This is a genomic window from Streptomyces sp. PR69 (assembly GCF_026420845.1).
Classification (GTDB): domain Bacteria; phylum Actinomycetota; class Actinomycetes; order Streptomycetales; family Streptomycetaceae; genus Streptomyces.
This window is the reverse complement of record NZ_JAOWCB010000008.1, coordinates 1-230686: the sequence shown is the minus strand read 5'-3', so window position 1 is coordinate 230686 and position 230686 is coordinate 1. Positions and strand designations below refer to the sequence as shown.

Annotated in this window: 204 protein-coding genes and 1 pseudogene (1 of these 205 cut by a window edge); 88 read left to right on the top strand and 117 right to left on the bottom strand. The window is 71.2% G+C overall.

All coding sequences use genetic code 11. The features are described from left to right. Positions 1–421, top strand: the 3' portion of a protein-coding gene (locus OF819_RS11050; protein ID WP_323748917.1) for an O-methyltransferase. Its footprint begins 257 nt before the window's first position; 421 of the gene's 678 nt are visible here — the last part of the coding sequence; the start codon falls outside the window, past its left edge; it ends in the stop codon at positions 419–421. Positions 422–606: 185 nt separating this feature from the next. Here OF819_RS11050 and OF819_RS11045 read toward each other — a convergent pair whose 3' ends face one another. Then, the gene (locus tag OF819_RS11045) at positions 607–774 is read right to left on the bottom strand and encodes a DUF3117 domain-containing protein (RefSeq protein ID WP_240136653.1); all 168 of its coding nucleotides are present in this window, start codon (positions 772–774) and stop codon (positions 607–609) included. A 313-nt stretch (positions 775–1087) separates the two neighbouring features. Between OF819_RS11045 and OF819_RS11040 the strand changes: the two genes are divergently transcribed. After that, positions 1088–1888, top strand: a complete 801-nt coding sequence (locus OF819_RS11040) for an enoyl-CoA hydratase/isomerase family protein (protein WP_267243243.1) — start codon at positions 1088–1090, stop codon at positions 1886–1888. Positions 1889–1942: 54 nt separating this feature from the next. Here OF819_RS11040 and OF819_RS11035 read toward each other — a convergent pair whose 3' ends face one another. Beyond that, the gene (locus OF819_RS11035) at positions 1943–2542 is read right to left on the bottom strand and encodes a DNA-3-methyladenine glycosylase I (RefSeq protein ID WP_267243242.1); all 600 of its coding nucleotides are present in this window, start codon (positions 2540–2542) and stop codon (positions 1943–1945) included. Further along, positions 2539–2994, bottom strand: a complete 456-nt coding sequence (locus tag OF819_RS11030) for a cell division protein DivIVA (protein ID WP_267243241.1) — start codon at positions 2992–2994, stop codon at positions 2539–2541. The genes OF819_RS11035 and OF819_RS11030 overlap by 4 nt, the downstream gene beginning before the upstream one ends. A 120-nt stretch (positions 2995–3114) precedes the next feature. Here OF819_RS11030 and folP point away from each other — a divergent pair, with 120 nt between their 5' ends. Then, on the top strand, positions 3115–3975 hold the full coding sequence (gene folP / locus OF819_RS11025; protein WP_267243240.1) for a dihydropteroate synthase: 861 nt from the start codon (positions 3115–3117) through the stop codon (positions 3973–3975). Between the two features lie 220 nt (positions 3976–4195). On the opposite strand, the gene OF819_RS11020 is transcribed toward folP, so the two are convergent. Then, positions 4196–4945 carry a TIGR00730 family Rossman fold protein gene (locus tag OF819_RS11020; RefSeq protein WP_267243239.1) on the bottom strand — a complete coding sequence of 250 codons (750 nt, stop codon included), beginning with the start codon at positions 4943–4945 and terminating at the stop codon, positions 4196–4198. A 103-nt stretch (positions 4946–5048) separates the two neighbouring features. Further along, a complete protein-coding gene (gene dapE / locus OF819_RS11015) occupies positions 5049–6233 on the bottom strand; it encodes a succinyl-diaminopimelate desuccinylase (RefSeq protein ID WP_267243238.1) in 1185 nt (394 codons plus the stop codon). Positions 6234–6271: 38 nt separating this feature from the next. Here dapE and OF819_RS11010 point away from each other — a divergent pair, with 38 nt between their 5' ends. After that, entirely contained in the window at positions 6272–7300 is a 1029-nt protein-coding gene (locus tag OF819_RS11010) for a hypothetical protein (protein WP_267243237.1), read from the top strand. Between the two features lie 424 nt (positions 7301–7724). Then, a complete protein-coding gene (locus OF819_RS11005) occupies positions 7725–8159 on the top strand; it encodes an ATP-binding protein (RefSeq protein WP_267243236.1) in 435 nt (144 codons plus the stop codon). 153 nt (positions 8160–8312) lie between these two features. Here OF819_RS11005 and dapC read toward each other — a convergent pair whose 3' ends face one another. Together dapC and fdxA are read right to left on the bottom strand one after the other, a co-directional pair. Further along, positions 8313–9425, bottom strand: a complete 1113-nt coding sequence (gene dapC / locus OF819_RS11000) for a succinyldiaminopimelate transaminase (RefSeq protein WP_267243235.1) — start codon at positions 9423–9425, stop codon at positions 8313–8315. A gap of 95 nt (positions 9426–9520) precedes the next feature. Continuing rightward, positions 9521–9841: a ferredoxin gene (fdxA, locus tag OF819_RS10995; RefSeq protein ID WP_018089397.1), complete on the bottom strand. Its 321-nt coding sequence runs from the start codon at positions 9839–9841 to the stop codon at positions 9521–9523. Between the two features lie 114 nt (positions 9842–9955). Here fdxA and OF819_RS10990 point away from each other — a divergent pair, with 114 nt between their 5' ends. Further along, positions 9956–10966: a GNAT family N-acetyltransferase gene (locus OF819_RS10990; protein WP_267243234.1), complete on the top strand. Its 1011-nt coding sequence runs from the start codon at positions 9956–9958 to the stop codon at positions 10964–10966. A gap of 37 nt (positions 10967–11003) precedes the next feature. Further along, a complete protein-coding gene (locus OF819_RS10985; protein WP_267243233.1) occupies positions 11004–11846 on the top strand; it encodes a transglutaminase-like domain-containing protein in 843 nt (280 codons plus the stop codon). Positions 11847–11932: 86 nt separating this feature from the next. Here the strand turns inward: OF819_RS10985 and OF819_RS10980 are convergent, their stop codons facing one another. The 4 genes from OF819_RS10980 to OF819_RS10965 all read right to left on the bottom strand — a co-directional run bounded on the left by OF819_RS10980 (position 11933) and on the right by OF819_RS10965 (position 15848). After that, complete coding sequence (locus OF819_RS10980) at positions 11933–14059, bottom strand: hypothetical protein (RefSeq protein WP_267243232.1); 2127 nt, start codon at positions 14057–14059, stop codon at positions 11933–11935. Between the two features lie 289 nt (positions 14060–14348). Further along, positions 14349–14726, bottom strand: coding sequence for a DUF6113 family protein (locus OF819_RS10975; RefSeq protein ID WP_267243231.1), 378 nt, complete (start codon positions 14724–14726; stop codon positions 14349–14351). Then, complete coding sequence (gene mshB / locus OF819_RS10970; protein WP_267243230.1) at positions 14723–15613, bottom strand: N-acetyl-1-D-myo-inositol-2-amino-2-deoxy-alpha-D-glucopyranoside deacetylase; 891 nt, start codon at positions 15611–15613, stop codon at positions 14723–14725. Before mshB ends, OF819_RS10975 begins: the two co-directional genes overlap by 4 nt. A gap of 40 nt (positions 15614–15653) precedes the next feature. Next, positions 15654–15848 carry a hypothetical protein gene (locus OF819_RS10965; RefSeq protein WP_267243229.1) on the bottom strand — a complete coding sequence of 65 codons (195 nt, stop codon included), beginning with the start codon at positions 15846–15848 and terminating at the stop codon, positions 15654–15656. A gap of 200 nt (positions 15849–16048) precedes the next feature. On the opposite strand from OF819_RS10965, the gene OF819_RS10960 reads away from it, so the two are divergent. Further along, positions 16049–18223: a S9 family peptidase gene (locus tag OF819_RS10960; protein ID WP_267243228.1), complete on the top strand. Its 2175-nt coding sequence runs from the start codon at positions 16049–16051 to the stop codon at positions 18221–18223. 246 nt (positions 18224–18469) lie between these two features. On the opposite strand, the gene OF819_RS10955 is transcribed toward OF819_RS10960, so the two are convergent. Further along, on the bottom strand, positions 18470–19342 hold the full coding sequence (locus tag OF819_RS10955; RefSeq protein ID WP_267243227.1) for a polysaccharide deacetylase family protein: 873 nt from the start codon (positions 19340–19342) through the stop codon (positions 18470–18472). Positions 19343–19615: 273 nt separating this feature from the next. Between OF819_RS10955 and OF819_RS10950 the strand changes: the two genes are divergently transcribed. Beyond that, complete coding sequence (locus OF819_RS10950) at positions 19616–21166, top strand: putative glycoside hydrolase (protein WP_267243226.1); 1551 nt, start codon at positions 19616–19618, stop codon at positions 21164–21166. A 211-nt stretch (positions 21167–21377) separates the two neighbouring features. On the opposite strand, the gene OF819_RS10945 is transcribed toward OF819_RS10950, so the two are convergent. The 13 genes from OF819_RS10945 to OF819_RS10885 form a co-directional block, all read right to left on the bottom strand. Continuing rightward, the gene (locus OF819_RS10945; protein ID WP_323748916.1) at positions 21378–22487 is read right to left on the bottom strand and encodes a dipeptide ABC transporter ATP-binding protein; all 1110 of its coding nucleotides are present in this window, start codon (positions 22485–22487) and stop codon (positions 21378–21380) included. Next, entirely contained in the window at positions 22480–23454 is a 975-nt protein-coding gene (locus tag OF819_RS10940; protein WP_267243225.1) for an ABC transporter ATP-binding protein, read from the bottom strand. Before OF819_RS10940 ends, OF819_RS10945 begins: the two co-directional genes overlap by 8 nt. Before the next feature lie 9 nt (positions 23455–23463). Then, entirely contained in the window at positions 23464–24411 is a 948-nt protein-coding gene (locus OF819_RS10935; RefSeq protein WP_267243224.1) for an ABC transporter permease, read from the bottom strand. Between the two features lie 88 nt (positions 24412–24499). Continuing rightward, positions 24500–25423 carry an ABC transporter permease gene (locus OF819_RS10930; protein WP_267243223.1) on the bottom strand — a complete coding sequence of 308 codons (924 nt, stop codon included), beginning with the start codon at positions 25421–25423 and terminating at the stop codon, positions 24500–24502. Between the two features lie 91 nt (positions 25424–25514). Beyond that, entirely contained in the window at positions 25515–27149 is a 1635-nt protein-coding gene (locus OF819_RS10925; RefSeq protein WP_267243222.1) for a peptide ABC transporter substrate-binding protein, read from the bottom strand. Between the two features lie 532 nt (positions 27150–27681). After that, positions 27682–28824, bottom strand: a complete 1143-nt coding sequence (locus OF819_RS10920; protein ID WP_267243221.1) for an N-acetylmuramoyl-L-alanine amidase — start codon at positions 28822–28824, stop codon at positions 27682–27684. Between the two features lie 209 nt (positions 28825–29033). Next, positions 29034–30149, bottom strand: coding sequence for an ABC transporter ATP-binding protein (locus OF819_RS10915; protein ID WP_267243220.1), 1116 nt, complete (start codon positions 30147–30149; stop codon positions 29034–29036). After that, positions 30142–31200, bottom strand: coding sequence for an ABC transporter ATP-binding protein (locus tag OF819_RS10910; RefSeq protein WP_267243219.1), 1059 nt, complete (start codon positions 31198–31200; stop codon positions 30142–30144). The genes OF819_RS10915 and OF819_RS10910 overlap by 8 nt, the downstream gene beginning before the upstream one ends. Positions 31201–31211: 11 nt before the next feature. Beyond that, positions 31212–32171, bottom strand: a complete 960-nt coding sequence (locus tag OF819_RS10905; RefSeq protein ID WP_267243218.1) for an ABC transporter permease — start codon at positions 32169–32171, stop codon at positions 31212–31214. After that, on the bottom strand, positions 32164–33093 hold the full coding sequence (locus OF819_RS10900; RefSeq protein ID WP_267243217.1) for an ABC transporter permease: 930 nt from the start codon (positions 33091–33093) through the stop codon (positions 32164–32166). Before OF819_RS10900 ends, OF819_RS10905 begins: the two co-directional genes overlap by 8 nt. A 134-nt stretch (positions 33094–33227) precedes the next feature. Continuing rightward, complete coding sequence (locus OF819_RS10895; protein ID WP_267243216.1) at positions 33228–34844, bottom strand: peptide ABC transporter substrate-binding protein; 1617 nt, start codon at positions 34842–34844, stop codon at positions 33228–33230. 441 nt (positions 34845–35285) lie between these two features. Beyond that, positions 35286–37193, bottom strand: a complete 1908-nt coding sequence (typA, locus tag OF819_RS10890) for a translational GTPase TypA (RefSeq protein WP_267243215.1) — start codon at positions 37191–37193, stop codon at positions 35286–35288. Between the two features lie 382 nt (positions 37194–37575). Further along, the gene (locus OF819_RS10885) at positions 37576–39948 is read right to left on the bottom strand and encodes an ABC transporter family substrate-binding protein (protein WP_267243214.1); all 2373 of its coding nucleotides are present in this window, start codon (positions 39946–39948) and stop codon (positions 37576–37578) included. Positions 39949–40270: 322 nt separating this feature from the next. Between OF819_RS10885 and OF819_RS10880 the strand changes: the two genes are divergently transcribed. The 5 genes from OF819_RS10880 to OF819_RS10860 all read left to right on the top strand — a co-directional run bounded on the left by OF819_RS10880 (position 40271) and on the right by OF819_RS10860 (position 46178). Further along, complete coding sequence (locus tag OF819_RS10880) at positions 40271–40513, top strand: hypothetical protein (protein WP_267243213.1); 243 nt, start codon at positions 40271–40273, stop codon at positions 40511–40513. A 108-nt stretch (positions 40514–40621) separates the two neighbouring features. Continuing rightward, complete coding sequence (locus OF819_RS10875; RefSeq protein ID WP_267243212.1) at positions 40622–41458, top strand: hypothetical protein; 837 nt, start codon at positions 40622–40624, stop codon at positions 41456–41458. Then, on the top strand, positions 41458–43428 hold the full coding sequence (locus tag OF819_RS10870; protein WP_267243211.1) for a fumarate reductase/succinate dehydrogenase flavoprotein subunit: 1971 nt from the start codon (positions 41458–41460) through the stop codon (positions 43426–43428). Before OF819_RS10875 ends, OF819_RS10870 begins: the two co-directional genes overlap by 1 nt. Continuing rightward, on the top strand, positions 43425–44198 hold the full coding sequence (locus tag OF819_RS10865; protein WP_267243210.1) for a succinate dehydrogenase/fumarate reductase iron-sulfur subunit: 774 nt from the start codon (positions 43425–43427) through the stop codon (positions 44196–44198). The genes OF819_RS10870 and OF819_RS10865 overlap by 4 nt, the downstream gene beginning before the upstream one ends. A gap of 63 nt (positions 44199–44261) precedes the next feature. Continuing rightward, entirely contained in the window at positions 44262–46178 is a 1917-nt protein-coding gene (locus OF819_RS10860; RefSeq protein WP_267243209.1) for a TPM domain-containing protein, read from the top strand. Positions 46179–47185: 1007 nt separating this feature from the next. Here the strand turns inward: OF819_RS10860 and OF819_RS10855 are convergent. From OF819_RS10855 to OF819_RS10830, 6 genes are all read right to left on the bottom strand, one after another. Then, entirely contained in the window at positions 47186–49987 is a 2802-nt protein-coding gene (locus tag OF819_RS10855) for a SpoIIE family protein phosphatase (protein WP_267243208.1), read from the bottom strand. Positions 49988–50134: 147 nt separating this feature from the next. Next, entirely contained in the window at positions 50135–50551 is a 417-nt protein-coding gene (locus tag OF819_RS10850; protein ID WP_267243276.1) for an ATP-binding protein, read from the bottom strand. Between the two features lie 133 nt (positions 50552–50684). Further along, positions 50685–51119 (bottom strand): (deoxy)nucleoside triphosphate pyrophosphohydrolase, encoded by a 435-nt coding sequence (locus tag OF819_RS10845; RefSeq protein ID WP_267243207.1) that lies wholly within the window; start codon positions 51117–51119, stop codon positions 50685–50687. Then, positions 51116–51292, bottom strand: a complete 177-nt coding sequence (locus OF819_RS10840; RefSeq protein WP_267243206.1) for an SPOR domain-containing protein — start codon at positions 51290–51292, stop codon at positions 51116–51118. Before OF819_RS10840 ends, OF819_RS10845 begins: the two co-directional genes overlap by 4 nt. A 554-nt stretch (positions 51293–51846) precedes the next feature. Continuing rightward, positions 51847–52599, bottom strand: a complete 753-nt coding sequence (locus OF819_RS10835; RefSeq protein ID WP_267243205.1) for a GntR family transcriptional regulator — start codon at positions 52597–52599, stop codon at positions 51847–51849. A gap of 257 nt (positions 52600–52856) precedes the next feature. Then, complete coding sequence (locus OF819_RS10830; RefSeq protein ID WP_267243204.1) at positions 52857–54437, bottom strand: S8 family peptidase; 1581 nt, start codon at positions 54435–54437, stop codon at positions 52857–52859. Positions 54438–54787: 350 nt separating this feature from the next. Between OF819_RS10830 and OF819_RS10825 the strand changes: the two genes are divergently transcribed. Further along, entirely contained in the window at positions 54788–55201 is a 414-nt protein-coding gene (locus OF819_RS10825) for a YybH family protein (protein WP_267243203.1), read from the top strand. Here the strand turns inward: OF819_RS10825 and OF819_RS10820 are convergent. Together OF819_RS10820 and OF819_RS10815 are read right to left on the bottom strand one after the other, a co-directional pair. Then, positions 55198–55662, bottom strand: coding sequence for a winged helix-turn-helix transcriptional regulator (locus tag OF819_RS10820; protein ID WP_267243202.1), 465 nt, complete (start codon positions 55660–55662; stop codon positions 55198–55200). The two genes, OF819_RS10825 and OF819_RS10820, sit on opposite strands and share 4 nt — an antisense overlap. 42 nt (positions 55663–55704) lie before the next feature. Continuing rightward, the gene (locus tag OF819_RS10815; protein WP_267243201.1) at positions 55705–58014 is read right to left on the bottom strand and encodes a DEAD/DEAH box helicase; all 2310 of its coding nucleotides are present in this window, start codon (positions 58012–58014) and stop codon (positions 55705–55707) included. 247 nt (positions 58015–58261) lie between these two features. Here OF819_RS10815 and OF819_RS10810 point away from each other — a divergent pair, with 247 nt between their 5' ends. The 3 genes from OF819_RS10810 to OF819_RS10800 all read left to right on the top strand — a co-directional run bounded on the left by OF819_RS10810 (position 58262) and on the right by OF819_RS10800 (position 59992). Then, positions 58262–59272 (top strand): arsenic resistance protein, encoded by a 1011-nt coding sequence (locus tag OF819_RS10810; RefSeq protein WP_416370507.1) that lies wholly within the window; start codon positions 58262–58264, stop codon positions 59270–59272. Positions 59273–59466: 194 nt separating this feature from the next. Next, a complete protein-coding gene (locus OF819_RS10805) occupies positions 59467–59736 on the top strand; it encodes a type II toxin-antitoxin system Phd/YefM family antitoxin (RefSeq protein WP_267243199.1) in 270 nt (89 codons plus the stop codon). Then, positions 59729–59992: a type II toxin-antitoxin system RelE family toxin gene (locus OF819_RS10800; RefSeq protein WP_267243198.1), complete on the top strand. Its 264-nt coding sequence runs from the start codon at positions 59729–59731 to the stop codon at positions 59990–59992. The genes OF819_RS10805 and OF819_RS10800 overlap by 8 nt, the downstream gene beginning before the upstream one ends. A gap of 99 nt (positions 59993–60091) precedes the next feature. Here OF819_RS10800 and ychF read toward each other — a convergent pair whose 3' ends face one another. Further along, entirely contained in the window at positions 60092–61180 is a 1089-nt protein-coding gene (gene ychF / locus OF819_RS10795) for a redox-regulated ATPase YchF (protein WP_267243197.1), read from the bottom strand. 218 nt (positions 61181–61398) lie between these two features. Here ychF and OF819_RS10790 point away from each other — a divergent pair, with 218 nt between their 5' ends. Continuing rightward, positions 61399–61956 (top strand): DUF6542 domain-containing protein, encoded by a 558-nt coding sequence (locus OF819_RS10790; RefSeq protein ID WP_267243196.1) that lies wholly within the window; start codon positions 61399–61401, stop codon positions 61954–61956. Positions 61957–62115: 159 nt separating this feature from the next. Here the strand turns inward: OF819_RS10790 and ppgK are convergent, their stop codons facing one another. Together ppgK and OF819_RS10780 are read right to left on the bottom strand one after the other, a co-directional pair. After that, positions 62116–62877 carry a polyphosphate--glucose phosphotransferase gene (gene ppgK / locus OF819_RS10785; protein ID WP_267243195.1) on the bottom strand — a complete coding sequence of 254 codons (762 nt, stop codon included), beginning with the start codon at positions 62875–62877 and terminating at the stop codon, positions 62116–62118. Positions 62878–62907: 30 nt separating this feature from the next. Then, positions 62908–63894 (bottom strand): 4-hydroxy-3-methylbut-2-enyl diphosphate reductase, encoded by a 987-nt coding sequence (locus tag OF819_RS10780; protein ID WP_416370504.1) that lies wholly within the window; start codon positions 63892–63894, stop codon positions 62908–62910. A 121-nt stretch (positions 63895–64015) separates the two neighbouring features. Between OF819_RS10780 and OF819_RS10775 the strand changes: the two genes are divergently transcribed. The 4 genes from OF819_RS10775 (at position 64016) to OF819_RS10760 (ending at position 67855) form a co-directional block, all read left to right on the top strand. After that, positions 64016–65404: an APC family permease gene (locus tag OF819_RS10775; protein ID WP_267243193.1), complete on the top strand. Its 1389-nt coding sequence runs from the start codon at positions 64016–64018 to the stop codon at positions 65402–65404. A gap of 127 nt (positions 65405–65531) precedes the next feature. Continuing rightward, positions 65532–66740, top strand: coding sequence for an exodeoxyribonuclease VII large subunit (gene xseA / locus OF819_RS10770; RefSeq protein ID WP_267243192.1), 1209 nt, complete (start codon positions 65532–65534; stop codon positions 66738–66740). Positions 66741–66869: 129 nt separating this feature from the next. Further along, positions 66870–67142 carry an exodeoxyribonuclease VII small subunit gene (locus OF819_RS10765; RefSeq protein ID WP_267243191.1) on the top strand — a complete coding sequence of 91 codons (273 nt, stop codon included), beginning with the start codon at positions 66870–66872 and terminating at the stop codon, positions 67140–67142. A gap of 125 nt (positions 67143–67267) precedes the next feature. Continuing rightward, positions 67268–67855 (top strand): malonic semialdehyde reductase, encoded by a 588-nt coding sequence (locus OF819_RS10760; RefSeq protein ID WP_267243190.1) that lies wholly within the window; start codon positions 67268–67270, stop codon positions 67853–67855. Positions 67856–67956: 101 nt separating this feature from the next. Here the strand turns inward: OF819_RS10760 and OF819_RS10755 are convergent, their stop codons facing one another. Continuing rightward, the gene (locus tag OF819_RS10755) at positions 67957–68475 is read right to left on the bottom strand and encodes a DUF4245 domain-containing protein (protein WP_267243189.1); all 519 of its coding nucleotides are present in this window, start codon (positions 68473–68475) and stop codon (positions 67957–67959) included. A gap of 146 nt (positions 68476–68621) precedes the next feature. Here OF819_RS10755 and glpX point away from each other — a divergent pair, with 146 nt between their 5' ends. Next, positions 68622–69653, top strand: a complete 1032-nt coding sequence (gene glpX / locus OF819_RS10750) for a class II fructose-bisphosphatase (RefSeq protein ID WP_267243188.1) — start codon at positions 68622–68624, stop codon at positions 69651–69653. Positions 69654–69729: 76 nt separating this feature from the next. Here glpX and OF819_RS10745 read toward each other — a convergent pair whose 3' ends face one another. Both OF819_RS10745 and OF819_RS10740 read right to left on the bottom strand, forming a co-directional pair. Beyond that, on the bottom strand, positions 69730–70080 hold the full coding sequence (locus tag OF819_RS10745; RefSeq protein WP_267243187.1) for a WhiB family transcriptional regulator: 351 nt from the start codon (positions 70078–70080) through the stop codon (positions 69730–69732). A 164-nt stretch (positions 70081–70244) separates the two neighbouring features. Next, positions 70245–70916, bottom strand: a complete 672-nt coding sequence (locus OF819_RS10740; RefSeq protein WP_267243186.1) for a DUF1707 SHOCT-like domain-containing protein — start codon at positions 70914–70916, stop codon at positions 70245–70247. Between the two features lie 217 nt (positions 70917–71133). On the opposite strand from OF819_RS10740, the gene OF819_RS10735 reads away from it, so the two are divergent. Then, on the top strand, positions 71134–72798 hold the full coding sequence (locus OF819_RS10735; protein WP_416370503.1) for a fumarate hydratase: 1665 nt from the start codon (positions 71134–71136) through the stop codon (positions 72796–72798). 158 nt (positions 72799–72956) lie between these two features. On the opposite strand, the gene OF819_RS10730 is transcribed toward OF819_RS10735, so the two are convergent. After that, positions 72957–74495, bottom strand: coding sequence for a ricin-type beta-trefoil lectin domain protein (locus tag OF819_RS10730; protein ID WP_267243184.1), 1539 nt, complete (start codon positions 74493–74495; stop codon positions 72957–72959). Between the two features lie 107 nt (positions 74496–74602). Here OF819_RS10730 and OF819_RS10725 point away from each other — a divergent pair, with 107 nt between their 5' ends. The 4 genes from OF819_RS10725 (at position 74603) to OF819_RS10710 (ending at position 80720) form a co-directional block, all read left to right on the top strand. After that, entirely contained in the window at positions 74603–76000 is a 1398-nt protein-coding gene (locus OF819_RS10725; RefSeq protein ID WP_267243183.1) for a class II fumarate hydratase, read from the top strand. Between the two features lie 111 nt (positions 76001–76111). Continuing rightward, positions 76112–76813, top strand: a complete 702-nt coding sequence (locus tag OF819_RS10720) for a DUF402 domain-containing protein (protein WP_267243182.1) — start codon at positions 76112–76114, stop codon at positions 76811–76813. A 418-nt stretch (positions 76814–77231) separates the two neighbouring features. Next, the gene (locus OF819_RS10715) at positions 77232–79091 is read left to right on the top strand and encodes a SpoIIE family protein phosphatase (RefSeq protein ID WP_267243181.1); all 1860 of its coding nucleotides are present in this window, start codon (positions 77232–77234) and stop codon (positions 79089–79091) included. Between the two features lie 165 nt (positions 79092–79256). Continuing rightward, positions 79257–80720 (top strand): catalase, encoded by a 1464-nt coding sequence (locus OF819_RS10710; RefSeq protein WP_267243180.1) that lies wholly within the window; start codon positions 79257–79259, stop codon positions 80718–80720. Positions 80721–80818: 98 nt separating this feature from the next. Here the strand turns inward: OF819_RS10710 and OF819_RS10705 are convergent, their stop codons facing one another. Continuing rightward, positions 80819–83089 (bottom strand): transglycosylase domain-containing protein, encoded by a 2271-nt coding sequence (locus tag OF819_RS10705; protein ID WP_267243179.1) that lies wholly within the window; start codon positions 83087–83089, stop codon positions 80819–80821. A 312-nt stretch (positions 83090–83401) separates the two neighbouring features. Between OF819_RS10705 and OF819_RS10700 the strand changes: the two genes are divergently transcribed. The 5 genes from OF819_RS10700 (at position 83402) to OF819_RS10680 (ending at position 88224) form a co-directional block, all read left to right on the top strand. After that, positions 83402–84328 carry an SPFH domain-containing protein gene (locus tag OF819_RS10700; protein ID WP_267243275.1) on the top strand — a complete coding sequence of 309 codons (927 nt, stop codon included), beginning with the start codon at positions 83402–83404 and terminating at the stop codon, positions 84326–84328. Then, positions 84325–84537: a hypothetical protein gene (locus tag OF819_RS10695; RefSeq protein ID WP_267243178.1), complete on the top strand. Its 213-nt coding sequence runs from the start codon at positions 84325–84327 to the stop codon at positions 84535–84537. The genes OF819_RS10700 and OF819_RS10695 overlap by 4 nt, the downstream gene beginning before the upstream one ends. Positions 84538–84686: 149 nt before the next feature. Then, a complete protein-coding gene (locus tag OF819_RS10690; protein WP_267243177.1) occupies positions 84687–85211 on the top strand; it encodes a PadR family transcriptional regulator in 525 nt (174 codons plus the stop codon). Further along, positions 85208–85900 carry an ABC transporter ATP-binding protein gene (locus tag OF819_RS10685; RefSeq protein WP_267243176.1) on the top strand — a complete coding sequence of 231 codons (693 nt, stop codon included), beginning with the start codon at positions 85208–85210 and terminating at the stop codon, positions 85898–85900. The genes OF819_RS10690 and OF819_RS10685 overlap by 4 nt, the downstream gene beginning before the upstream one ends. 23 nt (positions 85901–85923) lie before the next feature. Then, positions 85924–88224, top strand: a complete 2301-nt coding sequence (locus OF819_RS10680; RefSeq protein WP_267243274.1) for an FtsX-like permease family protein — start codon at positions 85924–85926, stop codon at positions 88222–88224. Here the strand turns inward: OF819_RS10680 and OF819_RS10675 are convergent. Then, entirely contained in the window at positions 88169–89161 is a 993-nt protein-coding gene (locus OF819_RS10675) for a hydrogen peroxide-inducible genes activator (protein ID WP_267243175.1), read from the bottom strand. The two genes, OF819_RS10680 and OF819_RS10675, sit on opposite strands and share 56 nt — an antisense overlap. 132 nt (positions 89162–89293) lie before the next feature. On the opposite strand from OF819_RS10675, the gene OF819_RS10670 reads away from it, so the two are divergent. Together OF819_RS10670 and OF819_RS10665 are read left to right on the top strand one after the other, a co-directional pair. Further along, positions 89294–89848, top strand: a complete 555-nt coding sequence (locus tag OF819_RS10670) for a peroxiredoxin (protein WP_267243174.1) — start codon at positions 89294–89296, stop codon at positions 89846–89848. A 2-nt stretch (positions 89849–89850) separates the two neighbouring features. Next, the gene (locus tag OF819_RS10665; protein WP_267243173.1) at positions 89851–90384 is read left to right on the top strand and encodes an alkyl hydroperoxide reductase; all 534 of its coding nucleotides are present in this window, start codon (positions 89851–89853) and stop codon (positions 90382–90384) included. 72 nt (positions 90385–90456) lie between these two features. On the opposite strand, the gene OF819_RS10660 is transcribed toward OF819_RS10665, so the two are convergent. The 5 genes from OF819_RS10660 to OF819_RS10640 all read right to left on the bottom strand — a co-directional run bounded on the left by OF819_RS10660 (position 90457) and on the right by OF819_RS10640 (position 96376). Continuing rightward, complete coding sequence (locus OF819_RS10660; RefSeq protein WP_267243172.1) at positions 90457–91209, bottom strand: hypothetical protein; 753 nt, start codon at positions 91207–91209, stop codon at positions 90457–90459. Continuing rightward, positions 91206–92657: an AI-2E family transporter gene (locus OF819_RS10655; RefSeq protein WP_267243171.1), complete on the bottom strand. Its 1452-nt coding sequence runs from the start codon at positions 92655–92657 to the stop codon at positions 91206–91208. Before OF819_RS10655 ends, OF819_RS10660 begins: the two co-directional genes overlap by 4 nt. 146 nt (positions 92658–92803) lie before the next feature. Continuing rightward, complete coding sequence (locus OF819_RS10650) at positions 92804–93511, bottom strand: transglycosylase SLT domain-containing protein (RefSeq protein WP_267243170.1); 708 nt, start codon at positions 93509–93511, stop codon at positions 92804–92806. Positions 93512–93973: 462 nt separating this feature from the next. Further along, a complete protein-coding gene (locus tag OF819_RS10645; RefSeq protein WP_267243169.1) occupies positions 93974–95296 on the bottom strand; it encodes a PhoH family protein in 1323 nt (440 codons plus the stop codon). Between the two features lie 318 nt (positions 95297–95614). Beyond that, the gene (locus OF819_RS10640) at positions 95615–96376 is read right to left on the bottom strand and encodes an isoprenyl transferase (RefSeq protein WP_267243168.1); all 762 of its coding nucleotides are present in this window, start codon (positions 96374–96376) and stop codon (positions 95615–95617) included. Between the two features lie 179 nt (positions 96377–96555). Between OF819_RS10640 and mgrA the strand changes: the two genes are divergently transcribed. Next, positions 96556–97632 carry an L-glyceraldehyde 3-phosphate reductase gene (gene mgrA, locus OF819_RS10635; RefSeq protein WP_267243167.1) on the top strand — a complete coding sequence of 359 codons (1077 nt, stop codon included), beginning with the start codon at positions 96556–96558 and terminating at the stop codon, positions 97630–97632. A gap of 432 nt (positions 97633–98064) precedes the next feature. On the opposite strand, the gene OF819_RS10630 is transcribed toward mgrA, so the two are convergent. Then, positions 98065–98820 (bottom strand): prepilin peptidase, encoded by a 756-nt coding sequence (locus OF819_RS10630; protein ID WP_267243166.1) that lies wholly within the window; start codon positions 98818–98820, stop codon positions 98065–98067. A 32-nt stretch (positions 98821–98852) separates the two neighbouring features. On the opposite strand from OF819_RS10630, the gene OF819_RS10625 reads away from it, so the two are divergent. Then, positions 98853–99209, top strand: a complete 357-nt coding sequence (locus OF819_RS10625) for a DUF192 domain-containing protein (RefSeq protein WP_267243165.1) — start codon at positions 98853–98855, stop codon at positions 99207–99209. Between the two features lie 10 nt (positions 99210–99219). On the opposite strand, the gene OF819_RS10620 is transcribed toward OF819_RS10625, so the two are convergent. Beyond that, entirely contained in the window at positions 99220–99561 is a 342-nt protein-coding gene (locus tag OF819_RS10620) for a hypothetical protein (protein WP_267243164.1), read from the bottom strand. Positions 99562–99847: 286 nt separating this feature from the next. Between OF819_RS10620 and OF819_RS10615 the strand changes: the two genes are divergently transcribed. Both OF819_RS10615 and OF819_RS10610 read left to right on the top strand, forming a co-directional pair. After that, the gene (locus OF819_RS10615; protein WP_267243163.1) at positions 99848–100699 is read left to right on the top strand and encodes a helix-turn-helix domain-containing protein; all 852 of its coding nucleotides are present in this window, start codon (positions 99848–99850) and stop codon (positions 100697–100699) included. An 11-nt stretch (positions 100700–100710) separates the two neighbouring features. Further along, positions 100711–100902: a hypothetical protein gene (locus tag OF819_RS10610; RefSeq protein WP_267243162.1), complete on the top strand. Its 192-nt coding sequence runs from the start codon at positions 100711–100713 to the stop codon at positions 100900–100902. Here OF819_RS10610 and OF819_RS10605 read toward each other — a convergent pair. Next, positions 100871–102205, bottom strand: coding sequence for a hypothetical protein (locus OF819_RS10605; RefSeq protein ID WP_267243161.1), 1335 nt, complete (start codon positions 102203–102205; stop codon positions 100871–100873). The two genes, OF819_RS10610 and OF819_RS10605, sit on opposite strands and share 32 nt — an antisense overlap. Positions 102206–102368: 163 nt before the next feature. On the opposite strand from OF819_RS10605, the gene OF819_RS10600 reads away from it, so the two are divergent. Together OF819_RS10600 and OF819_RS10595 are read left to right on the top strand one after the other, a co-directional pair. Continuing rightward, the gene (locus tag OF819_RS10600) at positions 102369–103274 is read left to right on the top strand and encodes an RNA polymerase sigma-70 factor (protein WP_267243160.1); all 906 of its coding nucleotides are present in this window, start codon (positions 102369–102371) and stop codon (positions 103272–103274) included. Next, entirely contained in the window at positions 103271–103744 is a 474-nt protein-coding gene (locus tag OF819_RS10595) for an SRPBCC family protein (RefSeq protein ID WP_416370506.1), read from the top strand. The genes OF819_RS10600 and OF819_RS10595 overlap by 4 nt, the downstream gene beginning before the upstream one ends. Positions 103745–103908: 164 nt before the next feature. On the opposite strand, the gene OF819_RS10590 is transcribed toward OF819_RS10595, so the two are convergent. Further along, positions 103909–106266: a PQQ-binding-like beta-propeller repeat protein gene (locus OF819_RS10590; protein ID WP_416370505.1), complete on the bottom strand. Its 2358-nt coding sequence runs from the start codon at positions 106264–106266 to the stop codon at positions 103909–103911. A gap of 585 nt (positions 106267–106851) precedes the next feature. Here OF819_RS10590 and rox point away from each other — a divergent pair. Next, complete coding sequence (gene rox / locus OF819_RS10585; RefSeq protein WP_267243272.1) at positions 106852–108342, top strand: rifampin monooxygenase; 1491 nt, start codon at positions 106852–106854, stop codon at positions 108340–108342. Positions 108343–109097: 755 nt separating this feature from the next. On the opposite strand, the gene OF819_RS10580 is transcribed toward rox, so the two are convergent. The 18 genes from OF819_RS10580 to OF819_RS10495 form a co-directional block, all read right to left on the bottom strand. Continuing rightward, on the bottom strand, positions 109098–111437 hold the full coding sequence (locus tag OF819_RS10580; RefSeq protein ID WP_267243158.1) for a hypothetical protein: 2340 nt from the start codon (positions 111435–111437) through the stop codon (positions 109098–109100). Between the two features lie 14 nt (positions 111438–111451). Next, positions 111452–111865 (bottom strand): hypothetical protein, encoded by a 414-nt coding sequence (locus OF819_RS10575; protein ID WP_267243157.1) that lies wholly within the window; start codon positions 111863–111865, stop codon positions 111452–111454. A 13-nt stretch (positions 111866–111878) separates the two neighbouring features. Then, positions 111879–113177, bottom strand: a complete 1299-nt coding sequence (gene mycP / locus OF819_RS10570; RefSeq protein ID WP_267243156.1) for a type VII secretion-associated serine protease mycosin — start codon at positions 113175–113177, stop codon at positions 111879–111881. Between the two features lie 32 nt (positions 113178–113209). Then, positions 113210–114763: a WXG100 family type VII secretion target gene (locus tag OF819_RS10565; RefSeq protein ID WP_267243155.1), complete on the bottom strand. Its 1554-nt coding sequence runs from the start codon at positions 114761–114763 to the stop codon at positions 113210–113212. Between the two features lie 110 nt (positions 114764–114873). Further along, positions 114874–115530, bottom strand: coding sequence for an OmpA family protein (locus OF819_RS10560; RefSeq protein ID WP_267243154.1), 657 nt, complete (start codon positions 115528–115530; stop codon positions 114874–114876). Further along, positions 115530–116141, bottom strand: a complete 612-nt coding sequence (locus OF819_RS10555) for a hypothetical protein (protein ID WP_267243153.1) — start codon at positions 116139–116141, stop codon at positions 115530–115532. The genes OF819_RS10560 and OF819_RS10555 overlap by 1 nt, the downstream gene beginning before the upstream one ends. A gap of 29 nt (positions 116142–116170) precedes the next feature. Beyond that, on the bottom strand, positions 116171–116848 hold the full coding sequence (locus tag OF819_RS10550; RefSeq protein WP_267243271.1) for a pilus assembly protein TadG-related protein: 678 nt from the start codon (positions 116846–116848) through the stop codon (positions 116171–116173). Continuing rightward, on the bottom strand, positions 116845–117117 hold the full coding sequence (locus tag OF819_RS10545) for a hypothetical protein (RefSeq protein WP_267243152.1): 273 nt from the start codon (positions 117115–117117) through the stop codon (positions 116845–116847). The genes OF819_RS10550 and OF819_RS10545 overlap by 4 nt, the downstream gene beginning before the upstream one ends. A gap of 134 nt (positions 117118–117251) precedes the next feature. Next, entirely contained in the window at positions 117252–118097 is an 846-nt protein-coding gene (locus tag OF819_RS10540; protein WP_267243151.1) for a LuxR C-terminal-related transcriptional regulator, read from the bottom strand. A gap of 33 nt (positions 118098–118130) precedes the next feature. Further along, positions 118131–119525, bottom strand: coding sequence for a sensor histidine kinase (locus tag OF819_RS10535; protein WP_267243270.1), 1395 nt, complete (start codon positions 119523–119525; stop codon positions 118131–118133). Between the two features lie 19 nt (positions 119526–119544). Beyond that, the gene (locus OF819_RS10530; RefSeq protein ID WP_267243150.1) at positions 119545–120432 is read right to left on the bottom strand and encodes a DUF5936 domain-containing protein; all 888 of its coding nucleotides are present in this window, start codon (positions 120430–120432) and stop codon (positions 119545–119547) included. Between the two features lie 160 nt (positions 120433–120592). Then, complete coding sequence (locus OF819_RS10525) at positions 120593–121534, bottom strand: type II secretion system F family protein (protein ID WP_267243149.1); 942 nt, start codon at positions 121532–121534, stop codon at positions 120593–120595. Positions 121535–121605: 71 nt separating this feature from the next. Then, positions 121606–122946: a CpaF family protein gene (locus tag OF819_RS10520; RefSeq protein WP_267243148.1), complete on the bottom strand. Its 1341-nt coding sequence runs from the start codon at positions 122944–122946 to the stop codon at positions 121606–121608. A 95-nt stretch (positions 122947–123041) separates the two neighbouring features. Continuing rightward, positions 123042–123545, bottom strand: a complete 504-nt coding sequence (locus tag OF819_RS10515) for a TadE/TadG family type IV pilus assembly protein (protein WP_267243147.1) — start codon at positions 123543–123545, stop codon at positions 123042–123044. 506 nt (positions 123546–124051) lie between these two features. Beyond that, complete coding sequence (locus tag OF819_RS10510; RefSeq protein WP_267243146.1) at positions 124052–124594, bottom strand: TadE/TadG family type IV pilus assembly protein; 543 nt, start codon at positions 124592–124594, stop codon at positions 124052–124054. Then, positions 124591–125868, bottom strand: a complete 1278-nt coding sequence (locus OF819_RS10505) for an AAA family ATPase (protein ID WP_267243145.1) — start codon at positions 125866–125868, stop codon at positions 124591–124593. The genes OF819_RS10510 and OF819_RS10505 overlap by 4 nt, the downstream gene beginning before the upstream one ends. Before the next feature lie 7 nt (positions 125869–125875). Then, the gene (cpaB, locus tag OF819_RS10500; RefSeq protein ID WP_267243144.1) at positions 125876–126589 is read right to left on the bottom strand and encodes a Flp pilus assembly protein CpaB; all 714 of its coding nucleotides are present in this window, start codon (positions 126587–126589) and stop codon (positions 125876–125878) included. A gap of 181 nt (positions 126590–126770) precedes the next feature. Beyond that, positions 126771–127643, bottom strand: a complete 873-nt coding sequence (locus tag OF819_RS10495; protein WP_267243143.1) for a hypothetical protein — start codon at positions 127641–127643, stop codon at positions 126771–126773. A 352-nt stretch (positions 127644–127995) separates the two neighbouring features. Between OF819_RS10495 and OF819_RS10490 the strand changes: the two genes are divergently transcribed. After that, positions 127996–129708 (top strand): chitinase, encoded by a 1713-nt coding sequence (locus tag OF819_RS10490; protein ID WP_416370502.1) that lies wholly within the window; start codon positions 127996–127998, stop codon positions 129706–129708. Positions 129709–129840: 132 nt separating this feature from the next. Here the strand turns inward: OF819_RS10490 and OF819_RS10485 are convergent, their stop codons facing one another. Further along, positions 129841–131160, bottom strand: coding sequence for an Nramp family divalent metal transporter (locus OF819_RS10485; RefSeq protein WP_267243141.1), 1320 nt, complete (start codon positions 131158–131160; stop codon positions 129841–129843). A 195-nt stretch (positions 131161–131355) separates the two neighbouring features. Here OF819_RS10485 and OF819_RS10480 point away from each other — a divergent pair, with 195 nt between their 5' ends. After that, entirely contained in the window at positions 131356–132771 is a 1416-nt protein-coding gene (locus OF819_RS10480; RefSeq protein WP_267243140.1) for a M14 family metallopeptidase, read from the top strand. Between the two features lie 218 nt (positions 132772–132989). Here the strand turns inward: OF819_RS10480 and OF819_RS10475 are convergent, their stop codons facing one another. Continuing rightward, complete coding sequence (locus OF819_RS10475) at positions 132990–133751, bottom strand: IclR family transcriptional regulator (RefSeq protein WP_267243139.1); 762 nt, start codon at positions 133749–133751, stop codon at positions 132990–132992. Beyond that, entirely contained in the window at positions 133748–134872 is a 1125-nt protein-coding gene (locus OF819_RS10470) for a sugar kinase (RefSeq protein ID WP_267243138.1), read from the bottom strand. Before OF819_RS10470 ends, OF819_RS10475 begins: the two co-directional genes overlap by 4 nt. Before the next feature lie 123 nt (positions 134873–134995). Between OF819_RS10470 and OF819_RS10465 the strand changes: the two genes are divergently transcribed. The 3 genes from OF819_RS10465 to OF819_RS10455 all read left to right on the top strand — a co-directional run bounded on the left by OF819_RS10465 (position 134996) and on the right by OF819_RS10455 (position 138389). Then, the gene (locus OF819_RS10465) at positions 134996–136324 is read left to right on the top strand and encodes an amino acid deaminase (protein ID WP_267243137.1); all 1329 of its coding nucleotides are present in this window, start codon (positions 134996–134998) and stop codon (positions 136322–136324) included. A 52-nt stretch (positions 136325–136376) separates the two neighbouring features. Beyond that, positions 136377–137984, top strand: a complete 1608-nt coding sequence (locus tag OF819_RS10460; RefSeq protein WP_267243136.1) for an N-acyl-D-amino-acid deacylase family protein — start codon at positions 136377–136379, stop codon at positions 137982–137984. 138 nt (positions 137985–138122) lie between these two features. Further along, entirely contained in the window at positions 138123–138389 is a 267-nt protein-coding gene (locus tag OF819_RS10455; protein ID WP_267243135.1) for a chaplin, read from the top strand. A 172-nt stretch (positions 138390–138561) separates the two neighbouring features. Here OF819_RS10455 and OF819_RS10450 read toward each other — a convergent pair whose 3' ends face one another. The 3 genes from OF819_RS10450 to OF819_RS10440 all read right to left on the bottom strand — a co-directional run bounded on the left by OF819_RS10450 (position 138562) and on the right by OF819_RS10440 (position 140522). Next, the gene (locus OF819_RS10450) at positions 138562–139419 is read right to left on the bottom strand and encodes a tyrosinase family protein (RefSeq protein WP_267243134.1); all 858 of its coding nucleotides are present in this window, start codon (positions 139417–139419) and stop codon (positions 138562–138564) included. A gap of 26 nt (positions 139420–139445) precedes the next feature. Beyond that, entirely contained in the window at positions 139446–139943 is a 498-nt protein-coding gene (locus OF819_RS10445) for a tyrosinase family oxidase copper chaperone (protein WP_267243133.1), read from the bottom strand. A 99-nt stretch (positions 139944–140042) separates the two neighbouring features. After that, positions 140043–140522 carry a hypothetical protein gene (locus OF819_RS10440; RefSeq protein WP_267243132.1) on the bottom strand — a complete coding sequence of 160 codons (480 nt, stop codon included), beginning with the start codon at positions 140520–140522 and terminating at the stop codon, positions 140043–140045. A 244-nt stretch (positions 140523–140766) separates the two neighbouring features. On the opposite strand from OF819_RS10440, the gene OF819_RS10435 reads away from it, so the two are divergent. Beyond that, on the top strand, positions 140767–142035 hold the full coding sequence (locus tag OF819_RS10435) for a cytochrome P450 (protein ID WP_267243131.1): 1269 nt from the start codon (positions 140767–140769) through the stop codon (positions 142033–142035). A gap of 49 nt (positions 142036–142084) precedes the next feature. On the opposite strand, the gene OF819_RS10430 is transcribed toward OF819_RS10435, so the two are convergent. Together OF819_RS10430 and OF819_RS10425 are read right to left on the bottom strand one after the other, a co-directional pair. Further along, positions 142085–142597, bottom strand: coding sequence for a DUF5949 family protein (locus OF819_RS10430; protein WP_267243130.1), 513 nt, complete (start codon positions 142595–142597; stop codon positions 142085–142087). 112 nt (positions 142598–142709) lie between these two features. Further along, complete coding sequence (locus OF819_RS10425; protein WP_267243129.1) at positions 142710–143300, bottom strand: DUF4352 domain-containing protein; 591 nt, start codon at positions 143298–143300, stop codon at positions 142710–142712. A 209-nt stretch (positions 143301–143509) separates the two neighbouring features. Here OF819_RS10425 and OF819_RS10420 point away from each other — a divergent pair, with 209 nt between their 5' ends. Then, a complete protein-coding gene (locus OF819_RS10420) occupies positions 143510–143794 on the top strand; it encodes a hypothetical protein (RefSeq protein WP_267243128.1) in 285 nt (94 codons plus the stop codon). A 5-nt stretch (positions 143795–143799) separates the two neighbouring features. Here OF819_RS10420 and OF819_RS10415 read toward each other — a convergent pair whose 3' ends face one another. Both OF819_RS10415 and OF819_RS10410 read right to left on the bottom strand, forming a co-directional pair. After that, the gene (locus tag OF819_RS10415) at positions 143800–145110 is read right to left on the bottom strand and encodes an NAD(P)-binding domain-containing protein (protein WP_267243127.1); all 1311 of its coding nucleotides are present in this window, start codon (positions 145108–145110) and stop codon (positions 143800–143802) included. Further along, positions 145085–146467: an ATP-grasp domain-containing protein gene (locus tag OF819_RS10410; RefSeq protein ID WP_323748915.1), complete on the bottom strand. Its 1383-nt coding sequence runs from the start codon at positions 146465–146467 to the stop codon at positions 145085–145087. The genes OF819_RS10415 and OF819_RS10410 overlap by 26 nt, the downstream gene beginning before the upstream one ends. Before the next feature lie 183 nt (positions 146468–146650). Here OF819_RS10410 and OF819_RS10405 point away from each other — a divergent pair, with 183 nt between their 5' ends. Further along, entirely contained in the window at positions 146651–148024 is a 1374-nt protein-coding gene (locus tag OF819_RS10405) for a glycoside hydrolase family 26 protein (protein ID WP_267243126.1), read from the top strand. A 29-nt stretch (positions 148025–148053) separates the two neighbouring features. On the opposite strand, the gene OF819_RS10400 is transcribed toward OF819_RS10405, so the two are convergent. From OF819_RS10400 to OF819_RS10360, 9 genes are all read right to left on the bottom strand, one after another. Continuing rightward, on the bottom strand, positions 148054–149208 hold the full coding sequence (locus tag OF819_RS10400) for a GNAT family N-acetyltransferase (RefSeq protein WP_267243125.1): 1155 nt from the start codon (positions 149206–149208) through the stop codon (positions 148054–148056). Continuing rightward, positions 149205–149903, bottom strand: a complete 699-nt coding sequence (locus tag OF819_RS10395) for a lipopolysaccharide biosynthesis protein (RefSeq protein ID WP_267243268.1) — start codon at positions 149901–149903, stop codon at positions 149205–149207. The genes OF819_RS10400 and OF819_RS10395 overlap by 4 nt, the downstream gene beginning before the upstream one ends. A 455-nt stretch (positions 149904–150358) precedes the next feature. Next, the gene (locus tag OF819_RS10390) at positions 150359–151543 is read right to left on the bottom strand and encodes a glycosyltransferase (protein ID WP_267243124.1); all 1185 of its coding nucleotides are present in this window, start codon (positions 151541–151543) and stop codon (positions 150359–150361) included. Further along, on the bottom strand, positions 151540–152292 hold the full coding sequence (locus OF819_RS10385; protein ID WP_267243123.1) for a polysaccharide deacetylase family protein: 753 nt from the start codon (positions 152290–152292) through the stop codon (positions 151540–151542). The genes OF819_RS10390 and OF819_RS10385 overlap by 4 nt, the downstream gene beginning before the upstream one ends. Further along, positions 152282–153925 (bottom strand): lipid II flippase MurJ, encoded by a 1644-nt coding sequence (locus tag OF819_RS10380; protein ID WP_267243122.1) that lies wholly within the window; start codon positions 153923–153925, stop codon positions 152282–152284. Before OF819_RS10380 ends, OF819_RS10385 begins: the two co-directional genes overlap by 11 nt. 404 nt (positions 153926–154329) lie before the next feature. Beyond that, entirely contained in the window at positions 154330–155661 is a 1332-nt protein-coding gene (locus tag OF819_RS10375; protein WP_267243121.1) for an O-antigen ligase family protein, read from the bottom strand. Continuing rightward, positions 155662–157197 carry a sugar transferase gene (locus OF819_RS10370; protein ID WP_267243120.1) on the bottom strand — a complete coding sequence of 512 codons (1536 nt, stop codon included), beginning with the start codon at positions 157195–157197 and terminating at the stop codon, positions 155662–155664. It lies immediately after the preceding gene. Next, positions 157194–158450 carry a glycosyltransferase gene (locus OF819_RS10365; protein WP_267243119.1) on the bottom strand — a complete coding sequence of 419 codons (1257 nt, stop codon included), beginning with the start codon at positions 158448–158450 and terminating at the stop codon, positions 157194–157196. The genes OF819_RS10370 and OF819_RS10365 overlap by 4 nt, the downstream gene beginning before the upstream one ends. Positions 158451–158493: 43 nt before the next feature. Beyond that, positions 158494–159627, bottom strand: a complete 1134-nt coding sequence (locus tag OF819_RS10360; RefSeq protein WP_267243118.1) for a DUF3344 domain-containing protein — start codon at positions 159625–159627, stop codon at positions 158494–158496. Positions 159628–159836: 209 nt separating this feature from the next. On the opposite strand from OF819_RS10360, the gene OF819_RS10355 reads away from it, so the two are divergent. Together OF819_RS10355 and OF819_RS10350 are read left to right on the top strand one after the other, a co-directional pair. Continuing rightward, positions 159837–160097 carry a chaplin gene (locus tag OF819_RS10355; RefSeq protein WP_323748914.1) on the top strand — a complete coding sequence of 87 codons (261 nt, stop codon included), beginning with the start codon at positions 159837–159839 and terminating at the stop codon, positions 160095–160097. 272 nt (positions 160098–160369) lie between these two features. After that, positions 160370–160585 carry a hypothetical protein gene (locus tag OF819_RS10350; RefSeq protein WP_323748913.1) on the top strand — a complete coding sequence of 72 codons (216 nt, stop codon included), beginning with the start codon at positions 160370–160372 and terminating at the stop codon, positions 160583–160585. 128 nt (positions 160586–160713) lie between these two features. Here the strand turns inward: OF819_RS10350 and OF819_RS10345 are convergent, their stop codons facing one another. After that, on the bottom strand, positions 160714–160953 hold the full coding sequence (locus OF819_RS10345) for a chaplin (RefSeq protein WP_267243116.1): 240 nt from the start codon (positions 160951–160953) through the stop codon (positions 160714–160716). Positions 160954–161213: 260 nt separating this feature from the next. Between OF819_RS10345 and OF819_RS10340 the strand changes: the two genes are divergently transcribed. The 6 genes from OF819_RS10340 to OF819_RS10315 all read left to right on the top strand — a co-directional run bounded on the left by OF819_RS10340 (position 161214) and on the right by OF819_RS10315 (position 165778). Then, a complete protein-coding gene (locus OF819_RS10340; RefSeq protein WP_267243115.1) occupies positions 161214–161624 on the top strand; it encodes a rodlin in 411 nt (136 codons plus the stop codon). Between the two features lie 482 nt (positions 161625–162106). After that, positions 162107–162517 carry a rodlin gene (locus OF819_RS10335; protein ID WP_267243114.1) on the top strand — a complete coding sequence of 137 codons (411 nt, stop codon included), beginning with the start codon at positions 162107–162109 and terminating at the stop codon, positions 162515–162517. Between the two features lie 228 nt (positions 162518–162745). Beyond that, a complete protein-coding gene (locus OF819_RS10330) occupies positions 162746–162979 on the top strand; it encodes a chaplin (RefSeq protein WP_323748912.1) in 234 nt (77 codons plus the stop codon). A 334-nt stretch (positions 162980–163313) separates the two neighbouring features. Beyond that, on the top strand, positions 163314–163970 hold the full coding sequence (locus OF819_RS10325; RefSeq protein ID WP_267243113.1) for a DUF4360 domain-containing protein: 657 nt from the start codon (positions 163314–163316) through the stop codon (positions 163968–163970). 120 nt (positions 163971–164090) lie between these two features. After that, entirely contained in the window at positions 164091–165302 is a 1212-nt protein-coding gene (locus OF819_RS10320) for a pyridoxal phosphate-dependent aminotransferase (RefSeq protein WP_267243112.1), read from the top strand. 89 nt (positions 165303–165391) lie between these two features. Next, positions 165392–165778 carry a hypothetical protein gene (locus OF819_RS10315; RefSeq protein ID WP_267243111.1) on the top strand — a complete coding sequence of 129 codons (387 nt, stop codon included), beginning with the start codon at positions 165392–165394 and terminating at the stop codon, positions 165776–165778. 108 nt (positions 165779–165886) lie between these two features. Here OF819_RS10315 and OF819_RS10310 read toward each other — a convergent pair whose 3' ends face one another. Beyond that, positions 165887–167347: a lipase/acyltransferase domain-containing protein gene (locus OF819_RS10310; RefSeq protein ID WP_267243110.1), complete on the bottom strand. Its 1461-nt coding sequence runs from the start codon at positions 167345–167347 to the stop codon at positions 165887–165889. A gap of 125 nt (positions 167348–167472) precedes the next feature. Between OF819_RS10310 and OF819_RS10305 the strand changes: the two genes are divergently transcribed. From OF819_RS10305 to OF819_RS10290, 4 genes are all read left to right on the top strand, one after another. Beyond that, positions 167473–169725: a hypothetical protein gene (locus OF819_RS10305; RefSeq protein WP_267243109.1), complete on the top strand. Its 2253-nt coding sequence runs from the start codon at positions 167473–167475 to the stop codon at positions 169723–169725. Further along, positions 169722–172565 (top strand): WD40 repeat domain-containing protein, encoded by a 2844-nt coding sequence (locus OF819_RS10300; protein WP_267243108.1) that lies wholly within the window; start codon positions 169722–169724, stop codon positions 172563–172565. The genes OF819_RS10305 and OF819_RS10300 overlap by 4 nt, the downstream gene beginning before the upstream one ends. A 172-nt stretch (positions 172566–172737) precedes the next feature. Further along, entirely contained in the window at positions 172738–173424 is a 687-nt protein-coding gene (locus tag OF819_RS10295; RefSeq protein ID WP_267243107.1) for an RES family NAD+ phosphorylase, read from the top strand. A gap of 321 nt (positions 173425–173745) precedes the next feature. Further along, positions 173746–174159 (top strand): XRE family transcriptional regulator, encoded by a 414-nt coding sequence (locus OF819_RS10290; protein WP_267243106.1) that lies wholly within the window; start codon positions 173746–173748, stop codon positions 174157–174159. A gap of 179 nt (positions 174160–174338) precedes the next feature. Here OF819_RS10290 and OF819_RS10285 read toward each other — a convergent pair whose 3' ends face one another. Beyond that, entirely contained in the window at positions 174339–176162 is a 1824-nt protein-coding gene (locus OF819_RS10285) for a phosphoenolpyruvate carboxykinase (GTP) (RefSeq protein WP_267243105.1), read from the bottom strand. A 280-nt stretch (positions 176163–176442) separates the two neighbouring features. Between OF819_RS10285 and trhA the strand changes: the two genes are divergently transcribed. After that, on the top strand, positions 176443–177180 hold the full coding sequence (gene trhA, locus OF819_RS10280) for a PAQR family membrane homeostasis protein TrhA (RefSeq protein ID WP_267243104.1): 738 nt from the start codon (positions 176443–176445) through the stop codon (positions 177178–177180). Between the two features lie 160 nt (positions 177181–177340). Beyond that, positions 177341–177973, top strand: coding sequence for a TetR/AcrR family transcriptional regulator (locus OF819_RS10275; RefSeq protein ID WP_267243103.1), 633 nt, complete (start codon positions 177341–177343; stop codon positions 177971–177973). A 42-nt stretch (positions 177974–178015) separates the two neighbouring features. Here OF819_RS10275 and OF819_RS10270 read toward each other — a convergent pair whose 3' ends face one another. After that, complete coding sequence (locus OF819_RS10270; RefSeq protein ID WP_267243102.1) at positions 178016–180043, bottom strand: thioredoxin domain-containing protein; 2028 nt, start codon at positions 180041–180043, stop codon at positions 178016–178018. A 797-nt stretch (positions 180044–180840) separates the two neighbouring features. On the opposite strand from OF819_RS10270, the gene OF819_RS10265 reads away from it, so the two are divergent. Next, positions 180841–181176 carry a MerR family transcriptional regulator gene (locus OF819_RS10265; protein WP_267243101.1) on the top strand — a complete coding sequence of 112 codons (336 nt, stop codon included), beginning with the start codon at positions 180841–180843 and terminating at the stop codon, positions 181174–181176. Positions 181177–181444: 268 nt separating this feature from the next. Here the strand turns inward: OF819_RS10265 and OF819_RS10260 are convergent, their stop codons facing one another. The 7 genes from OF819_RS10260 to OF819_RS10230 form a co-directional block, all read right to left on the bottom strand. Then, positions 181445–181771, bottom strand: coding sequence for an SCO5918 family protein (locus tag OF819_RS10260; RefSeq protein ID WP_267243100.1), 327 nt, complete (start codon positions 181769–181771; stop codon positions 181445–181447). Between the two features lie 50 nt (positions 181772–181821). Next, the gene (locus OF819_RS10255) at positions 181822–182178 is read right to left on the bottom strand and encodes a CBS domain-containing protein (protein WP_416370501.1); all 357 of its coding nucleotides are present in this window, start codon (positions 182176–182178) and stop codon (positions 181822–181824) included. Between the two features lie 46 nt (positions 182179–182224). Next, positions 182225–183730 (bottom strand): DEAD/DEAH box helicase, encoded by a 1506-nt coding sequence (locus OF819_RS10250; protein WP_267243098.1) that lies wholly within the window; start codon positions 183728–183730, stop codon positions 182225–182227. A gap of 274 nt (positions 183731–184004) precedes the next feature. Continuing rightward, positions 184005–184208 carry a cold-shock protein gene (locus OF819_RS10245; protein ID WP_267243097.1) on the bottom strand — a complete coding sequence of 68 codons (204 nt, stop codon included), beginning with the start codon at positions 184206–184208 and terminating at the stop codon, positions 184005–184007. 393 nt (positions 184209–184601) lie between these two features. After that, positions 184602–184850, bottom strand: coding sequence for a hypothetical protein (locus tag OF819_RS10240; RefSeq protein WP_267243096.1), 249 nt, complete (start codon positions 184848–184850; stop codon positions 184602–184604). 72 nt (positions 184851–184922) lie between these two features. Then, on the bottom strand, positions 184923–185315 hold the full coding sequence (locus OF819_RS10235; protein ID WP_267243095.1) for a hypothetical protein: 393 nt from the start codon (positions 185313–185315) through the stop codon (positions 184923–184925). A 407-nt stretch (positions 185316–185722) separates the two neighbouring features. Beyond that, a complete protein-coding gene (locus OF819_RS10230; RefSeq protein ID WP_267243094.1) occupies positions 185723–187216 on the bottom strand; it encodes a SulP family inorganic anion transporter in 1494 nt (497 codons plus the stop codon). A gap of 368 nt (positions 187217–187584) precedes the next feature. Here OF819_RS10230 and OF819_RS10225 point away from each other — a divergent pair, with 368 nt between their 5' ends. Further along, positions 187585–188007 carry a MerR family transcriptional regulator gene (locus OF819_RS10225; protein WP_267243093.1) on the top strand — a complete coding sequence of 141 codons (423 nt, stop codon included), beginning with the start codon at positions 187585–187587 and terminating at the stop codon, positions 188005–188007. Between the two features lie 112 nt (positions 188008–188119). Here the strand turns inward: OF819_RS10225 and OF819_RS10220 are convergent, their stop codons facing one another. Beyond that, the gene (locus tag OF819_RS10220; RefSeq protein WP_267243092.1) at positions 188120–188494 is read right to left on the bottom strand and encodes a hypothetical protein; all 375 of its coding nucleotides are present in this window, start codon (positions 188492–188494) and stop codon (positions 188120–188122) included. Between the two features lie 104 nt (positions 188495–188598). Next, positions 188599–191949, bottom strand: a complete 3351-nt coding sequence (locus tag OF819_RS10215) for an ALF repeat-containing protein (RefSeq protein WP_267243091.1) — start codon at positions 191947–191949, stop codon at positions 188599–188601. Between the two features lie 342 nt (positions 191950–192291). On the opposite strand from OF819_RS10215, the gene OF819_RS10210 reads away from it, so the two are divergent. Beyond that, positions 192292–195597: a tetratricopeptide repeat protein gene (locus tag OF819_RS10210; RefSeq protein ID WP_267243090.1), complete on the top strand. Its 3306-nt coding sequence runs from the start codon at positions 192292–192294 to the stop codon at positions 195595–195597. Between the two features lie 464 nt (positions 195598–196061). Here the strand turns inward: OF819_RS10210 and OF819_RS10205 are convergent, their stop codons facing one another. After that, complete coding sequence (locus tag OF819_RS10205; RefSeq protein ID WP_267243089.1) at positions 196062–196313, bottom strand: hypothetical protein; 252 nt, start codon at positions 196311–196313, stop codon at positions 196062–196064. Continuing rightward, complete coding sequence (gene mca, locus OF819_RS10200; protein WP_267243088.1) at positions 196306–197187, bottom strand: mycothiol conjugate amidase Mca; 882 nt, start codon at positions 197185–197187, stop codon at positions 196306–196308. The genes OF819_RS10205 and mca overlap by 8 nt, the downstream gene beginning before the upstream one ends. A gap of 98 nt (positions 197188–197285) precedes the next feature. Between mca and OF819_RS10195 the strand changes: the two genes are divergently transcribed. Then, a complete protein-coding gene (locus tag OF819_RS10195; RefSeq protein ID WP_267243087.1) occupies positions 197286–197690 on the top strand; it encodes a DUF4307 domain-containing protein in 405 nt (134 codons plus the stop codon). A 165-nt stretch (positions 197691–197855) separates the two neighbouring features. Continuing rightward, positions 197856–198353, top strand: a complete 498-nt coding sequence (gene greA / locus OF819_RS10190; protein ID WP_267243086.1) for a transcription elongation factor GreA — start codon at positions 197856–197858, stop codon at positions 198351–198353. Between the two features lie 79 nt (positions 198354–198432). Here greA and OF819_RS10185 read toward each other — a convergent pair whose 3' ends face one another. From OF819_RS10185 to ilvA, 3 genes are all read right to left on the bottom strand, one after another. Further along, positions 198433–199305, bottom strand: coding sequence for an ABC transporter permease (locus OF819_RS10185; protein ID WP_267243085.1), 873 nt, complete (start codon positions 199303–199305; stop codon positions 198433–198435). Continuing rightward, complete coding sequence (locus OF819_RS10180; protein ID WP_267243084.1) at positions 199302–200327, bottom strand: ATP-binding cassette domain-containing protein; 1026 nt, start codon at positions 200325–200327, stop codon at positions 199302–199304. The genes OF819_RS10185 and OF819_RS10180 overlap by 4 nt, the downstream gene beginning before the upstream one ends. Positions 200328–200517: 190 nt before the next feature. Beyond that, the gene (gene ilvA / locus OF819_RS10175) at positions 200518–201690 is read right to left on the bottom strand and encodes a threonine ammonia-lyase (RefSeq protein WP_267243265.1); all 1173 of its coding nucleotides are present in this window, start codon (positions 201688–201690) and stop codon (positions 200518–200520) included. Between the two features lie 256 nt (positions 201691–201946). Here ilvA and OF819_RS10170 point away from each other — a divergent pair, with 256 nt between their 5' ends. The 3 genes from OF819_RS10170 to OF819_RS10160 all read left to right on the top strand — a co-directional run bounded on the left by OF819_RS10170 (position 201947) and on the right by OF819_RS10160 (position 203443). After that, positions 201947–202459, top strand: coding sequence for a MarR family winged helix-turn-helix transcriptional regulator (locus tag OF819_RS10170; RefSeq protein WP_267243083.1), 513 nt, complete (start codon positions 201947–201949; stop codon positions 202457–202459). A 229-nt stretch (positions 202460–202688) separates the two neighbouring features. Continuing rightward, a complete protein-coding gene (locus tag OF819_RS10165) occupies positions 202689–203171 on the top strand; it encodes a sigma factor-like helix-turn-helix DNA-binding protein (RefSeq protein ID WP_267243082.1) in 483 nt (160 codons plus the stop codon). Next, a complete protein-coding gene (locus OF819_RS10160) occupies positions 203168–203443 on the top strand; it encodes a hypothetical protein (RefSeq protein WP_267243081.1) in 276 nt (91 codons plus the stop codon). The genes OF819_RS10165 and OF819_RS10160 overlap by 4 nt, the downstream gene beginning before the upstream one ends. A 219-nt stretch (positions 203444–203662) precedes the next feature. On the opposite strand, the gene OF819_RS10155 is transcribed toward OF819_RS10160, so the two are convergent. After that, a complete protein-coding gene (locus OF819_RS10155) occupies positions 203663–204817 on the bottom strand; it encodes a cystathionine gamma-synthase (protein ID WP_267243080.1) in 1155 nt (384 codons plus the stop codon). A 136-nt stretch (positions 204818–204953) separates the two neighbouring features. Here OF819_RS10155 and OF819_RS10150 point away from each other — a divergent pair, with 136 nt between their 5' ends. The 7 genes and pseudogenes from OF819_RS10150 to OF819_RS10120 all read left to right on the top strand — a co-directional run bounded on the left by OF819_RS10150 (position 204954) and on the right by OF819_RS10120 (position 211125). Then, positions 204954–206054 (top strand): hypothetical protein, encoded by a 1101-nt coding sequence (locus OF819_RS10150; protein ID WP_267243079.1) that lies wholly within the window; start codon positions 204954–204956, stop codon positions 206052–206054. A 141-nt stretch (positions 206055–206195) separates the two neighbouring features. Beyond that, on the top strand, positions 206196–207257 hold the full coding sequence (locus tag OF819_RS10145) for a hypothetical protein (RefSeq protein WP_267243078.1): 1062 nt from the start codon (positions 206196–206198) through the stop codon (positions 207255–207257). 341 nt (positions 207258–207598) lie between these two features. Continuing rightward, complete coding sequence (locus OF819_RS10140; RefSeq protein WP_267243077.1) at positions 207599–208021, top strand: winged helix-turn-helix domain-containing protein; 423 nt, start codon at positions 207599–207601, stop codon at positions 208019–208021. Positions 208022–208051: 30 nt separating this feature from the next. Continuing rightward, positions 208052–208717 carry a peptide-methionine (S)-S-oxide reductase MsrA gene (gene msrA, locus OF819_RS10135; RefSeq protein ID WP_267243076.1) on the top strand — a complete coding sequence of 222 codons (666 nt, stop codon included), beginning with the start codon at positions 208052–208054 and terminating at the stop codon, positions 208715–208717. 930 nt (positions 208718–209647) lie between these two features. After that, positions 209648–210004 (top strand): SCO4225 family membrane protein, encoded by a 357-nt coding sequence (locus tag OF819_RS10130; RefSeq protein ID WP_267243075.1) that lies wholly within the window; start codon positions 209648–209650, stop codon positions 210002–210004. A 197-nt stretch (positions 210005–210201) separates the two neighbouring features. Further along, positions 210202–210468, top strand: a pseudogene (locus OF819_RS10125) (peptidoglycan-binding domain-containing protein); the annotation flags it as partial. A 12-nt stretch (positions 210469–210480) separates the two neighbouring features. Next, a complete protein-coding gene (locus OF819_RS10120) occupies positions 210481–211125 on the top strand; it encodes a peptidoglycan-binding domain-containing protein (RefSeq protein ID WP_267243264.1) in 645 nt (214 codons plus the stop codon). A gap of 559 nt (positions 211126–211684) precedes the next feature. On the opposite strand, the gene OF819_RS10110 is transcribed toward OF819_RS10120, so the two are convergent. After that, positions 211685–212764, bottom strand: coding sequence for an NAD(P)-dependent alcohol dehydrogenase (locus OF819_RS10110; RefSeq protein WP_267243074.1), 1080 nt, complete (start codon positions 212762–212764; stop codon positions 211685–211687). Between the two features lie 173 nt (positions 212765–212937). Between OF819_RS10110 and OF819_RS10105 the strand changes: the two genes are divergently transcribed. Further along, positions 212938–213807 carry a helix-turn-helix domain-containing protein gene (locus OF819_RS10105; RefSeq protein ID WP_267243073.1) on the top strand — a complete coding sequence of 290 codons (870 nt, stop codon included), beginning with the start codon at positions 212938–212940 and terminating at the stop codon, positions 213805–213807. Positions 213808–213914: 107 nt separating this feature from the next. Here OF819_RS10105 and OF819_RS10100 read toward each other — a convergent pair whose 3' ends face one another. After that, entirely contained in the window at positions 213915–215189 is a 1275-nt protein-coding gene (locus OF819_RS10100) for a L,D-transpeptidase (RefSeq protein WP_267243072.1), read from the bottom strand. A 192-nt stretch (positions 215190–215381) separates the two neighbouring features. Then, positions 215382–215780 carry a hypothetical protein gene (locus OF819_RS10095; protein WP_267243071.1) on the bottom strand — a complete coding sequence of 133 codons (399 nt, stop codon included), beginning with the start codon at positions 215778–215780 and terminating at the stop codon, positions 215382–215384. 115 nt (positions 215781–215895) lie between these two features. Between OF819_RS10095 and OF819_RS10090 the strand changes: the two genes are divergently transcribed. Further along, on the top strand, positions 215896–216198 hold the full coding sequence (locus tag OF819_RS10090) for an LPXTG cell wall anchor domain-containing protein (protein ID WP_267243070.1): 303 nt from the start codon (positions 215896–215898) through the stop codon (positions 216196–216198). Between the two features lie 45 nt (positions 216199–216243). Here OF819_RS10090 and hutH read toward each other — a convergent pair whose 3' ends face one another. The 5 genes from hutH to OF819_RS10065 form a co-directional block, all read right to left on the bottom strand. Continuing rightward, positions 216244–217785: a histidine ammonia-lyase gene (gene hutH / locus OF819_RS10085; protein ID WP_267243263.1), complete on the bottom strand. Its 1542-nt coding sequence runs from the start codon at positions 217783–217785 to the stop codon at positions 216244–216246. A 38-nt stretch (positions 217786–217823) separates the two neighbouring features. Then, positions 217824–218984 carry a diguanylate cyclase domain-containing protein gene (locus OF819_RS10080; RefSeq protein WP_416370500.1) on the bottom strand — a complete coding sequence of 387 codons (1161 nt, stop codon included), beginning with the start codon at positions 218982–218984 and terminating at the stop codon, positions 217824–217826. Positions 218985–219165: 181 nt separating this feature from the next. After that, a complete protein-coding gene (locus OF819_RS10075; protein WP_267243068.1) occupies positions 219166–219960 on the bottom strand; it encodes an enoyl-CoA hydratase/isomerase family protein in 795 nt (264 codons plus the stop codon). 68 nt (positions 219961–220028) lie between these two features. Continuing rightward, positions 220029–221096 carry an adenylate/guanylate cyclase domain-containing protein gene (locus tag OF819_RS10070; RefSeq protein WP_267243262.1) on the bottom strand — a complete coding sequence of 356 codons (1068 nt, stop codon included), beginning with the start codon at positions 221094–221096 and terminating at the stop codon, positions 220029–220031. A 287-nt stretch (positions 221097–221383) separates the two neighbouring features. Continuing rightward, positions 221384–222292, bottom strand: a complete 909-nt coding sequence (locus OF819_RS10065) for a biotin--[acetyl-CoA-carboxylase] ligase (protein WP_267243067.1) — start codon at positions 222290–222292, stop codon at positions 221384–221386. A 135-nt stretch (positions 222293–222427) separates the two neighbouring features. On the opposite strand from OF819_RS10065, the gene OF819_RS10060 reads away from it, so the two are divergent. The 4 genes from OF819_RS10060 (at position 222428) to OF819_RS10045 (ending at position 225629) form a co-directional block, all read left to right on the top strand. After that, on the top strand, positions 222428–224020 hold the full coding sequence (locus OF819_RS10060) for an acyl-CoA carboxylase subunit beta (RefSeq protein ID WP_267243066.1): 1593 nt from the start codon (positions 222428–222430) through the stop codon (positions 224018–224020). A gap of 36 nt (positions 224021–224056) precedes the next feature. Beyond that, positions 224057–224266, top strand: a complete 210-nt coding sequence (locus OF819_RS10055; RefSeq protein WP_267243065.1) for an acyl-CoA carboxylase epsilon subunit — start codon at positions 224057–224059, stop codon at positions 224264–224266. A gap of 522 nt (positions 224267–224788) precedes the next feature. Beyond that, positions 224789–224917: a morphogenic membrane protein MmpB gene (mmpB, locus tag OF819_RS10050; protein WP_267243064.1), complete on the top strand. Its 129-nt coding sequence runs from the start codon at positions 224789–224791 to the stop codon at positions 224915–224917. Between the two features lie 106 nt (positions 224918–225023). After that, a complete protein-coding gene (locus OF819_RS10045) occupies positions 225024–225629 on the top strand; it encodes a nucleoside triphosphate pyrophosphatase (RefSeq protein ID WP_267243063.1) in 606 nt (201 codons plus the stop codon). Positions 225630–225699: 70 nt separating this feature from the next. Here the strand turns inward: OF819_RS10045 and OF819_RS10040 are convergent, their stop codons facing one another. Then, positions 225700–226194 carry a hypothetical protein gene (locus OF819_RS10040; RefSeq protein ID WP_267243261.1) on the bottom strand — a complete coding sequence of 165 codons (495 nt, stop codon included), beginning with the start codon at positions 226192–226194 and terminating at the stop codon, positions 225700–225702. A 380-nt stretch (positions 226195–226574) separates the two neighbouring features. Here OF819_RS10040 and OF819_RS10035 point away from each other — a divergent pair, with 380 nt between their 5' ends. Then, positions 226575–228329, top strand: a complete 1755-nt coding sequence (locus tag OF819_RS10035) for an acetyl/propionyl/methylcrotonyl-CoA carboxylase subunit alpha (protein ID WP_267243062.1) — start codon at positions 226575–226577, stop codon at positions 228327–228329. 34 nt (positions 228330–228363) lie between these two features. Here OF819_RS10035 and OF819_RS10030 read toward each other — a convergent pair whose 3' ends face one another. Then, the gene (locus OF819_RS10030; RefSeq protein ID WP_267243061.1) at positions 228364–229788 is read right to left on the bottom strand and encodes an MFS transporter; all 1425 of its coding nucleotides are present in this window, start codon (positions 229786–229788) and stop codon (positions 228364–228366) included. 70 nt (positions 229789–229858) lie between these two features. Between OF819_RS10030 and OF819_RS10025 the strand changes: the two genes are divergently transcribed. Then, on the top strand, positions 229859–230437 hold the full coding sequence (locus OF819_RS10025; RefSeq protein WP_267243060.1) for a TetR/AcrR family transcriptional regulator: 579 nt from the start codon (positions 229859–229861) through the stop codon (positions 230435–230437). Positions 230438–230686: the final 249 nt, after the last annotated feature.

Sequence of the window (230686 nt, the reverse complement as noted above, 5' to 3'; positions counted from 1 at the left end):
GCAGGGGATGCGCCCGGACGGGGTGCTGACGACCGTGGATCTGGAGCCGGAGCGGCAGCAGTTCGCCCGCGAGGCGTTCCGCGGCGCGGGCTTCGCCGGGAACCGGGCGCGGTTCATCCCGGGCCGGGCCCTCGATGTGCTGCCGCGGCTGGCGGACGGCGGATACGACCTCGTCTTCTGCGACGGCGACCCGATGGAGTCCCTCGACTATCTCGCTGAATCGTTGCGCCTGCTGCGGCCCGGCGGTCTCGTCTGCTTCGAGGGGGTCTTCGCGGACGGCCGTACGGTCGACTCCGCGGCCCAGCCGGCCGAAGTGCTGCGGGTGCGGGAGCTGCTGCGGGCGGTGCGGGAGAGCCAGGAGCTGCTGCCCACGCTGCTGCCGGTCGGCGACGGACTGCTGTGCGCGGTGCGCAGGGGCTGAGACGCCTTGACACACGTCTGCCCCGGCACGCCCGGGCCGGAGCCGCCTCTGCCCCAAAGACGCCCGGGCTGGACACGACTGCCTGGACACGACTGCTGGGCCGGACCCGCCTGCACCCGGACACGCCTCTGCCCCGGCACACAGGACGGCGTGCCGGGGCAGTGCAGCGTATGGATGCGTCCGCGTCAGGCGGTGACCTTCTCCAGGGCCTCACCCAGGGCCTTGGCCTCGTCCGGAGTCAGCTCGACAACGAGCCGACCGCCGCCTTCGAGCGGAACGCGCATGACGATGCCCCGCCCCTCCTTGCTCACCTCGAGCGGGCCGTCGCCCGTCCGCGGCTTCATGGCCGCCATGCTCGTTCCCCTTCCTGAAACCAGCTCATCGTCAGCCGACGGCCCTGTGGAAGGGCACGCGTCACCGGCATCGAACACATTGCTTCCAGGTCATTATCCCGCATCGCCGGACCCGATGACCAACATCAGTCGGCATCGCTTGCGAAACGCGCTCACTCAAAACCACTCAATTCGGCGATCCGCCTGCGATACTTCGCCCCCGCGCCATGGCCGGGACCTGCGCAATGTTTGACGCAGGTCACATGTTCACGTGCCGATGATCTCCGTCATGCTTGGGCTGGACACTGCCGTTCGACCCGCGAAGGGACCTGACATGGCCGACACCGTGCTGTACGAGGTGAGCGACGGGCTCGCGACCGTCACGATCAACCGGCCAGAGGCCATGAACGCGATGAACATCCGTGCCAAGGCCGCCCTCCGGGACGCGGTGCAGTCCGCCGCCGCGGACCCCGCGGTGCGCGCGGTGCTGCTCACCGCCGCGGGACGCGCCTTCTGCGTCGGCCAGGACCTCAAAGAGCACGTCGCCCTGCTGGAGTCGGACCGCGACGCCGGCACCCGCCACACCATGGAGACCGTGCGGAAGCACTACAACCCGATCGTGCGGGCCATCGCCGAGATGCCCAAGCCCGTGGTGGCCGGGGTCAACGGCGTCGCCGCGGGCGCGGGCCTGGGCTTCGCGCTCGCCGCGGACTACCGGGTGGTCGCGGACAGCGCGTCGTTCACGACGTCGTTCGCGGGGGTGGCCCTGACCGCCGACTCGGGCGTCTCCTGGACGCTGCCCCGGCTGGTCGGCCGGAGCCGCGCCATGGAGCTGCTGCTGTTCCCCCGGTCCTTCTCCGCCCAGGAGGCGTACGACCTGGGCATCGCGAACAAGCTGGTCCCCGCGGGCGAGCTGGCCGACGAGGCCGCCGCGGTCGCACGCACCCTGGCGGACGGTCCGACGCTGGCCTACGCGGCGCTGAAGAAGTCCCTCGACTTCAGCGCCGACCACTCGCTGGCCGAGAGCCTGGAGAAGGAGGACGAACTGCAGACGATGGCGGGCGCGTCCGAGGACCACCAGATCGCGGTGCAGGCGTTCGTGGCGAAGGAGCAGCCGAAGTTCACGGGCCGCTGAGCCCGGCAGCGTCCCGAGGACGGCCGGTCGCGGCGCTTCCCGCGGAGCGAGCGCTCAGCGGGCCGCGCAGGCGGCGCGCGCCGAGCAGTCCGCCAGATGGTCGTTGACCAGGCCGCACGCCTGCATCAGGGCGTAGGCGGTGGTCGGGCCGATAAAGCGCAGCCCGCGTTTCTTCAGCGTCTTGGCCAGCGCCGTGGACTCCTCCGTGACGGCGGGCACGTCCGCGAGCGTCCGGGGGGCGGGCCGGGTCGCCGGGTCGGGGGCGTACGACCAGATCAGCCCGTCCAGTTCGCCGGGCGCCCACTGGGCGAGCACGCGCGCGTTGGCGAGCGTCGCCTGGATCTTGGCGCGGTTGCGGATGATGCCGGGGTCGGCGAGGAGGCGCTCCTCGTCGGCGCCGGTGAACTCCGCCACCGACGCGATCTTGAAGCCGGCGAAGGCGGTGCGGAAGCCCTCGCGGCGGCGCAGGATCGTGATCCACGACAGCCCCGACTGGAAGGCCTCCAGGCAGAGCCGCTCGAACAGTTCGTCGTCGCCGCGGACCGCGCGGCCCCACTCCTCGTCGTGGTACGGCACATAGTCGTAGGCCGAGAGGCCCCACGGGCAGCGGAGCCTGCCGTCAGGCCCCGGCAGCGCCGCTCCCTGCGCGGTCATCGCCCGTCCTCCTGCCCGGGGCCCCGGAACGGGTCGTCCGCGGGCGCGGTCAGCCGCTCGGTGAACCCGTCACGGGGCGTGTGGCCGTCCGGCCCGCGGCCATCCGGCCCGCGGCCTCCGGGCTTGTCGAACAGGCCCGGGCCGCCCCGCGCCGCCGCCTGGGCGCCGGCGAGCGCCGACTCCAGCTCCGCGATCCGGGCGTCCCGCTCGGCCAGCTCCGCGCCGAGCCGGCCGAGCACCTCGTCGACCTCGGTCATCCGGTAGCCGCGGGCGGCGACCGGCAGCCGCAGCGCCTCGATGTCCGCACGGCCGAGCGGACGGGCGGCGGGCAGCGGGTCCACGAGGTGCTCGGGCGCCGCCTCGGGCAGCGCCGCGCTGTCGCCGCCGCCGACGACGGCCACCGTGACCGCGGCGACGACCACGACCATCGCGATCAGCAGAAAGAAGAACACGGTCGAGCCTCCCCAGGCGGAAAACATCCGGTGCTGATCGTGCCATGGCTCCAGGGGACGGAAGTGCCGCGGCCACGGAGTTAGGGTCGCAGGCGGACGAGCTGAGGAGGAAACCGCGAGATGCTGCGGCTGGGACGGCGCGAATTCGATGCGCACGAGCCGGTGATCATGGCCATTGTGAACCGGACGCCGGACTCCTTCTACGACCGGGGCGCGACCTTCCGCGACGAGCCGGCCCTCGCCCGTGTCGAGCAGGCGGTGTCAGAGGGCGCTGCCATCATCGACATCGGCGGGGTGAAGGCCGGTCCCGGGGAGGAGGTGAGCGCCGAGGAGGAGGCACGGCGCACGGTCGGCTTCGTGGCCGAGGTGCGCAGGAGGCATCCGGATGTGGTGATCAGCGTCGACACCTGGCGGCACGACGTCGGCGAGGCGGTCTGCGAGGCGGGCGCGGATCTGCTCAACGACGCGTGGGGCGGGGTGGACCCCGCCCTGGCGGAGGTCGCGGCGCGCTACGGCGCGGGGCTTGTGTGCACCCACGCGGGCGGCTCACGGCCGCGGACCAGGCCGCACCGGGTCGCCTACGACGATGTGGTCGCCGACATCCTGCGGGTGACGCTGGCGCTCGCCGAGCGGGCGGTCGAGCTGGGTGTGCGCCGGGACGGGATCATGATCGACCCCGGCCATGACTTCGGCAAGAACACCCGCCACAGCCTGGAGGCCACCCGCCGCCTCGGCGAACTCACGGAGACCGGCTGGCCGGTCCTGGTCTCGCTGTCCAACAAGGACTTCGTCGGCGAGACCCTCGACCGCCCGGTGAAGGAACGCCTCATCGGCACGCTCGCGACGACGGCGGTCTCGGCGTGGCTGGGGGCGCGGGTGTACCGCGTCCACGAGGTCGCGGAGACCAAGCAGGTCCTCGACATGGTCACGGCGATCGCGGGCCACGGGGGGCCGAAGGTGGCGAGGCGGGGCCTGGCGTAGGGGGGCGGTGCGCCTGCGGCGGGCCGTTTCCCCGCCCCTCCCCCTACGCCCTGCGGCGTGGGGGGACCCCCACCTCCCGTAACCGGGGGCTCCGCCCCCCGGACCCCCGCGCCTCAAGCGCCGGCGAGGCTGGAAAATCCAGCCCGTCCGGCGCTTGAGGACACGGCCGAAGGCCGTACCGGGGGGTCTGGGGGCGGAGCCCCCGGAAAACAAGCCCGCGCTACCGACCCGTCTCCTTCGTCACCAGCGCCACCGCCTCCTCCACGTCATCCGTCACATGGAACAGCAGCAGATCCTTCTGCGACGCCTTCCCCTGCCCCACCACCGTGCTCCGCAGCCACTCCACCAGACCGCCCCAGTACTCCGTGCCGAAGAGGACGATGGGGAAGCGGGTGACCTTGCGGGTCTGGACGAGGGTGAGGGCTTCGAAGAGTTCGTCGAGGGTCCCGAGGCCGCCCGGCAGGACCACAAAGCCCTGGGCGTACTTCACGAACATGGTCTTGCGGACGAAGAAGTAGCGGAAGTTGACCCCGATGTCGACATGGGGATTGAGCCCCTGCTCGTAGGGGAGCTCGATGCCGAGGCCGACCGAGATGCCCCGCGCCTCCCGGGCGCCCCGGTTCGCCGCCTCCATCGCGCCCGGGCCGCCGCCCGTGATGACGGCGAAGCCCGCTTCGACGAGCGCCTTGCCGAGGGCGACGCCGGACTCGTACTCGGGGGTGCCGGGCCGGGTTCTGGCGGAGCCGAAGACGCTGATGGCGCTGGGCAGTTCGGCGAGCGCGCCGAAGCCCTCGACGAACTCCGACTGGATGCGCATCACCCGCCACGGGTCGGTGTGCACCCACTGGGAGTCGCCCTCGGTGTCCAGCAGTCGCTGGTCCGTGGTGCCGGGCTGCACCTGTTCCCTGCGGCGCAGCACCGGCCCCAGCCGCTGCTCCTCCAGAGCCCGCAAACCCTCGGAGTTGCTCATGACCTGCTCCCTCCGCTGAACATCGACGTGCTATGTGCCTGGGCTCAGGGTAGGTCGCGGAACGTTACGACATGCGAAATACCAGGGATCGCCATCCGGGCGATCATGCGGTGAGCCACTCCCGCAGCCGCTCCTCACAGTGCCTGATCCTGTCCACCTCGACACGTTCGTCGCGCTTGTGCGCGAGCAGCGCGTTGCCCGGACCGTAATTCACCGCGGGCACGCCGAGCGCGCTGAAGCGGGATACGTCCGTCCAGCCGAACTTCGGCTGCGCGGTCCCGCCGACGGCCGCCATGAACGCGGCGGCGGCCGGGTGGGACAGCCCCGGCAGCGCCCCGCCGGTGTGGTCGTCCACCGCGATCTCGTCGACGCAGTCGGCGAAGATCTCGCGCACATGGGCCTCGGCCTCTGCCATGGAGCGGTCCGGCGCATAGCGGTAGTTGACGACGACGGTGCATTCGTCGGGGATGACATTGGTCGCCACACCCGCCTCGATGCCCACGGCGTTGAGCCCTTCCCGGTACTCCAGCCCGTCGATCACGGGCCGCCGCGGCTCGTACGCGGCCAGCCGGGCCAGGACTGGCGCGGCGGCGTGGATCGCGTTGGACCCCATCCAGGCGCGCGCCGAGTGCGCCCGCTCCCCCTTGGTCCGCAGATGGACCCGGAGCGTGCCCTGGCAGCCGCCTTCGACCTGGGCGTCGGACGGTTCGAGCAGCACGGCGAAGTCGCCCTTCAGCCAGTCGGGGTGGGCCTCGGCCACATGCCCGAGGCCGTTGAGGTGAGCTGCGACCTCCTCGTTGTCGTAGAAGACGAAGGTGAGGTCGCGGTTGGGTGCGGGCACGGTCGCGGCGATCCGCAGCTGCACGGCGACGCCGGACTTCATGTCGCTGGTGCCGCAGCCCCACAGGACGCCGTCCTCGTCGAGCCGCGAGGGGACGTTGCCGGCGATGGGCACGGTGTCGATGTGCCCGGCGAGCACGACCCGCTCGGCGCGGCCCAGGTGCGTGCGTGCGACGACGTTGTTGCCGTGCCGGTCGACGGTCAGATGGGGCAGGGTGCGCAGAGCGCTCTCGATCGCGTCGGCGAGGGGCTTCTCGGTGCCGCTGACGGACGGGAAGTCGACGAGGGCGGCGGTGAGCGCCGGGCCGTCGAGGGCTAGGTCGAGCGCGGGCGCGACGTCCGCGGGCACGGTGCCGGCGGGAGCGGCGACCGCCGAGGCGGCAGGACTGGTCGCGGGGTTGGTCGCGGAGCTGGTGGCGGAGCTGGTCACGGGGCTGCTGTCGGGCATAGGTCTGACCATAACGCGGGCTCCAGTACGGTGGGCCCGTGTCCGAGTCCGCCTCCTCCTCCGCCGCCCCCCGGGTGCGGCGCGGCCGTCTGCTGCGCCACGGGGCCGCGTTCGCCGTGCTGCTGGCGCTGGTCGGCTATGTCGTGGCGCAGTACGCATCGGGCGGCCGGGCGGTCCCGCGCTGCACGGTGCGAGGGCCCGAGGGCGACGGGCCGTCGTATGAACTGAGTGCGGAGCAGGCGTCGAACGCCGCGACGATCTCGGCGGTCGGCACGACCCGCGGCATGCCGGAGCGCGCGGTGACCATCGCACTGGCCACCGCGCTGCAGGAGTCGGGGCTGCGCAACATCAGCCACGGCGACCGTGACTCGCTGGGACTCTTCCAGCAGCGCCCCTCCCAGGGCTGGGGCACACCGCGGCAGATCCTGGACCCGGTGTACGCCTCGGGGAAGTTCTACGACCATCTGGCCGAGGTTCCGGGGTACTCGCGGCTGCCGCTGACGGTCGCCGCGCAGCGGGTGCAGCGCAGCGGCTTCCCTCAGGCGTACGCGAAGCACGAGCCGGACGCCACGCTGCTGGCCTCGGCGCTGACCGGCCGCTCCGCCGCCTCCCTGACCTGCGAGAGCCGCGAAGTGCCCGGCGCGGCGGAGCAGGACACGGCCGATCCGGGGAAGCTGCGGTCGGAGCTGGTGCGGGCCTTCGGCCGCGAGGTGCTGCCCGACCAGCCGGGCCAGGAGGGCCAGGAGGGCCAGGAGGGCGGCGCGGGACGCGCTGGGGCCCCCTCCCCGCTTGAGGTGTCCGTGCCGGTGCCGGCCACGGCGGGGACGGAGCGCGTCCGGACGGCGGACCGCGGCTGGGAGCTGGCCCACTGGGCGGTGGCACGCGCCGACGACCTCGGCATCGACCGCGTCTCGTACGGCGGCCGGGTGTGGAGCGCGACCGCGTCGGACGAGGGCTGGCGCCGGGAGAAGCCGAAGGCCGCCGAAGGCTCGGGGGCATCCGGATCAGCCGGGGCATCCGACTCCGCCGCCGCGGCGGAGGTCCGCATCCGTCTCGCCGCGCCCTGACAGCACACGGAGCGCAGAACTCCGCACAGCTCACACGGGTCAGGTGCGCCCCTCTGCGCGCCCCTCTCCCCGACTCGCACGGCCGTCCGCCGAGTCCCTCGAAGGAGGCACTCCGGCCACATCCGGACGATGTGCCGCGCAGCCGTTCGCGCTTGTGGAGACAGCCCCCCACCCCCCTTGCGCCACCAGGGAAGTAACGGTCCGGCAGCCCATTGCGCAATGGAATGTTTGCCCGTTTTTATCCGTAGCCGATAATGCGACGTATTACCAACTCTTTACCATCCCTCGCCGCAACTTCCCCGCCCCTTCCGGCGGTTGTCACAGCGTCCGAGGCGCCGGACCGCCGGGCCACCGAAGCGGGGCCCGCACCGGAAAGCCAAGGGCAGGCACCACCCCAAACGTCCTCTTCGTTTCAAGGAGCATCATGTCCCTCCCCCTGACCCGCCGGATCGCCCGTGCCGCGCTGCTGGTCGCGGCGGGCGCAGCCCCCGTGGTCGGTGCGGCCGGCTCCGCAAGCGCCCTGGAGGCCCCGCAGCTTCCGGCGGCCGGCGGTCTGACCGCCCTCGACGCGAGCAGCGCGGCCGGCACCCTCGACGGTGGCGCCCAGCAGAGCACCGCCCTGGTGGGCGAGGTGGGCGGCGACGCGGTCCAGGGCGCCGTCCCGGCCGCCGGATCCGTCGTCGGTCAGGCGGGCAACGCCACCGTGCCGGCCGCTCAGGAGGCCGTCGGCGACGCCGCGGCCACCACGGGCGAGGTCGCCGGCAAGACCGCCGGCACCGCGTCCGAGGCCGTCCCGGCCGGAGCGGTCGGCGGCGGCGGTCTGATCGGCGGCCTGCCCACAGGCGTGCCCCTCGGCTGACCGCCCACCTCAGCCGCACCTCACGCGGAGGGCCCCGGGAACACCATGTCCCCGGGGCCCTCCGCGTATCGCATGCTCACACCGGCCGTACGGTCTTCACGGTCACGCCAGCCGTACCTTCACGCCAGCCGTACGTTCACGCCAGCCGTACGTTCACGCCAGCCGCTTGACCGCCGCCTCGACGCGCTCATCCGTCGCCGTGAACGCGACGCGTACGAAACGCTCTCCCGCCGGACCGTAGAAGTCCCCGGGAGCGACCAGAATCCCGCGCTCCGCCAGCCGCGCCACGGTCTCCCAGCAGGGCTCGTCACGGGTCGCCCACAGATAGAGGCTGGCCTCGCTGTGCTCGATGCGGAAGCCGTACGCCTCCAGCGCCCCGCGCAGCGCCGCGCGCCGGGCCGCGTACCGGGCGCGCTGCTGTACGACATGCGCCTCGTCGCCGAGCGCCGCGACCGCGGCGGCCTGGACGGGCGCGGGGGTCATCATCCCGCCGTGCTTGCGGATCTGCAGCAGCTCGCCGAGTACGGCCGGGTCGCCCGCGAGGAACGCGGCGCGGTAGCCGGCCAGGTTCGAGCGCTTGGAGAGGGAGTGGACGGCGACGACTCCCTCGTACGAACCGCCGCAGACGTCCGGATGCAGCACCGAGACCGGGTCGGCCTCCCAGCCGAGTTCCAGATAGCACTCGTCGCTGAAGACCAGCACGCCGTGCTCGCGCGCCCAGGCGACGATGCGGGTCAGCTCGTCCTTGGCCAGCACCCGGCCGGTGGGGTTGGACGGGGAGTTCAGCCAGAGCAGCCTCAGACCGGCCGGGTCCAGCTCGGTCGGGTCGTCGTAGACGACGGGCTCCGCGCGGGCCAGCCGTGCGCCCACCTCGTACGTCGGATAGGCCAGCCGGGGGTAGCCGACCCGGTCCCCGGAGCCCAGGCCGAGCTGGGTGGGCAGCCAGGCCACCAGTTCCTTGGAGCCGACCACCGGCAGCACATTCGCATGCCCCATCGCGACCGCGCCGAGCCTGCGCCCGGTCCACCCCACCAGGGCGTCCCGCAGCCGCTCGGTGCCCCACACGGTCGGATAGCCCGGGGAGTCCGCGGCGTCGACGAGCGCTTTCTGGATCACCTCGGGGACGGGGTCGACGGGCGTGCCCACGGAGAGGTCCACGATGCCGTCGGGATGCGCCGCGGCCGTCGCCTTGTACGGCTCAAGCTTGTCCCAGGGGAAGACGGGCAGACGGGCGGAGACTGAAGAAGCTGCGGAAGCTGCGGACACGGTCGTCTCTTTCTCGTACGCGTACGTAAAACGCTTCGGTCCCGTACGGACGACGAACCGTACGGGACCGGGGGCGCGCGCCTGCGGGCCGTCGGCTACTGGTTCTGCGGCGGCAGGGCGGCGATGAAGGGGTGGTCGCGCTCGATCAGCCCGAGCTTGGAGGCGCCGCCGGGCGAGCCGAGCTCGTCAAAGAACTCGACGTTCGCCTTGTAGTAGTCCTTCCACTCCTCCGGGGTGTCATCCTCGTAGAAGATCGCCTCTACCGGGCAGACCGGCTCACAGGCCCCGCAGTCGACGCATTCGTCCGGGTGGATGTACAAGGACCGGGAGCCCTCGTAGATGCAGTCGACGGGGCACTCCTCGATGCACGCCTTGTCCTTGACGTCGACACAAGGCTGCGCGATGACGTAGGTCACGCTGTCGTTCCTCCTCGGTAGGGCTGGCTTTGCGCGGGAGCGCGGCGTCGTCGATGCCCGCCCCTAGTATCTCCGTTCTTGGGGACGATCCGAACAGGAGGGGCTCGGAGAGCTGTGGAATTCACTGCGGGCGGACGCCTCGAGGTCCGTATTACACCTTCTGATGTGGGCAAACGGGTATCAATCCGGCGTATGACCGGATCGGAAGCGGAGGGTGAGCGATTCACCGACACGATCGGCGTTCTCGCATCCTGGAACGAAGGTGTGCTGGTGATCACAGAGCGGACCGGTGACAGCGTCCATATCCCGGAATCGTCGCTGGTCGCGGCCAAGGTGGTGCCCGCCGCGCCGGCCCGGCGGCGCGGTCCCGCGGCGGACTTCGAAGAACTCGCACGGGTGACGGCGCGCGCCTGGCAGCCGGTGGAGAGCGAGCGCCTGGGCGGATGGGAGCTGCGTGCGGCATCCGGGTTCACCCGGCGCGCGAACTCCGTGCTGCCGCTCGGCGACCCCGGCCTTCCGCTGGGCGAGGCCCTCCGGCGGGTGCGCGACTGGTACGCGGAGCGCGGGCTGCCCGCCTTCGTCCAGGCCGCGACCGGGGCGGCGGGCGCCCAGGAGGAGCTGTGCGCGGCACTCGAAGCGCACGGCTGGGAGCGCGAGGTCACCGCGGAGGTGCGCATCGCGGCGCTCGCGCCGGTGGCGGACGCCCCCGCGCCCCTCGCGCCCCTCGCGGACCGCGTCCTTCTGTCCCGTACCGCCGACGACGCCTGGCTGGCCCGTTACCAGCGCACGGGGCGGCCCGGCCCGCATGTGCTGAAGGTGCTCGCCAGCGGCCCCTCGGTGTGGTTCGCCACCGTGCCCGCCGCGGCCGGCGGCCCGCCCGCGGCCATCGGCCGCTGCGTCGTCGACGGCCGCTGGGCGGGCTTTATGGCCGTCGAGGTGGACCCGGCGCGGCGGCGTGAGGGCCTGGCGACGGCGGTGATGGCCGCGCTGGCCCGGCGGGCGCTCGACGAGGGCGCGTCCGCCGCCTGGCTCCAGGTGGAGGAGGACAACGGGGGCGCGCGGGCGCTGTACGAGGCGATGGGATTCGTGCCCCACCACCGCTACCACCACTTCCGGCCGGCGTGAGCGGCGGACAGTCGTCATGAGCGGGTACCCATCGCATATGCACGACGAATCCGCCTCGGAGCGGCGTCGCCGGTTCGCCGAGGAAGCCAGGTCGGAACGCCCCGACCTGGCCCTGCTCTGCCTGCTGATCGGCGCGGAGGCGGACGCTTCGCTGGACGAGGCGGGCCAGGACGCGGCCCAGATGGAGCTGGACCGGCTCGCCGGGCTGCTGCCGTACGGGCTGCGCACGCCGCGCGCCTGGGCTTTCGCGCTGGCGGAGCTGCTGGGCGGCCGCTGCGGTTTCCACGGCGCGCCCGCGGACTACCAGCGGCTGGAGTCGTCCCTGCTGCACGAGGTGCTGCGGCGCCGCCGGGGACTGCCGATCCTGCTCTCGGTCGTCTGGGTCGAGGTCGCCCGCCGGGCGGGCGCGCCCGTGTACGGGGTGGCGCTCCCCGGCCACTATGTCGTCGGCTTCGGCGCACCTGACGAAACGGCTGAACAGGTGCTGGCTGACCCCTTCGCCGGCGGCCGCGTGCTGACGGGGACCGATGCGGAGCTGCTGGTCGCCGGGGCGACGGGCGCGCCGCTCGACCCCTCGATGCTGCGGCCGGCCGACCCCCGGGAGACGGTGCTGCGCATCCTGAACAACATCCGCGCCTGGGCTGCCGCGCGCCCGGAGCACTCCGAGGTCGCGCTGTGGGCCGTCGAGCTCGCCCTGCTGCTCCCCTCCCACCCCGCCCGCCTCCGCTTCGATCACGCCCAGCTCCTCGTCCAGCGCGGGGACTTCCTGGCGGGGGCGGCGGAGATGGACGCGTACGCGGACATCGTGGCCCCGGCGGAACCGGGCACGGCGGACGCGATCAGAAGACGCGCGCAGGCCGCCAGGGCGATGCTCAACTGACCGGCGGCGAGCTGTCCGAGCCGGTCGACGCCGGGGAGCGGGGCGCGAGCGGCGCTCCCCGGCGTGCCGCGGCGTGCCGCGTGATGTCAGCTCGGGTTGAGGTCGATGACCGCCGTGCGCTCGGCCGGGGTCTTGCCGAGGAGCGCGCCCTGCATCGCCTGGGCGACGTCGTCCGCGGAGACCTGGTGCTGCTTGCCGTCCGCCTTGGTGATGGCAATGCCGTCGAAGACGCCTTCGAGCAGTTCGTCGATGGCCTTCTTGTCGTAGACCTCGACCAGTCTGCCCTCGACCGGCTTCATCGACAGGATGCGCGGCAGTGAGCGCTGCGGGCCGAACTGGATCGACTTGGGACCGGCCTTGATGGTGATCAGCCCCGACATCGCGGGCTCGGCGAACTCCTTCATCGCCCGGTCGAGCTCCGCCTGGGTGATGGTGGGCTGGCGGGTGGTGACGGGGAGTTCGACGACGTTCGGCCGGCCCGTCTCGACCTGGGTGCGGTAGGCGTCCTTGACGGAGGTCATGGCACGGGCCACGTCGATGGCCTGGCCGGCCTTGCCGGGGACCGGGACCGCCTTGCCGGGAGTGAACTTGATGGTGGCCTCGGTGGCGGTGCCGGAGGCGCCGGCCAGGTCGGCGAGGGCGACGCTGAGCTTCTCCGCGTCGACGACGATCACCGGTTCCGCGACCCGCTCGCCGCCGAAGAGGGAGCCGATCACCGATACGGGGTTGTAGTCGCTGCCCGCGGCGGCGCGGACCGTGGCCTGGCTGTCCAGGGAGAGACCCGCCTTGTCCGGGGCGAGTTCCGTCTGCTTGCCGCCCACCGACAGCTTCAGCGGTGTCGCGGCGCGCTTGCCGAGTGCGGCGTCGAGCTTGTTGACGGCCTCTTCCTTGGTGCCGCCGCCGATGTCGACATTGAGGACGGTGGTCCGCTTCGGCACGTCGGAGTGGTTCAGCAGCAGGCCCGCGCCGTAGGCGACGCCGAGCAGGCCGACCGCGCCCGCTCCCGCGAGCACCAGCTTGGAGCGGCCCTTCTTGGCGGGGGCCGGGCGCGGGGCGGGCGCGGGCTGAGCCTTGTCCGCCGGGCCGGGGGCGGCGGGGCCTCCCGGCGTACCGGGGCCGGCCGGGTACTCCGGCGCGGAGAAGTCCGCGTCGTCGTGGCTGGTCGAGTTGAGGGCCGTCTGCGGGCCGTCGAACCCCGGGTAGGGCGAGCGCGGTTCGGCGGGGGGAACGACCGGGATGCCGCTGGTGAGGGTGTCGCCGGAGACATGGCCCCCCGCCGGGGCCGACTGGCGCGCCCGCGCCTGTGCGGATTGGTCAGATTGGTCGGATTGGTCTGGGTACGGCGGGTGCTGCGGGGTCAGCACCGTTGTGTCGTCGGACATCCGGGGCGGGCCGACCGGCCCCCCGCCGGGACCGCCGGGAGTGCCCGGACCGGCAGGGGCGCTCGCACCGGGGCCGCCCGCACCGGGACGGGCTGCTCCGGGACCGGCCGTACGCGGTCCGCCCGGCGCACCAGGGCCGCCGACGCCGGGGCCGCCGGGACTAGGACCGAGCGGCATGCTGCCCATGGCGGGGCCGGCCGTCGGGCCGTCGGGGCCGCCGGGTGCGCCCGGCACACCGGGCGGGCGGACGCCCTGCGGCTGCCCGGCCCGGTCGGCGTCGGTCTGCGGGCCGTCCGAGAAGAACGGCATGCCCGCGCCGGGTCCGGCGGACGGCGCCCCCGGCGCGGGGGCAGGAGCGGGCGCAGGAGAAGGAGCCGGACTGGCCGGCTTGCGCGGAGCGAACCAGTCGCTGGTCGCGGGCTTCCGCTCCTCCACCGGAGACTCAGGGGCGGGAGCAGGGGCGGGAGCAGCGGCCGACGGCTCAGGCTGCCTCGACGGCGCGGGCGACGCCGCCGGCCGCGCCATGCCGCCCGTGCGCTCGCTCTCACTCCCGCCCTCGCCCTCGCGCTCGGCGGGGGCTGACGAGGCGTCCGCGCTGGAGACCGGGGTGCGCATGACGACCGGCGGGATGGGCCGTGAACCGGGGATGTTGATCCGGATGCGCGTCGTCAGCGTCGTCTCGGTCTTGGGCTCGTCCGGCTGGGGCTGCGGCTCGGGGGCCGCGCCGCCCGCCCCCTGATTCGGCGTTCCGTACGGCGGTGTGCCCGAGGGGTACGCGGCTCCACCGCCCCGCTGGGGGCCGGAGGACGAACTGTCAGTTTCACGACTCAAAGCAGGTTCTCCCGGTTGGCTCCGCCGCCCGTTCTTACTGGTTCGCTGCTGCTGCGGGCGGCTCGGCGGCGCGCACCACCATACTGGCCGTCGCAGCCATCACACCCCGCTCCTTGGGGAAAGCGACAAACCGCAGACCGTACGGGCACGGTCGTCTCGGCAGCCCTTCCGTCCCCCGGGGGCGACCCACCATAAGGGCCTGCCGTCCCCGGACTGCGCTGGGGTGCGGTCTCGGTCGGCCTCGTCTCGATTTGTGGCTACTCTGCGGCTGCTCTGGGCTGCACCGCGGCTACTTGCCAAGTCGGGAGGCTCCGCCGCCCGGTTGCGCCGGACGCGTCAGGGTGGCGCACATCACAGCGAGAACCATCCCCCCGAGCATGAAGACCAGCGGGCTGAGACCCGCGGTGAACGCGCCGTCGCCCTCCGGCCGCCCGAGGTTGAGCAGCAGGATGGCCAGCAGCCAGCCGCCCCCGGCCACCAGGGTCCCCAGCTGGGTCCCGGTCGCCCGGGCCGCGCCGTAGAAGAGCCCGCCCGAGCCGAGGAGGGCGAGCAGCAAGCCGCCCGGGAACCAGCCCCCTTGGACCAGCGACCCGGCGATGCCGACTGCCAGGCCGAGCAGGAAGAGCGCGGCGTACAGAGCGATCCGCGCGGGGTTGAAGGCGATCACAGCGCGACCCCCGCGAACAGATCCCGCTCCCGCTCCCCCGCGGGCGCGCCCGGCTCCCCCACGGCCAGTTGGTAGCACTCGGTCGTGAAGATCGGCTGCCCGAGGTCGTTGGAGAGGGCGAAGAACGGCCCGTCGACGGCGATTTGCGTGGCATGGGCGCGCATGGCCGCGGCCTTCCGCTCCGCATACGCCGAACCGTCGATCTCCGCCGTGATCTCGGAGTCATCCACCACACCGGGAATGTCAGCGATGTCCGCGACGCCGGGAAAGGAGCCCGCGGCGGTCTTCCGCAGCCGGGCGAAACCCTCCTCCGCGGCCGACCGCGGCACCCGGTTCCAGTAGATCTTGGCGATGGTGTGCGGATCGCCGAGGTCCCGCCGGAAGGCCCGCTCGCCGGCCAGTTCCGCGGAGCGCATGGCGACCCGGTGTGCCTGGATGTGGTCCGGGTGACCATAGCCGCCCCGGGGGTCGTAGGTGATCATCACCTGGGGCCGTACGGAGCGGATCACCTCGACCAGATACGGCGCGGCCTCGTCCACCTCGGTGTTCCAGAAGGCGCCCGCCCGGCGGTTCTGCGGCAGGCCCATCATCCCGGAGTCGCGGAACCGGCCCGCCCCGCCGAGAAAGCGGTGGTCGTCGACCCCCAGCTCCTTCATCGCGGCGGCCAGTTCACCGGCGCGATACGGTCCCAGCCGGTCGTCCCGGTCCGGGGCGAGATGGGCGAGATCACCGGGAATGACCTCGCCCTCCTCCCCCATGGTGCAGGTCACCAGGGTGATGTGGGCGCCCTCGGCCGCATACCGGGCCATCGTCGCGCCGTTGTTGATCGACTCGTCGTCCGGGTGGGCGTGCACCAGCAGCAGACGGCGGGCGGGCAGCTCCTTCATACGGCAAGCCTAGAGCGTGTCCTCCCCAGAACTTGAAGCCCTAGAACTTGAAGCTGCCGATCATCCCCGCCACGTTCGTCGTCAGCTCGTTGATGGTCGGCGCAATGGACGAGCTGGCCAGATAGAACCCGAGCAACACGCAGACCGCCGCATGCCCTCCCTTGAGCCCGGACTTCCGGATGAGCAGGAAGACGACGATCGCCAGCAGCACCACCGCCGAAATCGAGAGTGCCACGGCGGTTCACCTCCATAGATCCACAGAGATTCAGTCGGCATTCGGTTGGGACGCGGGATGGGAACGGGCGGTCCGCACATGCCGGGGCACATGCCAGAGGAGTCATACCCACCTTGCGCTACGGATCATAACTATCCGTGCCTGAACATCGCTTGGTGCACGGCAGCACATGGGGGCGCACGACCGCTAGGTTCGTGCGCATGACCTCGAAGCAGACCTCGCAGCGACAGACCTCGCAGCGGCAGCCCTCGTTCCCGCGCCAGTACGCCAGGACCCAGCGCTTCACACTCGGGGCGCCGCGTTCCTTCACCGTGTCGCCGGACGGCGCTCGTGTGGTCTTCATCCGCTCGGCTTCCGGGACGGACCGCGCGGGGCGGCTGTGGGTGCTGGATCTGGCAGGGCCGGGCGGCGGCGCACCGGAGGGCGCCCCGCGGGAGCGGGTCGCCGCGGACCCTCAGGCGCTGCTCGCCGGGGCGGCGGAGGAGCTTTCGGACCAGGAGCGGGCGCGCCGGGAACGCAGCCGTGAGGGCTCGGCGGGGATCGTCGCCTATGCGGTGGACGAGGCGTGCGAGCTGGCCGCGTTCGCGCTGTCGGGCCGGCTGTTCACGGCCGAGCTGCGGGCCGGCACCGCACGCGAGCTGCCCGCGCCCGGGCCCGTGATCGACCCGCGGCCCTCGCCCGACGGCCGCCGTATCGCGTATGCGGCCGGGGGCGCGCTGCGGGTGACGGGCGCGGAGGGGGACGGGGACCGGGCGCTGGCGGAACCGGAGGACGAGCATGTCTCCTACGGTCTGGCGGAGTTCATCGCGGCCGAGGAGATGGGGCGTTCGCGCGGCTTCTGGTGGAGCCCCGATTCGGACCGGCTGCTGGTGGCGCGGGTCGACGAGCGGCCCGTACGGCGGTGGTGGATCTCCGACCCGGCCCACCCGGACCGGGAGCCTTCGCAACTGGCTTATCCGGCGGCCGGAACCCCCAACGCCGAGGTCCGCCTCTTCCTCGTCGGGCTGGACGGCGAGCGCACAGAGGTGGGCTGGGACCGGGAGCGCTACCCGTATCTGGCCCGGGTGCACTGGTCGGCGGCGGGCGCGCCGCTGCTGCTGGTGCAGGCGCGGGACCAGCGCACCCAGCTGTGCCTGGCCGTGGACACCGAGTCGGGTCAGACCCGTACGGTCCATGTGGACGAGGACCCGGTGTGGCTGGATCTCTTCCCCGGCGTGCCCGCCTGGGCCCCGGACGGGCGGCTGGTGCGGATCGCCGACGAGGGCGGGGCGCGGGTGCTGGCCGTGGGCGACCGGGCGCTGACCGGGGCCCAGCTGCAGCTGCGGGCGGTGCTCGACATCGGCGAGGGCGATGTGCTGGTGTCCGCCGCGGCGGGCGAGGAGGCGGCGGAGCCCGAGATCGGCGAGATCCATGTCTACCGGGTCAATGAGCTGGGCGTGGAGCGGATCTCGGAGGGGCCCGGGGTGCATACGGCGACGCGCTCCGGCGAGGTGACGGTGCTCGCGTCCGCCCGCCCGGAGGTCAGCGGGACGAGCGTGCAGGTGCTGCGGGACGGCAAGCCGGTCGCGACCGTCGCCTCGTTCGCGGAGGAGCCGCTGCTGACGGCCCGGCCGCGGCTGTGCGCGGCGGGCAGGCAGCGGATTCCGGCCGCCGTGCTGCTGCCGGAGGGCTATACGGAGTCGGATGGTCCGCTGCCGGTGCTGATGGACCCGTACGGCGGCCCGCACGGCCAGCGGGTGTACGCGGCGCACAACCCGCATCTGACGTCCCAGTGGTTCGCCGACCAGGGCTTCGCCGTGATCGTCGCGGACGGCCGCGGCACGCCCGGCCGCTCCCCCGCCTGGGAGAAGGCGATCCGCGACGACTTCACGCTCACCCTCGACGACCAGATCGAGGCCCTGCACTCCCTCGCCGGGGCCTTTCCGCTCGATCTGGGCCGGGTGGCGATCCGCGGCTGGTCGTACGGCGGCTATCTCGCCGCCCTCGCGGCACTGCGCCGCCCCGACGTCTTCCACGCCGCGATCGCCGGCGCGCCGGTGACCGACCTGCGGCTGTACGACACCCACTACACGGAGCGGTACCTCGGCGACCCTGCGCGGCAGCCGGAGGTCTACACGGCGAGTTCCCTGGTGACGGAGACCGGCGACCTGGTCACGCCGGCCTCCCCCGCCCGCCCCCTGATGATCATCCACGGCCTCGCCGACGACAATGTCGTCATGGCGCACACCCTCCGCCTCTCCTCGGCCCTGCTGGCCGCGGGCCGCCCGCATGAGGTGCTGCCGCTGAGCGGGGTGACGCATATGACCCCGCAGGAACAGATCGCGGAGAACCTGCTGCTGCTCCAGGTGGACTTCCTGAAGCGTTCGCTGGGCTGAGCGCTTCCGCAAAACTGGGGCTCCGCCCCCGGCCCCCCGGTACGGCCTTCGGCCGTGTCCTCAATCTCCCCCAGCTACCTCAGAATGAGCCCCGCCGGCGATTGAGGCGCGGGAGCCAGCACATCCAGCCTCGCCGGCGATTGAGGCGCGGGGGTCCGGGGGCGGAGCCCCCGGGAAACCGGGGGTCTGGGGCGGAGCCCCAGTTACGGGAAGGGGCGGGGAGGGGAAAGACCAACCGCGCACGCCCTAATACGGCCGGGCCCGCTCCCGATGCTCCCCGGCCACCTCGCCCCGGCCCCCCTCCGGATAGGAGACCCGCTCCGGATCGCCGTCCGACGTGTACCGCCGCACGGTCCCGTCCGCCAGCTTGTCCAGCCAACGCGACGACCCGAACTCCGCGTCCTCGGCGTTCGGCCCCGCCGACCGGATCCGCGGAATCCCGACCGGGTCGAACGACGCGGCATACGGGGAGGGCGCCGGGTTCGCCCCGACGAGATACGCGCCGTGGTGCCGGTAGGAGACCCCGTCGTGGCTGCCCGCCAGGGCCAGCCGCGCCGGATCGGGCTGGATGCCGAAGGGCAGCCCCATGGACACGACCCGGATGCCGGGCGCGGCGTCGGCGATCGCCTTCTGGTTGGCCGCGATCTCCCGCTGGACCCCGCCGCCCGTCAGCGCGCTGAGCTTGGCGTGGTTCAGGGTGTGGTTGCCGATCTCAAAGCCGTTGGCGTGCAGCCACGCGAGTGCCTTGCCGCCGCCGGTCGCGGGGAACGGATCGCCGTTGACGAAGAACGTCGCCACTGGGCGGAAGCCGTCGTGCCGGGCGGCGACGTCCCGCAGGATGCCGACGGCGCAGTCTGCGACGGGCTCGCCGTCGGCGCCGAGCCTCAGCTGGCTGTCGCTGGAGTCGTCGAAGGTGAGGACGACGGGGTGGGTGCCTGCGGGCAGATCCATGGTGCCGGTGCTGTATGCGGCCGCGGTGACCGGTACGTACTTCTCCCGGGCGAGCCGTTCCAGCTCGGCTCGGAAGTCGTCCGGGTTGCGGTCGTACACCCCTTGGGGCTCAGGGACGATCTGGTGGTACATCAGCACCGGTACAAATCCCAGCTCATCGGCTGCCACGCTCTCGGGAGACGGCGGCCGCGACGGGGATTCCGCGTTCCTGGAACGGGAATCCTGCCCAGAGCCGGTGGTCTTTGATTCCGCTGACTTCGGCGTACCGCCTTCCGAACCGGCGCACGAGACCGCGAGAACGGCCATGCCCACAACAGCGATGGGGAGAACGCAGCGTCGCACGTGACCTCCTTGAAGGGATGAGCGCCTATGTGGCTCAGCCGGCAGACCCCGACCTCCTCCGGTGGACGATCCCCGCGGAAACTGATCGTCACCCTTCTGGTGGCCATAGTGGCGGCGGGGCTGGCCGTCGGCACGGTGTTCCTGGTACGGGCGCTCAGCGACCCGGAGTTCAGGGTGCGCGGTCTGCCGGACGGCGGCGTGCTCAACGCCGAGACGCACCGCGGCGACCCGCTGTCCGTGACCGCGGGCGACGCCTCGGCTCTCAAGGGCGCAAAGGTCACCCTCAACGGCAGTGCGGTCAGGACCCAGTGGGCCGACGGCGAGCTGCGGCTGCTGCCGGGTTCCCTGCCGGACGGCGAGTACCGGCTGCGCGTGGTCGGGGACGGCGGCTTCCCCTTCGGCTCCCGCGAGCTGAACCGCAGCTTCACCGTGGACACCACGCCGCCGGAGCTGACCCTGGCCGACGCCGAGGCCGACAGCCTGAGCGGCCCCGTCACCGTCGAGGGCACGGCGAAGGGCGCCGCTGAGGTGACGGCTGGCGGAAGGCCGGTGAAGCTCGGGCCCGACGGCTCGTTCTCCGTCGACCTGCGCACGGCCTCCGGCGGCATCGCCGTCGTCGCGACCGACGCGGCGGGGAACACCGCAGAGGAGGAGGCAAGGGTGTCGGTACGGCGGCCGCTGCTGCGCGCCGCGCACGTCAGCTCGCACGGCTGGGCCTCCGACCAGCTGCGCGAGCCGGTGCTGAAGCTGCTCCGGGAGGGCAAGCTCAACGCCGTACAGCTGGACATCAAGGACGAGCTGGGCGAGATCGGCTACGCCTCACAGGTGCCGCTGGCCAAGAAGACGGGCGCGGCCAAGGGCTACTACGACGCCAAGCAGGCGATCAAGGAGATACACAAGGCGGGCGGCAAGGTTGTCGGCCGCATCGTGGCCTTCCGCGACCCCATCCTCGCCCGCGCCTCATGGCAGGAGGGCAAGCGGGAGCGGGTCGTGCAGACGCCGGACGGCCAGCCCTACGGAGCCGCCTCCAACTACGGGGCGCTGTCCTTCACCAACTTCGCCAACGACGAGGTGCGCCAGTACCACCTCGATCTGGCGGCCGAGGCCGCCGAACTCGGCTTCGATGACATCCTCTACGACTACATCCGCCGCCCGGACGGCAAACTGAGCAATCTGTCCTTCCCCGGCCTGGGCGACACCTCCCCGGAGGACTCCATCGTCTCCCTGGTCCGCGAAACCCGTCAGCTGACGCACGAGCACGGGGCCTTCCTCGGCGTCTCCGTGTACGGCATCGCCACCACGCGGCCGCACGAGATCGCGCAGAACATCGACAAACTCGCCCAGGTCAGCGACTACATCTCCCCCATGATCTACCCCTCGCACTGGAACCCCGGCGAATACGGCGTGGCGAACCCCAACTCCCAGCCGTATGACATCACCCAGCGGTCCCTCGCCGACTTCGTCAAGCAGACGAAGGACACCAGCACCGAGATCATCCCCTGGATCCAGGACTTCTCCCTCGGCGTCTCCTACGGCGACAAGGAGGTCGCCGCCCAGATCCGCGCCGCCGCCGACAACGGCATCGAATCCTTCCTCCTCTGGAACCCCGCCGTCCGCTACCACGGCGGCGCCCTCACCAAGATCGGCTGACCAGCCCACCCCAGGCGCGAGGCCCGCTCCGGCCGACGTTCGGTTCACCGGCAGGTGCGGGCCTGGGCGCGAGACGACCGGCCGGGCCCGCATGGTGAGGGCCCGGCCGGTCTACGGCACCCGCACGGCCGTACGCCGTACAGCGTGATGTGTTCGTATATCGGTGCTGCGGCGGTCAAGTTACCGCCGCGTTAAAGAGTTTGGCTCTGATTCATCCGGGATTGTCGCCCGAGGAGCCGCCCGTCTCGTTCTCCTCGCCGGGCACCACATGCTTCTCCTCGGCGAAGTGGCAGGCCGAGGGGTGCAGCACGGGGCCGCCGAGGGGGCGCAGATGTGGGGGGACGGTCAGCAGGGGGACCTCGATCTCGCAGCGGTGCTGGGCCTTCCAGCAGCGGGTGCGGAAGCGGCAGCCGGAGGGGATGTTGGTGGGTGAGGGGACATCCCCGGTGAGGATGATGCGCTCACGGCGCTCGCGTGCTTCCGGGTCCGGCACCGGGACCGCGGAGAGCAGCGCCTGGGTGTACGGGTGGGTGGGGTGGTCGTAGATCTCGTCGTCGCGGCCGAGCTCCACGATCCGGCCGAGGTACATGACCCCGACGCGGTCGGAGATATGCCGCACGATCGACAGGTCGTGGGCGATGAAGACATACGAGAGGTGGAACTCGCTCTGCAGCGAGGCGAGGAGATTGATGACCTGCGCCTGCACGCTGACGTCGAGTGCGGAGACCGGCTCGTCGGCGACGATGATCTCGGGGTTGAGGGCGAGCCCGCGGGCGATGCCGATGCGCTGGCGCTGGCCGCCGGAGAACTGGTGCGGATAGCGGTTGATGTACTCCGGGTTCAGACCCACCACATCCAGCAGCTCCTGGACCCGACGCCGCCGGTCGCCCTTGGGAGCCACCTCCGGATGGATGTCGAACGGCTCCCCGATGATGTCCCCGACCGTCATCCGCGGATTCAGCGACGTATACGGGTCCTGGAACACCATCTGGATATTGCGGCGCACCGCCTTCAGCGCACGCCCCGACAGCCTGGTGATGTCCTCGCCCTTGTAGCGGATGGTCCCGGAAGTGGGCTGTTCGAGCTGGACCAGCATCTTGGCGAGGGTGGACTTGCCGCAGCCGGACTCGCCGACGACGCCGAGGGTCTCGCCGGCCATCAGGTCCAGATCCACGCCGTCGACGGCCTTGACCGCGCCGATCTGCTTCTTGAAGAGGATGCCCTGAGTGAGCGGATAGTGCTTGTAGAGATCGCGGACCTCAAGGATCGGCTCGCCCGGCTTCGCCGTCCCGGCCGCCGCCTCGGCGACGGTCTCAGCCACGGATGGCCTCCTCCCAGAAGTGACAGGCGCTTCTGCGGGTCTTCGAGACCTCGTACAGCGGCGGCTCGTCGGTACGGCACACATCGCGGGCCAGCGGGCAGCGCGGATTGAAGGCGCACCCCGGCGGGATGCGCATCAGATTGGGCGGCAGGCCCTTGATCGCGTACAGCTCCTGGCCCTTCTGGTCCAGACGCGGGATCGACTCCAGCAGACCGCGGGTGTACGGATGGGCGGGGGCCTTGTAGATGTCATGGACGGGGGCGGTCTCCACGATCCGTCCCGCGTACATCACCGCGATCTTGTCGGCCACATCCGCGACCACACCCAGATCATGGGTGATCAGAATCAGACCCATGTTGTACTCGCGCTGCAACTCCGCGAGCAGATCCATCACCTGCGCCTGCACGGTCACATCCAGAGCGGTGGTCGGCTCATCCGCGATGATCAGATCCGGCTCCAGAGCCAGCGCCATCGCGATCATGATGCGCTGGCGCATACCGCCGGAGAACTGGTGCGGATACTGCCGCACCCGCTCCCGTGCCGCCGGGATGCGCACCCGGTCCATCAGCTCGACCGCCTTCGCCCGCGCGTCCTTGCGGGACAGGCCGCGGTGCACGGTGAACATCTCGCCCAGCTGGTCCCCCACGCTCAGCACGGGGTTCAGCGCGGAGAGGGCGTCCTGGAAGATCATGGCCATGCCGGAGCCGCGGAGCTTGCGCCGCTCGTTCTCCTTGAGCTTCAGCAAGTCCTGGCCCTTGAAGAGGATCTCGCCGCCGGCGATCTTCCCCGGCGGGATGTCGAGGATGCCCATGACGGCCTGCGCGGTGACGGACTTGCCGGAGCCGGACTCGCCGAGCACGGCGAGCGTCTCCCCCGCGTCCACGGTGTAGTTCACGCCGTTGACGGCCTTGGCCACGCCGTCACGGGTGCGGAACTCCACATGCAGATCGCGTACTTCGAGCAGCATGGCGGCCTCTCAGCGCAGCTTGGGGTCGAGGGCGTCGCGCACCGCGTCGCCGAGCATGATGAACGCCAGCACCGTGACCGCCAGCGCGCCGGCCGGCCAGAGCAGCATGTGCGGCGCGTTGCGTACGTACGGGGACGCGGACGAGATGTCGATGCCCCAGGAGACGGTGGGCGGCTTCAGTCCGACGCCGAGGTACGACAGGGTGGCCTCCAGGGCGATATACGTGCCGAGCGCGATGGTCGCCACGACGATCACGGGAGCGACGGCGTTGGGCGCGATATGACGCAGCAGCATCCGGCCGCTGGACGCGCCGAGCGCCCGCGCCGCCTGGACGTAGTCGTTCTGTTTGGCGGTGATGACCGACCCGCGCGCGATACGGGAGATCTGCGGCCAGCCGAGCAGCACCATGAAGCCGATGACCGGCCAGATGGTGGAGCTGGTGACGACGGAGAGCAGCACAAGCCCGCCGAGGACGACCGGGATGCCGAAGAAGATGTCGGCGACCCGGGACAGGGCAGCGTCCCAGCCGCGTCCGAAGAAGCCGGCGAGCCCGCCGAGCGCCGAGCCGAGCAGCGCGACCCCGAGGGTGGCGAGGATGCCGACGGAGACGGACGTACGGGCTCCGTAGACGACGCGTGTGTAGACGTCGCAGCCCTGTCCGTTGAAGCCGAAGGGATGGCCGGGCTGGGAGCCCTGCTGGGCCTTGGACAGATCGCAGTCCAAGGGGCTGCCCGAAGCGATCGCCGACGGCCATAGAGAGATGAAAATCAGAAAGAGAATGATCAGACCGGAGATGATGAAGACCGGGTTGCGGCGCAGATCGCGCCAGGCGTCGGACCAGAGGCTGCGCGGTTTCTCGGCCGGCCCGGTGCCCTCCGGGCCGCCCGGGGTCTTCTCCAGCGTCTCGCCCTCGTCCATCGCGAGGTCCATCGCCCCGCCTTGGCCGGTAGGGGCCATGGCCTGATCCTCGTGATCGTCGTAAGGGAGCTTCGGGTGCTCTGACGGCCGCGGTGACTCCGGCCGCTCAGGCCGCTGCGGTGGCTGCTCAGGCATACCGGATCCTCGGGTCGAGTACGGCGTACAGGAGGTCGACCAGCAGATTGGCCAGCAGGAAGACGAGCACCAGCACGGTGACGAAGCCGACGACGGTCTGGCTGCTCTGCCGCACGATGCCCTGATAGAGCTGGAAGCCCACACCGTGGATGTTGAAGATGCGCTCGGTGACGATCGCCCCTCCCATCAGCGCGCCGATGTCGGTGCCGATGAAGGTGACCACGGGGATCAGCGAGTTCCGCAGCAGATGCTTGCTGATCACCCGTCGTCGGGGCAGGCCCTTCGCCTTGGCGGTGCGGACATAGTCGGAGCGGGTGTTCTCCGCGATGGAGGTGCGGGTGAGCCGGGTGACGTACGCGAGGGAGACGGAGGCGAGAACCAGCCCGGGGAGGATCAGCTCGTCGAGCGGCGCCTCGGGGGAGACCGCCGGCCGGATGAGGTCCCATTTGACGCCGAGCAGCAGCTGCAGCAGCAGACCGGTGACAAAGGTCGGGACCGAGATCACGACCAGGGTGAGGACCAGAACGCTGGTGTCGACGGGGCGGCCGCGGCGCAGCCCGGTGACGACGCCGAGGCTGATGCCGATGATGATCTCGAAGACGATGGCGACGAGAGTGAGCCGGATGGTGACGGGGAAGGCGTCGGCCATCAGCTCGATCACCGGCTGGCCGTTGAACGCGGTGCCGAAGTCCCCGGTGAACAGGTTCCCCATATAGGTCAGGTATTGCTGCCAGAGCGGCTTGTCGAGTCCGAACTCCCGGCGCAGCTGGGCCTCGGTGGCGGGGTCGCAGGCCCGTTCGCCGCACAGTCCCGCGATGGGGTCGCCCATCACATTGACCATGAGAAAGATCAGCAGCGTGGCGCCGAAGAAGACCGGGATCATCTGCAGCAGACGCCGGATCACATAGCGTCCCATCGGGGCTCCTCGGACACGGGGACAGGGGCTGGGGGACGGGGGACGGGGGACGGCCCGGCGCGCGGGCTGCGCCGGGCCGCGGGGATCCGGGTCAGTTGACGGTGATCTCGTTGTAGACCGGGACGCTGAAGGGGTTGAGCTTCACATTGGAGATGCGGTCGGAGTAGCCCGCGCTGCCGTTCTGGTACCAGAGCGGAATGGCGGCCATCTCATCGCGGACGATCTCCTCGGCCTGGATGAAGGTGTCGACGGCCGTGGCCATGTCGTTCTCGGCATTGGCCTGGTCGACGAGTTCGTCGAAGCGCTCATTGCTCCACTTGCCGTCGTTGGAGGAGGCGTTGGTGTAGTAGAGCGGCTCCAGGAAGTTCTGGATCAGCGGGTAGTCCATCTGCCAGCCGGCCCGGAACGGCCCGGACATCCGGCTCTGCGTGATCTGGTTGCGGAAGTCGGCGAAGGTGCCGATGGGGTTGCCGACACAGGCCCGTTCATTGCCGAGCGCGTTGTTGATGCTGTTGCAGACGGCGTCGACCCACTCCTTGTGCGAGCCGGTGTCGGCGTTGTACGAGATCGTCATCCGGCCGCCGGGCAGTCCGCCGCCCTCCTCGATCAGGCTCTTGGCGGCGTCCGGGTCGTACTCGCAGAACTCGCCGCACAGATCGTCCCGGTAGCCGCCCTCCTCGCCGAGGACGGGCGAGGTCCAGTCCTTGGCGGGGGTGCGGGTGTTCTGGAAGATCGTCTCGGTGATCTGCTCGCGGTTGATCGCCCGGGAGATGCCCTTGCGGACCTTGTCGCCGTCGGCGGTGTTCCACGCGGGGTCATAGAAGGGGAAGGCGAGCGTCTGGATGATGCCGGCGGGGGTGTTGATATAGCGGTCGCCGAGATCTGCCTGGACGTTGGCCAGCTGGGAGGCGGGGATGTCGTCGACGAGGTCCAGATTGCCCGCGGTCAGATCGGTGTACGCGGTGGTGTTGTCTGTGTAGACGTTGAGATCGATGCCGCCGTTCTGGGCCTTGTCCTCGCCGGGGTAGCCGTCCCAGCGGCGCAGCGACATCCTGGCGCCGCGCTGGTACGACTCGACGGTGTACGGGCCGTTGCCGACCGGCTTGGCCAGCCAGGCGTCGTGGTCGTCGAAGAACGCCCGGGGCAGCGGGGCGAAGGCGGCATAGCCGAGGGTGTCGGGCCAGGTCGAGAACTGCTCGCTGAGCTGGACCGTGAAGGTCTTGTCGTCGACGGCCTTCAGTCCGCTCATGGTCTCGGCGGTGGGCTGGCCCTCCTCCGGATGAACGTCGTCATAGCCCGCGATGTCGCTGAAGAAGAAGGCGTTGCGCTGGTTGTTCTCCAGGTTCGCGCCGTAGTTCCAGGCGTCGACGAAGGACTGCGCCGTGACCGCCTCTCCGTTGGAGAAGGTCCAGCCGTCCTTGAGCGTGATGGTGAAGTTGGTCGAGTCGTCCGTCTCGATCGACTCGGCGAGCATGTCCTCGGCCGCGCCGGTCTCCGGGTTGTAGCGCTTGAGCCCTCGGAAGATCATGTCGAGGACCTTGCCGCCCTGGACCTCGTTGGTGTTGGCCGGCTCCAACGGGTTCTGCGGGTCTCCCCAGGACGAGGTCACGATGCCGTCGGAGCCGCCGCCGCCCCCCGTAGCGCTGTCGTCGCCGCCGCAGGCCGTGGCCGCGAGGGCGACGACCAGTGCGCAGGCGACCCATCTGGCGTGCGTGGCTCCACGCATGGAGTGCCTCCTCGGGTCAACGTCATATGTTGACCCTCATATCACCCCATAGCGGGGTGAAGCGCACTTTCGCCTCGCGTGGGGGTGAGGGGGGTACTCCCGATGGCGGTGTGGCCTCCGGCCCGGTCGGGCGAACGCCCGGCGCGGGCTCTCCCCGCCCACCCGCCCTTGCGGGGGCTCCGCCCCCGGACCCCCGCACGGCCTGACGAGGGCAGGCCCGGACGGGGTTTTCTCCCCTGCCCCTCCCCCTACGCCCCGGGGGCGTGAGGGGCCCCCTTCCCGAAACTGGGGGCAAGCCCCCAGACCCCCGTACGGCCTTCGGCCGTGTCCTCAAACGCCGGACGGGCTGGATTCTCCAGCCCGTCCGGCGTTTGAGGCGCGGGGGTCCGGGGGCGGAGCCCCCGGGAAACCGGGGGTCTGGGGCGGAGCCCCAGTTACGGGAAGGGGCGGGGAGGGGAAAGACCAACCAGCCGCACACCCGGCGGCCGCTCCCCCTCACATCCCACGCCCCGCGTGGGACGGGGTGGGACGGTCAGGCGACCAGCCGACTCCACGTCCGGGCGTCCGCGGCGCCATCCGCGGGAAGGCCCTTCCCGCGCTGGAAGGACGACAGCGCGGCCCGCGTCGCGGGGCCGAACAGGCCGTCCACCGCGATGGAGTGACCGCGGGAGACCAGCTGGCTCTGCGCCGCCCTCACCACGTCGCCCGAGTCCCCGCTGCCCACCGGCATGATCAGCTGGTTCCAGGTCTGCCGCCCGGCGATGCCGTCGACCGACGCGCGCTTGAGCCGCTGGAAGTCCCGTACGGCCGTCTCGGTGCGCGGCCCGAAGGCGCCGTCGGGCGTGATCGACGCGCCGTGGTGCACCAGCAGGTGCTGCAGGGTCTTCGCCCGCTCCCCGGAGTCCCCCGAACGCAGCAGCGGCCAGACCGGCGCGGCCGGATCGCCGCCGATCGCCGCGGCGACGTCGGCGCGCAGCTGCGGCAGCAGGGCGTAGAGGCGGTCGCCGGGGCAGGAGGTCTGGTTGAAGTCGCGGTGGCCGTAGATCTGGTAGGCGCGCAGCCCGTACTGGCGGCAGATGTGGGTGCACAGCTGCACCAGCGCGGTGTACTGGGCGGTGCGCGGCTCCACGGAGCTGTAGGTGCCCTCGGTCTCGATCCCGATGGCGACCGTGTTCTGGCCGGTGCTGTGGGAGGACTCCACCTGCCTGCTCCCGTCCCGGAGCGCGGCTGCGCTGCGGTGCCGGCCCTCCAGGATGTGCGCGCCCCGGCTGACGGTGAAGTGCTGGCCGGTGTCGATCCAGCCGTTGGCGTCCATGTGGTGGTTCTGCACCGAGCGGGCGAAGGCGTAGGAGTGGGCCCTGGAGTAGTCGGTGCTGTTCGCGGTTGCCGTGTGATGCACGATGATCTTGTGCGGGCCGGATGGGAGCAGCTTCACGGGCTTGCTGGGCGGCCGGGCGCCCCACACCGCGCAGCCGGAGATGGCCGGCCCGGCCGCATGCGCCTGTCCGGCGGCGGCGAACGGCAGGACGGCCGTCGCGCCCAGTGCGAGCGCGCCGCCGAGCAGCGCGCGCCGGGCCGGCTGCGCCGGGAGGTCCGCGTGGTCCGGGTGAGCAGCGCGGTCCGGGTGAGCCGCGTGGTGCGCGTGGCCCGGGGAGGGCGGATCGATCTGCGTCATCGTCAGTTCCTTCCGAAGGCACGGGGCTTGGGACGAGCCCTCGCCCAAGCCTCCAGGAGAACCGGGGCCTTCAGCAGCCGTCCCACGGCCCGGTGTGCCGATCCGGGACAACGTGGGACGGGGTGACGCCGCAACACGAAGGCGCCCGGAACCCCTGGGGATTCCGGGCGCCTTCGGTGATCGGCCTGCGGTGATCGGCCTGCGGCTGCTCAGGCGGCGTGGACGACGTCCTTGTCTTCGGCGAAGTGGCACGCCGACTCATGCGCCGCCGGGGAGTCCGAGCCCTGGAAGCGCTCGGGGATCGCCAGCAGCGGCACCTCTTCGGCGCACTTGTCCTGCGCCTTCCAGCAGCGGGTGCGGAAGCGGCAGCCGGAGGGCGGGTTGGCCGGCGACGGAACATCACCGGTAAGGATGATCCGCTCACGGCCTTCGCGGGCCTCCGGGTCCGGCACCGGGACCGCGGAGAGCAGCGCCTGGGTGTACGGGTGGGTGGGGTGGTCGTAGATCTCGGCGTCGGAGCCGATCTCGGCCATCTTGCCCAGGTACATCACTCCGACGCGGTCGGAGATATGCCGCACGATCGACAGGTCGTGGGCGATGAAGACATACGACAGGTCGAACTCGTCCTGCAGCTTCTCCATCAGATTGATGACCTGCGCCTGCACGCTGACGTCGAGCGCGGAGACCGGCTCGTCGCAGATGATGATCTCGGGGTTGAGGGCGAGCCCGCGGGCGATGCCGATGCGCTGGCGCTGGCCGCCGGAGAACTGGTGCGGATAGCGGTTGATGTACTCCGGGTTCAGACCGACGACATCCAGCAGCTCCTGGACCCGACGCCGCCGGTCGCCCTTGGGAGCCACCTCCGGATGGATGTCGAACGGCTCCCCGATGATGTCGCCCACCGTCATCCGCGGATTCAGCGACGTATACGGATCCTGGAACACCATCTGGATATTGCGGCGCACCGCCTTCAGCGCACGCCCCGACAGCCTGGTGATGTCCTCGCCCTTGTAGAAGACCTCGCCGGAGGTGGCGGTCTCCAGCGTCATCAGCAGCTTGGCGACGGTGGACTTGCCGCAGCCGGACTCGCCGACGATGCCGAGGGTCTCGCCCTTGTAGAGGTCGAAGGAGACGCCGTCGACGGCCTTGACCGCGCCGATCTGCCGCTTGAAGAGGATGCCCTGGGTCAGCGGGAAGTGCTTGACCAGATTGCGCACCTGGAGGATGGGCTCACCGCGCTGTGCCGGGGCGCCTGCGGCCCCGGTCTGCTCGGCGGTCGCGTCGACGGCCTCTGACTGGGCCTCGTCCTTCTTCAGCTCAGCCATGGATCGTCTCCTTCCAGAAGTGGCACGCGCTTCCGCGGCCGGGCAGCTCACTGCCGTCCTGCTCGGTCACCGGCGCCAGCGCCGGGATCTCGGTACGGCAGAGGTCGTCGGCCTTGGGGCAGCGCGGGTTGAACGCGCAGCCGGTGGGGATGCGCGTCAGGTTGGGCGGCAGGCCCTTGATCGCGTACAGCTCCTGGCCCTTCTGGTCCAGACGCGGGATCGAGTCGAGCAGACCGCGGGTGTAGGGGTGGGCCGGACGCTTGTACAGCTCGTGGACGGGGGCGGTCTCCACGATCCGTCCCGCGTACATCACCGCGATCTTGTCGGCAACATCCGCGACCACACCCAGATCATGGGTGATCAGAATCAGCCCCATGTTGTACTCGCGCTGCAACTCCGCGAGCAGATCCATCACCTGCGCCTGCACGGTCACATCCAGAGCGGTGGTCGGCTCATCCGCGATGATCAGATCCGGCTCCAGAGCCAGCGCCATCGCGATCATGATGCGCTGGCGCATACCGCCCGAGAACTGGTGCGGGTAGTCGTTGACCCGGGCCTTGGCGGCCGGGATCTTCACCCGCTCCATCAGCTCGATGGCCTTGGCCTTGGCGTCCTTCTTGGACAGGCCCTGGTGCACCCGGAACATCTCGCCGAGCTGATAGCCGACGGAGAGCACGGGGTTGAGGGAGGACAGCGCGTCCTGGAAGATCATCGCGATCTTCCGGCCGCGGAGCCGCCGCCGCTCGTCCGAGGACATGGTGAGCATGTCCTCGCCGCGGAAGAGGATCTCGCCCTTGGGGATGCGTCCGGGCGGCATGTCCAGGATGCCCATGATCGCCTGCGCGGTGACGGACTTGCCGGAGCCGGACTCGCCGAGCACGGCGAGCGTCTCCCCCGCGTCCACGGTGTAGTTCACGCCGTTGACGGCCTTGGCCACGCCGTCACGGGTGTGGAACTCCACATGCAGATCGCGGACTTCCAGCAGCGGATGGCCGTTCTCGCCCGCGCCGCGCGGGGCGGGCACCTCGGCGGCCTTGTCGATGATGGTCATGTACGCCTCCCTCAGCGCAGCTTGGGGTCGAGGGCGTTGCGTACAGCATCGCCGAACATGAGGAACGAGAGCACCGTGATCGAGACCATCACCGACGGGATGATCAGGACGTAGGGCGCGTTGCGCAGCTGCTCCCGGCCGGTGGACACATCGCCGCCCCACGAGACCGTGGGCTCGGCCAGGCCGACGCCGAGGAACGACAGCGTGGCCTCGGCCGCGATATAGCCGCCCAGCGCGATGGTCGCGACCACGATGATGGGGGCGAGGGAGTTGGGCAGGATGTGCCGCAGCAGGATGCGCGAGGTCGACGCGCCCAGCGCCTTGGCCGCCATGACATAGTCGGCCTGCTTGACGGTGATCACCGAACCGCGTGCGACACGGGCGATCTGAGTCCAGCCCAGGAACGACAGGGCCATGATCACGACCCAGACCGTGCGCTCCTCGAAGGTCGTGAGGACGACCAGGGCGCCGAGCAGGAAGGGGATGCCGAAGAACACGTCCGTGATCCGCGACAGCAGGCTGTCCAGCCAGCCGCCGAAGTAGCCGGCGAGCATGCCGATCAGCGTGCCGAGCACGGTGACCGCGATGGTGACGCCGACGCCCACCATGATCGAGGCGCGGGCTCCGTAGAGCACGCGTGCGTAGATCGACCGGCCCTGCCCGTCGTATCCGAGCCAGTCAGGCGCGAAGAAGTGCGTCCAGTTCGGCGGCTGGAGGTAGTGGTTGGCCAGATCCGCGTCCCGCGGCGAGGCGCTGGTGAACAGCCCCGGCGCCACGGAGATCAGCAGCAGCAGCAGGATCAGCACGGCGGAGCCCAGGAAGAGCGGATTGCGGCGCAGGTCGTGCCAGGCATCCGACCAGAGGCTGCGGGCCTTCGCGGGCTCCGGGCCTGCTTCCGCGGTCTGGGCGAGGGCCGGAACATCTGCCTTCAGGGTCGTGTCAGCAGTCTTCTCAGCGGTCTTCTCAGGCATACCGGATCCTCGGGTCCAGGACCGCGTAAAGCAGGTCGACGAGCAGGCTGGTGGCGAGGTACACCAGAACGATCAGAGAGGCGATGCCGACGACCGTCGCGCCCTCACGGCGGAACAGGGCCTCGTAGATGGCATTGCCGACACCCTGGACGTTGAAGATGCCTTCGGTGACGATCGCCCCCGTCATGAGGTTGCCGATGTCGGTGCCGAGGAAGGTGACCACCGGAATCAGGGAGTTGCGCATCAGATGGATGCCGACGATGCGGCGGCGCGGCAGACCCTTGGCGACCGCGGTGCGCATGTAGTCGGCGCGGAGGTTCTCCGCCATCGAGGTGCGGGTCAGCCGGGCCACGTACGCCAGGGACAGTGAGCCCAGGACGATGGCTGGGAGCAGCAGCTCGCCGAAGTTCGTGGAGTCTGTCACGTTCGGCTCGGTGATCCCGAGCTTGAACGCGAACAGATACTGCATCAGGAAGCCCAGCACGAACGAGGGCATGGAGATCAGGATCAGCGTCAGCGTCAGCAGCCCGCGGTCCTGGAGCGTGTCCGGGCGCAGACCGGCGATGACGCCGAGGCCGATGCCGACGAGCACCGTGAACACGAACGCGAAGAGCGTCAGCCGGATCGTGACCGGGAAGGCGGCGGAGATGATGTCCGCGACCGGCCTCTTGCTGACGATCTCGGTGCCGAAGTCACCCTGGAACAAGCCGCTGATGTAGTTGAAGTACTGCTGCCAGAGTGGCAGATCGAGCCCGAGATCCTTTCTGATGCTGGCGACGACGGAGGGGTCGTGCGCCTGGTCGCCCATGAGCGCTCTGACGGGATCGCCGGGCAGGGCGTACATCATGAGAAAGATCAGCAAGGTTGACCCGAGGAAAACCGGGATCATCTGGAGCAGTCGTCGTGCGACGTAGCGCCCCATGGGTGCCTCCGTGAGGGGTTACTGCAGCTGTGGGGCCCGCCCAAGAGCCGAAAGGCGGGCCCCACAACCTCCCGCCGCCGCCGAAGAGGCGGCGGCGGGGTTCGGCCGAGTGGGGATGAGGCCCGTAGGCTCGCTTACTTGACGGTGACCGAGTACAGCTCGATCTCGCCGTGGAAGTCGACCTTCACATTGGCGACGTCCTTGCCGTGACCGGCGTTGATGCGGTAGTACCACAGCGGGATGGCCGGCATCTTCTCGGCGAGCTTCTTCTCGACCTCCTGGTAGGCCGCCACCGACTCCTCCAGGGAGTTGGCGTTGTCACCCTTGGCCATCAGCTCGTCGATCTCCTTGTCGGAGAAACGACCGCTGTTCGACTCGGCCTTGGAGTGGTAGAGCTCCTTGAGGAAGTTCACATTGACCGGGTAGTCGGCGACCCAGCCGCCCCGGTACATGCCCTTGACCTGGTTGTTGTCACGGGCCTCGAGGTCCGTCGGGAAGTCGGGCTTCGGGTCGCCCACGCAGTCCACGCCGGTCGCGTTGCGGATGGACTCACAGACGGCCGTGATCCACTCCTTGTGGCCGCCGTCGCTGTTGTACTGGATGGTGAACTTGTTCCCGGGAACGCCGCCACCCTCCTGGATGAGCTGCTTGGCCTTCGCGGGGTTGTACTCGGTGATGCCCTCGAGCTCCTGGAAGCCCTTGACCTGCGGCGGGGTGAAGCCCTTCGCCGGGGTGCGGGTGTTGTTCAGGACGGTCTTGGTGATCGTGTCACGGTCGATCGCCATGGACAGACCCTGGAGGACCTTGGGGTCGATGTCCTTGAAGCTCTTGGAGTAGAAGGCCGGGACCAGCGACTGGACGCCGGCGAAGGCCTCCTCGATCGCACCCTCGCCGAGGTCCTGCTTGTACTTGGGCAGGTCCGTCGGGCCGACTGCGCGGACGATGTCCAGGTTGCCGGAGACCAGGTCCTTGTACGCCGCCTCGACCGTAGTGTAGTTGCGGAAGAGCAGACCCTTGTTCTGCGCCTTGTTCGGCCCCTTGTAGTCGGCGTAAGCCTTCAGCTGGACGGACTTCTTGCGGTCCCAGCTCTCGAACTGGTAGGGGCCGTTGCCGACCGGCTTCGTGCCGAACGCCTTCGGGTCGTCGTAGAAGACCTTGGGCAGGGGGGCGAAGGTGGAGTAGCCGAGCTTGTAGTTGAAGTACGGAACCTTCGTCTTCAGCTCGATGGTGAAGGTGTGGTCGTCCACCTGCTTCAGGCCGGACATGGCCTCGGCCTTGGGGTCACCCTCCTCGGGGTGCACCTCGTCGTAGCCCACGATGTCCGAGAACCAGTAGGCGTTCTTCTGGTTGTTCTTCTTGTTGGCGTACCAGTTCCAGGCGTCGATGTACGACTTGGCCGTCACCGCCTCGCCGTTGTGGAACTTCCAGTCCTTCTTCAGCTTGACGGTCCACAGCTTGGAGTCCGCAGTCTCCACGGACTCCGCGTTGGTGAGGACGATCTCACCCTTGCCGTCGAAGGTCAGCAGCTGGGTGAAGAGCGCGCGGATCGCGTAGCCGCCGTTGGCCTCGTTCGTGTCTGCCGGGATCAGCGGGTTCTGCGGCTCACCGACGTCGATCGAGACATAGCCCGCGGGCTTGTTGCCGTCGCCCTTGTCCTTGCTGTCGCCGCTGTCGCCGCTGCCACAGGCAGTGGCCGACATCGCCACGATGATCGCACCCGCGACCCACTTGGCGCTCTTGGCACCGCGCATGGGTTCCTCCTCAAGAGTCCACTTGTCACTACAAGATGGGCATTCGAAGCCGCGCCGACACCCCTGACGGCGCTGAATCTCATGTCCCGAGTGTGCTCGTGAGTCGGCGCTCCCCACAGCGCGTGACCCATTGACCCGAGCTCAATGGAGCCAACTATTAAGTACGTCCGGGCCGTAAACCACACTTAAAGGGTCTCGTTTTGACAACATCGCCAGGGTTCCGAAGCCCGAAATCCGGACAAAGCGAGCACAGACAGACACGTGCGAAACGGACCGTTAACACATGTTCCGGAGAGCAACGCTCGATTTTCGGACACCTGGGTCAGCCCGGGTCAGGGAAACCAGTTGACGAAGGCCCGGCTCCCCGCAGCGTGTGCGGGGAGCCGGGCCTTCGGTCGCCGGTTCCGGCCGGATCGGGCCGGAACCGGCGAGATCAGCCGGTCAGCTGTGCTTGGCGCGGGACGCGGCACGGGCGCGCTCGCGGGCGTCCAGGTTCACCTTGCGGATGCGCACGGCCTCCGGGGTGACCTCGACACACTCGTCGTCGCGGCAGAACTCCAGCGACTGCTCCAGTGAGAGCTTGCGCGGCGGAACGATCGATTCCGTCACATCGGCCGTGGAGGAGCGCATGTTGGTGAGCTTCTTCTCCTTGGTGATGTTGACGTCCATGTCGTCGGAGCGGGAGTTCTCACCGACGATCATGCCCTCGTACACCTCGGTGCCCGGCTCCACGAAGAGCACGCCGCGCTCCTGGAGATTCGTCATCGCAAAGGCGGTGACCGCGCCCGACCGGTCGGCGACCAGGGAGCCGTTGTTGCGGGTGGTGAGCGTGCCGAACCAGGGCTCGTGGCCCTCGTGGATGGAGTGGGCGATGCCCGTGCCGCGGGTGTTGGTCAGGAACTCCGTACGGAAGCCGATCAGACCGCGGGAGGGGACGACGAACTCCATGCGGACCCAGCCGGAGCCGTGGTTGGACATATTGTCCATGCGGCCCTTGCGGGTGCCCATGAGCTGGGTGACGGCGCCCATGTGCTCCTCGGGCACATCGATCGTCATCCGCTCGACCGGCTCATGGAGCTTGCCGTCGATCTCCCGGGTGACCACCTGCGGCTTGCCGACGGTCAGCTCGTAGCCTTCCCGGCGCATGGTCTCGACGAGGATGGCCAGGGCCAGCTCGCCGCGGCCCTGGACCTCCCAGGCGTCCGGACGGTCGGTGTCCAGCACGCGCAGCGAGACATTGCCGATCAGCTCGCGGTCGAGACGGTCCTTCACCTGGCGGGCGGTGACCTTGCGGTCCTTGACCACGGCCTTGTTGTCCGCGCCCTTGCCGGTTCCGCCGCGGCCGACCAGCGGCGAGGTGTTGGTGCCGATGGTCATGGAGATCGCGGGCTCGTCGACCGTGATCAGCGGCAGTGCGACCGGGTTCTCCGGGTCGGCCAGCGTCTCACCGATCATGATGTCCGGGATGCCGGCGACGGCGCAGATGTCGCCCGGACCGGCCTTCTCGGCGGGCTTGCGGGTCAGCGCCTCCGTCATCATCAGCTCGGTGATGCGGACGTTCTGAACCGACCCGTCACGCTTCATCCACGCGACGGTCTGGCCCTTCTTCAGCTCGCCCTGCTGCACGCGCAGCAGCGCGATGCGGCCGAGGAAGTTGTCGGCGTCCAGGTTGGTGACATGGGCCTGGAGCGGGGCCTCGCCGTCGTACGTCGGGGCGGGGATGTGCTCCAGGATCGTCGAGAAGAACGGCTCCAGGTTCTCGGAGTCGGCCGGGACCGTGCCGTCGTCCGGCTTGCTCAGCGAGGCGACGCCGTCACGGCCGCAGGCGTAGACGATCGGGAACTCGATCTGGTCCTCGTCCGCGTCCAGGTCCAGGAAGAGGTCATAGGTCTCGTTGACGACCTCGTCGATCCGGGCGTCCGGGCGGTCGGTCTTGTTGATGCAGAGGATGACCGGCATCCGCTGCTGGAGCGCCTTGCGGAGCACAAAGCGGGTCTGCGGCAGCGGGCCCTCGGAGGCGTCCACGAGCAGCACGACGCCGTCGACCATCGACAGTCCGCGCTCGACCTCGCCGCCGAAGTCGGCGTGGCCGGGGGTGTCGATGATGTTGATCGTGATCGGGTCCCCGCCGTCCTTGGGGTGGTACTTCACCGCCGTGTTCTTGGCGAGGATCGTGATGCCCTTCTCACGCTCCAGGTCGTTCGAGTCCATGACCCGGTCGTCGACGGAGTCGAGCTGGTGGGCGGCGAAGGCGCCCGCTTGCTTCAGCATGGCGTCGACGATGGTCGTCTTGCCGTGGTCGACGTGGGCGACGATGGCGACGTTGCGGATGTCGTGGCGCGTGGGCATGAGTGGCTGGCGCTTCTCTCGATCGTGGGATCAGGCGTCTGACGGTCATATGCTCGTCCGCCCGCCGGGCGGACACGCCACGGCTCGTCCCATGGTACGGGGCCGGGGAGCAAAGGGCTTCCCGGCCTGGTGGAGGGCCTGATTCCGGATGTTGGGGCAGCGCTGGGGCTGGGCTGCCACGGGTGGAGAGACGATGGGTGAGCTGAGAGCAAGCCTGGGTCAAGGGGCCAGAGCGCAGCTTGCCCGCCCCGGTGCGGGCGGGCAAGCGACTTGAGCGAGTTCTGAGGTTCCTCTGAGGTTTGGTTCGGGCTTCGTCCGGAATCCGCTCTACTACTTGTCTGACCTGCTGCTTCTTGCCGGCTTGCTGCTCCTTGCCGGTCTGCTATTTCTTGTCGGCCTGCTTCTCTTCGCTGATCTGCTTCGCCGCGGTCTTGGTGAAGCCGATGTCCTGGTAGCGGGGCGTCGCAAAGCCGAACGCTCCGGCGTTCGCCACCTTCGGCTTCGCCGCCACCAGCTCGGGCCGCTGATAGAGCGGGATCGAACCGGCCGCGGCCCAGATCCTGGCATCCGCCCGGCGCACCAGGTCCCGGGCGGCGTCCTCGTCCAGCTCCGCGGCTGCCTGGGCGAAGAGCTGGTCGATGTAGTCGGTGCCCACGCGGGTGTAGTTCTGCTCCACCAGCAGCGAGCCGTCGGCCGCGGGCTGCGGCTTGGCGTAGATCGGCCGGGCGTCGGTCGCCGGGTAGGGGGTCGCGGGCCAGGAGTACAGGGCGAGGTCATAGTCGCCGGAGGCGATGTGGTCCTTGAAGTAGCCGTCGTCGGACACCTTGGAGATCTCGGTCTGGATGCCGATGCGGTCGAGCATCCGGGCGATCTTCTCGCCGACGGCGCGCAGCGACTCGGAGCCGGGGCCCGTGGGGAGGACGAAGCGGAGGCTCAGCGGCTTGCCGTCCTTGCCGAGCGGGCCGCCCGCATGGGCGGAGGGCTTCTCGGACGGGGCCGGTGCGGGGGCGGCGGTGCCGAGCGGGGCGTAAGCGCCGGCGACGCCGCTCGTCTGCGGCCCTCGCTCGCCGTCGGAGCCGGCAAGGCCGAGGGAGAGCGCCTGGCGCTGGAGGGCCAGGCCCTGGAGGGCGGCGCCGGGGGCGGGCACGAGGAAGCGCGTGGCGTCGGTGTCCGCACGGAGGGCGAGGTCGCCGGGCTTGTCGTCCCCGACGATGTAGAGCCCCTCGTCGGACGCCTTGTCGTCGCCGTCCTTCTTCTCTCCCTCCGCCTCGTTCTTCTTCGCGTCCTCCTTCTTGCCCTCGCTCCCCTCCTCCTTCTCCTCCTTCTCCCCTTCGCCGTCCTTCTCCTTGTCCTTCTTCTGGTCCTCGGCCTCATTGCCCGCCTTGGCAGGGGCGTCCTTCTTGACGGCTCCGCCCGGCGTCCAGCCCGCGTCCGCCAGCAGCGCCTGCGCCTCCTGGGTGTCCTGGCCGCCCAGCGCCTCGCTGTTGTCGGCGTACACGCGCTGACCCGCGAGCGCCAGATGGCTGCCGACCGGCTCCGCGGGCAGGCCCAGCGGGGTCAGCACGGTTTCGGCCAGTTCCCTGCGGTCCAGGGCGCGGGCCACGGCGCGGCGCACCCGGGCGTCGGCGAGCGGACCCGACTCTCCGTTCAGCGCGAGCTGGGTGAAGACGGGCTCCAGGGACTTGCGGACCTCGAAGCCACGCAGCGACTTCTGCTCGGCCGCGTACTTCTCGATGGCCGCGGCGGTCTGCTCGCGCGCCTGCCGGGCGGCCTCCGCCTTCTCCTCGTTCGAGCCGTTGGCCAGCGCCCAGGACATCAGGGCGGAGGAGGCGGTCAGCTCCGCGGCCGGGCCATGTCCGAGCGGCGCTCCCGCCTTGGAGCCGTCCGCCGCGTCACGGGCCGCGAGGACGATCCGGTCAGCCGTCTTCCGGTCGACTTCCGCGAGGTCGACGCGGCCTTCGGCCAGCGCCTCCGCGCGTTTGTCCCGCGGCACCTCGGTGAGCACCAGCTTTTCCAGCTTGGCCTGCTCGCCCCACCACCGCGGATTGCGGACCAGGGTGATCGCGCCCGCCTTGCGGTCGATCTCCTTGAGCTGGAAGGGGCCGGCCATGGCCTTGAGCTTGCCGCGCGCGCCGTCGTTGAAGGCGCTGGGCTTCCCGGTGACGTCCTTGGGGTAGAGAGGGGTGAACAGAGAGCGCCAGTCGGCGTAGGGCTTGGCGAAGGTCACCCTCACCTCTAGGTCGTTCGCACCGCGTTCGATCTTCTCGATCCGCTCATAGCCGGCGTTGCGCGCGGTCCAGTACGCGGTGTCCTTCCCGTTCAGCGCGCGCCACTGGGCGACGAAGTCCGCGGCCCCGATTTCCCGGCCGTCGCTCCATACGGCCTGCTGGTTGAGCTTGTAGAGCACGACCTGCTTCGGCTCGCGCTCCACGATCTCGGCGGATTCCAGGTAGTCGGGGTTGCGCTGCGGCCGGCCGCGCTCGTCGAGCGTGAAGAGCGCGGGCAGCACCGCCTGGGCGATCCGGGTGGTGGTGGCGTCCGCGTCGGCCTGGAAGGTGTTGAGCGTGGCGGGTGTGGAGTCCACGGCCCAGCGCAGAGTTCCCCCGTCCGCGATCAGATGCCGCGCCACGGGCGCGATGTCCTGGGGGGCGGCCGGCGCACCACCGCCCGCTTCGTCCGCGCTGCAGCCGGTCAGACCGGGCAGGGCGAGCACCCCGCTGGTGAGCAGCGCCAGGGAACGGAGCGTCCGGGACATGATCTGTACCTCTTCGTCCGGGTATGCGGAATTTCGCGATGATCACACCGATTCCCATCCACTGAAATGGACAAAGGGCGCGCGGATGCGACGACACGGCGATTTCCGCCGCAAGGCCACCCATGCGGCGCAACGGCAAAGAGGGTCAAACCGCTATTCAAGGGGAGAAAATAGGGGGAGCGAGAATCAGACCACAAGGGGCGCGCCAGCAGCGCGTGCGCCTGGATGACCCGTACGTCCCCTTCACAAGCGGGGATGTGACGCGCGACACTCGCAGGCGCATGAGCGATGCCACCGCACCCTGCAGAAGTGAGGACACAACATGTCCCAGCAGGAAGAACTGACGGAAATGCGACTGCGGGTCGACGATCTGATGCGCCGGGTCGGCCAGCTGGAGCGGACCGTCGACCAGCTCCGCGGCGTCGGCACGGCCACGCCCGCCGCCCGGCCCACGACGGCCGAGCAGCGCCAGATGGTCACCGTCCCGGACACCCCGTACAACGAAGCCCTGTGGAAGGACACGGACGACGAGGGCCTGGGCATGCGGGACCGGCACGCTCCCTGACCGGCCCCGCCGTGTCCGCCGCCCCTCGTTCCGGCCCGTCCGGACGCGGGGCGGCCGGGCGACGGCGGAGCTGACATCCCCGACCCCACACTCCATCCGGAGTCTTCGTTGGCCACAGGTACCGAACCACCACAAATCCATACGGGCGCACGCGACACGGGCGTGCACGATCCCTCGCGAGCCGCCATCGGCCCCCGCCATCTGCGGACGGACCGATGGTGGCTCGCGCCCGCTCTGACCGCGGCGGGGCTGCTCGCCTTTGTCGTCTACTCGACCTGGCGGGCGTTCGCCAACGCCGACTACTACGCGGCGCCGTATGTCTCGCCCTTCTACTCCCCCTGCCTCGCCGAGAACTGCGTTCCCATGAAGGCGGGCCCCAACTGGGAGATCTTCGGCAGCTGGTGGGGCCTCTCCCCCGCACTGCTGATCCTGGTCTTCCCCCTCGGCTTCCGGCTGACCTGCTACTACTACCGCAAGGCGTACTACCGGGGCTTCTGGGCCTCGCCGCCGGCCTGCGCGGTGGCCGAGCCGCACAAGAAGTACACCGGGGAGACCCGCTTCCCGCTGATCCTGCAGAACATCCACCGGTACTTCTTCTACGCGGCGCTCCCGGTCGCCGTGATCCTCACCTATGACACGGTGCTCGCCTTCCGCGACGAGGACTACGCCTGGGGCCATATGGGCCTGGGCACCCTGGTCTTCCTGGTCAACATCGTGCTGATCTGGGCGTACACCCTGTCCTGCCACTCCTGCCGGCACATCATCGGCGGCCGGCTGCGGCACTTCTCCAAGCACCCGGTGCGCTACCGGATGTGGGGCTGGGTCGGCCGGCTGAATGAGCGTCATATGCTGCTGGCCTGGTCCTCGTTGATCAGTGTGGCGCTCGCCGACTTCTACGTCTATCTGCTCGCCACCGGCGCCTTCGACGATCCGAGGTTCTTCTGATGACTCAGCACGAACGACAGCAGTGGGACGTCGTCGTGGTGGGCGCGGGCGGAGCCGGGCTGCGCGCCGCCATCGAGGCGCGCGAGCAGGGCGCCCGTACCGCTGTGATCTGCAAGTCGCTCTTCGGCAAGGCCCATACGGTGATGGCCGAGGGCGGCATCGCCGCCTCCATGGGCAATGTGAACGAGGGCGACAACTGGCAGGTCCACTTCCGCGACACCATGCGCGGCGGCAAGTTCCTCAACCAGTGGCGGATGGCCGAGCTGCACGCCCGTGAAGCGCCCGAGCGGGTGTGGGAGCTGGAGACCTGGGGCGCGCTCTTCGACCGCACCGCCGACGGCCGGATCTCCCAGCGCAACTTCGGCGGCCATGAGTATCCGCGCCTCGCCCATGTCGGCGACCGGACCGGCCTGGAGCTGATCCGCACCCTCCAGCAGAAGATCGTCTCCCTCCAGCAGGAGGACTTCAAGGAGACCGGCGACTACGAGGCACGGCTGAAGGTCTTCCAGGAGTGCACGGTCACCCGCGTCCTCAAGGACGACTCCGGCCGGGTCTCCGGGACCTTCTGCTACGAGCGCGAGTCCGGCCGCTTCTTCGTCCTTCAGGCCCCCGCCGTGGTGCTGGCGACCGGCGGAATCGGCAAGTCCTTCAAAGTGACCTCCAACTCCTGGGAGTACACCGGCGACGGGCACGCCCTGGCGCTGCTCGCCGGGGCGCCGCTGCTGAACATGGAGTTCGTGCAGTTCCATCCCACCGGGATGGTCTGGCCGCCGTCGGTGAAGGGCATCCTCGTCACCGAATCGGTGCGCGGCGACGGCGGGGTGCTGCGCAACTCCGAGGGCAAGCGGTTCATGTTCGACTACATCCCGGACGTCTTCAAGGAGAAGTACGCCCAGTCCGAGGAGGAGGGCGACCGCTGGTACGAGGACCCGGACAACAACCGGCGTCCGCCCGAGCTGCTGCCGCGCGACGAGGTGGCGCGCGCCATCAACGCCGAGGTGAAGGCGGGCCGCGGCTCCCCGCACGGCGGGGTCTTCCTGGACGTCTCCACCCGGATGCCGGCGGAGGTCATCCGGCGGCGGCTGCCGTCGATGTACCACCAGTTCAAGGAACTGGCGGACGTCGACATCACGGCGGAAGCCATGGAGGTCGGCCCGACCTGCCACTATGTGATGGGCGGGGTCGCGGTCGACTCCGACACCGCGGCCGCCGTCGGGGTGCCCGGCCTCTTCGCGGCGGGCGAGGTGGCCGGCGGAATGCACGGCTCCAACCGTCTCGGCGGGAACTCGCTGTCCGATCTGCTGGTCTTCGGCCGCAGGGCCGGGCTGTACGCCGCCGAGTACGCGGCCGACGCCGTCGGGCCCGCCGGAGGCAGCCGCCCGGAACCGGCGGAAGCCCAGGTGGAGGCGGCCGCGGCGGAGGCGCTGCGGCCCTTCGGGGCCATGGAACCGGCCGGCGGCGGCCCTGAAGCTCCGGCAGCGGCGGCATCGCCGGAGAACCCGTACACGCTCCACCAGGAGCTCCAGCAGACCATGAACGACCTGGTCGGCATCATCCGGCGCGAGGGCGAGATGCGGCAGGCGCTGGAGAAGCTCAGCGAGCTGCGCGTACGGGCCAGGCGCGCCCTGGTCGAAGGCCACCGCCAGTTCAACCCGGGCTGGCACCTCGCCCTCGACCTGCGGAACATGCTGCTGGTCAGCGAATGCGTCGCCCGCTCCGCGCTGGAGCGCACCGAGAGCCGCGGCGGGCACACCCGGGAGGACTGCCCGGGCATGGAGCGCTCCTGGCGGCGGATCAATCTGCTGTGCCGGCTGTCCGACCCCACGGGCTCCGTCGCCGCGACCGATCCGGCACGCCGCCAGATCGACCTCGAACGCAGCGACGCCGAGCCCATCCGCCCCGACCTGCTCGCCCTCTTCGACAAGGAGGAGCTGGTCAAGTACCTCGCCGAAGAGGAGCTGTACGCATGAGCACCTACGAGGCCCGGTTCCGGGTCTGGCGGGGCGACCAGGACGGCGGGGAGCTGGCGGATTTCTCCGTCGAGGTCCACGACGGCGAGGTCGTCCTCGACATCATCCACCGGCTGCAGGCCACCCAGGCCCCGGATCTCGCGGTGCGCTGGAACTGCAAGGCGGGCAAGTGCGGCTCGTGCAGCGCGGAGATCAACGGGCGGCCGCGGCTGATGTGCATGACCCGGATGTCGGTCTTCTCCCCGGAGGAGACGATCACGGTGACGCCGCTGCGCGCCTTCCCCGTGCAGCGCGACCTGGTGACGGATGTGTCCTTCAACTACGAACAGGCCCGTCAGGTGCCGTCGTTCGTGCCGCCGCCGGGTCTGGCGGCCGGCGAGTACCGCATGCAGCAGATGGATGTGGACCGCTCGCAGGAGTTCCGCAAGTGCATCGAGTGCTTCCTGTGCCAGGACACCTGTCATGTGGTCCGCGACCACGAGGAGAACAAGACGGCGTTCGCCGGGCCGCGCTTTCTGATGCGGGTGGCGGAGCTGGACATGCATCCCCTGGACGCGGCGGCGGAGGCCGGTCTGGACCGCAAGGCCGCGGCCCAGGAGGAGCACGGTCTCGGGTACTGCAACATCACCAAATGCTGTACGGAGGTGTGCCCCGAGAACATCAAGATCACGGACAATGCGCTGATCCCGCTGAAGGAACGGGCCGTGGACCGCAAGTACGACCCACTGGTCTGGCTCGGCAGCAAGATCCGCAGGCGCACCGGGTCATAGGCCGCCATCGTCCCGGGTGTCTCCGGGTAGCGGAGGCCTGACCGTCGGCTTAGCCTCCGAAATGTGACATCCATAGCCGCCCCGGCCGCCGTCCGGGCCGTTCTGGCCCTGCTGGCGGCCGCGTGGTGGCTGGCGCTGCCCGCCGCCTCCCCCGCCTGGGCCGAAGACCCCTTCGGGCTGAGCCGGCAGCGTCAGATCACCGACCGGGTCGACGCCCTCGGCGACCGCGGGCCCGAGGTCGCCGCCGCCCTGGACCAGCTCCTCGACGAGCGGCGGCTGACGCTCTTCGTCGTGTACGTACGGGACTTCTCCGGCCGCTCCGGGCAGGACTGGGCGAACCGGACCGCCGAGCTGAGCGGCCTCGGCCAACGGGACGTGCTGCTGGCCGTCGCCACCGCCGACCGCCGCCACGGCTCCTGGGCCGACGCGGACTCCCCGCTGACCGCCGCCCAGCTCGCCCAGGTCGGGCGGACGGCGATCGACCCCGCCCTGCGGCAGAACGACTGGGCCGGCGCGGCCGTCGGAGCGACGGACGGCTATGCGGCCGCGCTGTCCGGCGAACCGGTGACCGCGCCCGCGATCACTCCCGGCGAGCCGGACCCCGGCGGCGGCGCGGGAGAGGGCACGGCCGGCACGGGCGCCGGTGACCTGGTGCTGCCGATCGCCGTGATCGGCAGCGCGGCGGCGGTGGCCGCGTATGCCGTCGCCAGACGCCGCCGGCGGATCGCCACCCGCACCACCCCCCAGGGCAACCAGGCCGGCTGGAGCGCGCCGCAGCCGCCGCGGCCGCCGCCCGAGCAGCCCCCGCTGGCCGAGCTGGACGACCGCGCGCGGCGCTCGCTGGTCGAGACCGACAACGCCTTCCGCACCAGCGCGGAGGAACTCGCCCTCGCCGCCGCCCGCTTCGGGGCGGCGGCGACCCGCCCCTTCACCGAGGCCGTGGACTTCGCGGAAGCCGAGCTGACGTCGGCCTTCCGGCTGCGGCACCAGCTCGACGACGCCTATCCGGAGGACGAGCCGACCCGCCGCAGAATGCTGGAGGAGATCGTCGCACGCTGCACCGAGGCCAACCGGCGGCTCGACGCCGTCGCCGAGGACTTCGGTGAACTGCGCGCGCTGGAGCGCGATGCGCCCGCGGCGCTCGCCGCGGCCGAGGAGGAATACGGCGAGCTGTCCGGCCGTATGGTCACCGCCGAGGCCGCGCTCGGAGTGCTCCGCGAGCGGTACGCGCCCTCCGCGTCCGCGCCCGTGACGGGCCATGTCGAGCAGGCGAAGGACCGGCTGCGGTTCGCCGAAGCCTCCCTCGGCGAGGCCCGGCAGGCCGTGGCGGCCGAGGACCACGGCACGGCCGCCGAGCGGATACGGGCCGCCGAGGGCGCGCTGTCCCAGGCCCGGCGGCTGACCGAGGCGGTCGACCGGCGCGGCCAGGAGCTCGCGGAGGCGGCCGGGAAGCTGCCGGAGCTGCTGCCCGCCGACGAGGTCAAGGGGCGGCTTCAGGCGGGCCCGTACGACCCGCTCGCCGCGCTGCGCCGGGCCGTGGAGAGGTCAGGACAGGACGCCCGCGCCCTGCTTGACCCGGCCACGCTCGGAGCGCGCGCCTCGATCGCCGCGGCCGCCGACCGCGTCACGACGCACCGCGCGGCCGTCGGCAGCCGGGCCCGCACCCTGCTGTCCGAGGCCCGCCGCCATCTGGAGCGGGCGCGCGGGCTTGCGGGCCACGGCGACGAGGGCGTCTGGATCGGCGGCCGGGACGGCGATCCGCAGGCCGCGCTGGCCGAGACACAGCGGGCGGATGCGCTGGCGCGGGAGGCGCTGCGGCTGGCCGCGGCGGACGCCGCGGGATATCGCGGGGCCGCCGAGGACGGCCCCGGGGCCGGGGTCCCCGGGCTGGACGGCGCCCTCCTCGGCGGCGTCCTCCTGCCCGGGCCGACCACGCCCCACTTCGGCGGCCCGACGGCCCGGGGCGCCGCGCCCGGCTGACCGCCCACGCGGCACGCGGGGCGGCGGGGCGGGCGCGGGGCCACCCGTCCGTGCGGCACACCCGGGGCGCGGGCGGGCGCCCCAACGCACGGCCACCCGTTCGTGCGGGCCCCTGGGGCCCGGGCAGGCGCCTCTCCCACCCACCCTCCCCCTACGCCCTGGGAGCGTGGGGGACCCCCACGCCTCCAGCACCCCACCAGGTGCGGGCGGGCGGGGGAACCGACGCCCCGCCGGGCACGGGCCAGGGCACCCCAACGCAAGGCCACCCACCCGCACGGCACACCCGCGGCCCAGGCCGGCGCCTCTCCCACCCACCCTCCCCCTACGCCCTGGGAGCGTGGGGGACCCCCAGGTTTCCAGCACCCCGCCGGGTGCGGGCGGGCGGGGGAACCGGCACCCCGACAGCCGCGGGTGAAGGGGAACCCGCACCCTGCCGGGTGCGGGAACGCCGGGGCAGCCGACCCGTCAGGGGCGGAGGGGCCGTGCAGGGTCGCCCCCGCAGAGGACCGGCGGCAAAACCGGGGACACCCCGACAAGAGCGGTCACGCCGCCGGCCTCGAGGAGGTGAGCCCGGAGGGGCCCCGACCACCCGAAGCACGACAAGACCCCGAGCCCCAAGCAACCCAAGGGACAGGCAACCCGCACCCAACGGCGACGGCCACCCGCAGGGAACCCCACGGCGCGCAGCGCCGCCGGGAGTGTGCGGGGCGAAGCCCCCACACCCAAAAGGGCGGGTGGGTGGGAGGGAAAAGGGCCCGCACCCGCGGAGACCGGCCCGCCCGGGAAACCCCCACGGCGCGAAGCGCCGCACGGGGTGCGAGGGGCGAAGCCCCCACACCCGAGAGGGCTGGGGTCCCCCCACGCCCTCAGGGCGTAGGGGGAGGGTGGGACAGGACCCCGCGCCCCGCGGGGGACGGGCGCGCCCAAGGGCCCCGCACAGGGGCGCGCGGGGCGAAGCCCCGCACACCCACACAGCGCGGCGGGCAAGCACCCGCACCAGCCACCCCTCAGTACAGGCTCAGCAACTGCTCCGCCGTCGGCTCCGCCACCGCCCCCTCCCCATCCGGCAGCCCCAGCTCGAACCACACCGTCTTGCCCCTCGGCGTGCGCCGGGAGCCCCAGCCCGCGCTGAGGAGTCCGACGAGCTGGAGGCCGCGGCCGCCCTCGTCGGTGTCGCGGGCGCGGCGGCGGCGGGGCTGGACCAGGCCCGCGTCCCAGACCTCGCAGACGAGTGTGCGGTCGCGCAGCAGCCGCAGCCGGATCTCGCCCTCGCCGTACCGCAGGGCGTTGGTGACCAGTTCGCTGACGAGGAGCTCGACGGTGTCGACGAGGGCTTCCAGGTCCCAGGCGATGAGCTGGGCGCGGGCCAGCTCGCGGGCGCGGCCCACGGAGCGGGGCTCGCGCGGCAGCCGCCAGTCGCCGACGGCCTCGGTGGGCAGGCCCTGGATACGGGCCATCAGCAGGGCGATGTCGTCCTCGCCGTGCCGGGTGTCCAGGGTGCTCAGCACATGGTCGCAGACGTCCTCCAGCGGCCGCACCGGGTCGGTGAGGACGGCGCGGAAGGCGCGCAGCCCTTCGTCGAGGGAGTGGTCGCGGGACTCGACGAGCCCGTCGGTGTAGAGGGCGAGCAGCGCGCCTTCGGGCAGCTCGACCTCGACCTCCTCGAAGGGCTCGCCGCCCACGCCCAGCGGCATGCCGGGCGGGACGTCGAGCAGCAGCGCCGCCTCGCCCGGCTCGACGAGGACGGGCGGCAGATGGCCGGCGTTGGCGAAGGTGCAGCGGCGGGTGACGGGGTCGTAGACGGCGTAGACGCAGGTGGCGAGGTAGACCTCGGAGAGGTCGGCCTCCCGCGTCTTGACGCCCTGACCGCCCCGACCGCTCTGACCGCCGTGACCGCCCTCGCCGCCCTGACCTCCCCCGTCTCCCTGGTCTCCCTCGCCGCCGGCACCTCCCCGCCCTCCCTCGCCATCCTCGCCGTTCCGGTCCCTGTGGGCGGCCCTGTGCGTCTTGCGGGCGACACGTGCCGCCTGCACGCCGCCGGGCCCCGGGTGGCCGCCGGGTGTGCCAAGGCCGCGGGCGATCTCGTCGAGGGCGGAGAGGACTTCGGCGGGCTCCAGGTCCAGCAGGGCCAGGGTGCGCACGGCGGTGCGCAGTTCGCCCATGGCGACCGCGGCACGCAGCCCGCGGCCCATGACGTCCCCGACGACCAGCGCGGTGCGGTGGCCCGGCAGCTGGATGACGTCGAACCAGTCGCCGCCGACCTCGGTCGCCGTATTGCCGGGAAGGTAGCGGCAGGCGATGTCCAGGCCCGCGGCTTCGGGGTCGCCTGGCGGCAGCAGGCTGCGCTGGAGGATGAGGGCCCGCTCGTGCTCCCTGCGGTACAGCCGGGCGTTGTCGATGCAGACGGCGGCGCGGGCGGCGAGTTCGACGGCGAGGGCGCGGTCCCGCTCGCCGAACGGCTCGCTGCCCTTGGTCCTGGAGAACTGCACCAGGCCGACGACGGTGTCATGGGCGACCATCGGGACGGCGAGTGTGGTGTGGACGAGGCTGCCGTCCTCGCCGGGGACGCTCTGGACGCGGGCGGTGCGCAGCGCCCCGGCGCAGGGCGAGTCGGCCGGGTAGCGGTGGACCTCGCCGACGGCGGTGGGCGCGCTCCCCGGGACGCCGCAGCCGAGGGTGGTCGCCAGAGGGGCGTCGGAGACGGCGCTGGCGAAGGCGACGCGCCGCAGTTCACCGACGCCGCCCCCGCTGCTGTCCCCGCCGCCCCTGCTGTTCCGGCCACTCCCACCGCCCCCTGGGGTGCTCGCGCCGCCCGATCCGCCGTCGGCGCGAGCGGAGTCCCAGCGTGCGGCGGAGGCCTCGTCGCCGGTGAGGAGGGCCTGGTAGAGGTCGACGGAGGCGAGGTCGCAGAAGCCGGGGACGGCGACGTCGAGGAGTTCGCGGGCGGTGGTCTCCAGGTCGAGGGAGTTGCCGATGCGTGCGCTGGCTTCGTTGAGGAGGGCGAGGTTGCGTCGGGCGCTGGCGGCTTCGCGCGCGGCGATATTGCGTCGGGTGACATCGCTGCCGAGTCCGGCGACGCCCACTGGCCGGCCGGATCCGCTGTGTACGCGGTAGAGGTTGACGGCCCAGTGTCTGCGTTCCGTGCTGCCGGGCGGGGTGCCGATGATCTGGATGTCGGTGACGGATTCCCCGGTCTCCAGGACTCTGCGCAGGGCGGCGTCCATGCGCTCTGCCTCGGGGCGCGAGAGATAGTCGTGGACGGTGCGTCCGCGGTGGTCTTCGGCGGCGCCGCCGAAGACGGCGGCGAAACGCTGGTTGGCCCGCAGGACGGTGAGGTCCGTGTCGAAGAGCAGGAAACCGAACGGGGATTGACCGAAAATCGCCTGCGAAGAAGCGAGGTCGGTCTCTATACGGCGCAGCGCGCGGACGTCGACGACGATGCAGAGCGCGCCGCGTTCCCCCGTCTCCGTCTCGCTGGGCATCACATAGACCTCGGCGACGCCGTGGGACCCGCCGTCGCCCGGCACCCGGTAGGGGACGAGACCCGTCCATTCCTTGCCGTCGAGTATCTCGGCGATTCTGCGGTAGCCGCGGGGGCGCAGATCGGCGGGCATGAAGACGTCGACGGGGTCCTTTCCCCGGACCTGCCCGGCGTCGAGCCCGAAGAGGTCGGCGGCCCTTCTGCTCCACTGGTCGACCAGTCCGTCGGGTCCGATCGAGAAGGAGGCGACACGGATGTAGTCATAGATCGAGCCAGGCGGGCTGCTCTGCCATACGACACCGCTCGCCGTCTCAGGTATTTCGCTCACGCGACCGTCCCCTCCAGCTCACCGCACCGGACCGGCCATGACCGCAGTATTCAGCACTACGGCCCCGGCCGGCACGGCGTTCACGATCACAGCACGGTCTCGTTCGTTTTGAGCCGGGTGCTGTGTGATCGTCATCCCCTCAGACTTCTAACCAGCCAGGGCCAGCTCGAACCACACGGTCTTGCCGCTCCTGCCGCGCCGGGTACCCCAGCGGCGGGCGGTGCAGGCCACCAACTGCAGCCCTCTCCCGCCCTCCTCGTCGAGCGCGGCGGCGCGTTCGGTGGGCGGATCGGGCAGCGGATCGGAGACCTCGACGGTCAGGAAGCGGGCCGCGCCGTCGTCTTCGGGGCGGATGAGCCGCACCCCGATGGGCCCGTAGGCATGCCGCAGGGAGTTGGTCACCAGCTCGCTGACCAGCAGTACCGTCACATCGCCGACCGCCGCGTCGAGCTCCCAGGCGCGCAGGGTGTCCCGTACGGCATGGCGGGCGGTCCGTACGGCGTCGGGCTCCGCAGGGAAGGTCCACGAGGCGCTCTCGCCCTCGGTGTCGATCACGCCGATCACTTCCCCAGACCAGACCAGCACCCGAGACCCGCGTCCGTTTTCGGGGGGTTAATCAGCACATACCCGATATTTATGGCGAGGTATCCCGACCGCCCCAGCAATGAGCGCACGGAGGCACCGGACGGCGTACGGCCTACTCCCGTGCGCTGCCCGCCGCGCCCCCGCCTATCGGCCGCAGCAGCAGCCGAGCCGCCTCGGCGACCGCGGGACGGTCGTGATCCAGCCAGTCGACGGTGTCCATCTCATCCGGGGCGAGCCAGCGCAGTGCGTCATGGTCCTCCAGGGGGCGGGGCTCCCCGGAGATCAGCCGGGCGGTCCACACCTGGAGGACATAGCCGGGGCGGCCCAGGGGCCACTCCCCCTCGATCCGGCACAGCGGCTCGGCCCGTACGCCCAGCTCCTCGTACAGCTCGCGCACCAGCGCCTGCTCGGGGCTCTCCCCCGGCTCCAGCTTCCCGCCGGGCAGCTCCCAGCGGCCGGCGAGCTCCTCAGGGGCGCTGCGCCGGGCGGCCAGCAGCCGCCCGGCATGGCACAGCGCACCGGCCACCACAACGACACGTTCACTCATGCGGTGGAGCGTATGCGCTCCACCCAGTACAGCTGCTGATGACCGCAGTCCTCCAGGGTGTCGATGACATGCTGCGCCTCGTCCCTGGTGGCGTACCTGCCGACGCGATAGCGGTTGCCGTTGTCGTCCTCCCGTATGACAAGCCAGGGGAGCACAGCACCACTGTCGTTCATTTGTCCCCTCCCTCGGTCGGCAGCGCCATCGCTAAGCCCATCGGCAGGCACATCCGTAACACTCGCCGGGAAACCGCATCACGCATATGCCCGACCCTACGCCTGACATTTACTCAGCGGATACGTGTTTACACAAAGAGATATGAACGTGGGGGCGCATCCGGCCGGATGCGCCCCCTGCTCACCCCGTCACGGAGGGCTCAGCCAACCCGTGCGCACCGTCGACACCGCGCCAGGGCGGGGCTGTGGGCTGCGCGACCGCGGTGCGGGCAGCGCCGTACTCGACGGACGGGCAAGGCAGCGCGGGCCCTTGGCGGCCCTGACGCGCAACGGGCCGAGGGCCGGGGCGAGTCCGGCCCTGACGGAGGCCGAGAAGGCCGAGAGGGCGCGGGCGCAGCGCCCGAAGAGCCCGAAGACGGCGGGAATCGATACGGTCGGAGCGCTCGGCGCCGCGGTCGGCGCGTTGGCCGTCACGACGGCCGTCGCGCCGTACCCGGCCGGGTACGGCGCGCGTAGACAGACCGTCTGACATCGGTGCCCGGCTTTGCTCGCGGTCAGCGGACCGGGAGGTGGTACGCCAGGCGGTAGCGGTCCGCCGGGACGATGACGTCGGCTGTTTCGACCGCGCGGCCCGAGGCGTAGAAGGTGCGCTCGATGACCAGCACCACATGCCCCGGCACCCCGCCCAGCGCGAGCAGCTCCTCCGCCAGACCGGGGCGGGCGGCGACCTGCTCCAGGACGTTGTCGACGACGATGTCGATCGCGGCCATGCGGTCGACGACGCCGCAGCCGCCCAGCGGGCCTTCCTCGGGGAGCATGACCGGGGTGCGGCCGGTGACGTCGAGGGGCTCCCAGGAGGTGGAGAGCATCATCGGATCACCGGAGTCGCGGTACAGATAGCGCGTGCGCATCACCCGCGAGCCCTCGTCGATCCCGAGCCGCTCGGCCACCTCCGCGCTCGCCGCCTCCTGTTCGCTGCTGGACTCCCAGGTGCCGCGGGCGCCTTCGTCGGCCTGCTCCTGGCGGAAGGGGCTCGCACCGCACGGGGGGCGGTCGCCGGAGCGTGAGACGCGGCGGGGCACGGGACGCTCACGCACATAGGTGCCGGAGCCGGAGCGGCCCTCCACCAGGCCCTCGGCCATGAGCACCTTGCGCGCCTCAAGGGCGACCGTGTCCGAGACCCCGTACTCCTCACGGATGCGGGCCTGCGACGGTAGGCGGGTGTGCGGCGGCAGCGAACCGTTGACGATCTTCTGGCGGAGATCGCTCGCAACACGCAGATAGGCTGGCTGCTCACCGAATGTCACGGGCCACTCCCCATCAGGTTGACAGACAGCGACAGAGTGGCAACTGACGGTTGATGACCGCAAGCGTGAGCCAAAGCATTACACGAAGTCATCACACCCGGCCGGGCGGGGAGTTGCCGCCGGGCAGACCCCGCGGAGGAGACGGAAGGGGGCGGCCGCCGCGGCGACCGCCCCCTCGGGTCAGGGCGTCAGTTCAGACACAGAACAGACGCACACGCGAACAGGGATGGAGACAGGGACACGGACACGGACGCTCGTCAGAACTGGAGCGCCCAGGAGTCGATCTTTCCGGTGTCCCACCAGTAGTTGTCGTGGACTCGCAGCTTCCAGGTGCCGTTCGCGCTCTCCGAGGAGGCGTCGACGGTGTAGGTGGTGTTGATGTCGTCGCTGCTGCCGCCGGTGCCGTAGTCCTTGAGCAGATAGGCGGAGCCGTCCGGCGCGATCAGCTGGACCCGCAGGTCGCCGATGTAGGTGTGCTTGATGTCCACCTCGACCTGGAGGCCGGACGGGGCGTTGCCTTCGATGCCGCTGACGCCGATCGGGGACTCCACGGTGGAGTGGTCTTCAATCGCGTAGTCAGTGGTGTTCTCGAAGCGGTCGCCCGGCGGGGGCGGCGGCTCGGTGCCGCCCTCGCCGACGTACAGCAGGCGGTTCGGCGAGCCGCTGCCCGGGTTGCCGACCACACCGGTCGTGGCGGCGTCGGTCAGCGCGTTGGACACCTGCGACGGGGTCGCCGTCGCGTTGTCCGCCAGATACAGCGCGGCCGCGCCCGCGGCATGCGGGGCCGCCATCGAGGTGCCGGAGATGGTGTTGGTGGCCGAGTCGCTGGAGTTCCAGGCCGAGGTGATCGACGAACCCGGCGCGAAGAGGTCCAGCACACTGCCGTAGTTGGAGAAGGACGAGCGGGAGTCACTGCTGGTCGTCGAGCCGACGGTGATCGCCTCGGTCACCCGCGCGGGCGAGTAGTTGGAGGCGTCGCGGTTGCTGTTGCCGGCGGCGATCGCGTAGGTGATGCCGGAGGCGATGGAGTTGCGCACCGCGTTGTCGAGGGCGGTGTCGGCCCCGCCGCCGAGGCTCATATTGGCGACGGCCGGCTTGACGGCGTTCTGCGTCACCCAGTCGATGCCCGCGACGACCTGGGCGGTCGTGCCCGACCCCTGGTCGTTGAGCACCCGGACCGCGACGATCTTGGCCTTCTTCGCCACGCCGTAGGAGGACCCGGCCACCGTGCCGGCCACATGGGTGCCATGGCCATGGCCGTCCTGCGCCGTGTAGTCGTCGTCGATGGCGTCATAGCCGTATGACGCGCGCCCGCCGAAGTCGTTGTGGCTGATGCGCACACCGGTGTCGATGACGTACGCGGTCACCCCGCTGCCCGCGCTGTCGGGGTAGGTGTAGCTGCTGTTCAGCGGAAGGTCCCGCTGGTCGATGCGGTCCAGGCCCCAGGAGGGGGGATTGGGCTGGGTGCCGTTGATGCTCAGGACGCGGTTCTGCACGACCGACTCGACGGCCGGGTCCGCGGCCAGCTTCTTCGCCTGGGACTCGGAGAGTTCGACCGCATAGCCGTTCAGCGCGGCCGTGTATGTCTTCTTGATCTTCGCGCCATAGGCCGCCGCCAGCGACCTGCCCTTCTTCGACTCGGCGTCGGCCGCCGACTCGTCGAGGGTGACGATATAGCTGCCGGCGACGGCTCCGGGGGCGCCGGCGTTCTCGATGACGCCTTCCGGCGTCTGCTCGGCCGCGGTGGCCGGAAGTGCGGAGGCCGCGCCGAGCGTGAGAGCGGCGGCGGCTATCGCGCTGGCCGCGGCGAGTCTTCGCCGCGAGGTACGCACTGACATGTGAGGGGTCCTCCTCATCGGTGGTGCGCTCTTGTGGGGGAATCGACAGGGTCATGACAAACGATTGGCCGGAAAACCACGCCGCCATGTCCCGCTGCCGTCCGAAAGGTTGACCGATCCATAGGAATCCCACAAGGGTTCCGGACACGACGTAACGCGGGAGCCACACAATTGGCACAGTCAGGGCCCGCGTTTCGGCCTTTCGTCTCGGCCGGCCGATGAGTTTCGCCGTCGGAAGAGGTCTGTACGGGCGTAAGAGGGCCACACCCGACACCATGTCATGACACAACGTCATGACATGCCACGCCACGATATGCCACGACACGACACGAGGGACGGCGGAACCGACCATGAACCAGGACGAGAAGCAGATCCGTGAACTGATCGAACGGTGGACCGCCGCGGTCCACCGCGGCGACCTCGACGCGGTGCTGACCGACCATGCAGACGACATCGTGATGTTCGACGTACCCCCGCCTCAGGACGGCGTACGCGGCATCGACGCCTACCGCGAGACCTGGCCTCCGTTCTTCGAATGGCTGGCGCACGGCGCGTCGTTCGAGATCGTCTCCCTGGAGGTCACCGCGGGCGACACGGTCGCCTACGCCCATGCGCTGCTGCGCTGCGGCACCCCTGAGGAACTGGCCGAGCACCCGGAGAACCGCCTCAGACTGACGGTCGGGCTCCGCAAGGAGCGGGGTCGCTGGACCGTCGCCCATGAGCACCACTCGTTCGCCGACACCTCGGCCGTGGCCCCCGGTTAGTCCGCCGCCCCCGACGCGGGCGCGCCGCGGCCGGACGGGGAGTGCGCCCCGGTGCGTGCGGACTCTCCGCAGTGCGCGCAGACCACCACGGCGTCCAGCGCCCGGCCGCACGAGTGCTGCCAGACCACCGGCGGATCCCCGGGGTTCAGATGCCGGTCGCCCCACGCCATCAGGGTGAGCAGCACATCGCCCAGCTCCTGGCCCGCGGGGGTGAGGCGGTACTCGTACCGGGGCGGACGCTCGTGGTATTGCTCGCGCCGGACGACCCCCGCGGCCTCCAGCTTGCGCAGCCGCGCCGTGAGGATGTCGCGGGACGCCCCGGTATTGCGGACGATCCGGTTGAAGCGCCGGACCCCATGGCTCAGTTCGCGTACGGCGAGCAGCGTCCATCGCTCCCCGACGAGGTCGAGCGCGTCGGCGATGGAGCACGCACGGGCCGCCACGGGCTTCGGCTGGGGCATGTCCCGAGTCTAAGCAGCGGCCCGTGCGAGGGAACCGCTCCGTCAGGGCGCCGGCGTCTCCGCCCGCGGGCCGGACCGCGCGGCCAGCCGCTCCTGCTCCTCCTCCACGATCCGGCGGGCCAGCGCACCGTCGGAGACGTCCACGGCATCGGGGGTCGCCTCCGCGACCTCGCTGCGCCGGGCATAGGCGTCGAACAGCCGCGACTTGCTCTCCAGGATCTCGCAGAGCCGGCGGTCCACCCCGGTCGTGGAGAGCAGCCGGTGCACCTGCACACTGCGGACCTGCCCCATCCGGTGGGCCCGTGCCACAGCCTGGTGCTCGATGGTGGGCTTGACCTGTGGCTCGCAGATGATGACCACCGAGGCGGCCTGGAGGTTGAGCCCCACTCCGCCCGCCTCGATCTGTGCCAGCAGCACCGCATGGCCGCGCACCGCGCCGAATTCGTCGACGAGTTGCTGACGCCGCGCGGGCGGGAGACTCCCGGAGAGGGGTCCGAGCACCTCGGAGCCGGGCGCCTCCGACCCCCGCACCTCCGACCCGGGCGCCTGCGAGCCACGCGCCTTCGAGCCGGGCGCCTCCGACCCGGGCGCCTTCGAGTCACGCGCCTTCGCCGCAAGCGCGGTATGCACCGTGTCCAGCACATCGCGGAAGTACGAGAACACCACGACCTTCAGGCCGTTGTCCGCCGCCTCCGCCACCAGCTCGACCAGCCGCTGCAGTTTCGCCGAGGTGCGGGGCCGCTCGTACGCCGCCCGGCGCATGGCCATGAAGTTGCCCGCCATCACCGCTGCGCGATACGCCTCGTCGTCGGCGGCGCTGGGCTCCTCCCACTCGTCGACCCGCACCAGCGAGGGCAGCTCCGCGAGCACGTCCGTCTGGTTGCGCCGGAGATAGGCGGGCGCCACGGCTCTGCGGAAGGCCTGGGAGCCCGCGACGCCTTCGGCCTCGCCGAACCGGGCGACGAGGCCGGGCTGGAGATGGCTCACCAGGCTGCGGAACTCGGCGACCCGGTTCTCCATGGGGGTGCCGGTGAGGAACAGCACCCGCTCGCACAGACCGGCCCAGCGCGCCACGGACCGGGACCTGAGAGCCTCCGGGTTCTTCACATAGTGGGCCTCGTCGACGACGAGCATGCCGAGCTCCCCCTCGGCGGGCAGGGGGAAACCGCGCAGTGCGTCATAGGTGGTGACGCCGACCCCGCCGCGTTCACGCCACTCGGCGAAGGCGTCCTGCCGCTCGACGCCGTGCAGCGGGACGGCGCTCAGGGCGCTGCGCGCCCTGATCTCCCGGGTCCAGTTGATCAGGACGCTGGCCGGGCACACCACCAGGAAGCGGCTCTGCCCCTCCGCCGCCAGATGCGCCATGGCGGCGATGGCCTGGACCGTCTTGCCGAGCCCCATCTCATCGCCGAGGACGACCCGGCGCTGGGTGAGCGCGAAACGGGCGCCGAACGACTGATAGCCGCGCAGTGAGACCCGTCGGTACGTGTCGTCGAGCGGCTGCCGCCGTACCCGATCCGCCAGCTCGCCGGGGAGGAAGCCCTCGGCCGCGGCGACGTCGGGGCCGGTTCCCGAGATCTCGGCGAGCAGGCTGTAGTACTCGGCCGACCGCAGCTCGAAGTCGACCCACGCCTCGGCCTCGGCGGCCGGCCCCCGCAGCAGATCGGCCGAGGTCTGGGCGAGCAGCACCGGCACACCGCCCTCCTCAGCCTCGTCGACCACGTCCCGTAGGTCCGCGGCGGCGGCCAGCGCCTCCTCACGCTTCTCCCGCCCCGCGAGCCACATCCGCAGCCGTCCGCCGACCGGCTTGCCCCGGGCGATCAGCGGCCCGAGCCGCTCGGCAAGCGACGCACCCGCGTCCACCGCGCGCCGTGCGCCGGGCCCGGCCTCGACGAGCCGGTGGAGGGCGATGACCAGCTCGGTCGTACAGGGCTCGGGGCGGTCGGGGTCGATCCTGACGGCGACGGTCTCCGCCACGGCATCCGCGATCTGACGGGCCGCCGCCAGGGCCTGGTCCGCCGTCTGCGCCCCCACACCGGGTATCTGGCGCAGCTGATAGCGATTGGCCCGCAGCACCTGGCGTACGGACGTATATCCGGCCGTCTCGATGGCGTTGAGCCTCAGCCGCCCCTCCGTGACGTCCCGCAGCCGGGCCACGGGTATCGCCTCCAGCTCATGCGCGCTGAGCTCCTCCACCATCGGCCCCAGCACGGCCCGCACCGCGCCGACCGCGTGCGCGTGATCCCCGACCACCGCCCGCGCGGCCCCGAGCAGCCGCTCCCCGGCGGCGAGTACCGCCCTGCCCTGCCGCCCTACCGCCACCCCGTCCCGCGACGCCCCACTCCGCGCCATACGCTCCGCCCCCGTGCCCCGGCCCCGACCGCCTCTGCCCTGGCGGTCGATCCCCGCCGATCAGCATTATCGGCGGGGATATGGCGGCTGGGCAGGCCCCTGGAAGCCGTCCGGGGTGCACCCTGCTTCGAGGCCGGCTGAAGACGGCTTGCCACAATGGCGGAGGGCCGGACCGCTGGTCCCGCGGGCAGCGCCACAGCAAGGAGCCACAACGGTGTCGCAGAAACCCCATGGTCTGGCCGAACGCATGGAACGCCACCAGGTCGCGGTCTATCTCGCGGCGCTGGCGGTCGGCGCCGTGCTCGGCTGGACCGCTCCGGACGCGGGTCCCGGCCTGGAGCACGCCATCAACCCCGTCCTCGGCGCGCTGCTCTATGTGACGTTCCTCCAGGTCCCCGCCGCCGAACTCGTCCGCTCACTGCGCGACGGCCGGTTCCTGTCCGCCGCCATGGGCGTGAACTTCCTCGTCGTCCCGCTGCTGGTCGCGGCGGTGTTCATGTTCCTGCCCGCTGACCCTGCCGTGCGCCTGGGCGTACTGCTGGTGCTGCTCTGCCCGTGCGTCGACTACGTGATCGTCTTCACCGGGCTGGCCGGCGGCAGCGGCAGACGGCTGCTGGCCGCCACCCCGCTGCTGCTGGCCGCGCAGATGGTGCTGCTGCCGGGATTCCTCTTCCTCTTCATGGGCTCGGACCTCGCCGACATCGTCGACGCCGGACCGTTCCTTGAAGCGTTCCTCTTCCTGATCGTCATTCCGCTGGCGCTGGCCTGGGCCACCCAGGCATGGGCGGCCCACAGGCCCGTCGGACAGCGGGTGTCCGACGGGGCGACCGTCACGATGGTTCCGCTGATGGCGGCCACCTTGCTGATCGTCGTCGCCTCCCAGGTCCCCAAGCTCGACGGCGGCCTCACCGAGGTCGCCGGCGTGGTGCCGTTCTATGTGCTGTTCCTGGCCGCCATGCCGTTCGCCGGCCGCGCCGCAGCCCGCCTCTGCCGCCTGGACGCCCCCGCCACCCGCGCGATCGTCTTCACCGGAGCGACCCGCAACTCCCTGGTCGTCCTCCCGCTGGCACTGGCCCTGCCGGACGAGCTGGCCGTCGCCGCGGTCGTCGTGGTCACACAGACCCTGGTCGAGGTCCTGGGGATGGTGGCATACGTCCGCCTCGTCCCCCGCCTGGTCCCCGCGGACAACCAGCCGCACCAATCCGGCGGCGCGGGAAAATCTCATGGGCCCGACGCCGGAAAGCCGGCCCCCTTCTGATCCGCATGCCTGCCAGATCAGCATTGTGATGGAGCACCGGCGGCCACACACCCCCAGCGGAACGTTGAGCACAGGCCTCTCACCTGTGAAGGCACGCCCCTCGGCGGTCTTATCCAGCACCCATCCAGCACGGTGCGGATGCGGACTCACGGCGGACATTGTGTACACATGAGACACCCGGTACTCTTGAGCCCATGACGCAGCCGCTGCCCATAGAGTCCATCCGCAACGTGCGCGCTCACCTGGCCGAGGTCGTGGAGCGCGCAGACCGCGACGACGTGCCCACAGTGATCACACGCCGAGGCAAGGAAGTCGCTGCCGTGGTGTCCATCGAGGTGCTGCGCAAGTACCAGGAATGGGAAGAGCGCGAGATCAACCGGATCATCGACGAGCGCATGGCCAACCCGGCGCCCGGCATCCCGATCGAGGACGTCATGAGGGAGACGCTGGCACGCAGTGAGTGAATACCGCACCGTCTTCCGACCCGAAGCTCAGGCGGAGCTACGCAAGATCCCCCGGGACATGGCACTCCGTGTCCTGGCGAAGCTGACCGAGCTGGAAAGCGACCCACTCGGCTTCAACACCACAGCCCTCACCTCCCAGCCCGACCGCCGCCGCCTACGGGTAGGCGACCACCGCGTGATCTACACGATCGACAACAGGGAATTGGTCGTCTGGGTCGTTCACGTAGGGCATCGCTCCACCGTTTACGACACCTGATCACGACTGACCATACGTCAGAATATCCAGCACCCATCCGGCACGGCGACGACGAAGGGGTCGGACTCGACAGCGTCCGACCCCTTCCGACTTGCGCGACTACACATTGAAGCGGAACTCGACCACGTCGCCGTCCTGCATCACGTAGTCCTTGCCCTCCATGCGGGCCTTGCCGGCCGCGCGGGCGTCGGCTACCGAGCCGGTGGCCACCAGGTCCTCGAAGGAGATGACCTCTGCCTTGATGAAGCCCTTCTGGAAGTCCGTGTGGATCACGCCGGCCGCCTCGGGGGCGGTCGCGCCCTTCTTGATGGTCCAGGCGCGGGACTCCTTGGGGCCAGCCGTCAGGTAGGTCTGGAGGCCGAGGGTGGTGAAGCCGACGCGGGCCAGGGTGGCGAGGCCCGGTTCGTCCTGGCCGACGGACTGGAGGAGTTCCAGGGCCTCGTCGTCGTCGAGTTCGGCGAGGTCCGCTTCCAGCTTGGCGTTGAGGAAGATGGCCTCGGCCGGGGCGACCAGGGCGCGCTGTTCGTCCTTGAAGGAGTCGTCGGTCAGCTCGTCCTCGTCGACGTTGAAGACGTAGAGGAACGGCTTGGTGGTGAGCAGATGCAGATCGTGCAGCAGCTCGGCCTTCTCGCTGCCCTGGACGATGCCCTGGGAGAAGAGGGTCTCGCCGCGCTCCAGGATCTCCTTGGCCGCCTCGACCGCCGCCACCTTGGGTGCGATGTCCTTCTTGATCCGCGACTCCTTCTGGAGACGGGGCAGGACCTTCTCGATCGTCTGGAGGTCGGCGAGGATCAGCTCGGTGTTGATCGTCTCGATGTCGTTCTTGGGCGAGACCTCGCCGTCGACATGGACGACGTTCTCGTCCTTGAAGGCCCGGATGACCTGGCAGATCGCGTCGGACTCGCGGATGTTCGCGAGGAACTTGTTGCCCAGGCCCTCACCCTCGCTCGCGCCGCGCACGATGCCGGCGATGTCCACGAAGTCAACGGTCGCCGGGAGGATGCGCTGCGAGCCGAAGATCTCGGCGAGCTTGGCGAGGCGGGCGTCCGGGACGCCGACGACGCCGACGTTGGGCTCGATCGTGGCGAACGGGTAGTTGGCCGCCAGCACGTCGTTCTTGGTCAGGGCGTTGAACAGGGTCGACTTGCCGACATTCGGCAGACCGACGATTCCGATCGTGAGCGACACGTTGGCGACTTCCTGGAGTGGAGTGGGAGTGGGGCGGGCCTGGCCCCGAGGGGCCGATCCCCCAGTCTACGGGCGGGACGGAAGCGGCGGCGACGGGCGTCGCGGACGCTGGAAGGAGCCCGGGATGCGGAGCCGGGCGGTCGAACTCAGCGCCAAGCCTCACCCAAAGGGCGTGTTCCGCTCCTGGTTCGGCGCCTCTCGCGACCTACGTTGGTTCCGTGGAGCAGCCCAGAACCAGCACGCCCCGGCGTCCGAAGCGGCCCGCGCTCGCCGACGGCGCCGCCGTCTACCCGGTGCCGGCCCGAGCCGCCCGCCCGGCGCCGCCCGTCGTCCTCGCCCTCCAGAGGCTCCCGAACCCCAGGCTCACCGGGCTGGGCGCCGGGCTCTTCGCCGCGGCGTCGATGCTGGGGCTCGGCTTTCTCGACCGGCTGCTGCTCGATGGCTCCGCGGCGCTGTACGGAGTGCTGTTTCTGCCGGTCAGCGCGCTCACCGCGCTCTGGGTACGGGAGGCCGACCTGGTCACCGCGCCCATCTGCGCGCCCATCGCCTTCGCCGTCGGCGTCGTCCCGATCTCCGGCGGCACCGGCGGTTTCGGCGGGCAGACCATGGCGGTGGTCACCTCACTGGCCGTCCAGGCGGGCTGGCTGTACGGCGGCACCCTGATCGCAGGGCTGATCACCTGCGTACGGAAGGTACGCGCCATGAACCGCCGCCCGCGCCGTACCGGCGCGCCCCGGCCCGGCCGCCCGAGCGGGGCGCAGAGCCGCCGCGGCTGACGGGAGGAGGAGAGGGAGGGGTGGCCCCAGCTGAGGGGGGCTGGGCGGGGGTGCCCCGGCTGCGGGGCCGGGAGGGGCCGTCACCGCAGGCACCGGTCAGCACAAGGACCCGTCAGCACAAGGCCCGTCACCGCACAGACCCATCAGCACAGGGGCCCGTCACCGCAAGGGCCCGTCCGCGGGGGCCGCCGCCGTCATCGCCGCGCCCACGATGCCCGCGTTGTTCTGCAGCTCCGCCGGGACGATCTCCGCCCGGATGTCCTTGATCAGCGGCAGAAACTTCTCCGCCTTGCGGCTCACCCCGCCGCCGATGATGAACAGCTCGGGCGAGAACAGCATCTCCAGATGCGCCAGATACTTCCGCACCCGGCGCGCCCAGTGCTCCCAGCTCAGGTCGCCGTCCTCCTTCGCCTTCGTCGAGGCGCGCTGCTCCGCCTCATGGCCGTGCAGCTCCAGATGGCCCAGCTCCGTGTTCGGCACGAGACGGCCGCCGACGAAGAGCGCGCTGCCGATGCCGGTGCCGAGCGTCAGCATCAGCACCGTGCCCTCGCGGCCGCGGCCCGCGCCGAAGGTCATCTCCGCGATGCCCGCCGCGTCCGCGTCGTTCAGCACCGTCACGGGCAGGCCGCCGAGACGGTCGCTCAGCAGCTTCGCCGCGTCGACATCGAGCCAGCTCTTGTCGACATTGGCGGCGGTGCGGGTGACGCCGCCCGTCACCACCCCGGGAAAGGTGACGCCCACCGGGCCGGACCAGCCGAAATGCGTCACGACCTCCGCGACCCGGTCGGCCACGCCGTCCGGCACGGCCGGGTGCGGTGTGAGCACCTTGTGCCGGGGCTCGGCCAGATCGCCGCGCTCCAGGTCCACGGGAGCGCCCTTGATCCCCGAGCCGCCGATGTCCACTCCGAAGACGACGTCCATGGACACAACGTTACGGGCCCGCGCCGACAGTCACTCCTTGGCGAGTTCGGCCGCCTCGGAGCGCAGATCGCGGCGGAGCTCCTTCGGCAGCGAGAAGGTGATCGACTCCTCGGCCGCCTTGACGATCTCCACATCCTCGAAGCCGCGCTGGGACAGCCATTCCAGTACGCCCTCGACCAGCACGTCCGGCACGGACGCGCCCGAGGTCACGCCGACCGTGGTCACACCCTCCAGCCAGGTCTCGTCGATCTCGTCGGCGTAGTCCACCAGATGGGCGGCGCGCGCGCCCGCGCCGAGCGCGACCTCCACCAGACGCTTGGAGTTGGAGGAGTTCTGCGAGCCGACCACGATGACCAGGTCGGACTCGGCGCCCATCTGCTTCACCGCGATCTGGCGGTTCTGCGTGGCGTAGCAGATGTCGTCGCTGGGCGGTGAGACGAGCAGCGGGAACTTGGTCTTGAGACGGTCCACCGTCTCCATCGTCTCGTCGACCGAGAGGGTGGTCTGGGAGAGCCAGACGACCTTCGACGGGTCGCGGACCTCGACCTGGTCGACATCGTCCGGGCCGTCGACCAGGGTGATGTGCTCGGGGGCCTCGCCTGTGGTGCCGATGACCTCCTCGTGGCCCTCGTGGCCGATCAGCAGGATGTCGAAGTCGTCCTTCGCATACCGCACGGCCTCCTTGTGGACCTTCGTCACCAGGGGACAGGTGGCGTCGATGGTGGCGAGCTTCCGCTCGGCCGCCTCTTCGTGGACGGTCGGCGCGACGCCGTGCGCCGAGAACATCACGATCGAGCCCTCGGGCACCTCCGCCGTCGTCTCGACGAAGATCGCGCCCTTCTTCTCCAGGGTCTGGACGACGTACTTGTTGTGAACGATCTCGTGACGGACGTAGATCGGGGCCCCGTACTGCTCCAGGGCCTTCTCGACGGCGATTACGGCGCGGTCCACGCCCGCGCAGTAGCCGCGGGGGGCGGCGAGCAGGACGCGACGGGCAGGAGTCGGCGTAGCAGTCATGCGCACCATCGTAAGGCCGCGTCGCTGCCCCGTGAGATCACCCGCCGGGCCGAGACTGGGCCCTCGGGAGTGCGCAGGGGCCGAAAGGGAACGGAAGGGGGGCGAAAGGAGCACGGGCGCGATGGACGCTGCGCGGACGTCAGAGCCGCGGTCCGGGAGCGAGCGCCACACCGGGCTGCGCCGCACCCTCGGGTTCCGCGATCTCGTCGTCTACGGGCTGCTGTTCATCGCCCCCATGGCCCCTGTGGGGATCTTCGGCGCCCTGGACGCCCGGTCCCATGGGGCCGTGGCCCTGGTGTACGTCGTCGCGACGGTCGCGATGGCCTTCACCGCCCTGAGCTACGCCCAGATGGTGCGGGTGGCCCCGCAGGCCGGATCGGTGTTCGCGTACGCCCGCAAGGGGCTCGGCGAGGCTCCCGGGTTCATCGCCGGGTGGATGGCGATGCTCGACTATCTGCTGATCCCCGCCGTCGCCTATCTCTTCTCCGGAATCGCCATGGAGGCGCTGGTTCCGTCCGTGGACCGGTGGGTGTGGACCTCGCTCGCGGTGGTCGTGACGACGCTGCTGAACCTGTGGGGCGTGCGGCCCGCCGCGCGGGTCGGCTTCGCCGTGCTCGCCATGGAGATCGCCGTCCTGATCGTGTTCGCGGCGGCCGCCGCGGTCGTGCTCGTACGGGATGGAGCGCAGCGCGACTGGCTCTCGCCGTTCACCGGGGACGCGGGCTTCTCCGTGGCGGCGGTGCTCGGGGCCGTGTCGGTGGCCGTGCTGTCGTATCTGGGCTTCGACGCGATCGCCTCTTTCGCGGAGGAGGCGACCGGGGGGTCCCGGAAGGTGGCGCGGGCGGTGCTGTTCTGTCTGGCGCTCGCCGGGGTGCTCTTCGTCGTCCAGAGCTATCTGGCGGCCCTGCTGGAGCCGGTGTCGTCGGCACAGCTGGCGGAGCGGCCGGAGCTGCAGGGGGCGGCGTTCTACGACGCGGTGGACGCCTCGGTGGGGGTGTGGCTGCACGACCTGGTGGCGGCGAGCAAGGCGATCGGTGCGGCGTTCGCGGCGCTGGCGGGGCAGGCGGCGGCGGGCCGGCTGCTGTTCGCGATGGCCCGCGGCCGCCGGCTGCCGCGGGCCCTGGCCCGTACGGACGCGGGTGTTCCGCGGGTTGCCCTGCTGCTCGCGGCGGCCGTGACGATGGCGGCGGCCGTGTGGGCGGCGCGCCGTGACGACGGGATGGACCATCTGGTGTCCGTGGTCGACATCGGGGCGCTGACGGCGTTTGTGATGCTCCACGCGAGCGTGGTGGGCTGGTTCGCGGTCCGCCGGATGGCGGGGCCGCCGCACTGGCTGCGCCATGTCGCCGCGCCGGTGGCGGGCGCGGGCATCCTGATCGCCGTCATCACGGAGGCCGCGGGATCGGCCCAGGCGGTGGGGGCGGTCTGGCTGGGCGCGGGCCTGGTCGTGGTGACGCTCCAGCGGCGTCGTCCCGCCGCTCGGCGGACACCCCGCGACCGCTCCCCGTAGCCGCGCGGACGGAGCGCGCCGCACAGGCTCCCTGCCGCCGCGGGGCCCGTGGGATCCGCGCCGCCGCGCGGGGCACGGCGCGGGAAGCCGTATGGGGCTGTCGGCGGTGGCCTATACGCTCGCACGCATGGCTCTCAAGACGACCGCAGAAGCGCCGCTGCCCGTCGGCGAGGTGTCGCGGCTCATCGGCGGGTGGATCGACCGGCTCGGGGCCGTATGGGTCGAGGGGCAGATCACCCAGTTGTCGCGGCGGCCCGGGGCCGGGGTGGTGTTTCTGTCGCTGCGCGATCCGTCGTACGACATCTCGGTGAGCGTCACCTGCTATCGGCAGGTCTTCGACGCGGTCGCGGACGTCGTGTCCGAGGGCGCGCGGGTCGTCGTGTACGCCAAGCCGGAGTGGTACGCCCCGCGGGGACAGCTCTCGCTGCGGGCGGCCGAGATAAGGCCGGTGGGCGTCGGGGAGCTGCTCGTCCGGCTTGAGCAGCTCAAGCGGGCACTCGGGGCGGAGGGGCTGTTCGCCGCCGAGCGGAAGAGGCCGCTTCCGTTTCTGCCGCACCGGGTGGGGCTCGTCTGCGGCCGGTCCTCTGCCGCGGAGCGCGATGTGCTGGAGAACGCCCGGCACCGCTGGCCGCACGTCCGCTTCGAAGTGCGCAATGTGGCGGTGCAGGGCGTGCACGCCGTCGCGCAGGTCGTGCAGGCGGTCAAGGAGCTGGACGAGCACCCGGACGTCGACGTGATCATCGTCGCGCGCGGCGGCGGCAGCGTGGAGGACCTGCTGCCGTTCTCGGACGAGCAGCTGGTTCGCGCGGTCTTCGCGTGCCGTACGCCCGTGGTGTCCGCGATCGGGCATGAGCCGGACTCCCCGCTGCTCGACCTCGTCGCGGATCTGCGCGCCTCCACCCCGACGGACGCGGCCAAGAAGGTCGTGCCGGACGTCGGCGAGGAGCTGGACCGGGTGGACGCCCTCAGGGACCGTGCGCTGCGCTGTGTGCGGGCGCTGCTCGACCGGGAGGAGCGGGGGCTCGCCCACGCCCTGGCCCGGCCCTCGATGGAGCATCCGCACCGGATGGCAGACGAGCGGGAGGCGGAGGTCGAGGCGCTCGCGGCGCGCGGCCGCCGGGTGTTCGGGCATCTGCTGGACAGGGCGGAGTCCGAGCTGTCGCATACCCGCGCGCGCGTGGTGTCGCTGTCGCCCGCCGCGACGCTCCAGCGGGGCTACGCGGTGCTCCAGCGGGCGGACGGGGCCGTCGTGCGCTCCCCGGATGACGTGACGGAGGACGAGACGCTGCGGGCGCGCGTCAGCGAGGGGGAGTTCACGGTGCGGGTCACCGAGTGAACAGCGCGACGCACAAGGCGCGGACAATCCGCGGCGGACAATGCGCGGCGGACAATGCGCGGACGGGGCGCGGACAGGGCGCGGACAGGCGCGCAGAGGACGCCGACGACACGGACATAGGGTGATCACATGACTGCCAAGACCGACGACGCGGCCGTTCCCGGCTATGAGCAGGCGCGGGACGAGCTGATCGAGGTCGTACGCCGGCTGGAGGCGGGCGGCACGACGCTGGAGGAGTCGCTCGCCCTCTGGGAGCGCGGCGAGGAGCTGGCCAAGGTCTGCAAGCACTGGCTGGAAGGCGCCCGCGCCCGGCTGGACGCCGCTCTGGCCCGCGAGGAGCAGGGCGAGGAGGGCGCGGAGGGCAAGCAGGGCGAGCGGGGCGCAGAGAACCACGAGGGCTGACCGGAGGCAGCCGCTGTGAAGCGGATCACCGAACTCCGGATTTAGTTGAAAGTTAATCTATCAACGACGTACGGTGGAGCCGTCACCCGATGACGCTTTACATCTTTTGTTCGGAAGGTCCCTGTATGTCCCTCGTCCTTGACCCCACCGCCCAGGACCTCCTCTTCCGCGAGGCCCGCACCGCCAACGCCTTCACCGACGAGCCGGTGACCGAGGAGCAGGTGCAGGCGATCTACGACCTGATCAAGTACGGTCCGACCGCCTTCAACCAGACGCCGCTGCGCATCGTCCTCGTCCGCTCCGACGAGGCCCGCGAGCGGCTCGCCCCGCTGATGGCCGAGGGCAACCGCGCGAAGACCTCCGCCGCCCCGCTGGTCGCGATCCTCGCCGCGGACAACGAGTTCCACGAGGAGCTGCCCGCCCTCTTCCCGCACTTCCCGCAGGCCAAGGACTTCTTCACCGAGCGCCCCGTGCGTGAGCGCGCCGCCGGTTTCAACGCCGCGCTGCAGGCCGCGTACTTCATCGTGGGCGTCCGCGCCGCGGGGCTCGCGGCCGGTCCGATGACCGGGTTCGACTTCGCGGGCGTTCAGAAGGAGTTCCTGGACGACGACCACTCCCCGCTGATGATCGTCAACATCGGCAAGCCCGCCGAGGGCGCTTCCTTCCCGCGCTCCCCGCGTCTCGCCTACGACGAGGTCGTCACGACCGTCTGAGCCCCCGTACGCGGTCACACGCTCACACACGCGGCAGGCCGCCGCACCCGACCCGGGTGCGGCGGCCTGCCGCGTACTCAAGAAGTCAGGAGGTCAGGAGGTCAGGACGCCTTGAGCGCGGCTGCCATCTCCGCCAGCCGCTCCAGCGGCGCGGTGCCCGTGACCACCGTCGTCGCGCCGTTCTCCTGGCGCACCAGCGCGTCGTACTTCGGGCCTTCCCACTGCTTCCAGGTCTGCCCGGCCACCTGCCGCGTCTTGCCGGTGTCCGCGGCCCCGTGGGTGATCTCCTCGATGTACTTCTCGGCGGGCGCCGTGGACTGCTCGACCGCGACGTACTCCCGCTCCGGGTCCAGGAAGCCGAGGTGCCAGGCGCTGCCCTCCGCCCCCTTGTACGTCACCGAGGTCGGCTTCCAGCCCTCCGCCAGGCCCTCCGGCGCGGCCACCGGGTACGGGGCGGCGCGCCGGGCCGTGGCCAGCTCCACGCGGTAGTCGACCGGCTTGATGGGGTCGGCCTTGTCGTCGTGCGGGATGAACAGGTAGATGCCTCCCGCACAGGCGCAGATCAGCGCCATCGAGAGAACCATGTCCCGCACCGTCTTGATGCCTCGCTTGCCTGCCACGGGCCCTATGGTCGCATCACGCCCGAAGCGCTCAGACTCGAGGGGGGTCCGCTCAAACGTGGGGCCCTCTGCTCAATTTATCGACCTACCGATAGAGTCACAGCACCCTCTCATCCGGCCGTCGTCGTACAGAAAGGTGCGCTCCGATGACCGAGCACCACTTGCCGTCCCAGCTTGAGGTCTCCCCCGAGGCCCCCGACCGCAACCTCGCCCTGGAACTCGTCCGGGTGACCGAGGCCGCCGCGATGGCCGCCGGCCGGTGGGTCGGCCGCGGCGAGAAGAACGGTGCGGACGGCGCGGCCGTCAAAGCCATGCGGACCCTCGTCCACACCGTGTCGATGAACGGCGTCGTCGTCATCGGCGAGGGTGAGAAGGACGAGGCCCCGATGCTCTACAACGGGGAGCGCATCGGCGACGGCACCGGAGCCGAGTGCGACATCGCCGTCGACCCGATCGACGGCACCACCCTGACGGCCAAGGGCATGCCCAACGCCATCGCGGTCCTGGCGGCCGCGGACCGCGGCACCATGTTCGACCCGTCCGCGGTCTTCTATATGGACAAGCTGGTCACCGGCCCGGAGGCCGCGGACTATGTCGACATCAACGCCCCGGTGTCGGTGAACATCCGCCGTGTCGCCAAGGCGAAGCACTCCGCGCCGGAGGATGTGACCGTGGTGATCCTGGACCGCCCCCGCCACGAGGGCATCGTCAAGGAGATCCGCGAGACGGGCGCCCGGATCAAGTTCATCTCGGACGGTGACGTCGCCGGCTCGATCATGGCCGTCAAGGAGGGCACCGGCGTCGACCTGCTCCTCGGCATCGGCGGTACGCCGGAGGGCATCATCTCCGCCTGCGCCATCAAGTGCCTCGGCGGCACCATCCAGGGCAAGCTGTGGCCGAAGGACGACGACGAGCGGCAGCGCGCGATCGACGCGGGCCATGACCTGGACCGGGTGCTGCACACCGACGACCTGGTCAGCGGCGAGAACGTGTTCTTCGTCGCGACCGGCATCACGGACGGCGAGCTGCTGCGGGGCGTGCGCTACCGGGCGGAGACGGCGACCACGCAGTCCCTGGTGATGCGCTCCAAGTCGGGCACGATCCGGCAGATCGACTCGACGCACCGGCTGTCAAAGCTGCGCGCGTACAGCGCCATCGACTTCGACCGCGCGCAGTAACCAGCAGCAGAGGCAGCAGGCAGCAGCAGAGACACAGAGAAGGGGCGCCCTGTCGACGGTCGGGGCGCCCCATTCCTCAGGCGGCGGCGGACTTCTTCAGCTCCATCTCGCGCCGCCTGCGCCGCGCCAGGACCACACGGCGCTCCGCGGCGGTGAGCCCGCCCCACACCCCGTACGGCTCGGGCTGGAGCAGCGCGTGCTCCCGGCACTCGACCATCACGGGGCAGCGTGCGCAGACCCGTTTCGCAGCCTCCTCGCGGGACAGCCGTGCGGCGGTCGGCTCCTTCGACGGCGCGAAGAACAATCCGGCCTCGTCCCGGCGGCACACCGCCTCCGCATGCCAGGGACCGGCCTGATCTTCCCGCGCCGGAATGCGCTGCGACGGAACGGCGGCTACCTGCAGGGACTGATGCGGCAGTTGCAGCACGGTCTACTCCTGACGACGGCTTCGCGAGCGAGAGAGACGATGCAGCAGTCCCTACCCGCTGTGCGCGGCCCTATGCACTGAGTGGCACTGAGTTCCGATGTACGGAATTGCATACAGGCGCACAAGGCTGAAAAGCACTCCGGCGCGGCCCTGTCGGCGGGGTGTCAGCGGAAGTGTTTGCGCAGGCGGTCGTGGAGGTCGGCGATACGGCGGCCGCGCTTCGGCTTCGCCTCCACATTGCCGAAAACCGCATACCCGTTGACGGCCACGACCGGGGCTTCCGGGTCCTCGGCCTCCAGGCTGACGACCTCGAAATTGCCGCAGAATCCGGAGCCCGCGCCGCGCAGCGTGATGTTCTCCGGGACACGGACCTCGATGTTCCCGAAGACGGACCCCGCGTCGATCACCGTCAGGCGCTGCTCGAAGAGCGCCTCGGTGAGGTCGATCTCGATGTTGCCGAAGAGGGAGAATGCCTTCAGTCTGCGGTTGACGCGCCAGCGCCCCTTTCGGGTGTTGCTGGAGAAGACGGCGACGAGGCTGTCCGCGGGACGGGCGCCGGCCCCGGGGCCCGGCAGGTCGTCCGGGAAGCGGTACGGGTCCGGGGCGGGGCGGCTCCGCGACGGCGCGGGGAGGTCCCGTACGAGAGGTTCCAGCTCCGAGACGGTCTTGGCCCGGTAGACCGCGTCGATGCGCTCCGCGTGCTCCTCGGCGTCGAGCCGGCCCTCGGCCAGCGCCTCCCGGAGGATGTCGGCGGTCCGGTCGCGGTCGGCGTCCGAGGCGCGCAGCGGGGCGGGCGTCTCGGGCGGGGACGTGGCGTCATGCTTCTCAAGGTCCACGGGCCCAGGGTAGCGAAACGCGATAGATCGCGACAGGGGACGCGAGTCTGGCTGCGGTCCGCCCGGAGGGGCCGGCTGCCGTCCGGCTGCCGTCCGGCTGCGGGCCGCCGCAACTGAGCCTTACCTCACAGAATCGCCCCCGAGCCCTCGCCCTACGCTTGAGGACGTGCTGCCAAAGGAGGCCGCGCCGCCGTCTGCCGAGTGAGGAATGGCCGTAATGGAGTTTGCGTACACCGATCTGCTCCCCCTGGGAGAGGACACCACGCCCTACCGCCTGGTGACGTCCGAGGGTGTCTCCACCTTCGAGGCCGACGGCCGTACGTTCCTCAAGGTCGAGCCGGAGGCGCTGCGCCAGCTCGCCGCCGAGGCGATCCACGACATCCAGCACTATCTGCGCCCCGCGCACCTCGCCCAGCTCCGGCGCATCATCGACGACCCCGAGGCGTCGTCGAACGACAAGTTCGTCGCCCTCGACCTGCTGAAGAACGCGAACATCGCGGCCGCGGGCGTGCTGCCCATGTGCCAGGACACCGGCACGGCGATCGTGATGGGCAAGCGCGGCCAGAACGTGCTGACCGGGGGGCGGGACGAGGAAGCCCTCTCGCGCGGCATCTACGACGCGTACACCAAGCTGAATCTGCGGTACTCGCAGATGGCCCCGCTGACCATGTGGGACGAGAAGAACACCGGCTCGAACCTCCCCGCGCAGATCGAGCTGTACGCGACCGACGGCGGCGCGTACAAGTTCCTCTTCATGGCCAAGGGCGGCGGCTCCGCCAACAAGTCCTTCCTCTACCAGGAGACGAAGGCCGTGCTCAATGAGGCGAGCATGATGAAGTTCCTGGAGGAGAAGATCCGTTCGCTGGGCACGGCCGCCTGCCCGCCGTACCACCTGGCGGTCGTCGTCGGCGGCACCTCCGCCGAGTATGCGCTCAAGACCGCGAAGTACGCCTCCGCGCACTACCTCGACGAGCTGCCCGACGAGGGCTCGGCCCTCGGCCACGGCTTCCGCGACAAGGAGCTGGAGGAGAAGGTCTTTGAGCTGACGCAGAAGATCGGCATCGGCGCGCAGTTCGGCGGCAAGTACTTCTGCCATGACGTGCGCGTGGTCCGGCTGCCGCGACACGGCGCGTCCTGCCCGGTCGCGATCGCCGTGTCCTGCTCCGCCGACCGGCAGGCCGTCGCGAAGATCACGGCGGAAGGCGTGTTCCTGGAGCAGCTGGAGACGGACCCTGCGCGGTTCCTGCCGGAGACGACGGACGAGCATCTCGACGAGTCCGGGGACGTCGTCAGGATCGACCTGAACCAGCCGATGGACAAGATCCTCGCCGAGCTGACCAAGTACCCCGTCAAGACCCGGCTCTCGCTGACCGGACCGCTGGTCGTGGCGCGCGACATCGCCCACGCCAAGATCAAGGAGCGGCTGGACGCGGGCGAGGAGATGCCGCAGTACCTCAAGGACCACCCGGTGTACTACGCGGGGCCGGCCAAGACGCCGGAAGGCTACGCATCCGGGTCCTTCGGGCCGACGACCGCCGGGCGGATGGACTCGTACGTGGAGCAGTTCCAGGCGGCGGGCGGCTCCAAGGTGATGCTGGCAAAGGGCAACCGGAGCAAGCAGGTCACCGACGCGTGCGGTGCGCACGGCGGCTTCTATCTGGGGTCGATCGGCGGGCCCGCGGCGCGGCTGGCGCAGGACTGCATCAAGAAGGTCGAGGTCGTCGAGTACGAGGAACTCGGGATGGAGGCGGTGTGGAAGATCGAGGTGGAGGACTTCCCGGCGTTCATCGTCGTCGACGACAAGGGGAATGACTTCTTTCAGGATCCGGCGCCCGCGCCGACGTTCACGTCGATTCCGGTGCGGGGGCCGGGCCTGGCCTGACGGAACCTGGGGGCTCCGCCCCCGGACCCCCGCGCCTCAATCGCCGGCGGGGCTCAAAGAGCCCGTCCGGCGATTGAGGACACGGCCGAAGGCCGTACCGGGGGTCTGGGGGCTCAGGCCCCCAGTTGCGGGAAGGGGCGGGGCAGGGGAGAACCCCCCTACACGAACCGCTGCGCCCCCGATCCGTCACACCGCTGCAACCTCACCGGCTCACCCACCCCCGCGACCGTCGCGCACAGCCCGGTCGCGGACGCCGGGCGCAACGTCCCCGCGTCGCGGATGAAGCGCTGGTTCGCGCCGCCGTGGCAGTCCCAGACGATCAGCTGCGCGCCCGCGCGGTAGTCGCCGCCGGGGACGTCGAGGCAGCGGTCCTGGCTGAGTTCGGTGTGCAGGTACCGGCGGTCGGGGTCGTACCACCAGTTCTGGTTGCGGCCGCCGTGGCAGTCCCAGCCCAGCACGCGCGTGTCGTTGCGGCTGACCGCACCCTCCACGTCCAGGCAGGCGCCGCTCGCCTCGGCCCTGACCGGCTTGAAGACGTCGTCCCAGGCGAAGGGGTACAGCGCGGGCTTGCCGCTCGACGCCACGTCCGCGCAGCTCGCCTCGCTCAGGCCGGAGTCATAGAGCTGGGTGAGGCAGGAGGCGAAGGCGGCGTGGCCGCGGGCGTTGGGGTGGAAGGACTGGCGGACCGAGTTGGAGTCCGGCGGGAAGGGGTTGGAGAGGTCGATGTAGAGCCCCCGCGCCCAGGTGTTCTGGTAGCACACCTCATGCCCGTGGAAGAGGCGTGAGTTGTCCAGATAGGCCGCCCCGGTCGACCGCGCGGCCTTGCGCATGCCGCGCTCGAACGCCGGTACGGCCGTGTTGCGGCCCCACACGGTGTCGGAGTCGTATCCCATGCCGCCGCAGATCAGCTTGCCGGGGAAGTCGGGGTTGTCGCGGAAGTCGGGCCCGATGGGGCTCGGGTAGCCCATGACCACCAGCTTGTAGTCGCCGTCGGTGTATCCCGCGTCGCGCATCACGGTGCGCAGATCGCGCACCGTCTGCTCGACCTTGGGGACGAGGCCGTCGACGCGGGCCTGCCAGCCGGGCGCGTACTTCGGCTCGCAGGGGCCCTGGAACAGGATGTAGCGGGTGACGCAGTCGGTCATCACCGGGCCGAACTGCAGATCGTCGTTGGCGCCCGCGACCAGCAGCACCATCTTGATGCGGGTGTTGCGGGCCTTGATGGCGAGGTTGTCGCTCTGGACCAGTTCGTCGGCGTACTGCTTGTGGCCGCCGATGCGGATGTTGCCGGTGTACGCGCCGGAGCAGGAGACGTTGTACGTCATGTCGGCTTCGATGCCCGTGCGGTGGATGGCCGCCTCGGGTGAGCGGTGGCACCAGTTGTCGGGTCCGTTGGTGCCGGGTTCATAGACGCCGACGCCTTCGCCGGATATCTCGCTGTCGCCGAGCGAGATCAGTCCGGTCTTGCGTGCGGCGAGCGGGCGTTCCTCAGGGCTGCCGTACAGCTCGACGGCCTCGGCCGCCCGGATCGACTCCAGTTCGGGTGGGAGGGGTGCGGATGCTCTCGCCGCGGCGGCAGGCGATGCGGGAGCGGCCGTGGCGGGGGCTCCTCCCGCCAGGGCGCCGAGCCCGAGTGCTGCCGCCAGCGCTGCGGCGGTCGCCGCCGTACGCCGAAGTCTGTGTCTGGTGCGCGCCATTGCGCCTCCCCGGTTTGTGGTTGTCACCGGTATTTACTGGCCGGTAGCGCAGTTGGGAATAGAAAGAACAAGACAAGTGCTCAACTTTTTCAGGAGGGATGATCCTGATGACCGATGCGAGCGAGTACCGGACAGAGCACGACTCCATGGGGGAGGTCCGCGTCCCCGCCCATGCCAAGTGGCGTGCGCAGACGCAGCGGGCCGTGGAGAACTTCCCCGTCTCCGGGCAGCGGCTGGAGCGGGCCCATATCGAGGCGCTGGGCCGGATCAAGGCGGCGGCCGCTCTGGTCAACGCCGAGCTGGGCGTCCTTGACAAGGAGCTGGCCCATGCCGTCGCGGATGCGGCCGGGGAGGTCGCCGAGGGCCGCTGGGACGGGCATTTTCCGGTCGACGTCTTCCAGACCGGCTCCGGCACGTCCTCCAATATGAACGCCAACGAGGTGATCGCCACGCTCGCGACCGAGCGGCTCGACGGCCGCGAGGTCCACCCCAACGACCACGTCAACGCCTCGCAGTCGTCCAACGACGTCTTCCCGTCCTCCATCCATATCGCCGCGACCGCCGCCGTGACCCGCGATCTGATCCCCGCGCTGGAGCATCTGGCGGCGTCCCTGACCCGTAAGTCGGAGGAGTTCTCCGGCGTCGTCAAGGCCGGTCGCACCCATCTGATGGACGCCACGCCGGTGACACTCGGCCAGGAGTTCGCGGGCTATGCGGCGCAGATCCGGTACGGGGTGGAACGGCTGACGGCCTGTCTGCCCCGGCTGGCCGAACTCCCCTTGGGCGGCACGGCCGTCGGCACCGGCATCAACACCCCGCCCGGCTTCTCCGCCGCCGTCATCGCCGAGGTCGCCCGCACCACCGGGCTGCCGCTGACCGAGGCCCGCGACCACTTCGAGGCGCAGGGGGCACGCGACGCACTGGTGGAGACCTCCGGGCAGCTCCGTACGGTCGCGGTCTCCCTCACCAAGATCGCCAATGATCTGCGCTGGATGGCGAGCGGCCCCCGCACCGGCCTCGCGGAGATCAGCCTGCCGGATCTGCAGCCCGGCTCCTCGATCATGCCCGGCAAGGTCAACCCGGTGGTGCCGGAGGCGGTGCTGATGGTCGCCGCGCAGGTCATGGGGAACGACACCACGGTCGCTGCGGCCGGGGCGTCGGGGAACTTCGAGCTGAATGTGATGCTCCCGGTCATGGCCAAGAACCTGCTGGAGTCGATCCGGCTGCTCGCGAACGCCTCCCGGCTGCTTGCCGACCGCACGGTCGACGGCATTGCCGCCAACGCGGAACGGGCCCGCGAGTACGCGGAGTCCTCCCCGTCCGTGGTCACCCCGCTGAACAAGTACATCGGGTACGAGGAGGCCGCGAAGGTCGCCAAGAAGTCGCTCGCCGAGCGGAAGACCATCCGCGAGGTCGTCCTGGAGTGCGGCTATGTGGAGCGCGGTGCGCTGACCGTGGAGCAGCTCGACGAAGCGCTGGACGTGCTGCGGATGACCCGGCCCTGAAACCCGCGGGGCCCGCTGCCCTGGACGCACGGGACCCGCGGCCGCACCGCCACCGCCACCGCCGTGACCTGCATCGCAGCGCGCTCCCCTGCGCCCTTTTAAGATCTGCTCATGACAGGCAGGTCGGGCACGGCGGGCCCGGAACGCGCCGTACGCTTCAGCCGCGGGGACCAGATCCTCTGGCGGTACCGCGGCCATGCCCCGGACGCGCAGGGCCGCGGCGTCCACATCTGCCGCCCGGTGACCGTCGTCCAGGACACCGACGAACTGCTCGCGGTGTGGATGGCCCCGGGGACGGAGTGCGTCAAGCCGGTGCTCGCCGACGGCACCCCCGTGCACGAGGAGCCGCTCGCCACCCGCTATACGGCCCCGCGCACGGTCGCCCGCGCACGCTGGTCCGGCACGGGCGTGCTCAAGCTGGCCAGCCCCGGGCAGCCGTGGTCGGTGTGGCTGTTCTGGGAGCGCGGCTGGCAGTTCCGCAGCTGGTACGTCAACCTCGAGGAGCCGCAGACCCGATGGGCGGGCGGCGTCGACTCGGAGGACCACTTCCTCGACATCTCCGTCTATCCGGACCGCAGCTGGATCTGGCGGGATGAGGACGAGTTCGCCCAGGCACAGCGCGTGGGGCTGATGGACGCGGCCAAGGCGCGCCGGGTGCGGGAGGCGGGCCAGTCGGCCGTCGAGGTGATCCGGGGCTGGGGCGCGCCGTTCCGCGACGGCTGGGAGCGGTGGCGTCCCGACCCCGGGTGGGAGGTGCCCGAGCTGCCGGAGGACTGGGACCGGGTGGAGCCGGCGCCCCGGCTGGCCTCATAGCGCGGACGCCCTTGTGCGGGCCGCGCGCCGGCGCGCGGCTGTCCTCCGTTCAGCTCCGGTGTCGCTGAAGTGACTGATTCCGGTACGGGAACGCACTCCGGCGCATACCGCCTCGTGAGACTCTTGATGCGCCCCCTGGTGGCAAACGTAGGATCGTCGTCCGCAAGGCTGGACAGCCTCGGGCGCATAAGACATGCATGGAGGACATGCATCAACCGCTGAGCGCGGCCCGGAAGCTGACCGTAAGTCATTTCGAGTCACTGAACACGTCGACCACAGGGGGTGGAACTGTGCGACAAGCCCACCGCCCTGTCACCGCCCCCCGCAGAGCGGGTATACGGCCCCACGAGGCGCCTCGCGAGACGTCTCACGAGGCGCAGGCATCGCACCCCCGGCCCAGACGGACGGAATCCCACGCGTGACGGAGCAGCCCACCTCCCACGAAGGCCGGCAGCCCCTGGCTGCCCGCCCGCACGAACGCGCCCGCCCCCGGTCGCAGGCGGCCGGGCACGCCGCCCTGCCTGCGCCGGGCGGGCCCGCGGGGCCGCCGCAGGAGCTGGCCACGGCGGCGCGGCGCGAGGGTGACCGGCTGCGTTTCGTGGGAGCGGCGACCCGCCGCATCGCGCGCGGGATCGATCTCGACGAGATCGTGCTGGGGCTGTGCCGGGCCACGGTGCCGACGTTCTCCGACGCGATCCTCGTCTATCTCCGCGATCCGCTGCCGGTCGGCGACGAACGGCCGGTGTCGCCGTTCGTGCTGCGGCTGCGCCGCACTGACCGGCTGCGTTTAGCGGAGGAGGACGGCGATCTCACCGTCGCCGGGGCCCCGTCCGCCGCCGATCCCCAGATTGACCTGAATCCGACGGCCGAACTGTGCCAGGTCCGCTCTGGCGGGGCGCTGTCGGAGGTGCTGCGCGGGGTGCGGCCCGTCTTCGGCGACTCCGCGGCGGCGCGCGCCGCGCTGCCGGAGCTCCTCGGCGACGGCCGGAGCGTGCCGGGCGGCCATCGGGCCATACTCGCCCCGCTGCGCGGCCGCCGCCGTGTCATCGGCGCCGCCGTCTTTCTGCGCAGACCCGACCGGCCCGCCTTTGAACCCAACGATCTGCTGGTGGCCGCGCAGCTCGCCACGCACACGGCCCTCGGCATCGACAAGGCCGTGCTGTACGGGCGCGAGGCGTATATCGCGGACGAGCTGCAGCGCACCATGCTGCCCGAGGGGCTGCCGCAGCCCACCGGCGTACGGCTGGCCTCCCGCTATCTGCCGGCCGCCGAGACCGCACGGGTCGGCGGGGACTGGTACGACGCGATCCCGCTGCCCGGCAGCCGGGTCGCGCTGGTCGTGGGCGATGTGATGGGCCACTCCATGACCTCCGCCGCGATCATGGGCCAGCTGCGCACCACCGCGCAGACCCTCGCCCAGCTCGATCTGCCGCCGCAGGAGGTGCTGCACCATCTGGACGAGCAGGCCCAGCGGCTGGGCACGGACCGGATGGCGACCTGTCTGTACGCCGTGTACGACCCGGTCTCGCACCGCATCACCATCGCCAACGCCGGGCATCCGCCGCCGGTGCTGCTGCATCTCGGCGGGCGGGCCGAGGTGCTGCGGGTGCCGCCGGGCGCGCCGATCGGCGTCGGCGGAGTGGACTTCGAGGCGGTGGAGCTGGACGCCCCGGCCGGTGCGACGCTGCTCCTCTATACGGACGGTCTGGTCGAGTCGCGGCTGCGGGACGTGTGGACGGGCATCGAGCAGCTGCGGGAGCGGCTCGCCGCCACCGCCCAGCTGACCGGCCCCGACCACTCGCCGCCGCTGGAGGCGCTCTGCGACGACGTGCTGGACATGCTCGGTCCGGGCGACCGGGACGATGACATCGCGCTGCTGGCCGCCCGCTTCGACGGGATCGCGCCGAGCGATGTGGCGTACTGGTTCCTGGAGCCGGAGGACGCGGCGCCGGGCCGGGCCCGCCGGCTGGCCCGCAGGGCGCTGGACCGGTGGGGTTTGGAGGAGCTGTCGGAGTCGGTGGAGCTGCTGGTCAGCGAGGTGGTCACCAACGCGGTGCGCTATGCGTCACGGCCGGTGACACTGCGGCTGCTGCGTACGGACGTGCTGCGCTGTGAGGTCGGCGACGACTCCCCGCAGCTGCCCCGGCAGCGCCGGGCGCGGGACACGGACGAGGGCGGCCGTGGTCTCTTCCTGGTGAACCGGCTGGCCAGACGGTGGGGGGCGACCCGGCTGTCGACCGGCAAGGTCGTCTGGTTCGAGCTGTCTACTCGCGGGTAGCGGGCAGGGCGCGCGGGAGCGGAACCCGCCCGGAGAGACGGACGGCAGCCGGACGGGGGTCAGAACTGGACCCCGTCCAAATGTTGCCGACGTCAGGCCGGAGGAGTTGACTGGGGGGCGCGGGAGGCCCTCACCTCAAGCTTCTCAACCGACGGGAGGACGCTCGTGACCGAGTCAGCCCCCACGACTCCGTACACGACGAACAACGCCGGCATCCCCGTGGAGAGCGATGAGCACTCGCTCACCATCGGCGCCGACGGCCCGATCCTGCTCCAGGACCACTATCTGATCGAGAAGATGGCCCAGTTCAACCGGGAACGGGTGCCGGAGCGGGTGGTGCACGCCAAGGGTGCGGGCGCTTACGGAGTCTTCGAAGTGACGAACGACGTCAGCCAGTTCACCAAGGCGGATCTGCTCCAGCCCGGCAGGCGCACCGAGATGCTGGCTCGCTTCTCGACGGTCGCCGGCGAGCAGGGCTCCCCCGACACCTGGCGCGACCCGCGCGGCTTCGCGCTGAAGTTCTACACCGAGCACGGCAATTACGACCTCGTGGGCAACAACACGCCCATCTTCTTCGTCCGCGATCCGCAGAAGTTCCAGGACTTCATCCGCTCGCAGAAGCGCCGCCCCGACAGCGGTTTGCGTGACCATGACATGCAGTGGGACTTCTGGACGCTCTCCCCAGAGTCGGCGCATATGGTCACCTGGCTGATGGGCGACCGCGGCATCCCCAAGAGCTACCGCCATATGAACGGCTACAGCTCCCACACCTATATGTGGGTCAACGGCGGCGGCGAGAAGTTCTGGGTGAAGTACCACATCAAGACCGACCAGGGCATCGACTTCCTCACCCAGGCGGAGGCCGATGAGCTGGCCGGGGTCGACGCGGATGTCCACCGCCGCGATCTGCACCAGTCGATCGAGTCCGGGAACGCGCCGAGCTGGACGATGTATGTGCAGGTCATGCCGTTCGAGGACGCCCCGGGCTACCGCTTCAACCCATTCGATCTGACCAAGGTGTGGCCGCACGGCGACTACCCGCTGATCGAGGTCGGGCGGATGACGCTCAACAAGAACCCGGAGGACTACTTCATCCATATCGAGCAGGCCGCCTTCGAGCCCTCGAACCTGGTGCCGGGCATCGGCCCGTCACCGGACAAGATGCTGCTCGGCCGGCTCTTCTCGTATCCGGACACCCACCGGTACCGGATCGGCCCGAACTACGCCCAGCTGCCGCCGAACCGGGCGCGTTCGCCGATCAACTCGTACGCCAAGGACGGCCCGATGCGCTATGAGCCGGCCAACGTCGCACGGCCCTATGCGCCCAATTCGTACGGCGGGCCGGACGCGGATGTGGCGGCGTTCGGCGACCCCGCGGGCTGGGCTGCCGCGGGCGAGATGGTGCGCGAGGCGTACAAGCCGCACCGCGAGGACGACGACTGGGGCCAGCCGGGCACGATGGTCCGGCAGGTGCTGGACGACGCCGCCCGCGACCGGCTGGTGTCGAACGTCAGCGGGCATCTGCTGAAGGGCGTGTCCCGGCCGGTGCTGGACCGCGCGCTGCGGTACTGGCGCAATATCGACAAGGAGATCGGCGACCGGATCGCCAAGGAGGTCAACGGCAGCTGAGGCCGCCGGGGCCTGGACATGCGTGTGCCCGCCGCCCGGGAGCCGGGTGGCGGGCACACGTACGCAGGGCAGGGCCTGCGGGGGTCACGGCCTGCGGGTCACGGCCTGAAGGGCCGGTCCCCGTCGGGGAGCGTGCCGTCGCCCGGGTCGTCCGCCCCGCCGGAGCCCGTCGGCGCCGGCTCGGTGGACTCCGTCGGCCGGGGGTCCGGCTTCTCCGTCTGGGTGTTTGTGGGCGAGGGGTCCGGGCCGGGCTCGGTGGTCTGCGTATGCGTCGGCTTGGGCTCCGGGTCCGGCTCCTGTGACTGCTCCCGGGTGCGGGTGGGCGTGGGATCCGGGTCGGGCTCCTGCGACTGCTCCTGGGTCCAGGTCGGCGACGGCTGTACGGTCGCGATGTCGGCGAGCTCCAGATCGAACTTCTCATTCGAGCCGCTGCCCAGCGCGCCGCGCGTGTAGTCGGCCCAGATCTTGGCGGGGAAGCCGCTGCCGCTGGCCCGCCCGGAGTTGGCGGTGCCGGTGAGCGTCACCTGGCCGCCGCCCTCGGTCGGCTTCTCGCCGAACAGGGCCACGACGGTCGTCAGCTCCGGGGTGTAGCCCGCGAACCAGGCGGCGTAGTTGTTCTCCGAGGTGCCGGTCTTGCCCGCCGCCTCGTACGCGCTCGACTTGGCCCGGAAGCCGGAGCCGTTGTCCACCACGCCCTTGAGGACGGAGGTGACGGTGTCCGCGGTCTCCCGGCTGATCACCTGGCGGCCGATCGGGTCGTCGAACTCGACGGTGCGGTCCTTGCGCTCCGCGGAGGCCACGATCGCGGGGGTGACCTTCTTGCCGTGGTTGGCGAGGGTGGCGTACACCCCGGCCATGTCCCAGGTGGAGGCGTTCATACTGCCCAGCGCGGTCGAGGGCCTCACCGGGTAGTTCTTGTCCGGGACGCCCAGCTTGAGCGCGGTCTCCTTCACCTTGTCGAGGCCGACGTCCACGGCCATCTGCGCGTAGGCGGAGTTGATCGAGCTGTCCGTGGCCTTCTGGACGGTGACCGGGCCATAGCTCCTGCCGTCCTGGTTCTGCGGCGCGTACGGGGTGTCGCTGCCGACGACCGGGCGCTTGCTGGTGCCGTCGTAGATCGTCTTCGGGCCGATCGGCTGGCCGTCCTGCGTCGTCGAGCCGTGCTCAAGCGCGGCGGCGAACACCAGCGGCTTGAAGGTGGAGGCGGGCGTGTAGTCCTGGCGGGTGGCGTTGGAGACCCAGTGCGTGGTGGCGTCCACGCCCCCGTAGAGCGCGACGACCTTGCCGGTCTTCGGGTCGACGGAGGTGGCGCCGGCCTGCACGGTCGCGTCGACCTTGTTGCCCTTGCGGTCCAGCTCGCTCTCCAACTGCTCGTCGACCGCCTTCTCCAGCGCCTTCTGCCGCTTGGGGTCGATGTTCAGCGTGATGGACCAGCCGCCCGCCCGGAGCTCCTGGTCGCTCACGCCCTGCTCGCGCAGTTGGCGGTTGGCGGCCTCGACGAGATAGCCGGTCTGGCCCTCCATGCCGGGGGCGGGCTTGGGCTCCTGGGGCGTGGGGAACTTCATGGCGGCGCGCTTGGACTCCTTGAGCCAGCCCTCCTCGACCATGTTGTCCAGCGTGTAGTTCCAGCGGTCGGTGACCAGCTTCTTGCCGGTGTCGCTGGCCACGGCCCAGTCGTACTGGCTGGGGGCCTGGAGCAGGGAGGCGAGGTACGCGCCCTGCTCGACGTTCAGCTCGGAGACGTCGACCCCGTAGTACGCCTGGGCCGCGGCCTGGATGCCGTAGGCGTTGCGGCCGAAGTAGCTGGTGTTCAGATACCCGGCCAGGATGTCGCTCTTCTCCTTGCGCTGGTCGACCTTGAGCGAGATCACCAGTTCCTTGAGCTTCCGGCTGACCGTCTGGTCCTGGTTCAGGTAGTAGTTCTTGACGTACTGCTGGGTGATGGTGGAGCCGCCCTGCTTGCCCTTGCCGGTGAGAGTGTTCAGCACACCGCGGGCCGTGCCCTTGAAGTCGACCCCGGAGTCCTTCCAGAAGGTCTTGTTCTCGGCGGCGACAAACGCGTTCTGGACGTCCGCCGGGACCTTGTCCAGGCCCACGATCTCCCGGTTGACCTCGCCGTCGCGGGCGAGGATCGTGCCGTCGGCGTACTTGTACGTATTGCTCTGCAGCTCCGCCTGGGCGTTCGCCTCCGGAACCGGCACCAGCAGATAGATCACATACAGCGCGCCCATCCCCAGCAGGGCCAGCGTGAAGAACGCGCCCAGGATCTTCCGCCAGGTGAAGAAGCGTCGTATGCCGGTGGGCTTGGCTTTGGCAGCCCGGCGCGCACCGCGCTTCCGGGCGGCTTGTCGCGCTTCGGCTCGGCCCATCGGTGGTTCGCTCCGCTCTCGGTTGTGCCGTTCTGTCGGGAATCAGCTAGGCAAGCTAACACTGGTTCCTGGGACAAAGGCCCATCGATCCGTCTTTTCCGTGCGTGAGGTTCAGCACGCCACTGAGGCATCTCCTCGGCGTCTCCTCAACAGATCCGACTCCTGGGAGGCGCGCAGGGTTGCGAGATGGGATAATCTGCTAACAGATTGATTGCACAATGCTTAGTGCAAGCAGACGCACCGACACGGGGAGTGATCATGACTGCTGTCACCGGCGACACCGCTGACAAGGCCGGCAAGACCGGCAAGACCATGGGAGCGGACGCCAGAGGCAGAGGGCCTTCGATGCCACGGCCTCGGGTGAGCGAGTTCCCGGCGCGCAGCATCGGCGGCGGCCTCGCGCTGCTGCTCGGGCTGGTGGGGGTCCTGGCGGCGGCGGGCCTGATCGCCCTCGGCGCGGCCGCCGGCTCGGCGGGCGCCAAGGCCGCGCTGATCATCGGCGGTGTGGCAGTCGCCATCGCCGCGCTGCTCGCGATGAGCGGGCTGAACATGGTCGCGCCCGGCGAGGCGCGGGTGGTGCAGCTCTTCGGCCGCTACCGGGGCACGATCCGCACAGACGGCCTGCGCTGGGTCAACCCGTTCACCACGCGCGAGAAGATCTCCACCCGGGTGCGCAACCACGAGACGGCGGTGCTGAAGGTCAACGACGCGTACGGCAACCCGATCGAGCTGGCCGCTGTGGTCGTATGGCAGGTCGAGGACACCGCACAGGCGATGTTCGAGGTGGACGACTTCCTGGAGTTCGTCTCCACGCAGACGGAGGCGGCGGTCCGGCATATCGCCATCGAGTACCCGTACGACGCCCATGACGAGGACGGTCTGTCGCTGCGAGGCAACGCCGAGGAGATCACCGAGAAGCTCGCGCTGGAGCTGCACGCGCGGGTCGAGGCGGCCGGCGTGCACATCATCGAGTCCCGCTTCACCCACCTCGCGTACGCACCGGAGATCGCGTCCGCGATGCTCCAGCGGCAGCAGGCGGGCGCGGTGGTCGCCGCACGGCGGCAGATCGTGGACGGCGCGGTCGGCATGGTCGAGCAGGCGCTGGCCCGCATCCAGGAGGAGGAGATCGTGGAGCTCGACCCGGAGCGCAAGGCGGCGATGGTGTCGAATCTGATGGTGGTGCTGTGCGGGGACAGGTCCGCGCAGCCCGTGCTGAACACGGGCACGCTGTACCAGTGAGCGGCGCCGAGCGGAAACAGGTGCTGTTGCGGCTGGATCCGGCGGTGTACGAGGCGCTGGCGCGGTGGGCGTCGGACGAGCTGCGCAGCGCGAACGCGCAGATCGAGTTTCTCCTGCGGAGGGCGCTGGCGGATGCGGGCCGCCTGCCGGATGCGGCGGGGCCGCTTCCGCGGCGCGGCCGCCCGCCGAAGCCGCGGCCGCCTGACTGACGGGGGCCCGTCGCCCCGCCGCCCCGGACCGGGGCGCGCCCCGCCCTCCAACTGGACCCGCGCCTGAGGCGCGGGTCCAGTTTGCTTCTGCGGCAGCTCCGCGCCGCACGTATACACCCGATGTATACACACCGTGTACAGTGGCGCGCATGTCCATCGGTCACACATTGCTCGGGCTCCTTGAGTCCGGCCCCCGCCACGGCTACGACCTCAAGCGCGCCTTCGACGAGAAGTTCGGCCACGACCGGCCGCTGCACTACGGGCAGGTCTATTCGACGATGTCCCGGCTGCTCAAGAACGGCCTCGTCGAGGTCGACGGCATAGAGGCCGGCGGCGGCCCGGAGCGGAAGCGGTACGCCATCACCGACGCCGGCATCACGGACGTCGAGCGGTGGCTGGCGCAGCCGGAGAAGCCGGAGCCGTATCTCCAGTCCACGCTCTACACCAAAGTCGTGCTCGCCCTGCTCACCGGCCGCAGCGCGGCCGACCTCCTCGACACGCAGCGCGCCGAGCATCTGCGCCTGATGCGCATCCTCACCGACCGCAAGCGCCGCGGCGACCTCGCCGACCAGCTCATCTGCGACCACGCGCTGTTCCATCTGGAGGCGGATCTGCGCTGGCTTGAGCTGACCGGCGCACGGCTCGACCAGCTCGCGGGCGAGGTGCGCGCATGACCCCCGCCGGCTCCCTTCTCACCGCATCCGGGCTGCGCAAGGCGTACGGCCCGACGACCGCGCTGGACGGCGCGGACTTCTCCATACACCCCGGCGAGGTCGTCGCGGTCATGGGCCCGTCCGGCTCGGGCAAGTCGACCCTGCTGCACTGTCTGGCGGGGATCGTGACGCCCGACGAGGGCACCATCACCTACGACGGCCGGGTCCTGTCGGCCATGAGCGACGCGGAGCGCAGCGCCCTGCGCCGTACGGACTTCGGCTTCGTCTTCCAGTTCGGCCAGCTGGTGCCCGAGCTGACGTGCGTGGAGAACGTCGCCCTCCCCCTCCGCCTGGCCGGCGTCAAGCGCAGGGACGCCGAGCGGACCGCGCTGGGCTGGATGGAGCGCCTGGAGGTCGACGGCCTGAAGGCCAAGCGTCCCGGCGAGGTCTCCGGCGGCCAGGGCCAGCGGGTCGCCGTGGCGCGCTCCCTCGTCACCGGGCCCCGCGTGCTGTTCGCCGACGAGCCGACCGGCGCGCTGGACTCCCTCAACGGTGAGCGTGTGATGCAACTCCTCACCGAGGCCGCCAGGTCGGCCAACGCCGCCGTGGTGCTGGTCACCCACGAGGCGCGGGTCGCCGCCTACTCGGACCGGGAGATCGTCGTACGCGACGGAAAGTCCCGCGACATGATGCAGGAGCTGCCCGCGTGAACACCTGGCTCCAGGACCTGCGCATGGGCGTCAGGTTCGCGTTCGGCGGCGGCCGGGAGGGCTGGACGCGCACCCTGCTCACCGGCGTCGGCGTCGGTCTCGGCGTGGCGCTGCTGCTGGTCACCACGGCCATCCCCAGCGCCCTCGCCGCCCGCGACGCCCGCGCCGACGCCCGCAGCGAGCACACCGCGCCCCAGGCCGCGCAGCCGGGCCGCGACACCCTGCTGATCGGCATGGCGGACACCCGTTTCCACAGCGCGGACATCCACGGCAGGCTGCTCAAGCCGGAGGGCCCCGACGCCCCCGTCCCGCCCGGCCTCACCGGCTTCCCCGCGCCCGGGGAGATGGCCGTGTCGCCCGCGCTGAAGGAACTGCTGGCCTCCTCGGAGAGCGAACTGCTGCGTGAGCGGCTGCCATACCGGCAGATCGCGGTCATCGGCGACGAGGGGCTGATCGGCCCGTCCGAACTCGCCTACTACGCGGGCAGCGACACGCTCGAGCAGATCGGGGGCTTGGTCCCGCGGGTCACCGGCTTCGACAACTCCGCAGAGCCGGAGCCCCTGGACCCGGTGCTGACCCTGCTGATCGTGTTGGTCTTCACAGCCCTGCTGACGCCCGTCGCGGTCTTCATCGCCGCCGCCGTCCGCTTCGGCGGCGAGCGGCGGGACCGCAGGCTCGCCGCGCTGCGCCTGGTGGGCGCGGACAGCCGGATGACCCGCAGGATCGCCGCGGGCGAGGCGTTCGCCGGCTCACTGGTCGGGCTCGTCTTCGGCACGGGCTTCTTCCTGGTGGCACGCCAGGCGGCCGGCGCGGTGGACCTGTTCCGCGTCAGCGTCTTCCCCGCCGACCTCAACCCCTCGCCCGCCCTCGCCGCGCTGGTCGCGCTCGCCGTGCCCGCCGCCGCGGTCGCGGTGACCCTGTTCACCCTGCGCGGTGTGGTGATCGAACCGCTCGGCGTCGTACGCACCGCCAAGCCCACCCGCCGCAGGGTCTGGTGGCGGCTGCTGCCGCCGCTCGCCGGACTGGCCCTGCTCTACCCCATGACGGGCCGCGGCGACAACAGCGGCGAGTTCAACCAGTGGCAGGTCAGCGCGGGCGTGGTGCTGCTGCTGGTCGGCGTCACCGGGCTGCTGCCCTGGCTGGTCGAGCGGGCCGTCTCCCGGCTGGGCGGCGGCTCGGTCTCCTGGCAGCTCGCGGTCCGCAGACTCCAGCTCAGCAGCGGCACGGCAGCCCGCCTGGTGAACGGCATCGCGGTCGCGGTCGCCGGGGCCATCGCCTTGCAGATGCTGTTCGCCGGGGTCGAGAACGACTACACCAAGCAGACCGGCCAGGACCCTTCACGGGCGGCGCTGTCCGTGAGGGCCAACACCGGCGCCGACTCACCGGAGGAGGTGGCCGCCCTCACCCGGCGGATCAGCGGCGCCGAGGGGGTGTCGGAGGTCATCCAGCTCACCTCCACCGGCCTGTCCCCCGCCCCGGACAGCCTGGAGGAGACGACTTCCCTGACCATCGGCAGCTGCGCGGCACTGCGCCAGGTGGCGCAGCTGGACTCCTGCACCGACGGCGACGCCTTCATCCTGCGCGGCAGCTTCGACGACACAAACACCGACGCGGTCGCCAAGCCCGGCGGGACGCTGTACGCGGGCAATGTGTACGGCACCGAGGGCGCACCCCCGCCGGTCGCCTTTACGCTGCCCGCCTCCGCGAAGGATGCCGTCAGCCGTGAGGACCCCGACGGCACCAAGCGCAACGGCATCGCCGTCACCCCGTCCGCCGCCCCCAAGGGCCTGGGCGACGAGCAGCTCGCCACCCTCTATGTGCGGCTCGACGACTCGGTGCCGGACGCAGTGGAGCACGTCCGCACGGCACTGCGCCAAGCGGACCCGCTGCTGAGCCCCCTCACGCTTCAGGCGACGATGGAGTCGGAGCGCTTCGCCTCGATCCGCACCGGCCTGTACGTGGGGGCCGCCTGCGTCCTGCTGCTGATCGGCGCGAGTCTGCTGGTCTCCCAGCTGGAGCAGCTGCGCGAGCGCAAGAAGCTGCTGTCCGCACTGGTGGCGTTCGGCACCCGGCGCTCCACGCTCAGCCTGTCGGTGCTGTGGCAGACGGCGGTTCCGGTGGCGCTGGGCCTCGCCCTGTCCACCGCGGTCGGGCTGACCCTGGGCGCGGTGCTGCTGCGGATGGCGAACGCCCAGGTGGTGATCGACTGGGTGTCCGTGGCCTCCATGGCCGGGATCGGCACCGCCGTCGTGCTGGCGGTGACCGCGCTCAGTCTGCCGCCGCTGCTGCGCCTGATGCGGCCGGAGGGGCTTCGTACGGAGTGAGGATGCGCACCGGGAGGGCCCGCATCGCCTCCCGCAGCGCCCCGGCGAACGCCTCGAACTCGCCCTGGCGTGCCGCGCCCGCGCGGCACGCCAGGGCGATGCGCCGTGCGGGGGCCGGCTCCGCGAAGTATCCGGTCTGCAGCCTGCCCCCGCGGGCGGTCTCCACCTCGACGGCGGTGCGCGGCAGCAGCGTCACCCCGAGCCCGCCCGCGACGAGCTGCACCAGCGTGGAGAGCCCGGCGGCCGTGGTCGTCACGGCCGCCCCTTCGGTGCGGCCCGCCTCCCGGCAGACGTCGAGGGCCTGGTCGCGCAGACAGTGGCCTTCGTCGAGCAGCAGCAGATCCAGCTCCTTGAGGGCGTCGCGCGGAATGCCGACGCGCCCGCCCAGCCAGTGGTCCTGCCCGGTGACCAGCACGAAGTCCTCTTCGAAGAGGGGGAGTTCGGTGACGGTCGGCACCCCGAGCGGCACGGCGAGCAGCAGCAGATCGAGCCGCCCGGCCGCCAGGCCGTCCAGCAGGGACGCCGTCTGCTCCTCATGGACCTGGAGATCAAGCTCCGGATAGGCGTCGCGGACCAGCCGCAGCACGGTGGGGAGCAGATACGGCGCGACGGTGGGGATCACCCCGAGCCTGAGGACCCCGGTGAACGGAGCCCGTACCGCCTCGGCCTCCTCCAGCAGCTCGCCGACGGCGTCGAGGACGGCCCTGGCGCGCACCGCGAGCCGCTCCCCCGCCGGGGACAGCAGCACCTTGCGCGTCGTACGCTCCAGCAGCTGCACGCCCAGCGTCTCCTCCAGCGCCGACACGGCCCCGGACAGCGCGGGCTGGCTCATCCCGATCGCGGCGGCCGCATCCCGGAAGTGCAGATGCTCCGCCACCGCCGTGAAGGCGCGCAGCTGTGCGAGACTCGGCTGCTTGCCCCTATTTGTTACCACCACTGATAAGCACCTCCGATCGCGATGACCGAGTCTAGCTATTTCCGCGATCAATGCAGTGTGTGCGACTATCAAGATCCGTCCAACCCCGCCGGAAGCCCCCAAAAGGGATCTTCCTGTATGCAAGGAGAGCGCGTGCTCACTGTCGGTGACCAGTTCCCCACGTTCGAGCTGACCGCCTGCGTCTCGCTGGAGAGCGGCAAGGAGTTCGAGCAGATCACCCACAAGTCCTACGAGGGCAAGTGGAAGGTCGTCTTCGCGTGGCCCAAGGACTTCACCTTCGTCTGCCCGACCGAGATCGCCGCCTTCGGCAAGCTGAACGACGAGTTCGCCGACCGCGACGCCCAGATCCTCGGCTTCTCCGGCGACTCCGAGTTCGTCCACCACGCCTGGCGCAAGGACCACGCCGACCTGCGTGACCTGCCCTTCCCGATGATGGCCGACTCCAAGCACGAGCTGATGCGCGACCTGGGCATCGAGGGCGAGGACGGCTTCGCGCAGCGCGCCGTCTTCATCGTCGACCCGAACAACGAGATCCAGTTCACCATGGTGACCGCGGGCTCCGTCGGCCGTAACCCCAAGGAGGTCCTGCGGGTCCTCGACGCCCTGCAGACCGACGAGCTGTGCCCCTGCAACTGGAGCAAGGGCGAGGACACCCTCGACCCGGTCAAGCTCCTGGCCGGTGAGTGAGCATGGCCCTCGATGAGCTGAAGGCCGCCATACCGGACTTCGCCAAGGACCTGAAGCTGAACCTCGGCTCGGTGATCGGCAACAGCGATCTTCCGCAGCAGCAGCTCTGGGGCACCGTCCTGGCCTGCGCGATCGCCTCGCGCTCGCCGAAGGTGCTGCGCGAGCTGGAGCCGGAGGCCAAGGCCAACCTGAAGCCGGAGGCGTACACCGCCGCCAAGTCCGCTGCCGCGATCATGGCGATGAACAACGTCTTCTACCGGACGCGCCATCTGCTCTCCGACCCGGAGTACGCGAACCTGCGCGCCGGTCTGCGGATGAACGTCATCGGCAACCCGGGCGTGGAGAAGGTCGACTTCGAGCTGTGGTCGCTCGCCGTCTCCGCGATCAACGGCTGCGGCCAGTGCCTGGACTCGCATGAGCAGGTGCTGCGCAAGGCGGGCGTGGACCGCGAGACGATCCAGGAGGCCGTGAAGATCGCCGCGGTGATCCAGGCGGTCGGCACGACGCTGGACGCCGAGGCGACGGTGGCGGAGTGACGCGCGTGTAGGCGTACACGTATGACGATGGCCCCCCGACTTCCGGTCGGCGGGGCCATCGTGCTGTGTGAGCTACGCGGGGCGCTTGAGGCGCTCCATGAGGGCCTTCATGTCCTCCACGAGAAGCGGCTCGATCCCTATCGCGGAGAGGTCTGACTGGCTCTCGCCATCGTCGGAGTAGGCGGGGGAGACCGAGATCGAGAGCCTGGCCTGGCCGTCCAGCACCACCAGCGACCGCGCGTCCCCTGCTTCGACGGACAGCAGATAGGCCCGCTCGCCCAGCCCGTCGATCTTCTTGGCCGGCGGCTTCTCGTCGAAGAACAGATCCAGCGGGGCGTTCAGGGTGGCCTCGAACTCGACTTCCGGATCCACCTTCCTGTGCAGCTCGTAGGTGACCCTCGCCGAGGGCACGGAGACGAAGGTGTTGCCGTCTTCGTCCGTCTGCGGCTGAGACTCCTCCGGCTCCAGGCTGACATGGCACATCGTCCGGTCCAGAGCCTGATGCTCGGCCGATTGGGCGGACGGATTCGTTATCTGCCCCAGCGCGCCGGTCAGCGCCTTCAGCTCCGCCTCCTCGCAGAGGTTCTCCGTCGCCCGGTAGCCGCCGAGATCGGGCCCCATCCGGTCGTACGCGAACAGTCCCCCCGCCCACAGCGCGGACGCGCCCACCGCGCCCGCGAGCGCCCACACCCACGGCGGTCTGCGGCGCGCGGGCCGTTCGGCGTCGAGCGTCTCCTTGTCTCCGTTGGCGGGCTCCCGGTGCTCGCCCGGCAGCTCGGCCCGCCCGTATCCGTCCTCGCCGACCAGCTCCGGCTCGGATATCACTCCCGCTCCCCCTCTTCCGTCCCATGTCTTCCGCTGTGTCTCCCATCGCGCACTGGCGGGGCGACCGGCGCGATCGCCAGTGCGGTCGCTCCGTGCGGTGGCGGCATCGCGCGCAGCGCCTGTTCCTTGCTGTATGCCCGCAGATAGCCGACGACCGTGTTGGCGACGGCGACCAGCGGCACGGCGACCACCGCGCCGCCGATGCCCGCGGTGAGGCCGCCCACGGCGACGGCGAGGACGACGGCGAGCGGATGGACGCGCACGGCGCGGCCGAGGATGAACGGCTGCAGCACATGGCCCTCGATCTGCTGTACGGCGAGCACCACGACCAGCACCATCAGCGCCGTGAACACGCCCTGGGTGACCAGGCCGACGACCACCGCGAGCGCTCCGGAGATCACCGCGCCGACGAGCGGGATAAAGGCGAAGAGGAAGATGAAGACGGCGAGCGGCACCGCCATCGGGACGTCGAGGAAGTAGATGCCGAGGCCGATGAAGATGGCGTCGATCAGCGCCACGATCACCGTGCCGCGCACATAGGCGGTCAGGGTGCGCCAGGCGCGCGGACCGGCTCCGGCGACGCCCTCCCTGGCCTGTGCGGGCACCAGTTTGAGCGTCCAGTTCCAGATGCGTCTGCCGTCGTAGAGCAGAAAGAGGGTGGAGAACATCGCGAGCAGGATGCCGGTGAGGATCTCCACCATCACGGTCACGCCCTGGAGGCCCGCGGAGGTGATCTCCTCGGTGTTGGTGCCGATGGTCTCGCTCAGGTTCTCCGCGATGTCGTTGATCTGCTGCTCGGTGACATGGAACGGGCTGTCCAGCAGCCAGCGTTTGAGCTCCTCGATGCCGTCCCTGACCCGGTCGGAGAGGTTGTCGAGGTTGTCCATGACCTGCCAGACCACAAACCAGCCGACCAAGCCCATGATGACGAAGCCGGAGATCGCGGTGACCGCGGTGGCCAGCCCGCGCGGCAGCCCCAGCTTCTTGAGCCGGGCCACGGTGGGCTGGAGCAGGGCGGTGACGAGCAGCGCGGCGACGAAGGCGAGCACCACGAGCTGCACGGCGCTGATGATCCGCATCAGCACCCAGACCGTGCCGGCGAGGACGAGGAGCCGCCAGCCGGCCTCGGCCGCGACCCGCATGCCCCAGGGAATCGCCGCGACCGGATCGGGCCGGGCGGCGACGGCGGGCGCGTACGAAGGCGGCGGCGGGACGCTCCCGGGTGCGGCGGGCGGACCGGCGGCTGCGACGGCGCCGGCTGATCCGGCACCGGCTGATCCCGCGCGGGGGGCTTCTGGCGTTCCGCCGGGGGTCCCGGCGGTGGCGTCAGCCCCGGGAACGGCGGGGAGGTCGTCGGCCGCCGCCTGCTTGCGGCGCTCTTCCAGGCGCTCCGCGGCCCGGGTCAGCCCCGCGCCCACCCGGCTGAGCCAGCCTGGCACTCTCGACATGCTCTTTCCTCATTCCCCCGACCACTCCCCCGGGTCATCCGGACCGACCGTACACGCACCGAGCCCCCCACCGCAGACGGGTGAGGGGCTAGGCGAGGTCCGGCGTCGGTCCGGGAACGGACCGCGGCCCAGTGCCGGGAGGGGCACTAGTACCAGTGGTTGGCCTGCCAGAACGACCAGGCGCCGCAGGGGCTGCCGTACCTCTCGTTCATGTAGTTGAGGCCCCACTTGATCTGGGTGGCGGGGTTGGTGCGCCAGTCGGCGCCCGCCGAGGACATCTTGGAGCCCGGCAGCGCCTGGACGAGGCCGTACGCACCCGAGGAGGGGTTCTGCGCCCGGTAGTTCCAGGTCGACTCGCGGCTCACTATGTTGCTGAAGCACTGGAACTGGTCGCCGGGGATCATCTGGCGTGCCATCGCCTGGACCTCGGCGACCGTGTAGGAGGCCTGCGTCGCGAAGCTGGAGGCGTCGCGCGTGGCGCTGCGGCTGGCGCGCTGGGCGGCATCCTCCTTCTCCTTGCGCTCGCGTTCGGCCTTCTCGGCCGCTTCGGCCTTCTTCGCCTTGGCGGTCTCGGCGGCCTTGATGCGGGCCGCTTCCTCTGCCGACTTCTTCGCCGCGAACTCCGCGGCGGCGGCCTGAGCCTGCGCCTGCTGCGTCAGGGACGAGACCTGCACCTGGGCCTGCTCGCCCATCGGGATGTCCGCGAGCAGAGTCGTGTCGGCGGCGGTCGCCTCGAAGTTGTCGCCATTGTTCGAGGCCGCGCTGTTACCCGACGCGACGCCCACGACGGCGCCGACGGTGGTGACCGCAGTGGCTGACGCCACCGCGAATCCCCGGACCGAGATCCGGCTCACACGGTTTCCTTCCAGCATCGCCCGCATGGGTGACCTCGCGGGCGCAATCGTGCCCCTGGCACTGGCCTCCCCTTGCTTGGGTCACGGGAGGCACGGGCCCGGCGGGCAACTCCCGCATGGGAGTGTGCCGCATGGTACTCGCGGGCGGCATGCGACGGAACAAGTTCTTGAGTTGTGTGGTGCCGTACACCTCTGGAGGTGCGGGTGTGTCGCATGCGGGGCCTGACGGAAGCAAGACTCTGCCGGACGCAGACACCGCAAGGCAATTCTTCGTTGCGTGTGAAAGCTCACACCCCGTTTACAGCTGGGGTTTTGCGGAAACACCGGACAGCGCCGACGCCGCCCGGCTACGCTTTCGCGCTCTGCCCGGCGGCGTCGGCACCGACTTCAACTACTGTGCCCCGTACGCCCCGTACACCCCTTTCGGCACATCCGACACACCGGGACACTGTGCCGGATCTGTCAGATCTTTCCGTCTTCGAGCATTTCGGTCACCAGTGCGGCGATCTGTGAGCGCTCGGAGCGGGTGAGGGTGATGTGCGCGAAGAGCGGATGCCCCTTCAGCTTCTCGACGACGGCCACGACTCCGTCGTACCGGCCGACCCGCAGATTGTCCCGCTGGGCGACATCATGGGTCAGGACGACCCGGGAATCGGCCCCGATACGGGATAGAACGGTCAGCAGTACATTCCGCTCCAGGGACTGGGCCTCGTCGACGATGACGAACGCGTCATGGAGGGAACGGCCCCGGATATGGGTGAGCGGCAGGACTTCGAGCATGCCCCGCCCCAGCACCTCCTCTATGACCTCTCGGCTGGCGACGGCGGAGAGCGTGTCGAAGACCGCCTGCGCCCAGGGGCTCATCTTCTCCGCCTCGGTGCCCGGCAGATAGCCGAGCTCCTGGCCGCCGACCGCATAGAGCGGGCGGAAGACCATCACCTTCTGGTGCTGCCTGCGCTCAAGCACCGCCTCCAGACCGGCGCAGAGCGCGAGCGCCGACTTGCCGGTGCCCGCGCGGCCGCCCATGGAGACGATGCCCACCTCCTCGTCCAGCAGCAGATCGAGGGCGATGCGCTGCTCGGCGCTGCGGCCGTGGATGCCGAAGGCCTCGCGGTCGCCGCGCACAAGCCGCACTTGGCCCTCTGGTGAGACACGGCCGAGTGCCTTGCCCCGCTCGGACTGCAGGACCAGCCCGGTGTGCACGGGCAGCCCGGCCGCCTCGGGGACGTACAGCGACTCCTCCGCGAACAGCAGGTCGACCTGCTCGCCGCTCAGCGGCAGTTCGGCCATGCCGGTCCAGCCGGAGTCGGTGATGGCCAGCTCCGCGCGGTACTCCTCGGCCAGCAGGCCGACGGACGACGCCTTGATGCGCAGCGGCAGATCCTTTGAGACGACTGTGACGTCATACCCCTCGGCCTGCAGATTGCGGGCCACCGCCAGAATCCGTGAGTCGTTGTCCCCCAGCCGGAAGCCGGCCGGGAGCACGCCGGGGTCGGAGTGGTTGAGCTCGACGCGCAGCGTGCCGCCCAGGTCGCCCATGGGGATGGGGGCGTCCAGGCGGCCGTACCGCACCCGGCAGTCGTCCAGCAGGCGCAGCGCCTGGCGGGCGAAATAGCCGAGTTCGGGGTGGTGCCTCTTGGCCTCCAGCTCTGTGATCACCACGATCGGGAGCACGACCTCGTGCTCATCGAAGCGGGTCAGGGCGTTCGGGTCGGCCAGCAGGACGCTGGTGTCGAGAACGTAGGTGCGCCGGTCGGGCAGACGGCGCTTTGTGCTGTTCACCACGGAAGGACAGACCCCCTCTATAGAGGCGCATGAGGTCGGGGTGCGACGCGTCGCGGGCGAGTGGGCCGGGTTCAGGCCGCGATGCGCGGGCCGAACACCGGCCCTCCGCGCAGTCTGCACGCGGGGTGCAGTCCTTCGTGTGCAAAGGGCCTCCCGGGTGAGCGGTCTCGGCCGCTCACTGAGATACGGCGTCCTTGGATCGGACGTCGACCTGGAAGGGATATTCCCTCGAACAAGCGCTGGCATGCCCCGGCATGAAACGACGCCGGTATGAACAGCCGATGACCTTCGCCGGGGAGGCCGCGGGGCTCATGCCTCTCAGGTGCCGTAGCGGCGGTGGCGGGCCGCGTAGTCGCGCAGGGCGCGCAGGAAGTCGACCTTGCGGAAGGCGGGCCAGAAGACTTCGCAGAAGTAGTACTCGGAGTGGGCGCTCTGCCAGAGCATAAAACCGGACAGCCGCTGCTCGCCGCTGGTGCGGATGACGAGGTCCGGGTCGGGCTGACCGCGGGTGTAGAGATGCTCGGCGATCAGGTCGATGTCGACGGTCTCGGCGAGCTCTTCGAAGCTGGTGCCCTTCGCCGCGTGCTCCAGCAGCAGGGAGCGGACCGCGTCGGCGATCTCCTGGCGGCCGCCGTAGCCCACGGCGACATTGACGAGTATGCCCGTATTGCCGAGGGTGGCCTGCTCGGCCTCCTTCAGCACGGACTGGGTGCGCGCGGGCAGCAGATCGAGGCCGCCGACATGGTGCACGCGCCAGCGGCCGTCGGCGGCCAGGTCGCGCACCGCCTGCTCGATGATGCCGAGCAGCGGTACGAGCTGGTCCTCGGGGCGGTCGAGGTTGTCGGTGGACAGCATCCAGAGGGTGACGACCTCGACGTCTGTCTCGGCACACCAGCCGAGCAGCTCCTGGATCTTGCTGGCGCCGGCCTGGTGACCCTGCTCGGGCGAGCCGCCCGCCGCCTTGGCCCAGCGGCGGTTGCCGTCCAGGATGACGCCGATGTGCTTGGGCACCTGGGCGTGGTCGAGGCGACCTTCCACCCGGCGTGCGTAGAGCCCGTACACCAGGTCGCGCAAGTTCACTGAGTCCACCTCTCGGTTCCTGTCCGGGGCCGCCGCCCCCGGGGACATGGGGTGGGGTCGCGAGGCCGGGGCCGGGGGCCGGGGCCCACCGAGGCCGGGGCCCAAGGCGGCCAATGTACTGCGCGCGGCCCACAGCGGCCCAACCCGGTCTGTCACAAGTCCGTGATAAGGAGAGATGCGTGACTGATTCTCCCCTCTCTCCCCGCGCTTCCCACCCTTCTCTCCCTGCTCATCAGTACCGAGGTGCAGAGCACCGCTATGACGCGATGGAGTACCGCCGTACGGGCCGCTCCGGGCTCAGGCTCCCCGCGATCTCCCTCGGCCTGTGGCACAACTTCGGCGACGACCGCTCGCTCGACTCGCAGCGGGCGATCCTGCGGCGCGCGTTCGACCTCGGCGTCACCCATTTCGACCTGGCCAACAACTACGGCCCGCCGGCCGGATCCGCGGAGCTGAACTTCGGCAAGATCTTTGCGCAGGATTTCTCCCACTATCGGGATGAATTGGTCATTTCCACCAAAGCGGGATACCTCATGCATCCCGGTCCGTACGGCGAGTGGGGCTCGCGCAAATACCTGCTCTCCTCGCTCGACGCCTCCCTGAAGCGGATGGGCCTGGACTATGTCGACATCTTCTATTCGCACCGCTTCGACCCGGACACCCCGCTGGAGGAGACGATGGGGGCGCTGGCCTCCGCCGTCCAGCAGGGCAAGGCGCTGTACGCGGGCGTCTCGTCGTACAACTCCGAGCAGACCGAGCGGGCGGCCGCACTGCTGAAGGAGATGGGCGTCCCCGCGCTGATCCACCAGCCCTCCTACTCGATGATCAACCGCTGGACCGAGGACGACGGGCTGCTCGACACGCTGGAAGGCGCGGGCATGGGCTGCATCGCCTTCGTCCCGCTGGCGCAGGGCCTGCTCACCGGCAAGTATCTGAAGGGCATCCCGGAGGGCTCACGGGCCACCCAGGGCAAGTCCCTGGACCCCAATCTCCTCTCGGAGGAGGTGCTGCGGCGGCTGAACGGCCTCAACGACATCGCCGCCGCGCGCGGCCAGTCCCTGGCGCAGCTGGCGCTGACCTGGGTGCTGCGGGACCCGCGGATGACGTCGGCGCTGATCGGCGCGTCCAGCGTGCGGCAGCTGGAGGAGAACGTCGCCGCACTGAGCGGGCCGCCGCTGAGCGCGGAGGAGCTGAAGGCGATCGACGTCTTCGCGATCGACACCGAGGGCGCCAACATCTGGGCCCGGCGGGGCTGAGCCCCCCTCGCCTGCGGGGCGGGCGCCGGCCGGGGACCTCGGCCGCAGGACGGGCGCCGGGTGCGGACCCCGGGCGCGGGCGCGGGCGCAAAAAAAACGGGCCGGTCCGTGGGGGGGATACGGACCGGCCCGAGGGGGGGTTTCCACCATAACCCTTCGTAAGTGATGACGCATGCCACTGTGGGCCACAATTACGCTCCGAATGCGGCATTCGGCAGTCCCTGCACCCCTTTCACCCCGCCGTACGACGGAATCCGCAGCCACTCCGCCACTGGCGACACCGGACGGCCGGGCCCATGGCACCGCCCCCACGGGGGACCCCGTCAACCGCGCACGAACTTGACGGAGCGCCACCGGAGGCCGTGACGCTCTGTCAAGCTTCGGATTCCCTTGAGTGGTCCGCGGCCGAGTGGTCGACGGCCGGGAAACCTGTCAGGGCGCCGCCCCAGCGAGGACCGCGCCCAGCAGCAGTCCCCCGAAGGCCCCCAGGAGCATGAACGGCCCGAAGGGGATCGCGCTCTTGCGGTCGGCGCGGCGGAGTGCGATGAGGGCGAGCCCGTACAGCGAGCCGAGCAGAAACCCCGCGAAGGCCCCGGTGAACAGCGCCCCCCAGCCGTACCAGCCGAGCGCCGCCCCGAGGCCGACCGCGAGCTTGACGTCGCCGAAGCCGAGCCCCCGGGGATGGATCAGGAACAGCGCGAGATACCCGCCCCCGAGTGCCGCCCCGCCGAGCAGCGCGCCGGTCCACGTCCCCGCGTGACCAGGCAGCAGCGCCGCGAGCCCGAGCAGCGGCACGACGGCGGCGGCGAGCGGCAGCGTCAGCACATCGGGCAGCCGGTGGACGGCCAGGTCGACCAGGGCGAGCAGCACGGCGAAGGGCGCGAGCGCCAGCCATACGGCGAGTTCGGGCCGGGGCCCGGTCGCGGCGGCCAGGGCGGCGCAGACGGCGGCGGTGAGGAGGGGCGCGAGCCCTCGGCGTCGTACAGCCGGGTCGGCGGCCGTATCGCAGCTCCCGCACCCCGGCCCGCCGATCCAGCCGCCGGCCGGTCCTGTGTACGGGTGCCCTGCGGGGCATCCGTCGCGCCACCCCTCCCCCGGCTCCACGGACAGCCGGTACGCGGCACGGGGCACCAGCGCACCGGCGAGGGCGCCCCAGCTTGCGGCGACGGCGATCAGCGTGGCATACACGGCGGTGAGATTAGCGGGTAGGTTCCGTGCCCATGGCCCGTCGATGGCGCACTGACCATGCCCTGCTGAGGACCCCGGACGTCTCCTCCCCCGTCCCGGTGGAGATCGCGGCGACATACGCGCGCCGGCGGCGGGGCCTGCTGGGCCGCGACGGCATCGAGGGGGCGATGCTGCTGACGCCGTGCAACAGCGTCCACACCTTCCGGATGCGCTTCCCGATTGATGTCGCCTACCTGGACCGCGAGTTGCGCGTACTGCACCTGCACACCGTGCCGCCCGGCCGCCTCACCCGCCCGCGCCTGCGCGCCCGCCACGTCCTGGAGTCGGAGGCGGGCGCGATGACGGAGTGGGGCCTGCGGGTGGGGGTATGCGTCTGGATCGAGCAGTGACGCACCCTCCTCAGCGGGCGGGCCCGCTCCTCGTACGGCGTACCGCAAAGCCCTCACACGGCAGCAGCGCCCACGACTTGGTCCCCCGGTGCGGCGGATGCGCCTCCTCCATCCCCCAGTCGCCGCCGTGCTCCTCGGCCATGGCGTCCAGCAGCCATAGCGACCTGCGCCGCCGCTCCTCGCAGACGCTCACCGCGTCCGGATCGCGATGCCGTGGGTGCCGCACGATGGCCGCGCTGTGCGGCTCCCCGGGCACGGTGATGCTGCACGCCAGCCCGGCGGGCCGGGGCGTCTGGGGCGCCCGCGCGATAAGGGGTGCGGCGGGGCAGCGGATGGGTCGGATCAGCGGCATGGCGAACTCCCTGGAGGAGGCGGACGGTTCTGTTCGACTGCGGACGCCGCGGCGCGCGGTTGAGCGGTGGCCTGTCTCCCTGACGCGGACCGGCCCCTCCCAGGGAAGGAGCGTGCGGGCGGGACCGCGTGATGCGCTTCCGTCTCATGTCGGTGAGCGCCGCATTACCTACCGTAGAGCCATGCGGGCCAAATTTGCCCCACCTCAGGGAAACTTAAGCCCTTTCGTGGGTGTATCGCACGCACACACGGCACACTGCAATCGACCGCGCGCAGAGAGGACCGGCATGGCAGCGAGGACGTCACCCACGGAGCGTCAGAAGCGACTGGGAGCCGAACTGCGCAAGATGCGCATGGCGGCGAACGTCTCAGCGGAGGCCGCGGCAGCTCTCCTCGGTGTCGACCGGTCCAAGATCTCCAACATCGAGCAGGGCATACGCGCGATCAGCGAGGAGCGGCTGCGCTCGCTTGCCGCCGCGTGCGGGTGTGCAGACGAGCACTTCGTCGATGCGCTTGTGGACATGGCCCGGCCCAACAGGCGTGGCTGGTGGGACCGGTACCGGGGGATGCTCCCCCAAGCCCTCTTGGACATCGCCGAACTCGAAGCCTCGGCAGTCAGCATGCGAGCTGCGCACCTTATACACATTCCCGGACTGCTTCAGACCTCGGACCACGCACTTGCGCTCTTCCGCATCGTGATCCCCCGGCTGCCCGAATCCGACGTCGCGCTGAGGCTTGCGCATCGAGTCGAGCGACAGGCGATCCTCGACGGGCCGGCCGCTCCCTCGTACACGGCAATCGTCCACGAGGCTGCACTGCGCATGCAGTTCGGCGGTCCCGGAGTGGCGCGCGCCCAGCTTGAGCACTTGCTGAAGAAGTCCGAGCAGGACAACATCACGCTGCTCGCTCTGCCCTTCGCAGCGGGCGGCTTCCCCGGCGCCGGGCAGACTGTCGTGTACGCCGACGGACCGACGCGGGCCCTCGACACCGTACAGATCGACAACTCGCACGGCCCTGATTTCCTCTACAGGGAGTCGCAGTTGGCGAAGTACCGTGCCCATCTGGACTGGATGGAGCGGATCGCACTCTCCCCCGGCGATACACGCGACTTCATCCGCACCATTGCGCGCGACCTCTGAAGGGCTGATCCATGCCGGACATCATTTGGGAAGACCCCCTGTGCGGGGAGGGCAACTCTTGTTTCCGCCTGGGGACGGACGCCGACGGCAACGGCTACATAGCCACGCTCGGCGCGGAGGACAGATACGTCACCGACAGCATCGACGCCCTGCGGAACCTGATACGCGACATCAAGGCGGGCAAGGCGGACCACCTGCTCTGACACCCGCAGAAGCATCCCCCCGCGCCGCCCGGCGACGGGCTGCCGCCGCCCACACCGCCAGGAACAGCAGCAGCGCCGTTCCCGTGCCGATGCCGGCGACGGCGAGCGAGCGCATGAGGAGGGGCGAGCCCATCGCCCCGTCGGCGGCCCGGCCGTCGCCCGGCGCGCCGAGGCCCGACGCCTGCGGGTCGCCGTCGTAGTCGGGACCGGGCTGCGGGTCGCCCGCGACCGTGAGGTGCAGGGTCACCGGGACCGGGTTCTGCGCCGTGGCGTCGAGGCTGACGCGCACGTAGTACCAGCCGGAGAACCGCATCGCCCCGGCGGCGGCGTCGGCGGCCTCCCTCCGGTTCCCGTACGCGGCCGGGGCCGTGCCGAACGCGATGGCGGTCGGCTTGCCCGTGTACTTCGCCTCCGCGCTGCGGACGAAACCGCGCGCGGTGTTGAACAGGGCAACCCGCATGCCGCCGCCCGGCACGAAGACTCGGCGTTCCCGGGGCTCGGCGAACTCCGCGTCGACGAAGAGCTGTTGCCCCCATGTGACGGGCACCCGGTAGAACCGGCTCTCCCCGGGGGACAGTTCATCGTGCCACGCACCGCTGTCGACGGTCGCCGCGTCGTTGAAGCCCGTGCCGCCCTGGACGATCTCCGCCCTGGCGGGGGTCCGCCGCGGGACCTGCGTACTCCAGGTGGACGGCGCCGGCGGAACCGCCGCCCCCGGCTTCAGCCCGGGCTCCGCGACGACGCGGAGTTCGATCGGCCACCCCTCGGGCCCCGGCCCGCCGGGGCCCGGGCCGATCCACTCCACCGCGTAGACATAGTCCCCGGTGCCCTGGCACGCACGCCCCCGGCCGATCAGCCGGCTGACATAGTCGCCGATGGGCCTGGCGGAGCCGCCGCTGAAGGTGACGTCATTGCTCAGGCCGCAGTGGGCGCCGTCCCGGGACTGCAGCGAGATCCGAATGCCGTCCGAGAAGTCGATCTCGCTGCGGGGCGGAGGTGCGAGCACGGCCGAGGCATACGCGTCGGAGACATCGTCGAGCCGGACGCGGTAGAACTTCTTCTCGCCCTTGCCGATGCGGTCCGTGTACGTCCCTCCGGGAACGAGCGGCGGACCCTGGTCGCTGGAGGTCCCGCCGCGTACGGGCTGGGCCTCCGGGTCCGTCCGGTACGCGGCCGCTCCGTCCTCCTGCCCGTCCGTGCGCGCCCGCGCCTCCACGGGCCCGGCGGCGGCCAGCAGCCCGAGCGCCACGACCCCGCAGAGCGCTGCCAGAAGCCCCCGCCCCGCCGCCCCGCCACCCCACATGGCTCCCTCTCTCCGTGTCTCGCAGGCCGGTCACAGTCTGCCGGACACCTTCCGCACCCCGTCCTTGTGAAGCGAATCACAGCAGCGCACTGTCACGGTTGGCCGGTGCGGGGTGTCTCGATGGGCAGCCGACGAGAGGAGCCGCACGTGGGGATGGCATGTCATGGCTGAGGACGCCTTCACCGAACACCGCCCGCTGCTGTTCACCATCGCCTACGAGATGCTGGGCAGCGCCGCCGACGCCGAGGATGTGCTGCAGGAGAGCTATCTGCGGTGGAGGGCCGTCGACCCGGCGGCGGTCGAGCATCCGCGCGCGTATCTGGTCCGCACGGTGACCCGGCAGGCCCTCAACCATCTGCGGGCGGTCAGGGCACGGCGCGAGGAGTACGTGGGCACCTGGCTGCCCGAGCCGATCCGCACCGCGCCCGAGGTCAGCGACGACGCGATTCTGGCCGAGTCGGTGTCGATGGCCATGATGCTCGTCCTGGAAACGCTCAACCCGACCGAGCGCGCGGTGTTCCTGCTGCACGACGTGTTCGGCTACCCCCATGGCGAGATCGCGGCGTCGGTCGGCAAGACCGAGACCGCCGTACGGCAGATCGCCCACCGCGCCCGCCGGCACGTTCATGCGCGGCGTCGCCGCTTCGAGCCCGATTCCGCCGCCACCCGGAAGGTCGTCCAGCGTTTTATGCACGCGGCGAGGACCGGCGAACTACAGACGCTGATGGACCTGCTGGCACCCGGTGCCGTGCAGTTCTCCGACGGCGGCGGGAAAGCCGTCGCCGCCCGCCGTCCGATCACCGGCCGCGCCGACGTCGCCCGGTTCGTCCTGCGCGTACTCCGCGGGCTCCGCACCACGACCGCGGAGACCCGTATCGAGCAGGCCACGTACAACGGCATGCCCGCGGCGCGGTTCGTCACCGGCGGCGAACTCGACTGGCTGGTCGCCTTCGAGATCCACGACGGCCGGATCACCGGCCTCTACGGCATCCGCAACCCGGACAAGCTGCACCGCGCCGAGACGGTGCTCCCACTCGACAGAGGAGGCCACCCGCTGTGGAAACCATGACCGTGGAACGCGTCATCGACGCCCCGATCGAGGATGTGTTCGCCTGGCTCACGACAACGGCCAACTACACGCGCTCGCCGCTCGTGGTGCGCTGCCGCCTGGACCGGCGGGGCGAGTCCGCGCCGTACGGAGTGGGCGCGGTGCGCAACCACCTGTGGCTGATCGGCTGGTTCCGGGAGCGCATCACCCACTACGACCCGCCGTACGCCACCGAGTACGTCGTCGAGCGCAGCCTGCCGCCGTCCCGTCACGAACGTGGCCGGATGACGTTCACCGAGGTCGACGGCGGCACCCGGGTGCGCTGGACCACCCGCGCCGAGATCCCCGTCCCGGTGCTCGGCCCGCTGCTCACCCGGCGTCTGGCGCGGCCGATCATCACCCGCACCTTCCGCAACATCCTCGACGCCGCCGACACCGCGCTGACCGCAACCGCGGCCGCCTCCGGCGCGGAGGCACGGCGGCAGCGCTAGAGATAAGGCGCTCGAAGACCAGTGGAACAGCGCCGCTGTGCGCCATTGCCCGTGCTGCCGAACCAAGTCCGCCAAGGACTTGCAGGGAATCAGGGAATCTGGGAATCAGGGTGTTGCTTCCCAGCAAGCCCTTGGCCCACCGCGAGGGGCATGTGCCCGGCCCCCTACCCGGACACGGCGTAGAGACGACCGCCGAGAGTACCGAGGTGAACCAGACCGCCCGCCACTGCGGGCGACGAGTGCACCCTCTGGTCGGCGCGGAACCGCCAGCGCCGACTGCCGGTGTCGGCGTCGAACGCGTACAGGTACCGGTTGTAGCTGCCGACGTACACAACGCCGTTCGCCACGGTCGGGGAGGAACGGATCGTGCCGCTGGTCCGGTAGCGCCACCGCTCCCTGCCGGTAAAGGCGTTGACGGCATACACCCGCTTGTCGTCGCTGCCGACGTAGACCGTGCCGCTCACCACGGCAGGCGAGGAACGGACCGGACCGCCGGTACGGTAGCGCCACCGCACCTTGCCAGTGGAGGCGTCCACCGCGTGCAGGCGGCCGTCGTCGCTGCCGACGTAGACCGTCCCGGCCGCCACCGCGGGGGCGGTGCGGACCGGGCCGCCGGTCGTGTACCCCCACTTCCTCGTACCGGTGCGGGCGTCCAGGGCGACCAGGGTGCTGCCGGAGCCGACGTACACCACACCGTCGGTCACCACCGGTGACGAGTTCTTCGCCTGGCTCTTCCCGAATCTCCACCGCCGCTTGCCGGAGGTGGCGTTGACGGCGTACACCCACTTGTCGTCGCTGCCGACGTACACCACGCCATTGGCTACCGTGGGGGACAGCCGCACCGCGCCACCCGTGCGGAACCGCCAGCGCCGGCTGCCGGTGTCGGCGTCGAACGCGTACAGGTAGCCGTTGTGGCTGCCGACGTACACAACGCCGTTCGCCACGGTCGGGGAGGAACGGATCGTGCCGCTGGTCCGGTAGCGCCACCGCTGCCTGCCGGTAGCGGCGTCGACGGCATACACCCGCTTGTCGTCGCTGCCGACGTACACCACTCCCCGGTACACCGCGGGCGACGACCACACCGGCCCTTCCGTGGTGAACTGCCAGCGCTCCTCGCCGCTCTGGGAGAGACGCACGTTCCGGGATGGGGTGGGGGCGGGCGAGGAGGGCGATCGCTGGCCGGAGCGGCCGGAGCGGGCGGAGCGGCTGGGGGACTCCTCGCCTGTGGCGTCGCTGAGCTTCCAGCCAGCGAAGCTCAACCCGGCGACGGCAGCGGTGATCCCCGCCAGGCCGAGCACGGTGCGGCGCCGGGACAGCCCGGCCGGGTCTGAAGCCGGGTCTGGGTCCGGCGTGGTGCTGGGCTGTACGGCGGTCCGGGTGGGCTGCTGATGGAACGCGACAGGCGGGGCGCCCGGCGGCGGTGCACCGGGCGCCTCGGTAGGCGCCGGAACGGAGCCGGACGAGCCGGAGGGACCGGACGAGCCGGAGGGACCGGCCTGGCTGGACGAGCCGGAGGGACCGGGCGAGCCGGACGGGCCGGCCTGGCTGGACGAGCCGGCCTGGCTGGACGAGCCGGCCTGGCTGGACGAGCCGGCCTGGCTGGACGAGCCGGCCTGGCTGGACGAGCCGGCCTGGCTGGACGACGGCCCCGGCGGCCCCCCGTCCACGGCCGGCGTCCCAGGCGGGGTCGCGGGCTGTGGTGCGGCGCTGCGGGTGCGCAGGGCTCGGGCGACCGGAACGGGCAGCCAGTCGGACCCGGCAAGGCTCTCCGCGACAGCGGTATGCCCGCTGTCACCGGCGGCTTCGGCCAGGCGGGTCAGCAGGGCGGGTACGGTGGGCCGCTGCTCGGGGTCCTTGGCCAGGCACCGGCGGACCACGTCCCGCAGGGCGTCGGGCAACTGCCCCAGCTCCGGTTCCTCGTACACCACGCGGAAGTTCATGGTGTGCGCCGCGCCCTCCCCGAAGGGCCCGATTCCGGTGGCGGTGAACGCCAGCAGCACCCCCAGCGAGAACACGTCACTCGGCGGCCCCACCAGCCTGCCGGTGACCTGCTCCGGGGACATGAACCCCGGGGTGCCCACAACCACACCGGTCTGAGTCAGCGCCGTGGCCTCGACCGCCATCGAGATCCCGAAGTCGATCAAACGCGGCCCGTCCATCGCCAACAGCACATTGGACGGCTTCAGATCCCGGTGCACCAGCCCCTCGGCGTGGATCGCCTCCAGCGCCTCAGCAAGCCCGGCGCCCAGTGCAAGCGCCGACTGCTGCGGCCACGGCCCGTGGGCGGCGACCACGCTGCCCAACGACATTCCCGGTACGTACACGGTCGCCAGCCAGGCCGGAGAGCCCTCCGGGTCGGCGTCCACAACTCCGGCCGTGAAGATCCCGTTCACCCGGCGCGCGGCGCTGACTTCCTGGGCGAACCGACGCCGGAACTCGCGGTCCACCGCCAGTTCTGGGCGGATCACTTTCACCGCAACGGAACGTCCACCGGGTGACCGGCCGAGATACACCCACCCCATACCGCCCGCGCCCAGGCGCGCCACGATCCGGTACCGGCCCAGCTGCCGCGGATCAGTTGCCCCCAACGGCTCGAATGCCCCCACCCCAGACCCCCCTGATACGCCCGGCGGCGGCTCCTGTCGCTGCCGGATTTTCCATCCTTCCGAGGGCTGCGCCTTCGGCGCAACTGCCGTGCGAATTTTGCCAACGACCCGAAACCGAACAACTCAATATCGAATTTGCGACCGATTGTTGCGCTGCTTCTCGCTCTCTTTACGCTCAAGAGCGCCGACGATCCGAGGCCTCGCATACGGCGATGCGCCGCTGTTTGAGGCTGGTGGTCCGGCTGACCGTCAAGCTCTCCGGCGACTTCACCTTCACGCTGAAGCGCTGAGCCTTCCTCGGGACCAGGGTCTGTCCGGCAGCCTCCGCCGGACAGACGACCCTCTTCGTGCCGGAGGCGGCGCAAAAAGCAAAGGCAAGGAGCACCCGCTCCTTGCCACTCTCAACATATAGCGCATAGGGGGCCTTGCGGCAAGACCCGGGTCATACCGCAGAATCACCGGCCGAAGCCATCACCTGCGGAAACGGAAACGGGGAACATGATGATCGACGTGATTGTGGTCGGAGGCGGGCCGACCGGCTTGATGCTGGCGAGCGAGTTGCGGCTGCATGACGTGCATGTGGTCGTGCTGGAGAAGTTGAGCGCGCCGACCGAGCAGTCCCGCGGACAGGGCCTCCACGTGCGCAGCGTCGAGATGATGGACCAGCGCGGCCTGCTGGACCGGTTTCTCGCGGTCAGCAAGAAATTCCAGGTCGGCGGTCTCTTCGGCGGCATCCAGAAGCCGTGGCCGGACGGGCTGGACACGGCGCACCCGTACGGCCTCGCCACGCCGCAGCCGGTCACCGAGCGGATCCTCAACGAGCGAGCCCTCGAACTCGGCGCGGAGATCCGGCGCGGCTGCGAGGTCGTCGGGCTGAGCCAGGCCGACGACGGGGCCGGGACCGCGGGGGCCGGGGCCGAGGCCGCCGGGACCGGGGCCGAGGCCGGGGTGACCGTCGAGCTGGCGGACGGCACGCGGCTGCGCTCGCGCTACCTCGTCGGCTGCGACGGCGGCCGCAGCACGGTGCGCAAGCAGCTCGGCGTCGGCTTCCCCGGCGAGCCCGCCACGGTCGAGACGCTGCTGGGCGAGATGGAGCTGACCGACGATCCGGCGACGATCGCCGCCGTCGTCGAGGAGGTCCGCAAGACCCAACTGCGGTTCGGCGCGATGCCTCTCTCGGACGGGGTGTACCGCGTCATCGTGCCCGCCGACGGCGTGGCCGAGGACCGCGCGACCGCGCCGACCCTCGACGAATTCCGGCAGCAGCTACGGGCCTTCGCGGGCACCGACTTCGGCGCGCGCTCGCCCCGCTGGCTCTCCCGTTTCGGCGACGCCACCCGGCAGGCCGAGCGCTACCGGGTCGGCCGCGCCCTGCTGGCCGGCGACGCGGCCCACATCCACCCGCCGACCGGCGGACAGGGCCTCAACCTCGGCATCCAGGACGCGTTCAACCTCGGCTGGAAGCTCGCCGCCGCGGTGAACCGCTGGGCCCCGGAGGGTCTGCTGGACAGCTACCACACCGAGCGCCACCCGGTGGCCGCCCGCGTACTGGACAACACCCGCGCGCAGATCACCCTGCTGGGGGCCGATCCGGGCGCGACCGCGCTGCGGGAGCTGCTCTCGAAGCTGATGGACTTCGAGGAGGTAAACCGGTACGTGACCGAGATGATCACCGGAGTCGGGGTCCGCTACGACTTCGGCGAGGGCCACGACCTCCTCGGCCGCCGCCTCCGGGACATCAAGCTGAAGCAGACCCGCCTCTACGAACTGATGCACACCGCCCGCGGCCTGCTCCTCGACCAGACAGGCCGCCTCTCGGTGGAGGGCTGGGCAGACCGGGTCACCCACGTCATCGACACCAGCGAGGACCTGGACACCCTGGCCGCACCCGCGGTGCTCCTGCGGCCGGACGGCCATGTGGCGTGGGTCGGCGAAGACCAGCAGGACCTGCTCAGCCACCTGACGAGGTGGTTCGGCCCGGCCGCGGACTGATGCGCAGGGAAAGGGCGGTGTCCACGACTCTGCTGGCGCCGCCCGAAACGAGCGCACGCCTGATCGTGCTATGAGCTTGATACGGGCGTGAGCTTCGGCTTCTCGACAAGGCCCGCATCGTTCTCACACTTGAGCTCCCTGGCCACGGCTAGGGCGGCATGATTCAACGCGGCCAGATTCGCTTCGCGCAGTTGCGGGGTGTCTTCTTCGGGAGGATACCGATCAAATAGTTCCCCGGAGACGAGAAGCGGGTTGGTCGTTGATCCGGTGATTCTCGGGCTTACACATTTGAAGTACAGATATGATCGCTTAACGCCAGCGAGAGACCACTCCCCGAGTTCATAAGGATGAAGCGACTTCGCATGCTCCCCACTAGGCAGCACACCCCTATCCGCAAGCATGAATCGAATTCTCACATGCCCCAGAAGGCCATCAATTTGGGGGGCAATGGAGCACAAGGTCACCTCGCTGCTGACCCCATCGCGACCAGCCTCCCTGGAACGCAAGAGAGATTCAGCGACTGCCTCCTTTCTTTTTCGCTCATCTTGATAGAAATCTCCCTCAACACCAAGGGCCCGCAGCAGCTGCTCCCCAGGCCCGGAGAAGACGCCACCACACACTTCATCCACGGTTACAATACTCGGCTTCCCCCCTTCACCCTCGCCCCCATTATTGACACATGCAGACGAAACCAGGGGAGCACAAACTGCGAGCCATAGGCCGATAATACGTTTGCGAATCATTGACTGACCTCTCTAATCACCAACCTCCGGAGAATGACCTTGCTGCCTAGCCCTGTCGTTCCCCTTCGAATACCCCTCACTCACAGCCGATTCAAGATACTGCCCAAACTCATCCTCCCGATCGATCCCATGCTGCTTCAGAACTCTGTCCATGGGAGCTTCAGCGCAAAACTCGCCCTCTATGAACATTTTTTGGGTCACTTCTTTACCCTCGCTCACAATCTCATCCGTGTTCTTCTTCACCTCCTCATCCGCCCAGTCGCCAATCACCTGACCAGCAAGCTGCTCGACTGCACCGCTGCCAGAATCCAGAGCAATTGGGACGACGACGGCGGCTACACCTGCGCCAACCGCCGTGGCTGGCAGGAAGGCAACTCCCGCCGCAATGCCCGTCGCGACACCAAACTCGATCCACGCAGAGCGCCTTTCGTGAGCCTCCTGATACTCCCCGTACTTCTTCACCCCTTCAGCTTCAATTTGGTCCGCTCGAGATTGATCGATAATTCCCTGGATCTCCCCGCCAGTCTTCGCAATAACATGAGCGGCACCTTGATTGATTGAGCTTCCGACGTCAAACTGCTGCTCCAGCATGCTCGTTGCATAGACACGCTCCGCGGTGGAGACCGTGGCATAGGCATCTGGATGCTGACCAAGAGCGCTCAGCAACTGGCGTACACCGGTTCTGCCGAACCTGGCATGACCTTCGGTATTCTCCGGCGCATATACACTGTCTGGATCGTTCTGCCTGATCGCCCAGTTGATGTCGTCGATATACCCCGCGCTCATTCGACCAACGCTGTCCGCGAGTTGCTCATGCTGCTTGAGGAGCTTCGCATCGCCACCGTAGGTCTCGACCACCTGCTCCATGACGTCCGCAGACTGCGCGTCCCGGTGCAACTTCGGGTTGGGGTCGTCCCAGGCATGCCCGAGTGTCGCTGCCTCAAGGGCGTGCCCCAGTGCGTCAGGCATGTGACCCGCGGCTGCCTCGGCTTTGTCGGGAGCAAGACCGGCAGCGTCCGGAAAGGACTCGTAGTCCTCATTGGCGAAGTAGTCGAGATAGCTTTCCAGCCTCTTCTTCTCGTCGCCGCCCCCATACTCGGGAATGCCGCCCTTGACGGTGCCGTCTTCGTTGTAGGCGGTCGGATCGGCAGAGAAGAACTGCTTGGCGGCCTCCGGGCTGTGGCCCAGCGCTTCCAGCATGCTGAGGACAGGGTCGTAGCCGGCGCCGTTGACCCCGGAAGGGTTGAACGCGTTTTTCTCCCAGCCGCCGATCGGCTTGTTCTCGGAGAACCTGTAGGGGTTCTCAGCGTGTAGCTGGACCACGTGTTCGGCGATGGGGTTGAGGAACTTGGGGTCGTAGTTCCCGTACCGCATGATGCCGCCGAGCAGCTGGTAGCCAAACGGGGCATTGTAGTCGTACTTGGTCAGCGGGATACGTTCGGTGCCGAGCTTGCGCATTTCGTCGGACCACTTCTGGGTCCATGCGTCGGTCGCACCGGCCTGACTCGTGGCGGTGGCCAGGTTGAGGCCGAGATTACGCTGAAGTGCCTGAACGTCAGCGAGGCGTTCCTTGTCGAGCTCCGAGTAGTCGTAGGTGTCCGTCGAGAGCTTGCCGAAGAACTCAAGTGCGCCCCTGGGTCCCAGGCCGTCGTAGAAGGCACGTGCGAACTCCCGGGAAGAGTGGTTGTCGCTCAATAGCTCATTGAGCTGTTCGAGCTCGGCATGGGTCAGATCCCGGCCCTTCTTCGCCAGGTCCACCGCCATTCCGGCCTCCGACGTGTCCAGGCTCCGGTACTTGGGCGCGCTGAAATTGTGCTTGTCGGCGGTGATGTTGGCCTTGAGCGCGTGCGAGGTCGCGAGATCCGCGTCGTCGCAGATCTCGACGATCACGTCGATCCGCTTCTGCATCGCCTCGATCTGGGCCTGCTGCTTGTGCAGCGCTCGGGTGTAGTCCGGATCGCGCTGCGCACTCTGATCGTGCGCCATCGAGTGCCGGGCTTCGACCTTGCCGTGCGAGCGGACCACCAGCCCCTGCGCTGGCGCGTCCGTCTCGACGATCCTCTTGAGTTCGTCCTGCGCCTTCTTGAAGGCCTTGTAGCCTTCCTCAAGGATCTGCTTGATCCCCTTGGCCGCCTTCGCCGCGTCGTCGAACTCCTTGGCCGTCTTGGCCACGAACGGCTTTGTGACCTCGGCGTTCACGCCCCGCCAGTATTCGTCCTTGGCCTTCGCAGCCATGGTCGTACGGGCGTCTTCGGCGAGTTTCTCCAGCTTGGCGGTCATCTCCGACCAGTCGTCGGCTGATGCCTTCAACTTGCCCAGAGGCGCGTGGTACACATCGTCGAAGCTCAGCACTGCGACCCCCGTTGCTATTTCAAGTATTCGTTCAGCTTGGAGACGGAGAACGACGCCTCGATATCCGCCTCCTCCTTCGCATGCGAAGCCGCGCTGTAGTCCAGGTGATTGGAGATCTGCGCACAGGCGGCAAGGAGCGTCTTATGCTGCGAGTCCCATGTCTCGCAGACCGTGCGAAGCGCAGAGCCTGTCCGAAACCCGTTGACCGCCATCATGGTCGCCGCCTCTGAACTGCTCGTACGGGCATGGCTGCCATCGGTCTGCAGGCGGGAGTGAAGCTGATAGGCGGCGGAGCCGATCTTCCCAAGCTTGTCCTGGCTCACGCTCAGGTCAGCGCCGGCCGCACCACTGGCGGCGCTGTTGAGACGCGTCCCGGAGCTCGCAGCCGCTGCGGCGCGCGCCTCCGCCCATTCTTGGTCGAAGGACATCGTTCCCCCTGGTCTACTGACCGGACTGGCCATGCGTCGGGTACTGCCGCTGGTACGGGTTGTGCGCCACGGCAGGGACCGTCTGGGCGCGGCGGCGGGAGCGGATGGCGGAGAAGCCTATAGCGGCCCCGATGAGGGCGGCCGCGCCGATGCCGAGTCCGAGCCACAGCCCTGTGCTGGAGTCATCGCCGCCGCCAGCGGTCGGGGCTGCGGCCTCGGACTTGCTGCCATCAGGCTGTGCACCGGCGGCCGGCTTGGAGGCGTCCGGAGCCGGTGACGGCGACTGGGCTGCGGCGAGGTCGGGCAGCGGGTACTCATCGGCGGGCCCGGGGTCGCCGGGCTCCTGGAGGGCCCGGAGGGGGCGGACGGCCCCGTAGCCGATGTGGTCGTTGCGCTTGCTGCCGCTGGTGGGCCCGCTCACGGTGTTGAGCATGACGCGTAGGACTTGGTTGTTGGTCCACTCGGGGTGCTTGGACCAGATGAGGGCGGCGGCGGCGGAGGCGATGGCGGTGGCGTCGCTGGTGCCGCTCGACTTGCAGAGGCCTGTCTTACCGCCGCAGGCGTGAACCATGTCCCAGCCGGGGGCGGATAGGTCGACCTGGGGGCCGTACTGCGACTCTTTGGTCTTGTTGAGGTTCTGGTCAAGAGCCCCGACACCAACGACGCCCGGAGTGGCCGCTGGGTAGGTAATGCTGTTGTCACCATCGTTGCCAGCGGCGGAGAAGATGAGAGACCCCTTGTCGAGTGCGTACCTCACAGCGTCGGTCAGTTGCTGCGAGCCTCTCAGCGAACCCAGCGAGATGTTGATGACCTTGGCATCCTCATCGGCAGCGTATCGAATTGCCTCTGGAATTGACCTATTGAACTTCTCGATGTACGGCTCGCGATTGGCATCCCAGCCAGCGTCAGGCTTCCGAATGGGAAGGATCTTCACTCCGGGAGCAAGGCCAAACGCGCCGTTTCCGCCATTACGCGCTCCGGTGCCAGCGATCAACCCGGCCATGCTCGTGCCATGGCCGTTGTAGTCGGTGTGTTCGTCGCCAGGCGACTCGGGGGCCAGGTCCTTTCCCTTGAGAACCTGGCCCTGAAGATCAGGGTTTGTAGGGTCGACCCCGCTGTCGATGACGGCGACGGTCACGCCCTTGCCGGTGCTGATCTTCCAGATCTCCTCCGCACCCATGGCATCCAGGTGCCACTGTCGGGAGCGGATCGACTCCGCGTGTGCGGGGGTGGCGGCGATGCCTGCCAGCAGCAGCCCCAGGACCGCCGAGACCACGGCCCGACCACGGGCCCGCTGAGTGCTGACAGGCATACGCATCCTCTTCGCTCGCGTCTCTCGGGGGCTCAGTCGATGACAGGGGGCGCGACCCGGCGCTGGCCCTGCTGCCAGGTCTCCTCATCCTCAGTCAGATAGTCCGGCCGCCGCCCGTTGGCGTCCTCACGCCGCGAACCCGACCGCGGCGACGAAGCCGGAGGCATCATGCCACCACGCATCCCCGCCGACTGACCCACCCCGCCACCCGACGCACCACCAGGTCCACTGCCGCGCACCAGACCCGAACCACCCGGCGTGAACGGACGCCCAGCCGCCACACCCGGCTGCGCCGGACGCCCCCCGACCACCCCGCCGGACTCACCAGCAAGACGACGACCGCCGACCACACCACTCTGACCCGCGCCCACACCGCCGCCGACCGCACCACCCACGCCGTGCGCCATCGGAGGACGGCCGTGCACACCCGACTCCGCGCCGACCACCATCCCCCGCGGCAACCCCGTCGCCGCACGACCAGACTGCGCAGGCGGCACCGGACGACCACCGACCACACCCTCACGCGCCACCCGGCCCGCAGGACCAGCCGACCCACTGCCGCCCACCTGCTGCCCAGTCACCGGCGACACCGGACCACGACCACCGCCACCACCAGGACGCGAACCACCAGCCCCGCCACCCTGCACCTTGCCCGTGCCGCCACCCACCACCGGCGGCGCACCCGTCACCGGTGGCACAGCCACATCAGCACGACCCATGCTCGGGGTGACCGGCGTCACGGTGGGCGCAGACGGAGCCGTCTGCGTCGGCACAGCACTGTCGATCCCCATCGACACCGGCGACGACGCGACAGTGGACACCTCAGGCCGCGCGCGGGCCACAGGGGGCTCCGTCACATCCCCGTGATGTGAGGACACTGACGCTGGAGGGCTGCCTCCAATCGTTGCCTGCATATGCGCGCCGCGACCGGAACCGCCTGCACCGCTGGCACCATCTGACAGGTCCTGGTGTTGGTCGCCCCGTCGTCCGCCATCAGACGGTACGAACTGGCTCGGCGGCGGCTGGAACGTCGGCACCTCCTGCCTCGCCATCTGCGACGACGACTGCTCATACGACTGCGACAACTTCCGCATCTCCGCAGCCGCCTCAAGCCGCTGCTGCTCCCGCGACACCGCCAAAGCCGCCTCAGCCTTCTCCGCCACCACCCGCGCATCCGGATCATTCCGATGCGCCCGCGCCGCATCCAGATTCGCCTGCGCCGACTCCTCCGACGTATACCGAGGAATCCCCGACTGCGCCGCCGAAATCGACACCGCAGCCTCCCTCAACCACTTCGACGCCTCATCGCTGTAATCCGCCAGCCGAAACGTCGCCGACGACAGACTCGCAGCCCACTCCACAAACGCCTCAAAACCCTCGCCCTGCCACTCCACCCGCTCAGGACGAAACTTCAACTGCAACGCAATCTGCCGAATCTCCCCCGCAGCCTTCGCCAGCCGATCCCCCGCATCCCGCACATGAAAACTCGACGCCTCATCCACCCACGCCAACATCTGCTCATGCGACATGCCCTCGAACGACGTACCGCCGCCCCCACCACCGCCACCGGCAGCTGCGTTAACCATGACCCCATCTCCCCGTGGTACCGCGCGACATCACAGAACACTCTAGCGAGCGGCACCGACGGGGAGATCGACAGCAAGCCACTCCTGCCAGCCGGTAACACCGGGGACGCTCAGCTCCCTCCGCCCGAAGGGAAGGACACCTCCACGCGGCGGTTCTTCTTGCGGCCCTCCTCGGTCGAGTTGTCCGCGATCGGGTAGTCCTCGCCGTAACCCCGGATCTCGTAGGTGATGCCCTGGCCGCTCAGCTGCTGTGACAGCACGCTGTGGACGGCGTCCGCGCGCTTCTTGGAGAGCTGGTCCCCGTGTTCGGCGGAGCCGAGGTCGTCGGTGAAGCCGAAGATGCGGACCTTGGTCGCGTTGTGCTTCTTGACCTCGGCGGCGATGGTGGAGATGCGGGCGGTGGCCTCGGGCGAGAGCTTCGCGCTGTCCTTGCCGAAGAGGACCTCCGACTGGAGGGCGAGCGTGATGTCCGCGTTGGTCTCCTCGCGGCGCTCCTCGCCGCCGAGATCCTCTATAACTGACTTGATGTCGAGGACCTTGGGCGGGGCGAGGGTGGCTCCTTCGGGGAGCTTCAGGTCGGGGTCGGACGGGTTGATCTGGACCGGGGCCGATGCCGAGGGTGCGGGGTAGGGGTTCTCGTCGGCTTGGGCTTCCCCCGCCCCTCCGAGCCCCAGCGAGATGGCCGCTCCGGCGAGCAGGGTCGCTGCTGCGCGAAGGCCATTGCGGGTGCTGATGCGGGTGCCGGTGGCGGTCGCGGCGGCGTTCATCAGGAGATCTCGATCGTCGTGCTGGGGAAGCCGGGGAACTGGAGGTCGACGTTCGTCGTGGAGGGTGGCGGCGCGGGGAACTGGGCAAAGAAAGTCAGGGTTTTGCCCGGCTGGATGTAGCCGTTGTAGCCGTACGTGGTCAGGGGGCGGTTCTCGGTGTCGCGCAGGACGTAGTACCGCTTCTTCCCCTTGGAGTCCACCAGCGTCATGCCGGCGAAGGAGTGCCCCGTCGCGGCGACCGCCTGCTCCAGGCCGTTCCAGCTGACGGGTACCGAGAACCCCTCTGAGCCGGTGTTCTTGAACTGGCCGTCCACCGTGAGAAAGCCGCCGTCGTCCCGCTTGGCCGAGTGGATGAGCAGTTCGAGGCCGCCATCGCCCTTGACGTTGGCGATGGGGTCACCGCTCGTGGGGGACGTGGCTTCGGCGACCGCCCCCTTGGAGTCGTCCTTGCCACCCTGCGCGGGCGAGGCGGCGACCGGCTGCTTGCGGTCGTCCTTGCCGCCGTCGCCGTCCCCATCGCCTCCGCAGGCCGTCAGGGTGAGTGCCAGGACGGCCGACAGCGCCGTCACCGCCCCTGCCCGGCGCATGGTCCTCATGTGCCGCTTGCTCATCAGTCCCGTTCCTTTGCGCTCAATGGAGTTCAGTCCTCGGCCAGCCGTACGGTGAAGAGCTCTGCCATGTCCGGAAACAGATCGAGATCTTGCGGATCGACGGTCCAGTCCCCGTCTTCACAGGTGAGCGTGCCCGGAGACGGTGGTTCCTCCGCCTCTTCCTCTGTCGAGCCTTCGTCTTCGCCTTCGCCTTCGCCTTCGGGTGGATCTTCCGCATCCTCCGGAGGCGTCTCCGGCTCCGCGGGCGTGAACGTGCAGCGGGGTTCGACGACCGCGGTAGCGGTGGCTCTGGCACGCTCGCTCGCCGTGCCGCTGACGATGCTGTCGCCCATCGGTTCACGGGAAGTGGCAGTGACGGTGAATCCCCAGCGGCCGTCCGTCAGTCGTGCGCAGGTCGCTGTGGCATCGTTCTTGGCGGCGAAGAGTTCAGCCGCGGCGCATCCGTTGGCGGCTCCGCTCAGCTGTCCGTCGAAGAGGGCTTCCAAATCGTCGAGGAAGTCGGCGAGATCCAGCTCGTCCCTGGACTCCTGGGCCGCCGCCAGGGCAGCGGCGTCGGCCGCCGTCTGCGTCCCGTTCCGCTTGATGTCCGCCTGGCCCAGGGCGAGATACACGAGCGCGACAAAAAGCAGGCCGACGACCGCTGCCATATACAGCGGTGTGGCCTGCCCTCTGTCGCGGTGTGTGCCGCAGGGCTGCCGGGGGCTCAGCCGCCTCCGCCGCCGCTGTTCAGGACGGAGCGGATCTTCGCCGTGAAGGTGTTGGCGATCTCGGAGCCGATGTTGGTGTTGAGCAGCAGGATCACGATCGCCACCACCAGAATCGTGATCCCCACATACTCGATCGCCCCCTGCCCCGCCTCCCGGCGTCGGCCGACGCCCTCCAGGACCGCGTCCCGCCAGCGCGACATATGGACCCTGGCGGCGGTCACGGCCCTCAGTCCGGTGTCCGTCCCGGCACCCGTCCCGATGTCCGTCATGGACTTCCCCTCCGACCCCTGTGGCTTCGACACCGGCAACGTACGCCGTCGTCGCCGTCCCCGACATGGGTCTGCGGGCCCAACTCCGCGAGCGCGCCCCGCCACGACTGCGGATGCGGCCGAATATGCGTCGGTCAGCCATGCTGTGCGGGGCCCCCTCTCCGTGCGCCGTGCCAGATCGCGATCGCCTCGCCGCGGCTGCCCGCGCCGAGCTTGGCGAAAATCCGGTTGATGTGGTTCTTCACGGTCTTCTGGCTGATGAAGCAGGAGGCGGCGATCTGCTGGTTGGTCATGCCCGCTGCGATCAGTTCCATGACCTCCACCTCCCGGCGGCTCAGCGCGGTCCTCACGCCGCGCAGTCTCCCGACCACGCCGGGCCCCCGAGAAGAATGTGCCACATTCGCTTGAGCAAGCGAAGCCGGTTGCGCGGATTGGTCGTGTCGAATTGCGGAGTGAACCCTTGGATACGGCTTGCCCGTTGGGTTGCTGGGCAGATCACGAGCATGTGACGGTCTCGCGGGATTCGCACCGTATGCGGTTGCAGATGTCCTTCCTGCGGGTTTTGCAGGTGGCAGGGCGTCGGCTGCGGAGGGGGTGAAGCGGGGGCGGCCCGCGCTGATGTCCCGTACCGCCGAGGCGAGGTCGTCCGCGGTGAACTCCCCGTAGACGAGATAGCCGCTCGCCCCGCGCCGTATGGCCTCCTGTACGGCCTTCCGTTCCCTGCTGTACGTGAGCATCAGCACCGGCGCCACACGGGTCAGATAGGGCAGGGCCGCCATGCCGTCCACGCCGGGCATGCGGACGTCCAGCAGGATGACGTCGGGGCGGAGCCGGAGCGCGGCGGCGTGGGCCTGGCGGCCGTCCACGGCTTCGGCGACGATGCGGAAGCCGTCGCGGCCGTGGAGCAGCGCCATGAGTCCGGCCCGTACGACCGGGTTGTCGTCGGCGACCACGATCCGCAGCGGGGTCCCGTCGTGCATGGGTGCCGCCTCCTTGACACTGTTGGGGAACGGTTAGAGAAGGGTGGGGATGGAGCGGGCTCTCGGCGCGTCCGGTTCCGGCGGCACGCGTATCGGGGCCGCGGGCGCCGGCAGCTCCAGCCGTACCTCCGTGCCCCGTTGCTTCCGGCCCCTGCCGATGCGGATACGCGCGCCGATGGAGGCCGCCCGCTCCACCATGCCCAGCATGCCGAAGTGGCCGTTCCTCCGGAGGGTTTCCAGGCAGGTGCCCGGCGGCAGGCCGGGGCCGTCGTCGTACACGCTGATCCGCAGGACGTCTCCGGCGGCCTCGACCGTCACCTCGACCGTCACCTCGGCCGTCACCTCGGCCGTCAGCTCCACCGCCGTGGGGCGGGCGTGGCGGCAGGCGTTCTCCAGCGCCTCCTCGACGATGGCGAGGACCTGCCGGGACGTCGCGGGCGGGATGCGCAAGGCGACTTCCGGGTCCGGGCCGGGCGGGCCGTGGAAGACGGTGCGCACGCCATGGGCCCGTTCGCAGTGCTCCGCCCTGGCCGCGAGTTGGGTGAACAGGTTCCCGGGGGCGGTGGCAGGGGCGGCGGCAGGGGCGGCGGCAGGGGTGGCGCGCAGGTCTGTCAGCAGGTTGCGGGACTCCGCCGCCGCCCGGCGGGCCGCGTGCGCGACGGCCTCCGCACGGCGCCGAACGGCGGCCGGGTCCAGCCGGTCGGCGCCGTGCGCCAGGCTTTCCGCGGCGAGGGACAGCCCGTGCAGGGTCTTGGCGACGGAGTCGTGCATCTCGCGGGCGAGGCGGGCCCGTTCCTCCTCCACCGCGTCCCGTACGGCGAGGCGTGCACGTGCCTCGCTGAGCGCCTGCGAGGCCGCGCCGAAGCGCAGCAGCAGGCCGCGCAGGGAGCTGCCGACCGCCCCGGCGAGGACGCACAGCCCCGCCATGAGCAGGGCGGCGGCATCCGCCTCGGTGTCCAGGTCGACCGCGTACGCGGCGGTGAGCAGCAGGGTCTGCAGCGGGGCGAAGATCGCCGCGCCACGCCAGCCGTAGACGAGGCCCGCGAGCAGCGGGGTGCACAGGGTGACGTAGGTGAGCGTGGAGCCGGGTGAGGCGGAGAAGAGCAGCAGCGCGCCGAACAGCATGTCGGCGGCGAGCAGCGAGGGGTGGCGGAGCAGTATCGGGCCAAAGCGCTCCCAGTCGCGCAGCAGGACGTACGAGCCCATGACCGTGACCAGCACCGCCGCGCCGACCAGCCAGGCCCCTATGCCGAGGCCGACGCCGGACAGCGCGAAGGGGGCGGCGAGCGCGGTCATGGCGAGGCGGAAGGCGAAGAGCTGGCGGCACATCGCCTGGAGCGCGTTGACCTGGATGGGGACGGGGGGCGGGGACAGGCGTGGGGGTGAGGGTGAGGACGGGGAGGCGGAGGGCGGGTACGCGTAGGGCATGGCCGTCACAGGCTTCACGTCAGCCTCCGAAGATATCGCTGAGGTCGACCTGCGACGCGTAGTAGAAGCCCGCCACGATGAGGATCATCGTCCCCGGCAGCATAAAGCCGGTGACGATGAGCGTCGCTTTGGGCACCGCCTTGGCGGCCTTGCGGCGGGCGTTCTGGGCGTCCGTCCTGCGCATGTCGTTGGCGATCTGTATCAGCGTGTCGACGATCGGCGCGCCGAGTTCCTCGCCCTGCTGCAGTGCGGAGACGAACATCGACACCTGGTCGGACTCATTGCGTTTGCGCAGTTGCTCGAAGGCTTCGCGGCGTCCCATGCCCATGTCCATCTGGCGCAGGGTGATGCTCAGTTCGTCGGCCCAGGGGCCTTCGTACTTCTCGGCGACCCGTTCCAGGGCCTGGCGGAAGCCCAGTCCGGCGGAGACGACCACGGCGAGGACGTCGAGGAAGTCGGGGAGGGTACGTTCGATGTCGTCCCTGCGGCGGCTGATGGCGGCGCGGAGCAGGACGTCGGTCCAGAGCAGGCCGTAGAGGAGGAAGAGGACCGAGAAGAGCAGATGGCCGTTGAGCAGCATGCCGAGAGAGACCAGTCCGCCGAGGACGCCGTAGACGGCGCGGCGGGCGGCGTAGCGGTCGACGGTGAGGCCGCCCGGGTTGCCCGCCATATCCAGTTTCCGGCGTACGGCCTCGACGCGTCTGGGGCCCATGAGGCGCAGTACGTGCGGGGCGCAGCGCATGCCGAGGCGGTCGATGGCGGAGCCGGTGGCGGTGGTGCGGGTGGCGCCGACCTCCAGGGCGACGGCGAGGTCTCCGGGGAGGCGGGCCTCCGCGCGGTACATGCGGATGCCGTGGAACATGCCGTAGACGGCGAGTCCCATGACGGCCGCGAGGAGCAGGGCCATCGGGCGGCCTCCCTTCGGGATGGCGATGACGACGACGATGACGACGACGGGGCGGGGGACGGGACAGGTGCGGGGCGGGGGCGGGGTACAGGGCGTTCGGTACGGGCAGGGACGGGGGCGGGGTACGGGGGCGGGGGGGGGTACGGGGCGGCGACGGCGGTCAGATGCGGACGCGCGTAAGGCGGTTGATCAGGATGAATCCGGCGGCGTAGAGCCCGGCTGCGGCCAGCACCGCCACCCTGCCGCCGACCGAGCCGGTCATGTCGTCGAGGGCGCCGTCCCGCATGCTGTTGATCATCAGCAGGAAGCCGAGGCCCAGGACGGGCACGGCGACGGCGGTCACCTTGACCTGGGAGAGCAGGGTGGCGACCTCGCGCCGGGTCTCCTTGCGCTCCTCCAGCGTCTCGGTGAGGTTGCGCAGCGAGGTGACGATCGCGCCGCCCGCCCGGTTGGACAGGATGAGCGTGGAGACGAGCACATTGAGTTCGCGTGACGGGAGCCGTTCGGCGAGGTCGCCCAGCGCGTCGTCGAGGGAGCGGCCGAGGGCGAGCTGGTCGGCGACGCGGCGCAGCTCTTCGCGCGCCGGGTCGTCCAGTTCCTCCACGGCGAGGCCGATGGCCGTGCGCAGGGCGAGTCCGGCCTGGGTGGCGTTGGCCAATACGCGGGTGAGTTCGGGGAGTTGGTTGATGAACGCCTCCGTGCGTTTGAGGCGCTGCCAGTTGAGGAAGCCGTGGGCGCCCCACAGGCCGATGGCGGCGGCGAGCAGTCCGAAGAAGGGCGCGAAGACGGAGGCGACGAGCAGGTAGAGCGTGAGCAGCGCGCCGACGGCGTACACGGCGTATTCGCCGGGGGTGAGGTCGAGTCCGGTCGCCGAGAGCTGTCGTTCGATGCGTTTGCCGAGTCTTGTCCGCCGCAGCCGGCGGTCCAGGCCGCTGAAGCGGCGGCGGCGTCCGCTGTCGATCGCGAGAGGTCCCGACTGGGCCATCCGCTCCATCAGGTCCTGCTTCTGGGAGTGGCCCTTGGCGTAGAGCTGTACTCCGGCGATGGCGAGCGCGCCGGAGAGCAGGGTGACGCCGGTGGTCAGCAGGGGGAGGCTGGTCATGGCGGGCGGTTCTCCAAGGTGGTCGGGGCGAAGGGCGAAGGGCGAGGGACGAGGGACGAGGGACGCCGGCGTCAGGCGGTCGTCGTGCGTATCGCGAGCTGCTCCTCCGTGTGCGCCACGCCGAACGCCGGAGGGAGCGCCTCGCCCGCCATATACAGGCGCTGGGCGAGCCGCCGGGGCAGCGGGAAGTACGCGAACCGTCCGCGCACGGCCCCGTCTCCCGTCAGCGGCTCGGCCTCGAAACGGCAGACGGTCACGATCCGGTAGTCCTGGCGTCCGTACGAGTCGACGACCGCGATCTCGGTGATCTTGCGGCTGCCGTCGATATGGCGGGACAGCTGCACGATGACGTCGACGGCGCTGTTGATCTGGTCGTGGATCGCCGCGAACGGGATCTCGACCTCGGACATCGAGCTGAGGGTCTGCAGCCGCATCAGCGCGTCCTCGGCGCTGTTGGCGTGGACGGTGGCCAGGGAGCCGTCGTGGCCGGTGGACATCGCCTGGAGCATGTCGAGCGTCTCCCCGCCGCGCACCTCGCCGACGATGATGCGGTCGGGGCGCATGCGCAGGGAGTTGCGTACGAGGTCGCGGATGGTGATCCGGCCCTTGCCCTCGACGTTGGCGGGGCGGCTCTCCAGAGTGATGACATGGGACTGCTGGAGCTGGAGCTCCGCCGAGTCCTCGATGGTGACGATGCGTTCGTTGTCTGGGATGAGGCCGGAGAGGGCGTTGAGGAGGGTGGTTTTTCCGGTGCCGGTGGCGCCGGAGACGATCACATTGAAGCGGGCGCGGACCAGTCCGGCGAGCAGCATCAGGATGTGTTCGTCGAGGGAGCCGAGGCCGATCATCTCCTGGAGGGTGAAGGCGCGGGGGAAGCGGCGGATGGTGAGGATGGGGCCGGAGAGGGAGAGCGGCGGGATGATGACGTTGACGCGCTCGCCGCTTGGGAGTCGGGCGTCGACCATCGGATTGGCCTCGTCCACACGGCGGTTGACCGTGGAGACGATCCGCTCGATGGTCTGCATCAGCTGCTCGGCGGAGGAGAAGCGCATCGGCAGCAGTTCCAGGCGTCCGCCGCGCTCGACGAAGACCTGCTCGGGTCCGTTCACCATGATTTCGCTGATGGAGGCGTCTTCGAGGAGCGGCTCCAGGATGCCGAGGCCGAGCGCCTCGTCGACGACCCTGCGGATGAGCTGTGAGCGCTCCACGGTGGACAGCACGGGGCCTTCGCGGCTGATGATGTGGCTGAGGACGCGCTCCAGCCGGACGCGCCGCTCGGCGGCGGCGAGGGCCGACATCTCGGCGAGGTCGATCTCCTCCAGCAGTTTGGCGCGGTAGACGCCGACGAGCCGGCTCTCCTCGCTGAGGCCCTTGACCGGCTCGGGGTTGTTGATGCGCGCCCGCAGGCTCATGGTGCGGCTCCCCTCCTTCGCTTCGGTTCCGTCGTGGCGTCGTGGCGTCGTGGCGTCGTGGCGTTGTCGCGCCATTGCGTTGTTGCGTCATGGCGTCAGTCGCGCGGCATGGTGGCGCTCTTGCTGGTCCGGAAGCCGGAGAAGCCCGGTACGACGGAGGGGACGGTGACGGTCGCCCGGACCGTGACCTCGTCGGCGCCGCCGGACAGCGCGAACCCGGCGTCCAGCCAGGAGCTCACGGCCGCCCGGCCGGCCGTCTCATAGCCGGTGTCCGCCTCGTTCTGGGAGGCGACGCGGGCGGCGGCGCGGGCCGCGGTGCCCGCCTGCTGGGCCGCGTACACGGCGAGGCCGACCTGGACGGCGGCCATGGCGACGAGCAGCAGGAGCACCAGCCAGCCGCCGTACTCGATGACGGCCTGGCCGCGGTCGCCGCGGGGTCGGCCGCGGGCCCGGTGCGGGTCCGGGCCCGGTCTCTGGCCCGGCAGCCGGCCGGGCCGCTGGGTGCCGCGGCCCGTACCCCGGTCCCGGTCGCCGTGTCCGCCCCGGAGGCGTTCGCGATCCCGGTCACGGTCGCGATCCCGGTCACGCTGGCGGCCCAACGCCGAGCCCCGGTCGTGGTCCCCTGCCCGGTCCCGGGCAGGGTTCCCGGCCGGGCGGCGTGCGGACGCGGGTCGGAGATCCGCCCCGGGTACGGACGCGCAGGCGGGTGCGGCTCCCCCGCCGGGCTCCGCGGCGGACGCGGCGCCGGGCCGGGCTTCCGGACCGGGCACGGGCGCGGGCACTGGCGCGGGCACGGCTACGGGCACGGACACGGGCGCAGGCACGGGCACGGGCGCGGACACGGCTACGGACACGGGCGCGGACACCGGCACGGACACGGACACCGGCGCGGGCACCGGCACGGCTACGGGCACAGGCACGGGCGCGGACACGGACACGGGCGCGGCTACGGGCACAGACACCGGCACGGACACGGGCGCGGGCACGGGCGCGGACACGGGCGCGGACACGGGCGCGGACACGGACACGGGCGCGGCTACGGGCACAGACACCGGCACGGACACGGGCGCGGGCACCGGCACGGCTACGGGCGCGGGCGCGCGTGTCACGGCCGGTCCCTCCTTTCCGTGGCGGCGGCCGCCCTGCCCGGCACGGTGACCGGGAGGTTGAACGCCCCCGGGAACAGCAGCGGGACGCGCAGATCGGCGCGGGCGGCGAAGACGTCCCCCTGCCGCCCGCAGTCGATGTCGTACGACCACGCCCCCGGTATGTGCTCCCCGCCGGCCCGCTCGCAGGCGGCCTGCGGACTGCCTTCGGCGACGGTCCCGGCCCTGACGGCCTGGTCCGCGGCGTTTCCGGCGAGGACGAGCGTATAGCCGACGAGTGCCGACTGCCACAGCACGGCGAGCGTGACGAGGATGATCGGGACCATGCCGGTGAACTCGATGACCGCCTGGCCCCGGTCGTCCCGCGCGAGACCGCGCGGCGGCTCACACCGGCCCCGCCCGGCCCGGAACCGCCCGGCCCCGCAGAGCCCGGTCCGGAACCGCCCGGCCCGGAACCGTCCCGCGCAGGACCCCCGCATGCTCGGCCCCGCCGTCACCGGCCCCGCCGTCACCGGCCCCGTCGGCGCCGTCCTCGCCGTCATCGGCCCCGCCCCGCCCGCAGGCCGATCACGCCCATGCCGAACGACCCCCTGTCCTGCCGGAACCGGCCGTGCCTGCCCTCCGCCCTGCGCTTCCCCGCCGCCGCGTCCTTGACCAGCCCCAGCTCCCCCGCCAGCCCCCACAGGGCCTGCTTCACCGCCGACCTGGCCTCCAGGTCGTGCATCCGGCCCGCGTCGACGACCGGCTGCAGCTCCTTGAAGTTGGCGGGCACGGACACCTTCGCCATCCGCGTGGCGGTGATCTTCTCGATCAGCGAGGGCTGGATCTCCGTGCTGCGCGTATGGCGGTTGACGACGGTCACCGTCTCCTCCGCCTTGCGGATCTGGAGCCGGTCCCAGAGCCTGACCATCCGTTTCGCCGCCCGCACCGTCACCACATCGGGCGTGGTCACCAGCAGCGTGCTGTCCGCGGTCTCGATGGCGGCGGCGTTGGCCGTGGTCATCTGGGTGCCGCAGTCGACGACGACGATCTCGTACCGCCTGCGCAGCGCGCCGACGACCATGCGCACCACCCGGTCGTCCACGTCCTCGCCGCGCTCCCCTTCGGCGGGTGCGAGCAGCAGCGCAAGGCCCGACTCATGGCTGAACAGGGCGTCCTGGAGGATGCGGGGCGTGATGTCCTGGATGGCGGCGAGGTCGACAATCGAGCGGCGGAACTGCACATCCAGATAGGAGGCGATGTCTCCACTCTGCAGGTCGAGGTCGACGAGGGCGGTGCGGTGGCCGGAGGCGCAGGCGGCGAGCGCGAGCTGTACGGCCGTGACGGTGGCGCCGACGCCGCCCTTCGCGCCGGTGACGGTGACGACGGTGCCGCCCGGCCCGGAGAGCGTGTCGGGGCCGTGGCCGAGGTGGCGGCGCACGCCGGCGGACCAGCCGGCCGCCGCCTGGACGCGCTGGGCGAGTTCCTCGTACGACAGCGGCAGCCCGACCAGGCCGCGGGCCCCGGAGTCCATGGCGGCGGAGTACAGTCCGGGGCTGGCGTCGGAGGTGACGAGCACGACGCCGACGGCGGGGAAGCGCAGCGCCACCTCGCGGATGAGTTCCAGCGCGGGGACGGGCCCTATCCGCTCATGGACGAGGACCACTTCGGGCAGTTCGTCGAGGGATTCCCCGGCGAGCCGGGACAGCAGGTCGAGCAGCGAGGTCGAGTCGCCGACGGCGGAGCCGGGCTCGGCGTCCGGCAGCTGGCTGAGCAGGCCGGTGATGGAGCGGGCGGCGTCGGGGTCGCCGACGGCCGGGAGGATGCGAGTGGTCATCCGGCCCTCACCTGTTCTTGTCTTCTGACAGGTCGTAGCGGCCCTCGCCAGGCCGCACGGCGGCGGGGCCGTCGCCGGGGAGGAGGGCGAGCCGCACATGTTCGGCGAAGGACTCGGCGTAGGCCACGCGCTGGGCGTCCTCGGTGGTCAGGGCGAAGGTGATGGGCACCGCCTCGGCCAGACCGCTGGAGCGGTCGCCCTTCCTGGGCTCCAGGGCGGTGAGCTGGCCGACGTCGATGACCCTGGCGTTGGGCACGATGAGCCGGGACTGGTCGACCTCGCCGTCGTTCTGGGCGGCGAAGGTGGCGAAGATATTGACGAGATTGCCCGGGCGGATCTTGCCGGCCACGCCGGTCGATGCGTCGATCATGATGGCGATCTCCTGCTCTCCTTCCTCCAGCCGGGGCCGTGCGACCACCATGTCGGTCTGGAGGAGCGATCCCTTGCGGAGCGTGGTGACGGCGATCTTGCCGTCGACGGCGTCCAGGTCGGTGACGGCGCTGGGCGAGAGCCAGCGCTCAGGCATGGTGATCTTCTCGAACTGGGCGGCTCTGAGCGGCGTGTACGGGGCGATGTCGGCCTTGACGCGATAGGCGGCGGTCTCCGGCCCGACCTTGGAATTCACATCGCTGATCACCGAGATCACGCCGGCGAACGCGCCGAGGGCGCACAGGGCCGAGAGGAGCAGAAGGACGATGCCGCGGCGCTGCCGTGAATTCATGGACGGGACGACCTCGTTCGGGGGCGGGGGACGGACGGTGCGGATGCCGCGGTTGCCGCGGACACCGCGGCTACTGCGGGCACCACGGACGCCGGGGGCACCGCGGACACGCAGCCGCGTACCCGGCGCGGGAGCGCGCACAGCCGGGTGCGCACGGGTGCGCGGTGCGGCGCGGGCGGGCTCATGTGCTGTGCCGGCCCGCGGGCAGGGCGGCCGCGGGCTCCCGGACGGCGTGCCTGGCGAGCGTCGCCGAGCAGAAGCCGCAGCGGTCGCCGATCAGTTGGATGCCGCACCAGGTGCACACCTCTCGCCGTACGGACGCGACCAGCTGGTAGAGGACGGAGATGTCCGGGAGGAAGGCCGCGAACTCGATCAGCTTGGGGGTGCCCCACCAGCCGGGTGAGTCCGCGGGCAGCAGGGTCTCCTGCACCCCGCGCACCTGCCATTGGTGGGCCAGCGCGCCGGTCACCCACTCCGAGTGGAGCTGGCCGTTCGCCACGGCGAGCTGGGTGACGAACTCCGGGCCCTGGACGCGCCCGTCGCCGGTGCCGATCCGCAGCAGCTGGGGCCGCGGGTTGGCCAGCACGGCGAACTGGGCACCGGGCACCCAGGACTTGGCGTGGGATTTCAGGCTCACGGGCACCCGGTCGAGCCGGGCGACGGTGCCGAGCAGGGCGCCCGCGTACACATAGTGGGCCAGCAGCCTGGCCGCGGAGGCGATCACGCCGGGGCCGAAGTCGCAGACCGACAGCTGCCGCAGCTGGCGGACCAGCACCGCGAGGCCGAGCGGCGGCAGATCCGTCCTGAGCAGCGCGATGCGATTGCTCTCCAGGACGGTCCGGATCGTATGCAGCCGCATCTGGTGGGCGGGCGGCAGCGCGGAGGGGCAGAGCGCGACCACATAGCCGTGCTGTTCGAGCAGGACGGTCATCTCCGCGAGGGCGTCGTCCAGGGACTGGTCCTCAGGGGCCCGCAGCAGCGCCGCGGGGGGCGTCTGGCGGTCGTTCGGCGGCAGCACCAGATCGGCGCTGGTGACGGCTATCGCGGTCGGCACGCTGGTTCCCCGTTCGCTCCGGCCGCCGGAGACCCGGCGTCCCCGTGCTCCTGCACCAGCACTTTATCCACGAGGCGGAGGCCAGAGAACACCTTTCAGAACCGAGAGCGCCAACCCGCGCACGCTGTGCATCTCCGAAATCCGGCCGAACCCGTCAGGAGTTAACTCCCGTTTCACCGCGGTGAACAGCAGCGCGGGGCGGCGCGGCCGAGCAGGACGGGGACCGACGGCTGTATGCGAATCGCCGCCAGAGGTCTTGACAACCCTATTGGTCTGGACCAGCTTGTACGGCCAGCGGTGGCCGCCGTTCCTCATCACCTCCACCCCATAACTCCCCCACTGGAGGCAGCAAGTGGACCGCAGGACACGCTCGCGGGGCGTCGCACGGAGATGGCTCGGCGTCTTGGCCGCGCTCGCGCTCGGGGCCGGAGCCGGCCTCATGGGTACGGCGGGGACCGCACAGGCCGCCGATGTGAACAACGTCAAGAACGCGGGCTTCGAAAACGGACTGGCGAACTGGAGCTGCTCCGCCGGCAGCGGCACGGCCGTCTCCTCCCCGGTGCACGCGGGCTCGGGCGCGCTCAGGGCGACGCCGTCCGGGCAGGACAACGCCAAGTGCACCCAGACCGTGGCGGTCAAGCCCGGCTCGGCGTACACCCTCAGCGCCTGGGTGCAGGGCGGCTACACCTATCTCGGGGTGAGCGGCACGGGCGTCAGCGACGTCTCGGCCTGGACGCCCGACAGCGGCAGCTGGAAGCGGCTGTCCACCACGTTCACCACCGGCGCGAACACCACGCAGGTCACCGTCTACACCCACGGCTGGTACGGGCAGGCCCCCTATCTCGTCGACGATGTGTCCGCGTTCGGGCCTGACGGGGGCGGCGGCACAGACCCGGAGCCGGAGGTCCCGGCGACGCCCGCGGGGCTCGCCGTCTCCTCGACGACCTCCTCGTCGGTGTCGCTGAGCTGGAACGCCGTCCCCGGCGCCACCGGATATCACGTCTACCGCGACGGGACCAGGGTCCAGTCGGCGACCGGGACCTCGGCGACCGTGACCGGGCTGGCCGCGAGCACCTCGTACTCCTTCCAGGTCAGCGCGGCCAACTCCGCCGGCGAGTCGGCGAAGTCCGCGGCCGTGACCGGCACCACCGCAGGGGGCGGCGACCCGGGCCCCGGCCCGTCCGTGCCCCGGCACGCGGTGACCGGCTACTGGCAGAACTTCGACAACGGCGCGACCGTGCAGAAGATCCGGGACGTCTCGGCGCAGTACGACATCATCGCCGTGTCGTTCGCCGACTCGACCGCCACACCCGGCGAGATCACCTTCAATCTCGACCCGGCCGTCGGCTACGGCTCGACGGCGGAGTTCAAGCAGGACATCGCCGCCAAGCAGGCCGACGGCAAGAACGTGATCCTCTCGGTGGGCGGCGAGAAGGGCAATGTCACCATCAACAGCGACGCCTCCGCGACCGCCTTCGCCGACAGCGCCTACGCGCTGATGCAGGAGTACGGCTTCAACGGCGTCGACATCGACCTTGAGCACGGCATCAACTCCGCCTATCTGACCAAGGCGCTGCGTCAGCTGTCGCAGAAGGCCGGCTCCTCGCTGGTGCTCACGATGGCCCCGCAGACCATCGACATGCAGAACACCGGCACCGAGTACTTCAAGACCGCGCTCGCGGTGAAGGACATCCTCACCGTGGTCAATATGCAGTACTACAACAGCGGTTCGATGCTCGGCTGCGACGGCAAGGTCTACTCGCAGGGCTCGGTGGACTTCCTCACCGCGCTCGCCTGCATCCAGCTGGAGAACGGCCTCGACCCGTCGCAGGTCGGCCTGGGCGTGCCCGCCTCGCCGCGCGGTGCGGGCAGCGGCTATGTCGACCCGTCCATCGTGAAGAACGCGCTGGACTGTCTGACCCGCGGGACCGGCTGCGGCTCGTTCAAGCCGTCCAGGACCTATCCGTCGCTGCGCGGCGCGATGACCTGGTCTGTGAACTGGGACGCGACGGCCTCACACGCCTGGTCCAACGCGGTCGGACCGCATGTGCACAACCTGCCGTGAGTCCTACCGGGGCCGCTGAGCCCGGCAGCGCCGCCGTCCTCCCCTCCTCGGCGGCGCTGCCGCTTCCCGGCCTCGGGGTCACCAGTACCTCGTCACCGGGACCTCGTCACCGGGACCTCGTCACCAGGCCCGTCACCAGGGCAGCTCGCGCACCTGCTGCACGCACAGCACCACGAACAGCAGTCCGGCCGCCGACAGCATCACATTGCTGAGCACGCCATTGCGCCACTCGGCGGGTGTACGGGAGGAGTTGAGCAGCCAGACCAGGGTGAGCGCCAGAAACGGCATAAAGGCCGCGCCCAGCACCCCGTACGCCACGACCAGACCGAACGGCTTGTCCAGGAAGAGCAGCGCGATCGGCGGGAAGGTCAGCCACAGCAGATACGCGCGGAAGGGCAGCGAGCGCTCCGCCGCGACAGCCGCCGTGCCGCCTTCGCCCTCCCCGCCTCCGCCCTCCCCGCCTCCGCCTTCCCCGCGGGCGGCCCGAAGCCGCCGCACGAAGTCGGCGAACAGCAGGCTCACCCCGTGCCATACGCCGATCAGCGAGGAGAAGGAGGCCGCGAAGAAGCCGATCAGAAAGAGCTTCGCGGTCGCCCCGCCGAACCGGTCCTCCAGCACCGCGCCGAGGTCGATCAGCCCCCGGTCGCCCTTGGTGAGGGCGAGCTGCGAGGCGTGCAGCAGCTCCGCGCCGACGACCAGCATGGCGATGACGAAGATCCCGGTGGTCAGATAGGCGACGCGGTTGTCGAGCCGCATCACCTTCATCCAGCCCGCGTCGCGCCAGCCCTTGGCGTTCACCCAGTAGCCGTACGCGGCCATGGTGATGGTGCCGCCGACGCCGCCGATCAGCCCGAGGGTGTAGAGCAGCGAGCCGTCCGGGAGTGCGGGCGCCAGGCCCGCCAGCGTCGCGCCGAGGTCCGGCGACACCCGGATCGCGAGATACACGACCACCAGGAACATCACGCCGACGAGTACGGTCATGACCTTCTCGAAGACGGCGTAGCGGTTGAACCAGACGAAGACCAGTCCGGTCAGACCGGTGATGACCGCCCAGGTCTTGAGTCCGGGGCCGTCCGGGAAGAGCGCCACGATCGGCAGGGCGCTGGAGGACATGGCGGTCGCGCCGTAGACGAATCCCCAGACGACGACGTAGATCGCGAAATAGACCGTGGTCCAGCGGCCGAGGGTGCGCCAGCCCTCGAACAGGGTGCGGCCGGTGGCCAGATGCCAGCGGCCCGCCGCCTCGGCAAGGGAGATCTTGACGAGGCAGCCGATGACCGCGGCCCACAGCAGGGTGTAGCCGAAGCGGCTGCCCGCGATGAGGGTGGCGACCAGATCGCCCGCGCCGACGCCGGTCGCGGCGACGACGATGCCCGGTCCGATGTACTTCCAGCTCGACTTCCGCGGCCGGACTGTGGACTCGCCCGCCGCGTCGTGTGCCGTCTCTGCCATGGTGCGCCGCCGCCTTCCCCGTATGCGCCTCGTCCCCTTGGGCAACTGGAGTCACGTTTAAGCGGCGGGCGGGGCCCGCGCAAGAGGGCGTGTATGACTGAAGATTGCATTGACCGGAGCATGTCATGCATCGACGATATGGGCGAACCTCCGCACCACGCGCGTCGCACCACCCCCCACACCGCAGGAGACACCATGCGACTTCGCATTCGCGGCAGCGGCAGCGGCAGCGGCAGCGGCAGCGGCACACACGGTCGCCGCGGCGCAGGCGGCCGCGGCGGATCCAGGACCGCCGCCCTCGCCGCGCTGCTGGCCCTCGCCCTGGCCGCACCCCTCACCGCCAGCGCGTCCCCCTCCGCCGACGCCCCCGCGGCCCAACCGCGGCCGGAGATGCCGGAGATACCGGAGGAGATCAGGCAGTACGAGATCCACGGCCCGGCCACGCCCGCCGCCCGGGCCGCCGTCGCCGCCGTCGGCGTCTCGATCGACGAGGCGGACGACCACTCGGTCGTCGTCAGCGCGAACGCCGCCCAGGCGGAGCGGCTGCGCACGCTCGGCCACCGCCTTCAGCCGCTGCCCGCGCCCCCGGACCGGTCGGGCGGCCGCGCCGCCGAGCCGTTCGACTTCCCGCCCGCCGACTCCCGTTACCACAACTACGCGGAGATGAGCGCCGAGATCGACCAGCGGATCGCCCAGTACCCGTCCATCATGAGCAAGCGGGTCATCGGCCGCAGCCATCAGGGCCGGGAGATCGTCGCCATCAAGATCAGTGACAATGTGGCGGCGGACGAGGACGAGCCGGAGGTCCTCTTCACCCACCACCAGCACGCACGGGAGCATCTGACGGTCGAGATGGCCCTGTATCTGCTGCGGGAGTTCGGCGAGGACTACGGCAGCGACCCCGGGATCACCGACGCCGTGAACAGCCGCGAGATCTGGATCATCCCCGACCTCAACCCCGACGGCGGCGAGTACGACATCGCCACCGGCCGGTACCGCAGCTGGCGCAAGAACCGTCAGCCCAACCCCGGCTCCTCGTACGTCGGCACGGACCTCAACCGCAACTGGGACTACAAGTGGGGCTGCTGCGGGGGCTCCTCCGGCTCACCCGGCTCCGCCACCTACCGCGGCTCCTCCCCGGAGTCCGCACCCGAGGTGAAGGTCGTCGCCGACTTTGTACGCAGCCGGGTCGTCGGCGGCGAGCAGCAGATCACGACCGCGATCGACTTCCACACCTACAGCGAGCTGATCCTCTGGCCCTTCGGCTACACCTACTCCGACACCGCGCCGGGCATGACCCAGGACGACCGGGACGCCTTCGCCGCGGTGGGCCGCAAAATGGCGGCGAGCAACGGCTATACGCCCGAGCAGTCGAGCGACCTCTACATCACCGACGGCTCGATCGACGACTGGCTCTGGGGTGATCAGCGGATCTTCGGCTACACCTTCGAGATGTATCCCCGGTCGGCGTGGGGCGGGGGCTTCTATCCGCCGGACGAGGTGATCGAGAGGGAGACGAGCCGGAACAGGGGGGCGGTGCTGGAGTTGTTGGAGAACTCCGACTGCATGTACCGCTCGATCGGCAAGGAGCAGCAGTACTGCGCGGGCTAGCGATCTGAGGCGGGTCTTCCCCCTACCCAGCCCCTCCCCGAACCTGGGGGCTCCGCCCCCAGACCCCCGCGCCTCAAACGCCGGCGGGGCTGGGTTGTGGGCACCCGCGCCTCAAGCGACGGGCTGGAGAATCCAGCCCTGCTTCACTCCGTGCGAGAACTTCGCGGGCGGGGCGGTGTGTCCGGCCGGGGTGATCGCGGTCTTCTCGGTCATGGCGTTCATGGCGTGCCCTTCTGCGGTGTCATGCCTGAGTACTCCCGGCCGATGGCGTCGGCGGTGCGGCGCACCAGCGGCAGGAGGGTGAGGAGTTCCTCGGCCGTCACGACGACGTTCGGCGCGGAGACCGACATGGCGGCGACGACCCGGCCGTCCGCCCCGCGCACGGGAGCCGCGACGCAGTTGACAGACTCCTCGTGGCCGCCGAGGTCGGCGGCCCATCCCTGGGCCCGTACGGCCGCCAGCTCCTTGAGGAAGGCCGCGGCGTCCGGGGTCGAACGGGAGGTGTACCGGGGGTAGTCGAGCCGCTCGGCGAGCGCGCGCCGCTCCGGCTCCGGCAGATCGGCGAGCAGCAGCTTGGCGACGGCCGCGACGGTGATGGCGACGGGTTTGCCGATGCGCGAGTACATCCGCACCGGATAGCGGCTCTCCACCTTGTCGATGTAAAGCACCTCGTCCTCCTCGTACACGGCGAGATGCACGGTGTGCCCGGTCTCCTCGTTGAGCCGGACGAGGTGCGGGTGGGCGATCTCGCGCACGTCGAGGTTCTCCACAGCCTCCTGCGCCAGGGCGAACAGCCGTGCGCCGAGCCGGTAGCGCTGGTCCTGCTGGCGGTAGACGAGGCCGTGCTCGTGCAGGGTGCGCAGCAGCCGCAGGGCGGTGGACTTGTGCACGCCGAGGCGTTCGGCGACCTGCCCGAGGTCCGCGGGGCCCTGCGCGAGGAGCGGAAGGATGCTCAGCGCGCGGTCGACGGTCTGGCTCATTGCCTACGTACCTCCACCTGGTGGCCTGCCGGGCCCTGCGGCCGGGCGCCGGCCCCCGTGCCGTGTCCGGTCCAGCCGGGGCCGAGTCGCAGTGTGCCCCAGGCGCGGCCGTCGAGTGCGGCCAGCCGGTCGGCGTGCGCCCGGGCGGGCGGTACGGCGATGTCTCCGGGGACCGTGAGGGCGGCGGCCGCCATGAGGTGGCCGTGGCGCAGCCGGGCCCGTGCGGGCAGCCCGCGCAGGGTGGCGGAGAGGAATCCGGCGGCGAAGGCGTCCCCGGCTCCCACATGGGCGACGACGTCCACGGCGGGGGCGGGCTCAAAGCTGGCGCGGTCGCCCGCGAAGGCCGTCGCGCCCTTCGCGCCCTGTTTGACGACGAGGACGCCGGGCTCGGGCAGCGCCTCGCGGACGGCCGCGGCGCCGGAGATCCCCCAGACCGCCTCCGCCTCGTCCTCGCCGACCAAGACCAGGTCCGCGCCGCGTGCGAGGTCCAGGAGCAGGCGCGGACCGCGCGCGTCGCCCTGCCACAGGTGCATACGGTGGTTGACGTCGAACGACACCGGCGGACGCCCCGGAGTGCGCGCGGTGAGCCCCCGCATCAGACCCCGGCAGGTCGCGGAGAGCGCCGCGGTGATCCCGGACAGATGGAGGATGCGCCCGCCCCACACGGCCCGGCGGGACAGGTTCGCGAGCGACATCGCGGAGGCGGCCGATCCCGTCCGGTAGTACACGACTTCGGCGGCGTCGCCGTCGCCGGGCGCGGCGGCGCGCTCCCCCGCCGTACGGAAGTAGACGCCCGTGGGGCGGTGCGGATCGCGCTGGACCGCCGAGGTGTCGACTCCGTACGCGGCGACGGCGTCGACCAGATGGTCGCCGAAGCCGTCCGCGCCGACCCGGCTCACCCAGCGCGCCGTATGGCCGGCCGCGGCGAGCGCGCAGGCCACATTGGACTCGGCGCCGCCGATGCCGCGGTGGAAGGACGGCACATCGGCGAGACGTCCGGGCGTCGAGGGCAGAAACGTGACCATGGACTCGCCGAGGCAGACGACGTCAACGCTCACGATGTCCCGGGCTCCTCGCTCACTCGCTCGCTCACCGGCCGGCCGCTGGCCGCTGGCCGCCATTGACCCGGCATTGGCTGGGATGCTAGACAGCGTTCGGCGCTATACGCAATGGCTGTTGCAGATAACGCAACGGGCAGAATGCGCGGTACGCACATCCTCAGGCACGACCGAAGAGGAGGCCCCATGGCCGCCGCAACCCCGAACCACATCCTGCCCGGCGAGGCGCTCGCCGCACTTTCCGCACTGGGCGACGAGCCCGCGGACAGCCGCTTCAAGTCCCTTCCGCCGGACGCCGAAGCCGCGGGCCTGACCGTCGGGCAGCTCGCCGCCGAGCGGCGCAACCTCTTCACCGGCGGCTTCACCACCCCCGTCCTCGCACTCTCCGCCGAGTCCGTCGAGCACAACCTCGCGCTGCTGGAGACCTACTCCGAGCGCCACGGCCTGGCGTTCGCCCCGCACGGCAAGACGTCGATGGCCCCGCAGCTCTTCGCGCGCCAGCTGGAGTACGGGGCGTGGGGCATCACCGCCGCCGTCCCGCACCAGGTCCGCGTCTACCGCGCCTACGGCGTGCGGCGCATCTTCCTCGCCAACGAGGTCGTCGACCCGGTCGCGCTGCGCTGGCTCGCCCAGGAGCTGGCCGCCGACCCGGAGTTCCAGCTGATCTGCTACGTCGACTCGGTCCGCGGAGTCGAGCTGATGGACGAGGCGCTGCGTGACCGGCTGCCCGCAGGCCGGGCGCTGGACGTCGTCGTCGAACTGGGCGCGGGCGACGGCGCGCGCACCGGAGCCCGCACCGAAGCCGACTGCGCCGCGGTCGCCGACGCCGTCGCCCGCACCGAGACGCTGCGCCTCGTCGGAGTCGCCGGATACGAGGGGGAGGTCCCCCGGGCCGACCCGGAGCGGGTGCGCGCCTGGCTGGAGCGCCTCACCGCGCTCGCCGCCGACTTCGACAAGGCGGGCCGCTTCTCCGGGACCGGCCTGGAGGAGATCGTGGTCAGCGCGGGCGGCAGCGCCTGGTTCGACACGGTGGCGGACGTCTTCGCCCAGCTGCCGCCGCTGTCCCTGCCGGTCCTGAAGCTGCTGCGCTCCGGCGCGTACGTCTCGCACGACGACGGCCACTACCGCCGGCTGACGCCCTTCAACCGCATCGCACAGGAGGGCGCGCTCCAGCCCGCCTTCCGGCTGTGGGCCCAGGTCGTCTCCCGCCCCACCCCCGAGCAGGCCTTCGTCAACGCGGGCAAGCGGGACGCGGCGTATGACCTCGATCTGCCGCAGGCGCAGGTCGTGCGCGACGCCCGCACCGGCGAGCTCCGCCCCGCCGACGCCATCGAGGTCACCAAGCTGTCCGACCAGCACGCCTGGCTGCACACCGGCCCCGGAGCCGAGCTGGAGGTGGGCGACTGGGTGGGCCTCGGCCTGTCCCACCCCTGCACGAGTTTCGACAAGTGGCAGCTCATCCCGCTGGTCGAGGCGGACGGCACGGTCGTCGACTTCATCCGCACCTTCTTCTGACACTTCCGGTCTTCTGATTCATCCCGGGACGTCTGAGAGGTCAGGTCAGGCCATGGAGCTCGTCATCCGCGGCGCACGGGTCATCGACGGCACGGGCGGGCCCTCCTGCCGCGCCGACGTCGCGCTCGACGGCGGGCGCATCGCCGCGATACGCCCCGAGGCGGCATCCGGCCCGCGCCCGTCGGCCGCCCGCGTCCTCGACGCCCATGGTCTGGCCCTCTCCCCCGGGTTCATCGACATGCACGCGCACAGCGACCTGGCGCTGCTGCGCGACCCCGACCACTCGGCCAAGGCCGCCCAGGGCGTCACCCTCGAAGTCCTCGGCCAGGACGGTCTGTCCTACGCGCCGGTCGACGACCGCACGCTCGCCGAGGTCCGCTCCGCCATCGCCGGCTGGAACGGCGGCGCGCCGGGTGATGACAGCGTCAGCTTTGACTGGCGCACGGTCGGCGAGTATCTCGACCGGCTCGACCGCGGCATCGCCGTCAACGCGGCGTATCTCGTCCCCCAGGGCAGCGTCCGCATGCTCGCCGTCGGCTGGGACGACCGCCCCGCGACCGACGCCGAGCTGACCCGGATGCGGCAGCTCGTCGCCGAGGGCCTCCAGCAGGGCGCGGCCGGCATGTCGTCCGGGCTGACGTACCCGCCCGGCATGTACGCGGACCAGGCCGAACTCGCCGAGCTGTGCCGGGTCGTCGCCCGGCACGGCGGCTACTACTGCCCCCACCACCGCTCCTACGGCGCGGGCGCGCTCCAGGCGTACGAGGAGATGGCCGCCCTCGCCCGCGACACGGGCTGCGCCCTCCACCTGGCCCACGCCACCATGAACTTCGGCGTGAACAAGGGCCGGGCGCCCGAGCTGCTTTCCCTCCTCGACGACGCCCTGGCGGCGGGCGCGGACATCACCCTCGACACCTATCCGTACACCCCCGGCTGCACCACACTGGCCGCCCTGCTGCCCGGCTGGGCGCACGAGGGCGGCCCCGAAGCCGTCCTCGCCCGCCTCAAGGACGAGGCGACGGCCGCGCGCATCGGCCGTCACCTCCAGGAGCTGGGTTCCGACGGCTGCCATGGCGTGCCCGTCGACTGGGACACCGTCGAGATCTCCGGCGTCGGCGATCCGGCGCTCTCCTCCTGGGTGGGCCGCACGGTCGCCGAGACGGCCGCGCGGCGCGGCGAGGACCCCTGGGAGGCGGCCCGCGGACTGCTGATCGAGGACCGGCTCGGCGCCACGGTCCTCCAGCACGTGGGCCATGAGGAGAACGTCCGGGCGATCATGCGCCACCGCGTCCACACCGGCGGCAGCGACGGCATCCTCCAGGGCGGCAAACCGCATCCGCGGGCGTACGGCACTTTCCCCCGCTATCTCGGCCGGTACGCCCGCGAGCTGGGCATCCTGTCCCTGGAGGAGGCCGTCGCCCATCTCACCTCCCGACCCGCTGCCCGGCTGCGGCTGCCCGACCGGGGGCTCGTCCGCGAGGGATACCGCGCCGATCTGGTGCTGTTCGACCCGGACACGGTGGCGGACCGGGCCACCTTCGACGAACCGCGCGTCCTGCCCGCGGGCATCCCCCATGTACTGATCGACGGCCGATTCGTCATCCGGGACGGCCGTCGCACAGATGTGCTCGCGGGCCGCTCCGTACGCCGCACCAGCTGAGGTACGGAATCCCGCCTGTCACACAAGTGGCGACGTTTTTGGCGCTGATCCGTTACCGCCCCTGGTTTGGAGCGTTGAAGGAGCGTGAGGCCGCAAGCTATGCGGCCACCCCTCATCTGCAATCTGCAAGGAGAACTGATGTCGCGTATCGCGAAGGCCGCCGCTGTCGTCGCCGGCACGGGCGCCATCCTCGCCGGTGGCGCGGGCATGGCCGCCGCCGACGCCGGAGCCAAGGGCGTCGCCAGCCACTCCCCGGGCGTCCTCTCGGGCAACGCCATCCAGGTGCCGGTCGCCATCCCGGTCAACGTCTGCGGCAACACGGTGAACCTCGTCGGGCTGCTCAACCCGGCTTTCGGCAACACCTGTGTGAACAACGGCGGAGGCCACGGGGCGTACGGGCACTGAGCCTGACGCGTCTGCTGCGGTCACACTCCTCGGCCCTTTCCCGCGCGCCGTCTGGTGATGCGGGGAGGGGCCGAAGTGCGTGCTCTGGAAAACCCAGCCCGTTGGGGGCACCTCCCGGACGAAGTCTGGGGGAGATTGAGGACCGGGGGTTCGGGGGCGGAGCCCCAGGCGCCTATGCGTAGCGGTACCAGCGCCGGTGGTCCAGCAGCTCCGACGGCCGCACCCCCCACGGCGGCATCGCCTCATCCCGGCTGAACACCCGCCCATACTGCGCATCGGACACAGGCAGCGGCTTCGCCGGAAGATACCCGGCACCCCGGTGGGCGCGCTGCCAGCGGGCCCAGAGCAGGTCGCAGTAGGCGTGGTGCAGCCAGAAAACCGGGTCGTTGGGCGAGGTCGCGCCCAGCATCAGCCCGCCAACCCAGCGGTGCACCCGGTTGTGATTGCGCCAGCGCTCCGCGCCGACGCTCCAGCCCTCGATGGTGTTGCGGAAACCGGTGGCCACGGTGGAGTCCCACGGCGCGGCGTCATAGACGGGATCGGCCAGCGCCGCGTCCACGTCCGCCTTGGTCGGCAGCTCCAGGGGGCTGCTGCGGCGGCCGAGGTCTCGGGTGAGATAGGCGCCGTCGGTGATGTCGGCCCGGATGGGCCAGTTGCCGTTCGAGTAGGCGAACGGTCCGGTCATGACCTGGTCGTCGCCGAGCCTGCCGGTGCCGCCGAGGAAGTCGTCCGCCCACAGCGAGGAGGCGGGCGAGCGGTCCCGCGTCCAGTCCCAGTACGGGATCGACACGGCCGGGTCGACCTCTTGCAGGGCCTGTTCGAACTCCAGCAGAAAGCGCCGGTGCCAGGGGAAGAACGACGGCGTCATATGGGCGGCGCGCGGCTCGTTCTCGGCGTCGGACACCACGTATGCGCCGTGCATCGTGACGAATTCGTCGTACCGGCCGGAGCGCTTGAGCGCCAGCAGGGCGTTGACGAGCCGCCGCTTCTCCGATGCCGTCAGATCGCGCTGGTTCTTGCGGGTGTACATATGCCGTCCCTCCCGGTCCCGGTCCGTCAGTGGCTGTGTGCGATGCCGGGCGCGAGCTGGGCGCTGCCCAGGGCGTCGACCGCGGCGCGGGCCAGCGCGAGCAGCGTGGGGAAGGACTCATAGTGGTTGACGGCGCTCAGATAGCTGCCGTCGGCGCGCCTCATGACGGGCAGCGGCCGCCCGTCGATGCGGACTTCGACGGTGGGGGCCGGCCTCCGCGCGGCCGCCTGCCGCGCCGGGGCGGCTCCGGCCGCGGGCGTCAGCACCGTCGCGCTGCCCTGGATACGGCGGCCCCGGTACGTCTGCGAGAACTGCTCGATCGCCCGGTCCGGCTGCCGGGCTCCCTGCTCCCCGCTGCTCTGCCGGCCCTCGCGGGCCCGGCCGTCCTGGCCATCCCGGCCGCCCTGGCGGTGCTGCCGCAGCAGCACCGGGGCCAGCGCGCCCGCGGTGCCCGCGAGCACGCCGGCCGTGAAGGCGGCCCGCAGCAGTGTGCGGCGGGCCGTCGTTCGGGTGAGACCGCGCATGCCTGACGCCCTCCGTCTCGTGGTCTCGTGGCCTGTGCTTCGGAGTTGACAACGAGACGGAGGCGAAACAGTTCTCTGTGGGGACGTCCGCCGGAGGCCTCAGCGCACCAGCAGGTTCCCAACGGGGTTGCTGCGCAGCACGGGCGCGTCGAGCCCCGCGGCGGGCAGCTGGAGGGCGGTCAGACCGAGCATGCTGGGGCGGGGCGGGGACAGCGGCGCGTCCAGATCCGCGCCGGGGCCCCGCAGTTTCGTCTCGGACGCCTCGGTCGCGGCGCTGGCCACCGCGAGGTTGCCCTCTCCGAGCGGATTCTCGACAGGCAGTTCAAGCAGCGTCTCGGGCAGCTGACCGGCGAGCGGCACGGCCGGCAGCGCACGCGCGGGCAGCAGCCGCCCGGTGACATGGCGCGGCCCGTCGGGCACGCCGGGAACCGGCACCGGCACCCCCGTGCGCAGCGAGGGAACCTGCACCGGGAGTGCCGTCTCGATGCTCTCGGTCGGCAGCGTGACGGGCACCGCCGGCACCGCGGATGTGTCGGCCGCGGCGGGCGCGGCCGCTGCCGCCGAGGCCATGCATGCCATCAGTGCCGCGACGGATCCTCGGGCAGTCACCTTCATCGGCTGGTACGTCCCCTCTGACTCACTTGCTGACACAGACACCGGGTGAAGACACCGGACACAGAGACCGGGTTTGACCGCTACAACGAGGCAGTCGGCACAACCCATGCAAAGTTCCCCTGTCCGCAGCAATCGGAGCCGTGTCGGCTGCGCCGGAGACCGCCGAATGGGCCAACATGGCCGCCCCCGTTCGTGAAAGCAGGCAGCGATGAAGATCCCCTCGCAGTCACCGGCGCCGCGCCCGCGCCCCCTGCGCCTTGAGGACGTCGATCTGGCGGACCCGGGCTTCTGGCGGCTGCCGCGCCCGGTCCGGCTGGCGTCGTTCGCGCTGCTGCGGCGGCTGGAGGCCCCCGCGTACTTCGGCGGACCCGGGCAGGGCTTCTACGCGGTGGTCAGGCACGCCGACGTACGGGAGGCCAGCCGGCGGCCCGACCGCTTCGCCAGCGCACCCGGTGTGACCACACCGGAGCCCGCCGCCTGGGCCAAGGCGGTGTTCGGGAACTCGATGGTCAACATGGACGGGGAGGAGCATGCCGCGCTGCGCCGGATCGTCTCGCGTGCTTTCAGCCCCCGGCTGCTCGCCGCCGCGGAGGAGAATGTGCGGGCGACGGCGCGGCGGATCGTGGACGAGATGCTCGTCGAGCGGCCGGTGGACTTTGTGTCCGCGGTGGCGTCCCGGATGCCGTACGAGGTGATCTGCGATCTGCTGGGCATCCCCGCGGCGTACCGGCCACGGATCGCCGAGCGGGTGAACCAGGCGTCGCAGAACGCCGGCGTCTCGCGCCCGCTGGCGGACAGGCTGCGGATGCCCGGCCGGGGGCTGCGCGCGCTGGCCCATATGCAGCTGATGATGGCGCGGCTCGCCAGGGAGCGCAGGCGCCGGCCCGCGGAGGATCTGATCTCGGCGCTGGTCAGCGCGGATGTGAACGGGCAGGCCCTGACATCGCGTCAGCTCGGCGCGTTCTTCTCGCTGCTGCTGGTCGCCGGGGTGGAGACCACCCGCAATGCGATCGCGCACGGACTGGCCCTGCTGACCGGGCATCCCGATCAGCGGGACCTGCTGGCGTCCGACTTCGAGCGGCGGGCGGACGGCGCGGTGGACGAGATCGTGCGCCACTCGACGCCGATCATCCAGTTCCGCCGTACGGTGACGGCCGCGTGCGAGCTGGGCGGGCGGGCCTTCAGCCCCGGCGACAAGGCCGTGCTCTTCTACGCCTCGGCCAACCGCGACGAGTCCGTGTTCACCGACCCCGACGTCTTCGACATCACCCGCAGCCCGAATCCCCACCTGGGCTACGGAGGCGGGGGCCCGCACTACTGCCTGGGCGCGCATCTGGCGCGCCAGGAGATGAAGGCCCTCTTCCATGAGCTGCTGACCCGGCCGCGGGAGCTGCGGGCGGTGGGGCTGCCCGAGCTGGTCGACTCCAGCTTTGACAACCGGGTCCGGGCGCTGCGGTTCGCCTTCGAGCCGAGCTGAGCTGAGCTGAGCTTCGTACAGGGTTTCCTGCGGGGGTTCGTGCAGGGGCTCAGCTGCGCAGCTTGCTGACCGGGAGCAGCACATGCGCCGCGGTGGCGAGGGTGGTCTCGTCCCCGAGGTAGCTCTGCAGCATCTCCTCGGTGACGGGCCGGCCGGGCACGGCCTCCGGCCAGGGGCGGGTGGCGAACAGGAAGTGGGCGTGGCCGCGCTGCTCGATCGCGGTCAGCCACTCCGGCGGGGCCGGGCACTGGGCGTTCAGATGCGGCATGCTCAGGACGGCCTGGCCGGCTTCGACGAGCAGCTTGACGGGCGAGCCGGCGCTGCCGGTGACATCGGCGAGCTGCCCGTCCACCGCGAGTCCCGCGTCCGCGATCACCGTCAGCAGTGCCTGGTGTGTCGCTTCGGGGCCTTCGGGGCCGTCGCCGAGGGGGTAGGCGATCAGATAGGGCATGTCATGGCCCTGCTCCGGGTCGCCGGTCCAGGCCAGCAGGGACATGGTGCCCAAGTGGCCGCGCTGGAAGGTGCTGTTCTCGGTCTGTGTGCCGGACTGAGCTGTGGTCATGGGTCGGCACCCTAGGTGCTGGCACCCGCCGTGCAGGCGGCTGTTCACCTGTACGGGGGAACGGGACCGGCAAAGTCCCGCCGGGCGGACGACGCTGCTTTGACGACGCTCCCTAGAGCTGCCAGCCGCGGGTGTGGGTGCCGACGGTGCAGTGGAACCGTACGATCCGTGCGTCTTCGGGCACTTCGAACGCCAGCCAGCCCTCGGCCCGGTCGCCGGCCGCGAGGCCGTCCGCGTCCAGCGGCAGGCCGGTGGTCAGCTCGCCCGTGGTGACGGCGGGGTGGCGTTTGCCGTGGGCGTCCACCACCCATGCCTTGGTGATCGGGGCGTCGTATGGTCTGCCGCCGACGTTGACGAGGGAGACCTCGACGCCGATCCAGCGGGCGCCCGGGCGGGGGGCGTAGGTCTTCTTCGGGGCGGGTGCGTCCTCGTCCAGATCCCGGGCGCTGAGCGCGGGGTCGACGACGGCGTGCACGGCGATGCGGAGCCGCTCGCCGGCGCCCCGCCCGCCGACGTCCTCCGCCTGGCCGATCCACAGCCCCGCCTGCCCCTTGGCGTCGCCGTCAGCCAGCACGGCCGCCCGCTCGGCGGCGGTCGCGGCGGACGGCGTCCCCTGGGCGGGGGCGCTGGGGATGCGCTGACAGGCGGTGACGCCGATGAGGAGCGCGGGCAGCAACGCGGCGGACGCCAGGGCAGGTCGCATGGCGCGAGGCTACTGCGCGCGGCGCGGTTATCCGCGCGGGCGCGCGAGGGGGACGGCCGTGACTTCCCCCGGCACGCGCGCGTTGGCGGTCTTGTGACTCCGCTCCCGCGCCCCGCGGCGGGGAGCTTCCAACCCGAGGGTTGCGGTCCAGCCCGAACCGGCCCCGTACGGGGCGGCAAGAAGCTACCACAGCGCCAGGAGGGAGATTGATGGGAAGCAGTTCCGCGCACGCCCGATGGCAGCGTGTGCACACCGTCCCGTCCCCGAGCAAGCCGCCGCCCGGCGAACCTGCGGGGGGCGGCAAGCCCAGTCCCATCTACGAGCAGCTCGCCCGGGAGTGGGCGGCCGCGGGCCGGACGCTGCCGGGACGGCCGGATACGGAGTGGACACGGCTGGCCCGCTATCCGTTCGCGCACACGCCCGCCGGCTCCGATGTGCATACGGGTCCCCCGTCTCCCCGCAAGGGCTGGCTGATCGACCCGCACCCGACTTGAGGGGCTCAACGATCGTGGACGGTCTGCGTCACCCCCGCGGCGGAATCCGCTCTGTGTGATGCGGGGGGCGCGGGGTGCGGCAGGCGGACGGGGGCGGTCCGGCCGGGCAGCCGCCGTCTGAGGCCCGTGGTCAGCCTGCGCGCCGTGAAGGAGGCGCCGTGGACGAAGCGCATAGCGGGTCCGAAGGACGGCGCGGTCAGCAGGCCCGCGAAGAAGAGTCCGGGGCGGCTGGATTCGAAGTGGGCGCTGAGCGCGGGCGTCCGGCTCGCGCCGACGGTGGCCAGGGACGATCTGAGCGCTTCGTCGAGCAGCTTCAGACGGCCGAGGTCGGGGGTGAACCCGGTCGCGGCGATGACATGCCCGGTCCGCAGGGTGTGTGCGGTCCCGTCGGGCCGGCGCAGGGTGAGCCGCACTCCGTCGCCGCGGGCCTCGGCCGTGTGCAGGGCGTGGCCGAGGAGCGTGGGCACCCGGTCCTCGTAACGCTCCCTCAGCCACCAGGCGCCGGCCGGGCCCAGCGCGGAGCCCGCGATGTGTTCCCGGGTCCGTGCCGGCAGTCGGCGCACCGCCCAGGGCAGCTCCGACCAGACCCAGCTCGTCCAGCCGGTGCCGAGGCCGCTGTGCGGGTCCCGCAGCGAGCGCAGCGGGCCCCGGTGCAGCGGCTGGGGCACGCTGTTCCAGTTCAGCCCGGCGCTGCGGGCCACCAGCAGGGGCCGTGCGCCCGCCTCGGCGAGCAGGGTGGCGGTCTCCAGCGCGGCCTGGCCCGCCCCGACGACGGTGACGTCCGCGCCCCGGAAGCGGTCGAGGTCCCGGTGGGCGGTGCTGTGGGTGCAGCGGTCTTCGCCCAGGCCCCTCAGCTGCTCGGGGAGATGACAAAACGGCATGACGCCGACGGCGAGCACCACGGTCCGGGCATGCAGGGTCTGCCCGTCCTCGGTCCGCAGCCGGAACCCGCCGTGGTCGGCGGGGCTCACCAGGGTGACGGTCCGGTCGTCGACCCCGGGGACGGCCTGTTCGGCGAACCACATGCCGTACTCGGTGAAGACCCCGATGGGCAGCGGACGGCCGTGCCGGGCCTCGAAGCCGCGCAGTTCTGCATAGCGGCTGAGGGTGTGCGCGGCCGCCGGGTCGGAGAGATGGGACGACCAGGGCTCCGACTTGAGGAACATGCCCTCGGGCATATGGTCGCGCCAGGACGCCATGGTCCTGCCGAAGACCTTCACCCGCAGTCCGGCGGCCGCGGCGTGCGCGGCGACCGAGAGGCCGTAGGGCCCGGCCCCGACCACTGCCACGTCATGGGTTCCGCTGGCATCGCGCATGGTTCTGTCTCGCTCCTTCGTTCGGGTCCGTGAGACGGGTGGGGTGCTCGGCGGGGCCGGGCACGGCAGGGCGGGCGTCGGCGGGCGCGGCGCGGCGCGGCCCCCGGCGCAGCCGCCGTACGGCCTTGCCGAGTCCGCGCCCCAGCCAGGTCCTGGCCATGGCGAGGAAGGGCAGCGGGTCGTCGCCCGCGAACCAGGCCGTCTCCACTCCTGCCGGGGGTTCTGCCGGCGCCGTCGCCGTGCGAGGCGGGCGGCGGCGGGAGGGCAGCGGCGCGGAGCGTGCGGCGAGTGCGGAGATCAGCGCATAGTTCTCGGCGATGAAGACCCGTCCGGCCTTGGGGTCGCCCGCGGGCACATCCCGCCCGGTGAGGTCGAGGTAGAGGGCGCGTACGACGTCGAGGCCGGCCGGGTCGGTGAAGAGGCGGAACTGTGCGCCCGGCCGGGGGTTCACATCGAGGAGGCAGTACGTCCCCGAGGGCTCGTCGCGGCGGAAGTCGAGGTCGAGGATGCCCCGGTAGCCGGTGTGGGAGGCAAGCCGCAGGGCCGCCTCGCGCACGGCCGGGTTCGGAGCGCACCGGCCCATGGCGGTCAGTCCCGTACGCGGCGGCCACGACAGTTCCTTGCGGCCGGTGCCGCCGAGCAGACAGGCGGCCGGGCCCGGGGAGCGGGTGGCGAAGCAGCCGTGGAAGAACCAGTCCGTCGCGGGCCCGCCGGGTACGAGGCGCTGGAGCAGCAGGCTGCTGCCCGCGGCCTCGCTGCGGTCGTAGAGCCTGCGGGCGTCGTCGGGCGTGGTCACCAGGGTGGTGCTGCGCAGTTCGGCCGCGCCCGGCGCGAGCAGCCAGGGGCGGCTCCATTTGGCCACGGCCGGCAGGCCGAGCGAGCGTGCGGCCGCGGCGGCCTCCGCCGCGCTGCCGGGGACGAGGGTCGCCGGGTGGGCGATGCCGGCCGCCGCGCACAGCTCCGCTAGTCCCGACTTGTCGGCGAGCCGCTCGGGCAGCCCGTCCGGCTGCCGGGGAAAGAGAAAGCGGGAGTCGAGCAGGGACGACTGGGCGGCGACCTCGATGGCGCTGAAGTCGTCCATGGCGATGAGCACGGCCCGGCGGCCGATCCGGTCGGAGACCGTCAGCAGCGTCTCCACGAACAGCGCGGGCGTCATCTCGCCGGGCGGCCGCACATGCGCCCGGCGCAGATGGCGGGAGCGCGCGACCGGGCTGTCGGCCGCCTCGACCAGGGCGTGCACCTCGACGCCCGCGCGGCCCAGGGACCTGACCGCGCCCAGAGTTCCATGGTGAAAGGGGTTCCGGTCGAGCCGGAGCACCAGCGCGGGGGGTGATCCGTCGGACGCCGGCATACGCATCACCGCCTCATTCCATATTTCGTCACCTGGATGGGTGCCGACACGCCGGGGCATATCGCTAATGGCCTACTGACGGGCATTCACTCAGCCCATTAATAAGACTTTCCGCATACGGTCGAAGGTGTCTGAGCAATCCACAGCCCATCAGAAACAGCCCATCAGAACAGCCCTTAAGGAGGAGCCATGCCTCGACGGCGCCGTCTCACCGGCATCGGCATCGGCACCGCGGCCGCCAGTCTCCTCGTCTCCGTCGGAGTGTTCGGAGAGCAGAAGGCGAGCGCGGCCACGGGCGACGGAGGGAATCCGGGGCCCGGCAGCGCATCGGCGGCCGCCGTGGGGGCCTATCTCCACTACGGCTCTCCGGGCGTCCAGCGCATCCAAGAGCTGTCGAACTGGCTGGGCGGCGCCGAACTGAAAGTCGGTCACACCTATCTGCCGGGCGACCGGTGGGTCAATATCGAGGGCCGTCCGGAGTTTCTTCAGCCGTGGACCCAGTGGCGGCGCGGGGCCGAGGACCGGATGCTGGTCCTCAATGTGCCCATGCTGGAGCGCAACGAGGCCCGCCTCTCCGACTGGGAGGTGCGGCGCATGCTGCGGGCGGGCGCGTCCGGACGGTTCGACCACCACTTCCGCACCCTGGCCGAGCGGCTGGTGGGGCAGGGCGCGCCGGACACAGTGATCGTGCTCGGCTGGGAGATGAACGGCACCACGTACACCCACCGCTGCGCGCCGGACCCCCGGGCGTGGAAGCAGTACTGGAACCGCATCGTCACAGCCATGCGTTCGGTGCCCGGCCAGCAGTTCCGCTTCGATTTCGCGCCGAACCGGGGAACGGACGCGATTCCCTGGACTGAGTGCTATCCCGGAGACGGTGTCGTCGACATCATCGGAATGGACTCGTACGACCAGCCGCCCGGCCGTTCGTTCGATGAACAGGCGCATACTCCCTACGGGCTGCAGTTTCAGGTCGACTTCGCCCGCGCGCACAACAAGGAGATCTCGTATCCGGAGTGGGGTCTTTTCCGGAACGGGGACAATCCGGAGTACATGCGCCGGATGCTGGAGTGGTTCGACACGCACAAGCCGCTGTACCACACCATCACGGACTACTGTCCGCACGGCGTCTGGCAGTGCAAGTCCAATCCGCGGTCGGCGGCGGTGTTCCGCGAGAAGCTGTTCGGCCTCCAGGGTCCCGTCGAGCCCGCGCCGGTCGACCCGGTGGAACCGGAGCCCGTCGACCCCGTGCCGGTGGAGCCGGAGCCCGTCGACCCCGTACCGGTCGAGCCGGAGCCCGTGGAGCCTGCGCCGGTCGAGCCTCCGGTGAACTCCACCGAGTGGTGCGTACCGCTCTCCCTCGGCGACTGGCTCAGCCAGTGGGTGCCGCAGGACGAGGTCTGCGTGGACATCCCCGGCATGCCCGGGGACCCGTCCTGGCCGCAGAATCCTCAGGACCCGCAGACTCCGCAGACGCCCGGGGTGCCTGAGATCCCCGAGATCCCCGAGGTGCCTCAGTTCCCCGACCTGTCCTGGCTCGACGACGAGAACTGGCCGTTCTGACGCCGACGGGCGGGCGGGGTCCGGGCGTCTCAGCGCCCCACCCCGTCCGCCCGCCAGCTGTTCAGCCGGTTCCGCCACTCGCGCGCCTCCGGGAAGCGGCTGCGCACCTCCTCGACCGCGCGCTCCCGGCAGCGCGCCTGCGACTGACGCAGCCGCAGCAGCGGCTCCAGGGACGGCCGGGCCAGCAGCAGCCGCTGGTTGACCACCGTCCGCGGCCCCCAGGCGTTCTTGTACGACTCCGCCCCGCGCAGCATGCTCAGCACGCTGCGGCCCGTCACGGCGGAGTGGAGCGCGTCGCGGCGCAGCAGCATCGCCGCCACATCGACCTTCTTCTTGCGCAGATCGGGATGGGCGCCGTACAGATAACTGCCGGTCAGCCCGTTCGACAGCAGCGTCATATGGGCGGCGACCACCTCGCCGTCCAGCCGCCACTCGGTGATGGCGGCCTCCCCTTCGGGGATCATCCGCTCCGCCGCCCGCGCCAGATGGCTGGCGAACCGCGGCTGAAGATGCTCCACATTGATGCCGCGGCCCCGCCACTGGAGCTCGTGCAGCCGCAGCATATGGTCCACGGCGGCCGCGGCCTCGGCCGCGCTGACGCTATGGCCCTCGATCTTCTGTACGTCGATCTTGCGCAGTTTGGCGCGGGCCCGCTGCGCCTTGGTGCGCGGCAGAGTCTTGATCACCTCCTCGATGGGAAGGGCCGGCAGCTCCATCGTCACCGAGTCGGACAGCCGGGCACGGGCCCCGCTCCACCGCTCGTACAGCCGCTCGGCGACCGCGCCCGGCCGCACCTCCCGCAGATCGATCACCGCGTGCCGGGCGGCCCGGAGCAGCCCGTGCTCCAGAGCCGTCAGCGCGGCGGGCTCCTCCGCGTCGTCGACGACCAGGTCGGAGAAGTCGGAGATGCTCCCGCCCATGGGCGTCAGCAGCGGCATGGGACGGTGGACGAGCATCAGCGGGGCCGCGCCGATCAGCCGGCCGGCACGGCGGGCCAGCACCACGCGCAGCCGCCCCTCCGCCCCGTACGACAGCCACCACGAGTGCAGCCAGGCGTGGTTCTGGAACGGGGTGGCCGCGGCGCAGCTCCGGTGCAGCGCGTTCCACTCGTCCCGCAGCCGCGCGAAGTCGCCCGCATCGCGGCAGAGTGTGACCGCGAGCCCCTGCCGCAGCTCCGCGCTCACACCAGCTCCCGCTGGTCGGCGGCCACGGCGCCCGGCTGCGCGGGTGCGGGGACGGCGGCCGCGGACGGCTCGTCGCCCGACGGCGGCGCTCCGGCCTCGGCGTCCCGGCGGCCTCCGGCGCGGTGCTGCGGCCGCACGAGCAGCGCCAGACCGCCGAGGAGCCCGCCGGTGCAGCCGCCGACGGCCGCGCTGACCGGCGTCGACGGGGAGACCGGGCTGCCCGGCGCGATCGCCTGGGAGAACAGGATCAGCTTGACGTTTGTGTTCTTGGAGACCTGATTGCTGCTCACGAACACGGCGTCCGCGACGGCGTTGGCGAACTCCGCGGCCTGTGCGGGCTTGGCCGCGGTGCCGGTGATCGCGATCATCGGCGAGTCGGGGGAGGTCTCCGTCCGCACATGGGCGCGCAGCGTCTTCGCCGGGACCCCGGCGGCCACGCGCGCGTGGCGGATGGTGGAGTCGCTGGTGGCGATCCGGCCGTACGCCTGGGCGTAGCCGAGGGCCACGGAGGGGTCGCCGTCCTCGCCGGGGACGGCGACGACATAGCTGGTGGCCGCGTACTCCGGCGTCTTGAGCTCCCCGTACGCCACTCCGCACGCCGTGCCGAGCAGCACGCACAGCGGGAGCGGCCACCAGCGGGGCAGCGGGGTGAGCCGGTTCCGCGCCCGGCTCGCTCCATTCAGGGCCGCGCTCAGGACACCGCTCAGGGCACCGCTCAGGGCCACGCCGACGGCTCGCAGCGGCCTGCGGAGGCGGCTGCCGGCCCTGGCGGGCGGCTGCGCTGCCGTCTCGTCCCGAGCGCCGTCGGCATCAGCCCGCGAAGTGGGGGCTTTCCGTGTGCCGGGGCCCGTCTGCGTGCCGGGGTCCTGGGTGCCGGGCTCCGCCTGTGCGTCGGGGCCCGGTTCGTCGAGGCCCGGTGCGTCGGGGCCCTGTGCGTCCGGGTCCGCGGACGGCGTGGCGGCGCCGGCCGCTTCGAGGGTGCCGGTCCGGCTCCGCTTGAGGCGCGGGAACAGCCGCCGTCGGCGGGCCGGAGCGGGTGTCTCTTCGGCGGCCGCTCCGGGGCGGCCGGCTTCGGCGTCGGGCTGCCGGGGCTCTTTGGCCTCGTCCGGCTCTTCCGGCCTGTCGGGGTCGGCGGTCCGGGGCGACTCGGTCATGGGAGTGCTCTCCTGGTCGAAGGGGGTGTGGGGGCGGCAGCGGCGCCCGCGAGGGCGTGCGCGTAAACCTCCGTCAGACGCTCTGCGCTGCGTGCGATGTCGTAGTGGTGAACGACCGGGGGCGGGTCCAGACGCTGTCCGGCCGCCGCGGACAGCTCCCGCAGCGCGGCCGCCAGCTCCGCCGCGTCCCGTGCATCGTCTTCGTCGTCTCCGCCGGCCGCGGCGTGCGGGGAGTCCGCGAACAGCCGCCGGGCCCCCGGCGCGCTCCCCGGGGGCAGGTCGTCGACAGCCGGGCACGCCCCGTGGAGGACCGGCAGCCCAGCGGCGAGCGCCTCCACGACGGCCAGCCCGAAGGCCTCCTCCCGGGAGGCGGAGACGAAGACGTCCATGGCCGACAGCAGCCCCGGGATGTCCGGCTGGTCCCACTCGCCCAGCAGCCGGATGCGTCCGGCCGCCCCCAGCCGCTCGGCGAGGGTGCCCAGCCGCCGCCGCTCGGGCCCGTCGCCCGCGAGCAGCAGCACGGCGTCCGGCAGCGCGGCCACGGCCCGTACGAGGAGATCGAAGCGCTTGCCCGGCGCCAGCCGGCCGACGCCTCCGACGACGAAGGCGTGGTCGGGGACGCCGAGGCGGGAGCGGACGGCGGCCCGGTCGTCCTTGTCGAAGCGGAAGCGGGCCGCGTCGATGCCGTTGGTCACGACATGGATGCGATCGGCCGGGACGCCCCAGCCGCGCAGCCGCCGGGCGACGGTCCCGGACACGGCGACGGTCGCCGACCCCAGCCGCTCGGTCGCCAGATACAGGGCGCGGACGCCGCGGGTCAGCGGCCGTCCCTCGATCTCCGTCTCGCCGAGCGAGTGTTCGGTGGCCACGACGGTGCGCACCCCGGCGAGCCGGGCGGCGACGCGCCCGTAGACACACGCCCGGTACAGATGCGTGTGCACCAGGTCGTAGCCGCCGCGGCGGATCAGCCGGGCCAGCCGGGGCAGCGCCGCCAGATCGCGGTTGCCGCGCATGCCGAGGTCGGCGACGCGAACCCCGTCGGCGCGCAGCCCGTCGGCGACCGAGCCCGGGTTCGTCAGCGTCACCACATCGCAGGTGAACGGCAGTTCCCGCAGCAGCAGCCGCAGCTGCTGCTCGGCGCCGCCGACGCCCAGACCGGTGATGATGTGCAGCGCCTTCACCGGCGGGTCCTGACTTCATGGCGGAGCCGCTTGGCCAGCAGCCGTGCGCTTCGGTCCGCCTGGCTGATGTGGGTGCGGGGCAGGGCGTGTACGTCGCCGAGCAGCGGGCCCGGATCGATGGCGCAGCCGTACGCGTAACCGGCGGCGCGCACCGCGTCGGCGGCCCGGCGGTCGAGGTAGCCGTACGGGTAGCAGAAGCCGTCCGGCGCACGGCCGGTGAGCTCCCGGATCAGCTCGCGGCTGCCGCGGGTCTCCTCGCGCAGCACGTCGTCGCCGGCTGCCGTCAGGTCCCGGTGGACCAGGCCGTGCGAGCCGACCTCCATGCCCGCCGCGGCCACGGCCCTGATCTGGTCGGCGGTCAGCAGCGGCTTTCTGGGCCCCTCCGGGTCCCATGCGTTGACGCCGCCGAGCCGGCCGGGCAGCACGAAGACGGTCGCGGTGCAGTCGTGGCGGCGCAGCACGGGCAGGGCGCTGTCGACGAAGTCGGCGTAGCCGTCGTCGAAGGTGAGCCCTACCAGCCCGCGGCCGCGGCCGGCCGCACGGGCGCGCAGCAGCGTGGAGACGCCGACGCCGGCCAGGCCCCGGCGGCGCAGGGCGCGCAGCTGGAGGTCGAGCCGCTCGGGGGCGACGGTGATGCCGTACGGATCGTCGGACGGGTCGGCGGCCGAGTGGTACATCCAGATCCATGCGCGGTGCGGGCGTGCGCGGCTGCCGGGGGCGGCGGTGCGAAGCGCCGTCTCAGCGGACATGACGGTTCATCCTCTGTCGGGGCGGGCGGGGCTGTCGGGGCGGGCGGGGCGGGCGGGGGCTTCGCGGCGGCCGGGTGGCCTTCCGGCGGGCGAGGGACAGCAGTTGGCGTGCTTCGGGGGCGCGTACGGCGAGGGCGGCGGCCAGGAACACGGCGGGCGCGAGCACTCCGCCGGCCGCGAGGCTGAGCAGCGGGTTCGGGAGAAGCGGCGCGGCCAGCAGTCCGGCCGCGGCGGCGGCCGCGGCGGCGAGCGCGAGCCGGGCCAGGGAACGCAGCACGGCGGGTACGCGGATCGCGACGACGCGGCGGCCCAGGCCGCCCAGCAGCAGCACGGCCGTGACGCTGATGCCGAGGGCGTTGGCGGCCGCGATGCCGTAGACGCCCCAGGGGCCGACGGCCACCGCCCCGGCGGCGACGGTGACGGCCAGTCCCGCGGCCATGGCCGCGGCCGGATACCAGATGGGCCGGTCGCCCGCGAAGAAGGGCCGGCCGAGCGCCCCGACGAGACAGTGGCCGAGCAGCCCGGCGGCGTAGACGCGCATCACGGTGGCGGTGGCCCGGGTGTCCTCGGCGTCGAACGCGCCGCGCTGGAAGAGGACTTCGATGATCTGCGGGGCGTACCCCACGACGAGGGCCGCGCCGAGGAGCACCACCAGACCGGCGAGCGCGAGATCCCGCTCGACGCGGCGGCGGGCCCTGTCGTGCTCGCCGTCGGCGAGTGCGCGGGCGACGACGGGGAAGGTGACCGTGACGATCATCAGCGACAGCACCATGGGGAGCTGCGCCACCTTCTGCGCGTAGTTGAGGTGCGAGATCGCGCCCGGCGGAAGGGAGGCGGCCAGGAAGCGCTCCGCCAGGACCTGCGACTGCCTGCTGACCGCGAACAGGACGACGGGGGCCAGCAGGGCGAGGCCGAGCGGCGGGCGGGAGCGCCGCCGGGTGGCCCGCAGCAGCCGGGGCCGTCCTGCCTTCCGCACCACGAAAGGCAGTTGGACCAGCACCATCAGCAGCCCGCCGAGGGCCACTCCGGCGGCGGCCGCGCGCACCCCCCACAGGGAGTGCAGGGTGAGCGTGCAGCCGATGATGCCTACGTTGTACGCGACATAGACGCCCGCGGGCGGGGTGTAGCAGCGGTGGGCGCGCAGGACGGCGCTGAAGTACCCGGCGATCCCGAAGGTGAGGACGGTGGCGGCGGTCAGCCGGGTGCAGTCGACGGCGAGCCCGGGATCGCTGAAGCCGGGGGCCAGCACGCCGACGACGACGGGCGCGCCCAGGGCGAGCAGCCCCGCGCCGAGCGCCAGCAGCGCGAAGAGCCGGGGGAAGGTGGCGGCCACCAGATTCCGCACGGGGTCGTACGAGCCGGAGGCGGCGGCGCGGCGGGCGATGGCATGGCTGAAGGCGGGGACGAGGACGAGGGCCATGGCGTCCTCGATGAGCAGCGTGGCGGCCATCTCGGGCACGGTCCAGGCGATGAGGAACGCGTCGCTGTCGACGCTGGCCCCGAAGAGGTGTGCGATGGCCTGATCCCGCCCGAGCCCGAGCACGGCCCCGGCCACGGTCAGCCCCGCGGTCACCCCGGCGGCCCACGCGATGCCCCGCCCGCCGCCGTCCGCCGAAGCGGCATCGGTGCGCACGGGTGGCGGCGCGCCGCCCGCCGGAGCCCCCACGGCCGACGGCACACCGGCACCGCCCCCCGGCCGGGAGCCGGCGGCGGACGCCGAGGGCAGGACGGGTGCGGCACCACAATCTCCGCCGTCCCCCGAAGCGCGAACCGGACGCGCCGGGGACGGCGCGCCGCCCGCCGAAACCCCCACACCCGACGACACACCGGCACCGCCCCCCGGCCGGGAGCCGGCGGCGGACGCCGAGGGCAGGACGGGTGCGGCACCACAATCTGCGCCGTCCCCCGCGCCGCCCGCCGAAACCCCCACATCCGACGACACACCGGCACCGCCCCCCGGCCGGGAGGCGGCGGCGGTCGCCGAGGGCGGGGCAGCTGGGCCGCCCGAGGGGCCGGGGTGCTCGGGGCGCGGGCCCGTCATGGGCGGGCCGCCTCACGGCGGTGGGCGAAGGCCCACCACGCGGCGAGGCCGAGGACCACGCCCGTGAGGACCGTGGAGGGGCCGCCGATGTCGGCGTACAGGAAGTCGGCGGTCTGCCAGAGCAGCAGCCCGGCGGCGGCGAGGCCGCAGTCGGCCGCCGTGCCGCGGCCGTGCCCGCGCCGGGCGCGGGCGGCCCGGCGCAGTCCGGCGGCCAGGATCGCCGCCCAGCCGCCGATGAAGGCGGTCGCGCCGATGAGGCCCTGCTCGCTGAGCACCAGCAGATACATGTTGTGCGGCGACAGCAGCGGCTGCTTCTGGAAGCCCTGCCCCGCGCCCGCCGTGTCGCTGCCCGACGACAGCGCGATGGAGGCATGGCCGTCCCGGTGCGCCGGGAAGCCCTTCAGGCCGACGCCGGCCGCCGGCCGCTCCTGCCACATGGACGCGGCCGCCGCCCACATGGTGTACCGGTCGTTCACCGACCGGTCGGGCGCGTCCGTGACCTGGGTGATGCTGCTCAGCCGCTCCGAGACCATCGCGGAGCCGAGGCCGAGCCCGCCCACGAGCACCACCGCGGCCGCGGCTGCCGCCGCGAAGACCCGGACCGCCAGGCGCGCTCCGGCCAGCAGCAGCATCGCGGCGAGGGCCAGCGCGGTGGCGATCCACGCGCCTCTGCTGAAGGAGAGCGCGAGCGGCACGACGAGCACGGCCGCGACCGCGAGCGCGGCCGGCCGCAGCCGGCGGGGCGCGCTCGCGGGCGCGGCCAGTGCGAGCGCGACCGCCGCCAGCAGCCCGTAGGAGACGACCGTGGCCATGCCCATCACACCGGTCGGCCCGAAGGTGCCCACCGCCCTGATGTCCTCGCCCATGTACGACGCGCCGGTGCCGGTCGCGTACTGATGGACGCCGACGCCTCCTTCGAGCAGCGCGAGCGCGACCAGCGCGCCGAGGACGAACCGGAAGTCCCGTGCGTCCCGCACCAGCAGCACCACGGCCGCCGGGACGAGGACGAAGACCTGCACATAGCGCACATAGCCGGGCAGCGCGGCCAGCGGGTCGGCCGCGGTCGCGGTGGCGACGGCGGCGCCCAGCGCGGGCAGGCCCAGCACGACGGCGGCCGCGGCGCTGAGCGGCCGGGCCCTGCGGTGCAGCACGTATCCGAGGCAGGTGAGCACCAGCAGCCCGGAGGCGAGGTCGGCGGGGCCCGCGCCGTCCCCCCGGTACGGGACGGCGGTCAGCAGCACGGTGGCCGCGAGCGGCAGCAGCCGCCAGGGCGCCCGCACCGGCGGAACCTTCCATACGGGGGCGTCCGTCCATGCGGCGACGGCCATTCAGCTGCCTCCCAGCCGGAACAGCGAGCCCGCCGTGCGCAGCAGGATGCACACGTCCTGCCACAGCGTCCAGGTCTCGATGTAGTGGTTGTCGAAGCGGGCGCGGTCCTCGATGGAGGTGTCGCCCCGCAGGCCGTTGATCTGGGCGAGCCCGGTGATCCCGACGGGCATCCGGTGGCGCGCCTGGTAGCCGGGGTGGGCGTGGCTGAACTTGGCGACGAAGTACGGCCGTTCGGGGCGCGGCCCGACCAGGCTCATATCGCCGCGCAGCACGTTCCACAGCTGCGGCAGCTCGTCCATGGAGCTGCGCCGCAGCAGGCTTCCGGCGGCGCTCATGCGCTGGTCGTGGGCGACCGTCCAGCGGGTGGCCGACTCATGCTCGTCGACGGGCCGGATCGTACGGAACTTCAGCAGGGTGAAGGGGCGTCCGTGCAGGCCGATCCGCTCCTGCCGGAAGAGGACGCCGGGCCCGTCGGACAGCCGTACGGCCAGGGCGCACACGGCCATCACGGGCGCGGCGGCCAGCAGGGCGAGCCCGGCGAGCACGGTGTCCATGGCCCGTTTGCCGAGGCGGGCGGCGGGCCGGTCCAGCCCGCAGCCGCCGCCGTGCAGGGGGCGTACGGAGAACCCCCACAGATGGTCGCGGCCGTATGCCCGGCCCGGCCGGTCACCGCTCGCCGGGCCGCCGTCGACCAGCCACATCCGGCAGCCGTGCGCGGAGAGCAGCGCGACGAGCGCGTCGGTGTCGGCGCAGGCGCCGGGCGGCTGGGTGACGACGGCCTGGCGCACGGTGTTCTGGATGACGGCCCGGCTGACGTCCTCGGGCGCGCCGAGGACCGGCAGCGCACCCATGACCCCGAGGTCGCCGCCGGTGACGCCGCGGTCGCCGTCGCCCGGCTGTTCCCGGCCCGGCTCGACCCGCCCCACCGGACGGAGCCCGTACTCGGGGTGCTCGTACAGCGCCGCGACGATCTGCTGGGCGACGCGTCCGCGGCCGACGACGAGCGCGGACTGCGGCCGCCGTGCCGCGGAGTCGCGGCGCACCTGGTAGGCGACGGCCCGGCTCAGACAGCTCAGCAGCGTCTGTGCGGCGGCGGCGCAGCCCAGCGCGGTCCAGGAGATGACGGGCCGTCCGGTGTGGTACGCGAGCGCCTGCGTTCCGGCGCTCCACTGGAGCAGCGCGAGGCCGCCGAGGGCGGGCAGTTCGGCGAGTGCGGACGGGGACAGCTGCGGACGGTAGAGCCCGCGCCAGGCGTGCAGGGCGAGCTGGGCGGCGGCGAGGAGTACGAAGACCAGTTCGGGGCGGGGCAGCCGGGAGCCGGGGAGGGCGAGGGTGAGCGCGAGAGCCGTGGCCAGGGCGAGGAGATCGGCGGTGAGCAGCGCCGCCACGGCCCCGCGCGGGCCGGCGCCCCGGGCCCGCACCGGCACGGGTGCGCTGCCGGCCGGCCCGTGCCGCTGGGGGTGGATCCCGGCGGCCGGCCGGTGCACGGCGGTCGCCTGGGCGGAGTGGGGCGCGGATGCACTCTCCGTGGTCATCGCGTGGTGCGCTTCCTCATCCGGGGGCGGGAGGGGCTCGGCGGTTCCTGGCTCAGCGGTCCCTGGCTCCTCGGCGGTTCGTGACTCAGCAGCTCCCGGTAGAGGCCCGAGACGGCCGCGGCGGTCTGCCGTACGTCGCAGGCGGCGCGGGCGTGGTCGCGGGCGGCCCGGCCCTGTTCCTCGCGGAGCACGGGGTCGGCCAGCAGCCTGCCGATCGCCGACGCCAGGGCCCGTGGATCCTCTGGCGGCACCAGGGCGTGGGCGACGGCGCCGGGCGGCAGGCTCTCGCGGGCTCCGCTGACGTCGCTGACGACGACGGGCCGGCCGCATGCCATCGCTTCCAGCGGGGCGAGCGCCATGCCCTCCCACCGGGACGGGAGGACGACGACGTCGGCGGCGCGGAACCATGACCGGGTGTCCCGGCTCGCGCCCGCGAACAGCACACCGGGCGGCGCCATCCGCATCAGCCGTTCCCGGTCGGGGCCGTCGCCGACGAGGGCCAGCCGGGCGTCCGGCACCGCGCTGAGCAGCTGCGGCCAGGCACGCAGCAGGATGTCCTGGCCCTTCTGGCGGCACAGCCGCCCGACGCACACCGCCAGGGGCGCGTCGGGCGGGAACGGCGCGAGCTGCGGCAGTTCGGCGCGGGCCGCCTTGACGGCGGCGTCGGGGCCGAGATCCGCGCCGCCGTCGCCGCCGCCGGGCCTGAAGTGGTCGAGGTCGATGCCGTTGCGGATGACGCACCAGCGGGCGGCGAGTCCGGCGCGTTCACCCGCCCGCCGCTCGCTTTCGCTGACGCACAGGGTGCGGGTGGCCCAGCGGGTGCCGTAGCGCTCCCACCGCAGGGCGAGTTCCGCGGCGCGCCCCTCCACGGCGTCGAAGGACCAGGCGTGCGGCTGGAAGACGGTGGGCAGCCGCCCGCGTACGGCGAGCCGCCCGGCGAGCCCCGCTTTGGCGCTGTGGGCGTGGACCAGGTGGGGCGCGGTGCGGCGGATCAGCCGGGCGGCGGTCAGCACCTCGCGGGCGAGCTGGGGGCCGGGGGCGCGTACGGCTGGCCAGGGGTGGACCTGGGCGCCGGCGGCGGCCGCGTCGGCCGCCAGCCGCCCGCCGGGCGGACAGGCGACGACCGTCCGGATGCCCTCGGCGGTCTGGGCGCGCACCAGGTCGGCGACGACCCGTGCGACTCCCCCATCCACCGGCTGGACCAGATGGAAGACCGTCAGTTGGCGTGTCTCAGTCCAACTGTTGTGCAGCACGCGCGGCTCTCTTCGTCCATGGACTGTGGTTCCGGAGAAATGTTCAGAGGCGGGAGTCCGTTTCAACGAAGAGAGCGCCGAGAAAGTAACCCTTGCTCTCAGCGGTGAACCGGAATGCCAGCTCGGCGCCGCCCCGTGAGAGGGCGGGTCTGATGTCGAACACATCGGAGTCGTAGCCGAGGGTGTTCTGCTGGGCGGGCCTGCGTTCGAATGCGGCGGCGCGGCCGGAGTCGGCGATGGTGGAATTCATGATGTCGTCCGCGGGGTTGACGCCGTCCTTGACGGCGTAGGGCGCTCCGCCGCCCGCCCGTACGGTCATCGAGTCGCCGTGTGCGCCGCGGTCGCCGTCGTAGCCGATGACGCCGGCCCGGCCTGCGGCCTTGGCCGGGACGCGCAGTCCGCGCAGCGTCACCGTCTGGGCGGGGCGGTCCGCGTCGAGCCGCTCGAAGCCGTCCCACAGGGCCAGATGGCGCAGCGGTTCGCGTTCGTTCTCGTAGACGACGACCAGGGTCCAGCCGCCCCATGCGCCGACGGCCGTGTTGCCCTTGGCCACATTGACCTGGGCGACCGTGTAGAGCCCGGCGCCGCTCTGCCGTACCAGCGGGGTGATGTCGGCGGACGCGTGGTAGGCGTCGGCGCCGTCCGCGTCGCGGTGGGCGACGCGGGTGTCGGCGAGGACTTCCTTGTACCGGCCGCCGGGCTCGGCGATCAGGGCGCGGCCGTTGTCCTCGGGCGGCTTCTGCTCGCTGACCCGCAGATTGCCGCCCCAGTACAGCCGGGCGTAGCGGACGGTCGAGCCCTCGGGGAGCACCAGTTCGGCGCGCGTCGAGTTGTAGGTGTTGGGGTCGGAGTCGAGGTCGTTGTAGAACATTTCGAAGCCGCCGTTGACTCCGGCGGCGCCGCGCTTGACCTCCTGGCAGGAGGCGGCCTTGCCGACGGCCGGCCGCACCGGGGAGGTGCAGGTGATGGCGGAGTTGGCGGCCCTGACGATGCCTCCGTGGTGCACGGCGTGGTAGCGCTGGGTGAACGGAATCCGTTCGGCGGAGGCCGCGGCGCCGGCGGCGTCCGCCGGCGCGGCCGTCACCCGGACAGCGCAGAGCGCCAGGAGAAGCAGTGCTCCCAGGGCGCCGCGGGCAGCGAGGCCCGCCGACCCGGGCGCCCCCGTCGACTTCGGCATGACTGGCGCTCCATGTCTCCGGCTCGATCACATGCGAAAGCAGGAGTGCACTTTTTCAGAAAGCTAGTTGGGAATCACGTCGGACTCGCTTGTTACACCATATGGATTAGCCCAACGGGTGATCGCCCACAACCTCGCTCAGGAACGCTCGTTAAGCGGATGTTTCATGGCTCAAAGCGGCACGAAGCGAAAGGGAAACGGTGACAGCGATGAAGAGTTACGTCAGGGCCGGCATCGTGGCGGTCACGGCGGGGGCTGCCCTGCTGATGGGCGGCGCGGGCGCGGCGACGGCACACGACGACGGCAGCGGCGCGCACGCGAAGGGCGTGGCCGTGGGCTCGCCGGGCGTGCTGAGCGGGAATCTGATCCAGGTGCCCGTGCATGTACCGGTGAACGTCTGCGGCAACACCGTCAACATTCTCATCGGCATCGCGAACCCCGCCTTCGGGAACACCTGCATCAACAGCTGATTCCGTTGGCAATTGCCGGTGCCGGGCCGTTCGTTCGAGCGGCCCGGCACCGGCGATTTCAGGGGTTCCCTGCACTCGCTGTGACAGACAGAAAAGCACGTGACAAGGGGTTTCCCGCGCGCCGCAGTCTCGTTACCCATGGCGACGGCGGCGAGCGTCGCCGGAGAAAGGGATTGGAAAAGATGAAGTACACGAGGGTTGCCGCGATCGTTGCAGGCTCTGTCGCGGCGCTGGGCGCCGCTTCTCCCGCCGTGGCCGCGGAATCGGTTCCGATGCCCGCGACAAGCCTGAACGGCGGCGCGGCCCAGGCCGCGGGGGCCCTCAACTCACTGCCCGCGCTGGATCTGACGCAGGAGGGTTCGCCGGTCAAGAAGGTCGTGGACACCGCCGCCGATCTGAACAATGTGAAGGGCAATGCCCCCGGCGAGGTCCTGAAGACGGCCGGCCAGCTGACCCCGCTGCTGGGCGGCGTCGAGCTGGGCGGCTGAGCCTCCCGCGCCCCCGCGACGCCGAGGGCCGCCAACGCTGAGGGAGGGTGCAGCCGGTCGACCGGCTGCACCCTCCCTCGCTGTGTTTCCCCTGACGTTCACGCCCCCACGGGGACGGGAAGGTCAGCTCAGTCGTTCACGCAGGTGTTGCCGAAGGCCGGGTTCAGCAATCCGCCCAGCTGGGCGGTAATGCCGCAGACATTGATCGGCACATGCACGGGAACCTGACCCAGATTGCCGGAGCCGACGCCCGGCGAGTGGGAGGCGACACCGTGGGCGCCGGCGTCTGCGAACGCCTGGCCCGCGGGTGCGCCGACAGCGAAGCCCGCGGTGGCCAGCACCACGGCAGCCTTCTTGACATTCTTCATGAAAATAGCACCTTCTGCTCGATGTTCTGCCCGCTGAGGGGCTCCCGCCGATGGCAACAGATCACCGCCCTCCCCGACACGGCCGCCACGGCCCATTGCCCCCGTTCAGCCCTGTTGCCCTATCAGCCATGTTTCTGCTGAGCATATTTGAGCTTTTCCCTCGGAGGGCCAATTGAGTGAAGTGACGCAACCAATCCATTTACAGCCAGTTGACCAGGGAGCTCCACCAGCGGGCATCCCACGCAACAGAAGGACGGAACATGCTCAAGAAGGTTATGGCGACGGCGACGGTCACGGTCTCCGTGGCGGCAGCGGGCGCGACCATGGCTCCGCAGGCCATGGCCATCGGCAATGACAACGGCCCGACGTCGTTCAGCGGCAACGGGGCGGTCCAGAACTACGGCAACGCGAAGACCAAGGGCGACATGAGCCCGCAGATGAGCCTTGTCCAGGGCACGCTGAACAAGCCCTGCATCGGGCTGCCGAACAAGCTCAACGTCGGCTCGGTCGTCGGCTTTGTGCCCGTCACCGTCCAGGACATCAATGTCCTGTCTGCCCCGCAGCACCAGCAGTGCACCGAGAACTCGACCCAGGCCAAGGGCGACGAGCCGCTGTCGCACATCCTCAGCAACATCCCGGTCCTCTCGGGCAACGGCGCCGTCGGCAGCTAATACCGACGCACGCAGACCTGCCTCCGCCCTCCCGCGGGCACCACGACGAAGCCCCCGGCACAAGCCAGTGCCCGGGGGCTTCGTCATGCCGCGAAGCCGCAAAGCCCGCGCATTCAGTGCAGAGTTCATTCCGCAGACGGGTGAAGAACGCAGCCGCCGGGCCGCCGCCCATGCTGGAATTGCTCATGCAGACCGTGCATGGGAAGCCACTGCCGAATGCACGCCTCCAGCCGGCGGCGCAGTGCGCCGCGAGGCAACCATGCCGCATGCGGTCATGGCGCGTTCGGCACGGCGATCTGCCCATCGGCGGAGGGAGTTCACCCCTCCGCCGATGACTGCACAAACAGCTCATCAGCCTGCCGTGGCATTTGGGTGAAGGCGCGGAACCAAACGTGGTGAGTTCGGTTGATCAGTTTGCGTTCCACGTTCGTCTCCGCGGTCGTTCGTTCACAGCAAACGTTCACAGCAAGTAGGGACACAAAGTGATCAAGAAGATTCTGGCCACGGCGGCCGTCACCGCTTCCGTGGCGGGCACCTCAGCGGCGATGGCGCCACAGGCCATGGCCATCGGAAACGACGGCGGCACCACGTCCTTCAGCGGCAACGGCGCCTACCAGAACTACGGCAACTTCGCCACGCACGGACATATGAGCCCCCAGATCGGTCTGATCCAGGGCTCGCTCAACAAGCCCTGCATCGGACTGCCGGCCAAGGCCAATCTCGGCTCGGTCGTCGGCTTTGTGCCGGTCACCGTCCAGGACATCAATGTCCTGTCCTCCCCGCAGTACCAGCAGTGCACCGAGAACTCGACCCAGGCCAAGGGCGACGAGCCGCTGTCGCACATCCTCAGCAACATCCCGATTCTTTCGGGCAACGGCGCCGCGAACAGCTGAGCTGCGCCCGGCGCAGAAAGCGGGTGCGCCCCGGATCTCACACACCAGAGCCCGGGGCGCACCCAAATGGCAGAGCAAAAGAGTGACTTGCCGGACCGTCAGTCACGTGCCGGTTTCTTTCCGGGAATTCAATCGTTACAGATACCGCAGCGGTGTTCACCACCAGGAAACTGACTGCGCAGCGCGAAGGTCGCGCCGGCGTATGACACCGATGCTGAAAGGATCGAAATGAAGCACAAGAAGGTTGTAGCCGTCGCCGCAGGCGTCATCATGGCCCTGGGCACCGCCGCCCCCGCCATGGCCGACGCGGGCGCCAAGGGCGCCGCCGTCGGCTCCCCGGGTGTGCTGTCGGGCAATCTCATCCAGGTTCCCGTGCACGTTCCCGTGAACGTCTGCGGCAACACCGTGAACGTCATCGCGCTGCTGAACCCGGCCTTCGGCAACGTCTGCATCAACGACTGACGCGCCGGCGTACGGCGTCGGCGCGGAAACCGGGCACGTCCACCGTGCCCCGCGGCCCCGGAGAGCACATCCCGCTCTCCGGGGCCGCCCTCTTTGGTCCCCCGCCCACCAGGGCCGTCGTCATTGGTCCCGCGCCCACCGGTCCACCCCGCCCACCCGGTATCGGCCCGAGTAGGCCGAGAACACCCCTTGGCAGCCATGGCCCCCGCACTACGATGCCAAACGCCATCCGACCTTCATGAGCGTCCGGGAGTTCATTGAAGAGTTGACATGTGCACGACGCAGCAATGTCTCGTTCCCGGGAACCCCTCACACCCCTCCGACGGGAGAAAACATGACCCGCGCACTGTTAGCAGGCGGCGCGACGGCGGTCTTCCTCGCCTCGCTCCTCGGCGCCCAGCCGGCCTCCGCGGCGGCAAGCGGCCCCCCGGCCGACCCGGACAAGATGACGATCGAGATCGCGACGGTGAACGGCTCCGGCTGCCGCCAGGGCACCGCGGCGGTGGCCGTGGCCGAGGACAACACCGCCTTCACCGTCACCTACAGCGACTACCTCGCCATGGTGGGGCTCGGCTCCAAGCCCACCGACTTCCGCAAGAACTGCCAGCTCAGCCTGGTCGTGCATGTGCCGCAGGGCTTCACCTACGCGATCGCCAGCGCGGACTACCGCGGCTACGCCAGCCTGGAGGACGGGGCGTACGGCACCCAGAAGGCCTCCTACTACTTCCAGGGCTCGCCGAACACGGCCTCCCGGAACCACACCTTCCATGGGCCGCACGACAACAACTGGCAGGCGACCGACGAGACGGACTGGGCGCAGCTCGTCTGGGCGCCGTGCGGGGCCCAGCGGAACTTCAACATCAACACCGAGCTGCGGGTCTACGCGGGGAGCTCCGACCCCGCGACGACCACCAGCTTTATGACGATGGACTCGACCGACGGCGAGCTGAACACGATCTACCACCTCGCCTGGAAGGAGTGCCCGGCGTAGTTTCACTGGCTCGGTTCTCCTCCCGGGGCGGGTGCGGCCCGCCCCGGGAGGCCCGGGGGTCTCCCCCACGTGTCAGAAAACACGGAGCGCTCTGCGTCACGCCGCCGTAAGCTCGCGGACATGCAGGTGATCCAGTCGACGAAGCTCGCCAACGTCTGTTACGAGATCCGGGGGCCGGTGCTCGAGGAGGCGATGCGGCTTGAGGCTGCCGGTCATCGCATCCTCAAGCTCAACACCGGCAACCCCGCCGCCTTCGGCTTCGAGTGCCCGCCGGCGATCCTTGAGGACATGCTGCGCAACCTCGGGGACGCGCATGGGTACGGGGACGCGAAGGGCCTGCTCAGCGCGCGCCGGGCGGTGATGAGCCACTACGAGACCAAGGGCATCCCGCTCTCCGTCGAGGACATCTACCTCGGCAACGGCGTCTCCGAGCTGATCCAGATGTCCATGCAGGCGCTGCTGGACGACGGTGACGAGGTGCTGGTGCCCGCGCCGGACTATCCGCTGTGGACCGCCGCCGTGTCGCTGGCCGGCGGGACCGCCGTGCACTACCGGTGCGACGAGCAGGCCGACTGGATGCCCGACCTCGCCGACATCGAGCGCAGGATCACCGACCGAACCAAGGCGCTGGTGATCATCAATCCGAACAACCCGACCGGGGCTGTATACGACGACGAGACGCTGCGCGGCCTGACGGAGATCGCCCGGCGGCACCATCTGACCGTCTGCTCCGATGAGATCTACGACAAGATCCTCTACGACGGCGTCACCCACACCCCGACCGCCGCGATCGCCCCCGACCTGCTGGTCCTCACCTTCAACGGGATGAGCAAGAACTACCGCGTCGCGGGCTTCCGCAGCGGCTGGCTGGCCGTGTGCGGGCCCAAGGCGCACGCCTCCTCGTATATCGAGGGGCTGACGATTCTGGCCAATATGCGGCTGTGCGCCAATATGCCGGCGCAGCACGCGGTCGCCGCCGCGCTGCAGGGCAGGCAGTCGATCGAGGATCTGGTGCTGCCGGGCGGGCGGCTGCTGGAGCAGCGGGACACCGCATATGAGCTGCTGACCCAGATCCCGGGCGTGACCTGTGTCAAGCCCAAGGGGGCGCTGTATCTCTTCCCGCGTCTCGACCCTGCCGTCTACAAGATCAAGGACGATCGGCAGATGGTCCTCGATCTGCTGCGCACCGAGAAGATCATGGTCGTGCACGGCACCGGGTTCAACTGGCATGAACCCGATCACTTCCGGATCGTAACCCTGCCCAACGCCAAGGATCTGGCCGACGCGGTGACCCGGATCGGGAACTTCCTGGAGGGGTACGGCCAGCACTGAAGCGACGCCCGGACCGCGGGCCGATCAGGGTCAACTTTAGACTGAATCTAATGTAGGATGGTCTCTGTCCAAGAGCAGGAGGCCATCCCATGTACGAGCCGATCCGCACCAAGTCGGTCCACACGATGGCCGGCGAGGCAGACTTCCCGCACCGCAGCCGCGAGGAGGAGCTGGACATCCAGCTCGCCGGTCATCTGGCCGCGCTGCTCGCCGTCACCGACGAGTTGGAGCTCCGGGAGGCGGGCGACCGCATCGCCGCCCAGGTGGCCCGGCTGCGGGGCGCACCGCCCGCGCGCCACGCCGCCCTGTCCGGCACAGACCCCGCCGCCCTGCACCGGCGCGCCCATACGCTGGCGGGCCGCGCCCTGGTGGTCGCGGCGTCCCGTGCCGACACCGCCGCCGCGATCCTCGCCGCCGAGCGGATGGACGCGCACACCGCCGCGCTGGACGAGCTCCGTCTGGTCGGCGCCCGCTGACCACCCGGTCCACGAGCCGTAGAGGTCCGTGGACCGGGTGCCGAATGCCCGAGTGCCGGATGCCGGGTGCCGGATGCCGTCTCAGTCACGCCTGAGCAGTCCGCCGCCTCAGCAGTCCGCCGCCCCGTCGGGGCCGGTGGCGAGGACCAGCTGGGTGACCGTATGGCCGTCGAGAGTGCGGACGGCGATCCGGTACAGGCCGGGAGCGGGCAGGGTGGCGGTGGCGCGCACCCGGCCGTCGCCCCAGCCGAGCCTGAGCTGCCGGGTGGCCGCGCCGCCGGCAGCCGGGGCGTCCGCGGGGGCGACGGTGCAGCGGACCCCGGACAGCGAGTCGACCCCGCTGAGCGTGACCGGCCAGGGGACTCCCGCCTCCACGAGGTCGGGGACCTCCAGACCGCACCCCGGCGCGCCCTGCGGCGGGCCGAGGTGCTCGTCGTCGCGCAGCATCTCCGCGACGGCCTTGAGCGCGATCCGGTCGGAGGCGACGGCTCCGTGCTGAAGCGGCAGCGGAGTGACAGCGGGGCCGACGGCCGCCGACTCCTTGTAGACCGTGCCGTCGCCCTTCACATCGAAGAACCTCAGCCGGCCGCGCCGGTCCCGGATGAAGTCGCCGCTGCTGTGCTGGCGTACGCCGTGACAGTGCAGTTCGGCGACGCCGTCGCGGAGGGCAAGGCTCTGCAGGGTCGTCTGCTGGATGCCGGCCACCGCGCGGTGGCCGGGCAGGGCGATCCCCGTATGCCTCTGGTGGGACTCGGCGGCGGCGCGGGCGAGTTCCGCGTCCCCTCCCAGGGAGGCGACATCCCCCGGCTGAAGCGTGCGGACGGTGTCCCCGTCGATGAGGCAGGCGTAGTGCGGCAGCAGATCGTGCAGCCCCGGCATTCCGGCGGTGACGTCCCGCAGCTGCCGGTGCGGCAGGGGTACGGGGGCGCCGCGTCCGGTGTTGAGGATCGCCGTCGCCTTCACCGCGCCGTGGAACGGAGTGCCGAGGGTGAGGACGGCGCGGGTGTCGGCGGCCAGCTCGCTGTCATGGCCGGGGTCGAGCGCCGCGCGGGTGACCAGACCGCCCATGGAGTGGGCGACGAAGACCAGCCGCGCCGGGCGTTCGTCGACGCGGTTGCGGCGGGCTTCGTCATGCGCGGGGTGCGCCCGCCAGGCGCTGAGATGGCGGCGCGCGGCCTCGGCGAGCAGCTTGCCGTTGAAAGCCGCCGACAGCCGCCAGTCGTAGGGGAATTCCAGCACGGCCGCGGGGTGCGCGACGCACTGACGGACCGTCTCGGCCAGCTCTGTGTACGGTTCGAGCCCCTGCAGATACGGCGTCCAGGACGAGTGCCGCAGCAGCCCGACCGCCTTGATCCGGCCGAGTGCGCCGACCCGTTCGGCGGGCGTCAGCCGCAGCGGTTCCAGCCCCTGGGGCCGGGTCCACGCCCGGATCAGCCAGCTCACACCGGATAAGCCCCACACGGTCCGCTGGGCGACCGTGTCGTACAGCTCGCTGCCCATGATGCCGGGCACGATGACGACGGCGTCCTGGGTGCGGTCTTCGGTCAGAACCGCCCTGTGCTCATTCATGGCTGTGAACAATAGGGAACATGCGCGGGGAACGCGGGGGATATGGAGGCAGCGGGCGGCACGGGGCCCGTGGAGAGACCGCGTTAGCCGGGAGACCGGGGCCGCCGGTCGTCCGGCCTGCGGGGTTGCCCGAGACGGCTGAGCGCGAGCCGTCCGGGCGCGAGCCGTCCGGGCCCGAGCCGTCCGGGCCCGAGCCGTCCGGGCCCGAGCCGTCCGGGCGCGAGACGGCTGAGCCCGGCGGAGACGGCTCGGCGGGCAGCGGTTCGCTGGTCATCGTCGCGGTGGACGACGACGGCGAGCCGGAGTTCGCCAAGGCCGTCGACGAACAGCTCGCCATCGTCACGGAGTGGTGGGCGACGGGCGCCACGCCGGGCGAAGGCTTCGTGCAGACGCTCCTCAGATCGCCCGAGGAGCGCCACGACGTGGAGCGGTTTCTGCACACGTCGGGCATCCGGGAGACCGGGGAGGACGAGGCGCTCGTCGTCTACGTCACCTCCCATGGCGCGATCGGCGCGTCCAACCGGCACTTCCTGCTGCTGCCCGGCACCGACCCGGACCGGCTGCTGGCCACCGGCATGCCCACGAACGACGTCGTCGTCGCCGCGCTCGACTCCCCGGCCCGCCATGTCCTGGTGATCGTGAACGCCTGCGAGGCGGGCGGCATCAGCTCCGAACTGTCCGCGCTGGTGCACGATCTCGCCCGGGAGCGTACGGCCGGGGGCACGCTGAACGTGCTGGCGACCACGGCCGCGCGCACCCCCGTGATGGGCCGGGAGTTCGCGCAGATCCTGCGGATGGCGTACGACTGGCTGAAGGACGCCGCGGGCATCACCCGTCGCCATCTGTCGCTGTCCGAGTTCCTCCAGGCCCTGGAGCGGGCCACCGACCGGCTCAACGAGGAGCGGGCGCTGTCGCTGCCGGGCCCCCGTCCGGTGCTGCAGTCCCGGCTGAGCGTGCGCACGCCGACGCTGCCCAACCCCGGCTACCGGCCGCGGCGCGCCGCCGTCACCCCGGCCCGCGCGGAAGTCGCCGCGACGCACGACGAGCTGGAGTACTGGCTGGACCGGGCCAGCGGCCGCGCCGACGCCGACGACCCCGGCTGGTACTTCTCCGGACGCCGGGAGCTCAACCGGCGGCTGGCGCGCTTCGTCGAGGGCCCGGCGGGTGTGCTCGTCGTCACGGGCGCGGCCGCCAGCGGGAAGTCCGCGGTGCTGGCCCGTGCCGTGACGCTCAGCGATCCGGCGTTCCGTGCGTCGCCGCGGTACGCGGACGCCGTCCGCAGGGCGCCCGTGGACGGCGTTCCCGCCGAGGGCTCGGTGCAGGTCGCCGTGTCGGCCCGCAACCGGGGGCCGCTGAGCCTGATCGAGGCCATCGGGGTGCGGCTCGGCTGTGAGCCTGATCCGTCCCGTCCGGCGGCGGACGCGCTGCGGCAGTGGCAGCAGCGGCTGCGTGAGGTCTTCACCAAGAGCCGTACGGCGGACGGCTCGGGGGACGGCGCGGCGGACGGCACGGTGACCATCGTGGTCGACGGCCTCGACGAGTCGCCCGCGCCCCTCGCCTGCGTACGCGATGTGCTGGCCCCGCTCGCCGCCTATGCGGGCGGGCCGTGCGGCACGGGCGCGGCCCCGGTTCCTGCGCAGGCGCCCGGCCAGGCGGACGGACCCGCTCCGCTGCCGCCGCCGCTTCCCGCGCGGCGGGGGCTGCGGCTGCTGCTCGGGGTGCGCAGCAGCGTCCCGGGAGCACCGGACGCGGCCGCCGCGAGCCCCGGCGGACTGCTCGGGGAGCTGCTGGCCGCCTTCCCCGCGGCCCGGGTCGTCCGCACGGACGGCGACGGCGTGCGGGACGACATCGCCGCCTATGTGACCGCCCTGCTGTCCGGCGAGCCGTGGAGCGCCGACCCGGCCCTCGCCGAACGGGCCGCGCGGGTGGTCGCACCCCGCGTGGGCCGGTCCTTCCTCGACGCCCGGCTGGCCGCCGAACAGCTCCGCCGCGGCGACGCGGCCGCGCTGCTCGGCGACCCGCGGTGGCTCGACCGGCTCGACCGCGGCACGGTGGGCCTGTTCGAGGAAGACCTCCGCCGGGTCGCGGACGAGGGCCTGAAAGCCGTCGAGGCGACGGCGCTGCTGCGGGCCACGGCCTTCGGCCTGGGCCGCGGAATCCCCTGGGAGCGGGTGTGGCCCGCGGCGGCGGAAGCCCTGCTGGGGACGCGCATCGAGCACGCGGACGAGAAGATCCGCCAGCTGCTGGAAGGCCGGCTGGCCGGGTATCTCACGCACGACAGCGAAGACGACCGCGTGGTGTACCGCCCGGCGCACGAACAACTGGCGGCGATGCTGCGCCGCTGGCCGCGATACGAGGCGGGGGGAACGACCACATGACACCGGACGCACCGGAACCGAACGAGAACACCACGCCCCCGGCACCCGGCTGCGGCCCGGCGGCCCCTGAACTGCCCACCGAGACCGGAGACCCCGCGCCCCGCGGCGGCCCGGCGGACGCCGCAGCACCCGGCAACGCCGAACCCGCGGCGCTCGCGGCACTGACGCAGACCGGCGAAACCGGCAGCGCCGCCCCCGGCGACGGCCGGGCGGCCCACGCTCCTCCCGGCGACGGGAGACACGCGACCGGCCGGCCTGTCGCGGCCACACCCACCCCGCCGGCCGACGGCAACCCGGCGGCCACAGATCCACCCGGCCACGCCGGACACACTGCCCACGCACGGACCGCGACCGGTGCCGGGGCCGGGGGTCCCGGCACCGGGGGCTCCGTCCCGGGCAGCGGCTCGGCGGGCGCCGAAACGCCCGCCGACGCCGAACGCGCGGCGCACGCGCGGATCGCCGCCGCGCTCGCGGAGTTGGCGGAGGGGGGCGGGGCCGGGGCCCCGCATCCGTATCTGCGGCGGCATCTGGCGGGGCACGCCGCGCTCGGCGGGGTGCTCGACGACACGCACGTGCCTCCCGCGCTGCTGCCGTGGCTTTCCGGCGACGGCGTACGGGGGCTCCTCGGCCTGCCCCGTTCCGGCCGGGCGCAGCAGTCGTGGCTCGCCGCGTGGGCGGCGATCGAGCCGTATCTGCGGGACGCCGACGTCGCGTCACGCCGCTCCAGCCTCCATCTGGCGTACACCGCGCTGCGGCACCCCGGCGTCCCGTACGCGCGGCTGCCGCGGGATGCCGCGGACCTCGACGGCTCGCGGCTGCGGGTGCTGTGGTCGCGCTGGTCGCCCCCGTCCAACGTCCTGACGACGCTGGGCCACCGCGGTCTGTCCCTCACGGCGGCGGCCGGTCCCGGCGGGACGCCCCTGCTCGCGGTCGGCAACGAGGCGGGCGGCATCGAGTTGGTCGACGCGACGACGGGCGCGGGCGTCGGAGACCGGATACCGGCCCACGACGGGGCCGTGCGGTGCCTGGACTTCGTGCCCCGCGCCTCGGGCGCGGGAGACCTCGTGTCGGGCAGTGCGGACGGCGTCGTACGCGTCTGGGACACCGGCCGGGGCACCCTGGTGCACCATATGGCGCTCCGCGGCTCGGCCTGGATCGCGGCGGTCGCGGGCTGGCGCGACGCCGAGGGCCGGCTGCGGGTGGCGGCGGCCGGCGGGGACGGCTCCGTCACGCTGTGGCGGGAGGGCGCGGGCGCGCGCCGGCTCGCGGAGCTGGCCGCCCACCGGCGGGACCGGGCGGCCTTCGCGCTCACGCTCGCCGCCGGGCCCGACGGCCGCCGGCTGCTGGTGGGGGCGGGGCGCACGCTGCGCGTGTGGGACGTCTCCGACGACGGGACCGCCGCCGCCCCGCACCTGCTGTACGAACACCCGGTCTCGGATGCTCCGGTGCGTGCCTGCGCCGGCACGGGCGTCCCCGGCCAGGTGGCCACCGGACACGCGGACGGCTCCCTCACGCTGTGGGACCTCGGCGGCGGGGCAGGCTCCGGCGGGGTGCGGGCCGTGTTGCCCGGCGAGGGAGAGCCCGTCACCGCCCTGATGGCCCTGCGGTCCGACGACGGCAGGGAGCTGCTCGCCGCGGCGGGCCCCAAAACCGTCGTCGACCTGTGGGACGTCGGCGCGCGCCGGTGTACGGGGCGGCTCACCGGGCACGGGGACGCCGTGACCGCGCTGTGCGCTCTGCCCGCGGACGGGCCCGCCCGGCTCGCCTCGGTGGCGCGGGACAACACGGTGCGGCTCTGGGACGGCCACGACCTGCGCCGTGCCGCGGACGGCGTCGACCCGACGCCTTCGGCCGTCACGGCCACGCTCGTCGCCGGAGGCCGCCGCTCCGCACCGCGGCTGGCGGTCGGCTACACCTCGGCGCGGGTGCAGCTGTGGGACACCGGCACCGGCGAGCCCGACGCCGGTTTCGGCACGGCTCCGCGGCATCCGGTCTCCGCTCTGGCGTGGACGCCCGCCACGCCCCACGGCCCGGGGCTGCTGCTGTGGGCGGCGGCCGACGGCGCCGTACGCGCCTGGGACCCGGCTCCCCGGGACCCCGGCCGCGCCGCCGAGGCCTTCCCTCCGCTCAAGGGGCATTCGCTGCCGGTGCGGTCCCTCGCGTCGGCCGTGCTGTCCGGGCTCCCCGGAGTCTCCGGGCCCTCCGGCGGGGTGCCCGTCGCCGTGAGCGGCGGCGACGACCGCACCGTACGGGTGTGGGATCTGACGACCGGGCAGCCGCTGCTGCGCTGGCGGCACGCCTTCCGGGTGCGCGCCGTGGCCGCGGCGTCCGACGGGCGCGGCGGGGGCTGGATCGCCTCCGGCAGCACTGACGGGACGGTGCGGGTGGCGGAGCCGGCGTCCGGCGGCCCCGGCCGGGTGCTGACCTGCCGTCAGGGTTTCGTCAACGCCGTCGCCTTCGGGGCCGGGCCGGGGCCCGGCGGCCCGCTGCCGCCGTTCCTCGTCAGCGGCGGCGACGACGGCACCGTACGGCTGTGGGACCTCACGACGTACGCGCCGCTGGGCGCGGTGCTGCGCGGGCATACGGAGGCGGTGGAGGCGGTCGCCGCCTGGACGGCGGTGACGTCGTCCGGCGCGCGCCGCTCGTTCGTCGCGAGCGCCGCCCGGGACGGCACGGTCCGCTTCTGGGACGCGGCGACGTCACGCTGTGTCCTGCTGCTGGCCGCGGGCAGCCGGGTCCGCGCGCTCTCGGCGCACGGCCCGGCCCTGGCGATCGCGGGCGACGCCGGCGTCGCGCTGCTGGAGCTGGACGCGGACCTCGATCTGCCCGCCCCCGGCTGACGGCGCCCGCCGCGCGCCCCCTGACTTCCGGCAATGCGCCCCCTGAAGTCCTTTGTGCGCCCCTGGTGGAATCGCCCAAGTGCGCACCTCGGGCGTGCCCGGCGTCAGAAGATGATCGTTCGGGAGCCGGCAGACGGCGAACCTGACCGATCACCGGGATGAGGAGCGGTGCATGAGCGAGGGGACAGTGTTAGGAGCGAGACTCATCCCGGCGCCGGAGCGCGGGGTGTGGCGGCTGGGAAAGGCGAAGGACCCCCGCAAGTACACCTACATCAGCCCGGAGGACGACAGCCGTTCGGGCGGCAGCCGCTGGAGCCTGGTCAGCTACGGCACGCTGTACTGCGCCTCCGAGCTGGACGGCTGCTTCGCCGAGGCGCTGGCCCCCTTCCGGGTGGCTCCCGAGCTGCGCGCGGTCATCGACGACGACTGGCAGCAGCAGGCCTATATGCCGCCGGGCCATCTGCCGCGGGACTGGCGCACCCGGCACACGCTGGTGCGGCTGCGGCCGGACAAGGAGGCGCGGTTCCTGGACGTCGACGACGAGCAGACGCTGCTCACACTCTCTGCTGAGCTGAAGGAGCAGTTGGGGCGGCTGGGCGTCGACTGCCTGACGCAGGAGAGCATCCAGGGCCCGGACCGCAGGGTGACCCGGCTGATCTCGGCCTGGGCGATAGCGCAGCGCACGGAGCGGCAGGGCCGGCTGATCCACGGGATCGCCTACCGCTCCCGCTTCGGACTGCGCCAGTGCTGGGCCGTCTTCAGCGATGTCGACCTTGAGGAGATCGAGTCGCAGCCCATCTGGCCGGAGGCCGAGGAACTGCGCACGGTGGCAGAGGAGTACGGACTCACCATCCGCTGACCCACCGGAAGACCACCGCGTACCCCACTCGCCCACACGGCTGAATTCCGCCAAGTCCGCCGCCCCGCCCCAGCCGCGGGAAAGTCGCAGATTCCGCAGCTCAGTACGGCAACGCCGAGGTTGGGAAATCACTTGACGCCTACTCAAGACCGGTGAACTCTATGCAGAGGCAGTGGAGTTGGATGTGGATTACGGGTAGCCTTCATACACCAAGCCAGCTTGGCAGCAGCTACATCCAAGACGATCAACTGCTTCCGCAGACCGAGGGAATCGGGTGCTGCGCGCATCCGGCGCACGCAGGGGGAGCAGGGGGGAGCCGTTATGCCCACCACCCAGAGCCCCGAGGTCGGCGTCAGAGTTTTGCCCAAGAGTGCGGCCAGTGCCGAGCGCGCCCATGCCGCGACCGTCCGCATGTCCATCGCGGACATCGCGCGCTTCCTGCAGGACAATCTCGGCCAGCGGCTGACCGCGCGGATCACCAACATCAGCGATCCTCGGCAGGTCGGCAAGTGGGCGTCGGGCGAGTCGGTACCCCGCCAGGACGCGGAGGAGCGGCTGCGCGCCGCCCTGCAGGTGTTCCAGCTGATCCAGGACGCGGAGAGTCTCTACACCGCGCGGGCCTGGCTGATCGGGATGAATCCCCAGCTGGAGGACGAAGCCCCGCTGACGGTGATCTCAGAAGGCCGCTTCAGAGATGTGATGGTCGCCGCCCGCGCCTATGTGGACGGCGGCTGACCGGCGACCGCTCGCAGACACCAGGCACGAGATGCCAGATACCGGGTACGCAGTACGGCCCCCGAAGGCTTGAGGGAGCTTCGGGGGCCGTGGTGTGCGGCGGGCCGGGATGACCCACAGGTCAGGGCGGAGTCAGGAGGCCCGCCGCGGCATTCGGGAGCGGGGCCGGCCCGGCCGGCTCAGCCCAGACGGGCCACCAGCGCGCGGTACTCGTCCCACAGCTCCTTCGGCGTGTGGTCGCCGAAGGTGTTGAGGTGCTCGGGGATCAGCGCGGCCTCCTCACGCCAGACGTCCGTGTCGACCTTGAGCAGGAAGTCGAGGTCCTCCTCGGCCAGCTCCAGGCCCTCGGTGTCCAGGGAGCCCTTGGCCGGCAGGATGCCGATGGGGGTCTCGACGCCCTCGGCGGTTCCCTCCAGACGTCCGACGATCCACTTCAGCACACGGCTGTTCTCGCCGAAGCCGGGCCAGACGAACTTCCCGGCGTCGTTCTTGCGGAACCAGTTCACGTAGTAGATCTTGGGCAGCTTGGACTGGTCCGCGGAGGCGCCGACCTTGATCCAGTGGGCCATGTAGTCGCCCATGTTGTAGCCGCAGAACGGCAGCATCGCGAACGGGTCGCGGCGCAGCTCGCCGACCTTGCCCTCGGCCGCGGCGGTCTTCTCGCTGGCGACGTTGGCGCCGAGGAAGACGCCGTGCTGCCAGGAGAACGACTCGGTCACCAGCGGGACGGCGGTGGCGCGGCGGCCGCCGAAGAGGATCGCGGAGATCGGGACGCCCTTGGGGTCCTCCCACTCGGGCGCGGCGATCGGGCACTGCGCGGCGGGCACGGTGAAGCGGGCGTTCGGGTGGGCCGCCGGGGTCTCGGACTCGGGCGTCCAGTCGTTGCCCTTCCAGTCGGTGAGGTGGGCCGGGGGCTCCTCGGTCATGCCCTCCCACCACACGTCGCCGTCGTCGGTGAGGGCCACATTGGTGAAGACGGCGTTGCCCCACAGCGTCTTCATGGCGTTGGCGTTGGTGTGCTCGCCGGTGCCGGGCGCGACGCCGAAGAAGCCGGCCTCCGGGTTGATCGCGTACAGCCGGCCGTCCTCGCCGAAGCGCATCCAGGCGATGTCGTCGCCGATGGTCTCCACCGTCCAGCCGGAGATCGTGGGCTCCAGCATCGCGAGGTTGGTCTTGCCGCAGGCGGAGGGGAAGGCGGCGGCGACATAGCGGGGCTCCCCCTCCGGCGGGGTGAGCTTGAGGATCAGCATGTGCTCGGCGAGCCAGCCCTCGTCACGCGCCATGACCGAGGCGATGCGCAGCGCGTAGCACTTCTTGCCGAGGAGGGCGTTGCCGCCGTAGCCGGAGCCGTACGACCAGATCTCGCGGGTCTCGGGGAAGTGCGAGATGTATTTGGTGGAGTTGCACGGCCAGGGGACGTCCGCCTGTCCGGGCTCCAGCGGGGCGCCCAGAGTGTGGACGGCCTTGACGAAGAAGCCGTCGGAGCCCAGCTCGTCGAGGACGGGCCGGCCCATCCGGGTCATGGTGCGCATGGAGACCGCGACATACGCGGAGTCGGTGATCTCGACGCCGATGGCGGAGAGCGGCGAGCCCAGCGGGCCCATGCAGAAGGGCACCACGTACATGGTGCGGCCGCGCATCGACCCGCGGAAGAGGCCCTTCTCACCGGTGAAGATCTCCTTCATCTCGGCGGGGGCCTTCCAGTGGTTGGTGGGGCCCGCGTCCTCCTCCTTCTCGGAGCAGATGAATGTGCGGTCCTCGACCCGGGCGACGTCGGTCGGGTCGGACGCCGCGTAGTAGGAGTTCGGGCGCTTGATCGGATCGAGCTTCCGGAAGGTGCCCTTGGCGACGAGCTCCTCGCACAGGCGCTCGTACTCGGCCTCGGAACCGTCACACCAGACGACGCTGTCCGGCTGCGTGATTGCTGCGATCTCGTCTACCCAGGCGATGAGCTCCTGGTGGGTGGTGGGGACGGTGTCGGGAGCCGCGATGTCGCGCGCCACGGTTGCTCCTAAATGAGGGGTTTTGTAGTTGGTTGCCCCTTGGGGGCCGCGACCCGGATGCTTCACGGTGTGGATCTCTGGCGCTCATCCGGTGCCGATCGCACTCATCTGATCATCGATGTCTGCTGCCCATATGTCCAGAGGGCCTCTCACGTGAGCATGGCCACTCGTGTGTCACTCCTGATTCGCCAGGGTGTGGCACATGTTTCGCCTGGAGGCGGCGGCACGCTGTGACGAAGACGGGGCCCTGCGCCTACGGCTCCGTAGGTACCATCCCGTCATGACTGCCGCCGCCGTGCCCGAAGCGACCGAGACAGCCGAGACAGCCGAGACAGCAACGACGACAGCCGAGAACGAGATATCCGCGGACCGCCACCACCATCTGCTGAAGCCACGACTGCGCGGCTGGCTGCACGCCGGGATGTTCCCCGCCGTCGTGGTCGCCGGGCTGGTGCTCACGGCGCTCGCCGACACCACCCGCGCCCGGATCGCCTGTGCGGTCTATGTGCTCACCGCCTGTCTGCTGTTCGGCGTGAGCGCGCTCTACCACCGGGGGAACTGGGGACCGCGCGCCGAAGCCGTGCTGCGCCGGCTCGACCACGCCAATATCTTTCTGATCATTGCGGGCACCTATACCCCGCTGACCGTGCTGCTTCTCCCGGATTCCACCGGCCGGACGCTGCTGTGGGCGGTATGGGCGGCCGCGGCGGCGGGCATCGCCTTCCGCGTCTTCTGGGTGGGCGCGCCGCGCTGGCTGTACACACCCTGCTATCTCGCGATGGGCTGGGCGGCCGTCTTCTTCCTGCCCGACTTCATGCGCGCCGGCGGGATCGCGGTGCTGGTGCTCGTCATCGTCGGCGGTGTGCTCTACAGCGCGGGCGGAGTGATCTACGGGATCAAGCGCCCGAACCCCTCACCGCGGTGGTTCGGCTTCCACGAGGTGTTCCACTCCTTCACACTCGCGGCGTTCGTCGTGCACTACGTGGGCATCTCGCTGGTCGCCTATCAGGCGTCCTGACCGGGCCCCGCACCCTTCTGGCGGCCGTGGCGCACAACGCCGCGGCCGCCAGGTGTACATCATCCTGACGACGCGGCCGGAGCGAGCCGGTCCAGATGCCGGCATGCGCCCGCGCACGCGTCTGCCGGCGGCCCGGGAAGGGTGCACGACAATAGGCGGCATGGCCGCACCCGCACGTCCTCCCTCCGCCGCGCCCGCCGCCCTCGGCCTGCGGGAACGCAAGAAGATCAAGACGCGGCTGGCGATCCGGCGGGCCGCCTGCCGGCTGATCGCCGAGCGGGGGTACGAGGCGACGACCGTCGAGCAGATCGCGGAGGCGGCCGAGGTCTCGCCGTCCACGGTGTTCCGCTACTTCCCCACCAAGGAGGACATCGTCCTGACGGTCGTCCTCACGGACGGGTACGACCCCATGCTGGAGACGGCTCTGCGCGCCCGCCCCGCGGACGAGCCGCCCATCGAGTCGCTGCGGGTCCTGCTGCACCAGACGCTGGGCGCGATGTTCACCGAGGCCCCGGAGGAGATGGAGCAGCGGTCGCGGCTGCTGGCCGAAGTCCCCGCCGTACGGGCGCGGATGGCGGAGTCGATGTCCCAGGCGGGCCGGCGGCTGGCCCCGGTGATCGCGGAGCGTACGGGGCGCGACCCGGCGGACCTTCAGGCGCGGGTCTTCACCTCGGCCGCGCTGTCGGCGCTCCAGGAGACCGCGGTCTACTGGGCGGAGCGCGGCTGCCGCGACGATCCGGCCGCGCTGCTCGACAGGGCTCTGGACACGCTGGGGCGGGGCCTCACTCTCTGAGCCGGAATCGGCCCGACAGCGCGTGCCGCGGCGGCGACGGCGTCAGCCGGTGAGCTTGCGGGCGAGTTCCGACGCGTCCGTGGTGGGTGCGTCGCAGGTGAAGTTGCGGCAGACGTACGCGGCGGGCAGCCCTCCGACGAGCGGCCGGTCCCGCAGCAGCGGGAACTCCGGTTCGCCGCCCGCCTCCCCCACGGCGACGACCGCTCCCGGCGCCGGGGCCAGCAGGGCCGTACGGTGCAGCTCGCGGGTCGCCGGCTCGGCCTCGGGCCCCACGACCGCCACCTCCCGTGGCCCGTCGAGCAGGGCTTCCGCGACCGCGAGCCCCCAGCCGATGAACCGCGGCGCGCGCGGGCCGAGCGCCTTCACCACGCCGAGCGCGCCCTCGGCGGCGCTGCGGTGCGCCTCGGAGCCGGTGTGCGCGGCGTATGACAGCAGCGCACCGGCCGCCGCGCACCAGCCGGACGGGGCGGCGTTGTCCGTCGGGTCCTGCGGGCGGCGGATGAGCTGCTCGGCGTCATGGGCGGTGTCGTACAGCGCGCCGCCCTCCCCGGCGAACTGGTCCAGCACGATGTCCAGCAGCAGCCCGGCGAACTCCAGCCATACGCCCTCGCCGGTGACGCCCGCCAGCGCGAGGAAGCCTTCGGCGACGTCCGCGTAGTCCTCCAGCACTCCGGCGTTCCCACCCGCGCGGCCGTCCTTGGAGGTGCGGGCGAGCCGGGCCCCTTTGTCCAGGTGCACGCGCACCAGCAGATCGGCCGCCTCCGTGGCGCGCTCGATCAGGTCGGGCCGGTCGAAGTACGCGCCCGCCTCGGCGAGCGCGGCGATCGCCAGCCCGTTCCAGGCGGCCACGACCTTGTCATCCCGGCCGGGCCGCGCCCGCTCCTCCCGCGCGGCCAGCAGCCGGGCCCGGATGTCCTCGACCCGGCCGGCGTCCAGCACCCCGCCGATCTGCGGCAGCTGCAGCACGGACGCCCCGCGCTCGAAGGTGCCCTCACGGGTGACGCCGAAGTAACGGGCCGCGTACTCGGCGTCGTCCTCCCCCAGCGCCGCGATGAGCTGTTCGGGCGTCCACACGTAGTACGCGCCCTCCACATGCCTGCCCGTCCCGTCGTCGGAGTCCGCGTCGAGCGCGGAGGCGAACCCGCCCTCCGGGGTGCGCAGTTCACGGACCATGAAGTCGGCCGTCTCCAGCGCCACGCGCCGGGCCAGCTCGGAACCGGTCTGCCGCCACAGATGCGCGTACGCCCGGCACAGCAGGGCGTTGTCATACAGCATCTTCTCGAAGTGCGGGACCGTCCACTCCCGGTCCACGGAGTAGCGTGCGAAGCCCCCGCCGAGCTGGTCGTAGATCCCGCCGCGCGCCATCGCCTCGCAGGTGTCGGCGGCCATCTGCAGCGCGCCCTCCGCTCCGGCGCGGGCCGCGTGCCGCAGCAGAAACTCGATCACCATGGACGGCGGAAACTTGGGCGCGCCGCCGAACCCGCCGTACCGGTCGTCGTACTCCCTGGTCAGCGCCAGCAACGCCTGCGCCTGCTCCTCCCCGCCGGGCGCACCCTCACCGCCGAACGCGAGCGAGCGGGCAGCCAGATTGCGCACGACCTTCCCGGCGACCTCCCCGACCTCCTCACGCCGCTCGTCCCATGCGGCCGCCACCCCTTCCAGCACCTGCCGGAAGGACGGCATGCCGTGCCGGGGCGCGGGCGGGAAATACGTGCCGAAGTAGAACGGCTCCGCGTCCCCGGTCAGAAACACGGTCATGGGCCAGCCGCCCTGCCCGGTCGCCGCCTGTACGGCCTCCATGTACACGGCGTCGACATCCGGCCGCTCCTCGCGGTCGACCTTGACGGCCACGAAGTGCTCGTTGAGATACGCGGCGGTCTCGTCGTCCTCGAACGACTCGTGCGCCATCACATGACACCAGTGACACGAAGAGTAACCGACCGACAGCAGTACGGGTGCATTGCGTCGCTTCGCCTCGTCGAACGCCGCCTGCCCCCATGGCCACCAGTCCACTGGATTGGAGGCGTGCTGAAGCAGGTACGGCGACTGAGAGTCGGCCAGTCGATTCATACCTGCATCGTCCCATGACGCAGTCCACCTGCCCCAGATCCGGCCATGGCCGTTGAGAGGGTGTCGTCCGAGGCGACTTCGCTCTGCCGCGTTCGCTGTCCTGTCGCGCCAGGCGTTCGCCACGGAATCACTGCGCGCGCGGGCGACGTCACGGGCGTGCGTGACCCGGAGGGGTTGTCGCCCTCCACCACGACGGGCCTTGCAGCAGATGCGCCACGGGCTGTCTCCGTCTCGCTCATGCGCAGGGCCTCAACCAGACAGGCAACCCTTCCGGATGCGGGAGAGGCAGAATCAGGCATGTCGACACAGCAGAAAATCTGTAGGGGCAGGAGTAGACATTGGCGTCGGCGGGGGTTAGTGTTTTCTGCGTAGCCCGGAAGTCAGTTGGATGCGGCAGAGACGAACTGCCGTGCAAGCAGGTCAATGCAGGAGCGGCCCGGCAGCGGAGCGGTGGAGCCGTAAGTGGTGGGTTCTTCCGCTGGCTGCCGGGTCGAGCGGCCCAAGGGGCCGCACAGCAGTACCGTGTCACCGGCCAGTACAGATTGATCGAAGAGGTAAGGAGCAGAACGCCATCAGGATCGCCCGGGGTCGGGACGATGTCCGCCCGGGTACCGCAGACCCCGGATTGGAAGGTGGTCCCCGGTCACGCAACCGCGATCCCCGCAGCCCCGCCCTGGCGGGTGGACCTGCGGACAAAGAAGGCCGGTGCAGTCAGCCGGCAGATGGTGTTGAAGGCTCGGGGCCCGGGCGCCAGTTGGCGTCCGGGCCCCTCGATGCGTCCCCGGAAGAAGAGGTCTATGCCCCCTCGCAGTACCCGCCCCGACGACAAGTTCGACGACGACGACTATCCCGCCTACACCATGGGCCGGGCTGCCGAGATGCTCGGCGCCACGCCAGCCTTCCTGCGCGCGTTGGGTGAGCACCGCTTGATCACCCCGCTGCGGTCCGAAGGCGGCCACCGCCGCTACTCCCGCTATCAGCTGCGCATTGCCGGCCGGGCTCGCGAACTCGTCGACGCCGGCACACCCATCGAGGCCGCCTGCCGCATCATCATCCTTGAGGATCAGCTTGAGGAAGCCCAGCGCATCAACGAAGAACTCCGCGGTCACGGCCAGCCGAAGCCCTCGGCCTGATCCTCGCTCGACTGTCGAACGAGACGGAGCGCTCGAAGGCGCGGGCACGGTCTCCAGCACCGATTCGTTGGGCGGCGTCGTGACCCGGGACCCGTTTTCGGCAACGGGCAGCTCCCCCCTGCCACACCGACGGCCCCCGAACCGCTGTCACTGCGACCGCTCCGGGCTCAGCCATGTGACGGCTGTTTCACCGCCCACCGGGACGAGGCGGGCGATGAGACCCTCCGGTATGTTCCCGTCGCGTATCACGGCGCTGTTCGGCTTCGGCTCACACCTGGCCGTAGTTGAGGCGGATGGGTTGCGTGCCGAGCATGGCGGAAGCCCGCTGGTAGGGGCTGGTCACGGGAGCGGGTTCGGCGGTGGGGCGCGTGCGGCAGGTGAAGCCGAGGCGGGTCATGGCCCTCAGGACCTCGACGGCGCTGAAGTCTCGGCGGTCCTGTCGGGTGATGACCTGTCCGACCTGTTTGGCGGGGTAGTGGCGTCCTCCGATGATGACGAGGTCGTCGGTGACCGGCTCGGGCTTGACGCCCTTCATCGATTCCAGCACGCCGCTTTTGGTCAGGTCGAACGGGAAGCGGGCGATGACACAGCGCATGATGCCTCACAGGGAAGGAGCGGACGGGGCCGTGCGGGGTAAGGGGTCGTTCAGCGGAAGAGAGCGAGCGCGCCCGCGGCACTGCCGTGGTCTTCGAGCGACAGGCGGCGCATCGGGTAGTCGGCTTCGGAGCCCGAGTCGCCGGCAACATCGCGCAGGCGGATCCGGTCCGTGTAGTCGGGGCTGGCACGGACATCGGTGAGGCGGGCCAGGGTGACACGTCCGGTGCGCTGGCCGTCCTCGTCGCAGATGACCAGGTGGCGAGTGCGGGCGGCGGCCATGAGGAAGAGCGCGACCTCGACGGTCATCGCATCCCAGACCTGTGGTCCGGCCGGGGCCGTGGGATCGGCCAGCGTCTGGACTGCGTTGGGGGTGGTGGGACGGGGGTGCATCTGGACCAGTGTCAAGAGGTGCCTCCTGCAGAGATGGGTCAACTTCCTGATCACGAAGGTCCTAGGCCGCCACACCGGATGCGGACGGCCCTGCGGACGGCCCTGCGGGCGCCCGCCCGGTCATCGAAGCGGGACGGCGTCGGCCGCGTGAGGCGGCTCCGCGCTTGCGGCGGCGTTCGGCCGCCGGTGCGGTGATGACGACGGGGATGCCGGAGGGAGCCTGCGCGCCCGTGATGCGGTGCAGGGCCTCCTCGCCTACGCGGACCTGGGTGGTCTGCGGAACGACGCCGGCCGCTGCCATCAAGCGGGTCATGCTCCGGCGCTGGCTGGGGGTGACCAGGGTGACGACGCTGCCGGACTCGCCGGCACGGGCCGTGCGGCCGCCGCGGTGCAGGTAGTCCTTGTGGTCGGTCGGCGGATCGACGTTGACGACGAGGTCGAGGTTGTCGACGTGGATTCCGCGTGCGGCGACGTTGGTCGCCACCAGCACGCTGACGTGGCCCGTCTTGAACTGTGCCAGCGTGCGGGTGCGCTGCGGCTGGGACTTCCCGCCGTGCAGGGCCGCGGCCAGCACCCCGCTGTTCAGAAGATGCTCGGTCAGGCGGTCGACGGCGTGTTTGGTGTCGAGGAAGAGGATCACGCGGCCGTCGCGTGCGGCGATCTCGGTAATGGCCGCGTGCTTGTCGGCGCCGTGGACCAGGAGCACATGGTGCTCCATCGTGGTGACCGCGCCACCCGAGGGGTCGACGGAGTGAACCACGGGGTCGTTGAGGTAGCGGCGCACAAGCAGGTCGACATTGCGGTCCAAGGTGGCGGAGAACAGCATGCGCTGCCCTCCGGGGCTCACCTGGTCGAGCAGAGCGGTGACCTGCGGCATAAAGCCCATGTCGGTCATCTGGTCGGCTTCGTCAAGGACCGTGACGGCCACCTTGTCCAGTCGGCAGTGGCCGCGATCGATCAGGTCCTTGAGGCGTCCGGGTGTGGCGACGAGGACCTCAGCGCCGTTGCGCAGAGCGGCCGTTTGCCTGCCGGCCGGCATCCCGCCCACGACCGCGGCCAGCCGCAGGCGCACGGAGCGGGCATAGGGGGTGAGCGCGTCGGTGACCTGCTGCGCCAGCTCGCGGGTCGGTACGAGGATCAGCGCGAGCGGTTGCCCGGCCTCGGCACGCCGCCCGGCTGTACGGGCCAGCAGAGCCAGGCCGAAGGCGAGCGTCTTGCCCGAGCCGGTGCGTCCCCGGCCCAGGACATCGCGGCCGGCGAGGGAGTTCGGAAGCGTCGCGGCCTGGATCGGGAACGGCACGGTCACGCCGTGCGAGCCGAGCTCGGCCATAAGCGTCCCGGGCATGTCGAGATCCGCGAACCTCTCCACGGCGGGAAGCGCGGGGCTGATCGTCCTGGGGAGGGCGAACTCGCCCTGCGACCGGGCGGGTCGCACGTTGCGGCCACCGGATCGGGCCGGCCTGCCAGGACGGCTCGCGCTCGGCGAGCCGAAGTGGCTGCTCTTTTCTGAGCCGGCGTTGCGGTCACGGGTGCGGGAAAAGCGGTTGCTCGTGCGTGTGCGGTTCATGCGGAACCTTCCTTGATACGGCACACATCAAGGAATTTTCCGCAGCGATGAGCGGCGCGGAGAATCGCAAGAATTGGCCGGATGGAACGCGAAAAAGGACTTGATCGCGTTCAGTCTGCGCAGGCGCCTGCGGAAAAGGCGGCCTCGATCTTCGGGTGCCGCGGCATACAGCTTCGTCAGAGTTGTCCCGGAGGAGACCGCCGCCGCGTGATGTATGCAGATGGGGCCCGCACCCCGAAGGATGCGGGCCCCATCTGCACGTACGTCAGTCGCGTCAGGCAGGAACGATGTTCTCGGCCGTCGGGCCCTTCTGCCCCTGCGCGATGTCGAAGTTCACCTTCTGGCCTTCGATCAGTTCACGGAAGCCCTGGGCGGCGATGTTCGAGTAGTGGGCGAACACATCAGCGCCGCCACCGTCCTGCTCGATGAAGCCGAAGCCCTTTTCCGAGTTGAACCACTTCACGGTACCTGAACTCATGCCATTCTCCTTCGGGTGCAGTGCACCGGCATCCACACGGTGTGAATGCCATGTCGCCGCGATGATTACCCCGACCGGAAAAGACCGGAATTAACAGGAATGTTTCAGCGGCACGAACGCCGACCGAAGCACCTGAGGTACTGGGAACCACAACTGCAACTGAGCACGACAGTAGCACGTCGAATCGGCTTGAGTGGGCGGAATAACGCCACTGCGGCCACTGCGAGAATTAATCTGTGAGCGAGCCCAGCCAAATTCTGGATCCGCTGGAACAGTTTTTGAGGCAGTCGGAGCACAGCATTCCGGTCGACGCCGGCCGGTCGGCCGCGAACAGAACGTGAAGGCGTTCGACACCAGGCCACCGTCGGCCAGAACCCCTCACCGTGGCTTTGTTCACCAGCTTCGACAGCACTTGCTCAGCGTTTCGGGAGGCACTCCAGCCACGTCATTGAAGACGACTCCACCGACGCCACCGTCACCATGCCTGTCATCGTGCGCGATCTGCTGCCGGCGTACGGTGCGCGGGGTCACCCCGATGCGGAGGGCGACGGACTCATCGGTGAGGCCCTGGACCAGGCCGGCGATCACGGCGGCCTCGGTGGTGGACTCGGCGGCGGTGGCGACGGGCGCGTAGCGGTGCACCCGGGGCCACCAGCTGTCGGCGAAACGAGCGGCGGCGCGGGCGGCGGCGTCGGAGTGGCGGTCCGTCAGCAGTCAGCCGCTGGTCTCCGTCAGCCCGACGGCGAGCGCCAGCACGTCCCGGTCGGCGACCGCGATCCGGACCGGCAGCAGCGCGGCGGTCCGCAATTCGACGCCGCGCCCGAGCACCCTGCAGGCGGCCTGGGCCACCCCGGATTCGACGATCACCTGGTGCCGCACGGCGGCCCGGGGCCCGGGAGCGCCCTGGGCATGCGGCGCCTCGGGCCGTACCTCCAGCAGCTCGACCCGGGCGGAGGCGGCGACGGACGCGAAGACGCCGTCGATGTGCTCGGCCGGCGCGGGCCGCAGCGCGCCCTGCCCGACGGCGGGGTCGACGCCGTCGAGCGCCTCGGTGAGCCCGGACAACCGGGCCACGGCAGACCGGAGCTGACCGTAGAGCTCGTCCATGGATTGATCCCCCTTGTACGGTCCGGCCGGAACGACGGGACGGGGCGCCTCGGTCACGACGCCCGGCAGGAGCGGGCACCGGGCGGGATCCCGTGCATTCCGGATTCCTTGGGTACGGGTGACGCACATCCGGATGTGCAGGTCATGTGAATGATCGCGGGGGGGATCAAGGGAGCGTCAGGAAACCGGAGAACCCGCCCGCATCCCCTGTTCGGGCGGGTTGGCAGCCGGGCCGTGCGGGCATGTCGGGAGCGGTCGTGACGCGGCCGGCGGCGCGCGCCGCCGTTACGTGCTGCGGCCCGGGTCCGGGCTGGCACGGCCGAAGCGCGGCGGGTGCGGGCTCTGGCGCCCGCGGGACACCGCCTCCGCCAGGCCACAACGGGCAGTCGGCGGAGGCGGGTCGGTGCTCAGTGGCTGGTGAGCTGTCCGGCGAGCTTGCCGTGCATGTCCGCGCTGGGCTTGTTGAGGCCGATGATGGTGACCTTCTTGCCGCGCTGGGCGTACTTGGTCTCGATCGCGTCGAGCGCGGCGACCGAGGACGCGTCCCAGATGTGGGCGTCGGACAGGTCGATGACGACGTCGTCCGGGTCGTCCTTGTAGTCAAACTGGTAGACGAGGTCGTTGGAGGAGGCGAAGAACAGCTCGCCGGTGACCGCGTACACGACCTGGTTGCCGTCCGGGTCGACGACTCCGGTCACCTCGGCCATGTGGGCCACCCGCTTGGCGAAGACGACCATGGCGGTGATGGAGCCGACGATCACGCCGATGGCCAGGTTGTGCGTGGCGACGACGACGGCGACGGTGACGACCATGACGGTGGTCTCGCCCAGCGGCATCCGCTGGAGCGTCTTCGGGGCGATGGAGTGCCAGTCGAAGGTGGCGGCCGACACCATGATCATGACGGCGACCAGGGCGGCCATCGGGATGTCGGAGACGACCGGCCCGAAGACGACGCACAGCACCATCAGGAAGGCGCCGGCGAGGAAGGTCGACAGTCGGGTGCGGGCCCCCGACACCTTCACGTTGATCATGGTCTGGCCGATCATCGCGCAGCCGCCCATGCCGCCGAAGAAGCCGGTGACGACGTTGGCGATGCCCTGGCCGATGGACTCGCGGGTCTTGTTGGAGTGGGTGTCGGTGATGTCGTCGACCAGCTTGGCCGTCATCAGCGACTCCATGAGGCCGACGAGCGCGAAGGCGAACGCGTACGGGGCGATCGTCGTCAGCGTGTCCATGGTGAACGGCACATCCGGCAGCCCCGGAACCGGCAGGGAGGACGGCAGCTCGCCCTTGTCGCCCACGGTCGGCACGGCGAGCCCCGCGCCGATGGTGATCACGGTCAGGACGACGATCGACACCAGCGGGGCCGGGACGACGCTGGTCAGCTTAGGGAAGAAGACCATCATCAGCAGGCCGGCCGCGATCAGCGGATAGACCACCCACGGCACGTCGCTCATCTCCGGCACCTGCGCCATGAAGATCAGGATGGCGAGGGCGTTGACGAAGCCGACCATCACGCTGCGCGGGATGAACCGCATCAGCTTGGCCACGCCCAGCGCCCCCAGGGCCATCTGCATCAGACCGCCCAGGATCACGGCGGCGATCAGATAGCCGAGGCCGTACTCATGGTTCAGCGGCGCGATCACCAGGGCGATCGCGCCGGTCGCGGCGGAGATCATCGCCTTGCGGCCGCCCACGACCGCGATGACCACGGCCATGGTGAAGGAGGCGAAGAGCCCGACCGCCGGGTCGACGCCCGCGATGATCGAGAAGGAGATCGCCTCGGGGATCAGGGCCAGGGCGACGACGAGGCCGGCGAGGACCTCGGTACGGAAGATCTTGGGGGAGGCGAGCCAGTCGGGCTTGGACAACTTGGGCACAGCGGCGAGCGGTGAGGACATGCAACCGTTTCTTGTTCCGGGCACACACGCCCAACCGCTGGACGTACATGCGCTTCGTACTCGACTCCGTTACCGAGGGGAGTCCCCGGCGGCCCGGCCTCGACGGGGGCCCTGCCGGTGGGAGAGGCGGCCGGGAGGCCGCCGGTCGGGCATCATTGCCCGGAAGCCTTGGGTCGCCGCCCGGGTGCGGCCCGCTGGGGGCCACAAGGGCGGTGAACACCCATGACTCTACCCTGACGTGAGGGCAGAGTGCGACTTATGGCTTGTGAAATGCAGGTAAACGGGGCGTTGGGGCTGTGATTCCAGACACGTATCTGGGGTGGAGTCAGCCCATCACAGCGCGCACAGCGGGACGGAGAAGGCAGGCAATGGCGGACCAGGCACGGCAGATGCAGATCGGTGAGGTTGCCGAGAGAACCGGTCTGTCGCTCCGCACGATCCGCCACTACGAGGACGTGGGCCTTGTCACGCCGTCCGCCCGCAGCAAGGGCGGCTTCCGCCTCTACACCGAGGCCGACGTCGACCGCCTCATGGTGGTGCGCCGGATGAAGCCGCTGGACTTCTCCCTGGAGGAGATGCGGGATCTGCTGGAGATCATCGACCGCATCGCCGCCACTGACGGCGCCGCCGCCGACGACGCCCCGGACGAGGTCGAGCGGCAGCGCCTGCGCGAGCGGCTTGACTCGTACCAGAAGGTCGCGGAGGCGCGCTGCGAGAAGCTGCGGGCCCAGCTGATGGCCGCCGAGGACTTCGCCGCCACGCTGCACCGGAAACTCGACGAAGCCGGCTGACCGGCGGCGGACGTCACGAGCGTGTCCGCGTCGAAGGCGCGGCAGAAGTCGGACGCCTGCCGGCGGTCGGGGTCAGGGCCGGGGTCAGGGTCAGGGCCGGGGCCGGCGACCGCTACAGGAGTACGACCATGAGGGGGATGGCCACAGCGGACAGCACCAGCACGACCAGCGCCGACTTCCACAGCGGGTACTCCTCAAGGGGTTCCCCCCTGTGGTACCGCTCGGTGTTCCGCCTGATGTAGCCACGGCTCATGGCCATGAGGAGGACGAACGTCACCATGACGATGAAGTAGAGAATGAACGACTCCCGCAGGCCCTGGTCCCGGGCGACCGCCTGGACATACAGGGCGGGAACCGCGACAACGGGGCCCACGGTCATGGTGGCGCGCATCCTCCGCCCGGGGAAGAACAGAAAGGCCGATCCGACGGCGGCCACGCCCGAAAGGACCGCGATCACACACCATTGCGCGGTGGAAAGTTGAGACATAGCAGTTCCCGGGTCGGGGGCATCTTGCGGCACGGCGGGCGGGTGACGTACGCATATGATCACCCACCCGCCGTCAGACGGTGTTCAGCTTGCCTTTCCCGGCCCTATCCGAGCCAGCCGACCACGGACATCGCCCCGTCCTCCAGGACGCCGGAAAGCTTCGATCCGAAGGTGTCCGCGATCCCCTTGAGCCCCTCGACCTTCTTGGAAGCCCAGCTGACAGCCCGGCCCTTGCCGAAGAACATGGCCGACACGGCGAACGTGCCCAGGGACTTCTTCCAGTCGCCGCCGGCGAAGTAGTCCGCGATGGCCGTCACTCCGCCCGCGGCCACGGAGATGCCGCCGAGCACGGTGGCCGCGCCCGCGAAGAACGGCGTGTGCGGGCCGGGAATGAGGGCGATGGCGCCGGCCGCCGTGGCAAGCGTACCGGTCCATGTGCTCACGGTGCTGGAGTAGTCGGACCACTCCTGCGCCGTCAGCCCCAGGAACTCCCCTTCCTTGTCCTTCTTGGAGTGGTCGCTGTCCGGGGTGTCGGAAGGATCCGCCCCCTTCTCCTTGTTCTCCTTCGCCTTCCGGGCGGCCTCCCGCGCCGCGGCGGCGATCTCCTCCTTCCGCTTCTTCTCGGCGATGCTGTGCGCCTCGCTGGCCGCCGCCGAAGCGGCCTGGGCGTCCTTCCCCGCCTGTGCCGCCGAGGCCTGCGCCCGGGACGCCGAGGCCTGTGCCGATGCGGCCGACCGCTGCGCCCGCCTGGCTGAGTCCCACGCCTGGTTGGCGGAGTAGTTCGCCCGCCGGGCGGCCGAACGGGCCACAGTGGCGGCCTTCTTCGCCGACTCGGCCGACGTGCGCGCGTCGGCCGCCGAAGCATCGGCGGCGTCCGCGTTGGCCCTCGCCTCCTTCGCCGAACGCGCGGCGTCGGAGGCGTAGTTCTTGGCCTTGGCCGCCCAGTCCGACGCCTCCTTGGCCGCCTTGCGGGCCTCGGCCGCGGCCTTCGAGGCACGTGCGGCGTCCTCCAGTGCCTGGTACGCGATGTTCGCGGCGTGCGCGATGGCGGCTCGCACCGACGCCACGTGCGCGGCGGAGTCCTGGTCCAGGCGCGCCACATTGAACCGGTCCCTGGCCATGAACTTCCTGCGCATCTGCGCGGAGCCCTCAAGGACGATCGTCGCGGCGGCCTTGAGGTACGCCCCGCCCGTGTTGAGCATCTTGAAGATCTCAACGGTGTCGTCTTCCTTGATGGCCTCTGTGTACTCGACCGTCAGGAAGCGGTACATCGCTTCCGGGCTGCCGTCGGACAGGGCCGCTTCGGCCCGGGACGTGACCGCCCTTCCGGGGTTCTGTCCCAGGATCTTGAAGATGGCGACACGGCTCTCGGTCTCCGACGCCGTGATCATGCCGTGTTCGAGGAACGTCCGGGCGGCGTCGGGGTCGTCGCTCTGAAGCGCCTGCGCGGCGGCCGCGGCGACATCGGGGGAGGCGACTTCGGCCAGCGCCAGCACGCTCTCCCGGTCGTCCTGCCGCTCTGCGGCCTGACGGCCGGCGTCAATCCAGTTCAGGACGTCGTAGTCGGTCCCGGCCAGGGCGAACTCCGCCGCCTCCCGCGTCCACGTGCCATGGCTGTCGAGAAGCTTGACCGCCGCCTTCCGGCCGAACCTGACGGCTCTGGGGCTGTCGTTCTCCTTCAGCGCCTTCTCGGCCTGGGTGATGAGGTCGGTGATCTCCTGGGACGTCTGGCCGCTCTGGCTCTGCCGCTTCCCGACGCGCTCGATGTTCTCCTTTTCCTGCTGGGCCGCCAGCCGGGCGACCTCGACGCCGACTTCGGTGTCCTGCCGGATGCGGTCAGCCTCCGCCTCACGGGCCGCCTTCTCCACCTCCTGGGCCTGCTTCACCGCGTCGGACGCGGCAGTGGCGGCCTGTACGGCGGCGTTGGCGTAGGCGGTGGACCGCTTGGCGTAGTCAATGGCCTGGCCCGCGTGCTTGGCGGCCTCCTCGGCGGCGTCGGCCGCCTTGTCGGCGTGGTCGGCCGCCGAGTTGGCGGCGGCGCGTGCGGCGGAGGCGGCGGACGCGGCCCTGTTGGCGAGACGTTGCGCGGTTCCCGCCGCGCGGCTGGCGAGAGCGGCCTGGCTGTTCGCCTCCTGGGCCGCTTCACGGGCCCGGCGGGCGTGGCTGGTCGCCGCTCCGGCCGCCGCCGCCGCGTCGGCCGAGGCGCTGGCCGCCGCGGCGGCGTTGTTCGCGGCGGACGCCGCCGCCGCGCCGGCGGCCGAAGCCTGCTTTGACGCAGTGGCCGCGTGGTCGGCCGCCTTGGCCGCGGTGCGTGCCTTCTTGGCCGCGTCGCGGGCGCCTTCGGCCGCCTTGCGGGCCGCGGACGCCTTGGAGGCGTCTCCGGAAGCGGCGATGGCGGCGTGGTAGGCGCGGGATGCCGCCTGCCCTGCCTGGGCGGCGGCCGCGGCGGCCGCCTGCGCCGACTGCGCCGCCCGGGCGGAGGCGGACTGCGCCGCGCGGGAGGCGCTGATGGCGGTCTGGGCCGCCCCCGCCGCCCCGCGCGCGGCCGACGCCGCCGCATCGGCCGCGCGGGCCGACTTGCGGACGTCCTTCTGCGCCGCCTTCGCCTCCTCGGCCGCCTTCAGCGCCGCCGCCTTTGCCTTGGCGGCGGCCTGCTTGGCGTGCTCGGAGGCGGCGACGGCCTTCTCCGTCTTGAGCGCTGCGTTCCTGCCTTCGCGTTCCACGATCGCGACGAGCTGGTCGATCGTGGCGCGCTCCTCATCGCGGGCGCGCGCGATGTGCTGGCCGGTGGTGAGGAAGTCGTGAATGGCCTTCGGGGTGCCGTCCTTCAGCGCCCGCTCGGCGTACTTCCGCACCTCCGGCGAGGCGGTCTTGAGAATCCTGAAGACCTCGACCCTCTCGTCTTCCTCAAGAGCGGTGTACTGCCCCTCGACAAGGAATGCGGAGAGGGCTTCCTGAGTGCCTTTCTCCAGGGCTGCGGAGCCCTCCCGCTCGACGGCCCGGCCGGCGTTGCGCATGACCCGGAAGACCTCGACGCGCAGGTCGGTCAGCAGCGGCTGCCGGAAACCGTCCTTGAGGAAGCCGGAGATGGCGTCGTCGCCGGAGGAGAGAGCCTCGCCGACTGCTTTCTGAGTGGATTTCCCGGAATAGGCCAGGCCCTCGAGGAGCGCGAAACGGTTGTCCTCGGCGGTGGCCTCGGCCAGTCCCGTGGAAATGAAGGTGCTCAGGGAAGCGGTTCCGGCGAGGGCTGCGGCAGCCTGCTCGCGCACGGCCCTGCCGCCGAGCCGGTAGGCGCGTACGGCTTTGGCGCGGTCGGTGTCGGGCAGGCGCTCGCTGTCGCCGGAGTCCGCGGCGTACGCCGTATGCGGCGGGATGACGGTGGCGAGTGCTCCGGTGGCCCCTGCGACGGCTATGCCGGCGAGGATCTGCCGCCTGGTCAGAAATGTGGCGGGCAAGACGTTCCCCCTTCGTGAAATCGGCGGGGCGGGCAGGCACTTCCTGCGAAGTGAACCGATGTGTACTGATCTTCACGCCCCCGGGCCTTTCCTAGAGGACAATTGGTCTAAACCGCAACGGGACCATGGGGGCAATCAGGAGAAGACACCGCATACCGGATGCGTGATTCGTCACAGTTGCACGCATGGCGGCAACGGTTTGACAACCCCGTACGGCCCTGCCTCAGAGGCATCGGCCAAACCGCACGCCCGGTCGCACCCCTCCACGCTCCCTCGCGCTTCCGCCTGTCTCACAGCACACTTGACGCCTGTACAGGAACTGGCTCTCTGAGGGGGACGCATATGCGGGACAGCCACCGGGCGGATGCCGAGCGGCTGTTGGCACGGGCGGTGGAGGAAGAGCTGCGGCGGACGGGCGGGCGCGGTGATTCCGGGGTGCTGCTGGCACGCGCGCGGAGCGCGCTGGACAGCATGGCGGCGAACGCCCAGGAGGAGTACACAGCGTATGAGCGGGCGGTGGCCGAGGCGGAGGCCGGTCAGCAGCCGCTGTCCGCCCGCTTCAGCCGGCAGAACATGTCGACTCCCGCTCTGGTGACGGCCGTTGCCGCGGTCGCCGCCTTCGGCGCGGACATGGCTCTGGGCACCGCGACGGGCACCGCCCTGGGCGCCGGAGCCGTGGTCGCGGTCGCGGGGGCCGCGACCACGGTCGCCAGGGTGACCGCCGCCCACTGGCCAGCCGCGCACCGCAGGGCCGCGGCCCTCGGCCGCCCCGGCGGCCCCGAGCAGCTGAGGCTGCAGTGGCTGACCGCGCTGGAGGTACGGGGCATCCGGCCGTTCCTTGACCAGCAGCGGATGCTCGCCTCCGCCACCCGTACGACGTCGAAGCAGGCGGACCCCGTACGCCAGCCGCAGCTGCGCGGCGGGAACCGCAGCGCCGCCGCACGCCGCCGGTCCGCGCTGGAGCAGTCGTTCGCGCATCTTCCCCAGCCCGAGGGGCCGTTCGCCGGCCGCCGCGACCAGCTGACGCAGATCGCCCAGTGGGTGCACGCCGCACGGGCCTCGACGCGGACCCGGCCCACGGTCGTCGTGCTGTACGGCGCGCCCGGCGCGGGCCGCACCGCGCTCGCGGTGCGGGCGGCGCACCATCTCAAGGATCAGTTCAAGGGCGCGTGTCTGGTCGATCTGCGCGGCGGGAGCGAGCATCCGCTGTCCACCCGGGACGCCCTGCTGCATCTGCTGAACCGGCTGGGCGCGCCGCGCGAGCAGCTGCTGTTCCGTGAGCGTGCCGCCGAACGCGCCTCCGCCGGCCATCAGGTGCGACGGCTCGGCGAGCTGTACCACCAGCATCTGACCGGGGTGCCGGTGACCGTGGTGCTCGACGACGCGAGCGATCCGGAGCAGGTGCGCACGCTGGTGCCGGAACGGTCCGACAGCCTGGTGCTGGTCACCGCCCCCGAGCGGATGAAGCTGCCGGACGATCTGCCCGCCTGGGTGCACCAGCTGCCGGTGGACCCCTTGGACCCGGCCGGCGCCGAGGAGTTGCTGCGGGCGTCCGCGGAAGACGGGGAGACCGGGCCGTACGACGTTCAGGCCGCCGAGCGGGTGCGCGAGCTGTGCGGCGGGCTGCCGCTCGCGCTGCGCGTCGCGGGCTCCTCGCTCGGCCCCGCACGCTCCGTGCAGCAGCTCGCCGCCGACCTCGCCGCGGCGCAGAACGACGGCCGGGCGCTGGGCGAAGGCGGGACGCAGGGCGAAGGCCAGGCACTGGACCTCGCCACGGCGCAGGGCGACGGCGATCCGCTGGAGCGTGCCCTGCGGCTGCGCTACGACGGGCTGCCGGCGCCGGCCCGACGCCTGCTGCGGCGGCTCGCCCTGGTGGGACGGGCCTCCCTGGGCGCCGCCGCCGCGGCCGCGCTGCTCGCCGACGACGACCAGGAGGCGCGGCGGCTGCTGACAGAGCTGGCACGCGCCGGCCTTATCGACCCGGTGCGCTCCGGCCGCTACCGGCTGCACGACGCCGTACGGGCCTTCGCCCGCGCCCGGCTGCTCGCCGAGGAGCAGCCCGCCGACCGCACCGCCGCGCAGGAACGGCTCATCCAGAACTATGCGGAGCTGGCCGGCGCCGTGATCCACATGGTCGACGGAAAGCGGTCGACGCGTGCGGGCCGGTTCGGGGCGCACGGCTTCCCCTCACTGGACGCGGCGCTGCGCTGGCTGGACGACGAGTCAAGCTTCATCACCTCAGCCCTGCGGCACGCGGAGGGTGTGAACCAGCAGTCCGTGCTGAGCCTGCTGGGCGCGCTGTGCGACTACTGCCTGCTGCGCGGCGATCTGTACCGGCTCGGTGAGATCAGCGAGCTGTCGCAGGCGGTGGGCCAGGGGCTGCTGGAACGTTCGGTGCAGTACCGCACCGGCATCGCCGCCCGTCAGCTCGGCGAGCTGGACACGGCCCGCACCACCCTGACATCCGTCGTCGGCCTCTACCGCGAGGCGCACAACGAGCCGGGCGAGGCGCTCGCGCTCTGTTCGCTCGGCATCACCCTGCACCACCAGGGCAATCTGACGGAGGCGGCGGCGAAACTGCGCGAGGCGGCGGCGCTCCAGTCCACGGAGGAGCGGTCCGGCGACCGTGCCTGGTCGCTGCACGCCCTCGCGGCGGTAGAACGCGACCGGGCGAACCTCGCGGAGGCGCTGGCCCTGCTGGCCGACGCCATGGAGCTGCACCGGGAGAACGAGTCCCCGCACGGCGAGGCGTGGACCCACTTCCAGCTGGGTCAGGTGTGTCTGCGGATGGGCGATGTGCCGCGCGCGGAGTCGGAGCTGCGGGCCGCGCTTGAGCTGTACGGCCGTTTGCGGGACGGCCGCGGCGAGGCCTGGGCGCTGACCCAGCTCGCCCGTGCCCGCCTGGTGGACGGCGATGCGCCGGCGGCGGTGGACCAGCTGCGCCAGGCCCTGTCGCGGCACCGCGACAGCGAGGACGCGCGCGGCGAGGCATGGACCCTGTACTACCTGGGGCAGGCGCTGGAGGAGCGCGGCGACCACGATCAGGCGGTGCGGGAGCTGGAGCGGGCGCGGACGATGTTCTCCCGGATGAGGGATGTGTACGGGCTGGCCTGCGCCCGCCACCACTCGGGCCGGGTCACCCGCGACCAGCGCGCCGCCCGCACCGGCAATCTGCGCAACTCCGGTTTTGCACGCCAGCTGCTGACCGACGCCCGCGCCGACTTCGCCCGCATCGGCGTGGCGCACGGCGCGGCCTGGACCTGTCTGGAGCTGGCGGTGATCGACGCGGGCAACAGCCGGGCCGCCCAGGCGCTTCGGCTGTGCGACGAGGCGGGCGAGCTGTTCGCCTCGTACGGGGACCGGCGCGGCGCGGACTGGGCGGCGTTTCTGCGCTGCACGCTGCTGCCGTACGCCTCGCCCGGGGGCTTCGAGGTCGGCGTCGCCGTCGCCGAAGAGGAGCTGACCCGCCTCTTGGCCGCCCCGCACCCCTCCCGCGACGCCAGGCTGGAGGACTGCGCGGAGGCCTTCTCCGTGATGCTGTCCCGCGGCATCCGCCTGGAGGACGGCTGGCAGGCCTGGGCCCTGGGCATGGTCCCGAACCGCCATGCGCGGGAGGTCATGGGCGTGCCGGTGGACGGGGAGGGGTAAGGGCGGCCCGCCGCGGCGCGCAGGTCCCGTGTACGGGCGCTTCGCGCCGCGCTTCGAGGCCCCGCGGGCGCGATCACCGCGGGGTACCTGCTCCGCACCGCCTGGTGCCCCTCCCGGCAGGCTTTGCCCTGTCGCGACGCCCTGCCCGCCCGCTCGCTGGGCCCTGCGGGCCAATGCCGTCGCCTCACCCGGCGGTCCTGGGCCGGCGAGCCGCGGAAAGCTGCCTGGCAGAGACCGCGAGGGCCTGTCAGTGCAACGGCCGCGGAGGCGGTTGCCGGAGCGAGGCGGCGCGGACGCCCACGCCACTTCGCGGGACGCGATCCGTGGGCGACAGCCCGCGACCGCGCCCCCGCGGAGGGTCCGGGAGGCCGGACCGCGCGGAGCCCCGCGGCAGCTCGGCCGCCGCGGGACCGGGTTCCGGCGGAGCCGCTGGGGTCCAGGGGCTTAAGCCCCCGTACACCGAGTCAGGCCGTGCCTGGCGCGTCCTTCTCCGCCGACGGGCCCTTCGCCGCCGCTCCCGGCTCCGGCGCCTCCTCGAAGTTGACCCGGCCCATGTGGCGGTTCATCGACTTCATCAGGAACCACACCCCCACCGCCAGCGCGGCGAAGACGATAAAGCCGAGGACCCCGGGCGTGACCTTGTTCTCGTCCAGCTCCTTGGCGAGCGGTACGAGGTGTGTCGCTGCGATGTGTGCGCTTGCGCTCATGTCAGGCATTGTCCCGGACGCCTGCGAAGAGGTCGTCCTCGGGGAGGGAGGTCTCGACGAGCGACTTCGCCAGCTCGTACTCCTCCGTCGGCCAGACTTCCTTCTGGATCTCCATCGGCACCTTGAACCAGCCGCCGTCCGGGTCGATCTGCGTCGCGTGCGCGATCAGCGCCTTGTCGCGGATCTCGAAGAAGTCCGCACACGGGACATGCGTGGTCAGCGTCCGCTCCGCGCGCTCGAACTCCTTCCAGCGCTTGAGCCACTCCCCGTACGGGGACTCCATGCCGCGCTCCAGCAGCGCCTCGTGCAGCGCGAGCGTGCGCGGCCGGTTGAAGCCCTGGTTGTAGTAGAGCTTCTGCGGCTGCCAGACGGGCCCGTACTCGCCCTCGGGGAACTTCTCCGCGTCCGCCGCCCCGTCGAAGGCCACCATCGTGATCTTGTGGGTCATGATGTGGTCGGGGTGCGGATAGCCGCCGTTCTCGTCGTAAGTGGTGATCACCTGGGGCTTGAAGGAGCGGATGGACTTCACCAGTCGCGCCGCCGCCTTGTCCACGTCCTCCAGCGCGAAGCAGCCCTCCGGCAGGGGCGGCAGCGGGTCGCCCTCGGGCAGGCCGGAGTCGATGAAGCCGAGCCACTCCTGGCGTACGCCGAGGATCTCGCGGGCCTCGTCCATCTCCTTCCTGCGGACCTCGTGGATGTGCTCCTCGATATAGGCGTCCCCCTGGAGCTTGGGGTTGAGGATGGAGCCACGCTCGCCCCCCGTGCAGGTCACGACCAGCACGTCCACCCCCTCGGACACATACTTGGCCATCGTGGCCGCGCCCTTGGACGACTCGTCGTCGGGATGGGCGTGGACGGCCATCAGTCGCAGCTGCTCAGTCAAAACTCGATCCTCGTTCATCCGTCACATTCGGAGACTCCTATAGTGACCGAACCGGGGGGCGGAAAATTCCGGCGTCCGGCCTGTGGAAAGGGACGATCATGAGTGCGGTGCGGCAGCAGCTCCCGGAGGGCCGTTACGGCCGCTCGGCGGACGAGCGCGCGGACCGCAGGCTCAAGGCCGTCGGGGCCGTGCTGGGCGTCGGCCTGGTGGCGATGGTCGGCTGGTTCGGCTACGACTACATCGCGGGGCAGAAGATCAGCGCCGAGATCATCAAGTTTGACGTGGCCTCCGCGGACGAGGTGCAGGTGCACCTGGAGGTGCGCAAGGACGCGGACGCGACCGGCAGCTGTGTGGTGCGCTCCCGCTCCGAGGAGGGCGTCGAGGTGGGGCGTCTTGAGGTGCCCGTCGAGCGGCCCGGTCAGACGCGGATCGACCAGGTGGTGAAGGTCCGTACGACGTCACAGGCGACCAGCGCGGAGCTGGTGGGCTGCCACGCCCGCTGAGGCCCCGGTTGCGTAGGCGATGACCTGCGCATACGTCATTCTGATGGCTTTCGTCCTCCCTCTTTGGGCCCGGAATTGTTAGGCTCGTGGTTTCGCCCGCTCATGGAGGACCATTCTTCTGGGTAGGGCGATGCTTTGTATTCCCAGTACCTACAAGGAGCACCTGTGACCCAGACCAGCGAGAGCGTCACCTGGCTCACCCAGGAGGCGTACGACCGGCTCAAGGCGGAGCTGGAGTACCTGTCTGGTCCTGCGCGCGTCGAGATCGCCAAGAAGATCGAGGCTGCGCGTGAGGAGGGCGACCTGCGGGAGAACGGCGGGTACCACGCGGCCAAGGAGGAGCAGGGCAAGCAGGAGCTCCGTGTGCGCCAGCTGACCCAGCTCCTGGAAAACGCCAAGGTGGGCGAGGCTCCGGCGGATGACGGCGTCGCGGAGCCCGGCATGGTCATCACCGTCGCCTTCGACGGCGACGAGACCGACACCCTCACCTTCCTGATGGCCTCGCGTGAGTACGCGAGCGATGACATCGAGACGTACTCCCCGCAGTCCCCGCTCGGCGCCGGTGTGAACGGCAAGCGGGTCGGCGAGGAAGCGGAGTACGAGCTGCCGAACGGCAAGCTGGCGATGGTGAAGATCATCGAGGCCAAGCCGTACACGGGCTGACCCGGCCCGGGTCCCAGACGACAGCGAGGGGCCGGTCCCGCGGAGTCGCGGGACCGGCCCCTCGCTGTGTTCACCGGTGTCAGGCGGCCGCCGAGCGGTACTTGCGCACCGCGAGCGTCCGGAAGAACGCGATGATCAGGACCGACCAGATGACCGAGGCCAGAATCGGGTGCTGCATCGGCCAGGCGTCCGGCGCCTGATAGCCCGGCGGAAGGTTGCCGAACAGCTCACGGGCGGCCTGCACGGTGGCGCTGAAAGGATTCCACTCGGCGATATGCCGCAGGACGCCCGGCATGGTCTCGGACGACACAAAGGCGTTCGAGATGAACGTCAGCGGGAAGAGCCAGATCAGCCCGCCCGAGGTGGCCGCCTCCGGGGTGCGGACCGACAGGCCGATCACCGCGCCGATCCAGGAGAAGGCGTAGCCGAGCAGGAGCAGCAGGGCGAAGCCCGCCAGCACCTTGCCCACGTTCTCATGGGTGCGCCAGCCGACGATCAGGGCGACGCCGGAGAGCACGACGAGCGTGAGGGCCGTCTGCACCAGATCGGCCAGCGTCCGGCCGGTGAGCACCGCGCCGCGCGCCATGGGCAGTGAGCGGAACCGGTCGATCAGCCCCTTGTGCATATCGTCGGCGATGCCCGCGCCCGCGCCGGCCGTGGCGAAGGTGACGGTCTGCGCGAAGATGCCCGCCATCAGATACTCGCGGTAGTCGGACGGCGAGGTGTTGCCCCCGATGGAGATCGAGCCGCCGAAGACATAGCTGAAGAGCACCACGAACATGATCGGCTGGATCAGCCCGAAGACGACCACTTCGGGAATCCGGACCATCCTGATCAGGTTCCGCCGGGCGACGACGAGGGAGTCGTTCACGGCCTGGACGATGCCGCCGCGGGGGCGGGGGGCCGCGGGCAGGGCGGCGCCGCCCTGGGTCTTCGTGGCGGTGGCGGTCACTTCACGGCCTCCTTCTGCTGCGCGGCCCCGTCGGCGCCGGTCTCGGGCTCGCCCTCGGGCTCGGTGTACGCGTCGGCGTCGGCGTCGGCCGCATGACCGGTGAGGGAGATGAACACATCGTCGAGCGTGGGCCGGCGCAGCCCGATGTCATCGATCTCGACGCCCCGTGCGTCCAGCTCCCTGATCACCTCGGCCAGCAGCTTCGCGCCGCCGGTGACGGGCACCGTGAGCTTGCGGGTGTGCGCGGCGACGGCGACCTCGCCCTTGCCGAAGCCGGCGAGCACCTCGCGGGCCGGGGATATCTGCTCGCTCGCATGGACGACGACCTCGACGCGCTCGCCGCCGGTCTGCGCCTTGAGCTGGTCGGCGGTGCCTCGGGCGATGACCCTGCCGTGGTCGACGACGCAGATGTCATGGGCGAGCCGATCGGCCTCTTCGAGGTACTGGGTGGTCAGCAGCAGGGTCGTGCCGCCGTCGACGAGCTCCTCGATGACCTCCCACAGCGCCTGCCGGTTGCGCGGGTCGAGTCCGGTCGTCGGCTCGTCCATGAACATCACCGGCGGGGAGACCACCAGGGCGGCGGCCAGATCCAGCCGACGGCGCATGCCTCCGGAGTAGGTCTTGGCCGGGCGGTCGGCGGCGTCGGCGAGGTTGAACCGCTCCAGGAGGGCGGCGGCGCGGGCCTTGGCGTCGCGTGCGCTCATCTGGTAGAGCTGGCCGACCATCTGGAGGTTCTCACGCCCCGTCAGATACTCGTCTACGGCGGCGAACTGACCGGACAGGCCGATGGAGCGGCGCACCTCGTTGGGGCGCTTGAGCACATCGATGCCCGCGACGACCGCGCTGCCGCTGTCGGGCTGCAGGAGGGTGGTCAGGACCCGCACGGTGGTGGTCTTGCCGGCGCCGTTCGGGCCGAGAAGTCCCAGGACCGTGCCTTCGGGGACGTCGAGATCGACGCCGTCCAGAGCCCGTACATCGCCGAAGGTCTTGACCAGACCTTCGGCGTAGATGGCGCCTGGCATGGAGAGTCTCCCAGAGTGACAGGTGGATGGGTGGCTTGACTGTCGTGCGCAAATCCTAGATATGCCGCAATTCCCCCGCATGACGGAACGGAGCCACGGCCACAGGCACCACGTTAACGCGATACATCGCGATACTTCAAATGATTTTTTCGCGACTGTGTCGCGTCTTGCCGCATGGCGCGGGACGGGCTCACGACTGGGGCATCACGCGGTAGCCCGCCTCGTGCAGCGCCGTCGCGACCTCCTCGCAGTGCTCCGGCCCCTTCGTCTCCAGATGCAGCTCCACCTCCACCTCGGTCAGCCCGAGGCGCGGATCGGTCCGCACATGGCTGACGTCCAGGACATTGGCGTCGACCACCGACAGCGCCCCCAGCAGCCCGGCCAGCGCACCCGGCCGGTCCGCGAGCCGCAGCCGCAGCGAGAGATAGCGGCCCGCCGCCGCCATGCCGTGCCGCAGGATGCGCTGCAGCAGCAGCGGGTCCACATTGCCGCCCGACAGCACCGCGACGACCGGCCCCCCGGAGAACGCCTCAGGCTCGCTCAGCAGCGCCGCCACCGGGCTCGCCCCGGCCGGCTCGACCACCAGCTTCGCCCGCTCCAGACAGAGCAGCAACGCACTGGAGAGCGCGTCCTCCGAGACCGTGCGCACCTCGTCGACCAGTTCGGCGACGATCCCGAACGGCACATCCCCCGGCCTGCCCACCTTGATGCCGTCCGCCATCGTCGTCGGATTGTCGAAGGCGACGGGGCGCCCGGCGACCAGCGACGGCGGATAGGCGGCCGCCCCCTCCGCCTGTACGCCGATCACCCGCACATCAGGGCGCAGCGCCTTAACCGCCACCGCGACGCCCGCGATCAGCCCGCCGCCGCCGACGCCGACGACGATCGTCCGCACCTCCGGGCACTGCTCCAGGATCTCCAGCCCCACCGTGCCCTGCCCCGCGAGGATGTCGGGGTGGTCGAAGGGGTGGATGAACACCGCCCCGGTCTCGCGCGCATAGCGCTGCGCCGCCGCCAGGGTGTCGTCGACGACATGGCCGGCCATCCGCACATCGGCGCCGTACTCCCGGGTCGCCGCCACCTTGGGCAGCGGTGCGCCCACCGGCATGAAGACCGTGGACCGCACCCCGAGCAGGGACGACGCCAGCGCCACACCCTGCGCGTGGTTGCCCGCAGACGCGGCGACCACCCCGGCCGCCCGCTCCTCCGGGGACAGCCCGGCGATCCGCACATACGCCCCGCGCAGCTTGAAGGAGCCGGTGCGCTGGAGGTTCTCGCACTTCAGATGCACCGGGGCGCCCACCAGCTGCGACAGATGCCTGCTGCCCTCCATGGCGGTGACGCGGGCGACGCCGGTGAGCATCTTCTGCGCCCCTTTGACGTCGTCGAGGATGACGGCAGGGGCACGGCCGCGTCCGCGCGCGCCGGAAGGGAGACCGGAGGGGAGAAAGGGGCCGGGCCGACTCACGCTCATGACGTCAAGTCTCGCAGCTCACGCCCCGGCCGTCCCACCGCCTCCAGGGCTTCCCACAGGTTTGCCCAGGGCCGGTACGCACGGGGGCGGGGCCGCGTACTCTGTCCCCCACCAAACGACCGACGCACGAGAGAGCCCCGCTGCCATGCCCACTTCTCAGGACATGACGAGTCATCTCGACCACGGCCTCCTCGATGCCCTCCAGCACCAGGTGGCCGTCTTCGCCCGCCGCGCGGAACAGACCCGGCTCGGCGGAGTCGGCCAGGTCCGCAACTCCATGGACCGCGCCGCGTATCTGCTGCTCAACAGGCTCGACCAGGAAGGGCCCATGGGCGTCAAGGCGCTCGCCGCCGGCATGGGCATCGACTCCTCGACCGTGACCCGCCAGGTCGCCCCGCTCGTCGACACGGGTCTGGTGAAACGGACCTCGCACCCGGAGGACGGGCGGGCCGTCGTGCTCCAGCTCTCCCCGCGCGGACAGGCCAGGCTGGAGGAGGTGCGGGCCTCGCGCCGCGAGCTGATGGCGCAGGTCACGGAGGGCTGGACACAAGCCGAGCGGGAGTCCTTCTGCACGCTGCTCACCCGCTTCAACGGCGCGCTCTCGGCGCGTCAGGCGGGGCTGCCGGCGGTGGACGCGGAGTCGTCGCAGCCGGACTGACGGAGCCCCGGCGGCCCGGGGTCCCGATGTCCGGTGCCCCGGGGTTCCGACGGCCAGCGCCCCGGGGTTCCGATGTCCGGCGCGCCCAACCCCGGACCCCGAGCCCCCCGTAGCCTCGGCTCCGGGATACGGCCCGAGCCCCGGCCCGGGTCGGATCGGCCGGATCGCGGCTTGACCGGCCCGTGCCGACCCCTTGACCGGGCAGCGGACGCTGGCCCTATATGAGGACGTGAGCGATCGGCAGACGGCACCGAGGCGTCGCCGTGCCCGGGAGTTCGAGGCCTTCGTCGCGGGCGCGGCGCCCCGGCTGCTGCATGCGGCGACGCTCCTGACGGCCGAGCCGCCCACGGCCAATCCGCACGCGCAGCGGCTGCTGACCGCCGCCCTCGCCCGCACCTACGCGGAGTGGGACCGGCTGCGCGGCGAGGACCCGTACGACCGCACCCGCCAGGAACTGGCCGCCCGGTTCACCCGGTTCGCCCGTGCCGCCCGGCGGCACGCGCGTCCGCGGGGCGGGCTGCTGGACCGGCTGACGCCCCAGGAGCGGCTGATTCTGGTGCTGCGGCTGTGCGAGGGGGTCGCGGAAGAGCAGACGGCGGCGCTGGTGGGCCTGCCGGAGGACCGGGTGCGCGCGATCTGCGCACGGGCGGTCGCGGCGCTGCGGGACGCCGCAGGCGCGGCCCACGCCTGCGGCGCGAGGGCGGTGTCATGAGCCCCCCGGACGAGCTTCCGGGCCGCCGCCCCCACCGCACGGAGGACGCGGTCCGGCGCATGCTGCGGACACCGCATCCGTCCGTGCCCGCCGATCTCTGCGACCGGGCCGCGGCCCGAGGGGCCCGGCTGCTGCGCAGGCGCCGGGCGCTGCGGCGGGCCGGGTGGCTGCTGCTGGCCGCCGCGGCGCTCGGCCTCGCGGTGTGGGCCTCGGCGGCCCAGCCCTGGGAACCGCCGCCGGCGGACCGCACCCCTCCGCTGGTCGGCTGGTGATCGGCTCCCGACCCTGCAACCGCGGCGACGGCCGGCGGCAGTACCGGCGCGACGCCCGCGCACTGCCGCGTACGGCCCGCGCACTTCCGCCTACGGATGCGAGGGGGGGCCGGAGTCCGCACCGGACCCCGGCCCCTCGCCTCACAACACAACCCCGGCGTCTGCCCCCGCGGGCGTCCCAGGACTGGCCCAGGACCGGCCCAGCGACTGCCCCGCCGGCTAGCCCAGCGCCTGCCGCAGATCGGCCAGCAGATCCTCCGCCGACTCGATGCCGACCGACAGCCGCACCAGATCCGCAGGCACCTCCAGCGGGGAGCCCGCGGCCGAGGCGTGCGTCATCCGGCCCGGATGCTCGATCAGGGACTCGACGCCGCCCAGGGACTCGCCCAGGGTGAACAGCTTCGCGCGGTTGCAGACCTCGACCGCCGCCGCCTCGCCGCCCGCGACGCGGAAGGACACCATCCCGCCGAACGCCTTCATCTGCTTGGCGGCCAGCTCATGGCCGGGGTGCTCGGGCAGCCCCGGATAGAGCACCTGCCCGACCTTGGGGTGGCTGGTGAGCATCTCCGCGATCCGCGTGGCGTTCTCGCTGTGCCGGTCCATGCGCACCGCCAGCGTCTTGATGCCCCGCAGCACCAGCCAGGCGTCGAACGGGCCGGCCACCGCGCCCATCGCGTTCTGGTGGTACGCCAGCTCCTCGCCGAGCTCCGCGTCCGCGGCGACCAGCGCACCGCCGACCACGTCCGAGTGGCCGCCCATGTACTTGGTGGTGGAGTGCACCACCACATCCGCGCCCAGCGCCAGCGGCTGCTGGAGATAGGGGCTGGCGAAGGTGTTGTCGACCACCAGCCGCGCGCCCGCGCCGTGCGCCACCTCGGCCAGGGCCGTGATGTCGGTGATGCCGAGCAGCGGGTTGGACGGGGTCTCGACCCAGATCACCTTCGTACGGTCGTTCACCGCGGCCCGTACGGCGTCCACGTCGGAGGTGTCGGCCACCGAGAAGTCCACGCCCCACCGCTGGACCACCTTGGCGAAGAGCCGGAAGGTGCCGCCGTACGCGTCGTTCGGGATCACGACATGCGCGCCGGGGTGGAGCACCGTGCGCAGCAGGCAGTCCTCGGCGGCGAGGCCGGAGGCGAAGGCGAGCCCGCGCCGGCCGCCCTCCAGCGCCGCCAGGTTCTCCTCCAGCGCGGTGCGCGTCGGGTTGGCGCTGCGGCTGTACTCATAGCCGCCGCGCAGCCCGCCGACGCCGTCCTGCTTGTATGTGGACACCTGGTAGATGGGCGGAACGACCGCGCCGGTCAGCGGGTCCGCCGTATTGCCCGCATGGATGGCGCGGGTCTCGAAGCTCTGCACACTCTGGTCGTCGCTCATGGTCCGAGCGTAATCCGCGCGCCCGGGGTTCACCGCAAGCAGATCGTTTCCGGGCGGTCCCGCCCGTCCGCCGGGCGGTCCCGCCCAGCCGCCGGGCAGTTCCCGACCAGCCGCCGGCGTCCGGGACAATGAGGCCATGGAGATTCTCTGGTTCCTGGCGGCGATCGCGATGTTCGCCGCGGTCCTCATGCCCTTCCTGCGCCGCCGGGCCGGCATCCGCCAGGTCGCGCCGGGCTCGCCCGACGCCGCCGACCCGGACGCGTACGGCTTCGTCCGCCAGGAGGAGCTGGACATCCGGCTGCCCGGACCCGACCAGGATCTCCTCGACGTCCTCGACCTCGTCCAGCGCACCCAGGACTGGCGGGCCGCCGCCCAGCTGCTGGCCGGCACCCCCAAGGAGGGCGAGGTGCGCTGGCAGCGCGTCCAGGCATTCGCCGGCGCCGCGTCGCTGGAGCTCCAGCAGGCCCCCGGCGTCGGCGGGGCCTGGCTGCGCGACTGGCGCTCCCAGTCCCCGAAGGACGCGGGCGGCGCACAGGTGCACGCCGAGTTCCTGGTGCAGCAGGCCTGGCGGTCCTCATCCGCGGGCGCGGACGACTTCCGGATCATCCTGGAGGAGGCGCGCTCGGTCTGCGGCGAGGCCGCTCTGCTGGCCCCGGGCGACCCGGTCCCGTACATCGTCGAACTGGCCGCAGCACGCGGACTCGGCTACTCCCCCGAGCAGTTCGACCAGGTGTGGGCGAAGATCATCGACCGCGCCCCGGCCCATATGGGCGCGCATCTGGCCGCCCTGCACTACTGGTGCGAGAAGTGGCACGGCTCCCGCGAGGAGGCCGACCGCTTCGCGACGGCCGCCGCCGCCCGCGCCCCGCAGGGCTCCCTGCTGGCCGCGCTGCCGCTGTTCGCCGTGTACGAGCATCTGCCCGAGGTCAACATGGTGCGCGGCTTCTATGAGAGCGCCGTGGTGAAGACCGCGATGGAGGGCGCCCTGTTCGCGGCGCACGCGGCCCGCCCGGACGACCCGATGCTCGCGCACGTACGGCATCTGCTGGTCCTCTTCCTCGTACGGGCGGAGCGCTGGGCCGAGGCCATGCACCAACTGGTCCGGGTCGACGGCCACATCGGCGCCCTGCCGTGGACGCACAGCGCCGACCCGGCGGCGGAGTACGCGGTCTACCGCGCGCTCGCGGTGGCGGGCTACGAGGCGAACGGCGGCAGCCCGGCGACGCTGCCGCGCTGAGACACTGCCACGCCGAGAATTCCCGCGCATCCTGCCTGACCAGGAGAAACGCCTTGCGGCGGGACAGGGCGCCGGGCGATACTCCCTGCCTTGTCATGCCCACCCATCGCGCACATCCCGCCGTCGACAACCCAAGGTCCCATGGCTCTGCTGCTCCTCTTCGCCGTCCTCGCCGCCGCGTTCGCCTTCGACATGCGACGCCGGGCACGCCGGAGGGCGGTGACCGCCGAACGCCTGCACACGCTGGGCTTCCTCCCGGCCGAGCAGCAGAGCGAGAACTTCGCGGGCCGGCCCGCCCCGGAGCTGCTGACCGCCCTCGCCGCCACCCGGTCCGGCGACTGGCGTCCGGCCGCCGCCCTTCTCGCCGGTACGGCCAAGGAGCAGGACTGGGAGCGCCGCACGCACTACGCGACAAGCCTCGGCAGCGCCTCGGTGCTCGACGACCGCTGGCTGACGGCCTGGGAGTCGGAGCGTCCCGACGACCCGGACGCGGCAGTGGTGCGGGCGAACCGCACCGTATCGCTGGCGTGGCACCTGCGAGGGGGACACTTCGCACAGCACACGTCCGCTGAGCAGTTCGCGGGCTTCCACTCGACGCTGGCGCTCGCCCGCGGCCATATCGCCCGCGCCGCCGAGCTGAACCCGGCGGACCCGACCCCGTACATCGCGGAGATCAATACGGCCCGGGGCCTCGGCTACTCCCACGCCAACGCGCGCGCCATCTGGTCGGAAATCATGTCCCGCGCTCCACTCCACTTCGCCGGGCACCACGCCGCGCTCCAGTACTGGTGCGCCAAGTGGCATGGCTCAAACGAACTGGCCCGGGACTTCGCGGCGCGCGCGGCGGCCTCCGCCCCGCCGGGATCGCTGCTGACGGCCTTCCCGCTGATCGCCTGGTACGAGCAGCACTCCCACGGCTCCGACTCCGCGCCGTTCCGCGGAGAGGAGGCGAAGGCCCTGGTCGACGCCGCGCTGGCGGACGCGGCGGCCGCGCCGGCGGACCATCCGCAGCTGGCCCGGCTGCGGCATCTGCTGGCGTACTTCCTGGTCAAGCAGCGCCGCTACGACGAGGCGCTGGAGCAGTTCCGTCATGTGGACGGCTTTGTGGGCGCCCTCCCCTGGATCTACAGCGCGGACTCGGCCGCCCGGCAGTATGCCGCCACGCGCGACGAGGCGGTCGCGAAGGCGCAGTCCTGCCCCTGAGCCCCCGGCGAGCCCGTCGGCGGTACCCCCGTGCCCGCCGACGGGCTCACACCCCTCACACTCCCCGGTGGGCGGCACGAGGTCGACCAGTTTCGGGGCAGCCCGAATCAGGACGACGCGGCAAGAATGTGCGCCGTGACCTTACGCATCCACTTCACCGCGGAGGATCTGGCCCGTACGCGCATAGCCGACGCGCCGCGCCCGCTTCTGGAGCTGTCCACCGCCATCCGCCTGCTTCAGGAACGCCACTACCCGGTCCGCTTCGACGCCTGGCGGCGTGAGGCGATCGGCGTGCTGCGCCCGGAGACGCGCAGGCTCTTCCCTCTCATCCCCCCGGTCGGATGGTCCGCGGACTTTCTGACCCCGGCGGAGCCCGGCGACGCCGACACGCTGTTCGACCAGGTGCGCGCCACGCCGCGCCGTCCTCCCTGTCCGCGCTGCTCGGCCGGACGCGCGCCACGGTCCTGTGGGTCATCGCGGACCACCCCGGCTCCACGACGACGGAGCTGGCCCAGCTGGCCGGCATCTCCCTGGCCAGCGCCAGCGAACACGCCACGGTCCTCCGCTCGGCGAACCTCATCAGCACCGCCCGCCACCGCAACACGGCGCTGCACACGGCGACGGCGGCGGGTCTCACCCTGCTGAACTCCGCGAGCACGGGCCCCGCGGGGCTTGCGGGTCTCGCCGGGCCTACGGGACATGCCAGGTCTGCCGGGTCTGCGGGACCTGCGGAATCTCCTTCGCCCGCCGTACGTTCTAGGTGAAGCAGCCCGACCGCCGAGGAGACCCGCCCCATGTTCCTGTCCCGCCGCGTACCCCAGCTCCCCACCCCGGAGGAGGCCCTCCCCGGCCGCCCCGCCCCCGGCTTCGAGCTCCCCTCCCGCCACACGGTCCTCGGCAACCCCCTCGCCGGCCCCTACCCCGACCACCTGGAGACCGCGGACTTCGCCCTGGGCTGCTTCTGGGGCGCCGAGCGGAAGTTCTGGCAGACCAAGGGCGTCTGGACCACCCTCGTCGGCTACCAGGGCGGCCTCACCCCGAACCCCACCTACGAGGAGGTCTGCTCTGGCCTGACCGGCCACACCGAGGTCGTCCGCGTGGTCTTCGACCCGGCGGTCGTGTCGTACGAGACCCTCCTGAAGGTCTTCTGGGAGTCCCACGACCCCACCCAGGGCTTCCGCCAGGGCAACGACGTCGGCACCCAGTACCGCTCGGCGATCTACACCCAATCCCCCGCCCAGACGGCCACGGCCGAATCCTCCCGCGCCTCCTACCAGCAGGCCCTGTCCGCCGCGGGCCACGGCACGATCACCACGGAACTCCTGCCCGCGGAAGGCCGCCCCTTCTACCCGGCGGAGGCCTACCACCAGCAGTACCTGGACAAGAACCCAGCGGGCTACTGCGGCATCGGCGGAATCGGGGTGTCCTGCCCGGTCGGCGTGGCCAAGGCCGATGACTGAACCCCTCCCACAAGAGGTAGCTACGACGCTCCGAGCGCTGCTGACTGGCTCCGATCCGGCGAGCAGCGCTCTGCGCGATCAGATCTCGCACACGCGCGTAACGGGCCGATGCTCGTGCGGCTGCGCGACGGTCGACCTTGAGGTGGACCGTACACAGGTGCCGCCAGCTCCGACGCAGGGCAACCCGGCGGCAGACGCTTGGTACCTCGTGCCGCGCGACGCCGGAGTCATGGTGTTCACGAAAGACGGGTATCTCTCGCTCCTGGAGATCTACTCGGCCTCCAGCAAGCCGGTCACTAGCTGGCCGGAGCCCCGCTTCATCGAGCGTTGAGGTGCGATCGGCACAGCGACGAGCACTCGCCCAGGCCAAGCTAGCCCCGGCACCAGCAGGTACCGTCCGAGCAGCAAGAGCCCGAACGGCTACTGCTGCATCAGCGGCACGGGCGTGAGCTGCCCGATCGGCATCGCGCCCGCCCCATCTGCCGCGGACAGGTGAACAGCTCAGTTCCCCGACCGCCGAGGCCACACAAGCCAATGAGGGCAGGGAGGCGTATCGCTGCTCCCTCACTCGTTCGAGCGGTGGAAAGGCTTTCACGCCCGATACGCTGGCGAACGGGATCAACCGCCCCGTGGGAGCAGCCATGACCGCCTCCGCCGATGGGAAGACATCGCCGAATCGGGCGATGCCGCCCAGGCACGGCAGGCTGCCTGCGAGATCGGACGGATTCTGAACGAAGCCCACGCGACGACCGCCCTCCCGGCCCGGTGAGCAGGCGGAGCTACGCAGGCCCGTCTGAGTAGCCGTACCCTTACGCGGCCGTGCGGGCGGGACGACGATGGCGGTCACACGGCCCGGACGGCGGGCCCACCAGCACGACGATCGCGGGCAGGCCATGTGACGGCGCGGGTCCCGCGGCATCGAGGAGCATCATGCGTTCTACGTTGCGCACCATCGCGGGCCTGACCTTCGGCAATTGGGTTTCGGGCGCCTACCTCGGCCTCGCCGGATTTCTGCTCCTGGCGGGCGCCGGAGAGGACGGCAGCCTGGTCGCCGGGCTGTTCGCGCTGTTTCTCGCGGCGCCGACTGGCGCGGCACTTCTCGCCGTCGTCAACGCCGTGGGCGGCTGGGCGCAGACCGATGCGACCGTGTGGTGCGTCCTCCTGTTCTCGTACGCCTTCCAGGCATTCCTTCTGGGGCTGCTCGTTCGCGCCGTCCGACGGGCCGGGGAAAGCGGCCGGATCGCCTGCCCCGCCGGGGATGAACTGCCGGTCCGCCTGCGGCTGTGACCGGGTGGGACGCCTTGGCCCCGTCCCGACGGCCCGTCAGAGCGGCCTGGATCACCGCAGGTCAGAGCCGGGGCCCGGACGGGGGGCGTCTCATGTTGTCCCGGGTTTGCCGTGGGACGGGCGAATGACGGTCTTGCGCCGCGGACTTCGGTCGAGACTTACGGGCGATCACTACGGCCCTATGGAGGGAATCCCCGATGAGACGTCTCCCCGCCCTGGTCACGGCGGTGCTGACCGCTGTGCTGGCGACGCTGCTCGCCGCGCCGGCCGCGCAGGCGAGCGGCTGGCCGGTGGTGGGCAGCGGCAGCACCGGCGCCAATGTCAGCACCGTGCAGCATCTGCTCACCGCACACGGCCACAGCACCGCAGCCGACGGCGTCTTCGGCAGCGGCACGGCGAGCAAGGTCAAGGCCTTCCAGAGTTCCAAGGGGCTGACAGCCGACGGCTATGTCGGGGAGCAGACCTGGTCGAAGCTCGTGGTGACGGTGCGGTCCGGCAGCTCCGGGAGCGCGGCCAAGGCGGCCCAGGTGCAGCTCAACAAGTACGGGCACGGGCTGACGGTGGACGGGGCCTTCGGGGCCAAGTCCGTCGACGCCACCCGGAAGTTCCAGAGCTCCAAGGGCCTCGCCGCGGACGGCATCATCGGCTCCGGCACCTGGAAAGCCCTGATCACCGGCTCGGGCTCCGGCGGGAGCGATGGAGGCACCGGCTCCGGTGCGAAGCTGACGCACTCGCAGGCAGCCTCGATGTTCCGGGCCGCGGGCATCGCCTGGTCGTCGTCCGGGAACTGCTCGAACCGCAACGTCAGGACCTGCACGTCCTTTGAGCAGATCCGCCGTGTGACCGCCGAGGGCACGGTCGCGCTGAAAAAGGCGAGCCGCTGCTCGCTGCATCTGACCGGCGGCACGGAGACGGGTCACGCGGGCGGCACATACAGCCACTGGAACGGCTACAAGGTCGACTTCCGGCCGGACTCCTGCATCAGCAACTACATCACCGGCACCTTCACCTACATCGGCAAGCGCGGTGACGGCGCGAAGCAGTACAAGGCGGCGTCGGGCAACGTCTACGCCCGGGAGAGCAACCACTGGGACGTGACGTTCCACAGCTGCGGCTGCTGAGCCGACAGAAGCGCGAGCGCCAGCGCGGCGGGCGATGTCGGTGGGCGCCGCTACCGTCTGGAGGGTGGCACTCACCGACATCAGCGCATCCGAGATCCGCCGCGCCATCGCCTTATCGCCCTCTGCCCGAACTGCCATGCCGTCAAGACCCGCGGGCGGAGCCGGGATGCTCTGCGCAAGACCTTCCTCGAAGTGGCTCTGCAGCGCCATCGGCGGATGAGGAACCGTTCGGACGGCTGAGGGAGGCGGCGAGGGCCTTCGCCGCGAGGACGGCGTCCACCGTCTCGGCGGCCGACTGTGCCGCGTTGTCGATCCACACGCCCTCGCCGGCGAGTTCCTCGCGTGCGGCAGCGTCCAGCGGCGACCAGTTCGTCGTCAGTGTCTTGTCACGCGCGAGGTTGCGCCTCCAGGCGGTGTCCGGGCCGGGGGCCAGGACGATCACATGGAGCGGCGAGTGACGAGGGCACGGCGGTAGAACGTCCTCGCATGCCGGACCGGCTGGATGCCCCCGCCCGTCCGGCATGTGAGGCGCGGGGTCCAGGGCGGGGCCCCTGCGGCGTCAGATCGTCGCCGCGTCGATCACGAAGCGGTAGCGGACGTCGCTCCCCAGCACCCGTTCATACGCCTCGTTGATCTGGTCCGCGCGAATCAGTTCGATCTCCGCGCCCAGGCCGTGCTCCGCGCAGAAGTCCAGCATCTCCTGGGTCTCGGGGATGCCGCCGATCGCCGAGCCGGCCAGGGTCCTGCGGCCGAGCAGGAGGGAGAAGACGTTGAGCGAGACGGGCTCCTCGGGGGCGCCCACGTTCACCATCACGCCGTCCGTCTTCAGCAGGCTGAGATAGGCGTCGAACGGCAGCGGGGCGGAGACCGTGGAGACGATCAGGTCGAAGTGGCCGGCCAGCTGCTGGAAGGTGGCCTCGTCGCCGGTCGCGTAGTAGTGGTCCGCGCCCAGCCGCAGCCCGTCGTCCTTCTTGCGGAGCGACTGGCTGAGCACGGTCACCTCCGCGCCCATCGCATGCGCGATCTTGACGCCCATGTGCCCCAGTCCGCCGAGGCCGACGATCGCGACGCGCTTGCCCGGGCCCGCCTTCCAGTGGGCCAGGGGCGAGTAGAGGGTGATGCCGGCGCACAGCAGCGGTGCGGCGACGTCCAGGGGCAGTCCGTCGGGGATGCGCAGCGTGTACTGCTCGTCCACGACGATATGCGTGGAATAGCCGCCATATGTGGGGTCGCCGTTCTTGTCGAGCCCGTTGTACGTGGCGACCATGCCGCCGCCCGTGCAGTACTGCTGAAGGCCGGCCCGGCAGTTGTCGCACTCGCGGCAGGAGTCGACCATGCAGCCCACGCCCACCCGGTCGCCCACGGCGAACCGGGTCACGCCGGGGCCGACCTCGGTGACCACGCCCGCGATCTCATGGCCGGGGACCATGGGGAAGATGCCCTCGCCCCAGCCGTCGCGGGCCTGGTGGATGTCGGAGTGGCAGATCCCCGCGTACTTGATCTCGATCAGGACGTCACGCTCGCCGACGGGACGGCGCGGGACGGCAGTCCGCTCCAGCGGCGCCTTGGCGGCGGGCGCCGCGTACGCGGGGACAGTGCGGTGCTCGATGTCGCTCTGGGAGGTGATCTGAGAGGTCATGGGTATCAGCCTGCGGCACGGCGGCGCTGCCACCCAGCCCTCTGTTCTGCGTACGAACGGCATGCGTACGAACGGCATGCGTACCACCAGCGTGCCTACCACCGGCGTGCCTACCACCGGCAGTGACAGGTTCGCGCGCCCCTGTCCGGTCGCGGCCCGCGATACTGGCTGCCATGGACCAGCGTGCCGAACTCAGCGAATTCCTCCGCTCCCGCCGGGCCCGGCTGCGCCCCGAGGACGTGGGGCTGCCGCAGGTCGGCCGGCAGCGCCGGGTGCCGGGGCTGCGGCGTGAGGAGCTGGCGCAGCTGGCGGGCGTGTCGGTGGCGTACTACACCCGTCTCGAACAGGGCCATGGCCGCAATGTCTCGCTGGAGGTGCTGGACTCCATCGCCCGGGCCCTGCGGCTGACCGATGCGGAGCGGGAGCACCTCACCCATCTGGCCAAGCCCACGCAGAAGAAGCATCGCAGGCCGCCGTCCCGGCAGCCGCAGCAGCTGCGTCCGGCGCTGCAGCAGCTGCTGGACGCGATGGACACGGTGCCTGCCTATGTCCTGGGGCGGCGGCTGGACATCGTGGGCTGGAACCGGATGGCCCGCGCGCTGATGGGCGACTTCGCCGCGCTGCCCGCCAGGCAGCGCAATATGGCATGGATCGTCTTCCTCGACCCCAACGCCCGCGATCTGTTCGTGGACTGGGAGGGCAAGGCGAAGGACGTGGTGAGCTTTCTGCGCATGTACGCGGGGTGCTCGGCCGACGATCCGCTGCTGCCGGGGCTGATCGGCGAGCTGTCGGTGAAGAGCGAGGAGTTCCGTACGCTCTGGGCGGCGCACACCGTGCAGGACAAGTGCTTCGGCACCAAGCGGCTGCACCATCCGCTGGTGGGCGAGATGACCCTGTCGTATGAGACGTTCCAGCTGCCCGAGGACCACGATCTGTCCCTGGTGACGTACCACGCGGAGCCGGGGACCCGGTCGGCCGAGTCGCTGCGGCTGCTGGCGGGCTGGGGCGTGGACGAGGCACAGGAGCGGCAGCAGCAGGGCTGAGCGCGCACCCGTCAGACGGCGCGCACGGCAGGCGGCAGGCGGCAGAACCGAAAAGGCGGCGTCCCCCGAACCCGGGGGACGCCGCCTTCACACCGTGCGGGCGGCCGTCAGACCGCGGAGCCGGCCTTCCAGTCGGCCCAGTTCATGTTCCAGCCGTTGAGGCCGTTGTCCGGCTTGATGGTGGTGTCCTTGGAGTTCACCACGATCACCACATCGCCGACGATCGAGTTGTCGAAGAACCAGGCGCCGGGCTGGTTGGGGTCGTTCGCGCCCTTGGCGTCGTTCAGGCCGATGCAGCCATGGCTGGTGTTGGCGTTGCCGAAGATCGAGTCGGCGCCCCAGTAGTTGCCATGGATGAAGGTGCCGGACGTGGACAGCCGCATGGCGTGCGGCACGTCCTTGATGTCGTACTCGCCCTTGCCGTCGTCGTCGGTGAAGCCGACGGTCGCGCCGTTCATCCGGGTCTCCTTGAACTTCTCGGAGATCACCATCTGGCCGTTGTACGTCGGGGTCTCCGGCGAGCCCGCGGAGATCGGGATCGTCTTGATCGTCTTGCCGTCCTGGGTGACCGTCATGGTCTTGGTCGAGGCGTCGACGGTGGAGACCTGGTTGCGGCCGATCTTGAACGTGACCGTCTTCTGCTGCACGCCGTAGACGCCGTCCGCGCCCTCGACCCCGTCCAGCGCCAGCTTGAGCGTGACGGTGGAGCCTTCCTGCCAGTACTGCTCAGGGCGGAAGTCCAGGCGCTTGGAGTTGAACCAGTGGCCGACGACCTCCTGGCCGCTGCTGGAGCTCACCGTGATCGCTGACTGCACGGCCTTGCGGTCGGAGATCTCCTTGTTGAAGTTGATCGACACCGGCATGCCGACGCCGACCGTGGAGCCGTCCTCCGGCGTGAAGTAGCCGATGAAGCTGTTCTCGGGCGAGACCGTGGTGAAGGAGGCGTTCTCGTGGGCCTCCAGGCCGTCGGCGTCCTTGGCGGTGGCCACGATCTTGTACGTGGTGGAGCGCTCCAGCTGCCCGTCCGGCTCCCAGCTCTTGCCGTCGGCGGCGAGCGTGCCCTTGACGGCCGCACCCGCGGCGGTCGTCAGGACCACCTCGGTCAGGGTGCCGTCGGTGACGGTGACCTTGGCGTCGTCGTTGATGCCCACGTTCGTCGCGCCGTTCTCGGGCGAGATCGTTATTCGGGCCTTCGACGTCTCCTTGGCGGCCGCCTCGTCGACCTGGGCCTGCGACTTCTTGGAGCCGTCGGCGCCGCTGCCGCTCTTGGCGCTGTCGCCGCCGCCGTTGCAGGCCGACAGCACCAGCACACCGCCGAGCATCGCGGACGCGACCATCAGGCCTCTGCGCCGCTTGCCGTCCGTCATCACACGCTTCTCCATCGTCGCCGATCCCCTGACAACCAACTGCTAGGACAACACGCATTCCGGGCCATCCGGTTCCACACCCCGCGGGATGTGGGAAACAACACTCACCGGTCCCGGTCACTGACAGACGTGATCAGGGCCCGGCCGGTTGCACCGGGCCCCATAACGCGACCTTCCCGTGACCAGGGCCCGTGACGGGGCCCGCGACTAGCGCCGCGCGAAGTCCTCCTCCTGCTCCCCGGACGCCTCGCCCGCGCCCGCGCCCTCCTCGTCGTCGTCCTCGTCGTCCTCGTCGTCCTCGTCGTCGGCCAGCTCCCAGTCGTCGGCGTCCGGGTCGTAGGCGATCTGCTCACTGCTCCAGGACGCCTGCGCCAGCTCCACCCCCGGCACCTCCGCGACGAGATCGAACGGGTCCACGAGATATGCGAGGGCCTCCGCCTCGTCCTCGCCGACCGCGGACTCGGCGTGCGCCCGCTCCTCGTCCGGCATGAACTCGTCCGCCGCGATCCGGTCGAGGGCGCCGCCGGTCAGCTGTTCCGCGTCCTGGACCTCCAGCACCAAATCCACCCGGAGCCGTACATATCTAGATGTTTCAGAAACACTCATACGAGGGAGGGTAGAGCGCCGCACCCCGCGACCCTCGACTTTCCCGCGGCGGGGCGCGTTCACTAGCATCGGCGCACCCACCCAAGTCGAGGATGCCTCAAGGGGGATCGAGCTCGTGTCCGCCGCACGTCGACCGCTGCTCACCGCCACCGCCGCAGGGACGCTGCTGTGTGCGCTGTGCTTCGTCCCCTCGGCCAACGCCACCGCCGAGCAAGAGACGCGGGAGGCGGCGCACACGGCCGCACAGCGGCAGAGCGCCGCCGCCTCCCCCCAGGCCCAGGAGCAGGATTTGCGGCTGGCGGACACGGGGAGCTTTGACACCACCCCGTATCTCCTCGGTGGCACCGCGCTGCTGGCCGCCGGCGTGGGGCTGGTGACGTACTCGGTGCGCCGCCGCCCGGCGCCCCCGTACGCCTGACGGCCCCCCGTACGCCTGACGAGCCCCCCGTACGTCCGAGGCGGCTCAGCCCAGCGGGCCCGTCACCGGCTCCACGGCCTCGATGAGCCTGCCCTCTCGTACGAACGCCTCCGCGGCCTGAAGATCCGGCGCGAGGAACCGGTCGGGGCCGGGGCCCGCCACGCCCGCCGCGCGCAGGGCGGCGATCGCGGCGCGGGAGGCGGGGGCGGGGGTCAGCCCCTTTCGCAGTTCGACGGCGCGGGCCGCGGCGTACAGCTCGACCGCGAGGATGCGGCTCAGCCCGGCGATGGCGGTGCGCAGCTTCCGGGCCGCGGACCAGCCCATGGAGACATGGTCCTCCTGCATCGCGGAGGACGGGATCGAGTCGGCCGAGGCCGGTACGGCGAGCCGCTTGAGCTCGCTGACCAGGGCGGCCTGCGTGTACTGGGCGATCATCAGCCCGGAGTCCACACCCGCGTCGTCGGCGAGGAAGGGCGGCAGTCCGTGGGAGCGATTCTTGTCGAGGAGCCGGTCGGTGCGGCGCTCCGCGATGGAGCCGAGGTCGGCGACGGCGACGGCGAGGAAGTCGAGGACATACGCGACGGGCGCGCCGTGGAAGTTGCCGTTGGACTCCACCATCCCTTCCGGGAGGACGACCGGGTTGTCGACGGCGGCGGCCAGCTCCCGCTCGGCGACCAGACGGGCGTGGGCGAGCGTGTCGCGGCCCGCGCCGGCCACCTGGGGGGCGCAGCGCACCGAGTACGCGTCCTGGACGCGGGGGGCCTCGTCCTGCTGGAAGTGGCCGACGAGCCCGGACCCCTTGAGCACCGCGCTCATATTGGCGGCGGCGACGGCCTGGCCGGGGTGGGGGCGGATGGCGTGCAGCTCGGGGGCGAGCACCTTGTCCGTGCCGAGCAGCGCCTCAAGGGTGAGGGCCGCGGTGATGTCGGCGGAGGTGTAGAGGCGCTGGAGGTCGGCGAGGGCCATGATCAGCATGCCGAGCATGCCGTCGGTGCCGTTCAGGAGGGCGAGGCCCTCCTTCTCGCGCAGCACGACGGGCTCGATGCCGTGCTCGGCGAGCAGCTCGCCCGCCGGGCGCACCACTCCGTCCGGGCCCTCGGCGTCCCCCTCCCCCATCAGGGCCAGGGCGCAGTGGGACAGCGGGGCGAGGTCGCCGGAGCAGCCCAGCGAGCCGTATTCGTGGACGACGGGGGTGATGCCGGCGTTCAGGACGTCCGCCATGGTCTGCGCGACCTGGGGGCGTACGCCGGTGTGCCCGGAGGCCACGGTCTTCAGCCGCAGGAACATCAGCGCACGGACCACCTCGCGCTCCACGCGCGGGCCCATGCCGGCGGCGTGCGAACGGACGATGTTGCGCTGGAGCTGGGTGCGCAGATCGTGGCTGATATGGCGGGTGGCGAGCGCGCCGAAGCCGGTCGACACGCCGTAGACGGGCTCGGGCTTGGCGGCCAGCGCGTCCACGATCTCCCGCGCGGCGGCGAGCGCGGCCAGCGCCTGCTCGGACAGCTCGATCCTGGCGTTGCCGCGGGCCACGGCGATGACGTCCTCGGCAGTGGTCCCGGACGTCCCCACCACCACAGTGTGCATATCCATATTCAGCAGCGTACGGATTGAATCGCAACCTGTCACCGGGGTGGCGCGGGCGGCCCGTCCTCGGGGCGTACGGCGCGGAAGCTGCGGCGCTCGCGGGCCGGGCGCGGCGGGGCGTCGGCAAGCCGGAGGACCGCGCTGTCGCGGCCGGCCACCACCGGCTTCGGGGAGTGCGCGGCCTTCGCCCGGTACTGGGCGGCGTCGGCAAGCCGGAACAGGCGGCGGGCCGAGCGGACCTCGCCGATCGGGTCCCCGGTCGAGGCGACCCCGCAGGCGACGCCCTCGCCCAGCTCCAGCTCCGCCGCCCTTCTGCACAGCTCGTCGGCCACCCGGACCACGTCGTCGGCGGACGGGCCGACGGCCACCAGACAGAACTCGTCCCCGCCCAGGCGGGCGGCCAGCGCTCCGGGAAGCATCGCGCCGCAGAGCGACAGCACCGAGCCGAACCGTTCCAGCAGCCGGTCGCCGACGGCGTGGCCGAGGGTGTCGTTCACCTGCTTGAGGCCGTTGAGGTCGCAGACCACGAGGCTGACGACGCTGCCGTCAGCGCGGTGCCGCTCCAGCGCCTCGTCGAGGCGGCTGTCGACGGCGCGGCGATTGGCCAGACCCGTGAGGGGGTCGGTGAAGGCGAGCCTGCGGACCTCCTCCAGACGCTCGGTCTGCGCGATGCCCGCGGCGACGACCGAGGCGAGGACGGTGGCGAAGTCAGCGTCCTCACGGTCGAACACGGGGGCGTGGAGGGGGCGGGCCACATACAGCTCGCCCCAGGCCCGGCCGTGCAGCACGATCGGCGCGACGACGCAGCAGCCGCGGCCACGGCGGCGCAGGGCCGCCACCCGCTGGTGGCAGTAGCCGTGACCGTCCTCGGCCGGGCCGTCGACGGTCTCCACCCAGGCGTTGGGCTCACCGCCGCCCGCCCATCGCTCGTGCAGGAACTCGGTGATCTCCGGGAAGTTATGGACGGGGTACGTCTCCGACTCCGGGAACTCCTCCTCGCCGCCGGCCCGCGCGCCCACATTGACGAGCACCCTGAGCCGCCCCAGGTCGCGCTCCCACACCGAGAGCGCGGCGAAGGACCCGCCGAGCGCCTCTCGGGCGCCGTGGGCGGCGGCGCGCCAGGAGGCGCGGGGGGTGTGGGCGGCGGCCATGCTCTGCGCGAGGGCGACCACGGTCCGCAACCGCCGATCCTCAGCCATCACCCCAGCCTATGCCGGATTGCCCACCTTCGATCACCGGGCGTGACGCCCCCGGGCCCTGCGGGGTGCCCCTGGGGCGGGGCTCCGGGGCACGGCTCCCCGAGCGTGCGGGTCGCCCGAGACGCCTCACGGCACGCAGCGCCGCTCAGAGTTGCGGGGACCAAGCCCTTGCACCAGGCCGTCACTCGCCCGGCCACGTGGGCGCCCGCTTCTCGTTGAACGCCGCGACCCCCTCCGCCCTGTCCCCCGAAAACGCCGTCGCGCGCCACGCCGCGTCCTCGACGTCCAGGCCGGCCCGCAGGTCCAGGCCGTGGCCCAGCCGCATGGCCCGCTTGGCCGCGCGCAGCCCCACGGGGGAGTTCGCCGCGATCCGGGCGGCGAGGGCCAGCGCCTCGGTGCGCGCGTCCTCCGCGAGGACGTCCACGAGGCCCAGTTCCCGCGCCTCCGCGGCCTCCACGCGCCGGGCTGTGAAGACGAGTTCCGCCGCCCGCGCCGCCCCCACGCGCCGCGGCAGCAGCTGGGTGCCGCCGCCGCCGGGGATCACCCCGACCGACACCTCCGGCAGCCCCACGACGGCGGTGGCGTCCGCGACGATCACGTCGCAGGCCAGGGCCAGCTCGAAGCCGCCGCCGAGGGCGAAGCCGTGCACCGCGGCCACCGCGGGCATCGGCAGTTCCAGCACACCGGTGTACGCGGCCCGCGCGGTCGGCCGCTGCCGCACCAGCTCCGCGTCGGTGAAGGAGTTCCGCTCCTTCAGATCCGCCCCCACGCAGAACGCGCGCTCATGCGTGGAGGTCAGCACCGTCACCCGTACCTCCCGGTCCGCGCCCAGCGCCTCGCACGCCGCCGCGATCGACCGCGCCATCTCCGTGGAGACCGCGTTCATCGCCTTCGGACGGTCGAGCGCCAGCTCCGCGACATGACCCTGCTCAGCCTTGCGGACCATGACGAACTCACCGAAACGCACTTCGGACATGGACGGACCCACCCTCCAGAGACCGATCGCCGGTTAACGATCGTTACCACTGCGGCACGGTGGTGATCCTAGACCTCCCGCCGCGACAGCAGCCACGGCTCCACCACGCCCAGCCCGCGCACCGGCCGCTGCCACATCGGCTGAAGCTGGAAGCGGTACTTCGCCAGGGCGGCGGGGTCCTCGTCGGCCTCCGCCTTGGGCGCGTCCCCGTTCCGTACGATCTCCTCGGCGAAGGCCCCGTCCACCAGCACCGCGTCCTTGGGCGCTATCGAGGTGAGGCGGCTGGCCAGATTGACGGTCGTGCCGAAGACATCGCCCATCCGTGTGGTCACGGTGCCGAACGCGATGCCCACCCGCAGCGCCGGCATCGCCTCGTCGTCCTCCATCGTCTCGATCAGCCGCAGCGCGATCTCCCCGGCCGTGCCGGCGTCGTCCGCGGCGTACAGCACTTCGTCGCCGAGGGTCTTGATCAGCCGCCCGCCGTGCGCGGCGACCAGATCGGCGGCGGTGGTCTCGAACGCCTCGACCAGCTCGCCGAGTTGCTCCTCCTCCATCCGCCGGGTCAGCCGGGTGAAGCCGACGAGGTCCGCGAAGCCGACGGCCAGCCTGCGGTCCACCATCTCCTCGTCGTCCGCGGCCTGTACGACCCGCCCGGTGGCCGCGGCGAGCTGCCGCCGCCACACGTACACCAGGAACTCCTCAAGCTCCGGCAGCAGCAGCTCGACCAGCGGATAGGTGACCTCGGTGCGGGTCATTCCGGGCTCGGGCGGCTCGGTGAGGCCCTCCAGGAAGGAGTCGATCTGCCATTCGGCCAGCCGGGCGGTGGTCTGCCCGGTCGAACGGGCCACCTGCACCGCCATCGGCTCGCTCAGCAGCCCCGCCTCGACCAGGCCCGCGAGCCGCCGCAGCGCCAGCACGTCCGCCTCGGTGAGCGCCTTGGCCTGGCCGATGTCGGCGAAGCCCATGGCCCGCCAGAAGCGGGACGCCAGGTCCATCGACACCCCGGCCGTACGGGCCGCCTGGAAGGCGGTGTAACGGCGCTCCGCCCCGAGGATGAGCTGTTCGAGACGGATGGCCAGCGGGTCGTCGCTCGGCTCCGCGGTGTGGTCCACCTCGTGGTGCGGCGTCGGATGCACGGACGACGACGCCGCCGAGGAAGAAGCCCCCGAGGACGAGGCCCCGGAGGACGAAGCCCCCGAGGACGAGGCCCCGGAAGAGGAACCCGCGGAAGCCGCGGAGCCCGACGAGGAGCCCGACGGCGGCTGCGCGCCCGCGCCGGAAGTGGTGTCGTCGACGGTCACCAGCCGCCTCCTGCCCGTTCCCTGCGCACTGCCCTGCCGATCTGTCGCTCGATCGCCTCAACGATACGTCAGGTGTGCCGTAGCTCACGTCCCGGCGGAGCAGCCGAGCGCGGGCTGGCCCGTCAGGCCCCCGCCGACCGCAGATGCACGATGTCGCCCGCCCCGACGGCATGCCGCTCCCCGCCGTCCTCGGCCACCACCAGACGCCCCTCGCCGTCCACGGCCACCGCCTCGCCGGTCAGGGCGCGGCCGCCGGGCAGCTCCGCGCGCACCGCGCGCCCGAGGGTCGCGCAGCCCGCCGCGTACGCCTCCTGGAGGCCGGAACCGGCCGGATCGCCGCCCAGCGAGCGCCACCGTCGGTACCACTGCTCCAGGGAGCGCAGGATCGCGCGCAGCAGCGGGTCGCGGTCGGTGGAGACCGCGTCCGCCAGGGCGAGGGAGCCCGCCTCGGGCACAGGCAGCTCATCGGCGCGCAGCGTGACGTTCAGGCCGATGCCGACGACGACGGCGTCCTCGGTGACCCGCTCCGCGAGGATGCCGCCGGTCTTCCGCTCCTCCGTGCCGTTCGCCCCTTTCACCAGGACCAGCAGGTCGTTAGGCCATTTGAGGGACATGTCGACGCCCGCCGCCTTGGCGAGGGCGCTGGCCGTGGCGACTCCGGCGAGGAGCGGCAGCCAGGCCCAGTGGCGCACGGGCACTCCGTCGCCGGGGCGCAGCAGCACGGAGAAGAACAGCCCCGAGCGCGCGGGCGCCGTCCAGGTGCGGTCCAGCCGGCCGCGCCCGGCCGTCTGCTCCTCCGCGACGAGCACCGCGCCTTCGGGGAGCGCGGCGGCGCGCGCGCCCAGGTCGCTGTTGGTGGAGCCGGTGGAGGACACGACGTCGAACGAGGTCCACAGCCCGCCCTCGGTCAGGAGGCCGCGGCGCAGCGCGGTGACGTTCAGCGGGGGCCGGTCGAGATCGGACCAGCGGCTGCCGGATGCGGAGCCCGGCTCATGGTCAGGGGCATGCTCAGGCGCATTGTCTGGCGTCATGCAAGCCAGGTTAGGTGTGGTAAACGCCGCACTGCCGAACGGTATCCACGCCGATACGCTACGAGTCAGTAGCCAGCCACCCCCCGTCCCCTGAAGTCCCCCGTCCCCCGTGACCAGGCAGGGAGCCGCATCCCGATGTCCGAGCCGGAAGAGATCGACATCCACACGACCGCGGGAAAGCTCGCGGATCTGCAGCGCAGGATCGAGCAGGCGACCCACGCCGGCTCCGCGCGCGCCGTGGAAAAGCAGCACGCCAAGGGCAAATTGACCGCCCGGGAGCGGGTCGATCTACTGCTTGACGAGGGGTCCTTCGTCGAACTGGACGAGTTCGCGCAGCACCGCTCCACCAGTTTCGGCCTGGAGAAGACCCGCCCGTACGGCGATGGCGTGGTCACCGGCTACGGCACGGTCGACGGCCGTCCGGTCGCCGTCTTCTCGCAGGATTTCACCGTCTTCGGCGGCGCCCTCGGCGAGGTGTTCGGTCAGAAGATCATCAAAGTGATGGACTTCGCGCTGAAGACCGGCTGCCCGGTGATCGGCATCAATGACTCCGGGGGCGCGCGCATCCAGGAGGGCGTGAGCGCCCTCGGCATGTACGGCGAGATCTTCCGCCGCAACACCCACGCCTCCGGGGTGATCCCGCAGATCTCCCTGATCGTGGGGCCCTGCGCGGGCGGCGCGGTCTACTCCCCCGCGATCACCGACTTCACGGTGATGGTGGACCAGACCTCGCATATGTTCATCACCGGGCCCGACGTCATCAAGACCGTCACCGGCGAGGACGTCGGCTTCGAGGAACTGGGCGGCGCACGCACGCACAACAGCACCTCTGGTGTGGCGCACCACATGGCGGGCGACGAGAAGGACGCCGTCGAGTACATCAAGTCGCTGCTGTCCTATCTGCCTTCGAACAACCTCTCCGAGGCGCCGGCCTTCCCCGAGGAGGCCGATCTGACGCCGACCGCCGAGGACCTGGAGCTGGACACGCTCATCCCGGACAGCGCCAACCAGCCGTACGACATGCACTCCGTCATCGAGCATGTGCTGGACGACGGCGAGTTCCTTCAGACGCAGTCGCTGTTCGCGCCGAACATCCTCACCGGCTTCGGGCGCGTCGAGGGCTATCCGGTCGGCATCGTCGCCAACCAGCCGATGCAGTTCGCCGGCTGTCTGGACATCGACGCCAGTGAGAAGGCGGCCCGTTTCGTACGCACCTGCGACGCCTTTAACGTCCCGGTGCTGACCTTCGTGGACGTGCCCGGCTTCCTGCCCGGCGTCGACCAGGAGTACGGCGGCATCATCCGCCGCGGCGCCAAGCTGATCTACGCCTATGCGGAGGCGACCGTCCCGCTGATCACGGTGATCACCCGCAAGGCGTTCGGCGGCGCGTACGACGTCATGGGCTCCAAGCACCTGGGCGCGGACCTCAATCTGGCCTGGCCGACCGCCCAGATCGCGGTCATGGGCGCGCAGGGCGCGGTGAACATCCTGCACCGCAGGACGATCGCCGAGGCCGCGACCGACGAGGAGCGCGAGGCCACCCGGGCGCGGCTGATCCAGGAGTACGAGGACGCCCTGCTGAACCCGTACACGGCGGCGGAGCGCGGCTACATCGACGCGGTGATCATGCCGTCGGACAGCCGCGCGCAGATCGTCAAGGGCCTGCGCCAGCTGCGGACGAAGCGGGAGAGCCTGCCGCCGAAGAAGCACGGCAACATCCCCCTGTAGGCACCCGTGCAAACACCCGTCGGAAAGGAGTCAGCGGTGATCAAGGTCGTACGGGGCAACCCGACCCCGGAGGAGCTGGCCGCCGCGCTCGCGGTGGTACGGGCGCGGGCCGCGGCGACGGCCGCCGCGGCCGGGGAGGGCGGGCCGCGGCCGCCGGAGGGGTGGTCGGATCCGGCGCGCATCGCCCGCACGCGTCGCCCCCTGCCGGGTCCGCGGGCCTGGGCCCGCACGTACTGGCCGCTCTGACCGCCCCAGGCCCATAACTGGGGCTCCGCCCCAGACCCCGGTTTCCGTGGGCTCCGCCCCCAAACGCCCGCGCCTCAAACGCCGGCGGGGCTCGATTTCCGGCCCCGCGCCTCAAACTCCCCCAGCTGCCTCCCCCAGCTACCTCCCCCAGACTCCGTCCGGGGGTACCCCCACGGAGGTGCCCCCACGAGGCTGGACTGTGCGGGCCCCTCGCGGGTCAAACGCCGGCGGGACTGGGATGTGACGCAGCCAAATCAAGCCCGTTGGGGGCACCTCCGGACGGAGTCTGGGGGAGTTTGAGGACACGGCCTTCAGGCCGTAAGGGGGCGGCGGCGCGAAGCTGCCGACCGCCAGGGGGCGCGGGGCGCCAGCCCCGCAGCCCCTCCCCCCGGGAGGGGGTCTGGGGGCTTAAGCCCCCAGTTGCGGGAAGGGGAGGAGCACCCCCCGAACACGACCTGAGCCCGAGCCTCTTGAGTACCCGTACTCAGGCGCCGCACAAGCCACCACAGCAGGATCGAAGGCATGCTGTGGTCCGACCCCGACGACGAACCCCCGGAGGAGCTGCGCGCCACGCAGGCGATGATGCGGCGCGCAGGGGTGGTGCTGGCGGTGGCGATGCTGCTGGCGATGCTCGTGCTCGGTCTGCACTGACGCACCAGCGGTACCGGCCGCACCGGACACCCCGGCCCACGCCGCCGCCGCGCGCGACATGGGGACGCCCGACCGCACCTCCCCGCCGTCCGCCTACGATGAGCGCATGAACGCTCCCCGACGCCGTCTCGTCCTCGCGTCCGCCTCCCCGGCCCGGCTCGGGCTGCTGCGGCAGGCCGGTCTCGCCCCCGAGGTGATCGTCAGCGGGGTCGACGAGGACGCGCTCAGCGCCCCCACCCCGGCCGAGCTGGCGCTCGTCCTCGCCGAGGCGAAGGCCGCCGCCGTGGCAGCGCGCCCCGAGGCGGCGAGTGCGCTGCTGATCGGCTGTGACTCGGTGCTGGAACTCGACGGGCAGGCGCTGGGCAAGCCAGCGGACGCCGAGGAGGCCGTCACCCGCTGGAAGGCGATGCGCGGCCGTGCCGGGGTCCTGCGGACGGGCCACTGCGTGATCGACACGGCGACGGGCCGCCGGGCGTCGGCGACCGCGTCCACGACCGTGCGCTTCGGCGACCCGACGGACGCGGAGATCGCCGCGTATGTGGAGAGCGGCGAACCGCTGCATGTGGCGGGCGCGTTCACACTGGACGGGCGGTCCGCGCCGTTCATCGACGGCATCGAGGGCGACCACGGCAATGTCATCGGCCTCTCGCTGCCGCTGCTGCGCCGGCTGCTGGCGGAGCTGGGCGTGTCGATCACGGAGCTGTGGAGCTGAGAGAGACCGCGAAAAGGGCAGCGAGGAGCTGACAGGGGCTCAGGCTGCCGGCTTAAGAGCCGGCTCGGGCTCAGGCAGGTGCGGCGCCGTTCGCGGGAGCGTCGGCAGCATCCGCCTCCGCGCCCTCCGGCGGCCCGTCCCGCCCGTCCCGCCCGTCCGGCGGAGCCATCGCGCCGCGCTCCTCCCCGTACGCCACCAGCGTCAGCACGATCAGCCCCAGGACGGCCATCAGGAACGCGAACGCGTCCCAGCCCACGAGCCCCACCGTCACCGCGGCCAGCACCCCGTGGGTGATCGCACAGCTGATCAGCAGGATCCGCGCGGCGCGCCCCGGCGCCCGGTCCCGCACCCCGGCCAGCAGGGTCACCGCGGCGCACCCCGCCAGATAGAGCCCGAAGGCGATGCCCATCGCCCAGGTGCCGGCGACCATGGCGTCCGGGTCGAGCCCGGCCAGCGACATATTCTGGCCGTCGGCGAAGGTGGCGAGGATGCCGTTGATCGCGACGATGCCGACAGCCTCGATCAGCAGGACGAGTGCCGTTGCCACGGCTGCCGGTCTGCGCACCACGGCGCCCCCAACCCTCAGTCACTCTGTAACCGGAAGTACGTACGACAGCGCGAACGCTACTGACTGGTAAACCCTTGGACAAGATGTAGGACCAGATGCCCGGCGGGCTTGTCCACCGGGCAGACAATGATTGGGCCATTCGTAGGGACTCCACAAAGAAACCCATTCGGCCGCTGGTCCTGCGAACAGAGACCTTGACCACATCACAGGTCTACTGTGCGAGAGGGGAACCCGTCGTACCGTTGGTGCGACAAGGGATTTCGCAGTCTGGGCGAGCCTCGAATCACGCTCCGTGTGGGCAAGCTCACCATTGGGGACGGGTCGATAGGCCGTGTCGGCAGTCCCTAAACTCAGCTTGTTTCAAGGAGGGAGCCATCGTGCGCAAGGTGCTCATCGCCAACCGTGGCGAAATCGCTGTACGCGTCGCCCGAGCCTGCCGGGACGCCGGGATCGCGAGCGTAGCCGTGTACGCCGATCCGGACCGGGACGCTCTGCATGTCCGTGCGGCCGATGAAGCGTTCGCCCTGGGCGGTGACACCCCGGCCACCAGCTATCTGGACATGGCCAAGGTGCTCCAGGCCGCCAAGGATTCCGGAGCCGACGCCGTCCACCCCGGCTATGGGTTCCTCTCCGAGAACGCCGAATTCGCGCAGGCCGTCATCGACGCCGGGCTGAACTGGATCGGCCCCCCGCCGCAGGCGATCCGGGACCTGGGCGACAAGGTCGCCGCCCGGCATATCGCCCAGCGCGCGGGCGCGCCGCTGGTGGCCGGCACACCCGACCCGGTCAGCGGTGCGGACGAGGTGGTGGCCTTCGCCGAGGAGCACGGCCTGCCGATCGCGATCAAGGCGGCGTTCGGCGGCGGCGGCCGCGGCCTGAAGGTCGCCCGCACCCTGGACGAGGTCCCCGAGCTGTACGAGTCCGCCGTGCGCGAGGCGGTGGCCGCCTTCGGCCGCGGCGAGTGCTTCGTGGAGCGCTACCTGGACAAGCCGCGCCATGTGGAGACCCAGTGCCTGGCCGACAAGCACGGCAATGTCGTGGTGGTCTCCACCCGCGACTGCTCGCTGCAGCGCCGCCACCAGAAGCTGGTCGAGGAGGCCCCGGCCCCCTTCCTGAGCGACGAGCAGAACGCCGAGCTGTACCGGGCGTCGAAGGCCATCCTCAAGGAGGCCGGCTACGTCGGCGCGGGCACCGTGGAGTTCCTCGTCGGCCTCGACGGCACGATCTCCTTCCTGGAGGTCAACACCCGCCTCCAGGTCGAGCACCCGGTCACCGAGGAGGTCACCGGCATCGACCTCGTACGGGAGATGTTCCGCATCGCCGACGGCGAGGTGCTCGGCTACGACGACCCGCCGGTGCGGGGTCACTCGTTCGAGTTCCGCATCAACGGCGAGGACCCCGGCCGCAACTTCCTCCCGGCGCCCGGCACGGTGACCGCGTTCGCCCCGCCGGCCGGCCCGGGCGTGCGCCTGGACGCCGGTGTGGAGTCCGGCTCCGTCATCGGCCCGGCCTGGGACTCGCTGCTGGCCAAGCTGATCGTCACCGGCGCCACCCGTGAGCAGGCGCTGCAGCGCGCCGCCCGCGCGCTGGCGGAGTTCACGGTCGAGGGCATGGCCACCGCCATCCCCTTCCACCGCAAAGTGGTCGCCGACCCCGCCTTCACCGCCAACCCGTTCCAGGTCCACACCCGCTGGATCGAGACGGAGTTCGTCAACGACATCGCGGCCTTCGCCGCCCCGGCGGACGCCGAGGCCGAGGAGGAGCCGGGCCGGGAGACGGTCGTCGTCGAGGTCGGCGGCAAGCGGCTGGAGGTGTCGCTGCCGTCCTCCCTGGGCATGAGCCTGGCCCGCACCGGGCTGGCCGCGGGCGCGAAGCCGAAGCGCCGCGCCGCCCGCAAGTCCGCCTCCGCGGCCTCCGGCGACACCCTCGCCTCCCCGATGCAGGGCACGATCGTCAAGGTGGCGGTCGAGGAGGGCCAGGAGGTCAAGGAAGGCGATCTGATCGTCGTCCTTGAGGCGATGAAGATGGAACAGCCCCTCAACGCCCATCGCTCCGGCACCGTCAAGGACCTGACCGCCGAGGTCGGCGCCTCGCTCACGTCCGGCGCGGTGATCTGCGAGATCAAGGACTGACGTCTCAAGGGCCGACGTCTCAAGGACTGACCTCTCAAGGACTGACGTCCGCTGTACGTACCTCGTGTGGGGCCTGACCGTGAGCTGAACGGTCAGGCCCCACCCGTGTGTTCAGTACGAGCACGAGCGCCGCGGCCAGGAACGCCGCGGCCGCCCCGAGTCCGGCGGCGCTGTCCGCGCCCCGGACCCCGGCCCCGTACACCGTGACGACCAGCACCGACAGCCCCAGCGCCCCGCCGATCTGCTGCACGGTCTGCATCGTGCCGGAGGCCGCGCCCGCGCGGGACGGATCGACGCCGCTGAGGATGAGCGCGCTGAGCGGCATGAAGACGAGTCCGACGCCGAGGCCGTTCAGCGCGAGCGGCGCCAACAGCGCCCACTGCCCTCCCCCTCCCGCTGCCGCCGCGGCCTGCCCCAGCACACCGGCGATCGCGAGCCCGAGCCCGGTCCCGGCGACCCTCTTGAGGCCGTGCCGGGCGAGCAGCCGCCCGGCGAGCACGGAGGCGGCGAAGAGACCCGCGGCGAGCGGCAGGAAGACAAGCCCCGCGTGCAGCGGGCCATAGCCGCGTACGACCTGCAGCTGCCGGGTGTTGACATACAGCACCCCGAACATGGCGGCGGGCGTCAGCAGCATCGCCCCATAGGCGAGGGCCCGGTTCCGTACGGCGAACAGGCCAAGCGGCACGACCGGCTGCACAGCCCTGCGCTCGATGCGTACGAAGACCGGCAGCAGGACGGCCGCGGCGGCGAGGGAGCGGGCGACCTGAGCATCCTCCCAGCCGTGGTCGGCGGCGCGGATGAAGGCATAGACGAGCGCCGTGACCGCGCCCGTGCCGGCAAGCGCCCCCGCGAGATCGAAGCGGGCGGGCCTGCGGGGCGTCTCGGCGAGGGCGAACGGCAGCAGCAGGGCGACGGCGAGCCCGACGGGCACATTGATGAACAGCGTCCAGCGCCAGGAGCCGAGGCCGGTCAGCAGCCCGCCCAGGACCATGCCGACCGCGGACCCGACGGCCGCCATGGAGGTGAACAGGCCCAGCGCGCGGTCCCGTTCGGGCCCTTCGGGATGGATCGTCGCGGCGAGCGCGAGCGCCGACGGGGCGGTCACGGCGGCGGCCGCCCCCTGGGCGGCGCGGGCAAGCAGCAGGGCGGGCACGCTGTCCGCGAGCCCGCCGAGGAGCGAGGCGACGCTGAAGGCGGCCACCCCTGCGACGAGGGTGCGGCGACGCCCGAACAGGTCGCCGATCCGGCCGCCGATGAGGAGCAGCCCGCCGAAGGCCAGCGTGTAGGCGTTCAGGACCCAGGACAGGCCCGCGGGGCTGAAGCCGAGGTCGACGCCGATGCCGGGGAGGGCGATGTTCACGACCGTCGCGTCGAGCATCAGCATCATCTGGCAGCCGAGGATGAGCGCGAGGGCGAGCGCGGGCCTGCGGGATGCCGTGGTGCTCCGCGTGGTGTTCATCGCGGCGGTGCCTCCCCTCGCGCGGATGGCATGCTGGGTGCCGGGGGCGGACTCAGGGAGGACAGCGGAGATGGCGACCATGCCGGCGGGGTCCGAGCGGCCGATGCGGGCGGACGCCCGCCGCAATCACGCCCGGCTGGTGACCGAGGCCAGGGCCGTCTTCGCGGAGCGTGGCACCGATGCATCGCTTGAGGAGATCGCACGGCGCTCGGGGGTCGGTATCGGGACGCTGTACCGGCACTTCCCGAACCGCCACGCCATGATGAACGCCGTCTTCCAGGACGCCCTGGCGGCCCTCCTGGAGCGCTCCCGCGAGCTGGCGGGCGCGGAGGAGCCGTGCACGGCTCTCGTCGACTGGCTGCGGGCCATCGTCACCCACGCCGGTGAGTACCGCGGGCTGGCCCATGAGCTGATGTGCGCCTCCAACGACAAGAGTTCGGCACTCGCCCGGTGCAGCGGGGAGCTGCGCGACGCGGGCGAGGTGCTGTTGCGGCGGGCGCAGCGGGGTGGTGCGGTGCGGGCGGACGTCTCGATCGGGGACCTGATGCAGCTCACAAACGCGATCGCTCTCGCCGCGGAGCAGTCCCCCGAGGATCCGGGCCTCCCGGACCGGCTTCTGCGGCTTACGCTGCGGGGGCTGCGGGGGTGACGCCCGCCGTGCGGCGGCCGCCTCTGGCGGGTCCCCCGAGGCACGGCCCCCCGCCCATGCGGGCCGCCCGCGGCCCGGGCGGGTACCTCTCCCACCCACCCTCCCGTGCGGCTCCTCCGCCCGGCGCGGGACGCGGGACGCTCCCCGGGGCCGCGACTGCCCGCCCGCGCGGCACGCCCGCGGCCCGGGCCGGTACTCGTCCCTCCCACCCTCCCCCTACGCCCTGGAGGGTGGGGGGACCCCCACGTT

Coding starts and splice junctions, on each gene's coding strand:
- OF819_RS10225 (WP_267243093.1), top strand. CDS start 187,585: ATGGCGGACCAGGCACGGCAGATGCAGATCGGTGAGGTTGCCGAGAGA.
- OF819_RS10210 (WP_267243090.1), top strand. CDS start 192,292: ATGCGGGACAGCCACCGGGCGGATGCCGAGCGGCTGTTGGCACGGGCG.
- OF819_RS10565 (WP_267243155.1), bottom strand. CDS start 114,763: ATGGTTAACGCAGCTGCCGGTGGCGGTGGTGGGGGCGGCGGTACGTCG.
- OF819_RS10440 (WP_267243132.1), bottom strand. CDS start 140,522: ATGGCATGCATGGCCTCGGCGGCAGCGGCCGCGCCCGCCGCGGCCGAC.
- xseA (WP_267243192.1), top strand. CDS start 65,532: ATGGCTCTCAAGACGACCGCAGAAGCGCCGCTGCCCGTCGGCGAGGTG.
- OF819_RS10265 (WP_267243101.1), top strand. CDS start 180,841: ATGCCCCCTCGCAGTACCCGCCCCGACGACAAGTTCGACGACGACGAC.
- OF819_RS10150 (WP_267243079.1), top strand. CDS start 204,954: ATGGAGATTCTCTGGTTCCTGGCGGCGATCGCGATGTTCGCCGCGGTC.
- OF819_RS10455 (WP_267243135.1), top strand. CDS start 138,123: ATGTCGCGTATCGCGAAGGCCGCCGCTGTCGTCGCCGGCACGGGCGCC.
- OF819_RS10895 (WP_267243216.1), bottom strand. CDS start 34,844: ATGCGCGGTGCCAAGAGCGCCAAGTGGGTCGCGGGTGCGATCATCGTG.
- OF819_RS10045 (WP_267243063.1), top strand. CDS start 225,024: ATGAACGCTCCCCGACGCCGTCTCGTCCTCGCGTCCGCCTCCCCGGCC.
- OF819_RS10720 (WP_267243182.1), top strand. CDS start 76,112: ATGACAGGCAGGTCGGGCACGGCGGGCCCGGAACGCGCCGTACGCTTC.
- OF819_RS10425 (WP_267243129.1), bottom strand. CDS start 143,300: ATGCGACCTGCCCTGGCGTCCGCCGCGTTGCTGCCCGCGCTCCTCATC.
- OF819_RS10275 (WP_267243103.1), top strand. CDS start 177,341: ATGGCCGCACCCGCACGTCCTCCCTCCGCCGCGCCCGCCGCCCTCGGC.
- OF819_RS11045 (WP_240136653.1), bottom strand. CDS start 774: ATGGCGGCCATGAAGCCGCGGACGGGCGACGGCCCGCTCGAGGTGAGC.
- OF819_RS10780 (WP_416370504.1), bottom strand. CDS start 63,894: ATGACTGCTACGCCGACTCCTGCCCGTCGCGTCCTGCTCGCCGCCCCC.
- OF819_RS10325 (WP_267243113.1), top strand. CDS start 163,314: ATGACCCGCGCACTGTTAGCAGGCGGCGCGACGGCGGTCTTCCTCGCC.
- OF819_RS10465 (WP_267243137.1), top strand. CDS start 134,996: ATGGCCGCCGCAACCCCGAACCACATCCTGCCCGGCGAGGCGCTCGCC.
- OF819_RS10250 (WP_267243098.1), bottom strand. CDS start 183,730: ATGAACCGCACACGCACGAGCAACCGCTTTTCCCGCACCCGTGACCGC.
- OF819_RS10960 (WP_267243228.1), top strand. CDS start 16,049: ATGACCTCGAAGCAGACCTCGCAGCGACAGACCTCGCAGCGGCAGCCC.
- OF819_RS10430 (WP_267243130.1), bottom strand. CDS start 142,597: ATGACCACAGCTCAGTCCGGCACACAGACCGAGAACAGCACCTTCCAG.
- OF819_RS10520 (WP_267243148.1), bottom strand. CDS start 122,946: ATGAGCCTGCGGGCGCGCATCAACAACCCCGAGCCGGTCAAGGGCCTC.
- OF819_RS10820 (WP_267243202.1), bottom strand. CDS start 55,662: ATGCCCCAGCCGAAGCCCGTGGCGGCCCGTGCGTGCTCCATCGCCGAC.
- OF819_RS10625 (WP_267243165.1), top strand. CDS start 98,853: ATGGCCCGTCGATGGCGCACTGACCATGCCCTGCTGAGGACCCCGGAC.
- OF819_RS10600 (WP_267243160.1), top strand. CDS start 102,369: ATGGCTGAGGACGCCTTCACCGAACACCGCCCGCTGCTGTTCACCATC.
- OF819_RS10680 (WP_267243274.1), top strand. CDS start 85,924: ATGGGCGTCAGGTTCGCGTTCGGCGGCGGCCGGGAGGGCTGGACGCGC.
- ilvA (WP_267243265.1), bottom strand. CDS start 201,690: ATGCTCACCGGCGTCGCCCGCGTCACCGCCATGGAGGGCAGCAGGCAT.
- OF819_RS10925 (WP_267243222.1), bottom strand. CDS start 27,149: ATGCGTGGAGCCACGCACGCCAGATGGGTCGCCTGCGCACTGGTCGTC.
- OF819_RS10415 (WP_267243127.1), bottom strand. CDS start 145,110: ATGCGCGATGCCAGCGGAACCCATGACGTGGCAGTGGTCGGGGCCGGG.
- OF819_RS10025 (WP_267243060.1), top strand. CDS start 229,859: ATGGCGACCATGCCGGCGGGGTCCGAGCGGCCGATGCGGGCGGACGCC.
- OF819_RS10880 (WP_267243213.1), top strand. CDS start 40,271: ATGTCCCAGCAGGAAGAACTGACGGAAATGCGACTGCGGGTCGACGAT.
- OF819_RS10810 (WP_416370507.1), top strand. CDS start 58,262: ATGGAACGCCACCAGGTCGCGGTCTATCTCGCGGCGCTGGCGGTCGGC.
- OF819_RS10540 (WP_267243151.1), bottom strand. CDS start 118,097: ATGCACGACGGGACCCCGCTGCGGATCGTGGTCGCCGACGACAACCCG.
- OF819_RS10935 (WP_267243224.1), bottom strand. CDS start 24,411: ATGGCCCCTACCGGCCAAGGCGGGGCGATGGACCTCGCGATGGACGAG.
- OF819_RS10610 (WP_267243162.1), top strand. CDS start 100,711: ATGCCGGACATCATTTGGGAAGACCCCCTGTGCGGGGAGGGCAACTCT.
- OF819_RS10940 (WP_267243225.1), bottom strand. CDS start 23,454: ATGCTGCTCGAAGTACGCGATCTGCATGTGGAGTTCCGCACCCGTGAC.
- OF819_RS10345 (WP_267243116.1), bottom strand. CDS start 160,953: ATGAAGAATGTCAAGAAGGCTGCCGTGGTGCTGGCCACCGCGGGCTTC.
- OF819_RS10615 (WP_267243163.1), top strand. CDS start 99,848: ATGGCAGCGAGGACGTCACCCACGGAGCGTCAGAAGCGACTGGGAGCC.
- OF819_RS10300 (WP_267243108.1), top strand. CDS start 169,722: ATGACACCGGACGCACCGGAACCGAACGAGAACACCACGCCCCCGGCA.
- OF819_RS10865 (WP_267243210.1), top strand. CDS start 43,425: ATGAGCACCTACGAGGCCCGGTTCCGGGTCTGGCGGGGCGACCAGGAC.
- OF819_RS10470 (WP_267243138.1), bottom strand. CDS start 134,872: ATGGCGGCCAGCGGCCAGCGGCCGGCCGGTGAGCGAGCGAGTGAGCGA.
- OF819_RS10295 (WP_267243107.1), top strand. CDS start 172,738: ATGAGCGAGGGGACAGTGTTAGGAGCGAGACTCATCCCGGCGCCGGAG.
- OF819_RS10545 (WP_267243152.1), bottom strand. CDS start 117,117: ATGACGGACATCGGGACGGGTGCCGGGACGGACACCGGACTGAGGGCC.
- OF819_RS10080 (WP_416370500.1), bottom strand. CDS start 218,984: ATGGCTGAGGATCGGCGGTTGCGGACCGTGGTCGCCCTCGCGCAGAGC.
- OF819_RS10620 (WP_267243164.1), bottom strand. CDS start 99,561: ATGCCGCTGATCCGACCCATCCGCTGCCCCGCCGCACCCCTTATCGCG.
- mycP (WP_267243156.1), bottom strand. CDS start 113,177: ATGCCTGTCAGCACTCAGCGGGCCCGTGGTCGGGCCGTGGTCTCGGCG.
- OF819_RS10075 (WP_267243068.1), bottom strand. CDS start 219,960: ATGTCCGAAGTGCGTTTCGGTGAGTTCGTCATGGTCCGCAAGGCTGAG.
- OF819_RS10905 (WP_267243218.1), bottom strand. CDS start 32,171: ATGCCTGAGAAGACCGCTGAGAAGACTGCTGACACGACCCTGAAGGCA.
- OF819_RS10510 (WP_267243146.1), bottom strand. CDS start 124,594: ATGACGGCGAGGACGGCGCCGACGGGGCCGGTGACGGCGGGGCCGGTG.
- OF819_RS10170 (WP_267243083.1), top strand. CDS start 201,947: ATGCCCACTTCTCAGGACATGACGAGTCATCTCGACCACGGCCTCCTC.
- OF819_RS10590 (WP_416370505.1), bottom strand. CDS start 106,266: ATGGGGTGGGTGTATCTCGGCCGGTCACCCGGTGGACGTTCCGTTGCG.
- folP (WP_267243240.1), top strand. CDS start 3,115: ATGCTGCGGCTGGGACGGCGCGAATTCGATGCGCACGAGCCGGTGATC.
- OF819_RS10485 (WP_267243141.1), bottom strand. CDS start 131,160: ATGGCAGAGACGGCACACGACGCGGCGGGCGAGTCCACAGTCCGGCCG.
- OF819_RS10920 (WP_267243221.1), bottom strand. CDS start 28,824: ATGACGCAGATCGATCCGCCCTCCCCGGGCCACGCGCACCACGCGGCT.
- OF819_RS10525 (WP_267243149.1), bottom strand. CDS start 121,534: ATGACCAGCCTCCCCCTGCTGACCACCGGCGTCACCCTGCTCTCCGGC.
- OF819_RS10910 (WP_267243219.1), bottom strand. CDS start 31,200: ATGACCATCATCGACAAGGCCGCCGAGGTGCCCGCCCCGCGCGGCGCG.
- OF819_RS10445 (WP_267243133.1), bottom strand. CDS start 139,943: ATGCGCGGTCTCACCCGAACGACGGCCCGCCGCACACTGCTGCGGGCC.
- OF819_RS10655 (WP_267243171.1), bottom strand. CDS start 92,657: ATGTCGAGAGTGCCAGGCTGGCTCAGCCGGGTGGGCGCGGGGCTGACC.
- OF819_RS10535 (WP_267243270.1), bottom strand. CDS start 119,525: ATGCCCTACGCGTACCCGCCCTCCGCCTCCCCGTCCTCACCCTCACCC.
- OF819_RS10145 (WP_267243078.1), top strand. CDS start 206,196: ATGGCTCTGCTGCTCCTCTTCGCCGTCCTCGCCGCCGCGTTCGCCTTC.
- OF819_RS10765 (WP_267243191.1), top strand. CDS start 66,870: ATGACTGCCAAGACCGACGACGCGGCCGTTCCCGGCTATGAGCAGGCG.
- OF819_RS10100 (WP_267243072.1), bottom strand. CDS start 215,189: ATGGAGAAGCGTGTGATGACGGACGGCAAGCGGCGCAGAGGCCTGATG.
- OF819_RS10330 (WP_323748912.1), top strand. CDS start 162,746: ATGAAGCACAAGAAGGTTGTAGCCGTCGCCGCAGGCGTCATCATGGCC.
- OF819_RS10095 (WP_267243071.1), bottom strand. CDS start 215,780: ATGAGTGTTTCTGAAACATCTAGATATGTACGGCTCCGGGTGGATTTG.
- OF819_RS11020 (WP_267243239.1), bottom strand. CDS start 4,945: ATGAGCAACTCCGAGGGTTTGCGGGCTCTGGAGGAGCAGCGGCTGGGG.
- mshB (WP_267243230.1), bottom strand. CDS start 15,613: ATGAAGGAGCTGCCCGCCCGCCGTCTGCTGCTGGTGCACGCCCACCCG.
- OF819_RS10410 (WP_323748915.1), bottom strand. CDS start 146,467: ATGCGTATGCCGGCGTCCGACGGATCACCCCCCGCGCTGGTGCTCCGG.
- OF819_RS10985 (WP_267243233.1), top strand. CDS start 11,004: ATGCACGACGAATCCGCCTCGGAGCGGCGTCGCCGGTTCGCCGAGGAA.
- typA (WP_267243215.1), bottom strand. CDS start 37,193: ATGCCCACGCGCCACGACATCCGCAACGTCGCCATCGTCGCCCACGTC.
- OF819_RS10760 (WP_267243190.1), top strand. CDS start 67,268: ATGTCCCTCGTCCTTGACCCCACCGCCCAGGACCTCCTCTTCCGCGAG.
- OF819_RS10110 (WP_267243074.1), bottom strand. CDS start 212,764: ATGACCTCTCAGATCACCTCCCAGAGCGACATCGAGCACCGCACTGTC.
- OF819_RS10805 (WP_267243199.1), top strand. CDS start 59,467: ATGACGCAGCCGCTGCCCATAGAGTCCATCCGCAACGTGCGCGCTCAC.
- OF819_RS10775 (WP_267243193.1), top strand. CDS start 64,016: ATGGACGCTGCGCGGACGTCAGAGCCGCGGTCCGGGAGCGAGCGCCAC.
- trhA (WP_267243104.1), top strand. CDS start 176,443: ATGACTGCCGCCGCCGTGCCCGAAGCGACCGAGACAGCCGAGACAGCC.
- glpX (WP_267243188.1), top strand. CDS start 68,622: ATGACCGAGCACCACTTGCCGTCCCAGCTTGAGGTCTCCCCCGAGGCC.
- ppgK (WP_267243195.1), bottom strand. CDS start 62,877: ATGGACGTCGTCTTCGGAGTGGACATCGGCGGCTCGGGGATCAAGGGC.
- OF819_RS10350 (WP_323748913.1), top strand. CDS start 160,370: ATGCCCGCGACAAGCCTGAACGGCGGCGCGGCCCAGGCCGCGGGGGCC.
- OF819_RS10355 (WP_323748914.1), top strand. CDS start 159,837: ATGAAGAGTTACGTCAGGGCCGGCATCGTGGCGGTCACGGCGGGGGCT.
- mmpB (WP_267243064.1), top strand. CDS start 224,789: ATGCTGTGGTCCGACCCCGACGACGAACCCCCGGAGGAGCTGCGCGCC.
- OF819_RS10475 (WP_267243139.1), bottom strand. CDS start 133,751: ATGAGCCAGACCGTCGACCGCGCGCTGAGCATCCTTCCGCTCCTCGCG.
- OF819_RS10870 (WP_267243211.1), top strand. CDS start 41,458: ATGACTCAGCACGAACGACAGCAGTGGGACGTCGTCGTGGTGGGCGCG.
- OF819_RS10360 (WP_267243118.1), bottom strand. CDS start 159,627: ATGCCGAAGTCGACGGGGGCGCCCGGGTCGGCGGGCCTCGCTGCCCGC.
- OF819_RS10930 (WP_267243223.1), bottom strand. CDS start 25,423: ATGGGACGCTATGTGATCCGGCGTCTGCTGCAGATGATCCCGGTCTTC.
- OF819_RS10420 (WP_267243128.1), top strand. CDS start 143,510: ATGGGAAGCAGTTCCGCGCACGCCCGATGGCAGCGTGTGCACACCGTC.
- OF819_RS10530 (WP_267243150.1), bottom strand. CDS start 120,432: ATGGCCCTGCTCCTCGCGGCCGTCATGGGACTCGCCGTCTACGGCATG.
- OF819_RS10230 (WP_267243094.1), bottom strand. CDS start 187,216: ATGTCCTCACCGCTCGCCGCTGTGCCCAAGTTGTCCAAGCCCGACTGG.
- OF819_RS11040 (WP_267243243.1), top strand. CDS start 1,088: ATGGCCGACACCGTGCTGTACGAGGTGAGCGACGGGCTCGCGACCGTC.
- OF819_RS10130 (WP_267243075.1), top strand. CDS start 209,648: ATGCGTTCTACGTTGCGCACCATCGCGGGCCTGACCTTCGGCAATTGG.
- OF819_RS10205 (WP_267243089.1), bottom strand. CDS start 196,313: ATGCCTGACATGAGCGCAAGCGCACACATCGCAGCGACACACCTCGTA.
- OF819_RS10605 (WP_267243161.1), bottom strand. CDS start 102,205: ATGTGGGGTGGCGGGGCGGCGGGGCGGGGGCTTCTGGCAGCGCTCTGC.
- cpaB (WP_267243144.1), bottom strand. CDS start 126,589: ATGAATTCACGGCAGCGCCGCGGCATCGTCCTTCTGCTCCTCTCGGCC.
- OF819_RS10845 (WP_267243207.1), bottom strand. CDS start 51,119: ATGAGTGAACGTGTCGTTGTGGTGGCCGGTGCGCTGTGCCATGCCGGG.
- OF819_RS10555 (WP_267243153.1), bottom strand. CDS start 116,141: ATGAGCAAGCGGCACATGAGGACCATGCGCCGGGCAGGGGCGGTGACG.
- OF819_RS10665 (WP_267243173.1), top strand. CDS start 89,851: ATGGCCCTCGATGAGCTGAAGGCCGCCATACCGGACTTCGCCAAGGAC.
- OF819_RS10315 (WP_267243111.1), top strand. CDS start 165,392: ATGTACGAGCCGATCCGCACCAAGTCGGTCCACACGATGGCCGGCGAG.
- OF819_RS10105 (WP_267243073.1), top strand. CDS start 212,938: ATGGACCAGCGTGCCGAACTCAGCGAATTCCTCCGCTCCCGCCGGGCC.
- OF819_RS10915 (WP_267243220.1), bottom strand. CDS start 30,149: ATGGCTGAGCTGAAGAAGGACGAGGCCCAGTCAGAGGCCGTCGACGCG.
- OF819_RS10180 (WP_267243084.1), bottom strand. CDS start 200,327: ATGCCAGGCGCCATCTACGCCGAAGGTCTGGTCAAGACCTTCGGCGAT.
- OF819_RS10160 (WP_267243081.1), top strand. CDS start 203,168: ATGAGCCCCCCGGACGAGCTTCCGGGCCGCCGCCCCCACCGCACGGAG.
- OF819_RS10725 (WP_267243183.1), top strand. CDS start 74,603: ATGACCGATGCGAGCGAGTACCGGACAGAGCACGACTCCATGGGGGAG.
- OF819_RS10735 (WP_416370503.1), top strand. CDS start 71,134: ATGGAGTTTGCGTACACCGATCTGCTCCCCCTGGGAGAGGACACCACG.
- OF819_RS10885 (WP_267243214.1), bottom strand. CDS start 39,948: ATGTCCCGGACGCTCCGTTCCCTGGCGCTGCTCACCAGCGGGGTGCTC.
- OF819_RS10140 (WP_267243077.1), top strand. CDS start 207,599: ATGGTCCGCGGACTTTCTGACCCCGGCGGAGCCCGGCGACGCCGACAC.
- OF819_RS10815 (WP_267243201.1), bottom strand. CDS start 58,014: ATGGCGCGGAGTGGGGCGTCGCGGGACGGGGTGGCGGTAGGGCGGCAG.
- OF819_RS10290 (WP_267243106.1), top strand. CDS start 173,746: ATGCCCACCACCCAGAGCCCCGAGGTCGGCGTCAGAGTTTTGCCCAAG.
- OF819_RS10450 (WP_267243134.1), bottom strand. CDS start 139,419: ATGTACACCCGCAAGAACCAGCGCGATCTGACGGCATCGGAGAAGCGG.
- OF819_RS10030 (WP_267243061.1), bottom strand. CDS start 229,788: ATGAACACCACGCGGAGCACCACGGCATCCCGCAGGCCCGCGCTCGCC.
- OF819_RS10370 (WP_267243120.1), bottom strand. CDS start 157,197: ATGACCACGGAGAGTGCATCCGCGCCCCACTCCGCCCAGGCGACCGCC.
- OF819_RS10460 (WP_267243136.1), top strand. CDS start 136,377: ATGGAGCTCGTCATCCGCGGCGCACGGGTCATCGACGGCACGGGCGGG.
- OF819_RS10560 (WP_267243154.1), bottom strand. CDS start 115,530: ATGAACGCCGCCGCGACCGCCACCGGCACCCGCATCAGCACCCGCAAT.
- OF819_RS10385 (WP_267243123.1), bottom strand. CDS start 152,292: ATGTCCGCTGAGACGGCGCTTCGCACCGCCGCCCCCGGCAGCCGCGCA.
- OF819_RS10375 (WP_267243121.1), bottom strand. CDS start 155,661: ATGGCCGTCGCCGCATGGACGGACGCCCCCGTATGGAAGGTTCCGCCG.
- OF819_RS10405 (WP_267243126.1), top strand. CDS start 146,651: ATGCCTCGACGGCGCCGTCTCACCGGCATCGGCATCGGCACCGCGGCC.
- OF819_RS10235 (WP_267243095.1), bottom strand. CDS start 185,315: ATGGACGAGCTCTACGGTCAGCTCCGGTCTGCCGTGGCCCGGTTGTCC.
- OF819_RS11005 (WP_267243236.1), top strand. CDS start 7,725: ATGTCCCTCCCCCTGACCCGCCGGATCGCCCGTGCCGCGCTGCTGGTC.
- OF819_RS10310 (WP_267243110.1), bottom strand. CDS start 167,347: ATGAATGAGCACAGGGCGGTTCTGACCGAAGACCGCACCCAGGACGCC.
- OF819_RS10340 (WP_267243115.1), top strand. CDS start 161,214: ATGCTCAAGAAGGTTATGGCGACGGCGACGGTCACGGTCTCCGTGGCG.
- OF819_RS10270 (WP_267243102.1), bottom strand. CDS start 180,043: ATGAATCGACTGGCCGACTCTCAGTCGCCGTACCTGCTTCAGCACGCC.
- OF819_RS10320 (WP_267243112.1), top strand. CDS start 164,091: ATGCAGGTGATCCAGTCGACGAAGCTCGCCAACGTCTGTTACGAGATC.
- dapE (WP_267243238.1), bottom strand. CDS start 6,233: ATGCCCGACAGCAGCCCCGTGACCAGCTCCGCCACCAGCTCCGCGACC.
- OF819_RS10700 (WP_267243275.1), top strand. CDS start 83,402: ATGGGAGCGGACGCCAGAGGCAGAGGGCCTTCGATGCCACGGCCTCGG.
- OF819_RS10705 (WP_267243179.1), bottom strand. CDS start 83,089: ATGGGCCGAGCCGAAGCGCGACAAGCCGCCCGGAAGCGCGGTGCGCGC.
- OF819_RS10840 (WP_267243206.1), bottom strand. CDS start 51,292: ATGAACGACAGTGGTGCTGTGCTCCCCTGGCTTGTCATACGGGAGGAC.
- OF819_RS10830 (WP_267243204.1), bottom strand. CDS start 54,437: ATGTCAGTGCGTACCTCGCGGCGAAGACTCGCCGCGGCCAGCGCGATA.
- OF819_RS10575 (WP_267243157.1), bottom strand. CDS start 111,865: ATGTCCTTCGACCAAGAATGGGCGGAGGCGCGCGCCGCAGCGGCTGCG.
- OF819_RS10900 (WP_267243217.1), bottom strand. CDS start 33,093: ATGGGGCGCTACGTCGCACGACGACTGCTCCAGATGATCCCGGTTTTC.
- OF819_RS10595 (WP_416370506.1), top strand. CDS start 103,271: ATGACCGTGGAACGCGTCATCGACGCCCCGATCGAGGATGTGTTCGCC.
- OF819_RS10060 (WP_267243066.1), top strand. CDS start 222,428: ATGTCCGAGCCGGAAGAGATCGACATCCACACGACCGCGGGAAAGCTC.
- OF819_RS10690 (WP_267243177.1), top strand. CDS start 84,687: ATGTCCATCGGTCACACATTGCTCGGGCTCCTTGAGTCCGGCCCCCGC.
- OF819_RS10195 (WP_267243087.1), top strand. CDS start 197,286: ATGAGTGCGGTGCGGCAGCAGCTCCCGGAGGGCCGTTACGGCCGCTCG.
- OF819_RS10480 (WP_267243140.1), top strand. CDS start 131,356: ATGCGACTTCGCATTCGCGGCAGCGGCAGCGGCAGCGGCAGCGGCAGC.
- OF819_RS10260 (WP_267243100.1), bottom strand. CDS start 181,771: ATGCGCTGTGTCATCGCCCGCTTCCCGTTCGACCTGACCAAAAGCGGC.
- OF819_RS10685 (WP_267243176.1), top strand. CDS start 85,208: ATGACCCCCGCCGGCTCCCTTCTCACCGCATCCGGGCTGCGCAAGGCG.
- OF819_RS10730 (WP_267243184.1), bottom strand. CDS start 74,495: ATGGCGCGCACCAGACACAGACTTCGGCGTACGGCGGCGACCGCCGCA.
- OF819_RS10505 (WP_267243145.1), bottom strand. CDS start 125,868: ATGACCACTCGCATCCTCCCGGCCGTCGGCGACCCCGACGCCGCCCGC.
- msrA (WP_267243076.1), top strand. CDS start 208,052: ATGTTCCTGTCCCGCCGCGTACCCCAGCTCCCCACCCCGGAGGAGGCC.
- OF819_RS10245 (WP_267243097.1), bottom strand. CDS start 184,208: ATGAGTTCAGGTACCGTGAAGTGGTTCAACTCGGAAAAGGGCTTCGGC.
- OF819_RS10065 (WP_267243067.1), bottom strand. CDS start 222,292: ATGACGCCAGACAATGCGCCTGAGCATGCCCCTGACCATGAGCCGGGC.
- OF819_RS10220 (WP_267243092.1), bottom strand. CDS start 188,494: ATGTCTCAACTTTCCACCGCGCAATGGTGTGTGATCGCGGTCCTTTCG.
- rox (WP_267243272.1), top strand. CDS start 106,852: ATGATCGACGTGATTGTGGTCGGAGGCGGGCCGACCGGCTTGATGCTG.
- OF819_RS10155 (WP_267243080.1), bottom strand. CDS start 204,817: ATGAGCGACGACCAGAGTGTGCAGAGCTTCGAGACCCGCGCCATCCAT.
- OF819_RS11035 (WP_267243242.1), bottom strand. CDS start 2,542: ATGACCGCGCAGGGAGCGGCGCTGCCGGGGCCTGACGGCAGGCTCCGC.
- hutH (WP_267243263.1), bottom strand. CDS start 217,785: ATGCACACTGTGGTGGTGGGGACGTCCGGGACCACTGCCGAGGACGTC.
- OF819_RS10825 (WP_267243203.1), top strand. CDS start 54,788: ATGAACCAGGACGAGAAGCAGATCCGTGAACTGATCGAACGGTGGACC.
- OF819_RS10435 (WP_267243131.1), top strand. CDS start 140,767: ATGAAGATCCCCTCGCAGTCACCGGCGCCGCGCCCGCGCCCCCTGCGC.